A 230,686-nucleotide genomic window follows, 5' to 3' on the forward strand; every position below is an offset into this window, starting at 1 on the left:
ACCCATCCCCAACCACTGCGCACCCTGACCCGGAAACACAAACGCCAACCCACCAGCCCGAACCGACCCGGCAACCACACCAGAGCCCTCCCGCCACGCAGCAAGGTCGACAAGACCCCTCAGCAACTCGCCCCGGTCCGCGCCGAACACCACCGCCCGATGCTCGAACACCGAACGCCGAGACAAGGACAACGCCACATCAGCGTCACTGAAGTCGGACGCAGCCTCACGGCCGACCCAGTCGGCGAGCGCCGCGGCCTGCTCGGTCAGCGCCTCCCGGGACTTGGCCGACAGGGTCCATACGCCACCAGCCGCACCCGGCTCTGAAGGATCCGCCTCCACCTCCACATCAGCGGCCTCAGGTGCCTGCTCCACGACGATGTGAGCGTTGGTGCCCGACAGTCCGAACGACGACACACCCGCCCGCCGAGGACGGTCCACCACCGGCCACGCCCGCTCCGCCGTCAGCAGTTCCACCCGGCCCGCCGACCAGTCGACATGAGAGGACGGTGCGTCCACGTGCAGCGTCCGCGGCAACACCCCCCGCCGCAGCGCCTCCACCATCTTGATCACACCGCCCACACCGGCAGCCGCCTGCGTATGCCCCACGTTCGACTTCAGCGACCCCAGCCACAAAGGCTCGGAGCCCACAGGCCGCTGCCCATACGTCGCCAGCAGTGCCTGCGCCTCGATCGGATCACCCAGCACCGTGCCGGTGCCATGGGCCTCAACCACATCCACATCCGACGCGGACAACCCGGCCGACGCCAACGCCGCCCGGATCACCCGCTGCTGGGAAGGGCCGTTCGGAGCAGTCAATCCATTCGACGCACCGTCCTGATTCACCGCCGAACCCGCCACCACGGCGAGCACGGGATGCCCGTTGCGACGCGCGTCCGAAAGCCGCTCCAGCAACAGCACACCGACACCCTCACCCCAGCCGGTGCCATCCGCTGCCTCCGCGAACGCCTTGCACCGCCCGTCGACAGCCAGCCCCCGCTGCCGCGAGAACTCCACGAACGTCTCCGGCGTCGCCATCACCGTCACACCACCGGCCAACGCCAGATCACACTCACCCGCCCGCAACGCCTGCGCCGCAAGATGCAACGCCACCAACGACGACGAACACGCCGTGTCCACCGACACAGCAGGACCCTCAAGCCCCAGCACATACGACACCCGACCCGACACCACGGACTCCATGACGCCCGTGCCGAAGCCCTCGACGCCGTCGGCCGAGCCGCTGCGGCCGTAGTCGTGTCCCATGACGCCCGCGAAGACGCCGGTCCGTGAGCCCCGCAGGGCCAGCGGATCGATGCCGGCCCGTTCGACGGCCTCCCAGCACACCTCGAGCATCAGCCGTTGCTGTGGGTCCATCGCGCCGACCTCGGCCGGTGAGATGCCGAAGAACCCCGCGTCAAAGCCCACCACGTCCGCCAGGAACCCACCCCGGCGAACGTACGACTTCCCCGAAACCTGCGGGTCCGGATCGAAGAGCCCCTCCACGTCCCAGCCACGGTCCGAGGGGAACTCACCGACACCCTCCCCACCCGAACGGACCAGGTCCCACAAACCCTCCGGAGACACCACCCCACCCGGATAGCGGCACCCCATCCCCACCACCACGACCGGATCCGAGTTCCTGGCGGTCAGCTCGGCGTTGCGCCGCTTCAGTGCGGCGACCTCCTTCGCCGCACGGCGAAGCGCACCGACGAGGTCTTCCTTCGAGGCACTCACTGCGGGATCCATCTCTGTGATCGGGTTCGGGTTCGTCGGTGCCGGCGAGCGCCTGGCCGCTACCGGGCGCTACCGGCCGCTGCCGATCGCTCCCGGTCTCCGCCGAACGAGGTCGCCGAGGACGGGAGCAGCTCGGCCACCTCGGGGGTGAAGAACTCGGAGCGGTCGATGAGGCCGGCGAGCAACGCGAAGTAGCCGGCGGTGAGTTCCGGTGTGCGGGCGATGGCGCGCAGCAGCGCGACGCGGGAGTCGGTGATGCGTAGCTTCGCGAGGTCCAGGGCCATGCGGTACGGCTCGCGGAGGAGGTCGTAGGTCTCCTTGGTGAAGCCGGCCAGGCAGGTGTCGACGCCGGCGGTGTCGTCGAGGTCCTGGCCCGCAAGGGCGTCGGAGAGGAGCTGGGACTGGGTGAGCGCGTTGGTGATGCCGCGGGCGGTGATCGAGTCGAGGTGGTGGCCGGCGTCGCCCAGCAGCGCCCAGCCGGGGCCGTCGGCGCGGCGGAAGAAGTTCTGCTGGTTGCCGGTTCCGGTCAGGCCGTCGACGCGTTCGGCGTCGCGGAGTTGCTCGTCCAGGTCGGGTGCGTTGCGCTCGACGGCGGCGAGGTGTTCGGCGAGCGGGTCGCGGCGGATCCGGTCGAACTGTTCCTGCGGGAAGTAGGTGGTGACGAGGGTGATGCCGTCGTGGGTGGGGATGCGAACTATCCAGCTGCCGGGACGCTCGTGGTAGCCGAAGCCGGTTTCGATGCCCTGCCAGGCGCTGTAGTAGACGCAGCTGACGGGCTGGTCGGCGGTCCGGAACGGGGCGTCCACGAGGGAGGCGAGTCGTGATCCCTGGCCGTCGGCGCCTATGACCAGCTTGGCCGGTATCGTCCGCAGGCCTTCAGCGGACTGGACGCGGACGCCGACGACCCGGTCGTCGCGGCGGACGACTTCGCGCAGGCTGGTGCGATCGTGGAACTCGGCGCCCGCTTCGACCGCGGCCCGGACCAGCAGTTCGTCGAGGACGCGGCGGCGCGGGGCGTAGGCGGCGTCCGAGTACGGGGTGGGCGGTGTGGCGGCGGTCAGCCGGAGGCCGGCCACGTCGTAGCCGACCGTGGTCAGGGGCGGGCAGCCGGATGCGACGACGGCGTCGAGGATTCCCCAGCGGGCGAGGAGGGCCACGCCCGGCGGGTGGACGTAGAGGGTGGACATGGTGTCCGAGGGGAATCGCATCCGGTCGATGAGCAGTACCCTGCGTCCCTGCCGGGCCAGCAGCAGGGCTGCCGAGGCTCCGGCGCAGCGCGCACCGACAATCACGACGTCGTACGTGTCGCGTCGGCTTCCGTCATCCATGTCGCGTCGACTTCCGTTCGTAGCCTCGGGTGGACATCTGGGAAGACATGCCTGCCGCCGCCCCGGCGGGCATCTCCGGCGCCGTCTCGGCGGGCATCCGGTCTAGCGCTCCCTCATCCGGCGCAGCTTCGGGCGGGCGGAGGCCGCCGATGTCCGCAGTACGGGTTCGAGCTGTGCCACCGTCGGGTTCTCGAAGATGGTCCGCATGGTCACGGTGACCCCGACGACGGAACGGATGCGGCTGACCAGCCAGGTGGCGCGCAGCGAGTGCCCACCGAGTTCGAAGAAGTCGTCGTCGAGGCCGACCCGTTCGATGCCCAGCACCTCGGCGAACAGTCCGGCCAGGGTCTCCTCGCCGGGGGTGCCGGGCGCCCGGTAGCTGCGGGTGGCCGCGCCCGCGGCGCCGTCGGCGTCGGCGGGGCCGATGTGGACGAGGCCGTCGTGGAGGCGGCGTACCAGGTGGCCGGTGCGGTGCAGGCGGGAACCGGGGACGGTGGAGACCGGGTCGGCGACGAAGCGCGTCGCCGTGACGGTGGGCTGCTCCTGACGCGGTTCGGAGGCTCCTGGCCCGGAGCCCTCTGACTCGGTGACCGGCCCCTCGGTGACGTACAGCTCCCCGACCGCGCCCGGCGGTACGTGCTGCAGGCCCGGACCGAGGACGACGGCCGCCGACCCCGCGGCGAGGAGGTCGGACAGCGGGTCGGGGAGGTGGTCCGTCCCGGCGTCGGGGGCCGCCGGGACGGACGGCAGGAGCGGCCTGTCGGCGAGCGACCGGACGACGTCCTGTCGCTCGTCCGGGCCGAGCAGGTCGATCGCGGCCAGCCGTGTCCCCGGACCGTCGGCCAACGCCTGGCAGATACGGACGAGTTGGGCCGCCGTGTACTCGGCGACCGGCCGCGGGATCTGGTCCGTGCGGAACTTCAGCAGGACGCGCAGGTCCGGGTCGGCCGCCGCGACCACCGCCATCGGGAAGTTGTTGGCGGCGATGGTGCGCAGACCGCTGACGGTCATCCCGGTCTCCTGGTTGGCCTGGACGAGGCCGGCCTGGTCGACCGGGTAGGAGTCGAAGCTCAGCAGGGTGTCGAACAGCGACCGCATCCCCGTGGCCTCGTAGATCTCGGTGAGGCCGATGTACTGGTGGTCGAGCATGGCGACCTGCCGGGTCTGCAGGTCGGAGAGGTACTCGGCCAGGGTGAGCCGTGGTGCGCAGGCGACCCGGACGGGGACGGTGTTGATGAACAGGCCCGGCATCGCGTCGATGTCCGGTACCTCGGCGGGCCGGCCGGACACGGTGGCGCCGAAGACGACGTCGGTGCGTCCGGTCATGGTGGCCAGGAGCAGGCCCCAGGCGCCCTGGACGACCGTGTTGAGGGTGACGCCGAGGTCCGCGGCCCGGCGGGCGACCAGGCGCGCGGTCTCCACGGGCAGCGGTACGTCGATCTGCTCGACCTCCTCGACACCGTCGCCGGGCCGGTGTCCGGTGCCGGCCAGCAGGGTCGGTTCGGTGATCCCGGTCAGCTCGGTCTGCCAGGCGCGCAGGGCTTCCTGCCGGTCGCGGGTGGCCAGCCAGGTCAGGAAGGTGCGGTAGCTCGGTACACGCGGCAGTTCGGTGTCGTCGCCCGAGGCGTAGACCCACAGCAGGTCCTTGAGCAGCAGCGGCAGCGACCAGCCGTCGAAGAGCACGTGGTGCGCGGTGAGGACCAGCTCGTACCTGCCGGGTTCGAGGGTGACCAGCATCAGCCGGAGCATCGGCGGTACGGCCATGTCGAAGCCGGCGTCGCGGTCCGCGGCCAGCAGTCGCTCGAAGGCGGCGGTGTGCTCGGCGTCGTCGAGGGCGGACAGGTCGCGGTGCTGCCAGGGCAGTTCGACGGCCTGCCGGATCACCGACACCGTGGTGCCGGACTGGGTGACGAACCCGGCGCGCAGGTTGGCGTGCCGGTCGAGGAGGGTCTGGCCCGCGGCGCGCAGCCGGCCGGCGTCGACCTCGCCCTGGAGGTGGAAGACGTACTGGACGTGGTAGGCGTCCGCGCCGGGGCCGGCCAGGCTGGCGTGGAAGAGCAGACCCGCCTGCATGGGGGTCACCTGCCACACGTCGGCGAGGCCGGGCTGGGCGCGCTCCAGTTCCTCCAGTTCCGGTTGGGTCAGGGAGACGAGCGGTACGTCGGAGGGGGTGAGCCCGCCGGTGTCCGGAGCGGCGAGGTGGCGGGCGAGTCCGGTGAGCGCCTCGATCCACAGGTCGGCCAGTTCCCGCACCGCGTCCCGGCCGATGGCGCCGGAGGGGAAGGCGAAGGTGGCGCGGAGCGCGGGGCCGTCGGGTCCGTCGGTGACGGCGGCGCCGATGTCCACGGTGGCCGAGACGGGCATGCCGGCGTCCAGGGCCGGGGCCAGTAGGTCGCCGTCGGCGAGCGGGAGCCAGGCGGCGCCGTCGCCGCGCCGGGGCGTCGTGCCGCCGTTGACCCGGCCCAGGTAGTTGAAGGCGATCTGGCCGGTGGGGTGGTCGGCGAGGCGGGGGCCGGTGTGCGGGTTGAGATGGCGGAGCAGGCCGTAGCCGATGCCCTTGTCGGGGACGGCGAGGAGTTGTTCCTTGACCTGTTTGACGGCGCGGCCCGCCGCGGGTCCGCCGCGCAGCGCCTCGTCGAGGTCGACGCCGTCGACGTCGAGCCGGACCGGGAACAGGGTGGCGAACCAGCCGACGGTGCGGGTGAGTTCGGCGCCGGGGACGACCGGCTCCTCGCGGCCGTGTCCTTCGAGGCGCAGCAGGGTGCTGGTCTCGGGCTGGTCCCGGCGGTGGCGCCAGGTGGCGACCGCGAGGGCGAGGGCGGTGAGCAGGCCGTCGTGGGCGCCGGCGCGGTACCGGCCGGGCAGCATGGTCAGTACCGCGTCGGTGGCCTCGGCGGACAGGCTGACCCGTACCTGTTCGACAGTCGACACGACGTCGACGGCCGGGTCGAGCGGACGGTCGCCGAGCAGTGGGTCGGGGCCCCTCACGGTGTCCAGCCAGTGCGGCAGTTCGGCGGTGCGGCGCTCGGCCAGGGCTTCGTCCCTAAGGGCGTGGGACCAGCGCCGGGCCGAGGTGCCCACCGGTTCCAGCGCGGGGGTGCGGCCGAGGCGTACCCGCTGCCAGGCCGTGGTGAGGTCCGTGACCAGGATCTGCCAGGACACGCCGTCGACGGCGAGGTGGTGGGCGACGACCGCCAGCCGGCCGCGCCGCGCCGGACCGTGGTCGAACCACACGCACCGCAGCAGGATGCCTGCCGCCGGGTCGAGTTGGTCCGCGGCGGCGTCGAACTCCGTGCGTACGGTCCGCAGCGCGGCCGGATCGTCGGGGTCGCCGGTCATCTCGATCCGGTGGATCAGTTCGGTGGCCCTGACGGCGCCCGGTGCTCCGGTCTCGAGTTCGGTGCGGCCCTCGGCGTCGGTGACCAGGCGTGCCCGGAGCATGTCGTGCCGGTCCAGGACGGCGTCGAGGGTGACGGCTAGCCCGACCGGGTCGATGCCGAGGGGCAGTTCGAGCACCATGGACTGGGTGTAGCGGGAGATGTGCGGCCCGGATTCGGTGAGGAAGCGGGCGATGGGCAGCAGTGGCATCCGGCCGACGCCGGCGCCGTCGAGTTCCTCGAGGACGGGGCGGTCGGCCGTCCGCCCGGCGACGGCGGCGAGTTCGGCGACGCTGCCGTGCGCGAACACGTCCTGCGCGGTGATGTCCAGTCCGGCCGTGCGGGCCCGGGCCACCACCTGGATGGAGCGGATGCTGTCGCCGCCGATGGCGAAGAAGTCGTCGTCGGCGCCGACCCGGTCCATGCCGAGCACGTCGGCGTAGATGCCGGCGAGCAGGACCTCGCCGGGGGTGTGCGGCGCGCGGTATCCGGTGCTCTCGAAGGCGGGGAGGGGCAGCGCGGCGCGGTCGAGTTTTCCGTTGGGGGTGAGTGGCATCCGGTCCAGGACCATGACCGCGGCGGGCACCATGAACTCCGGCAGCCGGCCCGCCACGTACTGGCGCAGTCCGCGCGGGTCGAGGGGGGCGGTCTCGAACTCCATGTCGATGCTGGCGCCGGACGCAGTGTGGCCGAAGGAGCCCGCGGTGCGCAGCGGCACGACGTAGCCGACGAGCCGTTTGCCGTTTTCGGTGTCGACCACGACCACGGTCGCCGCCGACACCATCGGGTGGGCCAGCAGCACGGCCTCGACCTCGCCGGGTTCGATACGGATGCCGCGCACCTTGACCTGGACGTCGGCGCGGCCGACGTACTCCAGCACCGGCCCGCCGTCCGAGCCGGGTCGCGGGGCGAGCCAGCGGACCAGGTCGCCGGTGCGGTACAGCCGCCCGCCCGGCTCCTCACCGAACGGGTCGGCCACGAACCTCGACGCCGTCAGGTCCCCACGGCCCCGGTAACCACGCCCCACCACGTCGCCCGCGACGTACAGTTCGCCGGTCATGCCGAGGGGGTTGGGGGTGAGGCCCGGTCCGAGGACGTACATGCGGACGTGGTCCAGGGGGCTGCCGATCGGCACCGGCCCCTCGTCGTGGACGCCGGCGGGCACCTCGTGCGTCGAGTCGTAGAACGTCTCCGACTGGCCGAAGGAGTTCACCACCCGCACCCCCGGCCACACCGCGCGCACCCGGTTCACCAAGGACATCGGCAACGCCTCACCGGCGAACACCAGCGTCTCCACCCGCACCCGGCCCGCGATCTCGTCCAGCAACTCGGCGAACACCGACGGAACCGTCGACACCACCGACCCCGACCACGACTCCCGCTCACCCAGCACCAGCACATCGCGCACCACCTCGACGCACCCACCACTGACCAGCGTCGCGAAGATCTCGAACACCGACACATCGAACGACACCGACGTCGACGCCAGCACCCGCGAACCCGGGCCGATCCCCACCCGAGCCGCCAACTCCCCCACCGCGGCGACCACATTGCGCTGCGTGACCCCCACACCCTTCGGCTCACCCGTCGAACCGGAGGTGTACATCACATACGCCAGGTTCTCCGGCCGTGGGCCGGGAAGTGCCGCGTTCTCACCGGGCTCCGCGGGCTCGTCCACGTACAGCCTCGGGACACCGTCCGGCACCACGTGCTCGGTGGAGTGGTCGACCAGTACCACCGGCGGCTTCGCACCCGCCAGCACCGCGTCCAGCCTGGCACTCGGATAACGCGGATCGATCGGCAGATACGCACCACCCGCCCGCCACACCGCCAGCAACCCCACCACCAGATCCACCGAACGCGGCAGAGCCAGACCCACCACCACGTCCGGCCCCACACCCGCCGCCACCAGACGCCCAGCCAGCACCGACGCCCGCGCATCCAGCTCGCGGTACGACAACTCCACCCCGTCACACACCACCGCCACCGCACCCGGCGACACCCCAACCCGCCCCGCCACCAACGACACCACCGTGTCACCGGCGGCCTCGGTCGCGGCGGGCGGTACCGGCCGGGTGCCGGGCAGGAGGAGGCCGCGCTCGTACGGCAGCAGGACGTCGGCGGCGGTGACGGGGAGCGCCGGGTCGGCGACCGCCTGCTCCAGGACCCGCGCGAACCGCTCGGCCAGTTGCTCGGCGGTCTCCCGGTCGAACAGGTCGAGCGCGAACTCCAGATGACCGGCCAGCGTCCGCTCCCCGGACTCGGCTCGCACCTCGTTCATCGTCATCATGAGGTCGAACTTGGACGTCCCGGTGACCGCCGACTCCAGGGACCACCCGGACTCGGCGCGCGCCGGCTCGACCCAGGCGGCGTCCTGCAGCACGAACATCGCCTGGAACAGGGGGTGGTAGGCCCGCGAGCGGTCGGGGTTGAGCAGCTCGACGAGCCGCTCGAACGGCAGCTCCTGGTTCTCGTACGCCGCCAGCGCCTTGCCCCGGACCCGGTCCAGGACCGTGCCGAACGACGGGTTCCCGGACAGGTCCGCGCGCAGCACCCACGTGTTGACGAAGAAGCCGATCAGATCGGTCAGCGCCTCGTCGGTCCGGCCCGCGATCGGCGAGCCGATGACGACGTCCTCACCGGCGCCCAGGCGCGAGAGCAGCACCGCGAACGCCGACTGCAGCACCATGGACGCGGTCGCGCCCCGGCTGAGCGCCAGCTTCTCCAGTTCCGCGAACAGTCCCGGCCGCAGCTCGAAGTCGACCATGCCGCCGCGGAACGTCGCCACCGCGGGACGCGGACGGTCCACCGGCAGCGCCATCGGCTGCACGACGTCCGCCAGCTCCTCGCGCCAGTAGGCGAGCTGCCGCCCGACCAGGCTGTCGGGGTCGGACTCGTCGCCCAGGAGTTCGCGTTGCCACAGCGCGTAGTCCGGGTACTGGACCGGCAGCGGTGCCCAGTCGGGGGCGCGGCCGGCCTGGCGGGCCTCGACGGCCCGGGCGATGTCCCGGGCGAAGGTGGACATCGAGCCGCCGTCACCGGCGATGTGGTGCACCACCATCACCATCAGATGTGTCTGCTCCGCGCCCTCGCCGTCCGCCGCGACGCGCAGCAGGCGGCCGTGGATCGGGAGTTGGGTGGCCAGGTCGAAGCGGTGCTGTACGACCTCGGTGACCGCGGCGTCCCGGTCCGCCGCCGCGACGTCGATGCGCGGCAGCCCGAACCGGACCCGGTCCGGCGGCAGGACGTGCTGGTGGGCGACGCCCGAGGCGTCGGCGTCGAACAGCGTCCGCAGGCTCTCGTGCCGGACGATCACATCGGTGACGGCGGCCTCGAGGACCGCCCGGTCCACGTCGCCGGGGAGCCGCACGGCGAGGGGGATGTTGTACGTGGCCGACGGGCCCTCGTACTGGTGGATGAACCAGAGCCGCTGCTGGGCGTAGGAGAGCGGCACCCGCTCCGGGCGCTCGGCCGCGACCAGCGGCGGCCGGGTGGCGCCCTCCGTCAGCCGGGCGGCCAGGCCGGCCACGGTCGGGGACTCGAAGACGGCGGTGATCGGGAACTCGGCGTCCATGGCGGCACGGACCCGGGCGACGAGTCGGGTGGCGCGCAGCGATTCGCCGCCGAGCGCGAAGAAGTCGTCGTCGATGCCGACCCGTTCCAGGCCCAGGACGTCCGCGACGATCTCCGCCAGGGCCTGCTCGCGCGGGGTCCGGGGCGCGCGGTAGGGACGGGCGGCGCTCTCCGGCTCCGGGAGTGCCTTGCGGTCCAGCTTTCCGTTGGGAGTCAGCGGGAAGTGGTCCAGCACCATGATGACGGCCGGGACCATGAAGTCGGGCAGGCGTTCACCGGCGTGGCGGCGGAGCTGGTCCGGGTCGACGCCAGGGGTTGCCTGGCCGGCGGTGCGGGCCGGAACCACGTAGGCCACCAGTTGTCTGGCGGCGTCGGCGCCGTGTGCGACGACCACGGCCCGGTCCACCGCCGGGTGGGCCTCCAGGGCCGCCTCGACCTCGCCGGGTTCGATACGGATGCCGCGCACCTTGACCTGGACGTCGGCGCGGCCGACGTACTCCAGGACCGGCCCGCCGTCCGAGCCGGGTCGCGGGGCGAGCCAGCGGACCAGGTCGCCGGTGCGGTACAGCCGCCCGCCCGGCTCCTCACCGAACGGGTCGGCCACGAACCTCGACGCCGTCAGGTCCCCACGGCCCCGGTAACCACGCCCGACGACATCGCCGCCGACGTAGAGTTCACCGGCCACGCCCACCGGTACGGGACGCAAGTTGGGTCCGAGGACGTACATGCGGACGTGGTCCAGGGGGCTGCCGATCGGCACCGGCCCCTCGTCGTGGACCCCGGCGGGCACCTCGTGCGTCGAGTCGTAGAACGTCTCCGACTGGCCGAAGGAGTTCACCACCCGCACCCCCGGCCACACCGCGCGCACCCGGTTCACCAAGGACATCGGCAACGCCTCACCGGCGAACACCAGCGTCTCCACCCGCACCCGGCCCGCGATCTCGTCCAGCAACTCGGCGAACACCGACGGAACCGTCGACACCACCGACCCCGACCACGACTCCCGCTCACCCAGCACCAGCACATCGCGCACCACCTCGACGCACCCACCACTGACCAGCGTCGCGAAGATCTCGAACACCGACACATCGAACGACACCGACGTCGACGCCAGCACCCGCGAACCCGGACCGATCCCCACCCGAGCCGCCAACTCCCCCACCGCGGCGACCACATTGCGCTGCGTGACCCCCACACCCTTCGGCTCACCCGTCGAACCGGAGGTGTACATCACATACGCCAGGTTCTCCGGCCGGGCGTGCCTCAGCTCAGGCAGGTGACCGTCAAGTTCGGGTTCGTCGACGTGGATCCGTGGCAGCCCCTCGGGGATCACGTGCTCGGTGGAGTGGTCGACCAGCACCACCGGCGGCTTCGCACCCGCCAGCACCGCGTCCAGCCTGGCACTCGGATAACGCGGATCGATCGGCAGATACGCACCACCCGCCCGCCACACCGCCAGCAACCCCACCACCAGATCCACCGAACGCGGCAGAGCCAGACCCACCACCACGTCCGGCCCCACACCCGCCGCCACCAGACGCCCAGCCAGCACCGACGCCCGCGCATCCAGCTCCCGGTACGACAACTCCACCCCGTCACACACCACCGCCACCGCACCCGGCGACACCCCAACCCGCCCCGCCACCAACGACACCACCGTGTCACCGGCGGTCTCCGAGACGGTGTTGTCCACGGCGACTGCCGTGGATGGGGCGGCCGGCGCCAGGTAGTCCCGTTCGTGGGGCAGCAGGACGTCGACCACGACCGCGGGCAGCGCCGGGTCGGCCACCACCTGCTCCAGGACCCGCACGAACCGCTCGGCCAGCTCCTCGGCGGTCTCCCGGTCGAACAGGTCGAGCGCGAACTCCAGATGACCGGCCAGCGTCCGCTCCCCGGACTCGGCTCGCACCTCGTTCATCGTCAGTCGCAGGTCGAGGGTGAGCGGCTGTGCGCCGGCCGGTTCGGGGTGGTCGGTGTCCTCCAGGGCGAACAGCACCTGGAACAGCGGGTGGTGGGGGGCCCGGTGGTCGGGGGCCAGCGCTGCCACGAGGTGGGCGAACGGCACGTCCTCGTGTTCGGCCGCAGCCAGCGCCTTGGTGTGGACGCGGTCCAGGAGCGTGCCGAAGGAGGGGTTGCCGGACAGGTCCGCGCGCAGTACCCCGAACGCCTCGGCGCCCTGGGCCGCCGGGGCGGGTGAGCCGATCACGATGTCGTCGCCGGCGCCCATGCGGGACAGGAGAACCGCGAAGGCGGACCGGAGGACCGTGGACGGCGTGATTCCACGGCCGGCGGCCAGCTTCTCCGACGCGGCGAACAGCTCCGGCCGCAGTTCGAAGTCGGCCACCGCGCCGCGGGAACTCGCCGCCGCGGGCCGCGGGCGGTCGGCCGGCAGCTCGATCGGCTCGCGGGCGCCGGACAGTTCGGCCCGCCAGTACGCCAACTGCTGCGTCAGCCTGCTCTCGCCCGCGGAGGATGGGGTCACGACAACAGCTCCGTTTCTGGTTGCACCGTGTCATCGGACACGCATCGATCGTCTCGATCCGGACCTGCGGATCCCCGGTCACCGTGCGGACCGGCGTCATCGGCCCCGCACGGCTCGGCTCGGACAGCCGTCCGCGCCGCCGGTCGGCCTGCCGCGGAAAGCGGCGGCCCGGCGGCCACGACAAACGTTTAGCCATAAACCGAAGTGAAGACCGGTCAAATCGCGGTCGACCCGACGGGAAATTCAGTCATTGCTCTCGCCGCCGGAGATTAGCGGGCCCGAGCGGCTGTTGTCTGCGGTGGTCGGGAGCGGAATCCGGAATTGCTCATTCCACGGTAAAGATTTGGTTCGTTTCGCGACCGGGGAGCCCGGATCCATGCTCCGCGACGGCCCGCGGCGCCCGGCCGGCCGCCGCGACGATCACGCTCCGGACCAGTTGGTTTCATGGCGCACCGTAGTGAATGAGGAGTCCCGTTCCAACCGGTCCCCGAAATGCTCCGTCGCGGTACCATCCGGTCGACCCACTATCCGATCGGGACGCCGAAGGGAAGGCCGCGCGCCGTACGGCGTGTCCGGTCTTTTCCAGCGAGCACCTGCAATCAGACCACATTCGTCACACTGCGCTACAGAGCATCAACACGGGGGAATGGCGATGCACGAGCACCTGCGCCTTCGCGGACCGCGCCCGACTGACCCTCAGTCGCATCCGCACCAAACCTGCCGAGCCGGATTAAATCCGGCATCCCCTCTCCTCGGACGATATCGGCACGGCACCGAAATAACGGAAAGCCGCACAACCGACATGCCAGGGCGGTCGGAATGACAATAGAGCCGAAAGGTGACATCCGGATAGTTCTGGTCGACGACCACCGGCTGTTCCGGGAGGGCGTCCGGGTGATCCTCTCCGTGGAACGCGACCTCCGGGTCGTCGCGGAGGGCGGAGCCGGGGAGGCGGTGGGCATGGTGGCCGAGCACCACCCGGACATCCTGCTGCTCGGGGTGCAGCGGCCGGGCTCGGCCCCGATGATGACGATCCGCCAGGTCACCAGGGTCTCGCCCGCCACACAGGTCGTCATCCTCTCCACCCACTCCGACAACGACCTGATCCTCAGCCTGGTGACCGCCGGGGCCGCCGCGTATCTGTCGAAGAACATCGGGGGGCAGGAGCTGCGGTCCGAACTCCGGCTGGCGGCCTGCAACAGCAGGATGTTCACGGTGCGGGTACCGCGGGCCAGGATGGCCGGCCACCAGGTGCCCGTGCGCCCGCTGGTCGCGCTGACCGACCGGGAGACCGAGGTCCTGCGGCTCGTCAGCCAGGCGATGACCAACTCGCAGATCGCCACCAAGCTCTTCGTCAGCGAGGCCACCGTCAAACGGCATCTGACGAACGTCTTCACCAAGTTCAAGGCCCGCTCCCGGCTGGACGCGGTGAACCGGGCCTTCGCGCTGGGCCTGCTCGACGGCCACGAGGGCCGGGCCGGCATCGGCTGACCCGGGGGCGCCCACCCGGCCGGCCCGCGTCCCCTACCGGACTGTCTTCTTGCCGAAGACGGACCGGGCCCACGCGTAGCCGACCACGGCGATCCCAGCGCACCACACCACGGACAGCCAGGCGTGGTCACCGACCGGCTGGTCGGTGACCAGGCCCCGCAGCGCGTAGATGACGTGGGTGATCGGCTCGTTCCTGGCGAACGCCAGCAGCCAGCCGGGCATGCCGTCGAGCGGTGCGAAGGCACCCGACAGGAACGGCAGGAGCGAGACCAGCGACGCCATGCTCGCCGCGGAGGACGTGTTCGCCGCGGCGAGTCCGATGCCGGTCGCCAGCCACGAGATCGCGAACAGCATCAGCAGCACGATGCCGGCCGCCGCGAGCCAGCGCAGCGGGCTGCCGCTGGGCCGGAAGCCCATGCCGAGCCCGGCCAGCACGACCACCACGACACCGAACCCGGTGCGGATCGTGTTGCCGACGACATGCCCGACGAGGACCGAGCCCCGGGAGATGGCGAGGGTGCGGAACCGGTCGATGACGCCCTCGTTCATGTCGGTGCTCACCGCGACGGCGGTGGCGCTGCACGAGTAGGCGGCGCCCATCACGACGATGCCGGGGATCAGGTAGTCGATGTACCGTCCGCCGCCGACGTCGAGCGCGCCGCCGAAGGCGTAGTTCATCAGGCACAGCAGCACGAGCGGCAGGGTGATCGACATCAGCAGGGTCGACGGGTTGCGCCGGGTGTGCCGGAGCACCCGGCGGATCATGGTCGTCGAATCGGACACCGCGTAGCCGATGGCGCTCATCAGATGGTCGCTTCCTGTGCGTCGGCCTCGTCGGCGCCGCGGCCGGTGAGCGCGAAGAACACGTCGTCGAGATCCGGGGAATGGATGGAGAGGTTGTCGACGTCGATGGATCGGTCACCGAACTTGTCCAGCAGGCCCTTGATCGAGGCCACGCTGCCGTCGCTCGGCACGTCCACCGAGAGCAGGTCGCCGTTGCTCCTCGGGTCGCCGAGGATGCCGCGGGCGGCGTCCAGGCTCTGCTGGTTGGCGAAGGTGAGCGTCACATAGCCGCCGGGCACGCGCTTCTTCAGCTCGTCCGGGGTGCCCTCGGCGACCAGCCGGCCGCCGTCCAGCAGGGCGATCCGATCGGCCATGTGATCCGCCTCGTCCAGCATCTGGGTGGTGAGGAAGATGGTGGTGCCCTCCGCGACCAGCTCGGAGACGAGCTGCCACATGGTGCGCCGGCTCCGCGGGTCCAGGCCGGTCGTCGGCTCGTCGAGGAAGATGATCGCGGGGCGCCCCATGAGGCTCATCGCCAGGTCGAGCCGGCGCTTCATGCCGCCGGAGTAGTGGGTCGCGGCCTTCCGGGCGGCGTCCACCAGGTCGAACCGCTCCAGCAGTTCGGCCGTCCGCGCCCGGCCCTCCCGCTTGCCCAGATGCGCCAGGTCGGCCATCAGCAGCAGGTTCTCCTCGCCGGTGAGCAGCTTGTCGACCGCCGAGAACTGGCCGGTGACGCCGATCGCCGCGCGCACCGCGCGGGGCTCCCGGGCCAGGTCGTGGCCGGCCACCCGGGCCTGCCCGGCGTCCGCGCCGATCAGCGTGGTGAGGATCTGGACGGTGGTCGTCTTGCCGGCGCCGTTCGGGCCCAGCAGGGAGAACACGGTGCCGGCGGGAACCTCGAAGTCGATGCCGTCGAGCACCGTCTGCGGGCCGAACGACTTCCTGAGCCCGACCACCTCGATCGCGTTGGTTGAGGGCGCGCTTGTCATGTAGTCCTCATCTTCTCGTCGACCTCTCATCGACGGACGCTGGATGGCCTGCGAAGGCACCTGCCGCGCGGTGCGAGGGGGGAGGCTGGACGGCTCGTCGAGAGCGAGTCCGCCGGACGGACTCCGGCCGGTCGGGGGCGGGCTGCCCGAGGTCGGCCGCCCGGCGCAGCCAAGGTAGGGCGCCCGCGGAATTCGAGCAATATCGCGACGTGCGCGACCGGCTCCACCAAGTCGCGCCTGTCCGGGCGGGGTTGACGGCCGCATGCGGATATTCCGCAGGCGGCCGGCGCACGGCCGGAGGCACGGATCGGCCATCGCGCCGGCGCCGGTTCCCGGCCCGGCGCGAGACGGTACCGGGCCGGCACGCGCGGAGCCAGCGGTGACCGTAAGAAGCCCCAGGCGGCAGGGGCCGCGCCAACCACCTGGTTCCGGCCAGCGGCGGCCGGCCGACGTGCGCACGAGGGCGCGGTTCCGCGCGGGCCACACAATGAGACGAAAGTCGTAGGCGACGTACCACCCCCCGCTCAACTAGGAGTCGAGGGGCGCAGAGCGGATCGCGGAGTCCGGAACTCGCTGTTTTACTCACGGCTGGCGGGACGATCTCGGCGCCAGGCGGCCGGCAGGGCGCCGGAGGTCCGCACACCTCCGACCGGAAACGGGGGTCCGCGATGTTTCGAAACGGGGGCAACACATTGGGCGTCACATACGTAAGTTCCCTGCGGCAGAACCGGGTGGCCGCACGGCCCCGGCTGACCGAGGTCCGCGACATCCGGGACAGTGACATCGTCACCGTCTCGATCGCCTCGCTGCTGCCGGCGAACTCCCCGCGGCTCACGGAGGTGGACGAGCACATACAGGTGCTCTCCGAGACCGACTCCGAACTCCCTCCCATCCTGGTGCACCGCGACAGCCTGCGGGTGATCGACGGCATGCACCGGCTGCGCGCCGCGCAGCGGCGGGGCGCGACGACGATCGCCGTGCGGTACTTCGACGGGGACGAGCGTGAGGCCTTCGTCCTGTCGGTACGGCTCAACAGCGCGCACGGCCTGCCCCTGACGCTGGCCGACCGCAAGAACGCGGCGCTGCGGATCATCAACTACCACCCCGAGTGGTCGGACCGGTCCATCGCCGGACTGGTCGGCATCTCCGACAAGACGGTCGGCGCCATCCGGCGGCGGGAGGGCGACAAGCTCCCCCAGCTGACCAGCCGGATCGGCCGGGACAACGAGAGCTACCCGCTCAACGCCATGCAGGGCCGGCTGCGCGCCAGCGAACTGTTCCGGCAGAACCCCGACGCCAGCACCCGTGAGGTCGCGCGGCTGGCCGAGATCTCCGCCACCACCGCCAAGGACGTCCGCAACCGGCTGCTGCGCGGCGATGACCCGGTGCCGCCGAAGCAGCGCGAGCGGCAGGGCGGCACGGCGCAGCCCGTCCGGCCGGCCCAGCCGGTCCGTCCCGCGCCGGCCCGGACGGCCCGGGCCCGGCGGCCCTCGGCCGTCGAGCTGAGCCGGCTGCGTACCGACCCCTCGCTGCGGATGTCGGAGTCGGGCCGTACGCTGCTGCGCTGGCTGGAGGCGCTGGGCAGCAACGAGGGCGAATGGGCGGCGATCGCCGACTCCGTGCCCAGCCACTGCGCGCCGGCCGTCGCGGAGATGGCCCGGCGGCGGGCCGACGACTGGCAGAGCTTCGCTATGGCTCTGGACCGGCGCGTTCGGATAACTTCCGTTTAGCCGGCGGGTTGCGGCCGGCCCGCCCGTCACCGACCAAGCCTGACTTATATTCAGTCGGACTTCCGGCCGAGTCCGACTTCTGTTCAGCCGGACTTCGTTATCGGTCCGGCCGCGGTTCGACTCGACCTGGCGCAGCCTGACTCGAATTCAGTCGAACCGCGATTTCACCCGGCCGCGATTCGACCGGACCTTGATTCGGCGGATGATCCGGCCGAACCCCTTCACCCGGACAATTCGCACCATCCTGCGGAGAGGCATCATGAGCGTGAACCCATTCGACGACGAGTCCGGCCGGTTCTTCGTGCTCGTCAACGACGAGGAACAGTATTCGCTGTGGCCGGCCTTCGCCGAGATCCCCAAGGGCTGGCGGGTCGTGTTCGGCGAGGAGGGCCGGGCCGAATGCCTGGACTTCGTCGAGAAGAACTGGACGGACATGCGTCCCAAGAGCCTGCGGGTGGCCATGGAGGCGGACAGCGGCGGCGCCGTCGCCTGATCCCCGGTCACCGGAGGCCCGGTTCGCCTCACCCGGCCCGAACCGCGCCTCCGGTGTTCCGACCCTGGTTCCGACCCGCAGCGGAAGACCTCCGGGCATCCCAGAAAGGGACTCACGCATGCCTGGCATCTCCAGATCCGCACGGCGCCGGCATTACCTGCTGTGCGCGCCGACCCACTTCGACGTCCGCTACTCCATCAACCCATGGATGGACCCCGGGCAGCCGACCTCCGGCGATCTCGCCGTCTCCCAGTGGCAGCGGCTGCACGGCCTGCTCGTCGACCTGGGGCACACCGTTGAGCTGATCGAGCCGGTGCCCGGTCTGCCCGACATGGTGTTCGCCGCCAACGGCGCGATCGTGGCGGACGGCCGTGCGCTGGTGGCGCGGTTCCGCCATCCGGAACGGGCCGGGGAGGCCCCCGCCTACCTCGCCTGGTTCCGCGACCGCGGCTACCCCGACGTACGCCAGGCCACCGTGGCCAACGAGGGCGAGGGCGACTTCCTGACCGCCGGCAAGCTGATCCTGGCCGGCCAGGGGTTCCGCAGCGATCCCGCCTCGCACGACGAGGTACGCGCCTTCTTCGGCAAGGAGGTGCTGAGCCTGCGCCTGGTGGATCCGCGCTTCTACCATCTCGACACGGCGATCGCCGTACTCGACGAGGAGGAAGTCATGTATCTGCCGCAGGCGCTCTCCCCGGAGAGCCGGGAACTGCTCGCGGAGCGCTACCCCGACGCGATCACCGCCACCGAGGACGAGGCCTGTCTGTTCGCCCTCAACGCGGTCTCGGACGGCCGTCACGTGCTGCTTCCGACGGCGGCCACCCGGCTCGCCGCCCAGTTGCGGGAACGCGGTTTCGAGCCGATCGGCGTCGACACCAGCGAGTTGCTCAAGGCGGGCGGCGGTGCGAAGTGCTGCACGCTGGAGCTGCACGAGACGGCGCCCGAACCGGCCGGCCCGAACTGACCACGGCACACACGCGTCCGCGGCCGGTCCCTCGAGGACCGGCCGCTCGTCCGTGTACGGCCCTTGCGTCGCGGCTTCCGCCGACCGCTCGACTTCGCGTATTCGTAGCCGGGTTCAGTCTTCGGCGGCGAGGTGCGCGGCCAGTTGGGAGCGGCCCCTGATGCCCAGTTTCCGGTAGACGCGGGTCAGATGCTGTTCGACGGTGCTGACCGTGATGGACAGGCTGCCGCTGATCTCCAGGTTCGTCCTGCCCAGCGCGGCGAGTTCGGCGACGCGCAGCTCCGCCGTGCTGAGCGCGTCCGCGCCGCCGGCCTCCGGTTCGGTGCGCGCGGTCGCCGACAGGCGGGGCAGCACCGAAACCGACGCCACGCTGCGGGACATCGCCCCCCGGTCCGGCCCCGGCATCCGGGGTGCCGGCACGGCGACGCGCCGCTGGGGCAACCGGTCCAGCATGCGTGACGTCCGGTACGCCTCCCAGCGGTGACCGCACTCGGTGAACTTCCCAGCCGCCTGCCGCAGTGTTCCGCGCCGCTCTCCCGGTTCCCCGGCGAGCGCCAGCACCCGCAGGGCCAGGCCGCGGGTGCAGCCGTCCGTCTCGGCGGCCAGCGCCAGTTGCCCGGCCGCGAGCCGCCGGGCGGCGGCCGGATCGCCGAGCGCGAGGTGGGCCGCCGCCAGATCGGCCCGCCAGGGCGCCACGGCCGGCAGGTCGGTGCCGCGGGCCGCGAGCAGCCGGCCGCACTCGGTGAAGTCATGCACCGCGGCCAGCAGTTGACCGGTGGCCAGGAGGTACTGCCCGCGGGCCCTGAGGAACCGGATGCCGGGCAGGGTCCGCAGCACACCGTCCGGCAGCTCGTGCGTCAGCAGATCGGCGGCTCGCTCGTACTCCTCGGCCTCCGTCCACGCGAGCAGCAGCGTGCCGAGCGGGTCACAGATCGCCGCCCCCCAGTCCTCGGGAGGGAGCAGGCTGAGCGCGTGCCGGGCCAGATCGGCCGCGTAGGAGACGTCACCGCTGCGGAGCACCGCCGAGGACCACATGCCGGTGAGCACCGCCTGCCAGGTCACCGCGCCACGCCGGTCGGCATCGGCCTTGAGGGAGCGCCACCAGGTCTCGGCGTCCTGCGTCCGGCCGGCGTGGACCAGCGCCAGCACCGCGGTCATCAGGGCTTCGAGGGTGTCGTCGGCGAGCCGGCAACTGCGCAGGAGGCGTTCGGCGGCGTCGACCGACGCGGGGTCACCGGGCCGGGCCCAGCTGCCCGACAGCGCCGTGGCGGTGAGCCGCCACGGGTCGTCGGCGGCGAGGACGGCCGACTCGGCCGGCATGGTGGACTCCGCCGCGGCGGGTGGGCCGTCCTCGAGAGGCCCGAACCACCAGGTGTGGGCGAGGTGGAGGCCGGTCCCGGTCCGGGGGTCGGGTGCCATGGCGGCCAGGGTCCGCCGGCTCCGCCGCCAGGCCGTCTCGTCGCCCTCCCACAGGGCCTGGCGCGCGGTGGCGGCCGCTTCGCCCCGGGCAGTCGGCACGGTGCCGTCGGCCGGGAGTTCCCGCAGCGCTTCCAGGTACCGCCTGCTCGCCGAGGGTGCCATGCGCCACGTGTGATGGGCCAGTTCGGCCAGCAGGTGCCGCTTGCCGGTGGTTGTGTCCGCGGCGGTGAGGGCCAGTTCGAGGCTTTGTACGGCGAAGTCCGGGTCGTTCTCCGCGACGGCCTGCTCGGCTGCCCCGCGCAGCACGGGCACCGTCCAGCGCGCCGGGGCCGAGCCGGCGGCGACGAGGTGGGCCGCCACCTCCCTCGCCGGTGCGGTCTGCCGGAACTTGGCTTCGGCCGCGCGCAGTTGGGCGGCGGTACGGGCCTCGGGCGCCAGCCCCGCGAGGACCGCCGACTCGATCACCGCGTGCCGGAACCGGCCGTCGGTCAGCAGCCCGGAGCGGGTCAGCGCGTCGAGGGCCTCCTCGGCCACGCCCGGCTCGATGCCGACGAGGGCGGCGAGGAGCGCGGCGGGCACCCTGCCGCCGTGGACCGCGAGGACACCGGCCACCTCGGTCAGGGGCAGGTCCCAGCGGTCGAGGTAGGAGGCCAGGGCGCGGGTGAACGCGCTGCCGGCCGCCGGAGCGGCACCGATGTCACCGATGGTGAGGTAGTCGTCGATCAGGGCGTCGACCAGCAGTGGGTTGCCCGCCGCGAGATGGTGGATCCGGGCCGGGACGCCGTCGCCGGCGCGTCCGTCGAGCAGGTCGCGCACGGACCGCTCGGACAGCGGGGCGAGCCGGAGGTGGTGGTGCGGGTGACGGGTGAATCCCGTGCGGCAGGCGAGCCGTGTGTCGCGGTCCTCCGGACGCGTGGTGTCCCGGAGGCTCAGCACCATGGTCAGCCGCGTCGGGCGGAGTCTGCGCTGGAGGTGCTGGAGCAGCAGCAGGGAGGCGCTGTCCGCGAGGTGCACATCGTCGACGACCAGGGCCGTCGGGCGTTGCCGTGCCTCTTCCAGGAGCACCTTGGCGAGCCGCCACACCGCGTTCGTGAGCGCCGGGGGCGCCGTCCCGGGTCCGCCGGCGGCGCCGCCGCGTCCGGTGTCCGCGCAGGCCGCCATGATGTGCGCGGCCTCCTCGGCGGCGGCCGGGGGCAGGTCCGGGCCGGCGAGCAGCTGGTCGATGACGCCACCCGCGAGGGTCCGCTCGTCCGCCGCTGCCGTGGCGCTCAGCGCCCGCACGCCCTCCCGGACGGCGCCGTCGAGGAACTCGTCCAGCAGCCGGGTCCTGCCGCTCGCGACTCCCCCGCTGACCAGGATCAGCCGGCCCGGACCCGTACGGCCCGCGGCCAGCCGCTCCCGCAGGAACGCGAGCGCCCGGTCCGGGTCCGGCTCCGTCACCGTCGTCCCGATCGAGGGAACGCGTGCCGCGCTGTCACTGCTCGTCTTTCCATACACCCTGGAACCCCGTCGATCCTCCGGGAAACCCCCGATTCCCCGCGCCCAATGAGGGGATGGCGCCACTGGACGGCCGACGTTTCCAGATCGACCGGCGACCGGCAACTTCCGCACCCGACCAACCTGTTCGGGAACGACGGGGTGCCGCTCCCGAAGGCCGAGGGCGACGACGGGCGCCGCGCGGGACGTCAGTCCGCCGCTCGGCGGCCCCAGGCGGTCCCGCCGAGCACCAGTACGCCACCGACGACACCGGGCGTCCCGAGCCGTTCCCCGCCGAGGGCGATGCCGGCCGCCGCGGCCCACAGCGGCTCGGTGCCCAGCAGCAGGCTGACCCGGGACGGTGAGGTGCGGCGGACCGCCCACATCTGCACGAAGAACGCGAACAGTGTGCACAGGGCCGAGAGGAAGAGCAGGCCGGTCCACTCACGCCCGCCGAAGCCGGCCGCGGCCGCCCACGGTGCCGGGCCGCCGGCCCCGGCCGACAGGGCGGCGAACACGGCGACCGCGGTGCCGAGCTGGACGGTCGTGAGCGGAAGGGCGCCCGCGCCGCGGACGGAGCGGAGCCGGGACATGACGAGGACGTGCAGGGTGCGGACGAGCGCGGCGAGCAGCATCAGCAAGTCGCCCGCCGACGGCCGGGTGAAGCCGCCGCCCTGGGTGAGGAGTACGACGCCGAGCACCGACAGGGCCGCGGCGCCGAGGAAGGCGGCGGTGGGCCGGGTGCGGGTGACCGCGGCCTCGGCGAGCGGGGTGAAGATCATGGTGAGGCTGATGATCAGGCCGGCGTTGGTCGCCGAGGTGTGCACGACCCCGTATGTCTCGAGCAGGAAGACGCCGCTGAGGATCAGCCCCAACAGGGCCGCGCCGCGCCACTGCGCGCCGGTCAGGGCGCGCAGGGAGCGCAGTCCGACGGCCCCGAGCACGGGCAGCACCAGCGCGAACCGCAGCACCAGGACGGCGAGCACCGTGCGGGCGGTGGTGATGTCCTTCGCGGCGAGGTAGCTGGCGCCCCAGCACACCGCGACGAGCAGTACCGGCAGGTCGGTGTGCCAGGTGCGGCGGGGCGCGAGGGCGCCGGGTACGGCGATCGACGACATCGGGGCGGCTCTCCCGGTCTTTCGAGGGCCTCTGACAGTTGCCGTCGTCCGCCCGGAGGGCGGGCCACGCACCAGGCGTCGCGGGGCAGGCGGGAATCGTCGGACAGGCCCTGGGGGGTGCGCAGACGTCGGCGGCTCGCACGGGGCGCGATCACCGTACCGGCGGGGACGATCTTCGGGCCAGGCCTTTGCCGCCGGGGTGCCCTCCGTGTCCTCGAGCGGTCAGAACGACCCGTACTCGGGACTGCCCAGCAGGTCGTAGCTCTGGATGGAGACGCCCGAGGCGGTGACGCGGCCTCCCGTGTGCCCGAAGCGGGCGGGGACGGCGCCCTCCGTGAACAGCCGGCGGCCGGCGCCGAGGACGACCGGGAAGGTCAGCAGGTGAAGGGTGTCGACCAGCCGCAGGTCCACCAGGGAGCGGACCAGGGCGCCGCTGCCGTGGATCTGGAGTTCGCCTTCGGTGCGCTCCTTGAGGACGGCCACCTCCTTGGCCAGGTCGCCGGAGACGACGGTGGTGCCGGACCACTCGGGTGCCTGGAGGGTGGAGGAGACGACGTATTTGGGCAGGGCGTTGAGCCTGCCCGCGATCGGGTCGGCGGGGTCGGTCATCTTCGGCCAGTAGGAGGCGAAGATCTCGTAGGTGCGGCGGCCGAGCAGGAAGGCTCCGGTGCGGTCGAAGACCTCGGTGACGAAGCGGCCGAAGTCGTCGTCGCCGTACGGGAAGCTCCAGCCGCCCTGGTCGAAGCCGCCGCTGGTGTCCTCCTGGGGGCCGCCGGGCGCCTGGTACACGCCGTCGAGGCTGACGAAGATGGTGGAGACGAGCTTGCCCATGACGGGTGCCTTCTTCCGGGTGCGGGATCTGCTGTCATCAGGTCGGACCCCGCCCGCACCCGGAACTCATCGGTTCAGCCGGCGTGGGTCGAGAACAGTCCGCCGGTCGGGCCCTGCTTGTCGCCGCCCTGGGCCTTCTTCAGGGCGTTGGCGAGGCTCTCGATGGTGAGGGACTGCAGGATCACCCGGCCGTTGCCCTCCAGGGTGGCCAGGGACAGGCCCTCGCCGCCGAAGACGGCGTTCATGATGCCCTGCCGGTTCAGTCCGCCGACGCGCTGGACGCCGTACTGGATGCCCTCCTCGAAGGCGACGACGCAGCCGGTGTCGACCTCGATGCGGCCGCCGAAGTCCGCCGGGTTCAGGTCGATGAAGTTGCCCGCGCCGGCGATGATCACCGTGCCGTGCCCGGTGAACTTCTCCAGGACGAAGCCCTCGCCGCCGCTCATGCCGGTGCGGCCGCCCTGGAAGGCGATGCCGAAGTCGACGCCGGCCTCGGCGGCCACGAAGGCGTCCTTCTCGGCGAACCACGCGCGCGTGCCGTCCAGCTCCAGGGCGCGCATCTCGCCGGGCAGCACGCCCGCGAAGCCGACGGTGCCCTCACCGCCCTGGGAGGTGAAGTACTGGAACGCCAGTGACTCACCGGCCAGCATGCGCTGGCCGACCTGCATGGCGGTGCCCATGGCCTGGCGCAGCATGCCGCCCATGCCGCCGGAGCCGTTCTGCTGCCGGTCGCCGTTGCCCGACGGGCCGGACAGACGGGTCTCCATGGTCACGTTCGTCGTCTTGAACAGGAACTTCCCCGCTTCGCAGTACACGGTCTGGCCGGGGCGCAGGTTGACGACCGCCATCTGCATGGCGTTGCCGACGATCTCTTGCTGAAGGGTCACGCGGGGAGAACGCGAGAGGTGGAGCGAAGAGTTCCGGGTGTGACGAGATCGATGTCCGTACGCCGCCGGTGAACGGTGCTCGTGGCGGCTGGGATGGACGCATGACGACGACGAACGGATCTCTCGACGGCAAGGTGGCCCTGGTGACCGGCGGCAGCCGGGGCATCGGGGCGGCGGTCGCGCTGCGGCTCGCGCGCGCGGGTGCGGATGTGGCGGTGACCTATGTGAACGGCAAGGAGGCGGCGGACGGCGTGGTGCGGGCCGTGGAGGCGCTGGGGCGGCGGGCGGTGGCGCTGCGCGCGGACTCCGCCGACCCGCGGGAGGCGGCGGGCGCGGTGCGCCGGGCGGCCGAGGCGTACGGCGGTCTCGACGTGCTGGTGAACAACGTGGGCGTGGGTCTGCTGGGCCCGCTGGACACGCTGACCCCGCAGGACGTCGACCGGGTGCTCGCGGTGAACGTGCGCGGGGTGTTCCTGGCATCGCAGGCGGCCGCCGCGCTGATGGCGGACGGCGGGCGCATCGTCACCGTCGGCACGTGCATGACGCAGCGGGTACCGGGGCCCGGCGGGACGCTGTACGCGATGAGCAAGTCTGCCCTGGTGGGGCTGACCAGGGCGCTGGCCCGGGAGCTGGGCGGGCGCCGGATCACCGCCAACATCGTCCATCCGGGTCCGACGGACACGGACATGAACCCGGCGGACGGTCCGTACGCGGCGGCGCAGGCGGCGATGACCGCGCTGGGCCGCTTCGGGACGGCCGACGAGGTGGCGGCGACGGTGGCCCATCTGGCGGGTCCGGACGCGGCCTATGTCACCGGCGCGGAGTTCTCCGTGGACGGCGGGCACGCGGCCTGAGGCGGTCCGTGGGGCGCACCGGTGCGGTCCCTCCGGTGCGCCTACGCGCGCGGGCCGCTGGGCCTGCCACCGCCGCGCGGCGCGTGCCGCTGGGTACGCGCGCATGCCGCTGGGTACGCGCGCGTGGCGCCGGGTACGGGTGGCGCCCGGTCAGCCGCCGAGCTCCTGGTGGCGGGCGGCGAGGGCGGTGGCGCCCTCCTCGGTCGGGGTGCCGAAGACGCGGAGGCGGGAGATGCCGCCGTCGGGGTAGATGTCCACGCGCGCGTGGGTGCCGACGGCCGGCTCCGGCAGGACGAAGCGGTGGTCGGTGTCCGGCTGGAGGCGCGTGCGGGGCAGGATCTCCCGCCAGTCGCCGTCCTCGCCGTCCCTGACGGACACCGACGCCCAGCCGGCGCTGTTGCCCTTCAGGTACGCCGTGTCGATCTCGACGGCGCGGATCCGCGCCTGGGCGGCCAGCCGGTAGCGGATCCAGTCGTTGCCCCGGTCGCGGCGGCGGCGCGTCTCCCAGCCGTCGTCCATCTTGCGGGAGCGGCCGGGCTGGATGGTGTTGGTGGCCGGGGAGTAGAAGAGGTCGGAGGCGTCCTCGACCCGGCCGCCGTTCTCCAGCGCGACCACGTCGAAGGTGCCGAGCGCCTCGAGCCACCGCGGGTCCGGGACGACCTCGCCGTACACCCGCAGGCGCGCGATGCCGCCGTCGGGGTGCTGGTTGACCCGCAGGTGCGTGAAGCGCTGCTCGGCGGAGACCGCGAAGCCGTTGGCCGCGTGGCCGCCGACCTGGGTGCGCGGGACGAGCGTCGTCCACTTCACGTCGTCGCCCAGCAGTCGCTCCGGGGACGGGGAGCCGGGTACCGACGTGCCCTCCACCGAGACGGCCTGCGGGTAGTTGCCGCGGAAGTGGGCGGTGTCGACCACGATCCCGCGGATCAAGCCGGGCGCGCCGAGCCGGACCAGCGCCCAGTCGTGGTCCTCGTCCGTCGGCCAGGGGTGTCCGGCGGAGGCGCCGCGCCGGCGTCGGGTCTCCCAGCCGTCCATGATCTTGCCCTTGTGCCCGAAGTGCTCGGGGTCGAACTCGGCCCGCTCGGGCACCAGCAGGTTCTCCCGCTGGGCGAAGAACTCGTCGTTGGCGGCGATGACACCGGCGCCGAGCCGCCGGTCGGCGAGGTTGGCGTACTGGGTGAAGGGGAAGTCCGCGGTGCGGTAGTCCGCGTAGGGGTCGCCTCCTCCGTAGGGGTTCGCGTCGCCGGTGAAGCTCGCAATCGCCGTCACTGTGATCAGGGTTTCCTTTCGGTGGTCGGCCGCCGCGGTCGCGGGGTCCGGGGTTCAGGGGGTACGGGTCAGCAGTCGGCCCTTCGGTTCGGTGAACTCGCCGTCGGCGGCGATGCGTTCGCCGCGCAGCCAGGTGGACTTCACCACGCCGTACAGGGTGCGGCCGGCGTAGGCGGTGACCCGGTTGCGGTGCTGCAGGCCGGCCGGGTCGACGGTGAAGGTCTCGTCGGGGGCGAGCACGGCGAAGTCGGCGTCGCGGCCGGCCTCGATGGCGCCCTTGCGGGTCAGGCCGGCCAGGGCGGCCGTCCGGGTGGACATCCAGCGGACGACGTCCTCCAGGCCGTGGCCGCGCCGGCGGGCCTCGGTCCACACGGCCGGCAGGCTGAGCTGGAGGCCGGAGATGCCGCCCCACGCGGTGGCGAAGTCGGCCGTCTTCAGGTCGGCGGTGGAGGGCGAGTGGTCGGTGACGACGCAGTCGATGGTGCCGTCGGCGAGGGCCTGCCAGAGCAGGTCCTGGTTGGCGGCCTCGCGGATGGGCGGGCAGCATTTGAACTCGCTGGCGCCGTCCGGGACTTCCTCCGCGGTCAGGGTGAGGTAGTGCGGGCAGGTCTCCACCGTGAGGCGCACGCCCTCGGCGCGGGCGGCGGCGATCAGCGGGAGCGCGTCGCTGGAGGAGAGGTGCAGCACGTGCACGCGCGCGTCGAGGCGTTTCGCCTGCGCTATGAGGGTGGCTACGGCCGAGTCCTCGGCGCCGCGCGGGCGGGAGGCGAGGAAGTCGGCGTACCGGGGGCCGCCGTGCTGCGGGGCGGCGGCCAGCCGGTGCGGGTCCTCGGCGTGCACGATCAGCAGGCCGCCGAAGCCGGCGATCTCGGCCAGGGAGCGGGCGAGTTGCTCCTGGTCGAGGTGCGGGAACTCGTCGACGCCGGACGGGGAGAGAAATGCCTTGAAGCCGAAGACACCGGCGTCGTGCAGCGGTCGCAGGTCCGTCACGTTGCCGGGCAGGGCGCCGCCCCAGAAGCCGACGTCGATGTGCGCCTTGTCGGCCGCGACCTCCTGCTTGACCCGCAGGTTCGCGACCGTGGTGGTCGGCGGGAGGGAGTTGAGGGGCATGTCGACGAGCGTGGTGATGCCGCCGGCCGCCGCCGCGCGCGTCGCCGTCCAGAAGCCCTCCCACTCGGTGCGGCCCGGGTCGTTGACGTGCACGTGGGTGTCGACCAGGCCCGGCAGCAGCACGTGGTCGCCGAGGTCCTCCAGGCGTGCCGCGGCCGGTACTTCGGCGTCGTACGGCAGTACGGCCGTGATGGTGCCGGCGGACACGGTGACCGTGGCGGCCCGCGTCCCCTCCGGTGTGATGACGCGCGTCGAGCGCAGCACCAGTTCAGCGTCGGACACCCGGACCCCTCTCTCTGCCGCCGTTCACGCCCAGGAAACGGGATTTACACCCATGTAACGGACTTCAACGTTCTGTTGAAGGAGTCTTCACTCCCGCTCCCCCGCCGTCAAGGGGCACACTTCTGAACAGCGCCTCAGAGGCAGCGGCTGGACGTTTCCACAAAGCGGAATTAGAATTCCGATGAGCAGAACGTAGTTACGTACAAGCAGGGAGTCAACCGGCCGCCGGGTGGGCTTCTGCCCTCCCCGCCAGTCCCGAAAGGAACGTGCCGTGCCGACGTCCAGCGCCAGCACCACCGACTCCGCCAAGTCCTCCGCCGGCGGCGGGGTCCAGTCCCTGGAGCGTGCCTTCGATCTGCTGGAGCGGATGGCGGACGCGGGCGGCGAGGTCGGTCTGAGCGAGCTGTCCGCGACCAGCGGGCTGCCGCTGCCCACCATCCACCGGCTGATGCGCACCCTGGTGGTCTGCGGCTATGTACGCCAGCAGCCGAACCGCCGGTACGCGCTCGGCCCGCGGCTGATCCGGCTGGGCGAGTCCGCCTCCCGGCTGCTCGGCACCTGGGCGCGGCCCTACCTCGCCCGGCTGGTGGAGGAGACCGGCGAGACGGCGAACATGGCCCTGCTGGACGGCGACGAGATCGTCTACGTCGCGCAGGTGCCGTCGAAGCACTCGATGCGGATGTTCACCGAGGTGGGGCGCCGCGTGCTGCCGCACTCCACCGGGGTCGGCAAGGCCCTGCTGGCCGGCGTCCCCGACGACGAGGTCCGCGCCCTGCTCTCCCGTACCGGCATGCCGGCCGCGACGGAGAAGACCATCACCACGCCCGACGGTTTCCTGGCGGCGCTGGAGGAGGTGCGCCGGCAGGGGTACGCGGTGGACGACAGCGAGCAGGAGATCGGCGTCCGGTGCCTCGCGGTGTCCGTGCCCGACTCCCCCACCGCGGCCGCGATCTCCATCTCCGGACCGGCCGGCCGGGTCACCGAGGCCGCGACCGAGAAGATCGTGCCGGTGCTGCAGGGAATCGCCGTGGAGCTGTCCGAGGCCCTGGCGAGTTCGGGGGCCTAGGGCCTGTCGTCAAATTCCCGTCGTCGCCCGAAGGGCGGCCCTGCGGCGTCTGGTGCGTGCTCTCGGCGTGCCGGGCGGAAGTCCTCGTACTGGACGTACTTGGGCTTTCGCCCGGCGCGCCGAGTGGGGGTGCCCCCTCTGGGGGAGCGTGCCAGGCGTCGCGGGGCAGACGGGAATTTGACGACAGGCCCTGGCGGAGCCCGGCGGGGCCCAGGTGGCCCCGAAGGGCCACCGGGAACGACCCGCCGCGCGCAGAGGCCGGCGGCGGCGTATGCGTCCCCATCCTCATCGCACCGGCGGCTCCCCGAACAGGTCCACCGCCTCCCGGACCTCCGTCAGACCGCGCGCCAGCGCGCTGACCGAGCCGATCGCGCCCGCGATCAGTAACAGGGAGCGGCGCAGCCGGGGGGTCTCCGGGATGCCGCCGGCGGCCATCGCCGCGAGTGCGGCCAGCTCGTCCTCGGCTATCCCCCGGTCTCGGAAATCCGCCGGATGCGCGGCGAGTTCGCGGCGCAGCCGGGACACCGCGGTCCGCAGTCCCGCCACTCTCACGTCCTCGTCGCCGCCGGTCACCGGCCTCTGCTCCAAGCTCCGCGACACAGCCCTCCCCCTCACACGCCGTCGTGCGCGGGCCAGTAAACGCCACGCCGTCGGGGAGCGCCACCACGCGGACCGAAATTCAGCCCAAGGGGTCCGGCCGGCGCGGCCCGCGTCGGGTATGCAGGACGCATGACGGACAACCGGGACGGACACGGGGAGAGGATCGCCGGGCTGCTGCTGGCCGCCGGCGGCGGCAGACGGCTCGGCGGGCGGCCCAAGGCACTGCTGGAACACCGGGGACGTCCCCTGGTCGAACACGCGGTCGGAGTACTGCGGGCGGCCGGGTGCGGGCGGATCCATGTGGTCCTCGGCGCGGCGGCGGACGACGTCCGGGACCGGGCGGACCTGAGCGGCTGTGTCACGGTCCGCAACCCCGACTGGGCCGAGGGCATGGGCTCCTCCCTGCGCGCCGGACTCGGCTCACTCGCCGGTACGGGGGTGACGGCGGCCCTGGTGAGCCTGGTCGATCAGCCGGGCATCGGACCGGCCGCGATGGCCCGGGTGCTGGGCGCCTACGAGGACGAGAACTCGCTGGTCTCGGCCGCCTACGACGGCGTGCGCGGGCATCCGGTGCTGTTCGGCGCGGCGCACTGGGCGGGCGTCGCGGCCTCCGCCACCGGTGACCGCGGGGCCCGCGCCTACCTGCGGGAGCACGCGGCGGCGCTCAGGCTGGTGGAGTGCGCGGATGTGGCCGAGCCCTACGACATCGACACCGAGGCGGACCTGAGCCACCTTGAGTGAACGGGGTGGCACCGAGCGCCACCTTGCCTCGACGCGGAGACTCTCGACATCAACAAAACATTGAAGTTCCACGATGAGGAAACTACTATCCACTGTTCAGAAGCGCCCGGTCCCGCAGCGGGCGCCGATCGTCCATCTCGTGCCGCTTGGCACCCGGTGCCACCGCTGAAGGAAGTGACAGCTCATGTCCGCACCAGCGCCGTCCCCGCTGGCCATCGTCGACGCCGAGCCCCTGCCCCGGCAGGAGGAGGTCCTCACCGAGGCGGCGCTCGCCTTCGTGGCGGAGCTGCACCGGCGGTTCACCCCGCGCCGTGACGAACTCCTCGCCCGCCGCGCGGAGCGCCGCGCCGAGATCGCCCGCACCTCGACCCTGGACTTCCTCCCGGACACGGCCGCCGTCCGCGCGGACGACTCCTGGAAGGTCGCCCCGGCCCCGGCCGCGCTGAACGACCGGCGCGTGGAGATCACCGGTCCCACCGACCGGAAGATGACCATCAACGCGCTCAACTCGGGCGCGAAGGTCTGGCTCGCCGACTTCGAGGACGCCTCCGCACCCACCTGGGAGAACGTGGTCCTCGGCCAGGTCAACCTGGTCGACGCCTACACCCGGAACATCGACTTCACGGACCCCGGGTCCGGCAAGTCCTACGCCCTGCGCCCCGACGAGGAACTGGCCACGGTCGTCATGCGCCCGCGTGGCTGGCACCTGAACGAGCGCCACCTCGTCGACGCCGAAGGCGGGCCGGTGCCCGGCGCGCTGGTCGACTTCGGCCTGTACTTCTTCCACAACGCCCAGCGGCTGCTGGACCTCGGCAAGGGCCCGTACTTCTACCTGCCGAAGACCGAGTCGCACCTCGAGGCCCGCCTGTGGAACGACGTGTTCGTCTTCGCGCAGGACTACGTGGGCGTCCCGCAGGGCACCGTCCGCGCCACCGTCCTGATCGAGACGATCACGGCGGCGTACGAGATGGAGGAGATCCTCTACGAACTCCGCGACCACGCCTCCGGACTGAACGCGGGCCGCTGGGACTACCTGTTCTCCATCGTGAAGAACTTCCGGGACGGCGGGCCGAAGTTCGTCCTGCCGGACCGCAACGCGGTCACGATGACCGCGCCGTTCATGCGGGCGTACACCGAACTCCTCGTCCGCACCTGCCACAAGCGCGGCGCGCACGCGATCGGCGGCATGGCGGCGTTCATCCCGTCGCGGCGCGACGAGGAGGTCAACAAGGTCGCCTTCGAGAAGGTCAAGGCGGACAAGGACCGCGAGGCGAACGACGGTTTCGACGGCTCCTGGGTCGCCCACCCCGACCTGGTCCCGATCGCCATGGAGTCCTTCGACAGGGTGCTCGGCGACAGGCCGAACCAGAAGGACCGGCTGCGCGAGGACGTCCATGTCGAGGCGGCCGACCTGATCGCCGTCGACTCGCTGGACGCGAAGCCGACGTACCCCGGTCTCGTCAACGCCGTCCAGGTCGGCATCCGTTACATCGAGGCCTGGCTGCGCGGGCTCGGCGCGGTCGCCATCTTCAACCTGATGGAGGACGCGGCCACCGCGGAGATCTCCCGCTCCCAGATCTGGCAGTGGATCAACGCGGGCGTCGAGTTCGAGAACGGCGAGAAGGCCACCCCGGAACTGGCCCGCAAGATCGCCGCGGAGGAACTGGCGGCCATCCGTGCGGAGACCGGCGAGGAGGCCTTCGCGGCCGGCCACTGGCAGCAGGCGCACGACCTGCTGCTCCAGGTGTCCCTCGACGAGGACTACGCCGACTTCCTGACCCTGCCGGCGTACGAGCGGCTGAAGGGCTGACGGGCTCCGCACCTCGACGGGGGCCGCCGGGGCTCGTCCGGCCGGCACGGGCCCCGGCCGGGTGGCTCCGGGGATCTCCCCCGGGCCACCCGTCAGCCGAAGTGGACCGCCCCGTCCTGCTCCACCCCCGGCCTGCCGTGCAGGTCGGGCACCCGCTTGAGCCAGTCCGGGCGGCCCTGCTGCGTCCTCGCCGCGCGGGCGGTCTCCTCGGCGGCCAGTTCCGCCCGGCTCGGGAAGTCGGTCGGCAGCCAGTCGGCCGACAGCCGCACCCGCCGCAGCAGATAGTCGACATAGGCGGCCCGGACGTCGTCGGGGGTCGCGAAGCCCGCGTCCTCGGCCAGCCAGGCGTCCGGCACCTCGGCGACGATCCCGCGCAGCAGCTCCTCGGTCACCCGGGGCGCCAGTTCCGCGTCGGCGGCCCGGACGTCGGGGCCGTAGTGGCCGAGGGCGTGGTGGCGGAAGTCGTACCGCTTGCCCGGGGTGGTGGTGTCCCAGCGGTGGTGGAAGACGAGGGCGGCGCCGTGGTCGATGAGCCACAGGCGCGGCGGCACGGTGCCGAGGGTGGGCCACACCATCAGGTTGGAGCTGTGCACCGTACGGTCCACGTTGACGGTCAGCGCGTCCAGCCAGACGATCCGGCCCGCCTCCAGCGGGTCCACGGCGAAGGACTTGGCGATCTCCGGGGTGAAGTCGGCGGCGCCCGGCAGACAGTCCATGCCGAGGTTGACGCCCGCGCTGGCGCCGTGCAGCTCCCGGACCTCCTGGTGGGGCTCGTCGGCGGCGATCGCCGGGTCGAAGTGGACGAGGACCAGTTCGGGGAAGCGCAGGCCCAGCGCCCGCGCGAGTTCCCCGACGATCACCTCGGCGACCAGCGCCTTGTGTCCCTGCGCCGAGCCGGTGAACTTCACGACGTAGGTGCCCAGGTCATCCGCCTCGACGATGCCGGGGACGGAGCCGCCGGAGCGCAGGGGCTCGATGTAGCGGGTTGCGCTGACCTCTCTCATCATTTGTCAGGACCTAACCGGTTGTTTGCCTTCCCATGCATGGTAACCAAGCGTGACAGCCGGGGAGGAACGCCCGGACCGTATCGCCGGCGCCACCACGGACTGGCGACCACATCGGCGGAACGTGCCACGCCGCCGGGCAACGGACGTACCGTTGCCCGGCGGCGTGGCTTCCGGGGCGGGCTCAGCCCGGCGCGCGGGCTAGCCGAGCTTCTTGAAGACCGCCTCCCCTCGTCCCCACAGGCCGAGGTCCCCCAGCGGGCACTCGGGGAACTCGCCCCTCAGCACCCGGGTGAGGAACTCGGCCATCCCGCAGTCGTAGCGGGTGAACCGGATCTCGCCGCGGTTGAACACCAGGACGGGCCAGGCGGCCGGGTCCTCCCCGGAGGCGTCCCAGCACATCAGGTCGGCACTGGAGTCGGCCCCCCAGGCGATCAGACGGGGCGACGTCCCCTCCAGTTCCGGGGTCTTGTACGCGTCTGCCCAGGTGTCCTCGGCGTTCCCCGTCTCCTCGACCATGCCGTCCCAGCCCGCCTCCTGCAGCGGTGCCTTCGGCTGCGGCGCGAGAACCACCAGGTAGTCCTGGACGACCCCGGCGCCGTACACCTCCATGAACCGCGTGTAGTCGGGCGGGAACGGCCGGCCCCACGACTGCGCCATCCGGTCCCAGTCGACGGTCCTGCCGCCGTCCTCGGGGGGCGGCATCAGCCGCAGCAGGGCGTCCACGTCGGCTGCCGCGCTCATCGGTGCTCCTCTCCGCGTACGTTCACAGTTCCGAGCGACATCATGCCGGTCATGGTGTCGATCCTGTCGGAACGGGTGAGCCGTTCTGCGACTGCGACCCCAGGTTGTCCCCCGTCTTCAGGGTGTTCGGGATCAAGGTGCTCAGGTTGATCCCGACCGTGCCGTCGGGATACATGCCGTACGCCGTGATCTGGAAACCGGTGGCGACTGTTCTGTTCCCGTCGTACACAGGTGTCACCGTGTACATCACGTCCTGGCCGGACATGACCGCGTCGTACACCTGCTTCTCGTAGCTGTACATGTGGTCGTCGCCCTGACCGGAGCCCCGCTGCTTGGCGTTGGCTCCGCGGCCGCACGTGGCCAGGTTCCGCGCGTCCGTACCGGATCCGCTCAGCTTGTTCCCGAGCAGATGGCAGTTGTTGATGTTGGTCTGGGGGACCAGACCCTTGCTCTCGGCGAAGTCCTGCGCCCACCGGTAGCCGGGCGGCAGCACGCTGCTGGTCGGGGTGCCCTGGTGACTGTTCAGGTAGTCCTTGGTCAGGCACGCGTCGACACCCTGGGCACGGTTGCCGTTGGCCGAGTCGGTGTCCTTGTAGTTGACCCAGCCGCCGCCGCAGTTGCCGCGCCGTCCGTCGTCATCGGGCAGCGGGCGCGGCTTGGGGACCGGCTTGGGCTCGGGCTGCGGATCGTCCTGCGCGCCCTCGTCCGCGTCGTCCCTCGAGGACTCCTCGATCCGGTCCCTGACCTGGGTCGCCACGTAGGCGACGGCGGCCACGACCGCGATGACCACCACGGCCACGACCACGGCCTCGAGGACCACCGCGGCAGCGGCGGCCAGCAACGGGATGGCGAAGGCGAAGTGCCCGTCGATCTCCACGTTGCTGATCGGGTTGCCGCCGGTGAAGGCGTAGCGGTTCCCGGTGAACGGGTCGCTGCCGAGGCCCATGTCGGCCAGGGCGCCGTTGTACAGGTCCCGGGTGGTGAAGCGGTTCAGGCCCGGGTCGTAGTCACGGAAGCCCATGTCGTACGTGCCGGAGTTGTCGTCCCAGCGTTTGGCGTTGTAGCGGTACGGGTTGTACTCCTCCTTCTGCGGGTTCGCCGGATCCGGCTTGTCGATGCCCGTGAACTCCGACTTGTCGGCGTTGCCGTAGGCCGTGTAGCCGTAGGTGGCCTTGGTGTTGCCGCTGTCGTCGGTCAGGGTCTCGACGTCGGTGTGCGAGTTGTAGCCGTAGTAGCCGTCCTCCTCGCTGCCGTCGTCGTTGTGCTTGACCTGGGACAGGCGCTGGCCCCACGGGCTGTACTGGTAGGACTTGGTGAGCTTTCCGGCGACCTCCTCGGTCAGCACCTCCTGGGACAGGCCCAGGTAGTGGTAGTCCGTGGTCTTGCCGTCGGCGGTCGTCGACATGGTCCGGTCGAGCGGGTCGAAGGCGTACTTCGTGGACTTCATCGTGCCGTCCGCGCCCCGCTGCTGGGACTCGACGACGTGGTCGAAGCCGTCGTAGACGCTCCGCGACTGGATCTGCCCGTCGCGGGACATCGACTCCTGCCGGCCCAGCGGGTCGTAGTTGAAGGAGGTGACGGATCCGTTCGTGGTCGAGGTCTGCAGCCGGTTACGGTCATAGGCGAAGTCCGTACTGACACCGTCCACCGTCTGCCGCGTGACGTTGGCGTTGTCGTCGTGGACGTACGTCTCCGTGTTCGCGCCGTTGCCGGTCTTGACGGCCTTGGCGATGCGGTCCACCGGGTCGTAGGTGTAGGCGGTTGTGGAGTCGAGGTACGCCGAGTGGTCGTCGGCGTTCATCTTCTTCGACTCGTCCCGCGCCTTGTTGCCGTTGGCGTCGTAGGTGTAGTCGTGCGACGCCACCAGGGTGCCGTCGGCCTTCTTCTCCACCGAGCTCTTGACCGCTCCGTCGGCGAAGTAGGCGTTGGCGACGACGTTGCCGTTGTCCTTGGTGGCCTGGAGCACCTCACCACGGTCGGTGTAGGTGTAGCTCGAGACCTTCGGGGCGGTGTCGGTGGGCGAGGTGCCCACGGAGACCGTCCGGACCTTCTCCCTCAGGTCGTAGGTGTACTTCGAGAACTGCTGCGGATGGGTGACCGTCTCCGGCTGGTCGTTCGGGTCGTAGGTGTAGCTGGTGGTGGTCTTGTCCGCGTTGGCGAGGGCCTCGGTGATGCGGGAGACCTTGTTCACGTCGTTGTAGGCGAGCGTGTACTTGTCGATCTTCGCGCCGGGTGACAGGTCGTCGATCGAGGACAGGTTGTCGTTGAGGTCGTAGGCGTAGCGGAACTGGTGCTTCTCCGCGTCGACCTCGCTGGACAGGTCCCGGACGAGCTTGACCCCGTCTGCCACGACCGTGCCGTCCGCGCTCTGGAAGAGCTCCAGCTTCGAGGTGTTCCCCTGGGCGAAGTCGTACGAGCCGAGGCTCACCCAGGCGCCCGCGCCGCTGGACTGGTCGACGGTCTTGTCGACGCTCCCGCCCGCGTGGGTCAGCGTGTACTTGGCGGTCTTGCTGGCTCCGCCGACCTGCGGGAACTTCACATAGGCCGTGTACTTCCCGTCCTTCGGGACGTTCAGCGTCCAGGTGAACGAGTCCGTCCCGACGCCGGCCGCGTGGGTCCGGTGGTCGTAGCCCTGCTGGCCGGTCTGGGTGCCCGTGCTCCAGGTGCCCGTGAAGCCGGTGTTCTGGAGGTCGGAGTTGTCGACGAGCGGAACCGCGGTGCCCACGGGCACACCGTCGTCGCTCTTCTCCTTCAGCTTGCCGTTCGGGTAGTAGCTCCATCCCATGGTGCGGCTGACGTCGCCGTCTGCCGAGGAGATGGTGCGGGAGGTCTGCAGACCCAGCTCGTTGTAGTCGTAGCTGGTCCTGATGTCCCACGGGTCGGTGGAGGTCTTCGCCCACCCGTTGTCGAAGTAGGTCTGGACGGTGTCGTTGCGGACGCTCTGTCCCGCCGACGACGGCAGCGAGGTCCTGACGACCCGGCCCGCCTCGTCGTAGGCGGTCTCCGTGTAGATGTTCGGGTTGTTGTAGCGGGCGTCCGACGGGTCGTACGGCAGGTACTGCTTGACCGGCCGGTTCAGCGCGTCGTACTCGGTGCGCGAGGCGAAGTCCTGCTCGCCGGCCGTCTCCGTGCCGCGCGGGGTGATCGTCCGGGTGAGGTTGCCCACCTGGTCGTACTCGTACCGCGTGGTCCGGTAGACGGTGCCGGAGCCGGTTCCGTCGTGCGGGATCTTCAGCTCGGTCCGCTTGCCGCGCTCGTCGTAGCTGGACAGGGTGGTGTTACCCAGCTGGTCCGTCTCGGAGACGACCAGCGAGTCCTTGTCGTAGCTGCGCGAGGTGACCTTGCCGACCGTGTCGACGACCTTGGTGACCCGGTGGTCGAGGTCGTACTCCATCTTCGACGCGAAGTCGTCCGGGTCGGACGTCTGGTTCTTCTTCGGGTCGACGACCTTGACGTTGTTGCCGACCGAGTCGTACGCGTACGAGATCTTCTCACCGAGCGTGTTGACCACGTCGGTGACCTCGTAGATCGGGTCGTAGGTGTTGGTCGTGGTGAAGTCGTTCGGATCGGCCGCCGTCGCCGCGCCCTTCGGCTCGGTCGTCGTCTTCAGATGGCCGGTTCGGTCGTAGGTGTAGGTGGTCTTTCGTTCGGGTGCCGTGTCCGAGTCCTTCGGCGCGACCGCCTCGGTGATCTGGTCGGCCTCGTCGTACACCGCCGACGACACCGCCCCGCCCGGCGCGGTGGCCCTGGTGACGTTGTCGTTGGCGTCGTAGGCCGGTGCCGGAGTCGTGATCAGGTCGTTCTTGGCCTGGTCCTTGGGCTCGGTGCGCACCAGCGGACGGCCGAACGTGTCGTAGGTCTGGGTCGTCCTGTGGCCCAGCGGGTCGGTGACCTCCGTGACCTTGCCGCGCTCGTCGTAGACGTAGCCGGTGGTGTGGTCCAGCGCGTCCGTGATCTTCGCCGGGTATCCGGTGGCGCCGAACTCGCTGTTCCGGGTGGCGTTGCCGTTCGCGTCGGTCGCCTTCGACAGCAGACCGTCCGCGTCGTACTCGTACCGGGTGGTGTAGTCGCCGGTGTCCGGGGTGGAGACGCCCTTCGGGTCGACCACCGTGGTCAGGTTGCCGAAGTCGTCGTAGCCGAAGTTCCAGGCGCGGCCCTGCGGGGACGTCTTGCGGAACAGGTCGGACGAGTAGCCGTCCAGCCGCTTGACGTACTCGAACTGGTTGCTGTTGGACGGGTACTTGCCGGGAGCGCAGTCGCTCTGCGGCGGGACCCCGCCCTGGTTGTACTCGGCGGTCCGCTTCCACAGCGGGTAGCCGGTGAGCGGGTCGTAGCAGTACGCGGTGGTGGCGCCGTTGGCCTCCTCCATGTACGTGACGTTGTTGTCCGCGTCCCAGGCCAGCTTGGTCGTCTGGTCCTTGGCGTTGGTGGACTGCACCGGACGGCCGTAGTCGTCGGTCACGTACGTCGTGGCGTGGCTCTCGGCGTCGGTGACCTTGGTGGAGGTGTGGGCCGTGTTGGCCGGGTCGGGCGCGTAGGCGAAGTCCGTCCTGCCGCCGAGGCGGTCGGTGAGGGTCTGCGTCCACCAGTGGTACTTCGGGTCGTCGCCCTCACGGGGGTAGTAGTACGCCAGCTGGGTGGCGTGGCTGCGCGGGTCGGTGACCTTGACCAGCTTGACGTTCTTGTTGCCCTGGGTGGCGTCGTACTCGAAGGCGAACGCCTTCGGCTGGGACGCGCCCGCGCCGTCGGTGAGAGCGGTCAGCAGACCCTTGTCCGAGTACCCGAACGTCAGCTTCCGGCCGGAGATCTCCGTCACCGACTTGAGGTGGTCGACGATCTTCGGGTTGGAGGTGTCGGACTTCGTGTAGTAGGTGGCGGTCAGCGACTGCCGGCCCGCCGGGTCGGTGATGTACTTCAGGAACTTGGTGGGCTTGTTGTTGGACTTGCGCTCCTCGTACGTGAACGTCTGCGTGTTGCCGTTCTTGTCGACCGCCGACGTCAGGTAGCCGTCACAGCCGAAGAGGAAGCGGGTGCCGTCCGGCTTGGTCAGGGTCCAGGCGTCCGGGACCGGGTCCTTGTCGGGGGTGCAGTCCAGGCCGGGCTTGGCCGCGAGTCTGAAGTGAACGCCCGCCGGAGCCTTCCAGGTGCCGTCGTGCTGCTTGCGGAAGACGTGTGTGGTGCCGTCCCCGTCGGGCAGCCGGATCTCCGTCGGGTGCGGGTCGGGGTGGAAGTCCAGCGGGGTGCCGAGCCGGATCGGTCCGGACGCCTGCACCGACCAGCCCGCCCCGGCCACCGTGTCGGAGGTGTCGAGCGAGTTGTAGGCCAGGCGGAAGAACGTGTTGAGCCCGCGGCCCGGGTTGTTGAAGGCGTTGTACTGCCAGACGGTGTTCCCGGCCGCGGTGTTGGTCATCAGGGACGACCCCGCGCCGGTGTTGACGCCGTTGTAGGAGTAGAACTTCTCCAGGCCGAGCTGGTCGGAGGTCGGGTCCTCGACGGCGACGTTCTGCCGCAGCCCGGGGATGCCGTCCGTGCCGGACACCCAGGTGTTCGCCTGGGTGTCGAGAACGTCCCAGATGAGCGCGTAGTCGTTGCGCTTGTTCCCCGAGTCGGAGTTGATCGGGGTCTTGACCTGCGCCTGGAGGGTGACGGAGTCACCTGGCAGCAGGTCGGCGGGCAGCGCCGTCCGCACCTGGTTGCCGCCGTTGGTGACGTCGGTGCCGTCGGGCAGCTCCCACCGGTAGGACAGCACGTGCTGTCCGGCCTTCCAGACGGAGGTGGTGGTGTTGGTGAGGGTGAACTCGACCGTGTGGTCCGAGTTCGGGGTCATCCGCGCCGGGGTCTTGGGGGCGTAGTAGGTCGAGTCCGTGGTGGAGTCGATGTAGGTGACCGCGAGTCGCGGCCGCAGCCTCGGCTCCACGCCCTCGGTGGCGACGAAGATGCTGCGCTCCTGCGCGCCGGCCTCGTCCGCGAGCTTGACCATGACGCCGTGCCGGCTCGCCGGGTTCTTCACCCAGCCCTGCACCGTCGAGGTCACGTCCCATTCGCGCGAGACGGGGTCGTTGGTGAAATTGCCGGTGTCGGAGACGGCGGCGTCGGCGTCACCGCCCGCCGTGGCCCACGACGTGGCGGAGTCGGCCTTCTGCCAGGTGGCCGTCGCCTCGTCGAAGTCCTGCGTCAGCGGCCGCAGTTCGTACCGGGCGCCGGGACCGCCCACGATGGTGGTGAAGGACCACATCTTGACTTCGGCGTCCACCACGCGGGCGGTGGACGGGATGCCGAGCGCGGGGAATCCGGCCACGGCCCGACTGGTGCCGTAGGTGCCCGAGCTGTTGCCGACCATCAGCCACGGGTAGGCGACGCCGCCGTCGGTGATGGTGTCGTGCGGCTGCGTCGGCTGGTTCGCGGTGAGCGTGGTGTCCTGGGACGCCTCCACCAGTTTGGTGACCCGGCCCGCCTTGGGCAGCCGGACCAACTGGGTGGGCGCCGGGATGACCTGGCCGTCACGTGTCTTGACCGCGACCATGTAGTAGTAGGCCCGGCCCAGGGGATCCGCGTCGTCCGCGCGTGTCGGCACCGCGGAGGTGTCCGAGTACGAGGTCGTACCGGGAGCGACCGGGGCGACCAGGGTGGACTGCGACGGGGTGAAGTTCTGGAACACCGAGCGGTGCACCTGGTACTCGACGATGTCGTCGCCCGTGTTGCTGGACGGGTCCTGGTAGGCCGACCAGTTCAGATCCGCGCCGGTGGCGTGGATGGTGTCGGGGGCCGCGAGGTTCACGCCCTGCCGGCCGAACGTCAGTACCAGGCGCGGTGCGTTGGCGTACTCACCGCCGTAGGCGTACTCGCTGCCCTCGTACCGGGGTCCGCCCTTGGGGCCGGTCGCGGACTCGTCACCGGCCTTGACGACGAAGCCGTAGTTGGGCTGGGTGCCGTCGATCCACTGCTGGACGGTCTTCGTCACCGGGAAGGAGTGCCAGACGTTGGTCTCCCCAGGCGCCTTGGTGACCGCGCCGCCCTTCGTGAAGCGCACGGCGTCGGCGATCACCGAGGTGGAGGTGGAGGCGGGACCGTCGCCCAGCACCACCTTGCCCAGCGTGCCGGCCTTGAACGGGTGGTTGCCGAGTGTCTTCCACACGCCCGCCGACCCGGCCGCCTGGTCGACGGTGTACGTCTTGCTGCCGCCGTCGTAGGTCACGGTGTACGGCGCGCTGGTGGCGCGGTCAGAGGCGGGCACGTAGTGCGCCTCGACCTGGTAGGTGCCGTTCTCGGGGAGATTCGGCTGCCAGGTGTAGGTGTCGCCGGCGACGCTGTCCTTGTTGTACAGATAGTCCTTGTTGACCGCGTACTGGGTGTACGTGGTGTTCCCGGAGGCCGGCCAGGCGCCCTTGGCCGCCGTGGTGCCGGGGTCCTGGTCGTCGACCGTCACGGAGGTGCCGGACAGCTCGCCGGTGATGTCCTTGGCGTTGTTCCACGTCGCGGTGGACTCGCTCCAGTCGGCGGTCGCGCGGTGCGCCTCCAGCTGGACCTCGTCGTCGCCGGTGGTGTGGACCTGGTCGTAGTACAGCTTCAGGTCGGCGGAGTCCAGCTTGGTGCCGGACGGGATGCCCGTCACGGGGAACCGCAGCAGCGCGCGGGAGCTGCCCGTGCCTGTGTTGCCGACCGAGAGCCGCCAGCTGTCGTCGTAGTTGTCCGCCGGACCGTCCGAGGAGATCATCACGTCCCGCGCCTGGGAGGGCGTCGGCACGATGGAGATCGTCGGGTCGATGGTGACCGGGTACTTTCGCCCGGCGGCGGCCAGCCACTTCGCGTCCGGGGTGACGGTCACCTTCCAGTTCTCGCCGTCACGGCTGAGTCGCTGGTCGACGGAGCCGCTGTAGGCGCTGCCGTACGGGGACGAGGCGTCCTTCTTCGCATCCGTCATGAAGGCGGGCGGAAGTTCGAGGACGGGGGAGTCGCCCTGGCCGTACAGGCGTATGGAGCCGTCCTTGCCGGCCTTGGGCCTCAGCCCGCCGGTGTCGAGGGTGAAGGTGAACGACACCGGTCCTGCGCGTCTCTCCCGCAGGACGATGTTCTCCTTCACCCGGCCGGGACCGACCTCGTACACCAGGTCCGTGCCGGTTCCCTTGACCGCGTCCCGGTAGATGACGGAGTTGCCCTCGGCCCGCGGCGCCGGTCCGGCGGCATCCTTCAGGCCGAGGGTGACGGCCTGCCCCTGGGCGGTCTCGAACCGCACCAGCCGCCGCGGCGACGTACCGAAGTAACTGCGCCCGGTATTGGTGGTGTTGGCGAAGGCGTAGCCCGCCCTGCCGGTCTTCTCGACTCCCGCGTCGATGGTCTTCCAGCTCTTGCCGGACCGGTACGCGGTCGGCACGGCGGAGACCTCGGCCTGCACCCGGCCGTCGGACATCCGCCAGTAGCGGGCGAACGGCGTGCGTCTGGCGCCGAGTTCGGCGATCCGTACGGCCTTGGGAGCCTTCGCTCCCCTGGGCAGCTTGTCGCGGCTCGGGAGGGCGGGATCTCCGCCGGTCCTCGGTTCCTCCGGCCGCCGGCTTCCGCCGTCGTCGGAGAACCAGGACTTGATGGTGTCGCCTATGCCTCTGCCGTCGCTCGTCGACGGTGCGGCCGCATACGCCGCCTGTGGCATGACGGAGACGATGACCGCGGACGTGACCGTGAGGGTCACCGTCCGCATCATCCTCGTTCGCCGCTTTCCATGTCTCGGTCTCACGCGATCCCCTCTTCGCATGCGCGCATCCACGCGCAGAGCATTTCGACACAAGAAAGTTCGCGGAATTCGTCGCGAACCCAGGCTGATTCAGTTGTGTTTCAAGGCATGCGAAACGGCGCAGACCACCTGTCGCAGGATGGCCTCGCGGCGTGACGCACCTGACTCGGGGGGCATGTTGACCGTCTGTCGGTCCTCCGTCAACTGACTACCCAAATGGGACAGTTGACGATGCAACAGATGAAGTCGCAGGCCTTGAGAACGCAATATGAGGCGGAACTGGAATCAGTCGGACGCGGCCCGTTCCGTCGGCTTTGAATTGCCCGACGTGAACGGGTGGAAATTACCCGGGTGCGTGACCGGGTCAGCCGGCGGCCAGCGGGTTCGGCAGGGGCAGGTAGCGGGCGGCGGCGCCGTCCGCGCCGGTCCAGCGCAGCAGCAGGTTGGTCTTGCCCGGGAGGGTGGGCGAGGAGAGCAGCGCGGGGATCTCGGGCAGGTCGTGGCGGGCGAGTTCGCGGCGGGCGGCCGGCCAGGGGTCGAGTCCGGGGTGGTGCTCGGCGAGGGCCGCGGCGATCTCGGTGAGGTGGTTGACGACCAGGCAGTACACCAGCCGCTCCCAGCCGGCGGCCCGGGAGACGTCCGGGAGCAGCTTGACGCCCTCGGCGTCCCGGAAGAGGGCCTGCACGGGCAGGCCCGCCGGGTCCACGGCGACCAGGGTGTTCTGCAGATGCGCCTCCAGGACGACGCCGTGATCGGCGAAGGCCGTCAGGGCGGGCGGCACGACCTGCCGCAGATACGCCTCCCACCAGGCCTCCGGGTCGGTGGTGGCCGCCAGGGGGTTGCCCTCGAAGCCCTCGGCCAGGGCGGCGGCGAGCAGCGGGGTGGCGGCGGGCAGGAGGTCTTCGCGCAGCCCGCCCCGTACCAGCACGGCGAGTTCCTCGAAGGCGAAGGCGGCGGTGCGGTAGCCGCGGTCGGGCAGCCAGGCGGCGGGCGGCTCCATCGCGGCGAACGCGCGTTCGACGGCCGTCTCGGTGCGGCGCAGCCTCAGCAGGTCGTGACGCCACAGCCGGCGGATGTCATTGGTGATGCGCACATCCAGGCTGAACTTCAGGAACAGGTCGCGTCCGGGCTCGTACACCGTGCGGATGGCCGCCGTGGGCCAGGTGTCGAAGGCGGTGGTGCCGAGCCGGATCAGCCTGCCGTCGGCGAGGGCGGGTTCCAGGTCGCGGGCGACGAGGTCGAGCTGCCAGGGGTGGGCGGGCAGCAGCCGGTACCCGGGCGGGGCGGTGCCGAGGGCGTCCAGGTCGCTGGTGTCGCCCTCCTCGGCCACCTGGTCCGCACGCACCCCGAGCAGCGTGAGCGGGAAGCGGGCGTACGCCTCGGGGGCGTACGGCAGCCAGGCCGCGGCCGGACCACCGCCGCGGGCCTTCGGGGCGGGGTGGCAGGGGTGGCCGGTGATCAGGGACTGCTCGGAGCGCAGATACGGGTCCGCGGGCGCCGCCGCCCGGTCGCGGGCGGTGAGCAGGGCCGCGACGGCCTCCCTGCTGTCGATCATCTCGGCGGGCAGGTCGTCGCCCGGCTGCCCGGTGTGCCGGCGCAGCTCCTCGGCGACCAGTTTGACCAGTTCGGTATGGCCGAGGCGGTGCCAGGCCCCGGCCGTGCGCACCTCCGGATCGGCGGGCCGGTGGCCGGCCCGCACCCGCAGCAGCCGGCCGGTGCCTGGCAGCCGGTGGACCCGGTGTTCCCCGACGGCCGGCAGCGGCTCGGCGACCTCCCGCAGCAGGCAGTTCAGCAGCGGCGCGGACGCGTACGCGTCCGCGCGCCGTCCTACGGCGTCACTGGGAGGCTTGAGGTCCACGCGATCCATTCGTCCGTCGTCCGGGGCCGGTCGCGCCGCCCCGCCGGTGCGGTCCGGGGGCCGGTCGCGATCAGTATCTCTGCCGTACCTGACAATCGTGCCCCGAGCTGCCCTTTCCCGAGGAGCCGAACGTGTACGACTCAGCCACCGCCGAGGCCGGGCTCGCCGAGGAGCTGGCCGCCGTCCGGCCCGGCCTGCTGCCCCGGTACCGGGCCGCGCTGCCCGGTGCCCGCGCGGCGGTGCTGACCCGGCTGTGGCGGGCCCTGGCGTACGAGCCGCTGCCGTGGATCTCGCGCCGCGCCGGCGGGGCGCACGGCCTCGTGCTGCGGCTCGCCGACGGCCGGACCCTGCAGGGGCCGCCCGCGGACCCGTACGCGACCGGCGGGTACGTCACGTCCGTGCGCCTCGGCCGGGAGCGCTACGGCGACCCGGCGCGGCTGATGACCGACCTCGCGGTGCCGCACGCCGCCGGGTTCGCGGCCGAAATCGCCCACAGCACGGCCTCGCTGGCCCTCTCGCGGGCCGGCGCGGACCTCTCGCCGGACTGGCCGGAACAGGACTGGGAGTGGGAGCAGCGGGTGACCGACGGGCATCCCTACCACCCCAACTGCCGTTCCCGGCCCGGCTTCTCGGTGACCGACCAGCTCTCCTACGCACCGGAGCACCGCCCGGTGGTGGAGCTGGGGACGGTCGCGGTGCCCGCGGACCAGTGCCTGCTGTCGGGCGAGTGGCCGGAGGAACTGCGGGACGGGCAACGGCTGTTGCTGCCGGTGCACCCCTGGCAGGCGGACCATGTGCTCAAGCGGCCGTACGACCCCTGGCGGGCCGCGCGTCCGCTGCTGTCCCTGCGGACGCTGGCCCTGCCCGGCGGCCCGCACGTCAAGACCGCGCTGAGCGCCCGGCTGACCTCGTCGGTGCGGGACATCTCCAGGTACTCGGTCGAGGTGGCGGCGGCCCTGTCGGCGTTCGCGACGGACCTGGCCGGCCGCACCGACGGCCTGCTGCACATCACCCGGACGCTGGGGGCGGTCACCGCGCACTCCCCCGATCTGGCCGCGCTGCTGCGGGAGTCGCCCGCCGGGTACGCGGGCCCCGGCGAGCGGGTGCTGCCGGTGGCGGCGCTGCCCGGCACCGGCCTGCCGGAGTCCCCCGTCTGGCTGGCCGGCTTCGCCCGGCTGGCGCTCACGGTCGGGCTGCGGCTGCTGGACCTCGGTGTGGCCCTGGAGGCGCACGGCCAGAACCTCCTGGTGATCCTGTCGGCGGACGGCACCCCGGTGCGGCTGGTCTACCGGGACCTCGCCGACATCCGGATCAGCCCCATCAGGCTGGCCCGGCACGGCATCGCCCCGCCCCCGCTGACCGGGCGCCTGGTCACGGACGACGAAACGGCCCTGCGCCGCAAGCTGTTCGGCTCCCTGGTGGCCGGCGCGCTCGCCGGTACGGCGGGCTCGGGCCCGGCGCTCGGCGCGGCGCTGGCGGCGGCCGTGCCCGCGCTGCCGGACACGGCCGACCTGGCCGCACTGTGCGAAGGCCCGCTGCCCGCCAAGGCGCTGACGCTGATGCGGCTGTCCCCGGAGACCCCCGGTGACCAGTGGACCGCGCTGCCGAACCCGCTCGTTTTGGAGCCCGGCACCTGAGATCAATAAGATCCGCCGATGATCAGAAGACAACGGCTGGCGGCGGGAGTCTGCGCTCTCCTCGCCGCCCTGACGGCCGGGCTCGCGTTCCCCGCCGGGGCCGCCGCCGACGAGACGGAACAGGCCGCACCGAAGGTCGAACTGGTGCTGGACGTCAGCGGTTCCATGCGGACGCGGGACATCGACGGCGGCACCCGGATGGCCGCGGCGAAGCAGGCGTTCAACGAGGTGCTCGACGCGACGCCGGAGGAGGTCGAGCTCGGCATACGCACGCTCGGCGCCAACTACCACGGCAACGACCGCAGGACCGGCTGCAAGGACACCGCGCAGCTCTACCCGGTCGGACCGCTGGACCGGACCGACGCGAAGACCGCGGTGGCCACGCTGGCCCCGACCGGCTGGACGCCGATCGGCCCCGCGCTGCTGAAGGCCGCCGACGACCTGAACGGCGGTGACGGCACCCGCCGTATCGTCCTGATCAGCGACGGCGAGGACACCTGCCAGCCGCTGGACCCGTGCGAGGTGGCCCGCGAGATAGCGGCCAAGGGCATCGGGCTGACCATCGACACCCTCGGCCTGGTCCCGGACGCCAAGACCCGCGACCAGCTCAGCTGCATCGCGGACGCGACCGGCGGCACCTACACCTCCGTCCAGCACAAGGAGGAACTGAGCGACCGGGTCGGCCAGTTGGTCGACCGGGCGGCCGATCCGGTGGTGACGCCGGTGGCCACCGAGGGCGCCACCGAGTGCGCCAAGGCGCCGGCCCTGAAGTCCGGCCTCTACACCGACCGTGAGGAGTTCGGGCAGCAGCGCTGGTACAAGGTCGACGTGAACCCCGGCCAGGAGCTGCGCGCCTCGGTCAGCGTGGCGGACGACCGGGCCGTGAACCCCGACTACGGAGTCCTGCTGCGCGCGGTGACGCTGCACGGCCGGGAGATCGTGCGCGGTGAGGCGGCGGGCAACGGCCGCACCGACGCGATCTCCACGGGCCTGCGGTACCCGAGGCCGGAGAACGACGACGACGACGCGACCGCGGAGACCGTGTGCCTCCAGGTCACCAACTCCTTCTCGGCCGCCGCGGGCGTCAAGACGTCCCCGGGTCTGCCGCTGGAACTGACCGTGGACGTGGTGGACGGGCCGTCGAACGCGGCAGACGTGGCCGCCTTCGGCCTCGGCCGCGGCTGGTGGCTGCTCGGCGCCCTGGTGCTGGCCGGGTTCATCGCCGGTCTGCTGTGGGGCTGGCTGTCGCGCTGGCGGGTCGCGGTCTGGAGGACGAACTGATGCGTATCACACGTGTACTGGGCGCCGCGCTGCTGGCGCTCGGGCTGGCCGCCGGTCCGGCGGCCGCCGACTCCACGCCGTCGCCGAGCGCCTCGGACGACGGCAAGGCACCCACCCGGGCGGGCACCTCCTTCCGTACGGCGACGGAGATCGAACAGGGGCAGCAGGCCACCGCGTCCGGCTCCACCGGCGACTACCTCTACTGGTCGTTCCCGGCGGACGCCGAGCAGCGGCCGACCGTCAAGGCGACGGTCAAGCTGCCCGGGACGCACGGCACGCAGACCTGGCAGATCGACGTGTACGACGGTCTGCGCCGCCGCCAGTCCTGCCAGTACGGCGCGGCGACCCGCACCGCCGGGCAGGGAACGTCCTCGGTCGGCCTGACCTGTGTGCTGCGCACGGTGCGCGCCTGGTCGGAGCCGTGGGCCAACGACCCGCTGCCGGGCACGTACTACGTCCGGCTGACCGCGGTTGACCTCGCCTCGTCCGACCTCGGACAACCGGTGAGCACCGAGATCCGCGTCGACTCCAAGGACATCGGCGGCGCGGCGGCCGTGGACGGCTCGCTGGCGAAGCCGCTGGTACCCGGCATCGCCGTCAAGTCCCAGGCGGAGGAGGACGGTTCGAAGTCGGCGGTGCTGTCGAGCATCGAACCGGACGACGGCTGGTCCTCCGGCTGGTGGTCCGACCGCTGGGTGTGGACCGCGATCGGCGGCATCCTGGCCGCCCTCGCGGGCATCGGCGGCTACGCGCTCACGCGCGGCTCGGGACGGCCGTCCCGGGTGCCGCCGTCCGTCTGACCCACGAGTGAAGGCCCGCCGCCCCGGCGGGCCTTCCGCGTTCCCGGGACCGCCCGCACCTCTCGGGCCTGCCGCGCTCCCCCGGCGGGCCTTCCGTGTCTCGGGGGCCACCCGTGCCTCTCGGACATACCGCGCTCCCCCGGCAGGCCTCCCGTGCCCCGGGGGCCGCCCGCGCCTCTCGGACGTACCGCGCTCCCCCGGCAGGCCTCCCGTGCCTCGGGGGCCGCCCGTGCCTCTCGGCGCCCGCCTGCCCCGGGCGGGCCTCCCCCTTTTCCCGGGCGGCCTTACGCGCTTCCCCGGCATGTCCGCCGCGCTCCTCAGACGGGCCTGCCGCGCTTCTCGGGCAGCCCTCCGCGGTGATCGGGCAGCCCTCCGCGCTGATCGGGCGGGCCTCCCGCGCCCGTCATGCCTCCAGCAGCGCCTTGGCGAGGGTGCCGTCGCCGGTCACGGTGATCCGCCCGGCCCGGACGGCGTCCGCCGGCGAAAGCTCCCCACGGCAGACGGCCGTGCACGTCGCGGAGTCCAGCACCAGACGCGCGTCCACCGCGCCGGGCGCGGGCCCGTCCCCGTACGCCGGTCCGTCACCGGCGCCCACGTTGAGGTGGAACTCACCCTCCTCCAGGCGGACTTCGACAACCCCCTCACCCGGGAGGGCCCGCAGCAGAGGCAGCGCGAACCAGTGCGCGCGGACGGCGTCCGTGGGGCGCCGCTCCCCCAGTTCGCCTTCGCCCCACTTCCCCAGCGCCTGCAGCACGGGCAGCAACTCACGTCCGCGCTCGCTGAGTTCGTAGACGAAGGCGGCGCCCGGCGGGGGCAGCCGCCGCCGCGTGGTGAGTCCGTCGCGCTCCATGTCCTTCAGCCGGGAGGCGAGTACGTCCGTGCTCACGCCGGGGAGGTCCGCGTGCAGGTCCGTGTAGCGACGCGGGCCGGCCAGCAGCTCCCGGACGATCAGCAGGGTCCAGCGGTCGCCCACGAGGTCGAGGGCGCGGGCTGCGGAGCAGTACTGGTCGTAGCTTCGGCGAGGTGACATGCGGCGCAGTCTAGACGGGTTGTTGGACTTTCCAAGCTCTCACTTGGTAAAACCAAGCAACACGAGTTCCCGGAGGAGCGCATGGAGTTCCGGCAGTCGAACAAGCTCAGCGAGGTCTGTTATGAGATCCGCGGCCCGGTGATCGAGCACGCGGACGCGCTGGAGGAGGCGGGCCACAGCGTGCTGCGCCTGAACACGGGCAACCCGGCGCTGTTCGGCTTCGAGGCGCCCGAGGAGATCCTCCAGGACATGATCCGGATGCTGCCCCGCGCGCACGGCTACACGGACTCGCGCGGCGTCCTGTCCGCCCGCCGCGCGGTGGCCCAGCGCTACCAGACCCTGGGCCTCACGGTTGACGTCGACGACGTCTTCCTCGGCAACGGCGTCTCCGAACTGGTCTCGATGGCCGTACAGGCACTGATCGAGGACGGCGACGAGATCCTCATCCCCGCACCGGACTTCCCCCTCTGGACGGCGGTGACGACGCTGGCGGGCGGCAAGGCCGTGCACTACCTCTGCGACGAGCGGGCCGACTGGAACCCGGACCTGGCCGACCTCGAGTCGAAGATCACCGACCGCACCAAGGCCGTGGTGATCATCAACCCGAACAACCCCACCGGCGCGGTCTACCCGAAGGAGGTGGTGGAGGGCATCCTCGACCTGGCCCGCCGCCACGGTCTGATGGTCCTCGCCGACGAGATCTACGACCAGATCCTCTACGACGACGCCGTCCATCACTCCGCCGCCGCCCTCGCCCCCGACCTGGTGGTCCTCACCTTCTGCGGCCTGTCGAAGACGTACCGGGTGGCGGGCTTCCGCTCCGGCTGGCTGGTCGTCACCGGGCCCAAGCAGCACGCGAGGAACTACCTGGAGGGCCTGACCATGCTGGCCTCCATGCGGCTGTGCGCCAACGCGCCCGCGCAGTACGCCATCCAGGCCGCGCTCGGCGGCCGCCAGTCCATCCGTGAACTCACCGCGCCGGGCGGGCGGTTGCACGAGCAGCGAAACGTGGCCTGGGAGAGGCTCAACGAGATCCCCGGGGTGTCCTGCGTGAAGCCCAAGGGCGCGCTGTACGCCTTCCCGCGTCTGGACCCGAAGGTGCACCGGATCCACGACGACGAGAAGTTCGTCCTCGATCTCCTGCTGCGCGAGAAGATCCAGGTGGTCCAGGGCACCGGCTTCAACTGGCCCGCGCCCGACCACTTCCGCATCCTCACCCTCCCGCACGCGGACGACCTGGAGGCGGCGATCGGCCGGATCGGACGCTTCCTCGGCGGGTACCGGCAGGGGTAGCCCGTACCGGCGGCGCTCACGCGGCGGCGAGGTGCCGCGGCCGTCGGCCCGGCGTGGCGCCGGAGCGGTGAGCGGCCGTCCGGACCAACCCGCCCTGCGGGCGGCCGGAGCGGTGTGACACCGTGCTGGGGCATGCGCTGAAGGTCAGTGGGAAGGGCGTTGACGTGGGTGACCTTTTTCTCGTCCGGCACGGTGAGACCGAGTGGTCCCGGTCCGGACGGCACACCGGCCGGACCGACGTACCCCTGACCGAGCACGGCCGGGAGGAGGCGCGCCGGCTGGTACCGCTGATCCGCTCGCACCGCATCGGCGCCGCGTTCGTCAGCCCCCTGGAGCGGGCCCGGGAGACCGCCGCGCTCATCGGCGTCCACGACGCCCGGGTCGACGCCGATCTGCGCGAATGGGACTACGGCGGCTACGAGGGCGTGACCACCGTGGAGATCCAGCGGGAGCGGCCCGACTGGTTCCTGTTCACGGACGGCGTCGCGCCGGGCCCGCCGGAACATCCCGGGGAGAGCCCGGAGCAGGTCGGGGAGCGGGCGGACCGGATGCTCGGCAAGGTGGACGCCGCCCTGGCCAACACCGAGGGAGTGGTGCTGCTGGTCGCCCACGGCCACTTCCTGCGGGTCCTCACCGCGCGCCGGCTCGGGCTGCCGCCGCGGCACGGGGCGCTGTTCCAGCTCGCGACGGGCGCGCTGGGCCGGCTCGGCACCGAGCACGGACGACCCGTGATCGCGGGGTGGAACGTCCGGGCGCCCGACTGACGAGACCGGCCGCCCACCCGGACGATCCCGCGTCCCGGGGCCGGGCCCGTTGTCAGACCCCGGTCGTACGCTCGGAACGAGTCGCCGTTCCGGCGGCTCCCGGGCGTCGGCACATCGGAAGGGGGCTCGGCGTGACACGACCGCCGACCGTCGCGCAACGACGGCTGATCGAGGCCGCCGATCCGGTGACCGGGCGGCTGCGCGGGACGCAGGCGCAGCTGGACGCACTGGTGAAGCGGGGGCTCGCCTTCCGGCACCCGCGGCCGCCGCACGACCACTTCCTCACGCCGGCGGGGCACCGGATACGCGACGCGGAGCCGCAGGCGCCCGCGGTCGCCGAGGGGTCCGCGTCCGCCGACGGGGGGTTCGCGGCGCGCGTCGGCGGCGAGGAGGAGGCGCCGGTGTTGTCCGGGGCGGCCCGGCTGCGGGAGGTGCGCAGCGCCTGGCAGGGGCTGCTGGAGCTGCGCCGGATGACCAATCCGGGCGGCGCGACCGACCGCCCGTGCGGCTGGGAGCGGACGCACCTGGTGCGGGCCGCCGCGCTCGCCCTGGAGGCCGCGGGGCACCTCCCGGCGGGCCCGGAAGGCGACGGCTACCGGGTGCGGGCGACGCCGCAGCCGGAGGCGGTCGCCGTGTACGCGCCGGACGAGCCGGCCCTGCGGGCGTGCACGGCGACGCTGGAGGGGGCGGGCTGGCAGGCCGGGGCGTACACGGAGCCCAGGACCAGGGTGCGGTATCTGCTGGCGTCTCCGCGGCGGACCTGAGACGCGTGCCAGGATCAGTGGGCTGAGGATCCGAACGACGAAGGGGCGCCGGCCGTGGCCGAACCGTTTTCCGTCCGTGTGACCGTCCGCGGTTACGAGACAGATGTGCAGGGCCATCTCAACCAGGCGGTGTACCTCAACTACGCGGAGCACGCCCGCTGGTCGCTGCTCCAGGCCGCCGGGGTGAGCCAGGCCCGGCTGCGCGCCCGGGGTGTGGGGCCGGTGGCGCTGGAGACGACGATCCGCTTCCGGCGCGAACTGCTCGCCGGGGACGAGGTCGACGTGAGCTGCGAGTTCGAGTGGGGCGGTGGCAGGACGTTCCGGATCCGGCAGGAGATACGCAAACTCGACGGCACGGTGGCGGCCGAGGTCACCGCGGTGGGCGGCATGCTCGACCTGGAGCGGCGGAAGCTGCTCGACGACCCCCGGGAGGTGTTCGAGGAGCTGGCGACGGACCTCGGCCTCTTCGGCCTGTGACCGCCGGGCCAAGGCCTGTCTGACCATTCCCGCCTGCCCCGCGAGGCCGGGCACGGACGCTCTCCGCGTTGCCGGAGCGCTCTCCGGGCGGACGACGGGAATTGTCAGACAGGCCCTACGTCGAGCAGTTCGGGCGGGTGCTCGGTGTCGTAGGCCGCCCGGGCCTCGGCGATGTACACCCTGTTGCGCTCGGCCCAGTGGGCCAGCCGTCGCAGTGTCGGGAGCAACTCACGGGAGGCGGGAGTGAGTTCGTACTCCACCTTGGGCGGGACCGTCGGATGCACGGTGCGCGTGACCAGGCCGTCGCGCTCCAGGTGACGCAGGGTAAGGGACAGCATGCGGCGGCTGATGCCCTCGATGCCGCGTTCCAGCTCCGTGAACCGGGTGGGTCCCGCGGCGGCGGCGACGAGGATCTGCACGCTCCACTTGCCGGCCACCCGGTCGAGGACCTCACGCACCGGGCAGGCGTCCGCGTCCACCGCCCGGACGGTGACACCGGTGTTCCTCCGCACCATCGGACTCCCTCCTCGCCGCCGGCCTCCATGCTCACCCACGACGCCCCTCGCCGCACCCGCTGGGAGGCGGGGCGGGGCAGTGACCCCGCCCCGCCTCCCGCTCCCCCATCTCCGCTCAGTGGACGGGAGCCAGTTCCTCGCCCGACTCCATCGGATGGGTGACGTCGGAGGCGTCGCGGCTTCGGCCGAGGTGGTTGAAGACCAGGTTGAGGAGGACCGCGGTGACGCAGCCGGTCGAGATGCCGGAGTCGAGGACGATCTTCGCGGTGTCCGGGAAGGCGTGGTAGAAGTCGGGCGCCGTGATCGGGATGATGCCGACGGCGAGGGACACGGCCACGATCAGTACGTTGTTGTCCCGCTCCAGGCCGGCCCGGACCAGGGTCTGGATTCCGCTGGCGGCCACCGAGCCGAACAGCACGACGCCGGCGCCGCCGAGGACCGGGCGGGGTACCACGGCGATGAGCGAGGCGGCCATCGGGCACAGACCCATCAGGACCAGGAAACCGCCGCCGACGGCGACCACGAAGCGGCTGCGGATCCGCGTCATGGCGACCAGCCCGATGTTCTGCGCGAAGGCGCTGCACATGAAGCCGTTGAAGACCGGGCTGAGGGCCGAGCCGAGGGTGTCGGCGCGCAGGCCGGCCGCGATGGTCCGCTCGTCCGCGGGGCGTTCGACGATCTCGCCCAGTGCCAGCATGTCCGCCGTCGATTCGGTCATCGACACCACCATCACCACGCACATCGACAGGATCGCGGCGATGTGGAACTGCGGGGCGCCGAAGTGGAACGGCGTCGGGAAGCCCACCACGGCGGCCTTCGTCACCGGGGCGAAGTCCGTGACGCCGAACGGTATCGCGATCAGGGTGCCCGCGATCAGGCCGAACAGGACCGCGACCTGCTTGACGAAGCCGCGCGTGAAGCGGCGCAGCAGCAGCACGAGCAGCAGGGTGACGCCGGCCAGGGTGAGGTTGGTGGCCGAACCGTAGTCCTGGGCGGCCGGGTTCGGCCCCTGCGCCCAGTTGAAGGCGACCGGCAGCAGGGAGACGCCGATCAGGGTGATTACCGTACCGGTGACGACCGGCGGGAAGTAGCGGACCGCTTTGCAGAAGACGGGAGCCGCGAGGAAGCCGAGGAGTCCGGCGACGATGACCGCGCCGAAGATCATCGGCAGGGCGTCGGACTTGTCCTCGGCGGAGGCGACGATCGCCGTCATGGGGGCGACCCCGGCGAAGGTGACTCCGTTGACGAACGGCAGCCGGGCGCCGATCTTCCAGATGCCGAGGGTCTGCAGGAAGGTCGCGAGGCCCGCGGTGAACAGGCACGCTCCGGTGAGGAAGGTGAGGTCGGTGCCGGACAGGCCGATGGCCGCGCCGACGATGAGGGGCGGGGCGACGACCCCCGCGTACATCGCGGCCACGTGCTGCAGGCCGCTGGTCGCCATCTTCAGGGCGGGGAGTTTCTCGTCCACGGGGTGGACGGACTGCTCGTCGGCGTCGACGGGGTGGTCGGACACGGCGGCTCCTCCGGTCGGTGGGACACGTCGGCTCTGACGCGGTTTCAGGGAGGTGGTGCACGGGCATGGGGGGACCTCCCGCTCGAGCGGGGTCGAGAGTGGGGGAGGGACCGGGTGGACCCCTTCGGGGCCCGGGAACGGAGACCGTTCCGGGGCGCGCGCCTTCACGCGCGCCCCGGAGCCGGCCGCTGTGGACCGCTGGGGTCCACCGCTGCCGGCCGGGAGCCGTCCCTCCCGGCCGGAGTTCCGGTGCCGGCTCAGCCCTGGGCGGCGATGCGCGCCAGACGCCGGGCCTCGTCCCGCGTGGAGCGGGCGATGGCGTCCTCGTCGACGGTCAGCAGGCGGCCGTCCTCGACGATCTGCCGGCCGTTCACGAAGGAGGCGGTGACCGGGGCCGCCGCGCCGAAGACCAGGGCGGTCACCGGGTCGGCGATGGAGGCGTGGGCGAGGGTGTCCAGCTTCCACAGCACCAGGTCGGCGAGCTTGCCCGCCTCCAGCGAGCCGGTCTCGGCGGCGCGGCCGAGCACCGAGGCGCCGCCGTGGGTGCCGAGCCGCAGCGCCTGCCGGGCGTTCAGCGCGGCCTCCTTGTGCGCGCCGAGGCGGTTGATCAGCAGGGCGTTGCGCAGCTCGGTGTGGAGTTCGCCGGACTCGTTGGAGGCGGTGCCGTCCACGCCGAGGCCGACCGGGACGCCGGCGGCGAGCATGTCCGGGACCCGGGCGATACCCGCGGCCAGCCGGGCGTTGGAGGAGGGACAGTGGGCGACCCCGGTCCTGGTGCGGGCGAAGGCGGCGATGTCGGAGTCGTTCATGTGGACGCAGTGCGCCATCCACACGTCCTCGCCCAGCCAGCCGGTGGACTCGAAGTAGTCGGTCGGGCCCATGCCGAACAGCTCGTGGCAGAACTTCTCCTCCTCCACGGTCTCCGAGCCGTGGGTGTGCAGCCGCACCCCGAGGCCGCGCGCCAGTTCGGCGCCCTGCCTGAGCAGTTCGGTGGAGACGGAGAAGGGGGAGCAGGGGGCGACGGCGACCTGGGTCATGGCGTCGAAGGAGGAGTCATGGTGCTCCTTGACGGTCGCCTCGGTGGCCGCGAGGGCCCCCTCGAGGCTCTCGACGGCGAAGTCCGGGGGCAGGCCGCCGTCCTTCTCGCTGCGGTCCATGGAGCCGCGGGCGAGGGTGAAGCGGACACCCGTCTCATGTGCGGCGCGGATGATCGCGCCGGACAGGTCGCCGGAGCCGCGCGGGTACACGTAGTGGTGGTCCATGGCCGTGGTGACGCCGCCACGGGCCATCATCGCCAGCGATCCCCGGGCCGCCGCGTACACCATCGGCTCGTCGATGCGCGCCCAGGTCGGGTACAGCGCGACGAGCCAGTCGAAGAGGTTGTGGTCGGTGGCCAGGCCCCGGGTGATCCACTGGTAGAAGTGGTGGTGGGTGTTGATCAGACCGGGGGTGACGAGGTGCCCGGTGGCGTCGATACGGCGTACGACGTTCTCCAGGCCCTCGGGGGCCCTGCCCGCGCCGACCGCCTCGATGCGGTTGCCGGCGATGACCAGGTACCCGGAGGCGTACTCGGTGTCGTCGGCGTCGACGGTCGCGATCGAACAGTTCTCGATGACGATGCGCTGGGCTGCTGCCATGATTCGTCCTTTTCGCTCGGCGGACTGAAACGGGTGGGCACGGCAGGACCCCGGAGGATTTGAGTGCCGTGACCGGGGACATGGGTTCCCCGGTCACGGGTGCCGAGAGAGTGAATTGGCTAGAGGTTGGTGAGGTCCACCGGGATGCGCGGCTCGCAGCCGTCCCGCAGGACGGTCGCCTCGATCAGGCCGTAGGGCCGGTCGGCGGCGAAGTAGACCTCGTTGTCGTTCTTCAGCCCGAAGGGCTCGAGGTCCACGAGGAAGTGGTGGCTGTTGGGCAGCGAGAAGCGGACCTCGTCTATCTCGGCGCGGTTGTCGATGATGCGCGCGCCCATCTGGTAGAGCGTCTGCTGCAGGGAGAGGGAGTACGTCTCGGCGAAGGCCTGGAGCATGTGCTTGCGCACCTGCTCGTAGGACTTCTCCCAGTTGGGCATCCGCTGCCCGTCGTCGGTCCAGTTGAAGCGCCAGCGGCCGGACACCGAGGTGGCCAGGATGCGGTCGTGCGCCTCCCGCAGGGTGGTGTACTTGTCCTTGACGTAACCCCAGAACTCGGAGTTGGTCGAGTTCATCACGGTCAGGTCCTTCAGGCCCGAGACGACCTCCCACGACGAGCCGTCATAGGTGATCTGGGCCAGCCGGGTCTCCTGGCCCTTGCGCACGAACGAGTGCTTGACCTCGTCCGCGCCGATGAACTTCGAGTTGGCGTCGGAGGTCTCGATCCGCTCCCAGGCGTACTCCTCGATGCGGATGCGGGCGCGGTGGATGGCCGGCTGCGAGGTGACGAAGTGGCGGGCGAGGTGGATACCGAACTGCTCGGCCGACTCGATGCCGTGCTCCTTGGCGAACGCGAACACCGTGTTCTTGGTGGTGTCGGTCGGCAGGACGTTGGCGTTGGAGCCGGAGTAGTGGACCTCCTCCATGTCGCCGCTCAGGGCGACGGAGACGTTCAGGTCCTTGATGTGGTGGGTGGCACCGTCCCGCGTGATCTTTACGACCCGGTTCTCGGCCTTGCCGTACTGGTTCTGTCCCAGGATGGTGGGCATGAGCTAGCTCCCTCGGTAAACGGAGTAGCCGAACGGGTTGAGCAGCAGCGGTACGTGGTAGTGCTCGCCCGGCACGACGGCGAACGTGATCGCCACCTCCGGAAAGAACACCGCGGGCCCGCTGTCCCGGTTCGCGGGGGCGTCCTGCTGCGCATCGGCTTGCTTCTTCTCGAAGTACGGCTCCACCGCGAAGTCGAGCCGTACCTGGGTGGTGCCCTCCGGCAGCGCCGGCAGGTCCTTGCACCGGCCGTCGGCGTCGGTCGCGGAGCCGCCGAGCGCCTGCCAGTCCGCGTCCCGGCCCGGGCGGGCGGCGAGCCGGACGGCGACGCCCTCGGCGGGGCGGCCGGCGGAGGTGTCCAGGATGTGCGTGGACACGGAAGCGGTGGTGCTGGTGCTCATGGTGTCAGGCGTCCTCTTCGACGAGTCGGGCCAGTCGGATGCGGTTGATCTTCCCCAGCTCGGTGCGGACGATCTCCCTCTCCCGTTCGGGCGAGTTGCCGATCCGTTCCCTGGCCGCGTCCCGCATCTGCTCCGCGCTGCGGCCGGTGGCGCAGATGAGGAAGACATGGCCGAACCTCTCCTGGTAGGCCAGGTTGAGTTCGAGCATCTCGGCCTTGAGTTCCGCGGCGGCGCCGGCCATGCCGCGCTGCTCCCGCGCGGAGGTCGGATCGCCCGGCGCGGGGCGGCCGATCGGCGGGTGCCCGGCCATCGCCTCCGCCAGGTCCGCGGCGCTCAGCCCGGCCGTCGCGGCGTCACTGGCCGCGTGGAGGTCCGCCACGGTGGCGTATGGCCGGCCGGCCAGCAGCAGCCGGGCCCACTCGGTGGAGGCGCACGCCTCGTGGAGGGCGGCGAGGGCCGCTCGCTCCTCCAGGACGTTGAACCGGGCCAGGCCCGGGGGCGTGGAAGTCGTAGTCACGGGAGCCTCCGTGGCCGGAAACGGCCTTCGTGCTGAACGGGCTGCCCTGTAGCTAACGCCCTCCGAAACACGACGTCAACACTTTGTTGAAAATTCCGGGTTGCATCCCGAGCGGCCCTCAGCCCTCCTTCTCGCGGTTGAGGTAGTTGTAGACGGTGAAGCGGCTCACGCCGAGCGCGCCCGCCACGGTCTCCACGCCGTGCCGGACGGAGAAGGCGCCCCGCGCCTCCAGTACGCGCACGACCTCCTGCTTGGCCTTGCGGTCCAGGTCGGCCAGGGGCATCCCCCTCCTGCGCTCCATGGCGGCGAGGATGTGGTCCAGGGAGTCGGCGAGCTGGGGCAGGCGCACGGCCATCACGTCGGCACCCTCCCAGGAGAGCACGACGTCGTCGGGGCCGGCCTCGTCGGGCGGGAGCAGATCCCCACCCATGGCGTCGACCAGCGGCTTCACGGCCGCGATGAAGGACTCGTCCCCGGCGCCGGTCACTTCCCGTCCTCCCCGACCACGTTGACCTGCAGCGTGATCCGGGTGGCACCGGCCTGGAGGGACTTGCGCAGCAGCGCGTCCACGGCCGTCAGCACGCTGTCCGCACCGCCCTCGGCCGTGTTGCCGAACGGGCCGACGTCCACGGCGTCCAGCTCGGCCGCCTCGATGACCTCGCGAGCCGCCAGAGCGTGCGCGGGCGCCTCCTCGAGGTCGAAGGGCTCGGTCGTGAACTCCACTCTCAATCGCACGCGCTCAACCTAACCCGCGGCCGCGACTCCTGGGCAGGTCCGGTCGAGGACCGGCGTACGACCCCCTTGACAAGCCACGAGACCCACAGGCAGTCTTCCGTTAGACAGAAACAAACTTCCACATTATGGAATTACAGGAAGGGAGCGCCGCCCCCGTGGGATTCGCAGACCAGCGCTTCAACGTCAACCTGTCGATCCTCTTCACGGAACTCCCGCTCCTGGAGCGCCCCGCGGCCGCCGCCGCGGCGGGCTTCACGGCGGTCGAGCTGTGGTGGCCCTGGGTCGACTCCCCCGTCCCGGAACCGTCCGAGCTCGACGCCCTGAAGCGGGCGATCGAGGACGCGGGCGTCCGGCTCACGGGGCTGAACCTCTACGCCGGGCGACTGCCGGGCCCGGACCGCGGGGCCCTGTCGGTGCCCGGCGCGGAGTCGGAGCGGTTCCGCGCCAACATCGACGTGGCCGCCGGTTTCGCCGCGTCCCTGGGCTGCACGGCGCTCAACGCCCTGTACGGCAACCGCGTCGAGGGGGTGGACCCGGCCGAGCAGGACGCGCTCGCCCTGGAGAACCTCGTCCTCGCGGCCCGGGCGGCCGACCGGATCGGCGCGGTGCTGCTGGTCGAGGCGCTGAACAAGCCCGAGTCGCCGCTGTACCCGCTGGTGTCGGCGGCGGCCGCCGTGGAGGTGGTCGACCGGGTGAACGAGGCGACCGGGCTCGGCAACGCCAGGTTGCTCATGGACCTGTACCACCTGGCCATGAACGGCGAGGACCTGCCGGCGGTGATCGAGCGGTACGCCGCGAGGACCGGCCATGTGCAGATCGCCGACAACCCGGGACGCGGTGCGCCCGGCACCGGATCGCTGCCCCTCGAAGACCTCCTCGACCGGCTGAGGAAGGCGGGCTACGACGGCTGGGTCGGCCTGGAGTACAAGCCGGGCGACCGCCCGAGCGCCGAGGCCTTCGACTGGCTGCCCCGCTGACCCCTGTACCGAAAGGCACCCTGTCATGAGCAACCTTCCCAAGATCGCCTGGATCGGCCTCGGCATCATGGGCTCCCCCATGTCCGAGAACCTGGTCAAGGCGGGTTACGACGTCACGGGCTTCACCCTGGAGCGGGAGAAGCTGGACCGCCTGGAAGCCGCCGGCGGCTCCGCGGCCGGCTCGATCGCCGAGGCGGTGCGGGACGCCGACGTGGTGATCACGATGGTGCCGGCCTCCCCGCAGGTCGAGGCCATCGCCTACGGCCCCGACGGCATCCTGGAGAACGTCAGGCCCGGCGCGCTGCTGATCGACATGTCCTCGATCACCCCGCAGACCTCCGTCGACCTCGCGAAGGCCGCCGCGGGCAAGGGCATCCGTGTCCTCGACGCCCCGGTGTCCGGCGGTGAGGCCGGCGCCGTCGAGGCGGTGCTGTCGATCATGGTCGGCGGCGAGCAGGCCGACTTCGACAAGGCCAGGCCCCTCTTCGAGGCGCTGGGCAGGACCATCGTGCTGTGCGGCCCGCACGGCTCGGGTCAGACCGTGAAGGCCGCCAACCAGCTGATCGTGGCGGTGAACATCCAGGCCTGCGCCGAGGCGGTGGTGTTCCTGGAGAAGTCGGGCGTGGATCTGAAGGCCGCGCTGGACGTCCTGAACGGCGGCCTCGCGGGCTCCACCGTGCTGACGCGCAAGAAGGACAACTTCCTCGACCGCGACTTCACGCCGGGCTTCCGGATCGACCTGCACCACAAGGACATGGGCATCGTCACCGACGCCGCCCGCAACGTCAGGGCCGCCCTGCCGGTCGGCGCCGTGGTCGCCCAACTGGTCGCGTCACTACGCGCCCAGGGCGACGGCGGCCTGGACCACTCGGCCCTCCTGCGGGCCGTGGAGCGCCTCTCCGGCACCCAGGTCTGACCGGCCCCTCGACTTCCGGGCCGCGGCGCCGCCGACACCTGTCCTGTCGCGCCCAGGCGGCACCGCGGCCCGGAACCTGCTTCAACAAACTGTTGACGCCTCGTTCCACCACTTCTAGGCTCCACGAAGCGGAAACAGGTTTCCGCTGACTCCCGCACGGAAGGTCCACGATGTCGAAGCGCGTGCTCACGACGCGAACACTCACCACGGAGTCCGGCGCCCCGGTCGCGGACAACCAGAACTCCACCTCCGCCGGCGTCGGCGGCCCCCTGCTGCTCCAGGACCAGCACCTCCTGGAGAAGCTCGCGCGCTTCAACCGCGAGCGGATCCCGGAGCGGGTGGTGCACGCCCGTGGCTCCGGCGCGTACGGCCACTTCGAGGTGACGGACGACGTCACCGGCTTCACCCACGCCGACTTCCTGAGCGAGATCGGCCGGCGCACGGAGGTGTTCGCCCGCTTCTCCACGGTCGCCGACTCCCTCGGCGGCGCCGACGCCGTCCGCGACCCGCGCGGCTTCGCCGTGAAGTTCTACACCGCCGAGGGCAACTACGATCTCGTCGGCAACAACACCCCGGTGTTCTTCGTGAAGGACCCGATCAAGTTCCCTGACTTCATCCACTCGCAGAAGCGGGACCCGTTCACGGGCCGGCAGGAGCCCGACAACGTCTGGGACTTCTGGGCCCACTCCCCCGAGGCCACGCACCAGGTCACCTGGCTGATGGGCGACCGCGGCATCCCGGCGTCGTACCGGCACATGAACGGCTACGGCTCGCACACCTACCAGTGGACGAACGCCGAGGGCGAGGCCTTCTTCGTCAAGTACCACTTCAAGACGAACCAGGGCGTCCGCTCGCTGAGCGGCGAGCAGGCCGCCGAGATCGCGGGCAAGGACCCCAGCTCCCACCAGACGGACCTGCTGCAGGCCATCGAGCGGGGCGTGCACCCGTCCTGGACCCTGTACGTCCAGATCATGCCCGCGGCCGAGGCGGCGGACTACCGCTTCAACCCGTTCGACCTGACGAAGGTGTGGCCGCACGCCGACCACCCGCTGCGACGGGTGGGCCGCCTGGTGCTGGACCGCAACCCGGACAACGTGTTCGCCGAGGTGGAGCAGGCCGCGTTCTCCCCGAACAACTTCGTGCCGGGCATCGGCCCGTCGCCCGACAAGATGCTCCAGGGCCGGCTGTTCGCCTACGCCGACGCGCACCGCTACCGCCTGGGCGTCAACCACACCCTGCTCGCGGTCAACGCGCCGAAGGCGACGACCGCACGGAACCACGGCCGCGACGGCCTCATGGCGGTCAACGCCCAGGGCAGGCACGCGAAGAACTACGAGCCGAACTCCTACGACGGCCCGGTGGAGACCGGCCGCCCGCTGTCGGCGCCGCTGGCCGTGTCCGGGTACACCGGCACCCACGAGGCTCCGACGCACACCAAGGACGACGACTTCTTCCAGGCCGGCGAGCTGTACCGGCTGCTGTCCGAGGAGGAGAGGCAGCGGCTGGTCGCGAACATCGCCGGCGGGCTCTCGCAGGTCTCCCGCGACGACGTGATCGAGAAGAACCTGGCCCACTTCCACGCCGCCGACCCCGAATACGGCAGGCGCGTGGAGGAGGCGGTCCGCGCGCTGCGCGAGGACTGAAGTCCCGAGGACCGCGTCCGGGACCCGGCGGGGAGGCCGGAACCCGGACGCACACGACCCGCGACCGAGCGGTCCGGATGAGGGGTGACCTCTCGGTACGGCGGGCAGAGCGAGGACCGCGGCGGTGTGCGAGCCAGTGCGGTGGTGAAGGACACGGGTCCCCTTCTCGACCAGAGGGAAAGGTTCCCGGCTCCGTCGCGGCCGCCGCGGTCCTCCAGTCACGGCCTCGCGCAGAGGCCCCCCCGTCAGCCGTCCGGCGGCGCGAACGTCCTGTCGCGCCCAGCCTCGCGCCGTCGGACGGCCACCACACGACACGACGAGCGCTCCCTGCTTCGGGGGGCGCTCATCGCGCTGCCCCGGCTCCTCGTGCTCCTGGCCCGGGCTCCGGGCTCCGGGCTCCGGGCTCCGGGCTCCGGGCTCCGGGCTCCCGCGTGCGTATTCGACGCGCCCGCAGGACGCTGAACCCATGGGAAATCCGACGCAGTATCCGCACATCGTGGTCCACGCCCCGGCCCTGGACGGCTCCCGGCGGGTCACCGAGGGGGACGTGACCCTGGGGCTCGCCTCCCACCTGGACGACGTGGTGGAGATCCTGCGGCTGGCCGACCTGGACCGGATCGAGGTCGAGGAGAGCGACCTCATCGACTGGCAGGGCGGCGGGCCGGAGGACTGGCCCGGCCTCTCCGAGCACGAGTGGTAGCGGCGCCGGGTACGGCAGTGGCCGTACCCGGCCTACGCAAACCTCAAATCAAGCTCTGAACAACGGCGTAGAGGCTTCTGGCGGCCGTCGCGGTCGGGCACATTATCGGCACACGGGGCCCGCCGGCACGGGGGCGGCGGGCCCCGCACGGGGGTGCCCATGGACCGTACGACGCCGATGCCGGACCCGTGCGTGATCGCCCTGCTGCGGGGTGGCGACCGGGCCGCCGTGACCGTCGCCGTGCTCGCCCTGCATCTGCGCGGCACGGTCGACGCGGGCCGGCCGGGAACACTGCGCAGGACCGGCACCGGGGACGCCGGGACCTTCCGCCACCCCCTGGAGAAGGCGGTCCGTACCGGCCTCTACCGGCCCGCCGGTCCACGGGAGTTGCCCGGCCGGGCGGTGGTCCGGCGCGCGCTCGCCAGGATGCGGGCCGAGCTCGTGGCGGCCGGACTGCTGCGAGCGCTGCCGGCTGGCCGCACCCGCGCCGCCCGCCGGCTCCTGGCCGAGCTGCGCGAGCGCCATCCGCTTCCCGACGGCCCGGCCGGCCGGGGCGGCCCGGCGGAGCAGGAGGTGCTGCTCGCCGTCGCGTTGCACGGCGAGCGCGCCCTGACCGCGCTGCTGCCCCGCTTCGCCCGCGACTCCGGGCTCACCGGCCGCGGCGCCCTCGCGGACGAGGGCCTGTTCCCCTTCGGCCGGGGCAGCGGCATCCGCGGCATCACCTTCCACGGGCACGACGGCGGCCGGGACGCGGACGACAGCGGTGGCGGGGCCCACGGCGGCCACCACCACGACGGCTTCCACGGCGGCCATGACTTCGGTGGTGGCTGCGGGGGCGGCGGGTTCGACTGAGCGCGGGGGCCCGTACCGCGTGCCGAAGGGGCGGCCCGTCCCTCCCGGACGGGCCGCCCCTCGGGGCTCGCGGCTCAGACCTTCAGCGGACTGATCGCCGTCGGCGCGTGGCCGGGCTCGGTGGCGAGGTCCTCGAACTCGGTGATGTCGCTGATGTCCATGGTCCGGCTCATCGAGATGTTGGTGACCCGCTCCAGGATCGCCTCGACGACGACCGGCACCCGGTACTCGGCGGCCAGCTTCCTGGCCTGCTCGAAGGCGGGGCCGAGCTGGTCCGGCTCGGTGACCCGGATCGCCTTGCACCCCAGGCCCTCGGCGACCTTGACGTGGTCGACGCCGTAGACGCCGATCTCCGGAGTGTTGATGTTCTCGAACTCCAGGTTGACCTGGAAGTCGATGTCGAGCCCGAGCTGCGCCTGCCGGATCAGGCCCAGGTAGGCGTTGTTCACCAGGACGTGCACGTAGGGGATGCGGTGCTGCGCGGCGACCGCCAGCTCCTCGATGAGGAACTGGAAGTCGTAGTCGCCGGAGAGGGCGACGACCGGGGAGTCCGGGTCGGCCTTGGCGACGCCGATCGCGGCCGGGATGGTCCAGCCGAGCGGGCCGGCCTGACCGCAGTTGATCCAGTGGCGCGGCTTGTAGACGTGCAGCATCTGCGCGCCCGCGATCTGGGAGAGGCCGATGGTGGTGACGTACCGGGTCTCCGGGCCGAACGCCCGGTTCATCTCCTCGTACACGCGCTGCGGCTTCATCGGCACGTCGTCGAAGTGCGTACGGCGCAGCAGGGTGGCCTTGCGCTCCCGGGTGGAGGCGACCCAGCCGGCGCGGTCGGGCAGCCTGCCCGCCGCCTTCAGCTCCCGGGCGGCCTCGACGAACAGCTCCAGCGCGGCCCCGGCGTCGGAGACGACCCCGTAGTCCGGCGGGAAGATCCGGCCGATCTGGGTGGGCTCGATGTCGACGTGGACGAACTTGCGGCCCCGGCGGTAGGTGTCGAGCTTGTAGCCGGTGTGGCGGTTGGCCCAGCGGTTGCCGATGCCGAGGACGAAGTCCGACTCCAGGAAGGTGGCGTTGCCGTAGCGGTGCGAGGTCTGCACGCCGACCATGCCGGCGTTCAGCTCGTGGTCGTCGGGCAGCGCGCCCCAGCCCATCAGGGTCGGGATGACCGGGGTCCGGGTCAGCTCGGCGAACTCGGTCAGCAGGTCGCAGGCGTCGGCGCCGATGACACCACCGCCGGCGACGATGACCGGGCGTTCGGCGGCGAGCAGGAAGGACAGCGCCTTCTCGATCTGGGCGCGGGTCGCGACGGGCCGGTGGACCGGCAGCGGCGCGTATGTCTCCGGGTCGAACTCGATCTCCGTCTGCTGCACGTCGATCGGCAGGTCGATCAGGACCGGGCCGGGCCGGCCGGAGCGCATCAGGTGGAAGGCCTGCTGGAAGACGCCGGGGACCTGTGCGGCCGCCATGACGGTGACCGCCATCTTCGTCACCGGCCGGGCGATGGAGGCGATGTCGACGGCCTGGAAGTCCTCCTTGTGCAGCACGCCGGTGGGCGCCTGGCCCGTGATGCACAGGATCGGGACGGAGTCGCCGATGGCCGAGTACAGGCCGGTGATCATGTCGGTGCCGGCCGGCCCGGAGGTGCCGACGCAGACACCGATGTTGCCGGGGCGGGCGCGGGTGTAGCCCTCGGCCATGTGCGAGGCGCCCTCGACGTGCCGGGCGAGCGTGTGGTGGATGCCGCCGCCCTCCTTCAGCGCCTTGTAGAACGGGTTGATCGCCGCGCCGGGCACACCGAAGGCGTCGGTGACGCCCTCACGCTTGAGAATCTCAACTGCCGCACGGGCAGCGGTCATTCGGGCCATCGAGTACTCCTGCTTCGGCTGTCGGATGCGTACTCCCGTCGCGCCCCGCGGTGAGCACTGTCTCCAGAGTCATCGGACTGCCTCCCGGATACTCTTTCCGTATCGCGGAAGTCAACTTCTACTATCTGGAAGCAATGTAAGGGGGGTGCCGAATGCCGTCAAGACCGCCCGGGAGTCACCGGGAGCCGAGCCGGGCAGAGGCGCCAAGAGCCGGACAGGCGGACCGGGATGGAGGACGATGGGGACGCTGCCCCGACGCGACGCCTGAAGATGGATGGGCCATGCCCGAGAGCGTTCCGCTGCACTGTCCGGCCTGCCGGCGCGAGCACGTCTACACCGCGCCCCCGTATCCCTGCGCCTGCGGCGCCCCCAGCGCCCCGCGGCTGGACGCGGCCGCCGGACCGGCCCTGCTCGCCCACCGCGCCTGGGACGAGGACTGGGTCACCGTGCGCTGCACGGCCTGCGGCCGCCGCAACCAGTGGCCGCACCCGGAACTGGGCTGCCCGTGCGGCACGGTGCTGCGCATACCGGTGGCCGGAGCCCCGTCACCGGGCCCCGGCCACCGTACTCCGGCGCGTTCCGCCGCCGTCGCCTCCGCGCGGGACGCGGTCACCGCCGCCGTGCTGTGTCTGCGCCGGCTCGGCCACCGGGACATCCGGCGCGCCGAGCAGCGCCCGCCGTCCGGCATCGGCCTGGCCGCGCCCGGTCTTGTCGTGCGGGTCGATCCGGCGGCGCGCCCGGCCTCGTCGCGGGACGTGGAGTGCCTCTGGCTGACGGCCATGACGGAGTCCGCGAACTGTGTCTACTTCTCCGTCGCCGGCTACACCGAGGCGGCCCGCGTGCAGGCCGACGCCCTGGCCGTCCCCCTGTTCGCCCTCGACCACGGGGGGACGGCCATGCCGGTGAACGGCCCCGGCCGGCTCCTCGCCGCACAGGGCACGGCCTGAACCGCCGGACTTCTCGCTGTCAGGCCCCGTACGTCTGCCGCAGCTCCACCTTGCGCACCTTGCCCGAGACCGTCATCGGGAAGGTCTCCAGGATCCGCAGCCGGCTGGGGATCTTGTAGTGGGCGAGCCGGTCGCGGCAGAAGGCGCGCAGGTCCTCCAGGGTGAGCGGGGCGGCGGGATCCAGGGGGATGACGCAGGCCAGGACCTCCTCCCCGTACTTCTCGTGCGGTACGCCGACGACCTGGACGTCCCGGATCCCGGGGTGGGCGTAGAGGAACTCCTCGATCTCTCGCGGGTAGATGTTCTCGCCGCCGCGGATGATCACGTCCTTGATGCGGCCGACGATCTCGACGTACCCGTCCTCACGCATCACCGCCAGATCGCCGGTGTGCATCCAGCGGCCCGCGTCGACGGCCTCGGCGGTCTTCTCGGGCTCGTCCCAGTAGCCGAGCATCACGCTGTAGCCGCGGGTGCACAACTCCCCCGCCGTGCCGCGCGGTTGGGTGACCCCGGAGACCGGGTCGACGACCTTGACCTCCAGGTGCGGCAGGACCCGGCCGACGGTTCCGGTGCGGTGCTCCAGGTCGTCCTCGACGCGGGTCTGCAGGGAGACCGGGGAGGTCTCGGTCATGCCGTAGCAGATGGAGACCTCCGCCATGTGCATCTCGGCGACCACCCGTTTCATCACCTCCACCGGGCAGGGTGAGCCCGCCATGATGCCGGTGCGCAGGGAGGAGAGGTCGTACGCGGCGAAGCCGGGCAGGTTCAGCTCCGCGATGAACATGGTCGGGACGCCGTACAGCGAGGTGCAGCGCTCCCGCTGGACGGCCTCCAGCGTCGCCTCCGGGTCGAAGGACGGCGCCGGGACGACCATGCAGGCCCCGTGGGAGGTGGCGGCCAGATTCCCCATGACCATGCCGAAGCAGTGGTAGAAGGGGACCGGGATGCAGATCCGGTCCTGCTCGGTGTAGGCGACCAGTTCGCCCACGAAATAGCCGTTGTTCAGGATGTTGTGGTGGGAGAGCGTGGCGCCCTTCGGGAAGCCCGTGGTGCCCGAGGTGTACTGGATGTTGATCGGGTCGTCGCAGGACAACTCGGCCTCGCGCGCCCGTAGTTCATCCCGTCGGACGGCGGACCCGCGCTCGGTGAACGCATCCCAGCCCGGATCGCCGATGTAGACGGTCTCCGTCAGCCGCGGGCAGCGGACCCGGACCTCCTCCACCATCGCCCGGTAGTCGCTCGACCTGTGCCGGACGGTGGCGAACAGCAGGGAGATCCCCGCCTGGCCGAGGACGTACTCGACCTCGTGCGTGCGGTAGGCCGGGTTGATGTTGACCATGACGGCGCCGACGCGCGCGGTGGCGTACTGCACGAGCACCCACTCGGCGCAGTTGACCGCCCAGATGCCGACCCGGTCGCCCTTGGCGACTCCGCTCGCGAGCAGCGCGCACGCCAACCGGTCGACGTCAGCGGCGAACTCGGCGTAGGTCCAGCGCCGCCCGGACGGCACGTCGACCAGGGCCTCGCGTCCGGGCCAGGCGGCCACGGCGCGGTCGAGGTTGGCGCCGATGGTGTCGCCGAGCAGGGCGGTGGGGCCGGTTCCGTGCGTGTACGACAGTTCCGAGGTCACCGGAAGTCCTCCTCGCGGTACTCGTGGTCGGAGCCGGCGGCCGTGGCCTCGCGCAGCTCGATGCGGCGGATCTTGCCGGAGACGGTCTTGGGCAGCGTGCCGAACTCCAGCCTGCGGACGCGCTTGTAAGGGGCCAGCACCTGGCGGGAGTGCTCGAAGAGCACCTTGGCCGTGTCGGGGCCGGGCTGCCAGCCCTCGGCGAGGACGACGTACGCCTTGGGCACGGAGAGCCGCAGTTCGTCGGGGGCGGGCACGACGGCCGCCTCGGCGACGGCCTCGTGCTCCAGCAGCGCGCTCTCCAGCTCGAACGGGCTGATCTTGTAGTCCGAGGCCTTGAAGACGTCGTCGCTGCGGCCGATGTAGGTCAGATACCCCTCCGCGTCACGGGACGCGACGTCGCCGGTGCGGTAGTAGCCGCCCGCCATCGCCTCCGCCGTGCGGTCGGGGTCGCCGTGGTAGCCGGTCATCAGGCCGACGGGACGCTCGGACAGGTCGAGGGCGATCTCGCCCTCGTCGGCGCCGGGGGCGCCGGAGACCGGGTCGAGCAGTTCCACCCGGTAGCCGGGGCTGGGCCGGCCCATGGAGCCGGTCTTCAGCGTCTGCCCGGGGCTGTTGGAGACCTGCACGGCCGTCTCGGTCTGCCCGAAGCCGTCCCGGATGGTGATGCCCCAGGCCCGCCGGACCTGCTCGATGACCTCCGGGTTGAGCGGCTCGCCCGCGGCGACCACCTCGCGCGGCGGGGTGGCGAGCTGGGACAGGTCGGCCTGGATGAGCATCCGCCACACGGTCGGCGGCGCGCAGAAGGTGGTGACGTCGTGCCGGTCCATCTCGGCCATCAGGCGGGCGGGGTCGAAGCGCGTGTAGTTGTGGATGAAGACCGTCGCCTCCGCGTTCCACGGGGCGAACAGGTTGGACCAGGCGTGCTTGGCCCAGCCGGGCGAGGAGATGTTGAGGTGCACGTCGCCGGGCTTGAGGCCGATCCAGTACATGGTGGCCAGGTGCCCGATGGGGTACGAGGTGTGGGTGTGCTCGACCAGCTTGGGGCGGGCGGTCGTCCCGGAGGTGAAGTACAGCATCAGCGGGTCGTCGGCCAGGGTGGGGCCGTCGGGGACGAAGTCGGCGGAGGCGGCGTACGCGTCCTCGTACGGCTCCCAGCCCTCCTCCGGCAGGCCGCCGACCGCGATCCGGGTGTAGGTGCCGGGCACGTCGGCGAACTTGGCGGTGTCCTCGGCCCGTACCAGCACGTGCTTCACCCGGCCGCGCTCCACCCGGTCGCGCAGGTCGGCGGTGCCGAGCAGCGGGGTGGCCGGGATGACCACCGCGCGCAGCTTCATCGCGGCCAGCGCGGTCTCCCACAGCTCGGCCTGGTTGCCCAGCATGACGAGGATGCGGTCCTCGGCGCCGACGCCCCGGGCGCGGAGATGGGCGGCGACCCGGTTGGAGCGCTCGGCCATCTCGGCGAAGGACAGCCTGGTCTCGGTGCCGTCCTCCTCGATGATGTGCAGCGCCGTCCGGTCGTTGCCCTCGGCGATCACGTCGAACCAGTCCAGCGCCCAGTTGAAGTGCTCGGGCCGCGGCCAGACGAAGCCCTCGTAGGCGCGGGTGTAGTCCTCGCGGTGCTCCAGCAGGAAGTCCCGCGCGGTCCTGAAGACCTCGGTCGCCGTCGTCATCGGTGTCCTCCTAGAATCCGGACCATTGCCGGGCGGCTCTCTGGCATCGTCTAATCCGTGATGCAGGTCTCACTACCCCCGAACGGGGGTGGGTCCACGGTGAGCCGCACCGAAGGAGCGATGAGGTGGCAGCAGAGGCCGTGGCGACGATGGAGATCCGCGGTGCGCTGGTGCGACTGCGGCACACCACGGGGCTCCCGGTCGCCTTCGGCGGGCTGGTCGAGGCCGGCCGGCCGCAGATCCGGATCAGCGAACTGAGCGGCACCCACACCGCTGCCCTCAGGTCCCTGGCGGTGACCTCCGGCAACGGGCTCGGCGGCAGGGCGGTGGCGCTGGCCCGTCCGTGCGCGGTGACGGACTACGCCGGTTCCCGGCAGATCAGCCACGAGTACGACGTGCCGGTGGCCGCCGAGGGCATCCACTCGGTGCTCGCGGTGCCGGTCGTGGTGCGGCGCCGGGTACGCGGGGTGCTGTACGGCGCGCTGCGCTCGGCCCAGCCGCTCGGCGACCGCACGCTGGGCGCGGCGGTGGCGGCGGCGCGGGACGTGGAGCAGTCGCTGGTGGTGCGGGAGGAGGCGCGGGGGCTGCTCGCGGCGGCCCGGACCGAGCCCGCCGGGGCGTACCCGGGGGCGGAAACCGGCCAGGAGCAGATGCGCGAGGCGCACGCGGCGCTGCGCGCGCTGGCGCCGCGTATCGCCGACCCGGAACTGCGCGCCGAGCTGCTGGCGGCCTGCGGGCTGCTGGCCGCGCCCCGCCCGGCCGGCGGCGCGAGCCTGGCGCCGCGGGAGCTGGACGTGCTGTCCTGGGTGGCGGCGGGCGCGACCAACGCGGCCGTGGCCGAGCGGCTGGGTCTGCGCCCGGAGACGGTGAAGGGCTATCTGCGCTCGGCGATGCGGAAACTGGGCGCGCACACCCGGGGGGAGGCGGTGACCGCGGCACGCCGGGCGGGGCTCCTGCCGTAGCGACCGGCCGGACGGTGAGGCCCGTAAGGAAGCCTGCACATTGTTGTGACCATGCCGCGAATTTTTTCCTGCGCTTGACCGTTTGTTATTTCCCTCACCACGGCTTCCGTCCGAATTTCAAGGATTGTTGCCTAGAATTTGGCCCGGACACGACACAGGAGGGGAGCGGTGACCGTGCGACGGGACTTCCAGGAGTCGGTTCGATGCCGTCCCGACCTGGTCATCGGCCGCGAAGAGCTGTTCGGAAGCGCCCGGGGCCAACTCGACTCCGGTGGCAGCGTGCTGCTCCACGGCCCCGCCGGAATAGGGAAATCGACGGTCCTGCGGGCATTGGCCGAGGAATACGGCGCCACCGCGCGCCGGGTCCTGCGCTGCTCGGCGACCGAGTCCGAATCCCACCTTCCGTTCCTGGCCCTCGCCGACCTCCTCGGCCTGGCCCTCGAGGAGGTCGCCCCCCGGCTGCCCGCCGCCCAGCTCACGGCCCTGGAGTCGGCGCTCACCGGCCGCGGCGAGTCCAGCCTCCAGCGCGACGGCCTCGCCCTGCGCCTCGCGGTGCTCTCCGCGCTCCGGGCGCTCGCCGACCGGGGCCCCGTACTGATAGTCGCCGACGATCTGCAGTGGCTGGATCCGGCCAGCGCCGAACTGCTCGGCTTCGCCGCCCGCCGGCTCGGTGACACGCCCGTGCAGATGCTGTGCGCGGTGCGCACCGAGGACGAGGCCTACGACCGCCATCTGCGCGCCTGCCCGCCGGGCACCCTCTCGGTGCGCCTTGGCCCGCTCTCCCGCACCGAGCTGACCACGCTGCTGAACCACCGCGGCTACGACGGCCTGCCCCGCTCCACCGTCCGGGAGGTGCACCGCACCAGCGGCGGCAACCCGCTGTTCGCGCTGGAGCTGGGCCGCGTCCTGGCCGAGAACCCGGCCCCGCCCCGGCCGGGCGAGCCGCTGCCGGTGCCCACCTCGCTGCGCGCCCTGGTGCTCAGCCGTCTCGACCTGCTGTCGGTGGAGGCCCGCCGCACCCTGCTGCTGGCCAGCGCCGGCGCCCGCCCCACCCTCGCCCTGCTGCACGCGGCCGGCCGGGAGCACGCCGAGGCCGAGTGCGCCCAGGCCGCCGAACTCGGGCTGCTGGCCACCGAGACCGATGACCCGGCCGTACGGTTCGCGCACCCGCTGATCTCCGCCGCGCTGTACGCGGAGGCACCCGCGCAGGAGCGGCGCGCGGTGCACGCGGCGCTGTCGACCGCGGCCTCCGACCCGATCGAACGGGCCCGGCATCTGGCCCTGGCCACCACCGGCACCGACCCGGACGTGGCCGACCGGCTCGCCGAGGCCGCCGCGCTGGCGCGGGACCGCGGGGCGCCGTCGGTGGCCGCCTCGCTCGGACTGCTCGCCGCCCGGCACACCCCGGCGGCCGGCGAACCCGGCCCGGACGAGCGGCGGCTGCGGGCCGCCGAGGACGCCATCACGGCCGGCGAGGCCGACCTGGCCCGGGACATCGCGCGCGAGGTGCTGTCCCGGGCCGCCCTGCCCGCCGAACGGGTGCGGGCGTGGATGGTGGTCATCGAGTCGGCCGGACAGGCGCTCGGCGACGTGGACGCCGTCTTCCCGCAGGCGCTGGCCGACGCCGGTGACGACCCCAGGCTGCTCGCCCTGGTCCGCTACCAGCTCGCCTGGCGCGCCCTGGTCGTCCAGGGCGACTTCACCGAGGCCCGCCAGGAGGCCGCGCACGCCGCCGAGCTGGCCGCGCGGGCCGGCGACCGGCGCACCGAGCTGATGGCACGCGCCTTCCAGGCGTCCACCGAGACCCTGATGGGCCATCCGGACGCCGCCGCCACCACCGCGCGGGCCCTGGAGGAGCCGCAGGACCCGTACGTCGCCTGCCACCACAACGGCGTCGGCTACGCCCGCTACCGCTGGCTGCTGATGAGCGACCGGCTCACCGAGGCCCGGGCCACCATCACCGCGCTGCTGCGCGAGGTCCGGCGGCGCGGCATGGTCGAGAGCGAGGTGCACTACCTGCGCATGTGCGCCGAGACCGAGCTGCGCGCCGGCCACTGCGGTCGGGCCCTCGACCTGTCTCGGGAGAGCCTGCGGCTGGCCCGGGACGCGGGCATCGGCGAGAGCGCGTCCGCGATGCTGGCCTCGCTCGCCGAGGCGTCCGGCGGTGACACCGAGCGGGCGCTGGAGCTGGCCCGCGAGGCGGTCGGGCACGCCGAGGAGGACGGTGACCAGATGTACCTCTCCCGCGCCCTGGCCGCCCTCGGTTACGCCCAGTTCGTCGCCGGGGAGCCGCGGGCCGCCGTGGAGTCGCTGGGCCGGGTGCGGGAGCTGGAGCTGGGGCTCGGCATCACCGACCCGGCGCGCGGCCGCTGGCACGGCGACCTGGCGGAGGCGCTGGTGCTCGCCGGAGAGCACGGCCAGGCGCAGCAGGTCATCGACGGGGCCCGGGAACACGCCGTCAGGCTGGGCCGGGAGAGTGTCGTCGCCGTCCTGGACCGGGCGGAGGCGCTGGCCCGGGCCGCCCGCGGCGACCACGAGACCGCCATCGCCCAGCTGACGTCCGCTCAGGCCCGGCTCGGCAAGCTCGGCAACGGCCTGGACGAGGCCCGGGCGGCGTTCGCGCTGGCCCGGCTGCGCGCGCGGCAGGCGGAGAACCCGGCCAAGCGGAGGGCGGCGTACGACGAGGCCGTGCGGCTGTTCCGGCGCTGCCGGGCGCTGCCGTGGCTGAGCCAGGTGGACGATGCCCTGCGCGCCCCGCAGCCGGAGCCCGCGCCGCCCGCCCGGGACCCGCTGGACGCACTGGACGGTCTGGCCTCGATGGAGCGTCAGGTCGCCGCGCTCGTCATGGAGGGGGCCACCAACCGGGAGATCGCGTCCCGGCTGTTCGTCAGTGTGAAGACGGTCGAGGCCACGCTGACCCGCGTGTACCGCAAGCTGGGGATCCGCTCGCGCGTCGACATCGTCCGATTGGCGGCGGCTCGCCGAGCGCGGTGAGCGAGGCGCTAGTTAACTGAGCCGGACCGAGGGTTTTCCCTCACCCAACCCCCTAGGGGGTTCCCTCATTGGGAGCCGAGGGACCCTGGTCCTAGCGTAAAGGGCGTGCCGCTCGCCCGGGCACACGGGGTCGGTCCCTCCCCCAGCCGCTCGGTCTCGCCCGAGCAGGGGGTTCCCCTACCTACGTGCACCGCCCCCACGCCCGTGCGAACCCCCCACCGGCAAACCCGAGGAGACGCATGTTCGGTCTCAGACGTGCCAGAAGGACCACCGCCACGCTCATGGCGACGGCCGCCGCCGCGGCCACCGCGCTCATCGCCTCCCCTGCCGCGGCCGACGCTCCTCAGCCCATCGTCGGGGGAACGACCACCACCACGACGGCGTACCCGTTCGTGATGCAGATCACGGACGCGTCCGGCAGCCAGTTCTGCGGCGGCACCCTGGTGGCCGCCAAGAAGGTGGTGACGGCGGCGCACTGCATGGTCGGTGAGACGACCGGCAGCGTCCGTGTGGTCGGCGGCCGGACCTATCTGAACGGCACCAACGGCACGGTCAGCAAGGTCAGCAAGATCTGGATCGACCCGGACTACACCGACGCCACCAACGGCGACGACGTGGCCGTGCTGACCCTGTCGACGTCGATGCCGTACACGAAGGCGTCGTACGTCTCCTCCTCCCAGACCAGCGTGTACGCGGCCGGTACCACGGCCCGCATCCTCGGCTGGGGCACCACCTCGGAGAGCGGAAGCTCCTCCAACCAGTTGCGGACCGCGACCGTTCCGGTCGTGTCGGACGCCGGCTGCGGGAGCTCCTACGGTTCGGACTACGTCAAGTCCGACATGGTTTGCGCCGGATACACATCCGGTGGCGTAGACACCTGCCAGGGCGACAGCGGCGGTCCCCTGTTGATCGGGGGCGTCCTGGCAGGGATCACTTCCTGGGGCGAGGGTTGCGCGGAGGCTGGTTACCCGGGTGTGTACACCCGGCTGACCACCTTCTCGGACCTCGTGACCGCGCAGGTCGATTCATAGCCCCGAGGACCACCCGAGCAGCTCTCGGGTAGATGCCGGGGGGGCGTTGCGAGCCACCACGAGCGGCCCGCAACGCCCCCCCATCCATGTCCCCGTCCGCTTCGGCCACTTGTACAGACACGCGAGGTGCTCAGCGCGGTACGACGGTGCCGAACCGGATGTCGTAGGGCTGCCCTGGGTGCAGCGCGGCCAGCATGCGGGCGCCCTCCTCGGCGATCTCCTCGCGCCGGCCCTTCGACAGCTCTCCGAACGGCTCGACAACGAGCGTGGTGCCGTCGGGCTTCCACACGCCGGCCAGGAAGCCGTCGACCAGGAGGGTGCGGTAGGCCTGGTTGCCGCGCCGGGCGCGGCCCCGGTACTCGGGGGGTATGACGCGGCCGCGGTCGGCGTGGGAGAGCAGGAGGTTGTCGTACTCGGGCAGGAAGCGGGGCGGGGCCGGGGTGTCCGGGTCGGGACGGGGCGCGTCGGGCAGGTCGAACAGTTCGACTCCGGCGGCGTCGCGGAAGGTGACCAGCCGCGGCCGCAGCCGCTCGAAGGCGCCCCGCAGCCGGGTGAGTCCGGCCCAGGTCTGCATGTCCTTGACGGAGGCGGGACCGAAGGCGGCGAGGTAACGCGGGATCACGGTCTCCGGCGCCGGGGCCGGTTCGGCGGGGCGGCCCAGCCAGTGCTCGGCGGTGGTGAGGGCGACCCGGCCGGCCCGGCCCCACAGTCCGCGCGGGGTCACCTGGACCAGCGGCAGGGTGCAGCGGGCGGCGACGGCGAGGGACCCCGGGTCCGCGTCCGGCCACTCGGCGCTCAGCGCCTCGCGGAGCTGGGCCATGGTCCGCGGCTCCGCCTCCACCAGGTCACGGGCGACGGCGGCCAGCCGGCCGAGGTCGACGCCGGCCAGGCCGGTGCGGAAGTTCGTCAGCTCCCGCTCCCGGGCCGCCTGGACCAGCGGCCGCAGGGTCAGGCAGTCGTCGGCGGTGTGGGTGTGGATGGTGGAGCGCAGGGTGACGATGCGGACGGCCGCGCGGTCCGCCATGAGCCGGGACAGCCGCTCCGGCGTGAACCCCTCGAGCCGGGCGGCGAGGGCGTAGTACGGCGGCTCCGTGTTCTGTGCCTGCAGGCCGAGGAGGTGCCGTAGGGCGTCCTCGGCGGACAGCGGGGAACGGCGCAGCAGGAGCTGCCGGTCCAGGGTGGCGCGGTTGAGGGCGCGGGTCTCCAGGAGCGGAGCGGTGGCCGTGCTGCTCTTCGTCATGGAGGCACGCTAACCGGCCTTGCGGACACCTTCTGTCCGGATGCGGCGGGCCGGATCCGAGGGGCGATCTTGTGCGGGCGAGCCGAGAATGAGCGGGGGCGGGCCCGATCCGGGGAGAGGAGCCGGTGGTGTCCGACGAGCCGGCCGCACGCATCGCGGAATTCATCGAGCCGCTTCGGGTGGCACCGGGTACGCGGGTGGACCTGGGCCGGGACTTCGACCCCGGCTACCGGGCGGGCCTGCGCAAACGCGAGGCCGAGGAACTGCTGCGTACCGGGGTGGCCCTGCTGGCCGAGTACCAGCAGCGGCTGGCCGCCCAGGACACCTACGGCGTCCTTCTGTGCCTCCAGGCGCTCGACGCCGGCGGCAAGGACGGCACGATCCGGCACGTGATGAGCGGCGTCAATCCCCAGGGCGTACGCGTCAGCAGCTTCAAGGTGCCCTCGGACGAGGAACTGGCCCACGACTACCTGTGGCGCTACACCCGGCGGCTCCCCGAGCGGGGTGAGATCGCCATCTTCAACCGCTCCCACTACGAGGAGGTCCTGGTCGTCCGGGTGCACCCGGAGAACCTCGTACGGCAGAAGCTGCCCGGGGAAGCGCGCGGACCGGACGTCTGGGAGCGGCGCTACCGCGAGATCAACGAGTGGGAGCGCCACCTGACCGACAGCGGGTTCAAGGTGGTCAAGATCTTCCTGAACCTCTCCAAGGAGGAGCAGCGCACCCGCTTCCTGAAACGCATCGACCTGCCGGAGAAGAACTGGAAGTTCTCCGCGGCCGACGTGCGCGAACGGCGTCACTGGGACGAGTACCAGCGGGCGTTCTCCGCGATGCTCTCGGCCACCAGCACCGCCTGGGCCCCCTGGTACGTCGTACCGGCGGACCGCAAGTGGTTCGCGCGGATCTGCACGGCGGCCGTCCTCGCGCACACCCTGATGGACATCGACCCCCGCTACCCCGAGGTGAGCGAGGAGGCGCGCAGGGACCTGCTGGCCGCCCGGCGCGAGCTGGAGCGGGAGGCGCCCTCCGGTGCCCCGGCCGATCCGTACGCGGCGCGGCATGTACGGGCAAGGGACGGGCGCGGGGCCGGTCCGGAGCCGCCGGACGGCGGCGGGCACGGCGGACCCGCCGAGGGCGGGAAACACGGAAGGCCCCGGCGGCACGGGAAGCGGCGCGGCCGGGGCTGACGGGCCGGGTCACGATCGGCCCGGATCGGAGGAGACACGATGACGGTGCGGCCGGATTCCGTGGGAGAAGGGTCCCGGACGGCGGGGCGGCCCTGGTACACACGGCCCGCCCCGGAGGTGACGGCGGCCTTCGGCGTCGACCCGGCGGCCGGACTGCCGTCGGCCCGGGCCGCCGAACTGCTGGCCGCGCACGGGCCGAACGCCCTGCCCGAGGAGAGGCGGACCCCTGCCTGGCGCCGGTTCCTGGCGCAGTACCGCAGCTACATGCAGCTCGTCCTGGTGGCCGCGGCGGTCGTCTCGCTGCTCATCCGGGAGTGGACCACCGCGGTGCTCCTGCTGGTGCTGACCTTGCTGAACGCGGTCGTGGGACTGCGTCAGGAGGGCAAGGCCGAGAGCGCGATGAACGCGCTGAAGTCGATGCTGGAGGTGACCGCGCGGGTGCGCCGGGACGGCGCGGAGGCGGAGATACCCGCGGACCGGCTGGTCGTCGGCGACATCGTGCTGATCGCCGCCGGGGACCAGGTGCCCGCGGACGGGCGCGTCATCGAGGCCAGCGCCCTGCAGATCGACGAGTCGGCGCTGACCGGGGAGAGCGTCCCGGCCGGGAAGGGGACGGACCCGGTACCCGGTGAGGGGCTGCCGCCCGGCGACCGCACGAACATGGCGTTCATGAACACCCCGGTCACCCACGGCAGCGGGGTACTGGTGGTCACCGCCACCGGCGCCGACACCGAACTGGGCAGGATCTCCGGGATGCTGGCGGCCACCGGCAAGGAGGTGCCGCCGCTGACCAGGGAGCTGGACACCCTGACCCTGTGGATCACCGGGGCGGCGGGACTGACCATGGTGGTGATGTTCGCCCTGGGCCGCAGCCGCGACCAGGCGTGGGACGCGCTGTTCGTCAGCGCGGTCTCGCTCGCGATCGCCGCCATCCCCGAGGCACTGCCGACCGTGACCCAGGCGATCCTCTCCGTGGGCAGCCTCAACCTGGCGAGACGCAACGCCATCGTGAAGGAGCTGCCGTCGGTCGAGACCCTGGCGTTCACCTCGGCGATCAACTCGGACAAGACCGGCACCCTGACGATGAACCGGATGACCGCCGTCGAAGTCCTCACCCCCACCGACCGGTACACCGTCTCGGGCACGGGTCATGGCATCGAGGGACGGATCCACCACGCCGCAGGGTCCGCCGCCCGCGTCGACGACGCGATCCTGCCGTACGTGGTGGCGAGCGACGCGCGGCTGGTGGACGGCGAGGTTGTCGGCGACCCCACCGAGGGCGCCCTGCTGGTGCTGGCCCACAAGGCCGGTCTGGACACCGACGCCACCCGGGAACGCTTCCCGCGGCTCGCCACCCTGCCCTTCGACCCGGCCCACAAGCTGATGGCCACCTTCAACTCGGCGGTCGACGACTCCGGCCGGCCGGTCGTGCGGTGCTTCGTCAAGGGCGCGGCGCCCGCGGTGACGGCACGGGCGGCGGACGCGCTCACGCCGGACGGCGGCGTGCCGTGGGACGCCGGGCTGCGCGCGCGTGCCGAGGCGCAGACCGAGCGGATGGGAGGCGAGGGGCTGCGGGTGATGGCCGCGGCCGTCCGCGATCTCGACCCGGCCGCCTTCGATCCCGGGGCGGACCTGCTGGGGTACGTGGACGGGCTGCGGGTGACCAGTCTCGTCGGCATGGTCGATCCACCCCGCCCGGAGTCGAAGGCCGCCGTGGCGGACGCCCGTTCGGCCCACATCACGGTACGCCTGGTGACCGGCGACGACGTCACCACGGGCGCGGCGATCGCCCGGCAGATCGGCATTCCCGGCGAGGCGGTGCTCGGCGCCGACTTCGCCGCGATGAGCGAGGCCGAACAGCTCGCCCGCATCGACGGCATCGGCGTGGTCGGACGGGTCGCGCCCGAGCACAAGGTGCTGCTGGCCGACACGCTCAAGAAGAAGGGCCACGTGGTGGCGATGACCGGGGACGGCGTCAACGACGCGCCCGCCATCAAGGCCGCCGACATCGGCATCGCCATGGGCAGCGGCACGGACGTGGCGAAGAACGCCGGACGCATGATCCTGTCCGACGACAACTTCGCCACCATCGTCTACGCCGTGGAGCAGGGCCGCACGATCTACGACAACCTCACCAAGTACATTCGCTTCGTGCTGCTCCTGCTGGTCACCTTCGTCATGACCTTCCTGGGCGCCAGCGTGCTGAACATCGCCGCCGGCGAGCCCTTCACCCCTCCGCAGGTGCTGTGGATCCACTTCGTGGTCAACGCCTCCTTCGGCTTCGCGCTCGGCTTCGACCGGGAGAGCCCCGGGCTGATGGGCCGCAGGCCGCGGCCGCGGGGCGAGTCGGTGCTCACCCGGCCCGTGCTGGTCACCGTCGGACTCGGCGGTCTGGCGATCACCGTCGTGCTGCTGGGGCTGATCCGGCTCGGCCAGTCCCGGTTCGGCAGCGTCGCGACCGGCCAGTCGGTCGCCTTCACCGCGTTCGCGCTCTGTCTCATCGTGGCCGCGTTCGAGTGCCGCAGCGAGACGGAGTCCGTCCTCACGCCCGCCACGTTCGACAGCAAGCAGATGAACTGGGTGGCACTGGCCCAGTTCGCGCTCGCGGTGATGGTCACGCAACTGGACGGCTTCCGCCGCATCCTGGGGACGACGGAGATCGACGCCCGCCAGTTCGGCTGGGCCCTGCTGTCCGCCCTCGCGCTGCTGCTCCTGTGGGAGCTGGGCAAGTTGCCGGCCCGCCGGTCCGGGAGCAGCGGGTGAGCGGACGCGCGGCGGCCCCGCCCGGCGGCGAGGTGCGTGGCGTGTTCCGCGCCGTGCCCGGGGTGCGCGCCCTGTCGGAGTACCGGCGCGCCTGGCTGCCCAAGGATCTCGTGGCCGGGGTGGTGCTGACCACGCTGCTGGTGCCGCAGGGCATGGCCTACGCCGAGCTGGCGGGTCTGCCGGCGATCACCGGCCTGTACACGACGGTGCTCTGCTTGCTGGGATACGCGGTGTTCGGGCCCTCCCGGATTCTGGTCCTCGGACCCGACTCCTCGCTGGGGCCGATGATCGCCGCGACCGTGCTGCCGCTGGTGGCGGCGGGCGGGGACCCCGGCCGGGCGGTCGCGCTGGCCTCCATGCTGTCCCTCATGGTCGCGGCGATCATGATCCTCGCCTCGGTGGCCGGGCTCGGCTTCGTCGCTGACCTGATCTCCAGGCCGACGATGATCGGCTACATGAACGGCCTGGCCCTCACCATTCTCGTGGGCCAGTTGCCCAAGCTGCTCGGGTTCAAGGTCGAGGCGGACAACCTGCTCGGTGAGTGCGCCGGGCTCGTGCGGAAGCTGGCCGAGGGAGCCCTGGTGCCCGCCGCGGCCGCGGTGGGCGTCGGCGGGATCGTCGTGATCCTGGTGCTCCAGCGCCTGCTGCCGAAGGTCTGCGACGCAAGATCGAGCGATACGGGCTCACCCGCACCATCGACCCGGAGCACTTCTTCCCCACCGTGGAGTCCGCCGTCGCCGCCTTCCGCCGGCGCACCGGGGCGAACTGGACGCCACCCGGCGACGGAGCGGCGGACACGCCTCCCCCGGCGCCCGGGGCGGACTGACCGGGCCGCGCCGGGTCAGCGGGTGTCGCGGCCGGCGGCGACGCGGCCCATGGTCAGGGCCAGGCGGCGGACCTCGCGCCAGTTCATGGCCGGTGCCACGCGGGGCGCTCCGGGGCGGTGGCGCGGCACGCGGACGCGCAGGGCGCCCGGCTCGATGCGGCAGCGCACCGGGGTGGGCAGCGTCAGGGCCTCGCCGTCGACACCGGCCGGGACGGCGGGGGCGTCGGCGTCGACCACGACCTCCCGGGCCGCGAAGGCGGTCAGCCCACGGCTGCGTCCGCCGAGCAGCAGCAGCTCGGTCGCCTCCGTCGTGCTGTTCACGTCCACGGCCAGCACGCCCAGCCGGCCGGAGTCCAGCCGCTCCCGGTGGCCCAGTCCCGCCGCGTCGTCGCTGCGGTAGGGGTTGTTGCTCACCAGGACGGCCTGGGGACCCGTCAGGCTCCGCTCACCGGCGCGGACGACGAGCCGCGGGCCGCTGTGCCGGGTCAGCAGGTCGGGGAGCATCTCGAGGGTGGTTCGGGCCTTGTCCTCGCGGTAGGCGGGGCTCTGCACCACGGCCGCGTACACGCCGAACGAGGCGTTGTTGACGAAGACGCGCTCGGTGCCGCCGTGCGCGGGTCCTCGGCCGGCGCTGATACGGCCGAGGTCGACGCGGAGTTCGACACCGTCGGTCAGCGCGTCGAGGCAGGCCGCGGGGTCCTGCCGGTCCAGGCCCAGGTCCATGGCGAAGTGGTTGCGGGTGCCGGCGCTGATCACGACGAACGGAACGTCGTGTTCGGCGGCCACCGCGGCGACCAGGGCCTGGGTGCCGTCGCCCCCGGCGACGCCGAGCAGATCGGCTCCGCGCCGCACGGCCCGCCGCGCCAGCTCGGCCACGTCCTGCGGCGCGGCCGGGTCCAGTACCGCGACCTCCGCGCCGAGAGCCCTGGCACGCTCGTCGAGGCGGAACTCGCCGACCTTGCCGCCGCCGGAGCGCGGGTTCATGATCAGGAAAGGGTGCCGGGCCCGGCCGGCCGGGAGCTCCGGCATGGCGGGCGTGTCGTCGCCCGCGAGCGCCGCGCGCCCGGCGGAGACGGCAAGCGCCCACAGGCCCAGCGAGACCAGCACGACCCACAGCAGCCCGGCGGCGGCGTACAGGGCGAGGACGGCGAGCGGCGCCGCGACCACCAGCACCACGGCGAGCGACCTGACCCAGCCGGTGCGGCTCAGCAGCCACCACACACCGGCCGCCGTCAGCACCGTCCCGGCCAGCCCCACGAGCAGCAGGACGATGCTGCCCGGCCCGGCGAAGACCAGTAGCACCGCCACCGCCGCCGCGCCCGCCACCAGGGCCAGACGCGCGGTCCAGCGCCTGTTCATGCGGCAACCTCCCGTTCCCGTCGTCCCAGGCTACGAGCGGGCGCCGCGGACGGCATGTCCGCGGACGGCGCGGCCCGGTGGCCGCATCCGCCGGCACCGTGGCCACATCCGGACGGTCGCCTTCACCCCGTGTGGTGTCATTCCGGTGGATCAAGAACCGACAACCGAGGAGCAGGGATGTCCGAGGCTTTGGTGCTGGGCGGTGGCGGTGTGGGCGGGATCGCCTGGATCACCGGGGTGCTGACGGGGCTCGCCGACGCGGGGCAGGACGTCTCCGGGGCGGATCTGCTGCTTGGGACGTCCGCCGGTTCCACCGTCTCGGCGCAGCTCGGCAGCGGGCTGGGGCTGGCGGAGCTGTACGCCCGGCAGGTGGATCCGGCGCTGCAGTCCGCCGAGATCATGGCCGTGATGGACCTGGAGGGGTTCGCCGGCGAGATCGGTGCCGCGGCGTCCGCCGGCGCCTCCGTGCCGGAGCTGCGCCGGGCCGTGGGGCGGGCGGCGCTGGCGGCGCCGACCGTGCCGGAGCCGCGGCGGCGGGCGGTGATCGAGTCGCGGCTGCCCTCGCACGGCTGGCCGGAGCGCGCGCTGCGGATCGTCGCCGTGGACGCCGAGAGCGGGGAGCCGCGGGTCTTCGACAAGGACTCGGGGGTGCCGCTGGTCGACGCGGTGGCGGCGAGCTGCGCCGTGCCGGGCGTGTGGCCGCCGGTCGGCATCGACGGGCGCCGGTACGTCGACGGCGGGGTGCGCTCGATGGCCAACCTCGACTTCGTGGACGACGCGGACCGGGTGGTGGTGATCGTGCCGATGGGCATGACGGAGCCGTTCCCCAGCGAGCAGCCGGTGGAGCGGTCGGTGCGGGAACTGCGCGCCCGGGGCACCGAGGTCGTGGTCGTGGCGCCCGACGAGGAGGCGCGGGCGGCGATCGGCGACAACCCGCTGGACCCGGGGACCCGCGGCCCGGCCGCCGAGGCGGGCCGGGCACAGGGACGGGCGCTGCGGCTGCCCTGGCGGCACGGCTGAGACGGCCCCCGGGCCTCAGGAGCCGTGGTCGCAGACGGAGTTCAGCCAGGTGAGGCTCTCCGGGCTGCTGAGGCTGTCCAGGTTCTTCAGCAGGTCGTCCAGATGCCGCTCGCCCGGGTCGGCGAGGAAGTCGATGGTCGCCTGGGCGAAGGCGTCACGGACCTGCGGCGGCATCGCGTCGGAGGCGTCGAAGCAGTGGACGGCGTCCTTGTCGAGGAGGGTCCGGGCCAGCGAGCGGTGCCAGCCCGCGCCGGCGTCGGCGGCGGACGGCTGGGCCCCGGCGTGCACGGAGAAGCCTGACTCCTTCGCGACCCAGGCCCGTTGGGCCCCGGCGGAGGCCAGGTGGCGGATGAGCGCTCTGGCCTGCGGGGTCGCGTGCAGCAGGGCCACCAGGTCGCCGGAGACCTCCCAGGCGTCGTGCGCCGTGGCGCCGGGGATCAGCCGGGAGGAGGGCGTGTAGCGGCCGTCCGCCTTCTTCCAGGGGCCGAGGTCCCGGATGAAGGAGGCCTGGTGCTCCAGGGTGCACCGTGGCGGGTCGGCGGTGACCAGCTCGGACGCCTGCTGGTACTCGGTGAGCAGGGCGCGCTTCACGAGGGCCTTGTGGTCTCCGGCGCCGGCCAGCCGGCCCCAGGTGGTCCAGGCCCGCTTCACCTCCTGGGACTGCCAGGACAGCCGGCCGCGGGCCCAGCGCTCGTAGGCGCCCGGGCCGTACTGCTGCAGCAGGATGTCCTCGATCCAGTCGGTGCCGGGCCAGCCGCTGGTCGCGCCCGAGCCCATGCCCAGGCACCACTGCCCCGGCCGCCCGGCGATCTCGTTCAGCGTTCCCGGAGGGGTGCGCGCGGGGTACCAGACGATGCTCTTGAGGTCGGCCTTGAGCGGGAACCAGTACACGTGCCCGTTCAGGGGCGTGACCCAGGACTCGCTGAAGTCCTCCCGCCGGATGAGGTCGTCGAGCGGCTTCAGCTGCTGCCGGCCCGCGTAGGCGGCCAGTTCGCCGGGGCCGGTGAGCACCACCACGTCGGGTGGTGTGCCGGTCTCCACGTCGGCGCCGAGCACCTGGCTCTCGGCGGAGCTGCCCTGGTACTCGACCTTGATGTGGTGCTCCCGCTCGAAGGGTTCGATGACCGCCTCGCGGAAGTACCGCGCGTCCCTGCCCGTCCAGTTGGCCAGCAGGGTGACGGTCGGTTCCTGCCCCAGGGCGCGTACGCCGGTCACGACGGCCGCCGCCAGCACGACCAGGCAGCTCGCCACGACGGTGACCGTGCGGACCGCGCGGCGCCGGGCGCCGGGGGCGGCCCGGTCCTGCCCGGGGGCGCTCACCGCGGCCTGAACCGGTAGTCGTTGATGTGCGGCCGCAGACCGGCCTCGGTCAGTGCCATGAGCAGGACGCCTCCTATCACGATCCACCCCGAGGCCGCGGCGCGGAAGCCGGTGTGCGCCAGGAACGACGCGGTGCGCGGTCGCGCGTCCGTGACGGCCTGCCCGGCCACCACCTGGTCCAGCAGGCCCCGGGTGTCGGCCATGCCCCGGTGGGTCCACACCGTGAACAGCACCAGGGTCAGGAACCCGCCGGCCGTCAGTGCCGCGGCACCGATGAGCTGCCGGTTGTACCGGCGCCGGAAGCGGCGGCGCAGGAACAGCTGGGTCTCCGCCAGGGCCGCGCCCAGCGCGAGGACGCACAACCCGGCCACGCTCCAGCCGAGCCACAGCGGCCAGCCGAAGGAGGTCTGCCGCTGCACCGCGGCCCGCTGCTGGTCCTGCAGCAGCTTCAGCCGGGCCTCGATGCCGGACTCGCCGCTCCGCAGCATGCTGGTCGCGTAGCTCATGTAGGCGTCCCGCAACACGCTGTTGCTGGGCTCCAGTTGGGCCCTCTGCACCATCGCGGTGTATCCGGTGACCAGGCCGGCGACCGTCTGCAGGGCCTGCCGGCCCGCCGGCCCGCCCACGTCGTCCGCGGCGGCTTCGGCGAGGCTCTGCGCGGCCACCGAGATCTGCTTCTGGAACTCGCTGGTCGACGGGGTCGCCCCGTTCGCGTCGGCCTGTGCCTCGCCGAGCGCCTTCAGTGCGGTGTCGATGGCGACGACGGCGGGGGCGCTGGCGGTGCGCAGCGGGCCCGCGTCCGCGTGCACGCCCTGGTAGGAGACTAACAGGGACAAGGTCAGCAGCGCGGACAGGGCCAGCAGCAGACGCCGGCGCACGGCGAGGTCGTACGCGGTCGTGCTGCCGTCGGGCGGCCGCCGCCCGGCGCCGAGGAAGCCGCCGAACGGGCGGGGCAGCGACGGGCGGTCGCGGGGGCCGGTGGTGTCGCGCGCGGGCAGCGGTCCGCCGGGGCCGGGGCCCCGTTTCGTCCGCGCCGCCGCCGGCTCCGTCCCGGCGCTCACGCGGTCCCCCCGAGCAGTCGCCCGCACTCGCCCCCGCAGTAGACCGAGTCGGCCGGGCCGAGCCACGCGCAGTCCGGGCACTCGACGAGGTCGTCGGAGCCGGCCGGCTCGACGGGGCCCGGCGGGCCCTCCGCGCCGGCGGAGGGTGTTCCGGCGGGCGGTGTTCCGGCGGGCGGTGGCTGCGGTGGTGTGGTCATGGCGCTGGAGAGGATCAGGTGCTGCCAGTCGACGTCCTTGAGGCCGTCGCGGACCCGGCCGGTGCCCGGTACGGCCTCGATCCGGCGCAGGGCGGCGAGCAACTGGGCGTCGTCCAGTTCGGCGGCCAGGGACAATGCCCGGGCGAGGGCGCGGTCCGCCTCCGCCCCGCCCTCCGCGCGGCGCAGCCAGGCCCGGTATGCCCGGGCCACGGCCGCGCTCGTCCGCTGGTACAGCTCATGGCGGCGGACGCCGGGGTGCGGCTGGGAGGCGTCGAGCGGGTTGTCGGTCCAGCGCACCAGGACGGGCCGGGGCGCGGGCAGCCGTACCGGGTGCCCGGAGTCGGGTACGACCGCTTCCACGGCCGCGAGCTGGAGGTCCTCACCGGTGTCGCGGCCGGTGGGATCGGCGGTCAGGACGACCTGGAAGTGCCGGGTCTCCTCGCCCCAGGCGCGGGTGACGTACTCGGCACCCCGCTCGCCCGGCCCGGCGTCGAGGGCGTGGAGTTCCCGCTCGCTCGGCACCACCTGCTTGACCTGGCGGATCACCGTGCCGGGGGCTGGGGTGATCCTGATGCGCAGCTCGGGGACCGCCGTGCCGAGCAGCGAGTTCGTCAACTCCTCGTAGGCGGCGGTGAGTTCCGACTCGCGGCGGACCGCGCCGGCCCGGCCGTGCAGCCGCCGGGTGATACGCAGCAGGAGGTCGGCGTCCCAGTCGTCGCCGATTCCCCAGGCGTCGCAGACGAACCGGCCGTCGCAGGCCTCCAGGGCGGTGTCCAGCGGCATGCCGGCGCGGTGGTCGTGTTCGTTGCGGCCGTCGGTGAGCAGCAGGACGTGTTTGACCGGCGCGGACTGCTTGCTCAGCAGCCGGCGGGCCAGGTCGAGCCAGTGGCCGATGGCGGTGCCGCCGTCCGCGTCCAGCAGCCGTACGGCGCGTTCGGCGGCCGCGCGTTCGGCCCGCCCGGCGACCGCCATCACCTCCTGGCCGGGGCCGGGATGGACCACCGAGGCGTCGAACCGGCCGGACAGCACGGCGAACGCGGTGCCCTCCGGGAGCAGCCGCAGGGCCGCCGCCGTGGCGTCCTTGGCGGCGTGCAGCTTGGCGGCCGGGTGCAGCATGGAGCGGGAGGTGTCCACGATCAGCACCTCGGCGAGGGCGGGGCCGGCACCGCGGGCGGACCCGGTGGCGTTCCGGGAACCGCCGCCGCCGACGCCGATCTCCAGGATGGCGTGCATCTCCCGGGCACGGGGCCGGCCCGTCGCGCCCGGCGTCACGGGCAGCTCCTTGTTCTGGCCGACCGCCAGGGTCACCTCGATCTCCTCGGCGTCCCCCGTGTTCCCGGCGCTCATGACTGCCTCCTCTCTCGCTTCCCTGGGTGTGGTCGGCGTTCTCAGAACGTGGTCATCGGCCGCACGGCGTGGGCCAGATCGAGCAGCCGGCCGTGTTCGGCGGCGGTACGGGCCTGTGCCGCAAGCTGCCGGAAGGACTGCTCCAGCAGGGTGCGCATCTTGTCCTCGGCGCCGGATCCGAGCAGGTCGCCGGCCGGGAAGTCCGGTCCCCAGCCCTGTTCCGGGCGGCTGTCCAGGACGTTCTCCCGGACCTCGGCGACCAGCCGGGCCCGCGAACCGCCGTCGGCGGCGCCGCCGTCCAGGTGCAGCTCGGGCAGCCGCCGCACGGCGTCCCGCAGGTCGGCCGGAGTGGGCGGGCGGCCGTGCAGGAGTCCGGCGCGGATGCGTACGGCCGCGACGCGGGCGGCGTCGTAGTGGCGGGAGGTGGCGGGCACGGCGTCCAGGACGTGGACGGCGGCGTCCCGGGCGCCGGCCGCCAGGTGGCCGCGGGCCAGGCCGAACGCGGCGGCGGTGTGCGCGAAGTCCCGCGCCCGGACCGCCTCGTAGAACCTCATCGCGCGGCCCGTGTTCCGGCCGCCGGCGTGTTCGGCGCAGTGGGCGAGGGCGAGCTTGGGCACGTACTCGCCGGGCAGCGCCCGGTAGACGGCCTCGAAGCAGCTCTCCGCCTGCCGCACCTCGGCCTTGCTCAGGTGCAGCACGCCCCGGTGCCAGGCGATGCGCCAGTCGTGGGCGGCGGAGCGTTCGCCGAGCAGGGTCTCGGCCTCGGCCAGCCAGTTCCTGGCCTCACCTTGTTCGCCCTTTCGCAGGTAGGCGCGGCACAGCCAGAGCGCGGTCTCGGGGGTGCCGAGGCGGGATTCGCGGGGCCACTGCCGGGCCACCCGGTCGGGGGCGTCGGGCGGGAAGGTGTCGAGCAGCAGGGCGGCGCCGTCGTCGGGGTCGGGGACCGGTTCCGGGAGGGCGCCGGCGATCTCGGCGGGAGGGGGCGGGGAGACGTCCAGTGCGGCGGGCCGTCCGCCGGCGCGGCCGGTCCAGTGGTCCAGGGCCGGGATGGCGCCGAGCCCGGCGTCCAGTCCGGCCTCGGAGGCGCGGAACCGGGTGGAGCTCTCGGGCAGTTGCTCGCCGAACTGGAGTGAGCGGAACTCCCGTAGCACTTCCCAGCATTGCCGGGACATCTCGGCGGCCGACCGGAACCGGGCGCGGGGTTCGCCGTGGGTGGCCCGGTCGATGAGGCGGCGGAAGGAGTCCGGGGCGAGACCGCGAGCCGGTTCGGCGCTGCGGGCCAGGGCCTGGAGGGTCATTCCGACGGTGTAGAGGTCGCTGTCGACGTGCCAGCCCCGGCTGTCGATCTCCTCCTTCGGCGGGGCGAAGGTCGCGGTGTAGACGTAGGCGGAGGCGCGGTCGCCGATCGCGCGGACCGCGCCGAGGTCGATGACCTTGATCGCCCGTCCGAAGTGGATGACGTTGGCGGGCTTCATGTCGCAGTACAGCAGGCCGCGTTCGTGCATGTACTGCAGGGCGCCGAGGATCTTGCAGCCGTAGGTGAGGACGTGGTCGAGGCGGGGCCGGCCCTGGAATATCCGCTCGGCGTCGTCGGCGTCGAAGAGCTGCTGCAGGGAGGGGCCGGCGATGTAGTCCATCACGAGGTAGCCGGTGGGGGAACGGCCGGCGGACCCGTGTTCGGCGTAGGTGATGATGCGGACGATGTCGGGGTGGTGCAGGTCGGTGAGCGAGCGGCGTTCCTCGACGGCGTTGCGGCGGGCGAGAGCGTCGTGCACGTTGATCAGGCCCTTGAGGACGACGCGGTAGCCGTCGGCGCGGATGTCCTCGGCGAGGTGGATCCAGCCCAGGCCGCCGTGCGCCAGGCAGCCGAGGATCCGGTAGTGGCCGGCGACCACGTCGCCCTTCTCCAGCTGGGGCAGGAAGGAGTAGCGGGTGCCGCAGCGCGGGCAGCGGCCCGTGGCGCGCGCGGGCTGGCCGCCGTAGCCCACGCCGATGGTCATCGTGCAGCCGTTCGCGCCGCAGCGGCGGCCCCCGGTGGGCGGCCGGGGGTCCTCGACCGGTGCGCCCTCGGGCACGGGCACCTCGGGCAGCAGGACCAGTCCGTGCTGGTCGAGTTCCCCGACCCCGGCGACGGCGTGGACGGGGCCCGGGCCGGGCGGCTCCTCGGGGCCGGGGCCCGCATCGGGCCGCGGGGGCGGCGGATCGAGGCTCTGTCCGCTCCGCGGCTCGGCCCGCGGCTCCTGGTGGCGGTGCCCGCAGGTGTCGCAGTAACCGGTGGTCATGATGTGGCCCGCGCAGCCGGGCCGCAGGCACGACGTCATCGGGCAGCACCTCCGTTCCCGGGTGCCGAGCCGGAGCAGAAGCCGACGAACCGCTCCACGGCGCTCTCCGCCTCGGCCACGTCGCAGGGAATCTGCCGCAGCAGCGACAGAGCGCGTTCGTAGAGCCGGTAGGCCTCCATGACCCGGTCGTCCTCGGACGCGGCCCGCTGTCTGCACAACGGCCACTCGGCGGTGACCCGGCCGAGGAGTTCCTCGCGGCGGCGCAGCCGGGAGTCGAGGACGTCCACCGCCTGCTCCAGCCGCAGGCGGCGGCGTTCGGCGGCGTCCTCGAAGGTGAACAGCAGGTCGGCGCGCCCGGGTTCGCGTTCCGGCTCGGGGGTGTGGGCGACCCACTCGCGCAGCATCCGGGTGCGCCGTACGCCGGCCTCGGCCTGGTCCAGCAGCCGCCGGGTAGCGGGGTCGGGCAGCACCCGGTCCCGGCGCGCGTCCAGCGCGGGACCCAACTCATCGACGATGCACTGGAGTTCGTGGTCCAGTCGGCTCCAGCGGCCGCGCAACGGCCGCTGGACGAAGGACTCGGCGGCCCGGTCGGCACGGCCGCCCCGGCGGCGGAAGACCAGGAGCAGCCGCGCACCGTGCTGGGCGAGCCGGTCGAGCAGGCCCAGCAGGTCGTCGGGTTCGGCGGCCCGGTCGACACCGGCCAGCACGGCGGCGAGCGGGACACGCAGAGCGCCGAGCCGCTCCGGCCGGGGGTCGCCGCTGATGCCGAGCCGTTCGGCGATTCGGCGCATGACCTGGCCGGCCGTCATGTCGGTGACGTCCAGCGCGAGGTCGTGGCCGCCGGCCGGGGGCACGGTCTCGGGCGGGTCGTGGGTGAAGGCGCTGGTGTTCTGCCGGGTGCGCAGCTCCCGGTCGGCCAGGGTGACGGCACGGTTGAGCGTCCAGGCGCGCGCGCCGCGCGCGGGGACGACCGTGACCAGCACCGGCCAGCCCTCGCCCCGGAACCAGGAGGCGAGTTCGGTGGCGAAGGGCACGTCGAGCCGGCCCGCGGCGGGCGTCGCGGTGCTGCGCAGCGCCGGGTCAACGGCTTCGGCGCCGGCGCTCCAGGCGGCGGCCTGCGGCAGATGGCTCAGCACGGTCTCGGTGGGGCTCATGTAGCTGAACACGGAGCCGGATCCCTCGTCGACACTGAGCACGATCCCGATGACCTGGTCGGTCTCGTGGTCGATCACCGGCCCGCCGCTGAAGCCGGGGACGGCCAGTTCACCCGGGGTCTGCGGGCGCAGCTGCACCTGGCTGTCCCGGCCCCGGGCGGCCACCAGGGTGGCGCCGTGCCAGCGGCCGCCGGCGTCGCCGTCCGGGAAGCCGTACATGCTCACCGGTCCGTGCGGCGCGGCGAGCCGGTGCAGCCGAGTGGTGTGCTCGGCGGGCAGGGGCTCGGCGAGCCGCAACAGGGCCAGGTCGCCGCTGCGGTCGCCGAAGGCGTCCTCCCGCTGCGGCACGTGTTCGTCCTCGCGGACCGTGGCGGCGACGCCGGGCACTCCGGGGACGCCGAGGAAGTGGACGACGTAGGGCCGGTCCGGGCGGACGACATGGGCGGCGGTGAGCACCCGGTCGGGCGCGAGCAGCACCCCCGCTCCGAGCACCTGCCCGTCCGGTTCCTCGATGCGGGCGATCCAGGACGGTATCCGTAACCGCGACTTGACGGCTCGCTCCCCCGTGCGCGTCATGTCAGCCGAGGTTACTCCGCGTGTTCCTCCGGGGCCACTGGTGTGCACGGGGTTGTCGCGCGGGGCGGACAATGAGGCCCCCGCGATCCAGAGCCAGAAGAGGGAAACGTGAAGAAGAAGCGCATATGTCTCGTCGCGGTGGCGTGAACTGTCCTGGCAGCCGCATGCGGGGGAGGCGAAACGCCCGTCGACACCTCCCGCCTGACGGACCCTCAGCAGGAATGGGTCGAGTTCGCCTACGCGCACGAGAAGAACGCCGAGACGAAGAGGGCGTGGGAAGGGCTGACCGCCGAAGGCGTCAAGTCCTACCTCCGTCGGCAGCGTCCACGTCTGTGCGGCGACTCGGCGTCGCTGATGGGGAGCCTGAAGGAAGCGGGCTACACGGCGGACGAGATGCAGGAGTACGCGGACAGGACCGAGGAACTGATCTGCTCGCACCCGTGACAAAGACCGCCCGGCACGTCCCGGTCACGACGGGCGGGCGGCCAGCGCCTGCCAGCCGGTCCACCGCAGCACGGTGACGTCGATCACCGGCCCGGCCGGCGGACACGGCCCGTACTGCGGGTACTTGGCGCACAGCAGCGCCACGGCCGTCTCGCGCGCCCGCCGTACGGCCGCGTCGGCGGTGTCCGGCGGCAGGACGCGGGCCTCTCCGTCGGCACGCACCCACCACAACTGCTCCCAGTCCTCGTCGTAGGCGTCCACGAGCAGGCACACCGCCGGCCGTACGGCCAGGTTGGCCAGCCGCTTGAGGCGGGTGGTGGTCTTGGGCTTGTGGTCGACGGCGGTGACGAGCCGGTCGGTGCCGTCGAGGGTGTGGTGGGCGAAGACCACCGGCACCTGGTGGGGGCGGCCCGCCACGTCGGCGGTGGCCAGCCGGGCCACCCGGGCCGCGGTGAACCGGCGCCGCGCCTCCGCCTCCTCCAGTCGCGACATGTCCGCTCCTCGCTTTCCGGCCACCCGGAAGCCGGCGCACGTGCGGTGCGCCGAGCACGCCGGCTTCGGTGAGTCACCCGGAGTTCCCGCCCCCGCTCCTCCATGGTGCTCCGGCGGTGCCGTCCGGTGCTCGCCCGGCTTCAATAAATCGAACACGCGAACTATGCACTGAATGTATAGTCCCGGCATGCCTCTCACGACTTCGGCCGGCACGAACCCGGCCCCGCAGCCCTCGCCCATGAAGATGCGCAGAACGGGGCGCGGGTTGCGTCTGTCCGCGCTCGCCTCGGTGGCCGCCTGTCTGGCGCTGACGCTGTCGGGCTGCGCGGAGGTCGACACGACCGCCCCCAGCACGGTGCGCACCGAGGGCGCCCACGGAGCGCCGGCGGCGCTCGGGACGGTGGACTGCCGAGAGGCGAAGTGCATCGCGCTGACCTTCGACGCGGGGCCGAGCGAGAACTCGGCACGGCTGCTCGACATCCTCAAGGAGAAGAAGGTCCCGGCCACCTTCTTCCTGCTCGGCAAACGGCACATCGACACGTACCCGGAGCTGGTCAAGCGGATGGCGGCCGAGGGCCACGAGGTCGCGAGCCACACCTGGGACCACAAGATCCTGACCCGGATCTCCGACGAGGGGATACGCGAGGAACTGCGGCGGCCCGACGAGGAGATAGAGCGGCTCACCGGGCACAAGCCCACGCTGATGCGCCCGCCCCAGGGCCGCACCGACGCCGACGTGCACCGGATCTGCAAGGAGCTGGGCCTGGCCGAGGTGCTGTGGAGCGTGACCGCGAAGGACTACACGACCACCGACTCGGCGCTGATCACCAAGCGCGTCCTGGAGCAGGCCTCCCGGGACGGCATCATCCTGCTGCACGACATCTACCGGGGCACCGTGCCGGCCGTGCCCGGCATCATCGACGCGCTGAAGGCCCGTGGCTACGTCTTCGTGACGGTTCCCCAGCTACTGGCGCCGGGGAAGGCCGAGCCGGGCCAGGTGTACCGGCCCTGAGCCGGCCGGCCGTCAACTCCCTGTCACGGACCGCCGTTGAGCCGTGCAGGTGATCCGGGGCCGAGCGCGCGGATGGCCGGTGGCGATTGCCTACGATCGGGTCGTGCCCTACTTCTCCGTCGAACGCACCGTGCCCCTTCCGATCGAGGAGGCGTGGCGGCGGCTCACCGAGTGGCCCCGCCACGGTGACGCGGTGCCCTTCACCCGCATCACCGTCCTCACGCCGGCGCCGACGCACGAGGGCACCCGTTTCGTGGCCCGCTCGGGCGTCGGCCCGCTCGGCTTCGACGATCCCATGGAGGTCACGGTCTGGCGCCCGCCCGTGGACGGCGAACCGGGGCTGTGCCGCCTGGAGAAGCACGGGCGGGTGATCCGGGGCTGGGCCGAGGTCGAGGTCGGACCCGGGCCGGGCGGCCGGGCCCGGGTGGTGTGGCGGGAGGACGTACGGATCCGCTTCCTCCCCCGCCTCTTCGACGGCGTCGTGGCACGCACGGCGCGGGCGGTGTTCGGGCGCGCGGCGAACCGGCTGCTCCGGCGGGCGTGACCGGCCGACGGCCGCTCAGGCCACCGACCCGATCCGCCCCGCGGGAGTCACCGCCGTGTCGTGGTGGATCGGGGTGTGGGCGCCGGTGAGGGAGACGCCGCTGCCGCCACGACGGCCCGCGACGATCTCCGCGGCGATCGACAGGGCCGTCTCCTCGGGGGTACGGGCCCCGAGGTCGAGGCCGATCGGGGAGCGCAGCCGGGCCAGTTCGAGTTCGCTGACGCCGACCGCGCGCAGCCGCTCGTTGCGGTCCAGGTGGGTGCGGCGGGAGCCCATCGCGCCGACGTAGGCGACCGGCAGCCGCAGGGCCAGCCGCAGCAGCGGTACGTCGAACTTGGCGTCGTGGGTGAGGACGCACAGGACGGTGCGGCCGTCGACGTCCGTGCGCTCCAGGTACTCGTGGGGCCACTCGACGACGATTTCGTCGGCGTCCGGGAAGCGGGCCCTGGTGGCGAACACCGGGCGGGCGTCGCACACCGTGACGTGGTGGCCGAGGAACTTGCCGACCCTCACCAGCGCGGAGGCGAAGTCGATCGCGCCGAAGACGATCATCCGGGGCGCGGGGACCGAGGACTCCACCAGGACCGTGAGCGGGGCGCCGCAACGCGAGCCCTGCGTGCCGATCTCCAGGGTGCCGGTGCGGCCCGCGTCCAGGAAGGCGCCGGCCTCGGCGGCCACCGTGCGGTCGAGTTCGGGATGGGCCCCGAAGCCGCCGTCGTGGGAGCCGTCGGGGCGGACCAGCAGGGCGCGGCCGCGCAGTCCGGCCGGGCCCTCGGCGATCCGGGCGACCGCCGCCGCCTCGCCTCGTACGGCGGCGCCGAGCGCGGCCGCGAACACCGGCCGGGCGGGATCGTCCGCCCGGACCGGCGTGACGAGGATGTCGATGACGCCGCCGCAGGTCAGGCCGACGGCGAAGGCGTCCTCGTCGCTGTACCCGAAGCGCTCCAGGACGGTCTCCCCGTCCTCGAGCGCCTGCCGGCACAGCTCGTACACGGCGCCCTCCACGCACCCGCCGGAGACCGAGCCGACGGCCGTGCCGTCGGCGTCCACCGCGAGGGCGGCGCCCGGCTGCCGCGGGGCGCTGCCGCCGACGGCCACCACGGTGGCGACGGCGAAGTCACGGCCCTGCTCGACCCACCGGTTCAGCTCCTCGGCGATGTCCAGCATCTCTCGGTCTCCTAACGGGGTTGTGGTGTAGAGGCGTTGACGGGGCTAGTGCACGCCCAGCCAGCCCTCGATCGGGTGGAGGGCGAAGTAGACCAGGAAGACGACCGTCAGCCCCCACATGAAGGCCCCGATCTCGCGGGCCCTGCCCTGGGCGGTCTTGATGGCCGTGTAGGAGATGACGCCCGCGGCGACACCGGTGGTGATGGTGTACGTGAACGGCATCAGGACGACGGTCAGGAAGACCGGGATCGCGGTGGCGCGGTCGGCCCAGTCCACGTGCCGGGCGTTCATCAGCATCATGGCGCCGATGACCACCAGGGCGGCGGAGGCGACCTCCTGCGGCACGATCGCGGTCAGGGGGGTGAAGAACAGGCAGGCGGCGAAGAACAGTCCGGTGACGACCGAGGCCAGACCCGTGCGGGCGCCCTCGCCGACCCCGGTGGCCGACTCGATGAACACCGTCTGGCCGGAGCCGCCCGCCACGCCGCCGATCGCACCGCCGGCGCCGTCGATGAACAGCGCCTTGGACAGACCGGGCATCCGGCCCTTGTCGTCGGCGAGCCCGGCCTCGGTGCCGACGCCGATGATGGTGGCCATCGCGTCGAAGAAGCCGGCCAGGACCAGGGTGAAGACGATCATGCCGACGGTCGTCGCGCCGACCTGTCCCCAGCCGCCGAACTCCACATGCCCGAAGAGCGAGAAGTCGGGCATCGAGATCGCGCTGCCGTGCAGTGCGGGCGCGCCGCCCGCCCACTGCTCGGGGTCGATCACGCCGAGGCCGTTGAGTACGGCGGCGACGGCCGTGCCGGAGACGATGCCGACGAGGATGGCGCCGGGGACGTTCCGGGCCTGCAGCATGAAGATCAGCAGCAGGGTGCCGGCGAAGAGCAGGACCGGCCAGCCGGCGAGTTCACCGGCGGGGCCGAGGCTCACCGGGGTGGCCTTGCCCTGGTGCACGAAACCGGCCTTGTAGAAGCCGATGAGGGCGATGAACAGACCGATGCCCATGGTGATGCCGTGCTTGAGCGCGAGCGGGATCGCGTTCATGATCATCTCGCGCAGGCCGGTGACGACCAGCAGCATGATGACGACGCCGTACAGCACGCACATGCCCATGGCCTGCGGCCAGGTCATGTGGGGGGCGACCTGCGAGGACAGGACGCCGGAGACCGACAGGCCGGCCGCGAGCGCGAGGGGCACCTTGCCGACGAAGCCCATCAGCAGCGTGGTGAGGGCCGCGGCGAACGCGGTCGCGGTGATCAGGGCCTTCTGGCCGAGGGTGTCCCCGGCCGCGTCCTTGCCGGACAGGATCAGGGGGTTGAGCAGGAGGATGTACGCCATCGCCATGAAGGTGGTGACGCCGCCGCGCACCTCACGCGCGACCGTGGATCCTCTGCCGCTTATGTGGAAGTACCGGTCGAGCCAGGACCTGCCGGCCGGGACGCGGGCGCCTTCGCCCGCGTCTTCGGCTGTGGTCCTGGGCTCCACTGACTGCTGGGTCATGGGCCAACTCCCAAGGTTCACAGGGGCACCCGGCTGCCGTGGGGCGGCAGGCGGGATTTGGGATTGGACGGCCCGGGGGACGGCCCGAGACGAACGTGGTACTTGCTGACCGGCGCCGGGACGGCCGTGGGTCGGGCGTTGCCCGGCGCCGGGGTGCCGGCGTCGCGACGGCGTCGCGACGCGACGGCGGCCGTCTTTACGCGGTGCCCGTGAGGTGTTCCGGGCGGACCGGTGTGCGGTTCAGCTCCAGTCCGGTCGCGTTCCGGATCGCCGCGAGGACGGCCGGGGTGGACGACAGGGTCGGGGCTTCGCCGATGCCACGGAGCCCGTACGGGGCGTGGTCGTCGGCGAGTTCGAGCACGTCGACGGGGATGGTCGGCGTGTCGAGGATCGTGGGGATCAGGTAGTCCGTGAAGGAGGGGTTCCTGACCTTCGCCGTCTTCGGGTCGACGACGATCTCCTCCATCACCGCGACCCCCAGCCCCTGCGTCGTGCCGCCCTGGATCTGGCCGACGACGGAGAGCGGGTTGAGCGCCTTGCCGACGTCCTGGGCACAGGCCAGTTCGACGACCTTGACCAGGCCGAGCTCGGTGTCGACCTCGACGACGGCGCGGTGCGCGGCGAAGGAGTACTGGACGTGCCCGTTGCCCTGGCCGGTGCGCAGGTCGAAGGGCTCGGTCGGCCGGTGCCGCCACTCCGCCTCGATCTCCACGGCCTCGTCCTCCAGGACGTCGACCAGGTCGCCGAGGACCTCGCCCGCGTCGGTGACCACCTTGCCGCCCTCCAGCAGGAGTTCGGCCGTGGCCCAGGCCGGGTGGTAGGAGCCGAACTTGCGGCGCCCGGTCTCCAGGACCTTCTCGCGGACCAGTTCGCAGGCGTTCTTCACGGCGCCGCCGGTGACGTAGGTCTGCCGGGAGGCCGAGGTCGAACCGGCGCTGCCCACCTGGGTGTCGGCCGGGTGGATGGTCACCTGGCTGACGCCCAGCTCGGTGCGGGCGATCTGCGCGTGGACGGTGACACCGCCCTGGCCGACCTCCGCCATCGCGGTGTGCACGGTGGCCACCGGCTCGCCGGCGATCACCTCCATCCGGACGCGGGCGGTGGAGTAGTCGTCGAAGCCCTCGGAGAAGCCGACGTTCTTGATGCCGACGGCGTAGCCGACGCCGCGAACGACGCCCTCGCCGTGCGTGGTGTTGGACAGACCGCCGGGCAACTGGCGTACGTCGGCGCCCTCGCTGGACTCCCACTGGCGCTCGGGCGGCAGTGGCATCGCCCTGACCCGGCGCAGCAGTTCGGCGACCGGGGCCGGGGAGTCGACGGGCTGCCCGGTCGGCATGAGGGTGCCCTGCTCCATCGCGTTGAGCTGCCGGAACTCCACCGGGTCCATGCCGAGTTCCTTGGCCACCTTGTCCATCTGCGCCTCGTAGGCGAAGCACGCCTGGACCGCGCCGAAGCCGCGCATGGCGCCGCAGGGCGGGTTGTTGGTGTAGAGGGCGATGGCCTCGATGTCGACGTCGTCGACGACGTACGGCCCGACGCTGAGCGAGGCGGCGTTGCCGACGACGGCCGGGGAGGCGGATGCGTAGGCGCCGCCGTCCAGCACGATCCGGCACTTCAGGTGGGTCAGCTTGCCGTCGCGCGTGGCCCCGTGCTCGTAGTGGAGCTTGGCCGGGTGGCGGTGGACGTGCCCGAAGAAGGACTCGAACCGGTTGTAGACGATCTTCACCGGCTTGCCGGTGCGCAGCGCCAGCAGGCAGGCGTGGATCTGCATCGACAGGTCCTCGCGGCCGCCGAAGGCGCCGCCCACGCCGGCCAGCGTCATCCGCACCTTGTCCTCGGGCAGGCCGAGGACGGGCGCCATCTGGCGGAGGTCGGAGTGGAGCCACTGGGTGGCGATGTAGAGGTGGACGCCGCCGTCCTCCTCGGGCACCGCGAGACCGGACTCGGGGCCGAGGAAGGCCTGGTCCTGCATGCCGAAGGTGTACTCGCCCTCGACGATGACGTCGGCCCGCTCGCGTGCCGCCGCCACGTCGCCGCGCACGATCGGCTGGCGGTGGACGACGTTCGGATGCGGGACGTGGCCGAAGTGGTGGTCGTCGCGGTTCTCGTGCACGAGGATCGCGTCCGGGGCGGTCGCGGAGGCCTCGTCGGTGATGACCGGCAGTTCCCGGTACTCGACCTTGATCTTGGCTGCGGCGCGGCGGGCGGTCTCCGGGTGGTCGGCGGCGACGATGGCGACCGGCTCCCCGTGGTGGCGCACCTTGCCGTGGGCGAGGACGGGGGTGTCCTGGATCTCCAGGCCGTAGTTCCGCACGGCGGTGGGCAGGTCGTCGTAGGTCATGACCGCGTACACGCCGGGCAGGGCGAGGGCCTCGGAGGTGTCGATGGACACGATCTCGGCGTGCGCGACGGTGGACCGCAGGATCTGGCCCCACAGCATGTCCTCGTGCCACATGTCGGACGAGTACGCGAACTCGCCGGTGACCTTCAGGGTGCCGTCCGGGCGGAGGGTGGACTCACCGACGCCGCCCCGGGTCTGCGAGCCCTGCGTGATCTTCGTAGGCGCGCCGTTCGTCGGCATCTCAGACCCCCTCGGACTGACGGGCGGCGGCCAGGCGGACCGCGTCCATGATCTTCTCGTAGCCGGTGCAGCGGCACAGGTTGCCGGACAGGGCCTCGCGGATGTCCGCGTCGCTCGGGTCGGGGTTGTGCTCCAGCATCTCGTCGGCGGCGACCAGCAGGCCCGGGGTGCAGAAGCCGCACTGGACGGCACCGGCGTCGATGAACGCCTGCTGGACGGGGCTGAGTTCGGTGCCCTCGCCGGTCTGAGAGTCGACGCCCACGGCCTGCCAGCCCCTGGCCTCGTCCAGGGACGTGCCGCACGAGCCGGAGTCGCCGCAGGAGCGCTGCCTGGCGTAGTCCGCGAGGCCCTCGACGGTCACCACCTCGCGGCCCTCGGCCTGGCCGGCCGCGACCAGGCAGGAACACACCGGCACGCCGTCCAGGCGCACGGTGCAGGAGCCGCACTCGCCCTGTTCACAGGCGTTCTTGGAGCCGGGCAGGCCGAGGCGCTCGCGCAGCACGTACAGCAGGGACTCGCCCTCCCAGACGTCGTCGGCCTCCTGCGGGCGTCCGTTGACGGTGAAGTTGACGCGCATCACGCAGCTCCCTCGGTGGCGCGGCGGGCGCCGCGGTACGACTCCCAGGTCCAGGTGAGCGTCCGGCGGGCCATGACGCCGACCGCGTGCCGGCGGTAGCTCGCGGTGCCCCGGACGTCGTCGATCGGGTTGCAGGCGCCGGAGCACAGTTCCGCGAACCGCTTGGCGACCGACGGGGTGACGATCTTTCCGTTGTCCCAGAAGCCGCCCTCCTCCAGGGCCGCGTTCAGGAACTCCTCGGCGGCCTTGGCCCGGACCGGCGTGGGCGCGGCGGATCCGATGCCGGTGCGCACGGTGCGGGTCCCGGGGTGCAGGGCGAGGCCGAAGGCGCACACGGCGATCACCATGGCGTTGCGGGTGCCGACCTTGGAGTACTGCTGCGGGCCGTCCGCCTTCTCGATGTGCACCGCGCGGATCAGCTCGTCGGGCTGGAGGGCGTTGCGCTTGACGCCGGTGTAGAACGCGTCGATCGGGATGAGGCGGGTGCCGCGGGCCGCCGACTCCACCTCGACGTCCGCGCCGGCCGCGAGCAGGGCGGGGTGGGCGTCTCCGGCGGGCGAGGCCGTGCCGAGGTTGCCGCCGACGCCGCCGCGGTTGCGGATCTGCGGGGAGGCGACCGTGTGCGAGGCGAGCGCGAGGCCCGGCAGCTCGGCACGGAGATTCTCCATGATCTTCGCGTAGGAGACGGAAGCGCCCAGCCGGACGGTGTCCTCGCCGACCTCCCACTCGTAGAGGTCACCGACGCGGTTCAGGTCGAGCAGGTACTCGGGCCGGCGGTGGTCGAAGTTGATCTCGACCATCACATCGGTGCCACCCGCAATCGGCACAGCGGTGGGGTGCTCGGCCTTCGCGGCGAGCGCCTCCTCCCAGCTGGCAGGGCGAAGGAAGTCCATACCCGGCTCTCTTCTTCGTCTCGTGAGTCGTACGGATCGAGCCAATCCGGGTGCGGCGGGTCCGGCTCGTTCATGTGCTCTTTACGCGGAGTGGGCTCAGTACACCGCCCCGTACTCCGGCGGGGTCAGTCACCGAAACCATGAAGGAGTTGGCTGGCCACGACGGGCATCTTGTAGATTCGTATGAACGGAGGCCATCGGTAACCTCTCCGTTTTCCCAGGGAAACGCCGGTGACGGCCCGGCGGCCCCGCCGTACGGCCCTGGCACCCGTGTTCCGGGCCCGTCACGGGTCCCCACCAGGATTCATCGTAGATTTCGAGACACAGAACGGCGGCGACGAGATGCGGCTGCGCGCACTGCTGGACACCGATGCGCTGGGGCTGCGGCTGCTCGGCGGCGAGGACGAGCTGGACCGCTCCGTACGCGGGGTCATGACCACCGACCTGCGCGATCCGAGCCGCTATCTGTCCGGTGGCGAGCTGGTGCTGACCGGCCTGGCCTGGCGCCGCGACGCCGGGGACTCCGAGCCCTTCGTACGGATCCTGGTGCAGGCCGGGGTGGCGGCGCTGGCGGCCGGCGAGGCCGAGCTGGGCGATGTGCCGGAGGACCTGGTGCTGGCCTGCGCGCGACACCGGCTGCCGCTGTTCGCGGTGCACGAGTCGGTGGCGTTCGCGACGGTCACCGAGCACGTGGTGCGGCAGGTCTCCGGGGAGCGGGCCGGTGACCTGGCGGCCGTGGTGGACCGGCACCGGCGGATGATGACCTCGGGCCCGGCGGGCGGCGGCCCCGACGTGGTCCTCGACCTGCTCGGCACCGACCTCGACCTGCGCGCCTGGGTGCTCTCCCCCACCGGCCGGCTGATCGCCGGCTCGAAGGTCGCGGGTCCGGCGCTGCCGGCCGAGACCTGCGCGCGGCTCGCCGCCGAGCACCTGGCCGCCACCCGCTCCGGCCGGCGCGGCCCGCACCGGGTCTCGCTGGACGGCAGCACCTTCTCCCTCTTCCCCATCCGCTCCTCCGGGCGCTCCCCGCAGGCCGCCCGCGACATGCGCGAGACGGTCCTGTCGGACTGGCTGCTCGCGGTCGAGGCGGACGCCGGGGACTGGCCCGAGGAGCGCCTCGACCTGCTCCAGGGCGTCACCCAGCTGATCTCCGTCGAGCGCGACCGGCGGGACGCGGCGCGCACGGTGCGGCGCCGGCTCGCGCAGGAGGTGCTGGAGCTGGTGCAGACCGGTGCCGCGCCCGCCGAGATCGCCGCGCGGCTGCGGGTGGCCGCGCCGGTGCTGCTGCCCGGGCTCGGGGCGGCCCCGCACTGGCAGGTGGTCGTGGCCCGGGTCGAGTGGGACGGCGGAGCGGTGGAGGGCGGCCCGGTCGCCCAGTCGCTGCTGGAGGAGGTCCTGGTGGACCCGCTGGCCACCGGCCCCGAGCCCTCGGACCGGATCGCCGTCGCCCACACCGGGGACGAGGCGATCGCCCTGGTGCCGCTCCCGGCGGTCTCCGCCGACCAGGACGGCTCCGAGACCGGCCTGCTCGCCGACGCGCTGCTGCGGGCGGTACGGGAGCCGCTGTCGGCGGGCCTGGCCGACGACGGGCGGCTCACCCTCGGTGTCAGCGCCGCCGTGCACTCGGCGGAGGGCCTGCGCGGCGCGCTGGAGGAGGCGCGGCACGCCCGCCGGGTCGCCGCGGCCCGCCCGGGCCGGGTCTGCGCGGCCGGGCACCAGGAGCTGGCCTCGCACGTGCTGCTGCTGCCGTTCGTCCCGGACGACGTCCGCCGCGCCTTCACGGCGCGCCTGCTGGACCCGCTGACCGACTACGACCGCCGCCACCGCGCCGAGCTGATCCCGACCCTGGCGGCGTTCCTCGACTGCGACGGCTCCTGGACCCGCTGCGCCACCCGGCTCCACCTGCACGTCAACACACTGCGCTACCGGGTCGGGCGGATCGAGCAGTTGACGGGACGGGACCTGTCGCGCCTGGAGGACAAGCTGGACTTCTTCCTGGCGTTGCGGATGAGCTGAGGCGACAGGGGCGTGACAGAGTCCGGCCAAGTCACGCCAAGATCCCTCGACTTTGTGAATTTTTTCACCCATCCCCTTGGCCCAGCCCCATGATTGGTGCTGGAATGCCGCCACCACTCAACAGCTCGACGGCGTGCTCGGGGAGGGCAACGTGGCGCATTCCGCCATGTCTGGCAATGGAACGACCGCCGGTGACGATCCTCTCCAGACCGCGGTATGGCGGTTGCGCTCGCGGGCCTGCTGGGCCGACGCGGCGGCCATGCTGCCGGCGGACACCCCGGCCGCGACCCTGCAGCGGACCTCGCTGCTGGTCGAGCGGTGCCTGTACACCGAGCGGGGCTGGGCCGAGGCGGAGGACGCGCTGCGCACGGCGGAGGCGCAGGCGCACACCGACGAGGAGCGCGGGGCTGCCGCCTGCGAACGCGGCCAACTCGCCTACGCGGCCACGCTGCACGGCGTACGGGACCGGGCGGACGAGGCGCGGTCCGCGCTGGGGCGGGCGGCGGCGCTGATCCCGCCGGGCGCCGTGGGGCGGGCGCTGCTGGACTTCCGGCGGGGGCTGCTGGCGGAGAACCTGGCCCACTCCCCGCAGGCGGCGCGTGCGGCCTACCGCCGCGCCCACGCGGGCGCCACGGCGCACGCCGATCCGCTGCTGCTGTCCTTCACCTGGCGCCACCTCGCCGGGCTCGCCCTGCGCGACGGGGAGCTGGCTGAGGCCCGGCACGGCTTCGCCGAGTCGCTGCGGATCCGCGAGGAGCTGGGCTACCTGGTGGGCACGGCCCCCGCGCTGGCCTCCCTGGCGGACGCGGAGTCGGAGCCGGAGGCCTCACGGCTGCGGGAGGAGGCCCGGCGGCTGTTCCGGTTGCTGGGCGGCGTCCCGACCTGGCTGGCCCGGCAGTTGGCCCCGCCGGCGCCGGGTGCCGCGACCGCCTGAGGGCCGCCTCAGAGCCGACTGAGAGGTTGCTGTGCCAGTGTGACGCGCCCCGACCCCCTCAGGAGTGCTCGATGAGTCTGGTCAACGGCCTGCCGGCCCATGTCCTGCTGGTCCACATAGTCGTCGTACTGATACCGCTGACCGCGCTGGCCCTGGTGGCCGACGCGGTGTGGCCGCGGGCCGCCCGGCGGCTGGGCGTGCTGCTGCCCTCGCTCGCCCTCGTGGCCCTGGTCAGCGTCCCGCTGGCCACCCAGGCCGGTGAGTGGCTGGAGCGGCACGTCGACGACGACGCTCTGGTACGGCGGCACACCGAGCTGGGCGACGGACTGCTGCCGTGGGCGCTGGGCCTGTTCGTCCTGGCGGCGGTCGTGTGGTGGGCGGCACGCGGTCCGAGGCGGGAGGGCCAGGACGGCGGCGGCGCGGCGCGGCCCACCTGGCTCACCTCGCTGCCGCTGCGCGTCGTCGTGTCGGTGCTGTCCCTGGGGGTGGCGGCCGGAGCCGTGGTGGACGTGTACCGCATCGGCGACTCCGGCGCGAAGGCCGCCTGGCACGACGCCTACTCCAAGAGCGCGCACGGCGAGCGGGACGGTTCCTGACCCGTACCCCGGGGCGGCGCGGGACGGCCAAGCCCCGTCCACGGCCGGGCGGCACCCGTGGGGTGTCCGCCCGGTGTCAGGCGGCGCCCGCGAAGTGGTCGCCGACCAGGTCCCGCACCACGTCGAAGTCGCGGGCGATCAGCGCCTCCAGCAGCGCCGTGTGCTCGGCGGCGTCGGCCACGAGGTCGGCGCGGCCGTGCCGGACCGGGCCGCCGACCAGCGGCCACTGGGAGCGCCGGTGGAGGTCCTCCGCCATCCGCACGAGCTGCGCGTTGCCCGCGAGGGACAGCACCGCCCGGTGGAAGGAGCGGTCGGACTCCGCGTACGTCGCCGGGCAGCCGGAGGACGCGGCGCGCACCGTGTCCTCGGCCAGCGGCCGCAGCTCGGCCCAGCGCTCGGCGGGCACCGTACGGGCCAGCCGCAGCATCACCGGCACCTCCAGCAGCGCCCGCACCTCGGCGAGCTCGGCCAGCTCCCGGGCGCCCCGCTCCATGACCCGGAACCCGCGGTTGGGCACGACCTCGACGGCGCCCTCGAGGGTGAGCTGCTGCATGGCCTCCCGCACCGGTGTCGCCGACACCCCGAAGCGCTCGCCGAGGGCCGGCGCCGAGTAGACCTCGCCCGGTCTCAGCTCGCCCGCCACCAGGGCCGTCCGCAGCGCGTCGAGGATCTGCCCGCGCACCGAGGAGCGCTGCACGGTGGCCCTGGGCCGCGGGATCGGACGCTCACCGTGGGTGTGCTCACCCCGCGCCCCGGGCAGGCCGGTGTCCCGTTGGCCGGACGGCTCGGCCGCGCGCTCCCGCGCCGGGGCCCGGGCCTCGCCGAACGGGTCGGCGGAGCCCTGCACACCCTGCTTCACGGGGCCTCCTCCGGCTTGTCGGCACTTGGGGTCATTAACGGCGGGTTGTCACTTGTCCGTCAAGCACCATAGGCGCATGGGGCGGCTCTTCAAATTTCCCGGAGGATGGATAAGGTTAGGCTTACCTTTGCATTCAGCCCGCGATCAAGGTCCGGTGACCCCGTCATGCCCGCTACGGCCTCGCCGTTCACCGCCGCGTACGCCCGCCTCACCGCGGCCTACCCGGGACTGACGGTCACCGAGCCGCACCCGGCGCGGGCGCTGCCCGAGGGCGGCGGCTGGGTCGGCGCCGCCGGGCTCGCCGAGGGCGGGGACCGGCTCGACGCCTTCCTCGCCCGGGACGAGGCCCAGGTGCTGCGGGACTACGGCCGGCGGGCCCGCCCGGACGTCGTCGCGAGCTTCGGCCTGCACCGCTACGCCTGGCCGGCCTGTCTGCTGATCACCGTCCCGTGGTTCCTGCACCGCCGGGTGCCCCGGCTGCCCGTGACGGCTGTCTCCTACGACCGCGTGGCCGGCCGCATGGCCGTCCGCCCCGCTTCCTTCTCCTGCCTGCCGGGCGATCCGGCGGCCGCGCTGCCCGGCGCGGTCGTCGTGCCGGACGAGGAGGCGCTGCGGGCCGAGGTGCGCGCGGCCGTCGCCGAGCACCTGGAGCCGGTGCTCGCCGCCTTCGGACCGCGGATGCGGCGGCGCGGGCGCGCCCTGTGGGGCATGGCGACCGACGAGGTCGTGGAGGGCCTGTGGTACGTCGCCCACCTGTTCGGCGCGGACGAGGAGCGGCGGGCCGTGCGGGAGCTGGAGCTGCTGCTGCCGGGGGCGACGCGGCCGTACGCCGGCTCGGCGGGGTTCCGCGTGCTGACCGGGCCGGGCGGCGAGCCGCTGGCCACCCGGGACCGGGCGAGCTGCTGCATGTTCTACACCGTGCGCCCCGAGGACACCTGCGCCACCTGCCCGCGCACCCGTGACAGCGACCGAATCGCCAAACTCACCGCGACCATTGCCGCCTGAGGCTCTCTCAGGTCCGGACGGCGTCCCGCGTCCACTAAGATCATCACGATCGGACCACCGGTCACGGACAGGTCGTTCACAACTCCCCCACCCGCCTCGGGAACTTTCCGGGGAACCATCCGTACGGGTAGTCTTATTCGAACTCAACTCCCGCCCCTCAAGCGGCAGTTCGAGCAGAACGTCGCCCTGGGCATCCCCTTGCACCTCCTTGGCGGCCTCTTGCCCCGAAACCCCCTGAGGGCCGTCCGGAGTGGGCCACTATGGCGGGCGTTACGCCCTATCCCAATGCAAGGGACCCCTGATGAGACTGACCGACATATCGCTGAACTGGCTGCTCCCTGGCGCCGTGCTGCTCCTGGGCCTGCTGGCGGCGGTGGCGGTGCTCGCGCGCGGCAAGCGCTCCTCCGGGGAGAACGCGAGTACGGACGACTCGTGGGAGCGCAGCGAGGAGCGCCGCAGGCGCAAGGAGGCCGTCTACGGAACGGCCTCCTACGTGCTGCTGTTCTGCTGTGCGGCGGTCGCGGCCGCCCTCTCCTTCCACGGCCTGGTCGGCTTCGGTGAGCAGAACCTCGGGCTGACCGGCGGCTGGCAGTACCTGGTGCCGTTCGGTCTGGACGGCGCGGCGATGTTCTGCTCCGTCCTCGCGGTGCGCGAGGCCAGCCACGGTGACGCGGCCCTGGGCTCCCGGATACTGGTGTGGATGTTCGCCGCGGCGGCGGCCTGGTTCAACTGGGTGCACGCGCCCCGGGGCCTGGGTCACGCGGGCGCCCCGCACTTCTTCGCGGGCATGTCCCTGTCGGCGGCCGTGCTGTTCGACCGCGCGCTGAAGCAGACCCGCCGGGCCGCGCTGCGCGAGCAGGGCCTGGTACCCCGCCCGCTGCCGCAGATCCGCATCGTCCGCTGGCTGCGGGCGCCGCGCGAGACCTACGGGGCATGGTCCCTCATGCTCCTGGAGGGCGTGCGCAGCCTGGACGAGGCGGTCGAGGAGGTGCGCGACGACAAGCGGCAGAAGGACGAGGCGCGCCGGCGCCGGCGTGACCAGCAGCGGGTGGAGCGCGCCCAGCTGCGTGCGATCAGCCGGGGTCACCGCGGCTTCGCCGGACGCGGCGGCGGCCGTCAGATGGAGGTGCAGGCGGTGGAGCGCGGCCCCGCGCCGGCGACCGCGGAGCCTGCCATATCGGCGCCGGAACCGCTGCCCGTCCACTCTCGGCCCTCCCTTCAGCCGGTCCGCAAGGGCACTGAGGCGATCACCGTCGATCTCACCGCGGAGGACGACACGATGGCGCTGCCGCGCCTGGACTCCCTGGAGCGCAAACTGAAGGACCTGGAGCAGCAGTTCGGCTAGAACCGGACCGGGGACCGGGGACGGGGCTCATCTCGGGACGGGGGCGTGACCGCGCGGGTCACGCCCCCGTCCCGTGTCCGTCTCCGCGGCCGGTCCGTCTCAGGCCGCCTCCGCGCCGAGTTCGAACCACACCGACTTGCCCACGCCGTGCGGCCGTACGCCCCAGGAGTCCGCGAGGGACTCCACCAGGACCAGCCCCCGGCCGTTGGTGTCCTCACCCGTGTCCGGTGTGCGCGGCAGCGGTCTGCGGGCCACGAAGTCCCGTACCTCCACGCGCAGTCCGCCGGCCGAGACGACGGCGGTCAGTACGGCGTCGCGGTCGGTGTGCACGAGCGCGTTGGTGACGAGTTCGCTGGTGAGCAGTTCGGCTATCTCCGAGCGGCCCGGTCTGCCCCAGTGCCGCAGCAGTTCGCGCAGTTCCCGGCGCGCCTCGGGCACCGCCCTGAGGTCCGCCTGCCCCAGCCTGCGCCTGAGCCCCTGCTGGTGCCGCTCGCGTTCGGTGATGGTGTCGGTCTCTTCCCCCGCTTGAGCCGAGGAGGCCCCGATGGCTACGGGACCGCCCCCTCGCGCCTGCCTCTTCATGACCCCCGCCCGCACGTTTCCGGCCCTGCCCCTCCTGGTCGAACACGTTCACGGGGATCCATTCCCCATGCGCCCGCGGGCAGTCCTGGAGGTCGGCCGACGGCCGTGTGTTCGGCCACGGCCGCCCGCCCCTCGCGCACGGCCCCGGACGCCGCCGCGATCCTGCTCCGCCCGGCAGGACCGCCGTACGGTGCCCCGGGCGCCCCAGGACGGACGGATCTGGACGTGTGGCACCGCCGGACGGTCCGCCGTCACGGGCGGTGAAAGTGGCCGGAAAACACCGTTGTCCGGGCCGTGTCTCAGGGCCTGGGGACGTTGCGCAGGTTGGAGCGGGCCAACTGGACCATGCGGCCGACCCCGCCGTCCAGCACCATCTTCGAGGCGGACAGCGCGAACCCGGTGACCATCTCGGCGCTGATCTTCGGTGGGATGGACAGGGCGTTGGGATCGGTGACGATGTCCACCAGCGCCGGCCCCTTGTGCCGGAAGGCGTCCTTGAGCGCCCCGGCGAGCTGCTTGGGCTTCTCCACCCGCACCCCGTAGGCACCGCAGGCGCGGGCGACGGCGGCGAAGTCGGGGTTGGTGTTGGCGGTTCCGTACGAGGGCAGGCCCGCGACCAGCATCTCCAGCTCGACCATGCTGAGCGCGGAGTTGTTGAACAGCACGACCTTCACCGGCAGGTCGTACTGCACGAGCGTGAGGAAGTCACCCATGAGCATGGCGAACCCGCCGTCGCCGGACATGGAGACGACCTGCCGGCGCCGGTCGGTGAACTGGGCGCCGATCGCCATCGGCAGCGCGTTCGCCATCGAGCCGTGCGAGAAGGAGCCGATGATCCGGCGGCGGCCGTTGGGCGAGATGTAGCGCGCGGCCCACACGTTGCACATGCCCGTGTCGACCGTGAACACGGCGTCGTCCGAGGCGACTTCGTCGAGGACGGCGGCCACGTACTCGGGGTGGATGGGGACGTGCTTGTCGACCTTGCGGGTGTAGGCCTTGACCACGCCCTCCAGCGCGTCGGCGTGCTTCTTCAGCATCCGGTCGAGGAAGCGCCGGTTCGTCTTCTCCTTCACCCTCGGGACGAGACAACGCAGCGTCTCGCGCACGTCGCCCCACACGGCGAGGTCGAGCCGGGAACGCCGGCCGAGGACCTCGGGCCGCACGTCGACCTGGGCGATCTTCACGTCGTTCGGCAGGAAGGCGTTGTACGGGAAGTCGGTGCCCAGCAGGATCAGCAGGTCGCACTCGTGGGTGGCCTCGTAGGCGGCGCCGTAGCCGAGCAGCCCGCTCATGCCGACGTCGAACGGGTTGTCGTACTGGATGAACTCCTTGCCCCTGAGGGCGTGTCCGACCGGGGACTTGATCTTCTCGGCGAACCGCATCACCTCGGCGTGCGCGCCCGCCGTGCCGCTGCCGCAGAAGAGGGTGACCTTGCCGGCCTCGTTGATCATGTCCACGAGCCTGTCGAGCTCCGCGTCGCCGGGCCGGATCGTGGGCCGGGAGGTGACGAGGGCGCTCTCGGCGGCGCGTTCCGGGGCGGGCTCGTCGGCGATGTCACCGGGCAGCGAGACCACGCTCACGCCTCTCTGCCCGACGGCGTGCTGGATGGCGGTCTGCAGCAGCCGGGGCATCTGCTTCGGGCTGGAGATCAGCTCGCTGTAGTGGCTGCACTCCTGGAAGAGCCGGTCCGGGTGGGTCTCCTGGAAGTAGCCGAGGCCGATCTCGCTGGAGGGGATGTGCGAGGCCAGGGCGAGCACCGGGGCCATGGAACGGTGCGCGTCGTACAGGCCGTTGATGAGGTGCAGGTTGCCCGGGCCGCAGGACCCGGCGCAGGCCGCCAGACGGCGGGTGATCTGGGCCTCGGCACCGGCCGCGAAGGCGGCGGTCTCCTCGTGGCGTACGTGGATCCAGTCGACGGCGGAGTGACGGCGCACGGCGTCCACGACCGGGTTGAGGCTGTCGCCGACCACGCCGTAGAGGCGGCGCACACCGGCCCGGACGAGGATGTCGACGAACTGCTCGGCGACGTTCTGTTTGGCCATGGCTGTCGTCTGCCCCTTCGCTGTCCCGGGATGGGCCTTCCCGGTCCATCAAGTCACAGGGGCGGCGGTTACGCCTCCCATACGGCCGCCGCCGTACGGTCGTCGGCGTAACCCTTCACCCGCACCTGGGCGTCCGCGAGGAACGCGGCGAGGCCGGGCGGGGTACGACCGGACCAGCGGCGGGCGAGGTAGGCGCAGAGCGCGGGCTCGCCGCGCAGCGGTTCGGCGAGCCCGCCGGTCGCCATCACCAGCACATCACCCGGGCGGGCTACCGAGGCGCGGAAGCGGAAGGGTTCACGGGGTGGCTCGGGGGCGGGTTCGAACGGGCTCGGCGGAACCGGGATACCGAAGTCCATGGTGAGCCGGTCGCCCTCGGGGGTCTCGGCGGGGACCGAGCCGAAGCCGACGACCGGTTCGCCGGTGGTGCCGCCGGACGGCACGCTGGGCTCGATGTCCTGCCACTCGCCGCCGCGCAGCCGGAACAGTCCCCCTTCGCCGACGCCGAAGAACACGCGGATACGGCAGCCGGGGTCGGCGGGCAGCAGCAGGCAGCGAAGGCCGGGGGTGTACTCCTCGGGGTCCAGGCCCCGTTCGGCGGCGTCGGCCCGCAGTCTGCCGAGACTGCGGTCGGTCAGCCGTTGCAGACCGGACTTCAGGTCGCCGCGCCGGGCGGCCCGCAGGTCCTCGACGAGCCGCCCGTGACTGCGGCCGACGGCCCGGCCGATCAGCCGGCACGCCTCCGCCGCCGCCCGGTGCGCGCTCGGCGCCGCCCGCGCTCCGGTCGCCATGGCGACGAGCACCAGCGCCTGTTCACCCGTGCCGAACCGCGCGGTCAGCAGCGCGTCCCGGCGCGGCTCGCCCCGGTACCGCGCCGAGTCCCCGCGCAGCGACACGGCCCGCAGTGTGCAGGTGCCGTACTGGGCCCCGTCCAGAGCGGTGTCGGCCACCTGTTCCGCCAGCTCGTCCGGATCGGCGAGGGGCAGCGCGGTGGGCTCGGGGTCGTAGGTGGGGGGCCCGGAGCCGACGTGGTCGAGGGCGGAGGGGGGCGAGGGGACCGCGGGGGGCAAGGGGGCGGCGTAGGCGGGAGGCGGGGGCGCCGGAGGCACGGGAGGCACGGCCGGGGGTGTCTCCGGCGGGGCCGGGGTGCGCTGGGCCGGCACCGCGCGGTCCGGGGACGCGGATGCGCGGTCGGGGAACGGGCCATCGGGGAACGGGCGGTCGGGAGACGTGCGGTCCGGGGGCGGCTGGTCGGGCGGCGGATCCGGGAGCGCCGGTGTGCCGCCGGACTCCCGGGGCGCGCCGGGCACCTCGTTCCCGCCGGGCCGCTCCCGCACCGCGTTCCGTGCCGAGGTGAAGCGGTCGTCCAGGGAGTCGGGGGCCGGTGTGGGCCCCGTGTCCTCGGTGGAGTCGTCGTACAGCTGTCCCCACCAGTCGTCGTCATGACGGGCGGGCCTGCCCCCCTGCTGGCTCATGCCCTTGATTGTCCACCGCACGGGCCGCATGAAAACGGGGCATCGGGAAATTTCGGCGTCCGCGTTCGCAGGGGCATGGCGCGACGGAGGATGGCCCGAACTACCGTACGAGGAACGCCCGATGGCCGCCGGGCGGTCCCACCCCCCACGGGAGGACCGCCCGGCGACGTTCTGGGTGACCGGACCACACCGGTCGAGTGGCCGGATCCGGTCGGATCATGCCTGGGATTCCTGGGCCGCGGCTGTGCGCCGCCGGGCCGGCCGGGTGTCCGCCGGTGCTGTTCACCCTGGCAGAGTGACCGCAGGTACGGCGATGATGCGCGGCGGCGGGTTTGCGCCGTGGCCGGTTCCCGCCAGGGATCGACCGCGTGGATGGCTTGTTCTCAGGACTTGTTCTCAGGACTTGTTCTCAGGAAAGGGGAACACGGCTCGATGCTGGCAGCGATAGGCCTGGACGAGACCCACGAGTCGGCGTACCGGGCGCTGGTGTCCGTGGGCGCCGCCGAGGTGGCCGATCTGGCGCGGCGGCTTTCGCTGGCCGAACAGGACACCGAGCGCGCGTTGCGCCGGCTGGAGCGGCACGGCCTGGCGGCCCAGTCCCCGGCGCGGCCGGGCCGCTGGGTTGCGGCGCCGCCCGGAGTGGCGCTGGGCGCGCTGCTGACGCAGCGGCGGCACGAGCTGGAGAAGGCGGAGCTGGCGGCGGCGCTGCTGGCCGAGGAGTACCGGGCCACGGCGGCCGAGCCGGAGGTGCACGACCTGGTGGAGGTGGTGACCGGCGCCTCGGCGGTGGCGCAGCGCTTCCTGCAGATGCAGCTCGGCGCCACCGACGAGGTGTGCGCGCTGGTCACCGGCAACCCGATGGTGGTCTCCGGGATGGAGAACGACGCGGAGGAGCAGGCGGCCGGGCGCGGGGTCGGCTACCGGGTGGTGGTGGAGCGCGCGGTGCTGGACCTGCCGCACGGGCTGACCGAGCTGACGGCGGCGCTGGGCCGGAACGAGCGGGTGCGGGTGATGGACCGGGTACCGACGAAGCTGGTGATCGCCGACCGGTCGCTCGCCCTGGTGCCGCTCACCACGAGGACGGTGGAGCCGGCCGCGCTGGTGGTGCACGCGAGCGGGCTGCTCGAGCTGCTGGCGGGCCTGTTCGACTCGGTGTGGCGCGAGGCGCTGCCGCTCCGGCTGGCCGCCTCCGGGGTGGCCGAGCAGCAGCCGGACGGGCCGGACCCGACCGACCTGGAGGTGCTGTCGCTGCTGCTGGCCGGGCTGACCGACGCGAGCGTGGCCAAACAGCTCGACCTGGGCCTGCGGACCGTGCAGCGCCGGGTGAAGCGCCTGATGGAGCTGGCGGGGGTGACGACCCGGCTGCAACTGGGCTGGCACGCCTACGAGCGGGGCTGGGTGTCCCGCGACGATTCCCTCTGACCTGCGGTTTCTTCACTCCTCGGGCACGCTGGGCAGATGGGAGCGTGGGAACTCCTGTTGGTCGGCGTGGTGATCGCGCTCGGCCTGTGCGGAGTGCTGGTGCCCGGGGCGCCCGGGTCCTGGCTGGTGTGGGCCGCGGTGCTGTGGTGGGCGCTGAAGGACCCGCGGCCGGTGGCCTGGGCGGTGCTGGTGGGCGCGACCGGGGTGCTGCTGCTGTCGCTGGTGGTGCGCTGGGCGCTGCCCCCGCGCCGGCTGCGGGCGAGCGGCACCACGCCCCGCCTGGCCGTCTACGCCGGGACGGGCGCCGTCCTCGGCTTCGTGCTGCTGCCGGTGATCGGCGCGCTGCCGGGTTTCCTGGCCGGGATCTATCTGCACGAGCGGCTGCGGCTCGGCGGGCACGGCGAGGCGATGTCCGGCCTGCGTACGACGATGCGGTCGGGCGGTTCCAGCGTGCTCGCCGAGCTGTTCGCCTGTCTGCTGATCGCGGGGACGTGGCTGGGCGCGGTGCTGTGGGGCTGACCGGTCAGCGGGCGAGTGCCGCGGCGACGGAGTCGGCGATCGCGCGCATGCCGTCGTCGTTGAAGTGCAGATGGTCGCCGGGGTCGTAGCCGGGCAGGATGCGCTCGGGGCGGGCCGGGTCGCGTACGGCGGCGTCGGCGTCGGCCACGGCGTCGAAGGCGCCGCCGGTGCGGATGAACGCGTTGACCCGCTGCCGCACGGCCTCACCGGCCGCCGTGTACGCGGTGTACCCCGCGTACGGCGTGAGGGTGACGCCGACGACCCGGACGCCGTGGGCGTGGGCGCGCTCGACGAGGGTGCGGTACGCGGCGGCGAAGGCGGCGGGGTCGTCCGCCACGGGGGTGCCCTTGATGTCGTTGATGCCCTCCAGTACGACCAGGACCCGTGCCCCGGCCCGGTCCAGGGCGTCGGCGTCCAGCCGGGCCAGGGCGCTCGGCCCGGTGCCGTCGCGCAGCAGGCGGTTGCCGGCGACACCGGCGTTGAGGACGCCGAGGCGCCCCAGCCGTTCGGCGAGCCGGTCCGGCCAGCGGTGGTTGGTGTCGGGGGTGGAGCCGTTGCCGTCGGTGAGCGAGTCACCGAACGCGACGACGCTGCCCTCGGCGGTGCCGAGGACGTCGACGCCGGTGACGTAGTACCAGGAGCCGGTGGCCAGGGTGTAGGCGGAGCCGGTCTCGTCGGCCGCGTGGCCCGTGCCGCCGGGGGCCAGGTAGCTGGTCTGCAGGGCGGTGCGGTGGAACGTCGCGGGGCCGGAGTCGTCCGGCGTGAGGACGGTGACCAGCAGATCGGCGGCGGCCGGCACGGTCAGCGGGACGGGATCGGTGAGCACGTCCCGGCCGGGCGGGACGGTGGCCGTCGGCGCGCCCTGGAAGGTGGCGGTGCGCAGAGTACCGGGTACGGCGTCCGGACCGGCGGCCCGCCGCAGCGCCACCGTGACCGCGCCGAGCCGCAGGGGCACGGTGCCGAGCCGGTTGCTGAGCCGGATCCGCACGGCGCCGCCGCCGACACTGAGATGGACGACGTTGCGGAAGGCGGCACCCGGCAGCGCGGCAGCGGTACCCGACGGTGCAGCCTCCCAACTGCCGGTCCAGTGAGGCGCGGTGGTCCCGGCGACGGCCCTGGCCGTCGTAACCGGCACCACCGCGAGCAACAGCGCCGCGAGCACCCGCCCCGCCTTGACCATGTACCGCCCGCCCTTCCCACGACCCGTCGCAGGCGACCGTGCCACAGGGCGGGCGCGCGACACCGGAGCGGCACCGGGGAATCCACCCGCTCGGCGTAGGGCGGTACGCGGGCGGGGGCAGCGGGGGTTGGTTCCCGGCCGGGGCCCGTCGGCGGCGCCGCTACCCGGTCACCGGTCCGATGCCGGGGCGGGACCCGGCAGGCCGTTCTCCAGGGTCAGCAGCCAGAGCTTTCGCTCGAGGCCGCCCGCGTAGCCGGTCAGGGTGCCGTTGGCGCCGATGACGCGATGGCAGGGGCGGACGATGAGGAGGGGGTTGGCGCCGATCGCGCCGCCGACGGCGCGGACGGCGGCGCGGGGCGCGCCGATGCGGGCGGCGATCTCGCCGTAGGTGGTGGTGGCGCCGTACGGCACGGTGTCGAGGGCGTCCCACACCCGCTGCCGGAACTCGGTGCCGTGGGCGCGCAGGGGCAGCCGGAACTCCTTCAGCTCACCGGCGAAGTAGGCGGCCAGTTGCTCCTCGGCGGCCCGGAAGGGTCCCGGGTCCTGTCGCCAGGCGGGCTCGACGGCCCGGCCGCCCTTCTGCCCGGGCACGGACAGCGAGGTGAGGGCGCCGTCCGGGCCGGCGGTGAGCAGCAGCCGTCCGACCGGGGCGTCCACGGCCGTCCAGTGGGTCAGGTTCGTCACGGGGTCAACTCTCTCGTGATGCGCAGGTGCTGGATGGCGTACGACCGCCAAGGCCGCCAGGCCTCGGGGGTGTCGAAGCCGGGTGGGGCCACGTCGGGATCGCCGAGGGCCCGGACACGGAGGGTGGCGGCCACGGCGGGGTCCATGCCGGGCAGGGCGAGCAGCGCCCGCTGGGCGTCGTCCCGGTCGGCGCCCGGGTCCAGCCGTACGGTGCCGTCGGCCAGGGCGGCGGCGAGCGCGCCGAGCGGGCCGCCGGGCTCGGCCCCGGCGAGTACGGCGGGCTCCGGGAAGAGGTGCGTGAGGCTGCCGCAGGGCGCGTCCAGCGCCTTGCCGTACCGCCGCACCATCCCCTCGGCTCCGGCCATCCCGACGAGCGCCCGTACGGCGGGCTCCAGGGGGTCCACGGCGCCGGGTGAGCGCAGGCCGGGCCGGGCGGCGACCAGCGGGGCGAGCCGCGGGTCGGCGGAGAGCCGCTCGTCGACCGCGTACGGGTCGGCGTCGAGGTCGAACAGCCGGCGCAGCCGCTGCACGGCGGTGGTCAGGTCCCGGGGGTCGGTGAGGTGCAGCCGCGCCTCCAGCCAGCCGCCCGGATGCGTGCCGCTGCCGGGTTTCGGGCCATGGGCGCGCTCCTCGACGGCGACGATCCCGGTGCCGTGGGGCAGCCGCAGGGTGCGCCGGTAGGTACGGCCGCCGGGGGCGCCGGTGACCTCCTCGACGCCGGGTACGGCCTCCCGGGCGAGCTGGTCGAAGACGGCGGAGGACCGATAGGGGCCGCGGTGGGCGAGCCGCAGCGGGATGCCCGCGCCCGGGGTGGCCCGGCGGGCGCCCCGGCCCCGGGGCGCGGCGGCCCGCACCCCGGTCGGCGTGGCGTCGTACACCTGGCGGATGGTGTCGTTGAACTGGCGCACGCTGGCGAACCCGGACGCGAACGCGATCTCGGTGATCGGCAGGTCGGTGGTCCGCAGCAGCGTCCGGGCGGTGTGCGCCCGCTGGGCCCGGGCGAGCGCCACGGGTCCGGCGCCGAGTTCGGTGGTGAGCTGCCGCTGCACCTGCCGGGCGCTGTAGCCGAGCCGGTCGGCCAGTCCGGCGACGCCCTCGCGGTCCACGACGCCGTCGCCGATCAGGCGCATGGCCCGGCCGACCACGTCCGCGCGGACGTTCCACTCGGCCGATCCCGGCACGGCGTCCGGCCGACACCGCCGGCAGGCCCGGAAGCCGGAGCCCTGCGCGGCGGCGGCCGTGCGGAAGAACCGCACGTTGGAGCGCTTCGGGGTGACCGCCGGGCAACTGGGCCGGCAGTAGATGCCGGTGGTCTCGACGGCGAAGAAGAAAGCCCCGTCGAACCGCCCGTCCCGGCTGCGCACCGCCTCGTACCCGCTGTCCTCGTCCATCACGTGTTCCAGTGTGACCCGCCCCGGCAGGGGCGGGCTGGCGGGAATCGGACATGCAGGTGGGAGGGGCGGCGGGACGGACGGCGTCGGCGGGGCGGCTTCGGCCGGGTCGGCGGGCGGCTACGCCCAGCGGCCCCGCTTGGCCTCCATCGCGGCCCTTCCCTGCGCCCCCTTCCGCTTCCAGTCCTTCCTGATCTCGGCGCGCAGGCGGGCGTCCGTCTTGGCGACGATCCGCTGGTTCTCCCGCAGCAGCTTGCGGTAGCTCTCCAGGCGCCGGACCGGAAGGTCTCCGCTGTCCACGGCGGAGCGCACCGCGCAGCCGGGCTCGCTCTCGTGCGCGCAGTCCTGGAACCGGCACCGCTCGGCCAGCTCCTCGATCTCGGCGAACACCTGCCCGACCCCGCTCTCGGCGTCGTACAGCCCGACGCCCCGCAGCCCGGGGGTGTCGATCAGCACGCCACCGGACGGCAGCGGCAGCAGGTTGCGGGTGGTCGTGGTGTGCCGGCCCTTGCCGTCGACGTCCCGGGCGGCCTTCACGTCCATGACGTCCTCACCGACCAGGGCGTTGGCGAGAGTGGACTTGCCGGCGCCGGACTGCCCGAGCAGCACGGTGGTGCCACCGCCGACGAGCGCGCGGAGCACGTCGAGGCCGTCGCCGTGCAGGGCGCTGACGGTGAGCACGGGCACGCCGGGCGCGGTCGTCTCGACGTCCTGGACGAGATGGGCCAGTGTCACCTGGTCCGGCACCAGGTCGGCCTTGGTGAGCACGACCACGGGCTGTGCGCCGGACTCCCAGGCCAGCGCCAGGAACCGTTCGACGCGCCCGAGGTCGAGTTCGACGGCGAGGGACACGGCGACGACGGCGTGGTCGACGTTGGCCGCGAGGATCTGCCCCTCGGACCGCTTGGAGGAGGTCGACCGGACGAAAGCGGTACGGCGGGGCAGCAGCGTCCGCACGTACCGCGGATCGCCGCCTTCCGGGTCGACCGCGACCCAGTCCCCCGTGCAGACGACCTTCATCGGGTCGCGCGGGACGACGAACTCGGTGTCGGCGCGGACGATGCCGGCCGGGGTGACGACGTCGCACTGGCCGCGGTCGACCCGTACGACGCGGCCGGGCAGGAGGCCCTGCTCGGCATGGGGAGCGAACTCGGCCGCCCAGCCCTCGTCCCAGCCGTAGCCGGTGAGAGGGTGCGACGAAACCGAGGAAGAGGAGAAGTTCAAGGGGGACCCTTCACAAGGGCGGCCCCGGCTCCGCGCACGTGCGCGCTGTGGGAAAGGTCAGCCGGAGGCCACGGAGGTGGAGTGGATGATCTTCTGGTTGCGGGCAGCACCCGTCACAGAGACAGCCATCGGTCACACCTCCCGTTCCTCATCCGGTCGACAGCGGCGACCAACGGCCGCCGTGCGAAGCGGTCTTCACCGTAGAGCGGCACGCACCCGGGCGCCACCGATTTATTCGCCCCGCCCGCTCGGCCCCCTACCCCTGGTGGACGCGAGGCGGCGGTCCGCCGAGGTGTGCTAAGGTTGTCGTAGTTGCAGTTGTGGTACCCATGAATTCATGTGCGCCTGATGGGAATGTTTCTTCTCCTAATGGCGCATTATTTGTTTTTCCGGCATCTCCGGATGGGGCCTCTGCCTACAGAAGGAGAAAGTCATGGCACAGGGAACCGTGAAGTGGTTCAACGCTGAAAAGGGTTTCGGCTTCATCGCGCAGGACGGCGGCGGCCCCGACGTCTTCGCCCACTACTCGAACATCGCCACCCAGGGCTTCCGTGAGCTCCAGGAGGGCCAGCGGGTCAGCTTCGACGTCACGCAGGGCCAGAAGGGCCCGCAGGCGGAGAACATCGTTCCCGCCTGATCGCCGGACACGTACCCGCTCACCGGGGCCCGCACCGTCAAGGTGCGGACCCCGGTTTGTGCTGTTTTCAGGAAGGCAGACAACCGCATGCCCCGCAGACCCCAGAAGCCGACCCGACGCGCCTCGTCACCCCCACCGTCCGCGTCGTCGCCGAGGGAATTCCGGCTGCCGGAAAACACGACACCCGCACTTCCCCCCGTCGAGGACTTCGCCGGTCTGGACATGCCCGCGGCTCTGCTGAAGACGCTCACCGCGCAGGGCGTCACCACCCCCTTTCCCATCCAGGCCGCCACGCTGCCCAACTCGCTCGCCGGCCGTGACCTGCTGGGACGGGGACGCACCGGCTCCGGCAAGACCCTCGCGTTCGGGCTGGCGCTGCTGGCCCGCACGGCCGGACTGCGCGCGCAGCCGAAGGCGCCCCTCGCCCTCGTGCTGGTGCCCACCCGGGAACTCGCCCAGCAGGTGACGGACGCGCTGACCCCCTACGCGACGGCGGTGAACCTCCGGCTGACCACCGTGGTCGGCGGGTTGTCCATCACCAAGCAGGCCGGTGCGATCCGGCGCGGCGTCGAGGTGCTCGTGGCGACTCCCGGCCGGCTCAACGACCTCGTGGAACGCGGGGACTGCGTGCTGGACGACGTCCGCATCACGGTGCTGGACGAAGCCGACCAGATGACCGACATGGGCTTCCTGCCGCAGATCACCAAGCTGATCCAGCGCGTACGGCCCGACGGGCAGCGCATGCTCTTCTCGGCCACCCTGGACGGCAACATCGACCGTCTGGTGCAGCGGTTCCTGACCGACCCGGTGGTGCACTCGGTGGACCCGTCCGCGGGAGCGGTGACCACCATGGAGCACCACGTGCTCCACGTCCTGGATGGCACCGACAAGCAGGCCGTCACCACGCGCATCGCAGCCCGTGACGGCCGGGTCATCCTCTTCCTCGACACCAAGAGGTCCGCCGACCGGCTCGCCAAGCGGCTGCTGGCCGTCGGCGTCCGCGCGGCGGCACTGCACGGGGGCCGCTCCCAGCCGCAGCGCAACCGCACCCTGGAACAGTTCAAGACCGGCCGGGTCACCGCGCTGGTGGCGACGAACGTCGCGGCCCGGGGCATACACATCGACGACCTCGACCTCGTCGTGAACGTCGATCCCCCCACCGACCACAAGGACTACCTCCACCGGGGCGGCCGCACGGCCCGCGCCGGCGGTTCCGGCAGCGTGGTCACGCTGGTCCTGCCCGAGCAGAAGCGGGACATGACCCGGCTCATGTCGGACGCGGGCATCCGCCCCCGGACGGCCCGCGTCAAGTCGAGCGATCCGGAACTGGTCACCATCACCGGCGCCCGCGAGCCTTCCGGCGTGCCCGTGACCATCGAGGTCCCGCAGCCGGCGACACCGACGGCGTCCCGCCCGGACCGGAAGACCGGCACCGAGCGCGGCGGGCGTTCCGGTCGCCGCCGCCGCAGCGGCGGCGGAACCGGAGCGACTACCGGTGCGGCCACCACGACGGGCAACCGGGGCTCGGACCGCCGGGCCGCCGCCGGTGCGGCAGCGGCCGGTGACGCCTCCGCGACCGGCGGGCGCGGCTCCACGCGCCGGACCGGTTCCACCCGGGCCACGGGTGGTGCCGGCGGCGCGGACGGCCGGGGTGCCGACCGCCGGGCCGCGTCCGGCGCCGCGTCCGGCGCCGCGTCCGGCAAGGACTCCCGGGGATCCCGTCGCCGCACGGCGGCCGGCGGTGCCACCGGCGGTGCCACCGGCACCGGCGGCCGCGGCTCCGACCGCCGGGGCGGCCGTCGCACCACGGCCACCTAGGCGGCCGTCGGTCGTACCTCCTCCGCCTCCGGGCACCTGGGAATGTTCCGGACCGCTCGGGCCCCTCAGACCAGGATCAGCACGATCGCGATCATGACGGCGAGCAGGCCGACGAAGCCTCCGATCACGCAGCCCGGATTGTTCGTCAGCTCACCGAACCGGGCCCGGGCGGAGGACGGGGGCCCGGTGCCCCCCGGTGACTCGGGGAAGTCCGGGGGCGCCGAAGGCGTCCGGTGGACCGGCTGGGCGGTGGGCGTCTGGGCCATGGGCGGTGGCGGCGGGACGGCGGACACCGCGCCGCCCCGGAACGCGTCCCGCAGGAGCTGGCTCCACAGAACCGGCGGCAGGTCGGGGACCTGTCCGTTCTCCGGTTCGACGAAGGTCTGCCAGAGCCAGTTGCCCGTGGTGGCGTGACGGTCCCGGCTCATGCCGTAGAACAACTCCCGCAGGTCGCGCAGATAGCGTTCGTCCCGGGCCAGCGGCGCCACGGCCCACTGGAAGACCCGGGCCGCCCGCTCGGCCGTCGCGGTCCTCGACAGCGTGGGCTCGGTGCCGGGCGACCGCGGCGCGAAGTAAAGATTCTGCTTCAGCACTTCGGCGCAGAGCGCGTGCCGTGTCTCCAGGCGGCGCACCTGGAGGCGGGCCGGTCGGCCGAGCTCGTCGAGCACCAGGTCGATCGCGTCCTGCGAGAGTTGGCCGGAGCGGAGTTCGTCCAGCAGGACCTCGTCGGACTGCCTGCCGAGTTCCGCCACCAGAATCCGGTGCCCCATGGCGTCCCCGCGCCGGTGCCCGCACAGCTCGCGGTGGAGGGCCCCGGTGTCCGGGGCGCCCGCAGTGGCCGCGGCGGCGGCTGCCGGGGCGGTGGCGAAACCGTCGGGCAGCGACAGCACCGGGTGCCCGCCGGTCCCGTACTCGGTCGAGGCGCCGGGGCCGGGACTGGGAGCGGGATCCGGTTCGGGCGTGTGCAGGAACTCGGCCACGGGTGCGGGGTCGGGGGCGTGTACGGGCCGGGGCGGGGAGACCGGTTCGGGGGCGCGTACGGACCGGGGTGAAGGCTCGGGAGGGCGGACCGCACGGGGCTCGGGCCCGCGCAGTGGTGCGGGTTCACGCAGTGGTGCGGGTTCACGCAGTGGTGCGGGTTCACGCAGTGGTGCGGGTTCACGTGGTGGTGCGGGTTCACGTGGTGGTGCGGGTTCACGTGGTGGTGCGGGTTCACGTGGTGGTGCGGGTTCGCGCAGTGGTGCGGGTTCGCGTGGTGGGCCCGGTTCACGTGGTGGGCCCAGTTCACGTGACGGTGCCGGTTCACGTGACGGTGCCGGTTCACGTGACGGTGCCGGTTCACGTGACAGTGGTTCGCGTACCGGGTCGGGTTCGCGTACCCGATCGGGCTCGGGATCGCGTACCGGTACGGGCTCGGGCTGGTGCCGGGTGCGGGCTGCCGGGCGGTCGGTGCCGAGGATGTCCCGAAGCCGGGCGCGCCGTCGTTCCCAGTCCAGGGCCGCGCCGTCGGCGAGGTCTTCGACCAGCTGCGGCACACCGGCGGGCGCGTCCGGGTTGGCGAGCAGGTGCTTCACCAGCCGGGAGGCGGCCCGGTGTTCGAGGCCGGGCTGGGACGGCCGGCGGCCCATGATCCGGGCCAGTGGGCCGGACCCGCCCGTGTCCGGTTCCCAGCGCGGGACGGCCATCAGCCGCAGTGGGTGGGTGTCCACGGTGTCGTAGGTGGCGAACGTCCACTCCTGACGCAGCCAGGAGTGGAAGATCAGGAACAGCCCGAGGTAGACCAGCGGCACCCGGTCCGCGTCCGGCCAGTCGCGCGGTGGCTGGTCCTCCAGGAGCAGGGACACCCGCTGGTCCGGATCGCGGAGCAGCTCGGCGGTGGCCAGGATCAGCGCGTGCTGGACGCCGGGCAGCGCGTCCAGCATGCCGGGCAGCCGTCTGAGCGCCAGCTCGTCGAGGTCCGCGCAGACGATCACCGACTGCTGCCCCCTCGCCTGCTCGGCCTTCTCCTGGGAGCTCCAGCCCCGGTACGCCAGGCCCAGGCACTGGCGTGTCATCAGGTCCCGGGGATCACCGAAGAGGACATGGCTGACCGTGGACGGCCGGCCGCCCCGGTCGGTGGTGGGCCAGCGCTGGACGAGCATGACGTCGCCGTCGCGGGACAGGGTGCGCACCACGCTCGGCCGTGCCGCCGCCGCGCCGGACACCCAGAGCAACCGGCCGAGTTCCTGGCCCAGTCGCTCGGCCCGTTCGGGCGAGCAGGAGTGGGCGACGGCGCTCATGCCGGTGCCCTGACGGCCGTGGTTGCCGTCCCAGCGGAAGACGACCTGGTGCACCGTGCCCCGGTCCTGGAAGCCGTTCACTGATGTTCCCCTCCCCCGGAGGATCCCCCGGATCGCCCGGCTCTCTGCGCTTCCTCCCACGGCACCGTCTCGAGTACGGGCGCCTCTCCCACCGCCAGCGCCTCGGCGCCGCCCGGTACGTCGATCAGGCCGTGCATCGCCAGCAGCGCCAGCAGCGGCTCCAGCACCCGCCGGGGCCCGGCGCCCGCCGGATAGCGGCCGTGGGCCTCCTGTCCCCCGGTGGCGGACGCGATGTGCAGGGTGCACCGGCGCATCGCGTCGAAGGGGCGCAGCCAGGCCTGGCCGGCGTGCCGGCGCAGCAGCCCGTACACGTCCCGGCTCTCCTCGCGGATCGGCGCGGGGTCGAGCGAGGTGGTGGGCGGCCGGGCCAGCCAGCGGTCGACGGGCGGCTGGAACCTGAGCAGGTCCGCCTTGCCGAGCACCATCGCGGCCGGCACGTCCAGGTACGGCCCGTTCTTCGGCAGCCGGTCCAGGACGGTACCGAAGGCGAGGTCGCCGTCCCGGTTCACCTCGACGTCCAGGCGCTCCCTTACGTGGTCGAGCTGGGGCAGCGGCAGGGCCAGCGCCGGGTCGACCACGAAGATCAGGGCGTCGACCCCGAGCAGGAACCGCAGCGCCGCGTCGGTACGTACGAGGTCCTCGCCGCCGAGATCGAAGAAGGCGACCGGACGCACCTGGCCGCGCACGTCGGTGATCAGCAGCGACTCCACGAAGCGGGCGAAGTCGTCCAGGCCCAGGGCGGCCGTGTGGTCCAGGACCCGGCCGCTGCGCAGCGGCTGCACCCGCTCCCGTACGAACCGGGCGTGCTGTTCGGGGTTGACGGACTGCCACTTGAGGCCGAACGGCTCGAGGCCGCCGTCGGTGACGGCCGCGATCATCTGGGTCAGCAGATGGCTCTTGCCGGTGGAGGACTGGCCGACCATCGCGACGGTCAGCGGGCGGCCGTACGTCAGGTAGGGCACCGGGATGAAGTGCTCGGGGAAGTCCGGGTCGGCCGTGCACTTCTGGACGGCACCGCGCATGATGTCGTTCCGCCGCACCGGGTTGTTGATGCCGGCCAGGTCCAGCGGTTTGTACTGCATCCTGCTGTCGGTGACGAACAGCTTGCCGAGGTCGAGCTGGATGGCCTCCAGGCAGTAGGGACACAGCACTTCGCCGTTGCCCGGGCCCGCCGGCGCCCCGGTGCCGTCCTCGGTACGGGCAACCGGTGCCTGCCGTTTGACCCGCAGGGCCTCCTCGAAGGCCTCCCGGTGCGGGCGCTCCTCGTCGGCGGGCAGGGTGAGCCCGACCCGGCGGGCGGCTCCGGGCGCGAGGAGTTCGAGCAACTGGGCGGGGGTGGGCCGGTCGGCGGCGCGCGGGGCGAAGGCCTGCCGCAACGTCCGGTCGAGCGCCCGGTGTTCGCCGAGGTCGGCGGGGGCCCGGTCGGCGGGTCCGGGCCGTCCGGTCACCAGCCGGTAGAGCACCTGGGCCGCGCTCCACACCGCGTCCCGCGGGTCGGTGAGCCCTTCGCCCCGGCGCTGTTCGGGCGAGCAGTAGGGCGGCCGTCCCCACGGGGCCCGGGGCCGTCCGGTCCGGGTCGTCGCCTCCAGTCCCCAGAGCTGGACCCGGGCGCCGTCCCAGAGCACGGTGGCGGGCGAGACGCCACGCGGCACCAGGTCCTGGTCGGCCAGCAGGCACAGGGCGAGCATCAGGTCCCGGGTGAGGCGCTGCTGGTCGGTCGCGGCCATCACGTGGGTGCGCGCGGCGGGGGCGCCCCGGGGTGCCGCGTACAGCAGGAACGGCTCGGCGGCGTCCGGTTCGTAGCCGATGATCCGCGGGAAGAGCGCCGCGTACTCCGTGTCGTCGAGCACGCGGTGCAGGTGCAGTGCGGTGCCCGCTTCGGTGTCCAGCAGGGCGCGCGCCGCCGGGTTGGCCGCCTCGGCGGTGCCCAGGCGCACCTGCAGGCACTGCTGTCCCTCGTCGTCGAGCACGCAGTTGCGGATGAGCTGGGGCAGCAGCCGGTCGCGGCGGGACTCGGGCCCGAAGCGGGCCGGGGTGACGCGGCGCCGGCCCGAGGGCAGGGTGAACGCGAGCTTGTCCGGGGGCGAGCTGGTCACCGGCGGTCCTCTCCTTCGTGCGCGTGCACCGGGCCGTACCCGTGCACGGGCATGCGGCCGGGGTGCGGGGTGCGGGTCACCAGCGGTCGCCGTCCCCTCGGTCGTCCGGGTCGGGACGGTCGTAGGGGGGCGCCTGCTCGTACGGGCTCGCCTGCTCGTACGTCGAGGACGGCGGGTCGTACGCGTAGGAATCCGTCCCGTACGCGTCCGTCCGGTCGTACGCGTCCGTCCGGTCGTGGGAGTCCGTCCGGTCGTGGGACTCCTGCCGGTCGTAGGAGTCCTGCCGGTCCGAAGAGCGCGGGCGGTCGTACGGGTTCCTCGGCTCGTCCGGGGTTCTGCGGCCGTACGGGTCCGTGCCGTCGTCGGGGCCGGCGCCGTAGCGGGGCCGGACGGTGTCCACCACGCCCATCCGCAGTGGGGTGAGCCGCACCAGGCCGGCGTACCGTCCCGAGGAGGTCCACAGGACGTCCTCCGGCTGGACCGAACCGCTGGACCGCCACGCCTTGTCCACCTCGTCGCGCACGGCCAGCGGCGCGAACCTGAGCCACACGGCGGCCGCCGGGTCGCGGCTGAGCAGCGTGCCCTGTTCGGGCGAGGACAGTTGCACCACGGACTGCCGGTCGGTCTCCGCGCCGACCAGTTCGGCCGGCCGGTGCGGGTCGGTGCCGAGCAGGTTCGCCGAGGTGGCGCGGACCCGGCGGGCGGCGGCGAACGGCGGTGCGGCCAGGACCCCGTTGTGCTGGAGGTGGCGGCGGGCCGTCGACAGCACTTCGCGGACCCGCTCCTCGGTGCGCCGCACGGCGAGGGCGCCGGCCTGGCCGCGTTCGACGGCACCCCAGTACGGCTTCATCGCCTCCAGGGCGGCGTCCGTCAGATCGGCGGCCAGCGTGGCGACCAGCTCGGGTCCGCCCTCCCCGCTGTCCCGCTCGAGCCAGCGGGGAACCCCCTTGGCGCGGTGCCCCCGGGACGCGCCGGCGGTCCTCCCCCGGCTCTCCTTCGGCCCCTTGCCGTGCCCTTCGTTCCCGGCGGGCTCCTCCCACGCTGGCCCGTCCTGCCAGGCCGGGCCGTCCTGCCAGGCGTACACGCTGGCCCAGTCGCCCTCCGCGTCGTCGGGACCGGCGTCGTCCGTCTCCAGGGCGGAGGGGCCGGTGAGCCAGTCGTCCTCGGCGGGCGGGCCGGCGTCCGCCGTGAAGGCACCGGGCGCCTCGAAACGCTCGGCCTCGGGTACCGCCTCGGCCTCGGCGGCGGCGGCCGTCGCGCGCAGCATGCCGGCGACGGACCGGGCCGCGTCGGCGCAGTACAGGCGCTCCTCGACGGCCCAGTGCTCGCCGACCGCCTCGGCCAGCAGGGCGTCGAGCCGGCCCAGGGTGTGCCGCAGCTCGGCCGTCGTGCGACCCGGCGCCCAGGCGGCGGCCGCCGCGCGCCACAGCCGGCGGACCGTCTCCACGGCGACGCCGAAGCCGGCCACGAGAGCGACCCCGCCCAGCAGGGGCGGGGGCCCGGCCGCGTACGCCACGGCCACCCCCGCCCCGGCGCCCGCGAACGCCGCGACGCGTGGGGCGACGGCCCAGCGGCCGGGGCGTCCGGCACCGCGCAGCCGGGCCGCCCCGAGTTCCGCCATGCCGACGAACAGCAGGGGGACGAGGAGCGCCAGCGGGAGGAACGGCCCCCGCCACAGCGCGCCGAACAGGCCCGCGACGGCCGCTGGCGGAGTGGCGACCAGAAGGCCGGGCACCGCCGTGCCGTCCGCCGTCCCGGACCGCCGCGCCCCGGCACCGGTGCCGGTGCCGGTTCCCGCGGCGCCCGCGCGCGTGTCGCCACGAGCGCCGGGGAGGGCGGCCAGCTTCGGCAGCAGCGCCGAACCGGGTACCGGCTCCACCCGCCCCGCCAGTCCGGTGAACCGCTGGGCCACCGACCGCATGGGCAGCGCCTGGCCGAGCAGTTTCCCGGCGAACTCCCTCAGGCCCTCGCCGATCCGCTCCCCGATGCCCTCGGCGGACGGCACCCGCAGGCCGAGGGCCGTGAGCCGGGCCGCCGACTCGGCGGGGGACGCGGTCGCGCCGCCGCCGCGCAGGGCGGTGCCGACGAGGTCCCGGTACTCGTCCAGCGCCTGGCGCGCCTGGTCGACGTCCGCGTCGAACACGTCCCGGCGGCCGGGCCGCAGCAGCCCGGGCAGACTCCGCAGCCCGGCCAGCGACTCCTCGGCCTGGTCGAGGGCCTCCGCGCAGGCGCGGTGGGCTTGGTCGGCCACCCCGCCGGGCTCCCGGTGCCGCTGGTCCCGGCCGCCGCGGGCCGCCACCAGCCGGCGCAGCGGCTCCGGCAGATCCGCTCTGGAGGAGGCGGTCAGCAGTACGTCCGGCGCGAGTTCGGTGTCCTCGCCCGCGAACCGGGTGAGCGCGTCGCGCCAGGCCCGGTCGCGCACCTCCGGTGGCAGGTCCTGCTCCAGCAGCCGCACCCCGGGCGCGGCGACGGCCTCGGGCAGCGACCCGATCGCCCGTAGCACCCCCCGGTAGAGGTCGGGCACCGACAGCACGTCGACCAGGACCGCCAGCGCGTCCGGGTCGTCGGCGGCGGGCTGTTCCAGCGCGGTGTGCGCCGAGCGCAGATCACCGGCCCACAGCAGCCCGGTGCCCGAGGTGCGCAGCACGGCGGGCCGCACCAGCCTGCGGTCCGGCTGGAACGCCTCGTCCTCGCCGGCGTACGAGCCCGGCGCGCTGCCGACCAGCAGCACCAGGAGCCTGACCTCGCCCACCGCCCGGTAGCCGGTGAGCAGTTCGTACTGGAGCTGGTGGTCGGTCAGCCCGGCCGGGGTGTCGACCACCAGGAAGAGCGGGTCGTCGGGTTCCGGCAGTCCGGCGCGGCCCAGTTGCCGGGCCACCCGGGTGCGCAGGGCCGGGGCGCTGTCCAGCTCCGCCGCTCCCGCGCGCAGGTCCAGGTGGACGACGGCTCCGAAGTCCTGAGTGGGGCTCACTGCGCGTCACCGTCCCAGGGGGTGCGGCGGGACCGGTCGCGCTCGTCGCCGCTGCCGTACGTTCCCGGCCCCGCGGAGTCGTCCCAGGGCGCCGTAGGCACGTCCTCGCGGCGGGGCCGTTCCTCCGCGCCGCTCCCGGCGGGGGAACGGTCCTCGCGGCGGCCTTCCCGTTCGCCCCAGGGCTCCCGGCCCTCGTCGTCGTCCGTGCCGCGCCGGCCGCCGCGGTCCTCGCCGTACGCCCGCTCGTAGCCGCGCCGGCGGGCGCTCTCCGGGTCGCCCCAGCCCTCGTCGTCGTCCTTGCGCAACCGGGAGCCGCGGTCCTCGGTGCGCCGCCGCTCGTCGCCGTACGACCCCTCGCGGGCGTACCGGCGTTCCTCCGCGTACGGGCGTTCCTCCCCGAGCGGCCGGTCGTAGCCGCGCGGGCGGGCGGCGTCGCCGCCGTCCGGGTCCTCCCGGTCGGCCGCTCCCCGGTGGGTGTCGTAGGAGGAGACGGGGGCGGTGCCCCAGTCGTCGTCATCGGTGGCCGCGCGCCGGGGCCCGGGAACGTCCGCGCGGCCCCGGGGCCGCCCCGGTGCGCCGCCGCGCACGTGTTCCAGCAGAGTGCGCAGGGTCGGCTGGACGGCGCGCTGGTCGCCGAACTCCTTGTCCAGCGCGGCCGGCAGGGTCTCCGCCCAGAACTCCCACAGCGGCCGCACCCAGCCCTCGACCCGCTCGCCGCCGCGCTCCCGGCGGTCGGCCAGCAGCTCGAGCTGGCGCGGGGCGATCTTCTCGACCAGGTCGACGAAGAGCGGATGCGGTTCGCTGCCGGTCCGGGCGAGGCCCAGCGGCTGCGCGCCCATGAGCTTACGGCAGTAGTCCTCGACGGTCCGCTCGTCGTCGAGGACCGTCCAGCGTTCGTACGACCGCAGCAGCTCCGCCCAGCTCGACACCCCGCCGGGGAAGTCGCCGAGGCGCAGCCGGACGCCGGGCACGTTCGGGCCGGCCTCGGGGAACAGCCGGAGCCTGACCCGTTCCGGGGAGGCCGGGTCGCCCTCCACCACGTCCACCTGGCCGTTCCACATGCAGCACAGCAGCCGGTGCAGGATGGTGCGCCGGTCCTCCTCGCTGCTGACCATCCAGCTGTCGCGATGGCCGAGGCGCTGACGCCAGCGCAGTACGTCCTGGGCCTGCTCGGACTCCTTCGCCCGGGCCCACTGGCGCAGCACCTTGCGGGCCTCGGGCACCTGGGTGAGGCTCATCTCGCTGCGGAAGAGGACCACGGTGATCGAGTCGCTCTCCACCGCCCGGTACTCCACGTGGTTCTTCGCGTCCGAGGGCAGCCGCAGCGTCTTGCCGAGGTACTCCTGCACCTCCTCCACGGCCTGCACCCGGGGGTGGGTGACCAGGACCCGCAGCGGTCCGGTGCCCTCCGGGGTGAAGCCGACGGGCAGCAGCCCGGCGAGCTTGCGTCCGAACAGGTCGAGCGCCTCCTTGCTGACCTGGTCGGTGGCCTCCTGGTCGCCCGCCGCGGCGGACAGCAGGGTTCCCATGGCCGGCAGCAGCGGCCGCTCCTCCAGATGGGTGCCGCTCTCGGCGAACAGCCGCGTGATGCGGGCCTCGAGCTGTCCCTTGACCTGGGCGACGGCGCCGTCCGGGTTTCGGCGGCTGCGGGTGTGGACGCGGCGCCAGGTGTCGCCGTCGACCAGCTTGAGCAGCAGTGCCGCCTCGTAGTCGGTCTCCCGCAGGCCCTCGCGCCGGATCAGCCGGGCGACCACGTCCTCGTAGAAGTGGTTGATGGTGCGCTGCGGCGGCAGCAGGTAGGAGATGCCGGTCCGGTCCTCGTACAGCTCGTGGCCCTTCTGCTCGGAGGCCTTGCGCTCCTGGTCGCCGTGGCTGCGGAAGGCCCGCACCAGGCGGTCCAGGTCGGCTCCGGCCGCGTCCGCGTGGGGCTGCCAGACCTGCTGCTGATCGCGCCAGGCCTCGTGCCAGATCAGTCTGCAGCGCCACTCGTACCAGGCGTCCTGCTCCCGGATGGCGGCCTGGACGGCCTCGTCCCCCCAGCGGGCCGGCGCCATGCCGGCCAACTGTCCCTTGATCCGGGGAATCTTGGGCGGCTGCTCGGTGACCCCCGCCGGGCGCTGCGGGGCGCGGGCACGGCTGTCCAGCATGCCGAGGAAGCCGAGCCGGACGATCCCGTGATCACTGTCGGGTATGCCGCGCACGACGCGTTCGGCGAGGAAGGGGTCGGCGCTCTGCAGCAGCTTGTCGATGGCGGGGCGCGGGGCGAACCGGTCGGCCATGACGGCGGCCTGGTGCTCGGCGTCCGCGCGCAGGGCGGCGAGCTGCCGCTGCATGTCGCCGATGCGCTCGCCCAGCGCCTGCTCCACGTTCTTGCCGCCCCGCGGCAGCGGATCGGGTTCGGGCACCGGCAACTGCCGCCGCTCCCACAGCTCTTCCAGGTGGGAGTCGGCGAAGAGCTGCCGGATCATCAGCACCCCGTTGTCGCCGCGCAGGGCGGCCCGCGGCCGCTCCACCAGCTCGGTGACCGCCTCCCGCAGCATCCGGCCGGCGACCAGGTCGGCCAGCTGGTCCATGGGCGCGGTCATGGAGGCGACCAGGCTGGTGGAGACGCCCTGCCGGCCGATGCCGGTCGGCGACAGCGAACTGCGGGCGACACCACGGTTGATGAAGCTCGCGGAGAACGTCTGGTAGTCGTCGTCGGCGGCCGTCTTGCGGCCCCGGGAGCGGCCGTCGCCCAGCTCGGTGCCGATCAGCGACATCACCAGGGAGACGATGGAACGGCGCAGGTCGTCGGCGCGGATGCCGGCGGTGGGGCTGAACAGGAACGCCGTGGGGAGGATTCCGGTGCGCAGCCGCACGGGGGTGGTGCCCGGGTAGCGGATGGCGAAGCCGGCGTCGTGGTCGAGGTCGCCGATCTCGGCGCCCTCGGTCGGCGCGTTCTGCCGGTCCACCAGCCGGAACAGGTCCACCAACGACCGGGCCGCGTTGAGTTCCGCCTCGCGTCCGCCGCCGGTGGCGGCGGAGAACGACGACGGCATCACCACCAGCGGGTAGATCTTGACGCCGTCGAACCGCCGTACCTGGAAGGCGTAGTTGATGAGGTGCAGGTAGTCCAGGAAGATGCCGGCGCCGGTGCCGCCGGCCACCGAGAAGGCGACGAACACGTCGCAGCCGCTGACCCTGCCGCCGCCCAGCTCGCTGAGTTGGCCCGCCGACTTGGCGATGGCGTCGATCGCCTGCAGCAGGGGCTCCAGTACGGGGTTCAGACCGTGGCGGAGCGTCGCGAACAGGGCGGCGCGGCCGACGGTGGGGAGCTGGCCCGCGCCGTTGTGCAGCGGGGTGACCTCGGGCTCGCCGATGACGGGCGGGAGCCAGCCGGCCACCTCCTCGCGCAGGCTGGCCCGGAGCATCTTGGTGACTTCCGGTGAACTGTCGAAGTTCGGCAGCAGGTTGTGCGTGGCGCGGGAGGTGCGGGAGTACGCGGCCCTGAGCGACGGGTCCACGTTGAACTGCGGGAGCCGTTGCAGGTCGGTCTCGCTGTAGTCGGCGTACACGAACTGGAGGCAGTCCGGCAGTTGGTAGGGGGCTTGGCCGCTCTGCCGGGTCATCGCCATGCCGTCCGGCCCGCACAGTTCGGTGCGCAGTCTGCGTTCGAGTTCGGCGCCGACCAGTCCCCCGGTGCCGCCCAGGCCGACGAAGAGCATCGGCTGGAAGATCTTCATGGTTTCCTCCCCGCTCGCGGCCGGGGCGGCCGCGGGTTCGTGCTGGGAACTTCTGCGTGGTGCGTACGGCCTGGTGGCCGCGGTGCGGTGTGCCGGGCGGCCGGGGAGCGATCGGGCTCCCCGGCCGCCCCGGCGTCATTCGTAGGAGCTGTAGGCGCTGGGGGTGTCGCTCTCGGGGATGCCGGGCTCGGGGGTGCCGGGCTCGGGGCGGGGGCGGGGTGGCTGCCCGCGGCGCTTCGGCTTCGGGGGACGTTTGTCCTCGCCGAGGGCCAGTTGCAGCGTCTCGGTCAGCGGGACCGGGCCGCGGACGGGCACCAGGGTCCGGCCGCTTCCCTTCTTGCGCAAGACCGCTCCGCCGCCCTTGGGATTGCGCTGGACGGCGTACGGGCCGTGGGGGCGCCGTTCGATGCGGGGGCTGCGGTGGGGTTCGGCGACGGTGAACTCGTACCACTGCTTCTGGCCGTGCCCGGCCTGGTGCTCGGAGAGGACGCTGCCGTCCTCCGCGACCAGCTGCAGGGTCAGGCCGTACGGGTCCCTGGCGCGCCGGCGCTGGCGCACCCGGGCCACGGCCACCAGGACCAGCACCACCAGCAGGGCGGCGGCGCCCAGGATCACCCACTTGTACTTGTCCCAGAAACCCGGTTCGGGCGTCACCCGCACCGAGAGCGGGGACCGTACGAGGGTCCGGTCGTGGTCGGTGGTGTCGGCGACGGTGACGGTGCCGGCGAGCTTGAGCCCGTCGTCGCCGAGACGGTCGCCGAAGACGCCCGCGGGGGCGACCTCGACGGTCACCTTCCGGGTGCCGGACTCACCGGGCGCGAGCGTGATCCGCGCGGGGCTGACGGAGAGCAGCCCGGGCCGGAGGTCGGCCACGGCGAGCCGGAGGGTGTGCGCGGTGCCGCTGGTGTTGTGCACGGCCAGGGTGCCGCTGATCCTGGCGCCCGGGTGGACGTCGGCGGCGGGCAGGTCGAGCGAGGTGGTGACGGGCAGTTGGCCGGGGGCGACCTCGCCGGTCTCGCTGCGGGTGTCGGCGCTGAGCCCGGCGGCGGTCAGCGTGGCGCTCACCTTCAGGGCGCCGCCGGCGTCCTTCGGGACACGCACGGAGCCGGTGAAGGAGCCGTCGCTCGCCGTGGGGTCGGCCGCCTTGCCGTCGTCGGTGAGGTCCAGCTTCAGCGGAGTGAATCCGTCACCGGTGAGCGCGCTGCGCACCCGCAGCCCGTCGTAGTCGCGGGGGTCCTTGATCTGGTAGCCCTCGCGGGTCTGCAGCCGCATGGTCACCTTGACCTCGTCCCCGGCCTGCGGGGAGGGCGGGTCCATGGTGATGGCGCCGCGCAGCTCGCCCTGCCACAGCACGCTGACGGAGACGGGCAGCGAGCGGTGTCCCTCGGGTGCCTCGGCCTTCACCTTCCAGGGTCCGGGCAGCGGGTCGACGATCTTCAGCGCCTCCACCACACCGTTGCCGCCGGCCAGTTCGAAGGACGACTTGCGGTACTTCCCGTGCGTGGGCACCTTGTTGCCCTTGGGGTCGTAGTACGTGATCTCGACCGCGGGGTCGCCCTTGTCGACCACGATGCTGCCCACGGTCGCCAGCGGGGAGATGGCGATCTCCTGGGTGGACGGCGGCCGTTTCGGGTCGGGTCCGCGCTCGTGCCGCAGACAGTGGGCGGCGGCGAAGATGTCCTCGAGCGTGGTGCCGATGGCCGCCGGCTCGACCTTCTTTGGTTCGGGGGTCGCGGACGGCAGGTCGACGCAGCCCTTCTGGTAGCCGCCGGCGGCCATCCGCTTCAGCTCGTCCATGCGCGGCCGGTCCCCGAAGCCGAGCGGCCACACCTGCACGTGCCCGTCCCTGGCCTCCTTCAGCGCCAGACCGAGCTGCCGGTCGCCCTCGTCGTCGCGGTGCGCGGGGTCGCCGTACTTGGGGCTGTCGCCGACGTCCATGTAGCCGTCGGTGAGCAGGAACAGCACACGGGGCTGGGACGGGTCGGTGCCGTCGGTGAGGTCGTGGACGCCCTGGCGTATCGCGCTCGGGAAGTCGGTGCCGGTGCCCTGGCGCTTGGTCCGGGTGCGCAGCTCGGTGACACAGCCGCCGATGGTGTCGCGGCCCGCCGCGTCCAGCGCGGTCCGCGGGCACACCGGGTCCACCGCGCGCTGGCCGTCGGACTCGGCGGCGGCGAAGCCGAAGACGGTGACATGGGACTGGGAGGAGACGTCGCCGAGCGCGATCCGGGCGGCGGCCGCCTTCTCGGCCTTCATGTCCGCGGCGGCGAGGCTCGTGGACTCGTCGACGGCCACGGCGTAGTTGACGGCCGGGAACGCCGGCCGCGTGTCCGCCACCGGCACCGGGTCGTGACCCGGTGGTGCCAGGAGGGCGCCGGACAACGCGGCCCCCGCCAGCACAGCGACCGCGGCGCGGCGCATCCCGCCCCATCGCGCTTGCCGTCTTCCCGTGACTGTTTCCACGGCGGTCCCCTGATTCCTCGTTCGTTTCTGCATGGAGTGCTCGGTAGGGGCGAACCCGCTCAGCGCGGGGTCAGACCCCAGGCCAGGGCCAGCGCCGCCGAGAGGGCGAGCGAGCCCACGCCCCAGCGGATGGCCCGGTACTTGGCGGACAGGATCGAGCTGACGTCGACGGCCTGGACGAGCAGCCACCCGGCGGGGTCGCGCCCGGCCTCGGCCACCCGGGCGGACAGCCCCGCGAGGTCGCGGGCGGCCACCAGGTCACCGAAGTACGTGACCCCGTCCCGGCCGCGCCGGGTGCCGGTGCGCGGCATCACCGCGCCGATCAGCGCGATCACCGCGCCGGCCCAGAGCACCCCGGCAAGGGCCAGCGTCACGTCGGCGGCCCCGCGCCAGCCCGGCGCGCCGTGCCATCCGAGCAGGAAGGCGGGCAGCGCGAGCGTCCCGGACAGCAGTACGGCGGCCTTCGAGTCGGCTCGTCCGAGGTCCTCGCGGACCGTGCTGAGCAGTCGTTCGGCGATGCGCTCCCCCGCCCCGTCGTGGCTGTGCCGACCCCCGTCCGGCACGAGCACGACCGGGGCGGGGGAGGTCCTGGCGGCCTCGTCCTCGGCGGTCATCCGTCCTCTTCCGCCCAGGACCAGCCGTCGTCGCGCGGGCGCCTGCGGCCGCGCGGCGGCTCCCGGTCGTAGTCGTCGGCCGGGTAGGGATCGGGGCGTTGCGCGCGGCCCCGGGAAGGCTCCCGGTCGTAGTCGTCCGCCGGGTCGGGTTCCGGACGGTACGTACGGCCCCGCGACGGCTCCCGGTCGAAGCCGTCGGCCGGGTAGGGCTCGGGCCGGTAGGTCCGGCCCCTGGACGGCTCGCGGTCGTGGTCGTCCGCCGATTCCAGCTCGGGCCGGTGCGTCCGGGCGCGCTGCGGTGGCCGCTCGTAGTCGTCCGCGGGATCGGGTTCCGGACGGTACGTCCGGCTGCGCGAGGGCTCCCGGGGGTAGTCGTCCGCCGGGTAGGGCCCGGGGCGCTGGGCGCGGCCCCGGGAAGGCTCACGGTCGTAGTCGTCCGCCGGGTCGGGTTCCGGACGGTACGTACGGCCCCGCGACGGCTCCCGGTCGAAGTCGTCCGACGGGTAGGGCCCGGGGCGCTGGGCGCGGCCCCGGGAAGGCTCCCGCTCGTAGTCGTCCGCCGGGTCGGGCTCGGGCCGGCGGCGGGGGCGGGAGGGCGGTTCGTCCGTGACGGTGTCGTCGTCCTCGGCGCGGTGCACCTCCCGGGTGGACTCTGTGCGGTAGGTCTCCGTCCGGTAGGTCTCCGCGCGGTGCGACTCGGCCCGGTGGGACTGTCGCCGGGGCGGTTCGTCCGACACCCAGTCCGGGGTGAACGGCCCCTCGGCGGCCGGTTCCAGTTGGCGTGGCTCCCGGCGGGCCGGTACCGCTCCGATGGGCCCCTGGAGCGGGCGGCGCTGGTCCTGGTTGAGCAGGTTGAGGACCTGTGTCTCCACGTCCGCGGCGTGCAGCTCGCCCCTGAGCGCCATGGTGTAGAGCCGGTCGACCCGCTCCCGCTCGTCCTGCCGGCCCTCCTGGCGGATCTTCTCCAGGAAGTCCTTGGCGCCCTCGGGGTCGGCGGCCAGCATGAAGCTGAGCTGCTCCAGCTCGCCGCCCTGCAGCATGCGCCGGAACGAGTCCTGGCGGACCCGGGTGACCTCGGCGTCGGCCTGCGCCCCCCGCCGCTGTTTCGCGTACTCGATGGCCTCGTCGTTCACCCCGAGGCGGACGTACAGCCGTACCCGCAGGCCGAGTTCACTGCCCAGGTCGCTCCAGCGGCCGCCGACGCACTCCCTGGTGATGACGCGGTTGGCCTGTTCGGCGTCGGTCACCCGGTAGGTCAGGGTGATCTCGCGCAGCCGTTCCAGCACCGGGGAGGTGAGCCGGGCGGCGACATCGGTCACGACCTGGACGGCGGCCAGATAGGGGTCGGTCACCTCCCACTCGATGTCCACCTCGGCCTTGAAGAAGCTGGTGCCGCCGGCGGCCGGCAGTTCGAGCTGGAGCGGCGAGACGTACGTGCCCTGCGCGATCTCGCAGACGTTGTACGGCCGGGCCAGCGTCCGCTTGTCCACGTGCCGCACCCCGGAGACGGTGATCACGCTGTGGCCGCCGTTGCGGTAGAACAGCACCGAGGCCTTCTGCGCGCTCGCCGCCGGGAAGGCGCCGACCGGGGCGTACTCCTGCAGGAACGGTCCCGCGGGCACCGGGCCCCTGGCCGCCGTCTCGTCCTCGTCCTCAGCCATGCGTGTCCTCCTCGCGGGTCCTCTCCCGGCGCGTCCGCTCCCGGCGGTCCGGCCGCCGCGGCGTGACGGCGAGCCACCACAGGTCGCGCGCCCGCGCGTCGGGGAGGGGGTTTTCGGGGTCGTTCATCATGTGGCGCAGCAGCCAGTCCAGCCGCCGCTGGTCGTGATCCTCGGTGGCCAGCGCGGGCAGCAGTGCCGCGAGCCCCGGCCGGGTCCACTCGGTGCCGTCCTTGCGGACGGCGGACCGCAGCAGACGTTCCAGCGCGTCCATCGCCACGTCCCTGGCCCGGGCCGTGTTGAGCGCCGTCCACATCAGGTCGGCCATGGGGCCGACGAGTTCGGGACGACTGTCGGCCAGGGCGAGCGGCAGCGGCCAGTCGTCCCGGTCGGCCAGCGGTGCGTCGGGGTCCTCCGTCAGGACCTCGTCCACCGTGGTCAGCGACAGCCGTACGGTGGTCACGAGGCCCAGGTCCTGGTACGGCTCGCGCTTGTGGTGGGTCCACTCGGCGATCCGCGCGAGCACCTGGTCCGCGTCCGGCAGCGCCAGCAGCCGGACGACGTTGAAGGAGGCGACCGCGAGCTGGGCCCCGTCGTCCCGGACCCCGATCCTGGCGAGCGTTTCCAGCGTGTCGTCCATGGTGGCCGCCGCGTTGCCGTAGCCCAGCGCCATCGCCGCCGTCCAGCGCAGCGCGTTGGTGCCGTTGCGGCTCCAGTCGCCGACCAGCCGGTGCACCGTCTTGCGGTGGGTGTCGTGGTCCGCGGCCTGGTCCAGGGTGGTGGCCGCGAAGATCCTGCGGCGGGGCGTGGCCGCCTCGGCGAGCGGCCGCACCAGCTCGGTGTAGCCGTAGTCGAAGTCCCGTACGCACAGTTCGCCGGCGGCCACCGCTGCGCGCATCCACACCTGGGAGCGCGGATCGTCCGCGAGCAGCCGGAGCCAGCGCACCACCGGCGCCCGGACCGGGAAGTGCCGGTCCCACAGCTCGGTCAGCACCGCCGAGGGCAGGGCGGTGCCCCGGTACCAGATCAGCCGGGCCGGGACCTCGCCGCCGGCCACCTCGACCCGGCCGTCGGTCACCTCGGCGCGCGAGAGCGCCAGGTCGGCCTCCGGGTCGTCGCAGAACAGCGGGCGGGCCGGGGTGTTGTCCGGGTCGCACTGGACGGACAGTTCCCAGGTCAGCAGGTGGGCGGCGGCGGCCACCGCGCTGTGCGAGGCACCGCCCAGCACGGCGAGGGCGATCCGGAACGCCACCGGGTGGAACAGGGTCGCCGTGTCCGGGCGCCCCGCGCCGGTCTCGGTACCGGCCGGCCGTGCCGTCAGTGCCCGGTCCACCCCGGCGAACCACTCCTGGACCTGGCTCGCGGCCAGGCTCCGGCAGCCGGCCAGCAACTCCTCGTAGGAGATGTCGCCGAGCACATGGCCGGCCAGCAGGGACGCGAGCAGTTCCGCCTCCGCCGGGCGCAGGTCCTTCAGCCCGACGACGCCCTCGACCTCCTCGCGGGCCCACAGTTCCTCGGCGCGGGCCAGCAGCTCGGCCGGGCCGGGGCCGCCGTCCGGTGCCGTGGCCGCGTGGCGCTCCAGCCGTTCCAGCAGCCGGGTGCGCAGCAGTTCGTGGGTGGGCGCGGGCGGGCAGAGCATGCCGTACCGGCCGGCGAGCAGCGCGTTGGCGGCCGATCCGACGGTGACGACGATCACCGCGTAGGCCTCCCGGCGGTCCAGGGCCGCGGCGAGCTCGTCGAGGTCCATCTCGGCGGGCGGCAGCGCGCCGGGCCGGGTCAGGGACAGCTCCAGCAGGTAGCCGGTACCGCTCGGTGTCTCCTCGCCGTCGCCGCGGGAGTGGTCCAGCGACGCGGCGAGCTGCCGCACCCCGCCGTCCGGGTCGACCCGCCGCACCCGCGATCCGGTGCCGGGCTCCGGGGCCTCGTCATTGGCCGAGGCGGTGGTGACCTCGTCCAGGAGGGAGAGCGCCGTACTGGTCCGCCCGGTGCCCGGAGCGGCGCCGAGGACCAGCAGCCGGCGGGCGCGCAGCGCGTTGCGCAGCCGTATGTAGCCCTCCGGCTCCACGTGGACGCGGCGCAGCCGGCGCAGTTCCTCGTCGGGCACGGGCCCGCTGCGCATGCCGGCGCCGGACCGGCGGGCGTCCAGGCGCAGGTTGATGTCGCCGATGTGGGCGCTGCCGATGTACGAGTGGTCGAAGCTGGTCAGGTCGCGGCCGACGTCGAACAGCGTCCGGGTGGCGCGGCGGGCCCGCGCGGCGGCGGCGAGATCGGTGGGGCCGTCCTCGTTCTGCTCCGCTGCGAGGGGGTCGCGGGTGTACTCCTTGAACCGCCCGGCGGCGCGCTCCCGTTCGCGTTCGCGTTCCTTCTCCCGCTCGGCGGCCTCGTCCTCGGCGCCGTCGTCCTTGCCGGCCCTGCCGTCGGCTTTGCCGTCGTCGTCGCGGGCCTGCCCGTCGCGGCCCTTCCTGTCCTCGGGTTCGGGCGAGCGGTCCTGGCCGGGCTTGTCGGGGGCGTCCTCGGCCGGGGCGTCCGGCTGCTTGTCGTCGCTCATTCGCCTCAGCCCTTCCGCCGCTCGTTGTCGCGGTCGGTGATCCGGCCGATGTGCACGGGCTGCTGGTAGACGTTGTCGTGGTGCTCGGACATGTCGCCGTGCACGGTGTACTGGTTGCCGGACGGGCGCTCCCGGGCCGGACCGGCCGGCCCCGGGGCGGGGGCGTCGGTGCCCGGCGCCGGTCCGGGGTCGGGCCGCGGCGCCTCGGTGGCGGTCCCGGGCGGGGTGTCGGCGGGGATCTCCGGGGCGGGCAGGCCCGGCAGATGGCACCAGGCGGTGACCTCGCCCTCCTTGAGCCGCAGCCGGGCCCGGGAGTACTGCTCGGGTTCGATGAACTTGCCGCCGCCGCTGACCACGTCCTCGTACAGGGACTGCGAGGTGACCAGCACCAGGTCGGCCCCGTTGGCGTCGAGGAGGCGGCGGGCGACGGCGGAGTCGGCCAGCCGGCAGGCCAGGTCGACCGCGCGTCCGCTGATACCCCGGTCGTCGTGCCGGACCGGGCCGACGTGCATGCCGACGCGCAGTCCCAGGGGCACGCGCAGACCGCGGTTCTCGTCCCGCAGTTTCTCGCGCACCTCGACCAGCCACAGGCCGAGCAGCCGGCTCACCGCGATGCGGCCCGTCACCGCCACGAGCACACCGTCCCCGCGGTCCTCCAGGTGGAGGGCGTCACGGGGCACCGAGGCGTGGGTGAAGGCCGACTCCAGCACCCGGTAGATCCGGGCGCGCATCCGCGGCTTGTCGACGTCGTCGTACTCCCCGGACCGTCTGGCGTCGACGCTGATCACCAACTCGTAGTGTTCCTCGGTGATTTCCGGTGCGTCGTGGTTCACCCGTGCCCCCCGCAGTGCTGTCCGCTCGTAGATGAGGTGTCGTCCCAACAGCGTCGGGCCCGGGACGCGGGGCCGTCTGTAGCCGTTTACACACGGCGGGCGGTGCGTTACTCGTGATGGCCGTCCGCGAGGAGGGCCAGCAGGGCCGGATCGAGGATCTCCACCATCCGGTTGCCGGTGCGCACGATGCGCTGGGTGCGCAGCAGCCGCAGGGCCTTGGCGACGGCCTCCCGGGTGGCGCCGATGGTGGCGGCCAGCTCGTCCTGGGCCAGGTGGACGACGGACCCGGCGGGCGGGGGGCCGGACGGACGGCCCGCCGCGGAGGGGGTGTAGGGGCCGGCGGGTTCGGCCGCGGAGAGTTCGCTGAGCCGGCCGGCCAGGCGCTGCAGAACGGTGAGGGAGGCGAGCGCGGACCGTTCCTGGTCGGCGCTGCGCAGCCGGGAGGTGAGCTGGCGTATCACCAGTCCGCTGACGCGGGGATGCAGGGCGAGGAAGCGCCGGAAGGCGTCCCCGGATATGACCTGGGCCTCTATCGGGCCGAGGGCGCGCACGGTGGCACTGCGCGGATGCGGGTCCAGCGCGGCCATCTCGCCGAGCAGTTCACCGGGTCCGCGCAGGCCGAGTATCAGCCGGGTGGCGCCCCGATCGGTGGAGACGGAGACGGTGACCCAGCCCTCGATGAGGATCAGCACATGACTGGAGCGGTCGCCCTCGGTCAGAAGGTGGGCGTCGGGCGGGAAGTGCTTCCGGTTGCCGAGGGCCATGGCGCCCTCGCGCTCCGGTGCGGACAGAGACTGCGCGAACGCAAGGTCATTGCCGAGCAGCCCCATGGCCACGCCCCCCGCCGCAGTGCCGATGGCCGGTTTTTCGATGGCGTTGATGGTGGCAGAACACCGCTTCCGGGCGAGTGAATTGCGCCACATCGGGGGTACCGTCCGGTAATGACGGAACTGCCAGGTAGGTCGTCCGGGCAGCGCGTATCCAGGGCGCGGACCGGCCATCGGGCGCGGCGGCGCGAGGCCCTTCCGGCCATCGGCGTCGATCGACTACGGCGAGGTCAGACCCCCCTGGGGGTGACACCTCGCATAAATGCGTCAAGTCGGCGAGCGGGGAGATTTGGCGAGAACTCGGGTTTTCCGCGAGCGTGGCGGCGCGGATTTCAGCCTGCCGCGCAGGCCTCCCCGTTGAGCGTGATGTCGTACGGTGTCCGGTTCCGGTCCCGCCAGGACGCGGTGAAGCCGAAGGACAGCGAGGAGTGCGCGGCGACGGACCTGTTGTAGTCGGCGGCGGTGGCGGTGACCCGGGAGCCGTCCTGGTGGGCGGACGCGTCCCACATCTGGCCGACCTGCTGGCCGTCGCGGAAGCTCCAGGCGACCTGCCAGCCGGTGAGGGTCTCTGCGGTGGTGACGGTGACGGTGGCCTGGAAGCCGTCGGGCCACTGGTTGACCAGGTCGTAGGCGACCCGGCAGGTGGGGGCGGGGTCGTCCGGGCGGGTGGGGCCGGCGCCGGCGGTGCCGGAGGAGGTGCCCTGGGGTTCGGGGTCGGGGTTCCTGGTCTGATGCCGGGTCCGCGGAGCGGTCGCGGAGGGGGCGGCGGAGGCCGGTTCCCCGGGCGCGGACTCCCCGGATGCCGATTTGCCGGGTTCCGGAGAGCCGCCCGTGACCGGGAACGTGCCGGGGTCGGCGACCGGCTGACGGTCGTCGTTGGCCGCCGCCCGGTCGTCGCCGGAGCCGCCGAACGGCATCATCGACACCCCGAGCGCCAGCGCCGACAGCAGGACGGCCGCGGCCAGCAGACCGCCCCGCAGCGTCCGGCCGCGGCCCGCGTGCTCCTCCGGGTCGCCGCCGGTACCGGCCGCGACCGGGTGGCCGGCACCCAGCCGGACCTCGGCGGCTCGCCGCCTGCGCTCCAGATACGCGAGGCCGCCCCAGCCGACGACACCACCGGCGATGGCGGCGGGCAGACCGCCGCCGTGCAGGCGCAGACAGGCCGCCGCCTCCGCGCACCGCGCACAGGTGGCGAGGTGCCGGGAGAGGTCGGGCGGCGTCTCGGCGCCGGCCGACCGGGTCACCGCGTCCAGCAGCCGGGCGTACGCCCGGCACTCCGCGTCCATCGGCGAGTCCAGGTGCGCGCGGTGGCAGCGGCCCCGGAACAGGTCCCGGACCTGGTCGAGTTCGTCGGCCACCGTGGTCGGGTCCAGGCCGAGCCGGCGGGCCACGGCGGGCAGCGGCAGCGCCTCCACCTCGGCGAGCCAGAGCAGCGCGGCGTCCGACTCCCGCATGTCCCTCAGGCCCCGCAGCGCGACCGGCCGTCCCGGCGGCGGCCCGGCGAACCTGGCGGCCTGGTCGGAGTTGAGCCACAGCCGCAGGTCCGGGTCCAGCTTGTGCCCCTGCCCGCCGGCCTCCCAGCCCGCGGCCGTGTTCCGTACCGCGGTGAGCAGTTCCGGGATCGCCGGCAGCCGGCCCGGGCGCCTGCCCGGGCCGCGCCCGGGGAGGTTGCCGGCGGCCCGCAGCTCGCGCATGCCCGACGAGAAGGCCTCGGTCGCGAGCTGATGGGCCGTCAGCGATCCGGAGGTGCACAGGTCGGCGTAGCTGAGCACCGCGTCCCAGCACTCCGAGAACAGCTCCGCCTCGGTGGCGTCCTGGGGGGCCGGCAGGTCGGGCATGGCACTCCTGCATCCACGAGCGAGGGTCAACTCACCGCATACATAAGGGAGTTGGGGAAACCCCGCGGCGGGCAGGAGCCTTTCACGCCTCCGACACAACTGACAAGCGCCATGTTCAAATCGAGTGATCACGACGTCGCGCGCCGTGACCGCGGCCGGGCCCGCCACTCCCGCCTCTCATACGGACGCGGGCCCTGTTCCGCTCACCGTCCGGCCGGCCACTTGCCGGCGATCAGACCTCCGCCGGCTCCTCGACGGGCAGGCTGTCCATGAAGGAGCTGACGGAGAACACCGCGCGGCCCGGTCCGGGCGGTCCGTAGCCGGGCGGCGAGGAGAGCCCGAACTCGTCCATCGTGGCCCGGTAGGCCTCCAGCAGCCGGATGTGGTACTCCAGCGGCGCGCCCTGCGGGTTCGCCTTGCCGAGCGGGGTGGTGGGCTCCGGGCACCAGGTGGTGAAGCGGGGCGTGATGCCGTGCGACATGAAGAAGCGCAGGCCCTCGGTGGTGGACGCGATGGCCTCGTCGACGGAGGTGAAGCCGAACGGCTCGGCCATCTCCACGCCCGCGACGAAGTTCGGGATGACGTTGCGCGCGCCGAAGACGTCGGCCGAGTCCAGGATGCGGCGGTGCCACTCGTCCCGGCCGACGTAGCGCTCCTTGCCGGGGCAGTACAGCTCGAAGAGCCGGCGGTCCCACACCTCGAAGTTGGGGTGGTAGATCTGCACGCCGTAGTCCTTGAACCGCTGCACGTCCGCCTTGGGCAGCGCCTGCGCGACGACCTTGCCGATCCAGCGGCCCGGGAAGCGCTCCTCGATGGCCTTGGCGTAGTGGCCGTAGAAGTCGGCCTCGTCACGCCCGGCGACCGTCTTGGTGATGGCGCCGCCGGTGAGGGTGTAGGCGGTGGACGCCTTCTGGGTGTCGTACCGGTCGATGATCTCGAGGGCCTCGAGCACCTCCTCGACGTCCTTCACCCCGGTGTACGGCCGGCCGGCCGCCTTGTGCTGGCGCCAGTTGTGGTTGATGTCGCAGTACTGGCACTCCTCCTTGGCGCCGAAGTACTGGCAGACCCGGAAGACGGTCAGGTAGATCAGGTAGCCCCACTGGATGGTGGGGGCGACCTCCATCACGGACTTCCCGTTGGAGAGGGTGTGCCGGTAGTACTCGGGCATGGGCGGCACGCCGACGTCGGCGATCCGACTGCCGTCGAGGTACAGGCCGAGCAGCCCCTCCTCGTCGGCGGCGACCCGGTACGGCGAGGCCGGATTCACCCGTACGGAGACGACGGTGCGCCGCAGGTCGTACGGGCCGCCCGTGAGGATGATCTCCTCCGGGGGCCGGCGCAGCGCGGCCTCGCCCAGCTCGGGCAGGGTGCCGTGGTCGAAGGAGAAGATGAAGTACGACTTCGGCTTGACCTCGCCGCTCTCGTTGTCGCTGAGCGCGGTGGCGTCGAAGGCGACTCCACCCCGGAGCAGGTCCTCCTTGAAGACGGCCTCCCGCGGCACATGCGGGAAGCGCTCCATCAGATCCTCGACCAGCGCGGTGCGGCTGCCCATCCGTCATCTCCTCCCGGCTCAGGCGTTCGGCTCTCACCGTATGCCCCCGTTCGCGCGCCGGCCCGGCCGGGTCCCCACCCCGGCGCGCGAGCTGCCCGGTACGGCGGTGTCGTCAGGCCGTCCGCGCCAGGGCGGTGTGATCGACGGCATGAGCGAGCGGGTCCCCCACCGCCAGCCGTGCCGCCTCCTCCACCACCGTCCGCCCGAGCCGGGCGACCTCGTTGCCCTGCGAGCCGGCGAGGTGCGGGGTCACGAAGGCGTTGGGCAGGTCGAACAGGGGCGAGTCGGCCGGCAGCGGCTCCGGGTCGGTGACGTCCAGCACGGCGCGGAGGCGGCCGGTGCGCACCTCGGCCACCAGGGCGTCGTGGTCGACCAGGGCGCCGCGCGCGGTGTTGATCAGCACGGCCCCCGAGGGCATCAGGGCGAGTTCCCGGGCGCCGATCAGACGCCGGGTCTCGGGGGTGTCCGGGGCGTGCAGGGTGACGATGTCGGAGCCGCGCAGCAGGTCGTCCAGCGCCAGCAGGGGCACGCCGAGCCGGGCGGCCCCGGCCTCGTCGACGCAGGGGTCGGCGAGGCGCACCCGCAGGTCGTGGGGGCGCAGCAGCTCGATGACCCGACGGCCGATGCGGGAGGCGCCGACGACGCCGACCCGGCGGCCGTAGTTGCCGATGCCGGGGAGGATGTCGCCGTAGGGGAAGGCGCGGCGGGTGCGCAGCAGGTCGCGGGAGGCGAAGACGTCCTTCCCCGCGAGCAGGATCATGGCGAGGGTGTACTCGGCGACGGGCACGGCGTTGGCGGCGGCGGCCGAGGAGACGGCGATGCCGCGCTTCCAGACCTCGGGGGTGGTGAAGCCCTTGACCGAGCCCGCCGCGTGCAGCACCGCGCGCAGCCTCGGTGCCGCGTCCAGGGCGGCCGCGTCGAGGAGCGGGCAGCCCCAGCCGGTGATGAGGATCTCGGTGCGGGCCAGTGTCTCCAGCACCCGGGGGTCGGTGAAGCCGTCCGCCACGAGGGCGGGGTCGATGTCGACGTGCTCGCGCAGCCCGGCGAGCAGGTCCGGCGGGAAGACGCGCGGCACGTTGTGTGCCGTCATGGCGAACAGTGCCTGGGGACGCTCGGGCAACGAAGGGACCTTCCGTCTCGTCGGCGCACGGATCGCAGGCGCTCGGATCGCAGGCGCTCGGACAGCAACCGCTCTCTACGGTAGGTCCCGGCAGATGAGAGGGTCAATGAACACGTACTCCAGGGAGGGACGGCAAGGATGAGGCAGCCGCGGACGGTCACCAACTGGGCCCGGAACATCACCTACGAGGCCAAGGAGTTCCAGCGCCCGGAGACGGTCGGCGCGCTCCGGTCCCTGGTGGCCGGCGGCGCGCGGGTGCGGGTGCTGGGCAGCGGCCACTCCTTCAACCGGATCGCCGATCCCGGCGGCGACGGGGTGCTCGTGTCGCTCGCCGCCCTGCCGCCGGTGATCGACGTGGACACCGCGGCCCGTACGGTGCGCGTCTCGGGCGGGGTCCGGTACGCGGAACTCGCCCGCACGGTCCACGCGCAAGGACTCGCGCTGCCCAACATGGCCTCCCTGCCGCACATCTCGGTGGCGGGCTCGGTGGCCACCGGCACCCATGGCTCGGGCGTGGACAACGGGCCGCTCGCCGCGGCGGTGCGGGAGGTGGAGCTGGTCACGGCGGACGGCTCCACGGTCACCATCGCCCGGGGGGACGCCTGCTTCGACGGCGCGGTGACCTCGCTGGGCGCGCTCGGCGTGGTCACCGCGCTCACCCTGGAGCTGGAACCGGCGTACGAGGTCGAGCAGTACGTGTTCACCGAACTGCCCCTGACCGGGCTGGACTACGGGGCGGTGGCGGGGGCCGCGTACAGCGTCAGCCTGTTCACCGACTGGCGGGAGCCGGGGTTCCGGCAGGTGTGGGTGAAGCGGCGCACCGATCGGGCGCCCGTGGACTTCCCGTGGGCCGCCGCAGCGAGCGAGGCGATGCACCCGGTGCCGGGCATGCCCGCGGTGAACTGCACCGAACAGTTCGGGGTGCCGGGACCGTGGCACGAGCGGCTGCCGCACTTCCGGGCGGAGTTCACCCCGAGCAGCGGGGCCGAGCTGCAGTCGGAGTACCTGCTGCCGCGGGCGGCCGCCGTCGACGCGCTGCACGCGCTCGACGCCGTCCGGACGACGGTGGCCGGCGTCCTGCAGATCTGTGAGGTGCGCACCGTCGCCGCCGACCCGCAGTGGCTCAGCCCGGCCCACCGCCGGGACTCGGTGGCCCTGCACTTCACCTGGATCGAGGACACACCCGCCGTGCTGCCGGTGGTCCGCCGGGTCGAGGAGGCGCTGAGCGCGTTCGACGCCCGTCCGCACTGGGGCAAGGTGTTCACCGTGCCGCCGGCGGAGCTGCGCCTTCGGTACGCACGCCTGGCCGACTTCCGCGCGCTGGCCGAATCCCTCGACCCCACCGGCAAGTTCACCAACGCCTTCGTCCGGGACGTCCTGGGGAACTGAGACCGGTGGGGCTTTTTTCACCCCATTTCCTAACCCCTTGTCGAAAGCGTCCCCAGCCCATAGCCTGTCGCCGCGCCGGTGCCGGTCTCATCCCGGCCCGGCCCGGCCCGACGGGATGGGAGGGGCAGCTCCGTGAAGCGCACGTCACGTGACATCCGCACCGCGAACCGCTACGAGGTGCTGCGCCAGATCATCGCCGAGTCTCCCACCTCGCGGCAGGAGCTGGCGGCCGCCACCGGGCTGAGCCTGGCCACGGTCGCCACGCTGGTCGGCGAGCTGCTGGACCTGCGCCTGATCACCGAGGTCGGTTTCGAGGACTCGGCCGGCGGCAGGCCCCGGGGCCTGGTCGCCGTCAACGCGTCCGGCGGCGCACTGATCGGGGTGGACATCGCGGAGACGTATGTCCACGTCGAGCTGTACGATCTGGCGCTGAACGTACTGGCCCGAGCCGACGAGGACATGCGGCCCGGCGAGAGCAGCCCGGAGCAGGTGGTCGGCCATGTCGCCGCCGCTGTCGGCTCGGTGGTGGCCCGGGCCGGGATCGAGGCGGCCCGGGTGCTCGGCGTCGGTGTGAGCGTGCCGGGCCAGGTCGACCGGGACAGTGGGGTCGCCGAGTACGCGCCCAACTGGGACTGGCACGAAGTGCCGTTGCTGGACCTGCTCACCGAGCGCATCGCCCATCCGCTGTACCTGGACAACCCGCTGCGCGCCTGCGCCGTGGCCGAGCTGTGGTTCGGGGCCGCGCGGGGCCGCGGGGACGCCGTGGTGGTGAACCTCGGCACGGGGGTCGGCGCCGGTCTCGCGCTCGGCGGCGGGCTGCACCGGGGGGTCAGCAACAGCGCGGGCGAGTGGGGACACACCACACTCGTGCTGGACGGCCGGCTGTGCCACTGCGGCAATCATGGCTGCGTGGAGACCTACGTCGGCGCGCCCGGCATCATGCAGAACCTGCGCGAACTGAGCCCGCGTTCACCGCTGTTGCATCCCGAGGACCAGACGGCGACCATCGACGCCCTGGCCGCTGCGGTCGCCGCGGACGATCCGGTGGCGCTCAAGGTGGTTCGCGACACCGCCCGCTATCTGGCCGCCGGGATATCCGATCTGATCAACCTGCTCAACCCCGAAGTGGTCGTGCTCAGCAGCTGGGTGGCGTCCCGGCTGGGCGCGCCGCTGCTCGGTGAGGTGCGCGCGGCCGTCGCCCGGCACGCGCTGCGGCGGCCGCTGGCGGCCACCGAGATCGTCCTCTCCCCCATCCCCACCGACCCGGTGTCCCTGGGCGCCGCCACGTTCGCGCTGGAGGGGACGCTGCGGTCCGTCGGCGGACAGCGGAACGGCGCCAGGCGCACCGGTGCCGCGAGCAGCCGCACCGCACCGTCCGCGTGAGGACGTAGGAGCCGCACATTGTCGTCGCTCGGCTGGGTGGACAGCTACCGGGGTCTCATCGTTCCGGGTCTGTTCAGCGGTTTCACCTGCTTCCTGTTCCGGCAGTACTTCCTCGGGTTCCCGAAGGAGCTGGAGGAGGCGGCGCGCGTGGACGGGCTCGGTCACTGGGGCGCGTACTGGCGTGTCGTGGTGCCCAACTCGCTGAACATCTTCGCGGCGATCGCCACGATCACCTTCATCAACGGCTGGAACTCCTTCCTGTGGCCGCTGGTCATCGGCCAGGATCCGAGCGCCTGGACGGTCCGGGTCGCGCTGTCGTCGTACATGACCAACCAGACCGTCAACTACCACCTGATCTTCTCGGCGACCGCCATTTCCATCCTGCCCCTGCTGTTCGTGTTCCTCTTCCTCCAGCGCCGACTGGTGCAGGGGATCGCGCAGACCGGTATCAAGGGCTGAGCTAGGAGACCGATGTCCTTTCGCACCTCCCCCCCTCTCGGCTTCGCTCGAGCCGGGGGACCCCCATCCGAGTACGTCGAGGACGTCTCGCCGGGCTCCGGGACGCTGCCGCCCCGGGCCCGGTACGCCACCTCGGACGCCAAGTCCCTGTCCCTGAACGGAAGCTGGCTCTTCAGACTGTCGGACACGGCCGACGCCGAGGACGACTCCTTCGCGCGCGAGGGGTACGACGCGGCCGGCTGGGCGGAGCTGCGGGTCCCCGGTCACTGGGTCCTCCAGGGGCACGGGTCCCCCGTCTACACCAACCACCTCTACCCGTTCCCGGTCGACCCGCCCCTGGTCCCGACCGAGAACCCGACCGGCGACCACCTGCGCGTCTTCGACCTGCCCGGGGACTGGCCCGACCGGTCGGACGGCGGGGCGGTGCTCCGTTTCGACGGGGTGGAGTCCTGCGCCCGCGTCTGGCTGAACGGCACCGAGCTGGGCGAGTTCAAGGGCTCCCGGCTGCCGCACGAGTTCGCGGTCGGCCGTCTGCTGAAGCCGGCGGGCAACGTGCTGGCGGTCCGGGTCCACCAGTGGTCGGCGGGCTCGTACCTGGAGGACCAGGACCAGTGGTGGCTGCCGGGCATCTTCCGTGACGTCACGCTGCTGCACCGCCCGGCGGGCGGCGTCCTCGACTTCTTCGTGCACGCCTCGTACGACCACGTCGCCGGCACCGGCACCCTGCGCGTCGACTCCGACGTGGACGGCCGGGTGACCGTGCCGGATCTCGGGATCGACGTCGCCACCGGGGAGCAGGTGACGGTGCCCGCCGAGCCGTGGTCGGCGGAGATCCCGAGGCTGTACGACGGGGTGCTGGCCACCGAGGGCGAACGGGTGCCGCTGCGCATCGGCTTCCGCACGGTGGAGCTGGCGGACGGCCTGATCAAGGTCAACGGCAGGGCCGTGCTGTTCAAGGGGGTCAACCGGCACGAGTGGCATCCGGAGCGGGGCCGCGCGCTGGACCTCGCGACGATGCGCCAGGACGTGCTGCTGATGAAGCGGCACAACGTCAACGCCGTCCGCACCTCCCACTACCCGCCGCACCCGGCCTTCCTCGACCTGTGCGACGAGCTGGGCCTGTGGGTCGTCGACGAGTGCGATCTGGAGACGCACGGCTTCACCGAGCAGGCCTGGCGGGACAACCCCGTCGACGACGACCGCTGGACCCCGGCGCTGCTGGACCGCGCGGCCCGCATGGTCGAGCGGGACAAGAACCACCCCGCCGTCGTCGTCTGGTCGCTGGGCAACGAGGCCGGCACCGGCCGGGGCCTGACCGCCATGGCCGAGTGGATCCGCGGCCGCGACTCCTCCCGGCTGGTGCACTACGAGGGCGACCTCGACTGCCGTGACACGGACATGTACTCGCGGATGTACGCCGGGCACGCCGAGGTCGAGCGGATCGGCCGGGGCCTGGACGGCGGCACCCACCGGCGCCGTGAACTGCCGTTCATCCTCTGCGAGTACGGGCACGCCATGGGCAACGGCCCCGGCGGGCTCGCCGACTACCAGCGGATCTTCGAGGCGTACGACCGGCTGCAGGGCGGCTTCGTCTGGGAGTGGATCGACCACGGCGTCAAGGACGAGCGGTTCGGCTACGCCTACGGGGGCGACTTCGGCGAGGAGCTGCACGACGGCAACTTCGTCTGCGACGGACTGCTCTTCCCGGACCGGCGGCCCTCCCCCGGTCTCGTCGAGTACAAGAAGGTCATCGAGCCGGTCGCGATCGAGGGCGACGGCACCGGCGGCAGCATCCGCGTCACCAACAAGTACGACTTCGCCGACCTCTCGGCGCTGGCCTTCACCTGGGCCTACCAGGTGGACGGCGAGACGGTGGCGTCCGGCGCCCTGCCGGTGCCCCCGCTGGCGCCGGGCGAGTCGGCCGAGGTGAAGCTGCCGGAGCCGCCGGCCACGGCTCCGGCGGGCGAGGCCCACTGGACCGTACGGGCGCAGCTCGCCGCCGACACCGCCTGGGCGCCGAGGGAACACGTCGTCGCCTGGGGCCAGTTCGCGGTCTCGGCACGCCCGGTGCCGTCGGTTCCGGCGTCCGACGGCCCGGTGGCCGGCGCGGGGCTGATCACCCTCGGCCCGGCCTCCTTCGACGCCCGCAGCGGCGCCCTGAGGGCGATCGGCGGGGTGTCGGTCACCGGGCTGCGCCTGGACGTGTGGCGGGCCACCACCGACAACGACGACGGCGCCGCCTGGCAGAGCGACATCCGCTACGGCCCGCTGTGGCGCAGGCTCGGTCTGCACCGTATGCGGCACCGGCTGGACGCCGTGGAGGTGGACGACGACGCGCTGACCGTGCGCACCCGGGTGGCGCCGGCGGCCTGGGAGTTCGGGCTGTCGACCGTGTACCGCTGGACGTCGGACGGAACGCGGCTGGGGCTGACCGTGTCCGTGACCCCGGACGGCGACTGGACGGTACCGCTGCCCCGGCTCGGCATCCGCTTCGGACTGGCGGCGGCGGACCGTGTGCGGTGGTACGGCGGCGGTCCGGGCGAGGCGTATCCGGACAGCGCGACGGCGTCGGTGGTCGGCCGCTGGCAGTCGACCGTGGACGAGTTGCAGACACCGTACGTCCGTCCGCAGGAGAACGGCGCCCGGGCCGGCGTCCGCTGGGCGGAGCTCGGCGGCCTGCGCGTCGAGGGCGACCCGGAGTTCTCCCTCACCGCCCGGCGCTGGACCACCGAGCACCTGGACGCGGCGGCCCACCTGACCGACCTCACCCCAGGTGACACGGTGTGGGTCAACCTCGACCACGGCCTGCACGGCCTCGGCTCCCAGTCCTGCGGCCCCGGCCCGCTGCCGCGGTACTTCCTGCGGGCCGAGCCCACGCGGTTCTCGTTCGTCCTCTCGGAGGTCCTCGCCTGACGAACGCACGGTTCCGCGCGGGCCACCGGATGCGCATCGCTCGGTCCGGAGGCCACAGCCTAGATATCCTAGGATGCCGGCTTGACATCCAAGGAGGTGGCCCATGGCCCGTGCGGGACTCACCGTCGACCGGATCGTCGCGGCCGCCGCCGAACTCGCCGACGAGGCGGGCTTCGAGAACGCCTCCCTCTCCGCGCTGGCCCGGCGCTTCGGGGTGAAGGACGCGAGCCTGTACTCGCACGTTCGCAACCTGAACGACCTGCGCACCCGGCTGGCGCTGCACGCGGGCGGCGAGCTGATCGACCGGATCGCGGCGGCCGTGGCCGGCCGGGCGGGCAGGGACGCCCTGGCCGCCTTCGCGGGCGCCTACCGGTCGTACGCCCTGGAGCACCCCGGGCGCTACGCGGCCACCCAGATCCGCATCGACCAGAGCCTGATCGCCGGCTCCCCCGCCCTGCGCCGCACCGCCGAGATCACCTACGGCATGCTCCGCGCCTACGGCCTGGCCGAGCCCGACCTCACCGACGCCGTACGCCTGCTGCGGAGCACCTTCCACGGCTACTGCGCCCTGGAGTCCACCGGCGGCTTCGGCGCCCCCCGCGACGTACAGGCCTCCTGGGACAAGGCGGTGGAGGCCCTCCACATCGCCCTCACCCACTGGCCCCGGGAGCCGAAGGCCGATGACTGAGCGGGGCTGCCACGGCAGCACGGGCGAAGGCGGTCACGAGAGGTCCCCCACCGCGTCCGCGTAGTACGTGGATTCCGCCACGTGGTGCGCCAGTTCGCGGAAGGCCCAGCCTTCGCCGGGCGAGGCGTCGAGCTGTTCGCCGGTCAGCGCGTCCAGGCGTACGGCCCAGATCCGGGCCAGCCGGGTGAGGCGGCTGCGGGCCTCGTCGAGGTCGTCGGCGGTGAAGGGGGCCAGGTCCGCCGCCGTGGTGCTCGCGGAGGCATGCCAGTGGTCCGGCTGGGGGGCCTCACCCGCCAGCCGGGCCTCCAGTTCGGCCAGATGGTCGACGAGGTGGTCCGCGACCCTGCGGATCGCCTTGTGCGGGGTGTGGACGCGGTCGTCGGTCAGGACCGGGGTGCCGTCCCAGGCGGTCCATCCGGCGGCCAGGGCCAGCACGTGCCCGACCATGGTGGTGACGGCCCGTGCGGGCGTTTCCTGTTCGGTGTCGCTCATACGGAGCACGCTAGGTCCGCATCCGTTCGGCGGCGGCCGAAGTGTCCGCGCGCTTCCCTATCCGGCGCGCTCGGCCGCGCTGCGCTCCACGCAGAACTCGTTGCCCTCGGGGTCGGTGAGGACCGCCCAGCCGGTGCCGTCGGGCCTGCGCCGGTCGTCCACCAGGGTGGCGCCGAGGGCGATCACCCGCTCGACCTCCTCGTCCCGGGTGCGGTCCTGTGGCTGGAGGTCGAGATGCAGCCGGTTCCTGACGGTCTTGCCCTCCGGCACGGTGACGAACAGCAGCCCCGCGCCTTCGATCAGCGCCTCCGGGTCGCCGGGGTGGTCGTCCTCGTGCAGCGGCTGGTCCAGCACCTTCGACCAGAAGCTGCCGAGGGCGTAGGCGTCGGCGCTGGCGATCGTCACATGGCGGATCGTGGAAGTCATGCGGTGGAGTCTTCTGCACGGTCGTCGAGCGCGGCAACCGAGTTGTCCCGTGGCGCGAACCGGAACCGCCCGCACCGGCCCGTGGCCCAGCGGACGGTCAGGTCCTGCTCGTCCCGCACCTCGACGGCCACCAGATCGCCCAGCGGCGCGGGGTCGGGTTCCGCGGTGAGCCGGGCGAGGGCGACGAACAGGGTGGCACCGTCTCCGGTCACGCCGGAGAGGACGTATCCGTCCGACAGGCCGTGCGCCGGCACCAGTTCGGCCCGCTCGTCCTCCCACGGCACCCACCCGGTGACGTGCACCTCGGTGCCGGGTTCCGCTCCCGTCACCAGATGGACCCGCACCTCCACCGCCCCGTCGGCCACGACCAGGCTGGTCACCGCCGCACCGGATGCCACGGTGCACCGGGAGGCCGCCCAGTCCTCCCCCACTCCCAGGGGCACGACACCCGAGCGGACGGGGTCTCCGCCGACCATGACGATGTTGTCGGGCGGGGACCCCAGGGGCCGCGTGACCGTGGAGTACGCGAACCGCGTGTAGTACGGGTCGTAGCGGAGGTCCTCGCTGCCGTGGTTGTGCAGGCGGACGACGCCGTCCGAACGCGTCGACTGGAGCAGCCAGTTGGGTCCCGTGATCGGGGTCACCGCGTCGGCGCGCTCCGCCGGGCCCGGCCGCTCCCGCGCCGTCCACGCTTCGTGGTCCGGGGGCAGCAGGAGTCCGAGGAAGCCCTTGCTCGCCCAGTAGGGCGAGGCCGGCCCCGAGTAGCTCTGCAGGACGGACTCGTCGGGGCCGTGCCAGCCGAGGGTCAGCAGCCCGCGGGAGTCCACGGCGTCCCGGTCGAGGAAGTACCTCAGCGCTCCGGAGGCCAGCCGCCGGGTCTCACCGGCCGCCAGCGGCGTACGTCCGGTCAGCGCGCCCAGCCACAGCGGGGCCGCGGTCGCGAACCGGTAGGTCAGTGAGCGGCCCTGGTGCAGGGGCGCGCCATCGGCCCCGAACAGGCGGGCGTAGTCGGCGAGATGGGCTTCGAGGCGGCCGCCGTAGCGGTCCAGCAGTCCGGCGTCGCCGGCCAGCCAGGCGTGCAGCACCGGGTAGAGGTGCATGGCCCAGCCGTTGTAGTAGTCGAACTTGCGGCCGTCGCCGTCGGTGTACCAGCCGTCGCCGAGGTACCAGCCCTCGATGCGGTCCAGGCCGCGGTCGATCGCCTTGCGGGCCGCGTCCGGGCGGTGGCCGATCTCCTCGAGGAAGCCGCCCACGGTGACCGGGAACAACTCCCAGTTGCAGGGCCAGGGTTCGGCGGTGAGGGCGTCTTCCAGCCAGGCCGCCGTCCGCTCGCGCACCTCCTGGTCCAGGCGGTCCCACAGCAGGGGCCGGGTCAGTCGCAGGGCCAGGGCGATCGAGGCGGCCTCGACCAGGGGCTGGCTCCGGTCGGCGATCCGCGGCCAGACTCCGCCGGGGCCGGTCGCGAGGCCCTCGGCGTAGCGGCCGAGCGCGGTCTCGTCACGGCGGAAGGCGGCCAGCAGCAGGGTGCGGGCATACCCTTCGAGCCCGTCGGAGAGGTGGCCGGAGTGGCTGACGTGGCCGCCGGGGAAGTGGTAGAGCGCGCGGTCGGGGGTGGCGTACGGCTCGACGGCGGCGAGCAGGGTGTCGGCCGCGGCCTCCCAGTGGGCGCGGGTGTATCCGGTGTACGGGCTCGACGAGCGGTCGTCGGGCGGCAGTCGGAGCACGGCGGTGACGTTCCTTCCTGCTGGGCCCGGGGCGCCCCGGTTCCGGTCGGGACGCCCCGGGGCTCCGTCCCACCCGCGTCCGGCCCCCCGGACGCCGGACGCCGGGCGGGAAGTTCCTCGCGGACCGGGTCGGCGTGGCGCGTGGTGACGTCCGCGGCCGGACCCGAGACCGTACCGCGCTGGGCAAGCGCTTTCCACCCCCTTGCGCGGGTGCGTGCGCGCGCTGTGCGCGCGAGGCACTTGGACTAGCGTCGAGACATGACCAGCAGCACGTCCGGCAGCACGCACCCCGGCCTCGCCGAAGCCCTCGCCGCCGGAGCGGTCGTGCTCGACGGCGGGATGTCCAACCAGCTCGAGTCGGCCGGGTACGACCTGGGTGACGAGCTGTGGTCGGCGCGGCTGCTCGCCGAGCGTCCCGAGGCGATCACCGAGGCGCATCTGGCCTACTTCGACGCCGGTGCGAGCGTGGCGACCACCGCGAGCTACCAGGCCACCTTCGAGGGCTTCGGCAGGCGCGGGATCGGCCGGGCGAGGGCGGCGCGGCTGCTGGTGCTCAGCGTGGAACTGGCCCGGGAGGCGGCCCGGCGGGCGCGGGCGGCCGGGGCCGCCCGCCCGTTGTGGGTGGCGGCCTCGGCCGGTCCGTACGGGGCGATGCTCGCGGACGGCTCCGAGTACCGGGGACGCTACGGGCTGAGCGTCGGGGAGCTGGAACGGTTCCACCGGCCGCGGCTGGAGATCCTGGCCGCGGCCGCGCCGGACGCGCTGGCCCTGGAGACGGTTCCGGACGCCGAGGAGGGGGCGGCGCTGGTGCGGGCGGTGCGGGGGCTGGGGGTGCCCGCCTGGCTCTCGTACACCGTCGAGGGCCGGCGTACGCGCGCCGGGCAGCCGCTGGAGGAGGCGTTCGCGCCCGCCGCCGACGCCGGCGAGATCATCGCGGTCGGCGTGAACTGCTGCGCGCCGGAGGACGTGCCGTACGCGGTCGGGGTCGCGGCCCGGGTCACCGGGAAACCGGTCGTCGTCTACCCCAACAGCGGGGAGGCCTGGGACCCGCGGGCACGCGCCTGGACCGGCCGCTCCCGGTTCGGCGCCGGGCGGGCCGAGGCGTGGCGGGACGCGGGGGCACGGCTGATCGGCGGCTGCTGCCGGGTGGGGTCGGCGGGGATCGCCGCGATCGCGCGGGTGGTGTGAGCGGGGCGGGGACGAGCGTTTCCCGCTGCCGTGCCGGTGCCGGCTCCGCCCTGTCACCGTTCCGCCGCCGGCGTGACCGGCATCCGCGCCGTCGGCCGTCCTGCCGTTGCCGGTGTCACCAGCGCCGGCATCGGCATCGGCATCGGCATCGGCATCGGACGCGGTGTCACCGGCGCCGGACGGCGACCGAGCGGCGCAGGCGCCGCACCGCCGCGGCCCGTGCGGCTCCCGGCGCCTTGACGCCGGAGGCGGACGACGGCTCCGGGATGGTGGCGGCGGTCGGCCACAGACCGAGTTCGGCGTCGCGCGGACCGTACGCGACACACGGCTCACCGCCGTCGAAGATCCGCACCGGATGCGAGGCGTCCCAGGCCTGCCAGCCGGGGTCGCCGGTCGCGGCGAACCGCACCCAGGCCGAGTGCATCGTGTCGCACAGCGCCTGCGGCGCGCCCGCCCCGGCCAGCTTGACCGACTCCGGCACCTCCCCGGTGTCGAAGACGAACCCGAGTTCGAGCGCATGGCAGGCGCCGAGTCCGGGGACCAGGGACGGCCAGGCGAACTCGTAGAGGTAGGAGCCGCCCGGTCGGGCGTCGGCGAGCCGCTGCAGCGGCAGCCGGAGCAGGTGGTCGGTGACCATCTGGCCGACGATCTCGGCGGTGCCGGCGTCGGGGCGCGCGGCACGGTAGCCGCGGGGCACGTCGTGGCCGGCGTGGCAGCGGGCCATGGCCCCGGCCAGGGCGACCGTGCCGAGCCGGTCCACCCGCTCGACCAGGCCGCCGGGCACCAGCCACAGCCGGTACTCGTCCCGGGTCCAGCCCATGAGCAGGTCGGCGCCCCGGGCCGCCTCGCCGTCGATCAGGGCCTTGAGCGGGTCGCGGGGTACGAGGTCCCCGTCGACGACGATGCCGAAGGCGGGGCCGCCCAGCACGGGGCTGCTCCGCCGCCCCACCTCGGCCTGGGTGCGCAGCAGCAGTTCGCGGTCGACGGCGGCGAAGGCCTCGGCGGTGGCCGGGATCTTCAGCCGGCCGGCCATGCGGCGCACCATGCGCCGCACCCGGTCGCGCTCCGAGATCTCCGGTGCGCCGCTCTGCAGCACCGCCCGCCGGAACAGGCCCTGGGCCTGGGGTGCGGCGATCAGGGCGCCGACGCTGATCGCGCCGGCCGACTGTCCGCACAGGGTGACGTTGTCCGGGTCGCCACCGAAGGCGGCGATGCTGTCGCGCACCCAGCGCAGAGCGGCCAGCTGGTCGCGCAGGCCGGGGTTGGGCGGCGCGTCCGGGAACAGTCCGTAGCCCTCGACTCCGAGCCGGTAGTTGACCGAGACGAGCACGACCCCGTCCCGTGCGAACGCGTGTCCACCGTAGACAGGTACAGCGGAGGATCCCCTGGTCAGGGCACCCCCGTGCAGCCACATCAGTACCGGGAGGCGGGCACCTGGGCCCGGCTCGGGGGTCCACACGTTGAGGTTCAGGCAGTCGTCACCGGCGACGACGGGGTCGGACAGATACCGGGCGAAGGCCTCGGAGTACGGCGGTTTCGGCGCCGTCGGCCCGAAGGCACCGGCGTCCCGCACCCCGTCCCACGGCTCGGCCGGCTCGGGCGGCCGGAACCGGCGGGGCCCGAAGGGCGGAGCGGCGTACGGAATCCCCCGGAACACCGCGACACCGCGCTCGTACCGGCCGCGTACGGCCCCGTGGGGCGTTCCGACCACGGGGCCCGTCGACTCCTCTGCCGCCATCACCCACCAGCCCTTCACCACGCCCGACCCCCGCCGCCGGGCCACCCGGGCACCGATCAAGCACCGCTCACTTCAGAGCACCACACCGCGCGGATGTATTCCGGCGCACAGAGTCCGCGTTGGGCTGTACGGGGGACGCGGGCCGGCGGCCGCACCGGCGGCGCGGCCCACTCCGGGTGGCGGCGGCCGCCGGCCTGCGGGCCGCCGGCCTCATTGATCCGGGATCAGGTCCGCCGACGATCAGTTACGCCCTACAATCCGTCCTCTCGTGACGCGCTCAACTACACGTGCAACAACCGTCGGAGACCCCGTCGGTCGAAGGTGTGAGTCAACGGCCCGTCGCAAGCGCCGGGTCCGGCGAAAGGAACCCGGATGACCACCACCGAGGACAGGGCGGGAGGCCTCCAGGACCTGGAGGAGGACCTCCGCCCCCTCCCCGCCTCGGGGCGCAACGCAAGGATCAGCGGCCAGTTCTGGATCTGGGCCGGCGCCAACATCGCGCCCATCAACTGGGTCCTCGGCGCCCTCGGCGTGACCATGGGTCTCGGCCTGTGGGACACCATGACCGTGCTGGTCCTGGGCAATCTGGTCGGGATGGCCGTGTTCGGCTTCTTCGTCCTGCTCGGCCAGCGCACCGGCGCGACCGGGATGGTGATCGGCCGAGCCGTGTTCGGACGGCGCGGCAACTACCTGCCGACGGCCGTCCAGGCGATCGTCGTGGTCGGGTGGTGCGCGGTGAACACCTGGATCGTGCTCGACCTGGTGGTGGCCCTGCTCGGCAAGCTCGGCATACTCGACCCGCACGCCGGCAACACGGCGGTCAAGATCGTCGTCGCCGCCCTCGTCATGGCGGTCCAGGTCGCCGTCTCGCTGGCCGGCTACCGGGCCATCGCCGCCTTCGAACGCTGGACGGTACCGCCCACCCTGGCGGTGCTGGCGCTCATGTCGGTCTTCGCCTGGTTCTTCCTGCACATCGACTGGGGTTACGCGGGCCCGGCCGGCGGCACCCTGACCGGCACCGCCCGGATCAGCGCCATGTCGATCGTCATGACCGCCATCGGCATCGGCTGGGGCATCACCTGGTTCACGTACGCCGGCGACTACGCCCGCTTCGTCAGCCCGACCGCGTCCCGGCGCAAGCTGTACGGCGCCAGCGTCGCCGGGCAGATCATCCCCGTCGTGTGGCTCGGTCTCCTCGGCGCCACCCTCGCCACCAAGAACGGCTCGGTCGACCCCGGCCAGCTGATCGTGGAGAACTACGGCGGACTCGCGATACCGGTCCTGCTGCTGGTGCTGCACGGCCCCGTCGCCACCAACGTGCTCAACATCTACTCGTTCAGCATGGCCGCCCAGACCCTCGACATCCGGGCCGGCCGCCGCCCGCTGACCGTCGCCGTCGGTGCCGTCGCCCTGATGGCCTGCGTCTTCTTCATCCTCCAGGACGACATCGCCGGGGTGCTCGACGCCTGGCTCGCCGGCCTGGTCGGCTGGGTCGCGCCGTGGGCGGCGATCGTCCTGGTCCACTACGGCGTGATCGAGCGGAAGGTGACCTCGTTCGATCACCTCTTCGACGCCGTCGGCAGCCGCCGTCTGCCCGACGTGCGCTGGCGCGCGATCCTCGCCTTCGCCGTCGGCGTGGTCTTCACGTGGCTGTTCATGGACGGCTCGGTGGGTGCGCTGCGGGGCCCGCTCTCGCTGCGCCTGCACGGTATCGACCTGTCCTGGCTCGCCGGCGCCCTGTCCGCGGGTGCGGTGTACGCGCTGCTCGCCGCCGACGACGGAAGGCAGTGGGTGCGCCGCCGCGAGTCCGCCGACGCCCCTCCCCACCCCGGCTCAGCGGCCGCCGCGCGGCTCCAGGCCTGACCGGGCCGGCACCGGCCGGAACAGCGCGACTCGGGCACCGGGCGGTTGACGCGCGGCTGTCGTGGGAAGCGCTGATCCGCCCGAGGCCCGCTGGGTCAGTCCGCGCTGACCACCGTCCGTCCGCCGCTCGCGGAGATGGCGGCGACGGCGCTGCGGCTGCTGGTGCGGATGATGAGCGGCGAGCGGCCGGAGGGGACACGTACCGAGCTGTCGACCCGGTTGGTGCGGCGGGCCAGTCGCGGGGCCCCGCCCGCTCGTTGACATCGGGGCGGGGGCGGAATCGGTTGACGGCCGGGCACCTCCCGCACGGGGTGCCCGGCCGCCGTCCTGTGTCACCGCACGAGGAGCCGCGCGGCCATGACAGCGCGCCCATGCCCGCCGCCACCTGCGCACGTACAGCTCGTTTGTACGGGTGCGGGGTGGTGAACACAGGCACAGGTGTGGGGAGTTCGACCGTATGGGAACGAGCCGACGGGCACGGAGGAACGCCTCGGCGATGCGGATGGTGGGTGCGCTGCTCGCCCTCCACCGCGAGGCCGCCGGGTACACGCAGAGGTCGCTGGGCGAGCGGTTCGTCGTCGGCGAGCAGCAGATCGCCTCGATCGAGCAGGGCAGACGCCCACTGAAGCCGGACCTCGCGGAGCAGTTGGACGAACTCCTGAACACCAAGGGGGTGTTGTCGGTCGCACTGAGCAGGATGCCGGAAGTCGATCTCGTTCCGATGTGGGCGGAGGAGTACCTGGACTGTGAGCGGGAGGCGATCACGATCTCCTGGTACGAGGCCTTGGTGGTCCCCGGCCTGCTCCAGACCGCAGCCTATGCACGGGCGGTCTTCCAGGGCCGCGTTCCGGTCTACGAGGAGGACGAGATCGAGCGCATGGTCGCGGCACGCATCGAGCGACAGGAGATCCTGCACCAGAAGTCACCTCCGACGACGAGCTTCGTGCTCTGGGAGGCGGCGCTGAGGGACCGGTTGGGCGGCGACGATGTGTATCGCGAACAGCTCGGGCATCTGCGGGCGTTCGCCGACCTGCCGGGGGTGACCCTTCAGATCCTGCCGCTGGGCCGTACCTCGCACGCCGGGCTCAACGGCCCGTTCATCCTTCTGGAGACGCCCGAGTACCAGCGGCTCGCATACAGCGAGACACAGCAGGGCAGCCAGTTGATCGGCGACCCGAACAAGGTGGCGATCCTTACCCAGAAGTATGCGATGCTGCGAACGCAGGCCCTCAACGCCGAAGACACGAGGGACCAGTTGGACCGTCTTCTGGGAGAGCAATGAGCGGCACCACACTTGAGTGGTTCAAGTCCAGTCACAGTGGCGATGAAGGCGGCGCGTGCCTCGAAGTAGCCACCGCCCCCACCGCCATCCACATCCGCGACTCCAAGACCCCCAGCGCTCCCCACGTCATGGTCGCCCCCGCCTCCTGGGCCGCCTTCCTGAAGCTGACCAGGGACGTCTGACGGGGTCCGGCCCCTGTCCGTTTTCTTCAAGACCGGGCGCCCGGTCCCTGCCTACCGTGGGTCCATGACTCCACGATTCGCCGTGATCGGCGTGGTGGCCTCCGATCTGGCCGCCTCGCTCGCCTTCTACCGCCGCCTCGGGCTGGTCTTCCCGGAGGGGGCCGAGACACAGCCGCATGTCGAGGCCGAGCTGCCCGGCGGGCTGGTGCTCGCGCTGGACACCGAGGAGACCGTCCGGTCCTTCCACCCGGCGTGGCGGCCGCCCGCCGCCGGTGGACGGGTCGGGCTCGCCTTCCACTGCGGCTCGCCGGCCGGGGTCGACGCCGTGTACGAGGATCTGGTGGGCGCCGGGTACCACGGCGAGTTGAAGCCGTGGGACGCGTTCTGGGGCCAGCGGTACGCCACCGTGCACGATCCCGACGGCAACGGCGTCGACCTGTTCGCCCCGCTAGCCGCCAAGTAGCTCGCCCAGCGTCCGGCCCGCCAGTCGCCGCACGTCGCGGGCGAGGTGCGGCTGGTCCGCGTAGCCGGTGCGGGCCGCCGTCTCGGCGTACGGCACCCCGCGGCGGGCCAGGGCCAGGGCGCGCTGGAGGCGCAGGATGCGGGCCAGCGTCTTGGGGCCGTAGCCGAACGCGGTCAGGCAGCGGCGGTGCAGCGCGCGTTCGCCGATGCCGAGTTCGATGGCCGTGGCCGCCACCGGGCGGCCCGCGTCCAGGCACTCCACCAGCCGGCGCAGCAGCGGGTCGGGGCCCTCGGACTCGGCGGCCCAGTGCAGGGCGATGTCCTCCAGGGCCGTCGCCGCCTCGGGTGCCGCCGCGACACGGTCGCGCAGCCGCCGGACCCGGGCGGCGGGCCACAGGTCGGTCAGTTCGACACGGGTGTCGCGCAGCTCTTGGGCCGGTACGCCGAGCAGGGCGGGCGCGGTGCCGGGGAAGAAACGCAGGCCCGCCCAGGCGCGGGGCGGGCCGCCGGGGGTGTGGGCACGGGTGTCGGGACCGGCGACCAGCAGCCTGCCCTCGCTGAACAGCAGGTCCATGCAGCCGTCGGGCAGTACCGGCCGGGTGGCGGGGTCCTCGGGGGTGCGGCGCCACACCACGGCGCCGGTGAGCCGGGACGGCCGTTCCTCGTACACGAGCGCCAGGCTACGCCGCCGGGGGCGCGACGGGTGGCGGCACGGTCCCCGGGACGGGAGCCCGCGCGGGCGGTCACTTCCCGTACGGAGGCGTGTCGCCGTTCTTGCCGTGCTTCCCGTTGACGCCGTTCACACCGTTGGATCCGGCCGGACCGGCCGCTCCGGTCCCTCCGGCCGCCCCCTCCCCCTTGTGCGTGTGGTGGTGCGGGTTCCTGGCATGGGTGCGCAGGCGGGCCGTCACGTCCTCCGGGGGGAGGAAGCGGGACCAGCGCTCGGGGAACTCGGAGGGCATGTCAGGGTCGTCCGGGTCGCTCTCGCGGGCCGCGGCGGCCCAGGCGACGTACTCGGCGACCTGCGCCTCGCGCACCCGCTCGTTCGCCTCACGGGCGGCGGCCGTGGCGGCGGCGGGCCAGACCCGGTCGATGGCGGCGTTCACCGCCGCGCCGACGAGCACGGCGAAGGCCGACACACCGATCCACAGCAGGACGGCGACGGAGGCGGCCAGAGAGCCGTAGATCGTGGCGCCCTCGATGGTGTGGGTGAGGTAGATGCGCAGCAGCAGGCTGCCCACGAGCCACATGGCGAGGGCGACCAGGGCGCCGGGCACGTCCTCGATCCACGGAGAGCGCACGGGCACGGAGACGTGGTAGAGCGTCGTCAGGAAGACGACCGACAGGACGAGGACGACCGGCCAGTACAGGACCTGCACGAGCGTCGCCGACCAGGGCACGATCCGCACGACCGCGTCCGGTCCGGCCACCATCAGCGGCAGCGCGACCGAGCCGATCAGCAGGGCCACGATGAACAGCAGGAACGCCATGATCCGGGTCTTGACGATGCCGCGCACGCCGTCGAGGCCGTACATCACGGTGATCGTGTCGATGAAGACGTTCACCGCCCGGGAGCCGGACCACAGGGCGAACAGGAAGCCGATGGAGATGACGTCGGGCCGGCCGCCCGCCATCACGTCGTGCAGGATCGGTTCGGCGATCTCCTTGACGCCCTTGTCGGACAGGACGGTGCGGGAGGCCTCGAGGATGTTGTTCTCCAGGCTGTGGATGCTGTCGGCACCGGTCCAGGCGTCGACGTAGCCGAGGAGGCCGATGAGGCTCAGCAGCAGCGGCGGCACGGACAGCAGCGTGAAGAACGCCGCCTCGGCCGCCAGGCCCAGGATGCGGTACTCCATGCAGGAGTTGACGGTGTCCTTGAGAAGCAGCCAGGCCGTCCTGCGCTTGGATACGTTCCGGTAGAGGGCTCTGGCCCGGTGGAGACGGCCGGCGGGCCGCTCGGGGGTTTCACTTCCTGGCTGCACGACCTAACGGTATCCGCCGCACCGGGCCGCCCTCACCTTCCGGGGGTGGGCGACCGGGCCCGACGCGCTCCGGACCGGGGCCGCGGCGCTCCGGGGGCAGCATCGGCGCGATCGCGGGTAGGTTCGCAGTCATGGCAGGCAACCCGACGCACACCGTGACGAACCAGCCGCCCGCGCTGGTGGGCTACGACGTCTTCGGCGCCGACCGGGCCCTCGTGGAGGCCGTCGATCGGCACACCGCCGCCGAGGTGCTGGACGAGGTGCGCGCGGAACTGTCCGCCCTGGGCCGGGCCGCCGGGTCGGAGCAGGTGCAGGAGTGGGGGGCGCAGGCGAACGAGTTCCCGCCGCGGCTGCGCACGCACGACCGCTACGGCCACCGGATCGACGAGGTGGACTTCCACCCGGCCTGGCACCGCGTGCTCGGCAAGGGCGTCTCGGCGGGCCTCACCGGCGCCTGGACCAGGCCGGCGGGGCATGTGCGCCGGGCGGCCGGGTTCCTGGTGTGGACCCAGGTCGAGGCGGGCAACTGCTGTCCGCTGTCGATGACCCACGCGGCCGTGCCCGCGCTGCGGGCCGATCCGGCGCTGGCCGCCGAGTGGGAGCCGCGGCTGACGTCCACCATCTACGACCGCGGGCTCCGGCCCGCCGCCGAGAAGGCCGGCGTCCTGTTCGGCATGGGCATGACCGAGAAGCAGGGCGGCAGCGACGTACGGGCCAACACCACGCGGGCCCGGCCACTCACCGAGGCCGGGACGTACGCGCTGACCGGGCACAAGTGGTTCTGCTCGGCACCCATGTCGGACGGCTTCCTCGTGCTCGCGCAGGCCCCTGGGGGTGCCTCCCGCGCCGAAGACGAGGGGGGAGGGCTCACCTGCTTCCTCGTGCCGCGTGTCCTCGCCGACGGCAGCCGCAACACGTTCCTGATCCAGCGGCTGAAGGACAAGCTGGGCAACCGGTCCAACGCCTCCGCCGAGGTCGAGTTCGACGGCACCTGGGCGCGCGTGGTCGGCGAGGAGGGGCGCGGGGTCCGTACGATCATCGACATGGTCGCCGCGACCCGGCTGGACTGCGCGCTCGGCTCGGCCGGGCTGATGCGGCAGGCGGTGGCGCAGGCGGTGCACCACTGCGAGCACCGGGAGGCGTTCGGCGGCAGGCTGATCGACAAGCCGCTCATGCGCAATGTGCTGGCCGACCTCGCGCTGGAGTCCGAGGCCGCGACCACGCTGGCGCTCCGGCTCGCCGCCGCCTACGACGACGGGGGCGAGCAGGAGCGCGCCTTCCTGCGGCTCGCGGTGCCGGCCGCCAAGTACTGGATCACCAAGCGCTGCGCCCCGGTGGCGGTGGAGGCCGCCGAGTGCCTGGGCGGAAACGGGTACGTCGAGGAGTCGGGCCTGCCCCGGCTGGTGCGGGAGTCGCCGCTGAACTCCGTCTGGGAGGGCGCGGGGAACGTACAGGCGCTGGACGTGCTGCGGGCGCTGCGGCGAGAGCCGGACGCGCTGGACGCCTGCCTCACCGAGATCGGGCGGGCGCACGGCGCCGACCACCGGCTGGACCGGGCGGTGAAGGACCTGTTCACCGAACTGGCCGACCTGGACGGCATCGAGGGCCGGGCCCGGCGGCTGGTGGAGCGGCTCGCTCTGGTGCTCCAGGGGTCGCTGCTGGTGCGGTTCGCACCGCCGGAGGTCGCCGACGCGTTCTGCGCCTCCCGGCTCGGCGGTGACCGGGGCGCCTCGTTCGGCACGCTGCCCGCGGGCCTGGACCTGGCCTCGGTGGTGGAGCGGGCGCGGCCGGTGTCCTGACCCGGACCGCCCTGCCCCCTCACGGGCACACGTCACGGGGGTGGTGCTGCGCCGACACGGCACCACCCCCGCTGAATGGGCCCGTTGAAAGGCCAGAACGCCGCCCGTGGGCGGCGCCGTCGACAAGTCTCGGGTGTCCTCGTGCGGTTCACCAGGGTTGCAGGGGGTTGCAACTTATTGATGACTGTGCGCGGAGTCTGTGCCTCCGGCATGCGCCCGGCGGCAGTATGTGCACTGAAGCCGACCGGAAACCGCCGCCCGGTATGGCTTGACAAGTGTGTCCGAGGCCCTTCCGGGAGGATCACCCGTGGTGAACCCGCCGATGAACCTGGCGCGTCTGGCCGCCGTGGACGCGGCGCGGGCGGCGCGGGTGCTGAGCGAGGTGCGTGAGGCGACACTCGCCGGGCAGCGCGCGCGGATCGCGCCCCGGCCGGTGATCGAGCAGTCCTGGGGACGGATGCTGCGCAGCGGCGTCGACCCCGACCACGATTTCAGGTCCGGTCTGCTGTCCGCCGACGAAGTGCGGCGCAGGCGCGAGGAGTCACCGCTGCGGCACGTGCTGCCGGTGCTGCGCGAGGGACTGCTTTCGGTCGCGGACGTCGCCCAGCACATCATGGTCGTCGCCGACGCCGAGGGGCGCGTGCTGTGGCGGGAGGGGTCGCCGCGGGTGCTGCGCAAGGCCGACGGCCTCGGCTTTGAACTCGGCGCGGACTGGCGGGAGGACGTCGTCGGCACCAACGGCGTGGGCACCCCCGCGGTGGTGCGTCGGCCGGTGCAGGTGTTCGCCGCCGAGCACTTCGTCCGCTCGCACGCCTCCTGGACCTGTACGGGCGCCCCGATCACCGACCCCAGGGACGGCAGGCTCATCGGGGTGGTGGACGTCAGTGGCCCGCTGCGCACCATGCATCCGGCGACCCTCTCCTGGGTGGACTCCGTCGCCAAACTCGCCGAGGCCCGGCTGCGGGAGCTGCACCAGGACTCGCTGGAGCGGCTGCGCACGGTGGGCGCGCCGGTGCTGGCCCGGCTGGACGGCCGGGCGCTGGTGGTGGACCGGCACGGCTGGGCGGCGGCCGTGACCGGGCTGCCGTACGTGCGGCGGCTCGGCCTGCCCAAGTCACTGTCCCCGGGGCGCCGGTGGCTGCCGCCGCTGGGCCACTGCGCGGTGGAGCCGCTGGCCGGGGGCTGGCTGCTGCGGGTGGCGGACGAGCCGCCGCCGGGCACCGCGAGCCGGATCCGGCTGGACCTGAGCCGGGCGGCCCGTACCTCGGTGACCGTGTTCGGGGCGGCCGGCTCCTGGTCCCGGGAGCTCAGTCCCCGGCACGCCGAGTTGCTGTACCTGCTCACCGAACACCGCGGCGGGCGGGGGGCGGCGGCCCTGGCGGAGGACCTGTTCGGCGATCCGTCCAGAACCGTGACGGTGCGGGCGGAGATGTCCAGGGTCCGGCGCTACCTGGGGGATCTGCTGCAGCATCGGCCGTATCGATTCCGCGAGGACGCGGAGGTGGAGGTGCTGCTGCCCGGCAACCCCTGTGACCTGCTGCCCCAGTCGGTGGCACCGGCCGTGGCCGCACGGCGGCGGGCGGCCGCGGGCGCGCAGTGACGGCGGGCCGGACGGCGGCGTCCGAGAACCGGCGTCACGGGCGGACCGCCCGGTTTGCGTGGGTGTCTTTCGCGTATTTGGGGGTCTTGCCCCTGCGCCGCCCCTTACTGCCGTAGCATCCCCTGTGGGCCTCCCCACCTGCTCCTCGGTCAACGTACGGACCATCAGGCGCAGTTGGCCCGCTCGGGCAGCGAGTGAGCCGAAGGGGCGCGCCGGTGTCGAGAGACCGAGCGCGCAGAGGCCCGAAGGGCTGAGCACGGTCGGTCTCTCGACACCGGCTGAAGCGCCACGGCGGCGAAGGAGCCCGAAAGGAGAGCGACATGAAGCATGGCGGCAGACACCGCCGGCGCAGACGGGGCACGGCCCTGCGCGCGGTCCTCACCGGGACGGCGCTGGCGCTCACCGCGGCCGCCACGCTGATCAGCGCCTCGCAGGCCGAGGTCGCCGAGAGCCCCGGCGCGCTCAAGCCGTTGACCTCCGCCCCGGACACCGCCCGGCTCAGGCTCCAGGAGCACCTGGTGCCCACCCGCGACCTGAACAGGCTCGCCGCGTCCATGGGCCGCCCGGTCGGCGTGAGCGCCGTACTGGGGAGCGCCGACCGCACCCTGCGCGAGGCCGCCGACTGCGCCCCGGACGACCGGGCGACCCTGCCCGTCGCCCCGTCCGCCGGCCGCGCCTACTGCTGGGACCGGGCCGACGCCGCCGACACCACCTGGCGGCCGCACTCCGTCACCACCTCCGGCGACGCCGACGGCGACGGCGTCTGGGGCACCCACCGGGTGATCCTCACCGGCTGGACCCGTACCGCGGCCGGCCGCGGCCTGGCCCGGGTCGCCTTCGTCGACGCCGACGACCCCGCCCGGCCCGTCTACCGCTGGGTACTGCTGGTGGTGCCCGTCGACGGCGGCCGGGACTACCGCGGTCTGTCCTCCACCCTGTCCGGCATGGTCTGGTACCAGGACAAGCTGCTGGTCACCACCCGGACCGGCAGCTCCGACGCGCTCTACGTGTACGACCTCGACCGCATCCAGCGCACCACGGCGGACATGCCCGTGATCGGCCGGGTGCCCGGCGGCTGGTCCGCCGAGGGCTATGAGTACGTGATGCCCGCCGTCGGTTCCTACCGCTTCACCGCCGGCCGCTGCACCCCCTCCGGACCACCCTGTCCGGCCACCCTCTCCCTGGACCGCGGCACCGCGCCCGACAGCCTCGTCGCCGTCGAACGGACCGCGCCCGGCAGCGACCGGCGCACCCGGCTGTGGCGGTACGCGTTCGACAGCTCCCCCGCGCGCAGCGGACTGCTCGCCACCGATGCCGCCGGGCGGGCGGACGCGATCGAGGCGTACCGGACCCGGGTGACCGGCATCAGCGGCGTGCTGTCCCACCGGCGGGCCGGGGCGGGCTTCCCGTCCTGGTACGTGGGACGGGCGTCCGGCACGGGAGACGGGCACGGCGGCCTGTGGCGCCAGGACAGCGAGGACGCCAAGGCGGCACGCTGCGGCTTCGACGCCTCCCACCACTGCTGGGCCGAGTCGGCGGGCTCCCTGTCGTACTGGGAGGAGACGGGCGAGGTGTGGTCCCTCTCCGACCGCATGCTGTTCGCGGTGCCCCTGACAGCGCTCGACCGCTCGCTGAAGTGACGGCCGGCCGACGGGCCGCTCCACCGGGACGGGGGCCGGGCGGAGTGACCTCGCCGATCGACAGGCGGGCCGGTGGGATGGTTCCCTGGCCCGCATGAGCAGCGTCACCGTCACCACCTGGTCCCTGGAACAGAACTCGCCGGCCGACCTCCTGCCGGCCGCCGCCCCCGAGGGCGACGTCCGGATCGTCCGAGCCGAGGTCCCCTCCCCCGAGTTCAGCCGCTTCCTCTACGCCTCGGTCGGTGGCGACATCCGCTGGACGGACCGGCTCCGGTGGACCTACGCGCGGTGGCAGGAGTACCTGGCCCGTCCGGGTGTCGAGACCTGGGTGGCCTACGAGCGCGGCACCCCCGCCGGATACGTCGAGCTGGAGGCGCAGGACGAGGGCGTGGTCGAGATCGTCTACTTCGGCCTGATCCCCGCCTTCCGCGGCCGCCGCATCGGCGGCCACCTGCTCTCGTACGGCGCGGCCCGCGCCTGGGACCTGGCCGAGCGGTGGCCCGGGCGGACGCCGACGAAGCGGGTGTGGGTGCACACGTGCAGCAAGGACGGCGAGTTCGCCATGGACAACTACCAGCGGCGCGGGTTCCGGCTGTTCGACACCAAGGTGGAACTGGAGCCGGAGGTGGCGACGCCCGGCCCGTGGCCCGGAGCCTGACCCCCTGGCCCCGTGGCCCCCTTGACGCCCTTGAACCCTGACCCGGAGCGTGACCCACAACACTCCGTCTCGCCATTCAGAATAGTTCCGTCCATATTACGGACGAAGGTGGACTGGCCAGAGATCCGCGTGACACGCTTCCGTCATGCCTGGAACTGGAATTGCCTTGGTGAGTCGGCGGCACGTCGACCTCGGCCGCATGTCCAGCGCCATCTGTCCGGCGAGCTGACAGCTCCAGCACCGCCGATCTCCCCGCACTTGATTCCCTGCTGCGCAACGACGCGCAGGCATGCCCTCATGCGCCCGCATGCGCAGGTCAGAGCTGCGCTTTCCGCCTGTCCCGAAGGACGTAACAACCATGGCCGCCACCCCGCAGAACCCTGCCGCCTCCGCGCCCCGCCGCAAGGTGAGCCGTCACCGCGGTGAGGGTCAGTGGGCCGCAGGCCACTTCACCCCGCTCAACGCCAACGAGCAGGCCAAGAAGGACGACGACGGTCTCAATGTGCGGACACGCATTGAGACGATCTACTCGAAGCGGGGCTTCGACTCGATCGACCCCGGTGACCTGCGCGGCCGGATGCGCTGGTGGGGCCTGTACACCCAGCGCAAGCCCGGGATCGACGGCGGCAAGACCGCGATCCTGGAGCCGGAGGAGCTGGACGACGAGTTCTTCATGCTCCGGGTGCGGATCGACGGCGGCGCGCTCACCACGGAGCAGCTCCGGGTCATCGGTGAGATCTCGCAGGAGTTCGCGCGGGGCAGCGCGGACATCACCGACCGGCAGAACGTCCAGTACCACTGGATCCGCATCGAGGACGTGCCCCAGATCTGGGACCGGCTCGAGGGCGTCGGCCTGTCGACCGTCACCGCGTGCGGTGACACCCCGCGTGTGATGATCGGCTCGCCGGTCGCGGGCATCGCCGAGGACGAGATCATCGACGGCACGCCGGCGCTGGAGGAGATGAAGCGCCGGGTCCTCAACAACAAGGCGTACTCGAACCTCCCCCGGAAGTTCAAGACGGCCATCTCGGGATCGCCGCTGCTGGACGTGGTGCACGAGATCAACGACGTGGCGTTCGTCGGCGTACGGCACCCCGAGCACGGGCCGGGCTTCGACCTGTGGGTCGGCGGCGGCCTGTCCACCAACCCGAAGCTGGGCGTGCGGCTCGGCGCCTGGGTGCCGCTGGACGAGGTCGCCGACGTCTACGAGGGCGTCGTCTCGATCTTCCGTGACTACGGCTACCGCCGGCTTCGTACGAGGGCCCGCCTGAAGTTCCTGGTCGCCGACTGGGGCCCGGAGAAGTTCCGCCAGGTGCTGGAGGACGAGTACCTGGGCGGCCGCAAGCTGATCGACGGCCCCGCGCCCGAGCAGCCGGTCCGGCAGTGGCGCGACCACATCGGTGTGCACCGGCAGAAGGACGGCCGGTTCTACGTCGGGTTCGCCCCGCGCGTCGGCCGGGTCGACGGCGCCACCCTGACGAAGATCGCCGACCTCGCGGAGGCGCACGGCTCGGGCCGGGTCCGCACCACCGTCGAGCAGAAGATGATCATCCTCGACGTCGAGCAGGACCAGGTCGACTCGCTGGTCGAGGGCCTGGAGGCGCTGGACCTCACCGCCCGGCCGTCCTCCTTCCGGCGCGGCACCATGGCCTGCACCGGCATCGAGTTCTGCAAGCTGGCCATCGTGGAGACCAAGCAGCGCGGCGCGCAGCTGATCGACGAACTCGAGCGCCGCCTGCCGGACTTCGACCAGCCGATCACCATCAACCTGAACGGCTGCCCGAACGCCTGCGCCCGTATCCAGGTCGCGGACATCGGTCTCAAGGGCCAACTGGTCCTGGACGACGACGGCAACCAGGTCGAGGGCTACCAGGTGCACCTCGGCGGCGCGCTCGGCCTGGAGGCGGGCTTCGGCCGCAAGGTCCGCGGCCTGAAGGTCACTTCGGCCGAGCTGCCCGACTACATCGAGCGGGTCCTTGGGCGCTACCAGGCCGAACGCGAGGACGGCGAGCGCTTCGCCACCTGGGCGGCGCGTGCTTCCGAGGAGGCCTTGTCGTGAGTCGGGCGAGCGAGCCGAAGGGGCGCGCCGGTGCCGAGAGGGCATGGGGGTCCCCCCGCGCGAGCGCGTTCGAGCGTGGGGGAGCCCGGAGGCCCGAAGGGCTGAGCACGGTCGTTCTCCCGGCACCGGCAACAGGCGCCCCGGAGGCGAACCGAGCTTCCAGTAGAAGGGAGGCCCTGTCGTGAGTGAGAGGGCGGCGCCGTTCTACTGCCCCTACTGCGGCGACGAGGACCTGCGGCCGGGCGAGCAGGGGCACGGCGCATGGGAGTGCGGGGCGTGCAACCGAGCATTCCAGCTCAAGTTCCTCGGGCTGCTGGCCCGGGGGCTGAAGCAAGCCGACGACCAAGGGGGCGACGGAGCATGACGACCGCTCAGCAGGAGCGCACGGCCGAGGAGTTGAAGCAGCTCGCCGAGCAGGCGGGCCGGGACCTGGAGAACGCCTCCGCGCTGGAGATCCTCCAGTGGGCGGTCGACACCTTCGGGGCGAGGTTCTGCGTCACCTCCTCCATGGAGGACGCCGTGGTGGCCCATCTCGCCTCCCGCGTCCGCAAGGGCGTGGACGTCGTCTTCCTCGACACCGGCTACCACTTCCCGGAGACCATCGGCACCCGGGACGCCGTGGAGGCCGTGATGGACGTCAACGTCATCACCCTCACACCGCGGCAGACGGTCGCCGAGCAGGACGCGGAGTACGGCCCGAAGCTGCACGAGCGCGACCCCGACCTGTGCTGCGCGCTGCGCAAGGTGAAGCCGCTGGAGGAGGGTCTGGAGGGCTACCAGGCGTGGGCGACCGGCCTGCGCCGCGACGAGTCCCCGACCCGCGCGAACACCCCGGTCGTCGGCTGGGACGAGAAGCGGCGGAAGGTCAAGGTCTCCCCCATCGCCCGCTGGACCCAGGACGACGTGGACGCCTACGTCGCCGAGCACGGCGTGCTCACCAACCCGCTGCTGACGGACGGCTACCCCTCCATCGGCTGCGCCCCCTGCACCCGCCGCGTCCTGGAGGGCGAGGACGCGCGCGCCGGCCGCTGGGCGGGGCGCTCCAAGACCGAGTGCGGGCTGCACGGATGACGGCGTACACGGCTACGCACGCCTCGCCCGCAGGTCCGGCAGTTACTGCTCTCACCGAAGCCACCGACACCCAGGAGAACCACGTGACCACCGGAGCCACCGTCTGGCTCACGGGCCTGCCGAGCGCCGGCAAGACCACCATCGCGTACGAGCTGGCCGGCCGGCTGCGCGCCGAGGGCCACCGCGTCGAGGTGCTCGACGGCGACGAGATCCGCGAGTTCATCTCGGCGGGCCTCGGCTTCAGCCGCGAGGACCGGCACACCAACGTGCGGCGCATCGGCTTCGTCGCCGAACTGCTCGCCCGCAACGGTGTGAAGGCGCTGGTTCCGGTGATCGCGCCCTACGCGGACAGCCGTGAGGCCGTGCGCAAGCGGCACACCGAGAACGGGACGCCGTACCTGGAGATCCATGTGGCGACCCCGGTCGAGGTGTGCTCGGTGCGGGACGTGAAGGGGCTGTACGCCAAGCAGGCGGCGGGTGAGCTGTCGGGGCTGACGGGCGTGGACGACCCGTACGAGGAGCCCGAGACACCCGACCTGCGGATCGAATCGCAGCACCAGACCGTACGGGAGTCCGCGGTCTCGGTGCATGCCCTGCTCAGTGAGAGGGGACTGGCATGACGACCGTCGCCGAGACCGCGACCGGTGGCGAGGGTACGGACACTCCGTACGCCCTGTCGCACCTGGACGCGCTGGAGTCCGAGGCGGTGCACATCTTCCGCGAGGTCGCGGGCGAGTTCGAGAACCCGGTGATCCTTTTCTCCGGTGGCAAGGACTCGATCCTGATGCTGCACCTCGCGCTGAAGGCGTTCGCCCCAGCCACGATCCCCTTCTCGCTGCTTCATGTGGACACGGGACACAACTTCCCCGAGGTGCTCGAGTACCGGGACCGTGTGGTCGGCGAACATGGACTGCGACTCCATGTGGCGTCCGTACAGGACTACATCGACCGCGGTGTGCTCAAGGAGCGTCCCGACGGCACCCGTAACCCGCTGCAGACCCTTCCGCTGACGGAGAAGATCCAGAGCGAGAAGTTCGACGCGGTGTTCGGCGGCGGGCGGCGCGACGAGGAGAAGGCCCGCGCCAAGGAGCGGGTGTTCTCCCTGCGGGACGAGTTCTCCCAGTGGGACCCGCGCCGGCAGCGCCCCGAGCTGTGGAACCTGTACAACGGACGGCACGCCCCGGGCGAGCACGTCCGCGTCTTCCCGCTGTCCAACTGGACCGAGCTGGACGTCTGGCAGTACATCGCCCGCGAGGGCATCGAGCTGCCGGAGATCTACTTCGCCCATGAGCGCGAGGTGTTCCAGCGGGCGGGGATGTGGCTGACGGCCGGCGAGTGGGGCGGCGCCAAGGACGGCGAGACCGTCGAGAAGCGCCTGGTGCGCTACCGCACGGTCGGCGACATGTCCTGCACCGGCGCCGTCGACTCCGACGCGACCACGCTGGACGCCGTCATCGCCGAGATCGCCGCGTCCCGGCTCACGGAGCGGGGCGCGACCCGCGCCGACGACAAGCTCTCCGAGGCCGCGATGGAAGACCGCAAGCGCGAGGGGTACTTCTAAGCATGAGCACCACCACGACCGAGACGCTCTCGGAGACCACCCTGCTGCGGTTCGCCACCGCCGGCTCCGTCGACGACGGCAAGTCCACGCTCGTCGGGCGGCTGCTGCACGACTCCAAGTCGGTCCTCACCGATCAACTGGAGGCCGTGGAGCGGGCGTCCGCGAGTCGCGGCCAGGAGGGCCCGGACCTGGCGCTGCTCACCGACGGCCTGCGCGCCGAGCGGGAACAGGGCATCACCATCGACGTGGCCTACCGCTACTTCGCCACGCCCCGGCGCCGGTTCATCCTCGCCGACACCCCCGGCCATGTGCAGTACACCCGCAACATGGTGACGGGTGCCTCCACGGCCGAGCTGACGGTGGTCCTCGTCGACGCCCGCAACGGCGTGGTCGAGCAGACCCGCCGGCACGCGGCGATCGCCGCGCTGCTGCGCGTGCCGCACGTGGTCCTCGCGGTCAACAAGATGGACCTCGTCGCGTACGAGGAGTCCGTCTTCGCCGCGATCGCCGAGGAGTTCACCGCGTACGCCACCGAGCTGGGCGTCCCGGAGGTCACCGCCATCCCGATCTCGGCGCTGATTGGTGACAACGTGGTGGAGCCGTCCGCGAACATGGACTGGTACGGCGGCCCGACCGTGCTGGAGCACCTGGAGACGGTCCCGGTCAGCCACGACCTGGCGCACTGCCACGCCCGGCTGCCCGTGCAGTTCGTGATCCGGCCGCAGACCGCCGAGCACCCGGACTACCGGGGCTACGCGGGCCAGATCGCCGCCGGCACCTTCCGGGTCGGCGACCCGGTCGCCGTGCTGCCGTCCGGGCGTACCACCCGGATCTCCGGCATCGACCTGCTGGGCGAGCCGGTCGACGTGGCGTGGACGACGCAGTCGGTGACGGTGCTGCTCGAGGACGACATCGACGTCTCGCGCGGCGATCTGATCGTGCCGGCGAAGGACGCCCCGCCCGTCACGCAGGACGTGGAGGCGACCGTCTGCCATGTCGCCGACCAGCCGCTGACCGTCGGGCACCGGGTGCTGCTCAAGCACGGCACCCGCACGGTCAAGGCGATCGTCAAGGACATCCCCTCCCGGCTCACGCTCGACGACCTCTCCCTGCACCCGCACCCCGGGCAGCTCGTCGCCAACGACATCGGCCGGGTGAAGATCCGTACCGCCGAGCCGCTGCCGGTCGACTCCTACGCGGACTCGCGCCGCACCGGCTCCTTCATCCTGATCGACCCGAACGACGGGACCACGCTCACCGCCGGCATGGTCGGCGAGTCGTTCGCCTCCCCCGAGCCGGTCAAGGATGCTCCCGACGACGACGGCTGGGGCTTCTGACCATGAACTCCCCCGATTTCTACTCGATGTTCGCGAAGGAGGGCGGCCGCGTCGGCAGCGGCGCCCTGGGCAGCGGGCAGGGGGGAGTGGGCCGATGTGTGCGGTGACGTACGCGCACCGCATGCGCGCCCAGCGACGAAGACCCTTTGCCGAGCTCCCGGCCACGACCTGAGAGACCGTGACCGCCGGGCCAACGAGAGGAAAGCCTCCCGTGCCTGCCAGTTCCACCCCGCTTCGCCGCAGCCTGGCCGCGATAGCGGCCCTCCCCCTGCTGACACTCGCGGCCTGCGGCTACGGGTCCGAGGCGAAGGACGACAACGCCAACGCCCGTATCGCCGCCGGAGCCAAGAAGATCGACGGCCTGGACTCCGTGAAGATCGGCTACTTCGGCAACCTGACCCACGCGACCGCGCTGGTGGGCAAGCAGAAGGGCTTCTTCCAGCAGGCGCTCGGCGCGACCAGGGCCGACTACCAGGTGTTCAACGCCGGCCCGTCCGAGATCGAGGCGCTGAACTCGGGTTCCGTCGACATCGGCTGGCTCGGCCCGTCCCCGGCGGTCAACGGCTACACCAAGTCGAACGGCAGAAGCCTGCGCATCATCGGCGGTTCGGCGTCCGGCGGGGTGAAGCTGGTCGTGAACCCCGAGAAGATCAAGTCCCTGAAGGACGTCGAGGGCAAGCGGATCGCGACGCCCCAGCTCGGCAACACGCAGGACGTGGCCTTCCTCAACTGGGTCGCGGAGCAGGGCTGGAAGGTCGACGCGCAGAGCGGCAAGGGTGACGTCTCCGTCGTCCGCACCGACAACAAGGTGACCCCGGACGCGTTCAAGTCCGATTCGATCGACGGCGCCTGGGTACCGGAGCCGACCGCGTCCAAGCTGGTCGCCGAGGGCGGCAAGGTGCTGCTCGACGAGGCGTCGCTGTGGCCCGGCAGGAACTTCGTGATCACGAACATCGTCGTGTCGCAGAAGTTCCTGAAGGAGCACCCGAAGGCCGTCGAGGCGGTGCTGAAGGCATCGGTCGACACCAACGCGTGGATCAACGCCAATCCGGACGAGGCCAAGGCCGCGGCGAACAAGCAGCTCGGCATCGACTCCGGCAAGGAGCTGCCGGCCGACGTCCTGGACCCGGCCTGGAAGTCCATCCAGATCACCGACGACCCGCTGGCCGCGACCCTCGGCACCGAGGCACGGCACGCGGTCGAGGCGGGCCTCCTGGAGGACCCGAAGCTGAAGGGCATCTACGACCTCGCCCCGCTGAACAGGGTTCTCGAGGCCAAGGGTGAGAGCACCGTCGACGACGCCGGTCTCGGCGTCGGCTGAGTCCGGATCCGAGCGTTCCCAGGAGGTGACGACCATGGCAACCGCCCTCGCCAAGGCCGAAGAAGCAGAGACAGTCGAGTACGCGGCGCGCATCGAGCAGGTTTCGAAGTCCTTCGCCGGGCCGGCCGGACGACAACTCGTCCTCGACGACATCACACTGGATGTCGCTCCCGGCGAGTTCGTCACCCTCCTGGGTGCCTCGGGCTGCGGCAAGTCGACGCTGCTGAACCTGGTGGCGGGGCTCGACCGGCCCACCGCCGGCAGCATCGCGACCCACGGCCGCCCCGCCCTGATGTTCCAGGAGCACGCGCTGTTCCCGTGGCTGACCGCGGGCAAGAACATCGAACTCGCCCTGAGGCTCAGGGGGGTTCCGAAGAGCGAGCGGCGCGGCAGGGCCGAGCAGCTCCTCGAACTGGTCCGGCTGCAGGGCTCGTACGGCAAGCGGGTGCACGAGCTGTCCGGCGGTATGCGGCAGCGCGTGGCCTTGGCCCGGGCGCTCGCGCAGGACAGCCAGTTGCTGCTGATGGACGAGCCGTTCGCCGCACTGGACGCGATCACCCGCGACCTGCTGCACGACGAACTGACCCGGATCTGGGCGGAGACGGGGCTGTCCGTCCTGTTCGTCACGCACAACGTGCGTGAGGCGGTGCGGCTCGCGCAGCGGGTGGTGCTGCTGTCGTCCCGTCCTGGCCGGGTGGCCCGCGAGTGGCGGGTGGACATCCCGCAGCCGCGGCGCATCGAGGACGCCCCGGTCGCCGAACTGTCCCTCGAGATCACCGAAGTACTGCGTGGGGAGATCCGCCGCCATGGCCAGCACTGAGACGAAGACCGCCACGGACGCGGGAAGCGTCGAGGCGGGCCTGGACGCCCTTGAGACCGCCGTAGCGGGCCGGGCTCCGTTCCGGCAGACCTTCGTCCGCAAGATCCTGCCGCCGATCGTCGCCACCGTCGTGGTGCTGGTCGTCTGGCAGGCACTGATCTCGCTCAGGATCGTCGACGACCCGACGAAGCTGCCCTCCCCCTCCGACGTGGGCGGCGAGTTCAAGCGGGCCTGGCTGGAAGGCAAGCTGCTCGGCTACATCTGGACGAGCGTCTCGCGCGGTCTGCTGGGCTTCCTGTTCGCGCTGGCCATCGGCACCCCGCTGGGCCTGCTGGTGGCCCGGGTGAGGTTCGTGCGCGCGGCCATCGGGCCGGTGCTCTCCGGTCTGCAGTCGCTGCCGTCGGTGGCCTGGGTGCCGCCCGCGGTGATCTGGCTGGGCCTGGACAACCAGATGATGTACGCGGTGATCCTGCTCGGCGCGGTGCCGTCGATCGCCAACGGCCTGGTGTCCGGCATCGACCAGGTGCCGCCGCTGTTCCTGCGGGCGGGCCGCACGATGGGCGCGACGGGGCTGAAGGGTGCCTGGCACATCGTGCTGCCGGCCGCGCTGCCGGGCTATCTGGCCGGCCTGAAGCAGGGCTGGGCCTTCTCCTGGCGCTCGCTGATGGCGGCGGAGATCATCGCCTCCTCCCCCGACCTCGGCCTCGGTTTGGGCGCGTTGCTGGAGAACGGCCGCAACACCAGCTCCATGTCCATGGTGTTCGAGGCGATCTTCCTGATCCTGTTCGTCGGTATCGCCATCGACCTGCTCATCTTCTCCCCGCTCGAGCGGTGGGTGCTGCGCAGTCGCGGCCTGCTGGTGAAGAGCTGATTCCGGTGTACGGCAAGCCGGTTCGGCCCATCCTCCTGGTGATCGCCCACGGCAGCCGCGACCCGCGGCACGCCGCCACCGTGCACGCCCTGGTGGAGCGGGTGCGGTCGCTGCGGCCCGGGCTGCGCGTGGAGACCGGCTTCCTGGACTTCAACATCCCCTCCGTGCACGGGGTACTGAGGTCACTGGCCGCGGAGGGGGTGCGGGACGTGGTGGCGCTGCCGCTGCTGCTGACCCGCGCCTTCCACGCGAAGGCCGACATCCCGGCGGTCCTGCGGGACGCGCCGCGCGGCCTGCGCATCCGCCAGGCCGAAGTACTGGGCCCGTCGCCGCTGCTGCTTTCGGCGCTGGAACGGCGCCTGTACGAGGCGGGGCTGACGCCCGCCGACAAGTCCTCGACCGGGGTCGTGCTGGCCTCGGCGGGGTCCTCCGACCCGGAGGCGATCGCAGTGCTCGCCGATATCGCGCGGGAGTGGTGGCACACCGGTTGGTGCGCCGTGCGGCCTGCGTTCGCCTCCGCATCCCTTCCCCGCACCGAGGACGCGGTGAGCGAACTGCGTGCCCTCGGCTGCGAACGGGTCGCCGTGGCGCCCTACGTCCTCGCCCCCGGCTTCCTGCCGGACCGCATCGCGCGCGGCGCGGCGGAGGCGGATGTGCTGGCGGACGTCCTGGGCCCGGCCCCCGAGGTGGCGCGGCTCCTGCTGGCCCGTTACGACACGGCGGGCCTGCCGGCCCGGACGGCCCTCGGCGCCTGACCCGCGGCCGGGCCCCGTGGCGGCGGGGCCCGGCCCGTTCACAGGTCCAGCACGTGCACCAGTTGCTGGGTGAAGGCGAGGCTGCCGGTGCCGGCCGGGGCTCCGATGCTGATGGCATCCAGGCTCGAGCGGATGCGGCCCCGGTTGGGCGGGCCGCCGTCCGCCGCGGCCTCCTCCAGCGCGGCCATGATGACCTCCCCGTGGACGACGAGCCCGGGGAGCTCGGCGTGCAGCGCGTCGAGGAGTCCCTCGGTGAGCCGGAAGACGGTCTCCGGGTCGGGTCCGTCGTTGCCGCCCTTGCGGCCGTAGGAGCCCATGTGACCGGGGCCGTTGATGTTCCCGTGGTAGTACGTGCTCATCGTCCTGTCCTGACTCCTGGTCTGGGAGGGGCCGTACCGGGCTGGGGTCCGGGACCGCCGACGTTACCCACGCGGTGGCTCGGGCCATGCCCAGGAGTCTGGTGGTGCTCCGCCCACGCGTGCGGAAAGGGCCGAAAATAATCACCCGTACGAGTGGTCCGCGCCCATTGACCAGGCCGGACACTTCCGACGGAACGGACAGCGGACCGCCCCGTGGAGCGGGGCACGCCTGTCGCGGGTCCCGGGGGGACGGGCGCTCCGCAAGCGCGCCAGGACCGCCGGCCACGGTCCGGCGTTCCCCTGTGACGTCGGACCGCGGCCGGTACCTCGTTCTGCGTTCGACCCGACGGATGCGTCACCCGCCCGGAACGCCCGTCGCATCCCAGGGGCGTTAATCGGCCACCCGCTTCCCGCTGACCGGGATCTTCGGATCAGTCGAAGCGGAGCGCTCCCGAGCGGGTGCGCTTGAGTTCGAAGAAGTCGGGGTGGCGGGCCAGCACCCGGAAACTGTCGAAGAGTTCCGCGGCCTCGGCGCCACGCGGAACGGCCCGCAGGACGGGACCGAACCACACCGTGCCGTCGACGTGGATCGTGGGCGTGCCCACATAGCCGCCGGACCCGGGCTCGGCGCCCGCGTCGTGACCGCGGCGCACCGCGGCGTCGTACGAGGGGTCGTGAGCGGCGTCCGACAGGTCGGCGGGCAGTCCGAGTTCGGCCAGCGACTCGGCGATCACCTCGTCGAAGTCCGCGGCCTTCCGCTCGTGGATGCGGGTGCCGAACGCGGTGTACAGGTCGCGCAGCACCTTCTCCCCGTGCCGTTCGGCCGCGGCCACCGCGACCCGCACCGGTCCGATCGACCGGTCGACCAGGTCCCGGTACCAGTCCGGCAGATCGTTGCCGGTGTTGTGCAGGTAGAGGCTCATGGGGCGGAAGCGGAGGTCGAGCGGGCGCAGGCGCTCGACCTCCAGCAGCCAGCGGGAGGTGATCCAGGCGAAGGGGCAGGCGGCGTCGAACCAGAAGTCGACCCGGGTGGGACCGGAACCGCCCGTACGGCTGTGATCGGCATGTGTCATGCCGATCACGCTACTCAGCGGGTGGAGCTGAATCCCGGTCCAATCACCGCCGCGTTCGCTGGGCCACTTCCGGCGGGCCGACCGGCCGGCGAGGGGCCGTCTCACTCCTCGGGAGCGGTCAGCTCGACGAGTTTCAGCACCGTGTTCCAGTTGCGGCTGGTGGCGATCAGGCCCTTGGCGGGGCGGCGGGACAGTGCCTCGGCGAGCTTGGAGCGGCCCAGACCGTCCGGGGCGTACAGGTACAGGCAGCGCTCGCCCAGGCGGAACTCCTCGGGGAGGTGCGCGGCGGAGTCGATCGCCTCGAAGCGGTCCGGGGTGACCGGTGCGGAGAAGTAGGTGATGTGGAGCTGCTTCGCGGTCAGTTCGGCGGCCGGGAACGGGCACGCCTCGGCCACCGCCCGCAGATAGGCGTGGTCGCGCACGATCACGTCGACCCGGAAGCCGAACCGCGCCTCGATCGCCCGGGTCAACTCGGCCGCCAGGGACTCCTCGTCGCCGTGCCCGGCGCTGAACACGGCCTGGCCGCTCTGCAGATGGGTCCGTACGCCGCCGTGGCCGAGGCCCGTCAGGAGCGAGCGCAGATCGGCCATCGGGAGTTTCCTGCTGCCACCGACGTTGATTCCGCGCAGCAGCGCCGCATAGGTCGTCACCCGGACAGGTTAGAACGGCCGCCGTGCCCCGTGGGGGCGGGCACGACGGCCGGGCCCGGAACAAGCCGGGTTGCGCGAAACTCTGGCCGATCAGCGGGCCCCGGTTCAACCTCTACACGCACCTGTGACTTGTTCAACAAGGTTTCGTAATCACAAAGTGGATCTTCGACGGCGGATCGGACACGGCCCTCCGCCGGCCCCCTCACCCCGAGACGTCTCCCCGGGAAGCCCCGAAAGATGTAAGGGCCCGCCGTCCTCCCCAGCGGTGACCCGGGCCCGCGCCAGTTCACCGGGCAGTACGACGAGACCTCCTCTCCGGGCCCATACCGTCGAAGTGGAACGAGCGAGGACGTGGCGGCAGGGGGTCGTCACCGCATACGAGGGGGAAAGCCCGTCATGGGGAACACGGACGTGCGCGTGCGGGGACTGGCCGCCCGCGCCGGCGGATGGAGTGCCCGGCACCGCTGGGCCGCCGTCGGCATATGGGTGCTGTTCGTCGTCCTGGCCATGGGGCTCGGCTCGGCGGCCGGCCGGGTCGACGTGGACGAGAGCGACCAGCTCAAGGGCGAGACACACACCGCGGCGAAGATCATCGAGGACGCGGGCATCGAGCAGCCGGCCGGGGAGACCGTGCTGATCCAGTCCCAGGACGGCGCCCTCAAGGCGACGAGCGGCGCGTTCCGGGCCGCCGTCGACGACGTGGTCGAGGCCGTCGACCGCACCGGGAAGGTCACCCATGTGACCTCCCCGTACGACACGCGCACCATCTCCCGGGACGGCCGTACCGCGCTCGTGCAGTTCGACATGCGCGGCGACGCGAAGACCGCCGCCGACCGGGTCGAGCCGGTGCTGCACGCCGTCGCCGGGGTGCGGAAGGCGCACGACGGCCTGCGGATCGAGGAGATCGGCGGCGCCAGCATGAGCAAGCAGTACCAGGACGCCTTCGGGAACGACTTCCAGAAGGCCGAGTACTCCGCCGTGCCGGTGGCCCTCGGCATCCTGCTGATCGCGTTCGGCGCCCTGGTGGCCGCGCTGCTGCCGGTGGCCCTGGCGGTCACCGCGATCGTGGCGACGATGGGCCTGATGGGCATCGTCAGCCACGTCCAGCCGATGAGCGACACCGCCAACTCCGTGATGCTGCTGGTCGGTATGGCCGTCGGCGTCGACTACTGCCTGTTCTACCTGCGCCGGGAGCGCGAGGAGCGGGACGCCGGCCGGGACGCGGGCGCCGCCCTGCGCATCGCCGCCGCCACCAGCGGCCGCGCGATCATCGTCTCCGGGGTCACGGTGTGCGTGGCGATGGCGGGCATGCTGTTCACCGGGCTCGCCGAGTTCGAGGCGATGGGCCTGGCCTCCCTGATGGTGGTCGCCGTCGCCATGGTCGGCTCGGTGACCGTGCTGCCCGCACTGCTCTCCCTGCTGGGCGAGCGGGTCGAGAAGGGCCGCATCCCCTTCCTGGGCCGCCGGCGCCGGCGCGGCGGCAACAGCGAGAGCCGCTTCTGGACCGCCGTGCTGCGCGGGGTGCTGGCCAAGCCGCTGGTCTCCGTGGTCGTAGCGGCCGGCGCACTGCTCGCCGTCACCGCGCCCGCGCTCGGCATGAAGACCCAGCAGCTCACGCTGGACCAGGAGTTCGGGAACTCGCTGCCGATCGTGCAGACCTACGACCGGCTCAACGAGGCCTTCCCGGGCGGCTCCGAGCCCGCCCAGGTGGTCGTGAGCGCCAAGGACATCGGCGCGCCGGAGGTACGGCAGGCCCTGGCCGACTTCAAGCAGCGGGCCATCTCCTCGGGCGCCTCGCGCGGCCCCGTCGACATCAAGGTGCACCGGGCGCAGAACGTCGCCCTGGTCTCCGTACCGCTGGTCGGCGGCTCCGACATGGACCGCGCGGTCGAGAGCCTCGACAAGCTGCGTGACGAGGTGCGGCCCGCCACCCTCGGCAAGGTGGAGGGCGTCCGGGCGCCGATCACCGGACAGGTCGCGGGCAACCACGACTTCAACGACCAGCTCGTCGGCTCCGTCGTCCCGGTCTTCGTGTTCGTGGTCGTCTTCGCCTTCCTGCTGATGCTGCTGTCGTTCCGCTCGCTGACCGTCGCGATCACCTCGATCGTGCTCAACCTGCTGTCGGTGGGCGCCGCCTACGGCATCCTCGTCGCCGTCTTCCAGCACGGCTGGGGTGCCTCGCTGGTGGGCGCGGAGGGCGTCGGCGCGATCGTCACCTGGCTGCCGCTGTTCCTCTTCGTGATCCTGTTCGGCCTGTCCATGGACTACCACGTGTTCGTGGTCTCCCGGATCCGCGAGGCCCGGCTGCGCGGCCGCAGCACCAAGGACGCCATCCAGCACGGCGTGGTCACCACGGCCGGTGTCGTCACCAGCGCCGCCGTCATCATGGTCGCCGTGTTCGCGATCTTCGGAACGCTGTCAATGCAGTCCATGAAGCAGATGGGCGTGGGCCTGGCCGCCGCCGTCCTGATCGACGCGACGGTCATCCGCGGGGTGCTGCTGCCGGCCGTGATGGCACTGCTCGGCGAGCGCAACTGGTACCTGCCGAAGTGGCTGCACCGTCTGCCGGACCTCACCCACGACGAGTCGCCGGAGCCGGCCGCGCCGGCCCCCGTGCGCGACGAGGGCGAGCGGCTCACCGTCTGATCCCGCCCGCGAACGCAGGGGCCCGCCGGTCTTGGGGAACCGGCGGGCCCCTGTCCGTGCCTCGCGCGGAGCCCGGGCCCGGCGCACGGGTCCGTGCTCGGTACCCGGCTCCCGGCTCCCGGCGCAGGGCTTTGTGCCCGGCGCAAGGGTCCGTGCCTGGCGCAAGGGTCCGTGCTCAGCGCACGGGCAGCTCCGCCTCGATCAGGTCGGCCGCGCGCCGGGTACCGCCCTCCTCGGCCATCTCCGCCTGGATCTCCTTCAGCCGCCGGGCGGCCTCCGGGTCGCCGGTGAGGGCCAGGGCGGTCGCGCGGAGGCGGTCGGCGGTGGCCTCCTCGGTGGGCAGGTGCCGGGCCACGCCGAGGGACTGGAGCACGTCGGCGTTGCCGAACTGGTCCACGGCCTGCGGTACGGCGATCATCGGCGTGGCGGTGGCCAGCCCCTCCTGGCTGCCGCCGGCGCCGGCGTGCGTGACGAACAGTTCGGCCTGCCGCAGGATCGCCAACTGCGGTACCCAGCGGTGCACTTCCACGTTCGCGGGCACGTCGCCCAGCTCGGCCGGGGTCACCTGGCTGCCGATCTGCAGGACCAGGTGCCAGCCGGGCAGGTCGCCGAAGGCGCGGACGCACTCGCGGTAGAACGCGGGCTGCTTGGTGAACGTCGAGCCGAGGGAGACGAGGACCACCTTCTCGGCACCGGCCGGCCGCTGCCAGTCCCCCTGGTCGGCCCGGTCGCCCTGGCAGGCGCCCACGAAGGTGTACACGCGCTCGTCGACGCGGTCGGCGTGCGGCTGGAGGGCCTTCGGGATGAGGACGAGGGAGCGGTCGGGCCGCCCGGCGAACGGGTCCGGGTGCCGGCTGATCCCGTTCTCCGTGAGCCAGGCCCGGAACCGGGCGTAGTAGGCCTGGCCGCGCTCGGTCCTGCGGGGCTCGGCCCACATCGGCTCGGCGACCTCCTCCTCGTAGCCGTCCCAGGCGACGAGGTTCGGTGACAGGGAGATCGCCGGGACGCCCCAACGGTGGGCGAGCACACGGGCCGGATAGGAGGTGATGTCGTGCAGGACCAGGTCCGGTTCGTCGCCCTCGTAGGCCGCGATGAGCTGCGGGAGCGCCTGGATGGCGTCGTTCAGGAAGGGCTCCACGTTGTCCAGCAGGGTGCTCCCCCAGGCCTCGGGATCGGCGTCGGGGCCGGGCAGCGTGGAGGTGTAGAGCACGGGCCGGGCGCCGGTCGCGGCCACCTTCTCGGCGAAGACCGGCGGGATGGCGTACGTGACCCGGTGGCCGCGGGCGACGAGTTCGCGGATCACCTCGAGGCTGGGGTTCACGTGGCCGTGGGCGGCGACGGAGAACATGGCGATATGGGCGGGAGCGGTCATGACGACGAGGCTAAGCGAGACGAGACGTCTCGTTCAAATGGATTACGGCCGCCGGCTCAGCGCTGGTAGCGGGCCAGCACCAGGTTGCCGTCCCGTTCCAGGCGCTCCCGCAGGCCGGCCGGGCCGATCGAGCCGCTGTAGTACTCCTGGAAGGCGGGGGTGGCGACCTTGTCCTTCCACTCCGGGTAGCCGCGCACGGACTGGGCGGGGGCCGGGCGGAGGTGGGCCGCGAGCGCGGTGCCGGTGGCCCAGCCGTTCTTCGCGGTGTGCAGGGCGGGGTCCTTCAGGGCCTCGGTGCCGGTGGGCAGCATCCAGTCGCCGAGGGCGAGGCGGACCATGTTCTCCGGCCGCAGCAGGAAGTCGATGAACTCGGCGGCCTCCTTCTTGTGCGGACAGTCGGCGGCGACGGACAGGGTCTGCGGGCTGACGCCCTGGGTGAGCCCGGCGGCGCCGGCGGGGGCGGGCAGCACCTGCCAGTCGAAGCCCTTCGGCGCCTGCTGCACGATCTGCTGGCGGTAGGAGAAGCCCAGCGGGACCATCGCGTACCGGCCGCCGAAGAAGCCGGGCAGGGTGTCCGAGCCGCCGCTGCCCAGCGTCGAGGCCGGAGCGCTGTGGTCGATGGCGACCTGGTCGTGGACCGTGCGCGGTACGACCGCGTCACCGGCGCCGAACCGGACGGTCACCCTGTCGTCGGCGCCCCGGTGGAAGAGCCGGCCGCCCGCCGAGAGCGAGAGGTTGAGCGTGGCGGAGACGGGTTCCTTCAGCGGCCAGGCCACGCCGTACCTGCCGGCGCCGCTGAGCCGCTTGGAGACCTGCCGGAACTCGGCCCAGCTCCACGGGTGTTCTGCGGTCGGTATGCGCACTCCGGCCGAACGCAGCCAAGCGGCGTTGGCGATCAGCACCCGGGGTTCCTGGAGGAACGGCACCCCGTAGACGCCGCCCCCGAAGGTGGCCGCCTCCCAACTGCGCCGCGGGATGTCCGACTTGAGCCTGGCGGGCAGCAGGCCGGTGAGGTCGGCGAGGTAGCCGCCGTAGGCGAAGTCGGCGAGGTCGTCGGAGGCGTCGTGGATGACGTCCGGGGCCTGACCGCCCTCGAAGGAGGTGAGGAGCTGGTCGTGCACACTGTCCCAACTTCCCTGAACGTACTCGACCTTGACGTCCGGGTGGGCGGCGTTCCACTCCTTCACCAGCTCCTCGTTGGCGGCCACGGACTCCTGCTGCCAGGCCAGGGACTGGAAGCGCAGGGTGACGGGGCCGCCCCGTCCGTGGCCCGTCGCGGAACAGCCCGCGAGGAGGAGCAGCAGGACGAGGAGTGCCGTGGCCGTCCTTCCCCGGCCTGCTCCGCGAGGGTGCCGCATCAGTTCTTCACCGCCCCTTCGAGGAGGCCGCCCGTGATCCGGCGCTGGATGAGGGCGAAGACGAGCAGGGAGGGCAGCGTGGCCAGGAACGCGGCGGCGGCCAGCGGGCCGAGGTCGGCGACGCCCTCCGCGCCGATGAAGTGGGTGAGGACGACCGGAAGGGTCTGCCTGCCGGGGCTCTTCAGCAGGACAAGCGCGAAGAAGAACTCGTTCCACGCCGTGACGAACGCGAACAGCGCCGTCGCCGCGATCCCCGGCGCCAGCAGCGGCGCGGTCACCGACACCAGCGTCCGCAGCCGGCCGGCTCCGTCGACGGCCGCCGCCTCCTCCAGTTCCTCGGGCACGGCCCGGACGTGTCCGACGAGCATCCACAGCGCGAACGGCAGCGCCCACACCACGTACACCAGCACCAGCCCCGCCAGGGAGTCGATCAGCCGCAGGTGCTTCAGCAGCAGGAACAGCGGGATGATCACCAGCACGAACGGGAACGCCTGGCTGACCACCACCCATCCGGTGGCCGCCCGGGACAGCGCCGAGCGGTGCCGCGCCATGACGTACGCCATCGGCGTCGCGATCAGTACGGCGACGACGGCGGCCCCGAGCGCCACCAGCAGGGAGTTCAGGGCGGCGTGCAGCAGCGGCTGCTCGTCGAAGGCCTGCCGGAAGTTGGCCAGGGTGGGGTGACGCGGGATCCAGGTGGGATGGAGACTGCCCAGCTCACGGGGCGACTTGAAGGCGGTGGACAGCAGCCACAGCAGTGGGAAGGCCAGGAAGACGAGATAGCCGAGCAGGGCGGCGTACTGGCCGGCGCGGGCGGCGGGGCGGGTCCTCATGCGTCCTCGCCTCCCCGCAGCCTGCCGACGAGGAACACCGCGAGCAGGACGGAGACGACCGCGACCAGGACGCATCCCATCGCCGCCGCGTAGCCGAACTGGCCGTAGCGGAAGGCCTCCTCGTAGGCGAACAGCATGGGCAGCCGGGTCTTTCCGCCGGGTCCGCCACTGGTGAGCACGTACACCAGGGCGAAGGAGTTGAGGTTCCAGATGAGGTTGAGCGCGGTGATGGCGAGGGCCACCGGTCTCAGGGCGGGCCAGGTGACCGCGCGGAACCGGCGCCAGGCGCCGGCGCCGTCCACCGCGGCGGCCTCGTGCAGTTCGCGCGGGGTGTTCTGGAGGCCGGCGAGCAGGGCCACCGTGGTCTGCGGCATGCCCGCCCAGACGCCGACGACGATGACGGCGGGCAGCGCGGTGGCCAGGCCGCTCAGCCAGTCCCGGCCGCCGCCGAGGCCGAGGTCGCGCAGGGTCTCGTTGAGGACACCGGCGTCGGGGTTGTAGACCAGCCGCCACATGATGCCGACGACGACCTCGGGCATGGCCCACGGGACGATCGCCAGGGCACGGGCGAATCGGCGCAGCCGCAGGTCCTGGTTGAGCAGGAGGGCGAGGCCGAGCGCCAGCAGGAACTGGGGCACGGTCACCCCGACCGCCCACACCAGCCCGATCCGGAACGACTCCCAGAACAGCGTGTCGTGCAGCAGGTCCCGGAAGTTGAGGGCGCCGATCCAGGTGGTGGCAGTCGTCCGTCCGGACTGGGCGTCGGTGAACGCCAGCACGATGCCGTAGAGCAGCGGGCCCACGCTCAGCAGGAGGATCGGGATCAGGGCGGGCAGGACCAGGAACCAGGCGCCGTGGTCGCGAGTGGCGGCACGAGTGGCCGGCCGCCGTGCCCCGGCCACTGCTGTCATGCGATCAGCCCCTTTGCCCGACCTCGTTGGCGTGTTCATGTTCGTAAAGTCGCGGGACCCCGTCAAGGGACCGCGCACAGGGTCCGACCTGTGCGAATGGAAGACTGGCCGCAGGCCACGACGGTCGGGACGGCACGGAGAGGGCACGGAGGCGGACGATGGACGAGGCACGGGCGCGGGACGTACTGGCCGCGGCGAAGGTTCTGCCGGACCCGGCCGGAGACGCACGGCTCATCGCCCTCGGTGAGAACGCGGTGTTCGCGGCCGGTGAGCTGGTCGTCAAGGTGGGCCGTGACGCCGAGCTGCTGGACCGGGCCCGGCGCGAGCTGGACATCGCCGGCTGGCTGGCCGGGGCGGGCGTGCCCGCGGTGCGGGCCGCCGAGCCCGAGCCGCTGCTGGTGGAGGGGCACCCCGTCACCGTGTGGCACCGGCTGCCGGATGCCGTGCGGCCGGCCGAGCCCCGCGATCTGGCCGGGCTGCTGCGGACCGTGCACGCGCTTCCCGCGCCTGCCTTCGCGCTGCCGCCCCGGGAACTGCTGGGCGGTGTGGAGCGCTGGCTGCGGCTCGCGGGCGAGGCGATCGACCCGGCGGACGCGGCGTATCTGCGCGAGCGCAGGGACGGGTTCGCGACCGCGGCGGCGGCGCTGACACCCCATCTGCCTCGGGGGCCGATCCACGGGGACGCGCTGCCCCGCAACGTGCACGTGGGGCCGGACGGGCCGGTACTGGTCGACCTGGAGACCTTCTCCGCGGATCTGCGTGAGCACGATCTGGTGGTGATGGCCCTGTCCCGGGACCGTTACGGGGTGCCCGCGGAGGCGTACGACTCCTTCGTCTCGGCGTACGGCTGGGATGTGCGGGAGTGGGAGGGGTGCTCGGTGCTGCGGGGCGCCCGGGAGACGGCGAGCTGCGCGTGGGTGGCTCAGCACGCGGCCGTCAACCCGAAGGCGCTGGCCGAGTTCCGGCGCCGGGTGGGGTCGCTGCGGGACGGGGACGAGACCGTGCGGTGGTATCCGTTCTGAGCTGCCCGGTGTTCTTCGGGCCGACAGCGAGGAACGGTCACGACCCGCGAACGACAGGTGGTCGGCCATCGGCCGGCGAGGGTGCTTGAGTCTCCCCCAGGGGGAGACGCCAAGGTATGGGTATGGACGGCGACACGCTGTACTCGATCGGCGAGCTGGCGCGGCGGACCGGCCTCACGGTCAAGACCATTCGGTTCTACTCCGACCGCGGGATCGTGACGCCGACGGACCGCAGCCCGGCCGGCTACCGCCGGTACAACCTCGACGCAGTCGCGCGCCTGGACCTCGTGCGGACTCTGCGGGAACTGGGACTGGACCTGCCCACGATCCACAAGGTCGTGGACCGGGAACTCCCGCTCCCCGAGGTCGCCGCGGCGCACGCCGAAGCACTGGCGGTGCAGATCCGCGTCCTGCGCCTGCGGCACGCGGTGCTGACAGCGGTGGCCGAGCGCAGGCTGACTCCCGAGGAGACCGATCTCATGCACCGGTTCGCCCAGCTCTCCGAGGACGAACGCCGATGTCTCATCGGTGATTTCCTCGACGCCGTCTTCGACGGTCTCGGCGCCGACTCCGCGTTCACGGGGGTCATGCGCTCGATGACCCCCGAACTGCCCGACCACCCCGAGGCGGAGCAGACCCTGGCGTGGATGGAGTGGGCCGAACTGGTTCAGCCCGGGCATGCTCCGCCCGTCTGCTCCCGATGCGCCCGGTTCGCGCCCTGCCCGACCCGGTGCCGCCGCCCGCACGCTCGACGGCATGGGGGACACCGACAGCGTCATTCCGTTACCCGCACCCGGCCCCGACGGATCCCGGCAGCCACCCGTCGACACACCCCGCCCGTGGGAAAGCGCGGACCGGGCCCAAGCCGCCCGCGACGGCGCCACCGGCCCCGAACCGCCTGATCCGCCGCTCTGCCCCCACTGCGGGCTCGCCGGTGACCGGTGGGCCACCTACACCGGGCAGCACGTCCTGCTCGAACCCCGGCTCACCGTTCCCGCGCATCTCGTGCCCGGTGGGCACCGCTGGCACACCGACGGCAACGGCACCGCGTGGAACGGCGGCCTGGACGAGCCCACGCCCGGCACCACCTGCCGGATACCGCACCAACTCGCTTGCCCAGGACTCACGCTGGACGAGATCCAGCCCTGGCGGTGGCTGGCCGCGGTACGGGACCACAACGCGCCGCTGGCTCAGCGGAAGGCCGACGAGGACGGTTTCCTCCAGGCGCTGCCGGACGCCGGTTGACGCGCGGGGAACAGGTCGGCGTGCCGGGCTACGCCGGCAAGTTGTCCGGGAGGTGGCGGATGGGCCATGTGCCGTCGATCACCGCTGTCTCGTCACCCTTGCGGCGGAGGAAGGACTGGAAGTCGGCCGCCCATTCGGCGTACCAGTCGATCTGACGGGTGTGGAGTTCTGCCGGGCCGAGGGCGGCGATCTTGGGGTGGCGGGTGGCTATCGCGGAGGCGAGGCGGGCCGCGGCCAGGGCGTCGGCGCAGGCGTTGTGGGCCGCGTCGAGGACTATGCCGTACTCCGCGCAGACCGCCTCCAGGTTCCGTTTGCCGCGGCGGTACCGGTCGACCCAGCGGTCGATGGTGTAGGGGTCGATCACCGGGGCGGGGGCCGGGCCGCCCAGGCGGTCGGAGAGGGACGGCAGGCCGTGGCGGCGCAGTTCGGCGGAGAGCAGGGTGAGGTCGAAGGCCGCGTTGTAGGCGACCACCGGGACACCCGTCTGCCAGTACGACACCAGCACGTCCGCGATGGCGTCGGCCACCTGGTCGGCCGGGCCGCCCTCGGCCGTCGCCCGTTCGTTGCTGATGCCGTGCACCGCGACCGCGTCGGCCGGGATCTCCACGCCCGGATCCGCCAGCCATTCCCGGCGCCCCAAGGGCTCGCCGGCCCTGACCTCGATGACCGCGCCGGTGACGATGCGCGCCTCGTGCGGGTCCGTGCCGGTGGTTTCCAGGTCGAAGCCGATCAGCAGCTCCCGGTGCCAGCCCATGGGCGGCCCCCCTTCTTGGTGGTGCTTTCCCCCAGTGGCTCCCACCATCGCACGCGGCACTGACAATCCCTGGGCCGCGTTCCGCTTGCCCGTACGGACAGTTCAGGACACCGGGCGTGAATCCGCCCAGGACAGCTCGAATTCCTCGCGGTATGTCGGGAAGATACCGGCATCACCCATGTCGTCAGACTTGAGGGTCTTGCTGCCGCCCCGCAGTACCAGCACCGGCGACTCCATCCCCCGGGCCCCGCGCAGATAGGACTGCACCACGGCGATGCCGTCCGCGCCGTCGCCGTCCACGAGGTAGGCGGTGAAGCGGGGCGTCTCGTCGTAGACCTGGATCTCGAAGGCCCCGGGGTCACGCAGCCGGGACCGCACCCGGCGCATGTGCAGGATGTTCATCTCGACGGACCGGCTCAGTTCGCCCCGTTTCATCCCCAGTTCGCGCTCCCGGCGCTTGACCGCGCTGGAGGCCGGGTTGAGGAAGAGCAGCCGTACCCGGCAGCCGGACTCGGCGAGCCGGACGAGCCGGCGGCCCGAGAAGTTCTGCACCAGCAGGTTGAGGCCGATACCGATGGCGTCGAGGCGGCGGGCGCCGCCGAACAGGTCCTCGGCCGGGAACTGGCGCATGAGCCGCACCCGGTCCGGGTGGACGGCGACGACGTCCGCGTACCGGTCGCCGACCAGGTCCTCCACCGCGTCGACCGGCAGCCGGCGCGCGGAGGGCACGTCACCGCCCGCGTCCAGCATCTCCAGCAGCCGGGCCGAGGCCCGCTCGGCCTGGTTCAGCACCGCCTCGGACAGGGCCCGGTTGCGGGAGACGACGTTGCGGGTCACCTCCAGCTCGTCCAGGGCGAGTTCGACGTCCCGGCGCTCGTCGAAGTACGGCTCGAAGCACGGCCAGTGCTGCACCATCAGCTCGCGCAACTGCGGCAGCGTGAGGAAGCTGAGCACGTTGTCGTCGGCCGGGTCGAGCAGATAGCCCTTGCGGCGGCTGACCTCGCGGACGGCGACCGCCCGCTGCACCCACTCCTGCCCGGCGGGCCCGGCCGCGGCCACCACCCAGTCGTCGCCGTGGACGGGTTCGTAGATGGGCCGCAGCACGGCGGCCACGACCGCGCGCAGCCGCTGCTCGACCAGGTTCAGCCAGATGTAGGCCCGGCCCGCCCGCTGGGCGCGGACGCGCACCTCGAGCCAGGCGTCGGTGTCCCAGTCCAGTTCCGGCCCGATGGACCCCGTGGCGTCCATCGGGCGGGCCAGGGACACCGCGCCGGGCGGGACGTCTGTGGAGTTCCCCTCGTGACCCTCGTCACCAGGGGGCAGCTCCAGCCCTCCCGAGCCCACCCGCGCACCGCCTTCCGCCACCCCGGGCCTTCCCCACGTCAACGATCAAGGAAGGGTACTCCGGGAGCGGTCGGCGATGCAGCCGGATGGACAGGTCGGTTTCTCAACTACGCGGGCGCCAGTGGCCGTTCTGCCATGAGAGCTCGTCCGGAGTGAGCGGATTCATAGCCGTGACGTCGCGCGGTGCGATGGCGAAGCCCTGCCAGTGGATCGGCATGGGCTGCTGGTCCTCGTCCCGGGCTATGTGGTGGAAGCCCACGTTCATCCAGACCACCGGGTGAGTGAGCGTCTGGCCGTTGACCCACTTGTCCACGGACTTTGGGTAACCGCGGGCGCAGCCCGGGTTGTTGCTCGCGAACTGCTCGCACTTGTTGTACTCGGTGAAGTACACGTCGTGCTTGGTGAAGCTGCGGCCCGGGTACCTCGTGGTCGGGCCGGGGACGATCTCGTACGAACGCGCGTGCCCGTCCTTGTTCTTGCCGGTCGCACTGACCACCCGCCACCAGCGGTAGGCCTTGGAGTCGCCCGCGAGTTCCTTGGTGACCTTGGTGCGGGTGGTCTTGGCGGTGGGCGCCTGCCGGCCGCGGGCGGGCGCCGTGACGGCCGAGTCGTACTGCTCGACCTTGGTCTTCGAGGAGCCGTCGAGGCCGAAGTCCAGCCGCCAGAAGACGTTGTGGCTGTGGCTGGTGGCGTAGGCCTTGGCGCCCTTGCCGATGGGCCAGCCGCGGCCGTCACCGGCGTCGTAGTCCTCGTAGGAGAGGCTGCCGGTGGCGCCGACGTTCATGTTGACCGTGCCGTCGTCCTGGAAGCGCCACTCGGTCATGTACTCGTACCAGCCGACCTGGTTGACCGTGTAGACGAGCAGGTCCTTGCCCTGCGCCTGGAAGACCTTGTTGGCCGCGTCGCCCTGCATGCGGTAGGCGTGGCCGCGCGAACGCGTTGTGGTGCACAGGCCCTTGACGTCCGGGTGGTCCGGGTCCCAGGAGTCGGGGACCCGGACGGTCCTGATGGTGCCGCCGGGGCACTCGCCGGGCGCCAGGTTCACCAGGCCCTGGGCGAAGCCGAAGCCGGTCAGGTCGTCGTACTCGACGCTGCCGTCGTCGTACGGGACGTCGATCTGGGCGAGGCGGGCGCTGTTGAGGACCTTGATCGGCTTCGGCTCGCCCTTGGGCTGGTAGGACACGTTCTCCAGGACCAGTCCGGCCTTGCTGTCGTAGCGCCAGCACATCCGCCAGGTGGTGCCGCTGGAGAGCTTCTGCTCGATCTTGTAGGCGGCGCTGCAGTCCGCGGCGGCGGCCGGGGCGGCCTGCGGCCGGGCGGCGGCCGGTCCGGCACCGGCCGTCACACCGGCGGCCAGCGCGGCCACGGTGAGGCCGACGGCCGCCCGGGTGCGGGCATGGCTGAATCTCCGCGGCCGGCGGCCGCTGATCGAACTCTGTACACGCATGAAGAAGTGGCTCCCCTGCAGGAGATGCGAGTCGGAAAAGTGGACCGTCTGCCTGGCTCAGTGGCCTTCGAGCCGGCCGACCTTGCGGGCGCTGAGGTCGACGACCAGCCACCTGGCGTCGATCCAGGGGCCGTTCTTGACCTTCGGAAACAGCCGCACACAGCGGTGTTCGCCGCACTTGTCGAGCACGGCCGGCTGCCCGCCCGGGGTGGCGCGGTAGACGGCGCCGTTGAGCCGCAGCTGGTCCGGGGACGTCAGCTCGTGGCCGGTGGCGTCCCGGTAGTCCGCCTTGAGGCCCGCGCCCAGCGGGTCGGCGATCAGCAGCCTGGCCGCCTCGGCGTTCTCGGCCCGGCTCAGCGGCGGCTGAACGCCTTGGCTGGTGACGCTGCTGACGACCTTGCCGGTCCCCAGGTCCACCGTCCTGGTGATGAGCGCGTCGCTCTTGTAGTCGTAGAAGCTCACGTCGGCCCGGCGCGGCGCTCCCGGGTCGTCCAGTTCGTCCGCCTCCGGCTCGGCCAGGTCGACGCTCAGGCGCTGCGGGCCCCGGTGCCCGTCGACGTTCTCACCGGCGCTGAGCATCTGCCCGCTCAGGGCGATGCTCTCGACCCGCCGGATCTCGTCGTCGGTCAGCGGGTCACGGCCCGTGCCCTTCTTCCCCTCGGCCGGCGCCTGCTTCACGACGCCCGGCGGGACCTCGCCCGGCCCCCGCCCCTTCTGCTGGGCGGCCGGTGTGCCGCCGCCGCCCTTGTTCCCTCCCGTTTCGTCGGCCCCCGCCGTGCCGGGCAGGGTGACTGCCACCATCACCGCGGTCCCGGCCACCGCCAGGGCCGCGCCGGCCACCACCTTGCCGAGATGTCGGTGCACTGTCTCGCGCACAACTACCCCCTACTCCCCCAAGATCCCCGGGAGTACGTGTATCCCCACTGAGTCGGCACACGACGGGTACACGAGAGTCGCCGTATGCACTGGTCGGCCCGTAAGAGGGCAGTAAGTCTCGGGAGGTTCCCTCACTTTCGGGGAGACTCGCAGCCAACGCGCCCCCCAGCGGGGCCGCACACCTGGAAGAGTCGTGGTCATGCAGGTCTGGCCTGGAGAGGCGTATCCGCTCGGCGCCACGTACGACGGCGCCGGGACCAACTTCGCGGTCTTCACGGAGGCCGCGCACCGAGTAGAGCTGTGTCTGCTGCACGACGACGGCTCGGAGACGGCGGTGGAACTGCGCGAGAGCGACGCGTTCGTGCGGCACGCGTACCTGCCGGGGGTGATGCCGGGACAGCGGTACGGGTTCCGGATGCACGGCCCGGACGATCCCGCGCGCGGGCTGCGCTGCAACTCGGCGAAGCTGCTGCTCGACCCTTACGCGAAGGCGATCAGCGGGGCCGTGTCGTGGGGCGAGGAGGTGTACGGCTACCACTTCGGGGCCCCGGACCGGCGCAACGACCTGGACTCGGCGCCGCACACCATGACGTCGGTGGTGATCAACCCGTACTTCGACTGGGGCGACGACCGGCCGCCGCGCACCGACTACCACCACACGGTGATCTACGAGGCCCATGTGAAGGGCCTGACGATGACCCATCCCGGGCTCCCGGAGGAGCTGCGCGGCACGTACGCGGCGCTCGCCCATCCGGCGATCATCGAACACCTGACCAAGCTCGGGGTGACGGCCCTCGAGCTGATGCCCGTCCACCAGTTCGTGAACGACCACCGGCTGGTCGACATGGGCCTGAACAACTACTGGGGCTACAACACCATCGGGTTCTTCGCCCCGCACAACGCGTACGCGTCCTGGGGCGACCGCGGCCAGCAGGTGCTGGAGTTCAAGTCGGCGGTGCGCGCGCTGCACGAGGCCGGCATCGAGGTGATCCTGGACGTCGTCTACAACCACACGGCCGAGGGCAACCATCTGGGCCCGACGCTGTCCTTCAAGGGCATCGACAACCCGTCGTACTACCGCCTCACGGACGATCCGCGGTACTACATGGACACCACGGGCACGGGGAACTCGCTGCTCATGCGGTCCCCGCACGTGCTCCAGCTCATCATGGACTCGCTGCGGTACTGGGTCACCGAGATGCACGTGGACGGCTTCCGCTTCGACCTGGCCGCCACCCTGGCCCGGCAGTTCCACGAGGTGGACCGGCTGTCGTCGTTCTTCGACCTGGTGCAGCAGGATCCGGTGGTCTCCCAGGTGAAGCTGATCGCCGAGCCGTGGGACGTGGGCGAGGGCGGCTACCAGGTGGGCAACTTCCCGCCGCTGTGGACCGAGTGGAACGGCAAGTACCGCGACACGGTCCGGGACCTGTGGCGGGGCGAGCCGCGGGCGCTCGCGGAGTTCGCCTCCCGGCTGACCGGCTCCTCCGACCTCTACCAGGACGACGGCCGCCGCCCGCTCGCCTCGATCAACTTCGTGACCTGCCACGACGGGTTCACGCTGCACGACCTCGTCGCCTACAACGACAAGCACAACGAGGCCAACGGGGAGGAGAACCGGGACGGCGAGAGCCACAACCGGTCCTGGAACTGCGGGGCCGAGGGCGAGACCGAGGACCCTGAGGTGCTGGGGCTGCGCGCCCGCCAGATGCGCAACTTCCTCGCCACGCTGATGCTCTCCCAGGGCGTGCCGATGATCAGCCACGGGGACGAGTTCGCCCGCACCCAGCGCGGCAACAACAACGCCTACTGCCAGGACAACGAGGTGTCCTGGCTCCAGTGGCCGGAGGCCGCGGAGGGGGTTTCCACCGAGGAGGTGTCCTCCGAGGAGGACCTGCTGGAGTTCGTCCGCGCGATGGTGTGGCTGCGGCGGGACCACCCGGTGTTCCGGCGGCGGCGCTTCTTCCACGGGCGGCCGGTGGAGGGCACCCACGACGAGCTGTCCGACGTCGCCTGGTTCACCCCCGAGGGCAGCGAGATGACCCAGCAGGACTGGGACTCGGCGCCCGCGTCCGCGCTGACGGTGTTCCTGAACGGCAACGCCATCTCCGAGCCCGGTCCGCGCGGGGAGCGGATCGCCGACGACTCCTTCCTGCTGATGTTCAACGCATCCCCCGGGACGCTGGACTTCCAGGTGCCGGTCGACCACGGCCGGCAGTGGCAGGTGGTCGTCGACACGGCCCGCCCGGACGGGGTGCCGCCGGGCACGGGCCCGAAGGTGGCGGCCGGCGACCGCATCACCCTGCCGGACCGCAGCCTGACCGTGCTGCAGCGGCCCGCTTAGGCCCGCCCGTGGGGGCGTGCGCACTCCGGCGTGCGCCCCCCCACGTGCGGAGGGGATGACACGAAATCCGGTGCGCTGGGTACGTAGGGTTCCATGACTGCTGCGCGACCCGGACCCGAGGTACCCACCGCCACCTACCGGCTGCAACTGCAACCCTCGTTCCCGTTCGCCGCCGCCGCGGCGGCGGTCCCGTACCTGGCGTCGCTGGGCGTCTCGCACCTGCATCTGTCCCCCGTCCTGGAGTCCGTCCCGGGGTCCACGCACGGCTACGACGTCGTGGACCACGCGCGCGTGCGCGGGGAACTGGGCGGCGAGGACGGACTGCGCGCGCTGGCGTGGACCGCGCGTGAGCACGGCCTGGGCCTGGTGGTGGACATCGTGCCGAACCACATGGCCATGGCGCCCCGGCACAACCGGGCCCTGTGGGAGGTGCTGCGCGAGGGGCCCGAGTCGCCGTACGCGCGCTGGTTCGACATCGACTGGGAGGCGCAGGGCGGCCAGGTGCTGCTGCCGGTGCTCGGCGGGCCGGTCGGCTCCGAGCTGGACGAGCTGGTGGTCGACGGGGACGTGCTGCGCTACCACGACCACGCCTTCCCGCTCCGCGAGGGCACCGCCGACCTCCCGCTGCCCCGGCTGCTCGACACGCAGTGGTACCGCCCGGTGTGGTGGCGGCTGGCCCGTACCGAGCTGAACTACCGGCGCTTCTTCAGCATCTCCGAGCTGATCGGGGTGCGCGTGGAGGACCCGGCGGTCTTCGACGCCACCCACGCCAAGATCCTCCAGCTGCTCCAGGAGGGCGTGGTCGACGGGCTGCGGATCGACCACCCCGACGGGCTGGCGGACCCCGACGCCTATCTGCGGCGGCTGCACGAGGCCACCGGCGGGCGCTGGACCGTGGTGGAGAAGATCCTCGCCGACGGCGAGCCCCTGCCCGCCTCCTGGCCGGTGGCGGGCACCACGGGCTACGACGCCCTGCGCCACGTCGACGGCCTGTTCACGGACCGCACCGGGGCCTACGAGCTGCTCGGCCGCTACCGGGCGTTCGCGGCCCCGCAGACGGACCGGGGCGGCAACTGGGACGCCACCGTCCGGCGGGCCGCCTACAAGGTGCTCACGCACGAACTGGCCACCGAGACCGACCGGCTCACCCGGGTCGCCGCCGAGCTGTGCGCCGCCTCGCCGGACCTGTCGCTGCGCGACCGGGCGCCGTGGGCGCTGCGCACGGCCGTGGAGGAGCTGCTGGTGCGGATGCGGGTCTACCGGCCCTACGCCTCCCAGGACGCCTCCGCCGTCATCACCGAGCAGGCCGCCGAGGAGGCCCGGCTGGCCTTCGTGGTGCCCGAGGAGGCGGACGCGGTCGGCATCGTGCGGCGGCTGCTCGTCGGGGACCCGGGCGACGCCTCGGCCCCGGACCACGCCGGCCGGGTGGAGTTCCGCACCCGGTTCGCGCAGACCGCGTCGGCGCTGCGCGCCAAGGCCGTGGAGGACACCGCGTTCTACCGCTACGTGCCGCTGCTGTCGGCGGCCGAGGTGGGCGGCGATCCGGGCTCGCCCGGGGTGTCCCCGGAGGACTTCCACGCGTACTGCGCGCGCGTGCAGCGCGACTGGCCCGCCACCGGCACGGTCGTCACCACCCATGACACCAAGCGCAGCGCGGACGTGCGCGCCGCGCTGGCCGTGCTCACCGAGTGCCCGGACCGCTGGGCGAAGGTGCTCGCCGAGGTGTCCCGGGCCGAGGAGGGCGCCCCCGACGGGCAGCTCGCCTGGGCGGCCTGGCAGACGGTGTTCGGACTCGGCCCGGCGGAGGAGGAGCGGGTCCGGGAGGCGCTGCTGAAGCACGTCCGCGAGGCGGGGATGTACACGAGCTGGACCGAGCAGGAGCCGCCGTACGAGGAGGCGGTGGCCGCCTTCCTCACGGCGGGACCGTGCGGGCCGCCCGGCGAGCGGGTGGCCGCCCTGCGCAAGGCACTGGAACCACACGTCCGGGCGAACGTCCTGGGCACCGCGCTGGTCCAGCTCACGATGCCGGGGGTGCCGGACGTGTACCAGGGCACGGAGAGCGAGTACCGGACGCTGGTCGACCCCGACAACCGGCGGCCGGTGCCGTTCCCGCCTCCGGTGCCCGGCGAGAAGGACGCGCTGACGGCGGCGGCCCTGCGGCTGCGCGCGCGCCGGCCCGGCGCGTTCGGCACGACGGCGACGTACGTCCCGCTGGCAGCGGACGGACCGGCCGCGGAGCACTGCCTGGCGTTCACTCGTTCGGGTGAGGTGGTCACGGCGGTGACCCGGCTGTCGCTGCGGCTGGCGGAGTCGGGCGGCTGGCGGGAGACACGCCTGGAGCTGCCGCCCGGGCGGTGGGCGGACGCGCTGAGCCCGGGACGGGAGTTCACCGGGCACGCGCGTGTGGCGGACCTTCTCGACCCGTTCCCGGTGGTCCTGCTGGAGCGGAGCGGCGAGGGCTGAGGCTCGTCGGTGAATGCGTCCGGGCGCCCCCGCGCGGCTCCCGGCGCCGTTCTTGACAGTTCACCCACGCCGTGCGGCACTGTGAGGGCGAAGCCGGTTGGACAAGTCGGGGGTGAGTCTCCTGCCGGAGCTGCGCTATCCCAGCGTTCCCCAATTGGTCGCCTCCGCCCGGGCGCTGGCCGCCACGGAGCCCCGGCTGTGCGCGCTCAGGCAGGTGGGCGCCTCACAGGCCGGCCGGCCCCTGCACCTGCTGTCGGTGGGGCACTCCCGCCGGGCGGTGCTGGTGGTGGCGGGCGCCCACGCCAACGAACCGACGGGCGGCTGCACCCTGCGGGCGCTGGCCGAACGGGTCCTGGCCACGCCGGTGTTGCGGACCGGTACCTCCTGGCACTTCCTGCTGTGCGCGGACCCGGACGGCGCGAGCCTGCATGTGACCCCGGCGCCGCGCAGCCTGCTCGACTACCACCGGGGCTTCTACCGGCCCACGGGCGCGGAGCAGCCCGAGTGGTCGCCCGCGGTGCTGCCGCCGGACCGGCTGCCACCCGAGACGCGGGCCCTGACGGGGGTGATCGACGAGGTGCGCCCGTACCTCCAGGTGACGCTGCACGGCACCGAGCTGGGCGGTAGCTGGGTGCAGTTGACGAAGGACGTGCCGGGCCTCGCCGAGCCGTTCGCCAAGTCGGCGGCCGAGCTGCACATACCGGTGGAGACGGGCGCCTCGGACGCGGCGGGCTGGCCGGCCTCGGGGCCCGGGGTGCATGTGATGCCCGGCCCCGAGAGCGGCGTCGCCTACCCGAGCCTGCCGGACGACGCCCGGCACAGCACCTGGTACCACGCGCACCGCTACGGCGGTCTGACGGCGGTGGTGGAAGTCCCGATGTGGGCCAGCGACCTGGTGGGCGACCCGGCGCCGCACCCGGCGCCGGCGGCGGCGATGCGGCGGCTGGCGGCGCGGCTGCTGCGGGACGCGCTGCAGGTCGAGCGGGTGTTCGACGATGGGCTGCCCCGGCTGCGGGACACCGACGGGCCGCTGCCGCGGGCGGCGCGCTGGGTGCTCGACCTGATACCGGGCCTGGCCCGGGACTGGGTCCAGACCCCGCCGGCCGCCACGACGATGGCCTACGTCGGCAGTGTGGACGCCTTCGGGCGGCGGCTGCCGCTGCGGGCGGCGGCGATGCTGCTGCGGGCGCTACGGGAGACGGACGACCGGGCGGTCCCCGGTCTGGAGCGGCTCGTCGCCTGCTGGTGCGAGGCCTACGCGGCGCGTTTCCAGGCCCGCTGGGTGCCGTTGGAGCATCAGGTGGAGCACCAGTCCCGGACGGTTCTGGTGGCGGCTCAGCAGGCCCGGGAGCGGGCGGGGTGAGGCACCGCCGGGGCGCGGGCGACGTGCGGCGTCCGTGCCGCCCGCGCCGGCGGCCCGTGGGGCGGGTTCCGTCCGCCCCGGTCGGCCGTCCCGCCCGGGTCAGTCGTCCAGGGCGAAGACCGAACCCGTGCGCGCGTTCATGACGCACTTGCCGGCGTACGTCTCCTGGAACTCGACCGGCCGCCCGTTCCACTCCCCGTGCGCGCGGGCGGTCACGGGGGCGTAGATCATCGGGCAGAACACGTCCTTCTGCGGGATGCGCGCGATGTCCCCGCCGGCGGCGGCGAGCCCGGCGCAGGCGTCGGCCGCGTGCGGGTGCCCCCGGGGCGGGTCGCACCGCAGCAGGGTGCCGTGGGAGTCGATGGACGGGCTCTCGCCGCGGGTGACGGTGAGGTAGAGCCAGTCACCGGACGGTGTGGCGCGGGAGGCGGCCTGGGCCGGTCCCGCGACGAGGAGGCCGGCGGCCAGTACGGCGCCGGCGGCCGCGGTCGCTCGGGTGAGGTACGTCATGCCCGGTACATCGGCACAACGACCCGCGTTCCCCACCCCCACTCACCCGAACGGAACCGCGCGCGCGGACGGCCGCGGGCGGGTCCGGTCAGGTGTCCCGGTGCGCCGCCAGCCGGAACACGGTCCGGCCGAAGGCGACCTGGTCGCCCTCGCGGACCACGACGGCGCCGGTCACCCGGCGGCCGTTGACGGTGGTGCCGTTGGTGGAGCCGAGGTCCCTGAGGATCCACACGCCGCCCTGGCGGCGCAGTTCGGCGTGCACACGGGAGACGGTGTCGTGGTTGAGACGCAGCCCGTTGGCGGGGTCGCGGCCGATGCGCAGCGGGTGGCCGCCCGCCGGGTGCGGCAGCAGCAGCTTGGGCAGCCGCTCGGCCTGCCAGGCCCGGCGCAGCCGTACGGTGAACCCGGAGACGGCCTCGACGGTGCCGAACACCGCGCGCGAGAAGCGTTTCTCGCGGGGCAGATCGGCGGTGAGGACGGCGAGTTCGTCCGCGCCGTGGGCGGCGAGGGCCAGTTCCATGCGGTGTACGAAAGTGTCGTGCGACAGCCTTCCCATGGCGACGGCTTCCCGCAGCACCCGCAGCGCCTTGTCGCGCTCCGCGTCGGACAGCCGCGCGGGTTGCAGGGGGAACTCGAAGGACGACGTCACGCTGGTGATTGTCAGGGGTGTGAACCCCCGGTGTCCAGAATCGGGGAAAACGGTGCCGACGTACGCGTACCGGCGCGACACCCGCCGGGAAAGCCCGGATTCGAAAGCGGATTGATCGCTTTCGCGGCACGATGGACGTGACTACATCACGGTGAGCAGACGAGGGGGAACCGTCCGTGCAGTTCGAGGTGTGGGCACCGCAGGCAGACCGTGTGACGCTCCATTGCGACGGTGCGACAGGCGCGTTGGAACGCGATCCGCGGCGGGCCGGCTGGTGGCAGGGGGAGGCTCTGGCGCGGGACGGCTCGCGGTACGGGTTCGCGCTGGACGACGGTCCGGTGCTGCCCGACCCGCGCTCGCGCCGGCAACCGGACGGCCCGGACGGCCTGAGCGCGGTCGTCGACCACGGGCGGTACGCGTGGCGTGCCGCGTGGGCGGGGCGCGGGCTGCCGGGGGCGGTGCTCTACGAGCTGCACGTGGGCACGTTCACCCGCGAGGGCACCCTGGACGCGGCCGCGGCCCGGCTGGAGCACCTGGTGGAACTGGGTGTCACTCATGTGGAGTTGATGCCGCTGTGCCCGTTCCCCGGGCGGCACGGCTGGGGGTACGAGGGGGTGTCGCTGTGGGCGGTGCACGAGCCGTACGGAGGCCCCGAGGCGCTGAAGCGGTTCGTGGACCGGGCGCACGAACTCGGTCTGGCCGTGGTCCTGGACGTCGTGCACAACCACCTGGGCCCGTCGGGCAACTATCTGCCCCTGTTCGGGCCGTACTTCACCGACACGCACCACACGCCGTGGGGCTCGGCGGTGAACCTGGACGCGCCCGGCTCGGACGAGGTGCGCGCGTTCCTGGTGGGCAGTGCGCTGGCGTGGCTGCGCGACTACCGGCTCGACGGGCTGCGGCTGGACGCCGTGCACGCGCTGTACGACACGCGCGCGTGCCACTTCCTGGAGGAGCTGTCCGCCGCCGTCGACGGCCTCGCGGGCGAACTGGGCCGCCCCTTGTCGCTGATCGCCGAGTCGGACCTGAACAACCCGCGGTTCATCACCCCGCGCGCGGAGAACGGCCTCGGGCTGCACGCGCAGTGGAACGACGACTTCCACCACGCCGTGCACACCGCGCTGACCGGTGAGTCCCAGGCGTACTACGCCGACTTCGCGCGGGACCCCTTCGACGCGCTCGCCAAGACGCTCACGGGGGGCTACTTCCACGACGGGACGTACTCGAGCTTCCGCGGCCGCGTCCACGGCCGGCCGCTGGACCGGGCCCGGGTGGCCGGGCACCGGCTGCTGGGCTACAGCCAGACCCATGACCAGATCGGCAACCGGGCGCAGGGGGACCGGCTCTCCGCGCGGCTCTCCCCCGGCCTGCTGGCCTGTGCGGCCGCCCTCACGCTGACCGCGCCGTTCACGCCGATGCTGTTCATGGGCGAGGAGTGGGCGGCGGGCACCCCCTGGCGGTTCTTCACCGACCACACCGACCCGGAGCTGGCCGAGGCGGTACGGCGTGGCAGGCGCCGGGAGTTCGCGCAGCACGGCTGGGCCGAGGAGGACGTACCGGATCCGCAGGACCCGGCGACCCGGGACCGGTCCTGCCTCGACTGGTCGGAGCCGGAACGCGAGCCGCACGCGCGCGTGCTGGCCTGGTACCGGCGGCTGATCGCGCTGCGCCGGGAGCAGCCGGACCTGACCGATCCCGACCTCGCCGACACCAAGGTGGCCTACGACGCCGAGGCCCGCTGGCTGGCGTTCCGGCGCGGGGACGTCCGGGTGGCGGTGAACCTGGGCAAGGAGCCGGCCGCGATCCCGCTGGGCACCGGCCGGGTGGAGGTCCTCGCCGCGTGGGACCCGGTGCGGGCCCCGGGCCCGGACGGGCTGCTGCAGGTACCCGGGGAGTCGTGCGTGGTGCTGATCCAGCCCTGAGCAGGCTACGGCGGCGTGTCGTGAGCCGCGGCTACGGCGCGGTGTCGTCGTCGTCCTTGAACTCGGTCACCCGCTCCAGCAGGATCGGTTCCCAGGCGCGCCGCAGCCTGCTGCGCAGGAGCGGCAGGGAGCCGGTGGCGCGGCCCTCGAGGTGACCGGCGAGCCGCAGCACGGTGTCACAGCGGGCGAGCCACAGGCCGCGCAGACAGGGGCGGGGGCCGTACCCGGCGAGGGTGGCGGCGCGCACGGCGGCCGGGGAGCCGACGGCCACGGCGAGCCCGGCGATGTCCTCGGCGGGGTCGCCGAGGGCCGCCTCGGTCCAGTCCAGGACGCCGCGCACCCGGCCGTCGGCGCTGACCACCACGTGCTCACCGGTGAGGCCGTGGTGGGTCAGGACGGCGGTGCCGTGCTGCGCGGCGAGTTGGGCGGCGCCGGGCGTGGTGAGGTGCAGCCGGGAGGCGTCGAACTCGTCGGCGGCGGCGAGCCGTTCGGCCGCCCGCACGGCCATGCGGCGCAGCGCGTCCAGGGAGCGCGGGGCGGTGCGCGGTACCCCGAGCGCCTCGGCCTGCCGTACCGGCACCGCGCGCAGCCCGCCGAGCAGGCCCGCGAGATCGGCCTCGCCGACGGCGGAGACGTCGTGCTCGTCGGCGGTGCCGCCGGGCACCACCGTGTCGAGGGTGTAGGCGAGTCCCGGCGCCCAGTCGCCGTGGGCGATGCTGACCGGAACGGTGACGGGCACGTGCGGGCGGACCAGGTCGCGCAGGCGCAGTTCCCGGCGGCGGCGCGCGGAGGCGTCCCGGTCGGGGGCGAGGCGCAGCACCTGGTGGGCGCCGACCCACCAGGTGTGCTCGTGGCCCTCGCCGACGGGGCGGACCTCCGGTCCCCCGGCCTGGCCGGTGTTCCGGCCGGTGCTCTCCTCGAGCAGCGAACGGACCAGTCGGCGGACGGTGTCCGCGGTGGGTGTCGGTGCCTGGGTCATGGGTCGCGCGCAGCCGTTCCGATCCGTCGTCGAGGGTGTGTCTCCCGGTCCCCTCAGTCCACCATGACCATCTCACGCGTGGTGTTGTTGAGGCGGCGGCCGCCGTCCCCGGTCACCGTGACGATGTCCTCGATGCGCACACCGAAGCGGCCGGGCAGATAGATGCCGGGCTCCACGGAGAAGCACATGCCGGGCACCAGGGGCTGCTCCTCGCCCTCGATCATGTACGGCGGCTCGTGCGTGGTGACGCCGATGCCGTGCCCGGTGCGGTGGATGAAGTACTCGCCGTATCCGGCGTCGGAAATGACCGCGCGGGCGGCGCGGTCGACCTCCTGGCAGGCGACGCCCGGTCGCACGGCCCGGAAGCCCGCCTCCTGCGCGGCGCGGACGATGTGGTGAACCCGGCGCTCCTCCTCGGTCGGCTCGCCGACGTGCACCGTGCGCGTGGTGTCCGAGCCGTAGCCGTCCTTGAGGCCGCCGAAGTCGAGGACGACCATGTCGCCGGGCTGGATGACGCGGTCGCCGACCTCGTGGTGCGGGTTGGCGCCGTTGGGGCCCGAGCCGACGATGGTGAAGTCGACCTGGGAGTGCCCGAATCGGCGCAGCAGGTCGGCGAGGTCGTGGCCGACGTCGGACTCGCGGCGGCCGGCGAAGGGCACCTTCCGGATCTCCTCGAACGCCTGGTCGGCGGCGGCTCCGGCGGCCGCCAGCAGTTCCAGTTCGGCTGCGTCCTTGACACCGCGCAGCATGGGCAGGGCGTCGGTGAGGGCGGCGTAGGAGGTGCCGGGCAGGGTGCGCTGGAGGCCCAGCAGGTGCATCGCCCAGGTGTTGTCGCTGATGCCGAGGCGCCCTTGCTCCGCGAGAAGGGCCGCGGTGACGGCGTAGGGGTCCTTGGCGTCGGTCCAGTCACGCAGGGTGAGCACGGACGCGGCGGGCGACCGCTCGGCGTCCGGTGCCTCCAGGGTGGGCACGACGAGCACGGGGTCGCGTCCGGGGGTCAGCACGAGCACGGTGAGCCGCTCGGTGACCGCGGTGGGCGTGTAGCCGGTCAGCCAGACCATGTCCGGTCCCGGTGCCACGAGCAGTCCGGCGAGGCCGGCGTCGGCGGCGGAGCGCGCGGCGCGCTCCATGCGGGCCCTGTAGTCGTCGGCGGTGAAGGGCGCGGGCGTACTGCCGGTCATCCGGGCCTCCGAGCGCGGTCGCGTGACGGGGTGAAGCGGTTCCGGGCAGCATCCTGCCCGGCCGGGCCGGGCGGCGCGAGCCGATAACGAGGTCCGCGCGAAGCGGTCCGCGTGCGCGGGGCCCGGCACGGGACCGTCACGGGCCCCGGGACGGGGGGTGACCGGCGGGTTTGTCTCCGGGCGCCCCAGCGGGGCAGCGCGAGCCCGGTCAGGGCAACGCGCGCCCGGTCAGGTCACGACACCTGGTACGACGGTCAGCTGCTGGTAGCCGCCGCCGCTGTGGCGCACGGTGAGGGTCACCGTGGCGCCGGGCCGGGCGTGGGTCACGGCGCGGGCCAGGTCGGCGGCGGTGTCCACACGGGCCGCGCCGAACTGCAGCAGGACGTCGCCGCGGACCAGGCCCGCCGTGTAGCCGGGGCCGGGCACATGGACGCCGGTCACGAGCGCGCCCGCCTTCTGGGCGTCCACGGCCTCCAGGCCCAGCGTCGCACCGGTGGTCCGGGCGTCGGCGGGGCTCGGGAAAGCGGTGGCGGCGGTACCGGCGTTGGAAACGGGGGCCGTTCCGGCCGGGTGGCCCCGCGGCGGGGCCTGCTGTCGCAGCTCGGCCAGCCGGCTCATGCCGATGACGGTGGCACCCGTCGTGCCGATGCCCACCCCGCAGAGCAGCACGACGGTTCCGGCCAGCAGCCCGAGCAGCACCGTCCTGAGCCGCCGGCCGCGCCGGCCCGCGGCGTGCGGACGGCTGACGGGGGGTTCCGCGCCGGTGTCCTCCCGCCGCTCCTGGCCGGGCATCGGCTTGGGCCGCAACGCTGTCTGTTCCATGGTTTCGCTCGCCTCCGGATGGTGCCTACCCGCGGCGCCGGGCCGCGACGAGACACGAACGAGTGAGACTGACCGGAGGGCGGCGGAGGGTATTCATGGGACCGGTGCCCGGACGCGGGCCGGCGCGTGAGCCGTCGGCCGGGTGGCCGCCGGCTCACGCCCGGTCCGTCAGCCCGGTGACAGCACCGGCACGCCGGGGGTGCGGCCCGGCAGGAAGCCGTGGGCGCGGCGACCGAGCCACTCGGCCTTGTAGCGGTCGACCTCCCGGTGCCAGTTCAGGATGCCCGCCATCCAGTTCTGCAGGTCCAGGACATAGCCGTCCATCGCCGCCCGCGCCTCGCCGGACAGCCGGAAGTCCTCGTACAGCACCGGCAGTTCGTGCGCGACGACGTGCTCGAACTGCCGCATGCGCTGGGTCGTCAGATCGTGGACGACACCGAGCGCGGCCGGGTAGTCCACGCCGAAGAAGTTCTGCACGACGAGTACGGCGTTGTGGATCTCGCCCTCGTACTCGATCTCCTTCTGGTACGAGAAGATGTCGTTGAGGAGGCAGGCGTAGTCGACGGCGGCGTTCTCCAGCGAGCGCACCGGGCCGCTGCGGTAGACCTCGGGCGGGATCGCCGGGCCGTGGCCCATGCGGCACAGGCTCAGGGTGAGGTCGGAGCCGAAGGTCGAGCGCCGCATCTCCAGGTAGTCGACCGGGTCGGGGACGCGGTGCTGCGCCTGGTTGGACAGCTCCCACACCCAGCTCTCGGTCATGGTGTCCACGGCCGCCTTGAGGGTGCGCCGCTGGTCGGGCGTCATCTCCGCCGTCGTGCGCGCCCACAGGTCGGTCAGGCCGCGCTCCATGGCGCTCGCCGGGACGACGGCCGGTTCGCCCTCGACCGGCATGCAGGCGGAGAGCCGGGCCGTGGTCAGCCGGGCGGCGGCCAGGTCCCGGCGGTGGCCGTGGACCAGGGGGTAGTAGTCGTCGCCGTACGTGCCCCAGGCGAGCCACTGGGCACTGAGGTCGAGGGCCTCCGGGGTGGCGTCCGGGTCGATGCCGGCGGAGCAGAGCGCCAGGTCGTACGCGGCGAGCTTGTCCTCGTCCCAGACGCCCTCGCCGAGGATGCCCGTGCGGTGCGACCAGGTGACGAGGTTGCGGCGGGCGGTGTCCAGATGAGGGCTCAGCGCCGGCTCGTACGGCATGTGGAAGTCGGGCAGCCGGGACGGGCCGACCTTCTGGAACGGCACGTGCGAGTGCGCGCGCAGACGTTCCGCGGCGGCCGCGGCGAGCAGCGCGCCGACGTCGGCGGCGGAGGTGCCGGGACCGCCCGGCGGCTGCCAGGGGGCGGCGGACCGGGCCCCCTCGTTCATGTAGCGGCTGGAGCGCAGGTGCCATTCGTGGCCGCCGGACTGCCAGTCCTGGAGTCCCTTGGTGTAGGCGGCCACCGCCGCGGCCTCGGCGGGTGCGAGCCTCTTCTCCAGGGCGACGGCGGGCACTTCGGTGAGCGCGGTGTGCTCGAACTGGTGCAGACGTGAGGTGAGGATGTCGTTGACGGTCTCGGCGGCCTCCTGGGTGGTGCAGCCGAAGAAGGTCTCCAGTACGAGGACGCCGTTGCTGTTCTCGCCCTCGTCCTCGACCTCACGCTGGTAGGAGAAGAGGTCGTTGCGCAGGTGGACCGCGTCGGAGAAGGTCTCCATGAGCACCCTGAGCGGCCGGGTGCCGGCGACGGCGGCGGGCACCTCGGCGGTCGCGTACTCCACCAGTCCCGCCGACCAGGGGGCGCCGCCCACCTTGCGGCGCATCTCGATGTACTCGACCGGGTTGGCGATCCGCCCCTCGTTGATGTTGGACAGTTCCCAGAGGGACTCGTTGAGCAGGTGCTCGGTGGCGACGGAGAAGCGGCGGCGCCAGTCGACGGACATCGTCGGCACCGTGCGCCGCCACAGGTCGGCGAGGCCCCCCTCGACCGGGTTCTCCGGCTCCGGCACGGGCGTGGCGGGGTCGAGCGGCATGAACAGGGGCAGGCGGTCCAGGTGGGCCTTTCCGGCGGCGCGGTCCTGAGTGCGTTTGTACATGTCCAGGAAGTGGTCGTCGAAGAAGAACACCCACACGTACCAGTCGGTGATCAGGGAGAGGGCCGGTCCGTCGCAGTCGGGGTGGGTGTAGGCGCACAGGAGCCCGTAGTCGTGCGCCTCCAGGTCCGCCTGCTCCCAGATCCCGGAGCCCTCCAGCATGCCCATCTCGCGCGCCCACGCCGTCGAGTGGGCGCGTGCCTCGTCGAGGTGCGGGTTGAGCCGCGCGGGATACGGCATGTAGAAGTGCGGGAGTTCGAACGGCTGCGTCATGGCGGGGCCCTACCCGGCGCCCTGGAGCGCCATCCGGGGCGCGGCGCATGATCACACCATCGCGTGAAATGCCATGGAAAGGGACAACTGTCCAGAGCGCTGGTGTCGTTGGCCGCCCGTGACCTCGGTGTGCGCCGCCACGCCCGTCCGCGCTCTTGCCGGGCGCCCCCGGCGCAGGCCACGGTTGGAGCGTGACGACCTTGCCGCGAGCGGACGGGGGCGGGCCGGCGTGAGCGTGCCCGAGGCCCCGCCGGTGCCCGATGTCTTCGACCCGCGCCGGTACGCCGCCGGGGTGCCCTACGCCGACTACCGCGTACTGCGCGACCACCACCCGGTGGCCTGGCAGGACGAGGCGGAGGTGCTGGGCTGGCCGGCCGGCCCCGGGTTCTGGGCGGTGACCCGGCACGCCGACGTGGTGCGCGTACTCAAGGACCCGGCGACGTACTCCTCGCGTCTCGGCGCCACCCAGATCCGGGACCCCGACCCGGACGACCTGCCGTTCATCCGGCGCATGATGCTCAATCAGGACCCGCCGGACCACGGCCGGCTGCGGCGGATGGTGAGCCGTGCGTTCACACCGGGCCGCGTAAACCGGTTCGCGGCGGTCGCGCGGGAGCGGGCGCGCACGCTGCTCGCGCGGGCGCTTCGACAGGCGCGCTCGGGCGACGGCACGGTCGATCTGGTGGCCGCCGTCACCGACGAGTACGCCCTGCTCAACCTGGCCGACCTGCTGGGCGTTCCGGAGAGTGACCGGCGGCTGCTGCTGCACTGGACGCAGCGGGTGATCGGCTACCAGGACCCGGACGAGGCCGCTCCGCCGGTGCTGGACGGAACGGACAGGCCGGTGAATCCGCGGTCGCCGGCCTCGCTGCGGGACATGTTCGAGTACGCCCGGCAACTGGCCGCGTTCAAGCGGCGGTCCCCGGCGGACGACATCCTGACGACCCTCGCCCACGACGAGGATCTCGCCGGCGCCGAGCTGGAGATGTTCTTCTTCCTGCTCACCGTCGCGGGCAACGACACCGTGCGCAGCGCGGCCCCCGGCGGGCTGCTGGCGCTGATGGAGCACCCGGACGCCTACCGGCGGCTGCGTGCCGGGGAGATGGAACTCGACCCGGCCGTCGAGGAGTTGCTGCGCTGGCATCCGCCCGTGCTGACCTTCCGGCGGACGGCCGCGCGGGACACCGAGCTGGCGGGCCGCCGGATCCGGGCGGGCGAGAAGGTCGTGGTGTTCCACGCCTCCGCCAACCGTGACGAGCGGGTCTTCGCCGATCCCGGGCGGCTGGACCTCACCCGCGCGCCCAACCCGCACGTCTCCTTCGGGGACGGCCCGCACGTCTGCCTGGGCGCCCATTTCGCCCGGCTGCAACTGCGGCTGCTGCACGAGGAGGTGCTGCGCGTCCTGCCCGGCCCGCGGCCGGCCGGTCCGGCCCGGCGGCTGGTGTCCAACTTCATCAACGGCGTCAAGTCACTGCCCGCGCACCTGGCTTGACGCGTTCACCTGGATCAGCGCGTGGGTGCCGGCGGTGCGCCAGCGCTGTTCCTCCGCGGCGACCAGCGCGGCCTCGGTGGCCGCGGTGAGGCCGGTGATCACGTCGGACTTCAGGGTGCGCAGGGCGGCGACCGGGCCGGGGAAGCCGGCGGTCGCGGCCTGGAAGGACGTGGTCGGCGGCCACCTCCGGTCGCCCACCAGACGGCGGTAGTTGAGGTCGCCCTTGACGACGGTCAGGGTGGCCGGGGCGAACTCGGCCCGCAGGTCGTCCGGCAGGTCGGCGTACGGCAGCGGGGAGCTGGAGAAAGGGTGGGCGCGCACCGTGACCCGCCCGTCGGCCATGGCAGCCCAGAGCAGCCGCCCGTACTCCCCCGCCGCTCCGGGCGCCGCGACGAGCCGCCGCAGGGCGTCGACGACGTCGGCGGTGGTGGCGTCGGAGACGTAGTACGGGTACGGCTTGACGTGCAGCACCGCCCGGCCGATCCGGCCGGCGCCGAGCAGGTGGGCGATCAGCAGCAGATCGGGGACGAGTTCGCGGCCCGCGTTGTCGGCGACCAGGCAGAGCGTGCCGGTCCCGGAGGGCGGCAGCAGCGACCACAGGGTCTCGCTGTCGTCGGCGACCAGAGCCGGCACCGGTCCGGCGTCCCCGGCGTCCCCGGCGTCCCCGGCGTCCCCGGCGTCCCCGGCGTCCCCGGCGTCCCCGGCGGAGAGACGGAAGCCGAGGTCGGCGCGGTTGCCCCAGAGCGAGCCGTGCAGCAGGGCGCGGGCCCGGTCCGGCTCCGGCCGGTGGCGGAGCGCGTCGAGCGCGGCCAGTTCCTCGCCGGTCTCCGGGGCGTCGAGTTCGGCGCGCTTGAACGGGCGGAAGGGATCGACGCCCTGCCAGGGGCCGGGGCCGAAGTAGCCGACGGCCTCGAGCAGCAGGCGGTAGAAGTAGCTCTCGGACCACAGCCACGGCACCTCGAACCAGGACCGTCCCACGTGGTCGTCCAGGCCCCAGGCACGCCACCGCTCACGGTCGCCCGCGTCCTCGGGCAGCGGTTCGAGCACGCCGTCGACGCAGCTCTTCAGCAACTCGTCCAGCGCCCGGTGCTGCCCGGGACCGTAGGGGAAGGCGTCCCGTACCCGCCGGATGATCGCGGGGTGCCGCTCGGCCAGCACACTGTGCGGGAACGAGCCGGGTTCGTTCGCCAGCAGCACGGGCGCGGCGGGGGTGTCTGGCATGCCCGTCACCGTATCGCGCTGGTCAGCCGGTTCTGATCTCCCGCTCGAGCTGCGTGGCGAGGGTGAGGTAGCGGGGGCGGCGGTGCACCGGCACCACGCCCCTGATCATGAGGTGCCACATCTCGGCCACGCGCCGGGGCAGCCGTCCGACCGGTTCGAGGGAACGGCCGGCGACCCGGGTGCCGATGAAGAAGCAGACGAGGGAGTGCGCGACGACACCCACGTCTGTCTCGGGGTGCACATCAGCCTCCCGGACAGCACCGGTGAACTTGCGGCCGGCGAACTCCAGCCACTCGGTGAACGGATGCCGCATGGGCGGCCGCACGGGGACGTCCGTGGTGGCGAGTCGCAGTCCGGCGCGCGGCACCGGGTCCTCGACGGCGAGCCGGGCGACGGCGAACGTGGTGCGCATCAGGGACTCCAGCGAGGAGTAGCCGCGACCCTCGACGTCGTCGACGACCTTCTGCGCGGCCCTGGACTGGAGGTCGAGGATGGCGTGGGCGAGATCCTCCTTGGCGGCGAAGTGGAAGTACAGCGCCCCCTTGGTCACCTTCGCATGCCCGACGATGTCGCTCAGACTGGTGCATTCGTAGCCCTGCCGGTCGAACAGGTCGGCGGCGGCCGTGATGATCGTCGACCGTGTCTGCTCTGCACGTAACTGCCTCGCCATCGAATGACCCCTCCTCGCGGCTCAACCGAACGGGACACGCGGTTTGTTTTGCCCCCCGCATACGATAACTCACGGAGTGCCGACGGGAGTCGGCCGGGCGGAAATTTACCGAGGACGGTTTTCGTCCAGCCGCACGACCCCCGTACCCGCCTTGCGTTCCGCAAACGATCTCCGTCGGGGAAGCGCCTGTTCCGCTACTTCGACGGTTCCCGGAAGCCAAGCACCGGCATGGACAGCGACGTTGAGTGGCACGCCATCGACCGGACGGCTCATCGGTCGGCCGCCGGGCGAGGGCGCACCCGAAAACAGCCGACGCGGTCTGTACTGAACGCGGCGGACGCGTCTCCCGTACTGGATGCGGCAGACCTCGTTCCCGCGCCCGCCGAGGAGGCGTCCCGGATGACTCGGATGACCGCCCGCCTGAGCGTCACGGCGGCCGCCGCGGTGGCCCCGCTCCTGCTCCTGCCATGGGTGGCTGGGTCCGCCCAGGCCCACGGCGCCCCCACGGACCCGGTCAGCCGGGTGTACGCCTGCTCGCCCGAGGGCGGCGCCGCGAACCGGTCCGCGGCCTGCGGGGCCGCTGTCTCCGCGAACGGCGCTCCGTTCACCGCGTGGGACAACCTGCGCGTGGCGGGCGTGGCCGGCCGGGACCGGCAGGTGATCCCCGACGGCAGGCTGTGCAGCGGGAACCTGCCCGCCTACCGGGGGCTCGACCTGCCCAGGGCGGACTGGCCGGCGACCCGGCTGACCCCGGGCGTCCGGCTGACGATGACGTACGCCTCGACGATCGCGCACACCGGCACGTTCCGGCTGTACCTCACCCGGCCCGGCTACGACCCGACGAAGCCGCTGACCTGGTCCGACCTGCCCACGCGCCCCTTCGCGGAGATCAAGGACCCACCCCTGACGAACGGGGCGTACCACCTCCGGGCCACCCTGCCGAAGGACCGGACGGGGCGTCAGATGCTGTACACGATCTGGCAGAACAGCAGCACTCCGGACACCTACTACTCGTGCTCCGACGTGGTGTTCCCGGAGAAGGCCGGTGCGGCGGCGAAGGCCACGAAGACCGCCGGGGCCCCGGAAGCACCGGCGAGCTCGCGGCCCACACGGACGCCGTCCGCCCGGCCCTCGGCGCCGGCGTCGGCTCCCGCCGGAGCGCCGGGCACCCCGTCGGTCGACGCCGGTGACGGCACGCCGGTGGCCGAGGCGACCCGCGCGGACGCGGGCCCCTCGGCTCCGTTGGTGGCGGGCGGCGCCGCCGCGGTGCTGGTGCTCGTCGCGGGCGTGGTCCTGGTCCCGCGTCTACGCCGGCGCTGAACGCCGTTTACCCGGTCCTCAGTTGACGTAGAGCCGGGCGCCGGCGTCGGTGACAGGCGCGTACTTCGCGGTGAAGTAACCGTTGGCGAAGCACAGGGACGAGCCGGAGAACTTGGTGAACTGCTGGTTGGTGAAGGCGATGCTGCTGTCGCTGTTGCTCGCCGTGCCGGTCAGGCTCGCCGCCCGGTAGACGCAGGTGACGCTGCCGAGCAGGGTGCGCAGCTTGACCGTGGTCTGGATGGTGGAGCCGCTGGGCGGTGAGACGGTGAGGGTGCCGGCGGAGGTGACCGTCGCGGTGTAGGGCAGGTTGTCGACCACGATGCTGCTGACGCCCAGCACACCGGTGACGTTGCTGGTGCAGCTACTGGCGTCGAAGCTGTGGCCGGTGACCGACTCGGTGGCCGTACCGGGGGCGGCCGGGTTGTCGGCGACCGTCGCGGTGAACTGCGAGGTCGTGCAGCTCACGCCGCTGGTGCCGGTGGCGCTCGAGTAGAGCGTGGCGGAGGTGCCGGCGGCCAGCGGTGCGGTCAGGGTGTCGCCGACCGCGGCGGCGGTGCCGCCGGTGCTGCCCGTGGTCAGGACGGCGCTGCCGGCCGCGGCGGACGGGACGGCGGCGGCGACGGTGAGCGCGGTGGCGGCTCCGGCCAGGGCGAGGAGGGTGCGCTTACGCATGCGGGTGCCTCGTTTCGAAGTGGGGGTGATGTGGGGTGAGGTGGGGGGTTGAGGGTGCCGTCGAAAGGGATGGGGCCTGGCGGCGTGCCGGGGCGTGACGCCCCTCCGGTACGCCGCCGTTGCCGGTCCGTGACGCCTTCTCCGTACGTGACGGACCGGCAGCGGCGGCCGACCGGTGAACCGGCGCGGGGCCGGGAAAGGGCCTGCCGACCGGGTCGGACGGCCGGACCACGGCAGGGCAGGACAAGGCGGTGCGCGAATGGCGGTGGTGCGTACCGGGCCGGCGCGATGCCGGGCGGAGCGGTGTTCGGAAGAGGCCGGGAACGCGGACGATGCCGCTCGGCGGATCCGGCGCCACGGATCCAGGGGAAACCAGGCAGAGTTTTAGACCTGATGGGCCATCAACGTCAAGAGCTGGAACGGCAGTTGCCGTTCGATCGCACCGTCGACACCCTATTTTCACAACTCCCTTGACCCTTCAAAGTAACCGGCGGTAACTTCCGAGGAGGCTACTGACGCGTAACGAGAAAGCCCTTGCATCCGCCGGGAGTGCGAGGAGGCGTACGCGCGACAGCCCCGTCCGCGCCAGGACACCACGCCACTGGAGCCCGATCCGCATCGATCCATGCCCATGGGAGCAGACACATGGCCTCGTCACCGGACGTCTCGTCCGCCGGCAACACCCCCGAGAACACCGCAAGCGGTTCCCCCGAAGCACCGGACACCCCCAGACGGGGGCGGGTCCGGGCGCGCAGGGCCGCGCTGATGGCGGTGCCGGCCACCCTGGTCGCCGCCGGCCTCGCGATCCTGACCGCGCAGGGAGCGCTGGGCGTGCAGTTCGCCATCTCCGGCATGCCGTTCGTGGTGACCGCGGACAAGCTCGAGGGCACCGGGTTCGAGCAGTTCGGCGCGCTGGACAACATGATCGAGAACAGCCCGAACCAGGGGGACACGGGCGGCCAGGAGCTGGTCGTCACCTCGGTGGTGAAGGACGGCACCCTGACCAACCTCTGCCAGAGCGTCGACCTCGGCGGCATCCAGCTCGTGCTCACCGCCGGCGGCGGCTCCAAGCCGGTCAGCGTGTCGAACCTGGCCATCGACTCCGACGACATCAAGGGCAACGCCACGTTCGACGGCATCGAGATCGGCCGGGACGCCAGCACCTTCGACAAGGCGGGCGTCCAGGGCCCCGAGGGCGTCTACGGACAGCAGGCCGACAAGGTCGTCATCACCGAGCTGTACCAGCACAACTACGCGGCCACCGCCGCCGTGTTCAAGCTGCCGAACCTGCACATGCGGTTCGACGGCGACGGCTGCCCGCGGTGAACCGCTTCCGGCAGTGGAGGGGGCGCCGGCCGTTCGCGGGCGGCCTGCTGCTGGTGCTGGGCGGTGCCGAGATCCTGGTGACCATGAAGGCGCCGCTCCCGGTGATCCTGCACATCGGCATGCAGGGCCTGGCGGGCTATCTGCTGCCGGTGCTGATGATGATCTGCGGTCTGCTGATCCTCTTCAGCCCGGGCCAGCGCCTCTTCTACTCCCTCACCGGGATCCTGCTGTCCCTGGGGAGCTGGCTGACCTCGAATCTGGGCGGCTTCCTCGTCGGCCTGCTCCTCGGTGCCGTGGGGAGCTGCCTCACCTTCGGCTGGCTGCCCGACCAGCCGCCCCGGGTGAGCCGCCGCCGGCGCCGTGAGGAGGCGGGGGCGGCGGCCCAGGGCGCCGGAGAACCGGTGCGGGCCTCCGGGGAGCCGGTGTAGGCGCCGGGGGTCAGCTCAGGCCGGCGGAGTCCAGCCAGGCCTTGGCCACGTCCAGCGGGTCCTTGTTCTGCGACTGCACCTGGGTGTCCAGATCCAGCAGGGTCGCCGTGTCCAGCTTGGCGGAGACGGCGTTGAGCGCGTCGACGCCCTTCTGGGAGAGTTCACCCTTGCGGACGAGCGGCTGCACGTTCTCGAAGCCGAAGAGGTTCTTCGGGTCCTGCAGGACGACGAACTTCTCCTTGGCGATCGTCGGGTCCGTGGTGAAGATGTCCGCGGCCTGCACGGCGTTCTTCTTCAGCGCGGCCTGGGTGAGCGGGCCGCCCGCGTCCAGCGCCTTGAAGGACTTGAACTGGAGCCCGTAGACGGACTTGAGGCCGACCAGGCCCTGCCGACGGGTCTGGAACTCCGGCGAGGCGCCGATGGCCAGGTCCTTCGCCACGTCCTTCAGGTCGGCGATCGAGGACTTCTCGCCGAGGCCGTACTTCTTGGCGGTGGCCGCGTTGACCGTGATCGAGTCCTTGTCCTCGGCGGGCGAGGGGTCCAGCAGGGTCAGCTTCGAGTGCAGCTTGGCCTCGATGGCCGAAGTGGTCGCCTCCAGCGTCTTCGGAGCGGCCTTCGGGTCCAGATAGGCCAGCAGGGCGCCGTTGTACTCGGGCAGGACGGTGACGGAGCCGTTCTTGAGCAGACCGTAGGTGGTCTCCCGGCTGCCGATGTTCGGCTTGTAAGTGACCTTGATTCCCTTGGCCTTGAGGGCTTCGCCGTAGATGTCCGCGAGCAGGATGCTCTCGGCGAAGTTGTTGGATCCGACGACGACGCTGTCGCCACTCGCGTTGCTGTCCGTCAGGGGGTTGTCGGCCTTGCCGTCGGAGGAGTTGCATCCCGCCAGCAGCGCCGTCGCCGCCGCGAGGGCGACAACGGCCGCGCCTCGGTTCCTCCGGATGGACCTGCTGATGCGGTTGGTGGAAGTCACTCACCGATCCAATCCAGCCGGTTCTGACTCAGTCAAGTGATCTCGGGTCACCGATTGGCTTCGATCCGCGACCGGTTGAGGGCGCATGGTGACGGATACCGACTCAGCCGCTCCTGCGCACCCCCGGCGAGACCGCGATCCGGGACACGGCCCAGAACACCCCCAGGGTCGCCAGCGCCATCCCGACGACCAGGGTGGCGCCGCCGACGACCTTCTCGTAGTCCCTCTGCGCCAGTCCGTCGATGATGTACCGGCCGAGGCCGCCGAAGCTGACGTAGGCGGCGATGGTGGCCGTGGAGACGACCTGGATGGCCGCCGTCCGCAGACCACTGAGGATCAGCGGCAGCGCCACCGGGAGTTCCACCTGGAGCAGGATCCGCGCCTCGGGCATCCCCATGCCCCGCGCGGCGTCCACCGGCGGCGGGTCGACGGAGCGGACCGCCTCGTAGGAGGTGACGAGGATCGGCGGTACGGCGAGCGCCACCAGCGGGATCATCACCGGCAGCAGACCGAACCCGAGCCAGGTGAACATCAGCACCAGCAGGCCGAAGGTGGGCAGCGCCCGGGCCGCGGTGGCGATGGACGCGAGGGCGTTGCCGCCGCGGCCGTGGTGACCGGTGACGAGTCCGACGGGCAGCCCGATCGCGGCGGCGATCCCGACGGCCTCCAGGGAGTACAGGATGTGCTCGCCGAACCGGGTGGGGATGCCGTCCTGGCCGTGCCAGTGGGCACCGTCGCCGAAGAAGGCGTGGGCGAAGTCGAATACGTTCACCGGGTGACACCCTTCCGCGGCATCCAGGGAGTCAGCAGGGCACGGACCAGGACCAGCGCGGCGTCCACGAGGATGCCCAGCACCGCGGTGGTCAGCACGGAGTTCACCGCGAGCGGTGGCCGGTGGTAGATCTGGGCGTCGTTGAGCAGGTTGCCGAGCGCGCCCTGGTTGCCGATCAGCATGCCGATGCTGACGAGGGAGATGCTCGACACGGCCGCGACCCGCAGGCCCGCGATGATGGCCGGCACGGCGATGGGCAACTGCACCTGCAGATAACGCCGTACGGGCCCCAGGCCCATGGCGGTGGCGGCGGCCAGGGTCTCCGGCGGCACCGAGCGGACGCCGTCCACGATCGCGGGGACCAGCACCACCAGGCTGTACACCGCCAGCGGGATCATCACCGTGGTCTCGGTCATGCCGGTGTAGTCGATGAGGAGCACGAAGAACGCCAGCGACGGGACGGCGTAGAGCACGGTGGTCACGCCGAACACGGGCGCGTAGAGCCAGCGGAACCGCACGCAGAGCTGGGCGACGGGCAGCGCGACGAGCAGCCCGGCCAGCACCGGCAGCAGCGCCTCGCGCAGATGCAGGCCGATCAGGCCGAAGTAGCCGTACTGGAGGTCGCTCGGGATGTCGAAGAAGCCGTTCATCGCACGGCCTTCGCGTCCTGGCGGTCCTCGGTGTGGGCGGCGCGGATCGCCTCGCCGATGGCCTGCTGGGAGACCACGCCGACGGCACGGCCCTCGCCGTCCACCGCCACGGCCCAGCCGGACGGTGACAGCACGGCCCCGTCGAGCGCGGTGCGCAGCGAGTCGGTGCCGGGCAGGAACGGCCGGCCGTACGGCAGCAGCCGGTCCCGGTCGATCCGCCCGGCGGTGAGCTCGTCCGGCGCGCCCCAGCCCAGCGGCCTGCCGTCGGCGTCCGTCACGAGGCGGTAGGGCGCCGGGCCACCGGAGGCCAGCCGCTCGGCGTCGGCGTCGAGCGGGACGACGGGCCGGGTCTGCAACTCCAGTCCGGCGGAGGAGAAGAAGGACAGCCGGCGGATACCCCGGTCGGCACCGAGGAAGTCCTCCACGAACGGGTCGGCGGGGGCGCTGAGCAGTTCGGCGGGCGGGGCGAACTGGGCGAGCCTGCCGCCGGTGCGCAGTACGGCGACCGTCGTGCCCAGCTTGATCGCCTCGTCGATGTCGTGGGTGACGAAGACGATGGTCTTGCCCAGTTCGTTCTGGATGCGCAGGAGTTCGTCCTGCAGTCCCTTGCGCACGACCGGGTCGACGGCGGAGAAGGGCTCGTCCATCAGCAGCACCGGCGGGTCGGCGGCGAGGGCCCGGGCCACGCCGACCCGCTGCTGCTGGCCGCCGGAGAGCTGGTACGGGTACCGCTTGGCGAGCGAGGTGTCGAGCCCGACCCGCTCCATCAGCTCCGCCGCCCGGGCGCGCGCCTTCTGCTTGCCCCAGCCGAGCAGGCGGGGCACGGTGGCGATGTTGTCGACGATGGTGCGGTGCTGGAAGAGACCGGCGTTCTGGATGACGTACCCCATCGAGCGGCGCAGGGTGTTGACCGGCTGCCGACGGATGTCCTGGCCGTCGAGGAGGATGCTGCCCTCGGTGGGCTCGACCATCCGGTTGATCATCCGCAGCGTCGTGGTCTTGCCGCAGCCGGAGGGGCCGACCAGGACGGTGATCGCGCGGTCCGGGATGTCGAGGGAGAGTCGGTCGACGGCCACCGTGCCGTCCGGGTATCGCTTGGTGACTGCGTCGATCCGTATCAAGACGTTGCGTACCCTTCGGTTCTGGCGAAGCCCTGGCCGTTGCCGGGAAAGTCTAGACGTCGGGCGTTACGGCACGTCGGCGGGCGAGTGCCCACCTCCCGGACAGTTCCCCTGGCCACGCGGATCCCTCACCATGGAGGTCCGGGCATGGGGGAGGGGGCGGTCGGTGCGGGTGGAGAGGGTCGACGCGTTCGTACTGACGGCGATCGAGTGCGAGTACCTGGCCGTCGTCGGTCATCTCGAACCCGGCCGTGACAGGCGCACGGCCGACGGCGCGGTCCACGAGACCGGCCGCTTCGCCGGGCACCACGGCCGGCTCACCGTCGGCGTGCAACTCGCGGGACCGGGCAACGAGTTGGCGGCGGTGCTGGCCGAACGGGCGGTGGCCCGGCTGCGCCCCTCGGTCCTGCTCCTGGTGGGGGTCGCGGGCGGCCGCAAGGACGCGCGGCTCGGGGACGTGGTCGTGGCGGACACCGTCTACGGCTACGAGAGCGGCCGGGACGAGCGGGACGCCTTCCGGCCCCGGATCAAGTCCTGGCCGTCGGCATTCGCCCTGGTGCAGCGGGCCCGGCTGGTCGCGGCCGACCGGCGCTGGCAGGGCCGTATCGCGCCACCGCCCGAGGAGACGCCGGCCGCGTACGTCGGTGCGCTGGCCGCCGGTTCGAAGGTGGTCGCGCACGCCGAGTCGGCGTCCGGCAGGCTGCTCGGCGAGGTGGCGGGCGACACGCTGGCCGTGGAGACGGAGGGGCTCGGCCTGCTCACCGCGGCCAGGATCAACCCGCGGGTGCAGGCCCTCGTCGTCCGGGGCGTGTCCGACCTGCTGGGCGACAAGGACGCGGCCCACGACACCCACTGGCAGCCGGTCGCCGCGCGCCACGCGGCCGCGTTCGCTTTCGAGCTGCTGGCCTCTCTGGACGCCCCGGCCCCACCGGCGCGAGCGCCCCGGGCGGCGGCCCTGTCGACCCGGCAACTGGGCGAGCTGACGACCCTGCTGCTCGACGTGCCGGGCATCGGCGCGCCCGCCGCCTGGCAGCACCTCCTGGACGCCCTGCCCGGCATCGGCGTGCTCACCAGCCGCCAGCACAGCGTCCGCCTGGAGGCGCTGTCGCTGCTGCGGACCTGCGAGTCGATGCGGGGGTGGGAGTCGCTGATGGAGGCATTGGACGCGCTGTGGCCCGGCACACCGGCGGTCGAGGAGGTACGGAGCTACCTGACGATCCTTCAACTTCTTTAAATGACAGGCCTGTTGGGAAACTGAACGGTTGCCGGGCGTTCACCTGAATCGCTTGGCCCGGGCCGAGGGCTGTGGAAGAGTGCACGGCCACGAAGGGATGAGAGATGACTGCCTACGGGGGCGGCGGTCTCGGACTCGTACGGGAGTTTGCGGAAGCCTTGGGCAGGTGTGCGAGCTTACAGGAGCGCGGCTCGCGGGCGCTGTGCCTGCGGCTCATGGCCAAGGAGCTCGGCACGCCTCCGCCGGTCCGGGAGTACGACGTGGCGCACTACTTCCTCCTGGAACTCGCCTCGGTCTGCCTGGAGAACCCGAGGACGATGCGGGCGCTGCTGGAGGCGCTCAGGGCGTTCAACGAGGACGTCGACGAGATCAGGGCGCTGACCGACGACCTGCTCGCCGACCCCGCACTCCCGGTCGACGAGGTCCTCTCGCTGCGGCCGCTGCTCGACGGGCTCGCGCCGCCCAACCTGCCCTCGCTGTGCCGCAGAGCCGTCGCCGACCTGCGGCCGGTTCCCCCCTACCCCGACGCCTGGAGCGCCTTCGAGGGGCTGAGCCGGCTCAACGCGCGCCCGGACGGGCTGCCACCCACCCTGGCCTTCGTCGAGTACGTGGCCGCCGAGGCCCCGCACGACCGTAGCTTCACGCTGCGGGCCTGGAACGACACCCAGGCGCAGGCCCTGTCCCTGCTCACCGAGCTGCGCAGCCTGCGGCAGCAGGCCGCGTACGCGTCCAGCCCCGAGCCGGGCAACGCCTACCTGGTGGTGCGGCTGCTGCGCAGGGAGGAACCGGGGCGCTATCTGCTCACCTCGTGGCGCCACTACGACCCGGACGCCCCGGACTCCTGGCGTCCACGTCAGGAGGGGAGCGTGGAGGTGACACCGGCCGAGGCGGAACGCGAGGTCGAGCGGCTGGTGTTCGCGGCCGACGAGGACTGGGCCCGGGACGCCGACCGCATCCACGTGGAGTTCCTGCTGGGCACGGACGATCTGACACTGCCGGTGCACCGCTTCCGCACCGAGCTGGACAGCGATCCGGTGTCGTACTTGAGCGTCGGGTACTGCGTCGTCGTACGCAGCCTGCAGCGCAGCCGGACACCCCGCTGGTACCGGCCCTGGCGGCAGCGCTGGACGGCCGTCCGGGACACGCCCGAGCTGGCCCGCCCGCTGGTGGTGGGCGGACCACGGCCCGAGGACCCGCGGCGCGGGGACGTCTCCGGACTCGACGCCCGTCTGAAGGGGGACAGGTCGGTCGGCTGCCTCGTGCTGTCCCGGCCGCCGGAGGGTGCCGGCGAGGGGGCGCAGGAAGCACTCGTGGCCCTGAGATGCGGGGTACCCGCCCTCCTTTGGGATTCACGGGACGCACGTGACCTGAGCACACCGCCCGACGTTGTGCAGTCCGACAACGCGTTGCTACGCGACCTTTCAGGGCTCCGCGAGGCCGTGACAGAATTGCGAACCGAAGCCCACGGGGGTTCCTTGAACGGCCGCGACGATCATCCGGGGCACCATCTGGTACTCCTGTGGGACGACCCGACGAGGCCGGTCGAGAGCCCTCAGCCGTTGACGGGACCGGACCAGGGGGTGGACGGTCGATGACCGGCGCTGCCCAATTCGAGGGGAACGGCACGGGGGCCGGCTCCGCGCGCCTTCCGCGGCCTTGGTGGATCTACCGGGGCACCGGCCTGCCGCTGCACGACATCGAGCTGGCCGACGTACTGCCCGGGGCACCGCCCTGGCGGACGTTCACGGGTTCCTCCGGCTCCGCCTCCGCGGACGGGGACGGCGGGGCGCAGGCGCCGGTGGAGCCGCCCGCGCCGCCGCAGGACGAGGCCGAGCTGCGGCGCAGACTCGGGGCGACCCGCGAGGGCATGGTGGCCGACCCCACCGAGGTCGACCTGGTGAACGCGGCGCTGATCCTGCGCCGTCCGCTGCTGGTCACCGGGCGCCCCGGCACGGGCAAGTCGTCGCTGGCCTACCGGATCAGCCGCGAGCTGGGGCTGGGACGGGTGCTGCGCTGGCCCATCACCTCCCGGACCACCCTCACCTCCGGTCTGTACCGATACGACGCCGTGGGCCGGATCCACGCGGCGGCCACCTCGGACTCCCGGGCCGCGGCCCCGGCCGTCGCGCCCTCCGGCGACGGTGACGCGCCGTCGTCCGACATCGGCTCGTTCCTCGAACTCGGTCCGCTGGGAACGGCCCTGCTGCCCCACGCGCTCCCCCGGGTGCTGCTGGTCGACGAGTTCGACAAGAGCGACATGGATCTGCCCAACGACCTCCTCGACGTCTTCGAGGCGGGTGAGTTCACCATCCCGGAGCTGGCCCGGCTGCGCGGCCACCGGCCGGTGGTGGAGGTGCGGTCCGACGACCCCGACCGGACGGTCCTGATCCGCGACGGCAGGGTCCGGTGCCGGGAGTTCCCGCTCGTCGTCATCACCAGCAACGACGAACGCGAGTTCCCGCCCGCCTTCCTGCGCCGCTGTCTGCATCTGCACGTCAGGGAGCCCGAGCGGGACCGGCTGGCCGACATCGTGACCGCGCACCTCGGGTCGCGGGACGACGATCCCCGGGTCGCGGAGCTCATCCGGCTGTTCGCCGAGCGCAGCGCGCAGGAGAACGGTCTGGCCACCGACCAGTTGCTCAACTCCATCTGGCTCGCGACGTCCGGCGCCTACTCCCGTGGCGCCGACTGGGAGGCACTGCTGCGGGCCGTCTGGCACCGGCTCGACGGCGTGAGAGAGCCGTGACGCGAGACGGCGGCACCGAAACGACCCCTACGGACCCGGGATCGTTCGGCGCCTCGTGGTCCGAGATCGCCGACGCGCTGATCCTGCTGGCCGTCGGGGCGGGCGAGGGCACCGGCGAACGCGGGGCGGACGGCCCGGAGCCGGCCCGGTCCGAGCCGGAGGCGGCCGAACCGCCGCCGGCCGACGCCCAGGGAGCGGAGGAGGAGCACGGCGCCTCGCCGACCCCCGCGCCGCCCGAGCAGGGCGCCGCCCGGGACGAGGCCGGCCCGCGGACGTACGCCCCGGACCCGGACGGCACCGCGCGGGCCGACGCGCTGCTCGGCGCCCCGGCCGGGCCGGCGCCGGACGGCGTCCCGTCCACCGGCGGTCCGCACGCGCCGGTGCACCGGGCGGCCTGGCCCGCGATCCGGGCCCGTGAGCTGGCCCGGGCGTTACGCCCCTTCAAGCGGGCCACCGCGTCGGCCACGCAGACCGAGCTGGACGAGGAGGCGACCGCGGAGTCCACGGCGCTCAGCCTCCGCTGGGTTCCACAGTTCCGGCCGCTGCGGGAGCGGTGGATGGACGCCGTGCTGGTCGCCGACGTCAGTTCGTCGATGACCGTGTGGCGGCGCACGGTGTCCGACTTCGAGCAGGTCCTGCGGCACACCGGCGCGTTCCGCGACATCCGGGTGCACACCCTCGACGGTGACCGGATGACCGAGTCCGATCCGCCCTGGCGCGTCGGGCGTTCGCCGCTGACCGTGCGGCTGCCCGACCGGGGGCGCCAGGTGGTGTTCCTGGTGACCGACGGCGTCGGGCCGGGCTGGCGCGGCGGACGGGCGGCCCGACTGCTCGCGGAGTGGGCCCGGCATGCCTCGGTGGCCGTGGTGAACGTGCTGGGCGAGGCCGTGTGGCACCGCACCGGCCTGCCCGCGCACCTGGCCCGGGTCCGCGTTCCGGGGCCCGGCGCGCCCAACAGCACCTGGCAGGTGCGCGGCGGCACGGACACGGCGGTCGTCCCGGTGCTGGAACTGGCCCCGGCGTGGCTCGGCCGCTGGGCCCGGCTGGCCACGGGGCTGGCGGCCGGCGCGCACGACGTGTGGGTGACCTCCCCCGGTGCGGGCCGCCACCCGGACCCGGCCGCCGTTCCGGAGCCTCCGCGGGACCCGATGGAACGGGTCTCGCGGTTCCGGGCCGACGCGAGCCCGGCGGCCTGGGAACTGGCCGCGCGCCTGGCCGCGATCCCGCTCAACATTCCCACCATGGAACACCTGCTCCGGACCGGCGGAGCGCGTACCGGACCCGGCGAACTGGCCGAGGTCATGCTGGGCGGCCTGCTGCGCAGGGTCGGCACCGACCCGCTCGACGAACTGGACGTCGCCTACGAATTCCACGACGGTGTGCGGGAGTTGATGCTCTCGGCGGCCGAGTCGAGGGACGAGACCCGCTACCTGCTGCGCAGCACCCTGGAGCGGCTGGGCCGCAAGTGGCAGCCGTTGCGGGAACTCGGAGCGCTGCTGGACGACCCGCGGGCCTCCCCGGGTGACCTCCCGTTACCCGAACGGCTCATCCCGTACGCCCACGTTCAGGTGAAGGTGACCAGGGCACTGAGCGGCCCCTATCTGGAATCTTCGCGCGTGCTCCGAAGCCGCTTGGAGCAGTCCACGTCCGCTCTCCCGGCCCAGACCGACCAGTCCGAGGTGATAAACGTGACCAATAGCCGCAATTCGGACACGGATCGACCCCAAGCCGGAGCGGCGAGCGATCGCACGGCGGATGCGCCACCCACCGATATACGCGACTTACCCGACGTACCCGATGATTCGATAAAAGGAGCACCCGTGTCAGTCCCCCTCGTCCGGAGCTCTCCGCCGACGGAGGAGCGTCGGGCCGGAGATCCCGCCGTGTGGAACGTCCAGCCCCGGAACCCGAGTTTCACCGGGCGGGCCAGGGAACTCGCGGCGCTCCACCAGAGACTGACCACCGAAGGGGCGACCGCGGTGCTGCCCGAGGCGCTGCACGGCCTGGGCGGTGTCGGGAAGACGCAGATCGCCATCGAGTACGTGCACCAGCACGCGCCGGAGTACGACGTCATCTGGTGGATCTCCGCCGAGCGTCCGGAGCAGATCCGTCAGTCGCTCACCCAGCTGGGCGCGGCTCTCGGGCTGGAGACGGGCGGCGAGCAGGAGATCACCATCGCGACGGTGCTGTCCGCGCTGGGCTCCGGCCGCCCCTACCGCCGCTGGATGCTGGTCTTCGACAACGCCGAGGACCCCGACACGGTGCGGCGCTTCTTCCCCGCCCAGAACACCGGCAGGATCCTGGTGACCTCACGCAACGCACAGTGGGGCCGCATCGCACGGACGGTCGACATCGACGTTTTCTCCACCGAGGAGAGCATCGAACTCCTCGCCCGGCGCGGACCCGAACTCCAGCGGGAGCAGGCGGCGCGGATCGCCCAGGCCCTCGGCAATCTGCCGCTCGCCCTGGAGCAGGCCGCCGCCTGGCTGTCGGAGACCGGCATGCCGGTCGACGAGTACCTGCACATCTTCGAGGACGAACGCGCGGACCTCGACTCCCAGCGCAGCGAACTCCTCGCCGCCGGCGTCCCCGTGGACTACCCGGAACCGGTCGCCGCCGCCTGGAACATGTCCCTCGGCCGGCTGGCCGAGCGGCACCCCGGGGCCCATCAGCTCCTGCAGGTCTGCTCGTTCTTCGCGCCCGAGCCGATCCCCCGCCGCATCTTCGTGGGAGTGCGCGGCGTCGAGCTGCCCGCCGAGCTGACCCAGGTGCTGCGCAGCCCGGTCAGACTGGGCGAGGCACTCCGGGAGATCAACCGCTACTCCCTCGTCAAGATCAACCACCGGGACAGCACCATCCAGATGCACCGCCTGGTGCGGGCCGTGCTGGTGGGCCGCATGTCCCCGCAGGAGCAGGCGGACATGCGGCACGCCGCCCACATCCTGCTGGCCAACGCCGACCCGGTGGACGTGGCGGCCGGCAACTGGCCCCGCTACGCCGAACTGCTCGTCCACGCCCGGTTCTCCCGCGCCCTGGACTGCGACGACGGCTGGGTGCGCGACATGGTGGTGAACCTCATCCGCTATCTGTACCGCTCGGGCGACCACCTCACCTGCGCGGAGTACGGCCGTGAGGTGGTCGACACCTGGACCGGGCGGCGCGGCGAGGCCGACCTGCAGACGCTCGACGTCGCGGGCACCCTCGGTCACACGCTGCGCGCCCTGGGCCACTTCCGGGAGGCCTCGGAACTCAACGACAGAAGTCTGCGGCTGCTCCGGGAGAGCGTCGGCGAGGACCACCCCGACACCCTCGCCGCCATCGGCGCGGTGTCCCAGAGCACCCAGGTGCGGGGCGACTTCGACGCCTCGGTGAAGCTGGAGGAGGACCGCTGGCGCCGCGCCGTGCGGGTCTTCGAGGACGGCGACCCGACACTGCTGGCCGCCGCCAACGACTACGCGCTCGCCCTCCGGCTGGTCGGCCAGTACACCCGGGCACGGGACATCGACACCCAGGCCCGGGACGCGGCCAACCGCTCCCTCGGCTACGACGCCCTGCTGACCCTGCTCATCACCAGCAACCTCTCCATCGACGTACGGGAGTCCGGTGACTACCTGCGCAGCCGGGAGATGCAGGAGGAGACCCTGCAACGCGTCCGGCACGTCATCAAGGACCGCTCCGCCCCGGTCAGCCTGATCGCCGCCCGCACCCTGGCCGTCGCCCGCCGCAAGGCCGGCGACCACGCCGGCGCGCTGGAACTGAACGAGGAGACCCTGCGCCTGTACCGCGGCAAGTTCGGCGAACGGAACCTCAACGTCGCGGCCACCGTCCTCAACCTCTCCATGGACCTGCGCCAGAACGCCGACCTCGACCGCGCCCGCGCCGTCGGCGTCCAGTGCCTGAACACCCTGCGCGACCTGCTGGGCCCCCGCCACCCCTACGCCCTCGCCGCCGCCGCCGACCTGTCCGTGACCCGCCGGCTGATCGGCGAGGTGGACGAGGCACTCACCGAGGACAAGGACACCTACACGGCACACTGCGCGGTCCTCGGCGAGGAACACCCCGCTTCCCTCGGCATCGCCATCAACCTGGCCAGCGACCACTACGCCCTCGCCGACTACACCGAGGCCCTCACCATCGACGAACGCACACTCCCCCTGTGCCGGGCCCGGCTGAGCGACGACCACCCGGCCACCCTAGCCTGCTCGATGAACCTCTCCCTCGACCTGCGCGCACTCGGCCGCACCGAGGAAGCCCAGCGCCTGCACACCACCACCCTGGAGCGCTACCGCTCCGCCCTCGGCAACAGCCACCCCGCCACCGTGGGCTGCGCCCGCGGCATGCGCGCGGACTGCGACGTCGAGGTGCACCGCTGACCCGCCCCGCCGGGCCACCGCCCGGCGGGGTCGTGCCGGCCCGTCCGGTCAGGCGGGCGGGCCGGTGAGGTCCGCCGCTCGCGCGATGCGGGCGGCGACCGTCTCCGGGGTCTCGGGGCGGCCGCGGCGCAGGAGTTCGCGGTGTACGGCGGCCACCAGTTCGGGGCGGTGCAGCAGGGCCTCCCGGGACGGGCCAACGGGAACGCTGAGGGCCAGGCCGGCCCAGGCGACCGGGTCGCCGGGGTGCTCGGCGACCAGCCGACGGTAGCCGGTCAGGGCCGGACCGCGGTCGCCGGCGGCCCAGGCGTGGTCCGTGTCCGAGGCCCCGACGGCCGCCGGGTCCGCGCGCAGCCGCGCGAAGCGCTCCGGGTCACGGACGCGGATGCGTACCAGCCGGGTCCGGATCTCCGCCGCGACCGGTGCCGTACGGGGGCGGGCTCCGGGGAGGCGGCGCGGTGGCGGCGCGCCGTCGGCGACCGTGTCGGCCCAGGCATCGATGTGCGCCGCGTCGCAGTGCAGTTGGGAGAGCCGGAAGACGATCCGGTGGTCGTCGCGGGCCTCCTGAGCGGCCGAGGCCGCCGCCGCGGGTACGGGTTCCTTCAGCAGGGCGGTGAGGGATCCTTCGACGCCGCGCAGGAAGTGTTCACCGACCTCGGTGAGGTCCGCCTCGGCCCAGAGGGTGCGCAGCCCCTCCTCGACCTGTCCCCTGCGCAGCGCGAACTCCAGGTCGGCCGCCGCGCGTTCGGTGTCCGTGAGGCCGGTCCGTTCGCGGACGGTCTGCCAGAAGGCGGCCACGCCGAGGAACGCGTACACCCCGTGCAGCATCCCGCGCAGCGGTCTGGGGTCGGCGCGCCAGGGCGCGTAGTGGGTCTCCTCCAGGCCGCCGCGCAGCAGCGTGGTCATGTCCATCAGCGCGCTGAGTTTGCTGTGCTGCGCCTCGTGGACCAGGGCCACGGCCAGCTCGACCGGTGTGGCCGGTTTCGTCATCAGCACACCCCCGTACGCCTCGGGGTCGCTGCCGCTGAAGACGTCGGCGGGGCTGCGGTCGGGCAGGGGGGTGATGGCGAGCAGACAGGCCGCGATCCCCTCGGGATCGATGCGGCGCTGCCCGGCGACCAGCGGCCAGGCGGCCTCGAAGAGGCTCTGCCAGTGAGCCGCCTCGGCGTCGTCGAGCCGTTCGACGGGCAGTCGGCGCAGGAAGTGCCGCCACGGGTCCAGGTCGTCCAGCAGCGGCGCGCCGCGCGGCCCGGCGCCGGGCGACCACAGGCGCCGCAGCGCCCACCAGCCGGGGGCGTCCCGGGTGAGGTCGCCAGGTAGGGGGACGGTGCCCGAGGAGCAGCGCACACCGGCGCCCCCGGCGTCCCGGTAGACCTCGGCGACGGGTTCGGCGGGGAGACGGTCGAACCTCGTACAGCCCAGGGACGGGAGCACCACGGCGTTGTCCGTCAGCGGGACGGGGGTACGGAAGGGCACCCCGGCGCCGAGGGCCGCCGCCGCGGCGAGGGAGTGCAGGTGCCCGGCGTCCCGCAGTGCCGTCCCCGGTCGCCCCTGGCCGGCGCCGGCGCGCAGGCCCCGCAGGGTGCGCGCCAGCCAGCTGCCCACGCTCGGGTGGAGCAGGACGGCCTCCACGGCCGCCGGGTCGGCCGTTTCGGCCCTGGCCAGCAGGTCCCAGGCCGTCTGGGCCGGGGGCAGCGTCCCGGGTTCCGGGCCGTGCTCGTCCACCGCCTCCACCAGCACCCGCAGCAGCACCAGCCGGCGGCTGCGCTGGGCCGAGCGAAGGGCGGCGACGGCGTCCCGGCCGCCACCGCCCTGAGCGAGTCGCAGGAAGTGCCCCGACTTCAGCCGATGCCGTGCCCCGCCGGGGTGCGGGCCCGGACCGGACCCGTTCTCTCCGTCACGGGAGGGGGGTCCTCCGTCCAACATGGCTCTCCTCACCATGGACCGGTTCAGGACATGGGAGCTTCACTGCAGTTGGCGTTCGACGCGTCGCCCAGCGTCGGCGGATCGTCGACGAGTTCGAGCAGGCGCCGGGCTTCCGTGGTCAGACCCGCGGACGCCAGGGAGCCGACTGCCGCCAACGGCACTTCCGAGAGATCCACCAACTCGGTCTCGACATCGGGTGCCGACAGATCCACGGCTCGTCCCCCTTTTGACGACAGCACACCCGTCCCCTTTCATGGTTGCTCAATCGATCGGGTTGCGGAAGATGGCCGCCCGTCGGGAGCACGACATATGGCCATCCTCGCCGGGCCCCGCGGTCAGTCCGACGCCCGCATTCCGTACGGCGGTTCGCCGGGTGGGCGGCCGGGCCGCGAGGACGGCGACGTCGTCCTCCGCGTGCCGGGCGTCCAGTCCCGACAGGATGGTGTCCAGTCCGTCG

At 72.7% G+C, this 230,686-nt stretch carries 169 protein-coding genes and 6 pseudogenes; 81 read left to right on the forward strand and 94 right to left on the reverse strand.

Annotation, left to right across the window (positions count from 1 at the left end):
- The 3 genes from ACFVVO_RS04295 to ACFVVO_RS04305 all read right to left on the reverse strand — a co-directional run.
- Positions 1-1,737, reverse strand: a 1,737-nt coding sequence (locus ACFVVO_RS04295; RefSeq protein ID WP_390051605.1) for a type I polyketide synthase, incomplete at its 3' end; no start/stop codon positions are given.
- A 59-nt stretch (positions 1,738-1,796) separates the two neighbouring features.
- Positions 1,797-3,065 carry an NAD(P)/FAD-dependent oxidoreductase gene (locus tag ACFVVO_RS04300; RefSeq protein ID WP_390051607.1) on the reverse strand — a complete coding sequence of 423 codons (1,269 nt, stop codon included), beginning with the start codon at positions 3,063-3,065 and terminating at the stop codon, positions 1,797-1,799.
- Between the two features lie 102 nt (positions 3,066-3,167).
- Entirely contained in the window at positions 3,168-12,497 is a 9,330-nt protein-coding gene (locus ACFVVO_RS04305; RefSeq protein ID WP_390051609.1) for an amino acid adenylation domain-containing protein, read from the reverse strand.
- Positions 12,498-13,316: 819 nt separating this feature from the next.
- On the opposite strand from ACFVVO_RS04305, the gene ACFVVO_RS04310 reads away from it, so the two are divergent.
- Positions 13,317-13,988, forward strand: coding sequence for a LuxR C-terminal-related transcriptional regulator (locus ACFVVO_RS04310; RefSeq protein WP_390051611.1), 672 nt, complete (start codon positions 13,317-13,319; stop codon positions 13,986-13,988).
- 33 nt (positions 13,989-14,021) lie between these two features.
- Here the strand turns inward: ACFVVO_RS04310 and ACFVVO_RS04315 are convergent, their stop codons facing one another.
- Positions 14,022-14,792, reverse strand: coding sequence for an ABC transporter permease (locus ACFVVO_RS04315; protein ID WP_390051613.1), 771 nt, complete (start codon positions 14,790-14,792; stop codon positions 14,022-14,024).
- A complete protein-coding gene (locus tag ACFVVO_RS04320; protein ID WP_390051615.1) occupies positions 14,792-15,760 on the reverse strand; it encodes an ATP-binding cassette domain-containing protein in 969 nt (322 codons plus the stop codon). Before ACFVVO_RS04320 ends, ACFVVO_RS04315 begins: the two co-directional genes overlap by 1 nt.
- 731 nt (positions 15,761-16,491) lie before the next feature.
- Here ACFVVO_RS04320 and ACFVVO_RS04325 point away from each other — a divergent pair.
- The 3 genes from ACFVVO_RS04325 to ddaH all read left to right on the forward strand — a co-directional run bounded on the left by ACFVVO_RS04325 (position 16,492) and on the right by ddaH (position 18,947).
- On the forward strand, positions 16,492-17,490 hold the full coding sequence (locus tag ACFVVO_RS04325; RefSeq protein WP_390051617.1) for a ParB/RepB/Spo0J family partition protein: 999 nt from the start codon (positions 16,492-16,494) through the stop codon (positions 17,488-17,490).
- 259 nt (positions 17,491-17,749) lie between these two features.
- Positions 17,750-17,983 carry an MbtH family protein gene (locus tag ACFVVO_RS04330; protein WP_390051619.1) on the forward strand — a complete coding sequence of 78 codons (234 nt, stop codon included), beginning with the start codon at positions 17,750-17,752 and terminating at the stop codon, positions 17,981-17,983.
- Between the two features lie 118 nt (positions 17,984-18,101).
- Positions 18,102-18,947, forward strand: coding sequence for a dimethylargininase (ddaH, locus tag ACFVVO_RS04335; protein WP_390051621.1), 846 nt, complete (start codon positions 18,102-18,104; stop codon positions 18,945-18,947).
- 114 nt (positions 18,948-19,061) lie between these two features.
- Here ddaH and ACFVVO_RS04340 read toward each other — a convergent pair whose 3' ends face one another.
- The 4 genes from ACFVVO_RS04340 to ACFVVO_RS04355 all read right to left on the reverse strand — a co-directional run bounded on the left by ACFVVO_RS04340 (position 19,062) and on the right by ACFVVO_RS04355 (position 24,678).
- Positions 19,062-21,806 carry an AAA family ATPase gene (locus ACFVVO_RS04340; protein ID WP_390051623.1) on the reverse strand — a complete coding sequence of 915 codons (2,745 nt, stop codon included), beginning with the start codon at positions 21,804-21,806 and terminating at the stop codon, positions 19,062-19,064.
- Positions 21,807-22,051: 245 nt separating this feature from the next.
- Complete coding sequence (locus ACFVVO_RS04345; RefSeq protein WP_390051625.1) at positions 22,052-22,960, reverse strand: DMT family transporter; 909 nt, start codon at positions 22,958-22,960, stop codon at positions 22,052-22,054.
- Positions 22,961-23,182: 222 nt separating this feature from the next.
- Positions 23,183-23,791, reverse strand: coding sequence for a dihydrofolate reductase family protein (locus tag ACFVVO_RS04350; RefSeq protein ID WP_390051627.1), 609 nt, complete (start codon positions 23,789-23,791; stop codon positions 23,183-23,185).
- 74 nt (positions 23,792-23,865) lie between these two features.
- Positions 23,866-24,678 (reverse strand): AIM24 family protein, encoded by an 813-nt coding sequence (locus ACFVVO_RS04355; RefSeq protein WP_390051629.1) that lies wholly within the window; start codon positions 24,676-24,678, stop codon positions 23,866-23,868.
- Between the two features lie 101 nt (positions 24,679-24,779).
- On the opposite strand from ACFVVO_RS04355, the gene ACFVVO_RS04360 reads away from it, so the two are divergent.
- Complete coding sequence (locus tag ACFVVO_RS04360) at positions 24,780-25,532, forward strand: SDR family NAD(P)-dependent oxidoreductase (protein WP_390051631.1); 753 nt, start codon at positions 24,780-24,782, stop codon at positions 25,530-25,532.
- A 150-nt stretch (positions 25,533-25,682) separates the two neighbouring features.
- Here the strand turns inward: ACFVVO_RS04360 and alc are convergent, their stop codons facing one another.
- Both alc and allB read right to left on the reverse strand, forming a co-directional pair.
- On the reverse strand, positions 25,683-26,798 hold the full coding sequence (alc, locus tag ACFVVO_RS04365; protein ID WP_390051633.1) for an allantoicase: 1,116 nt from the start codon (positions 26,796-26,798) through the stop codon (positions 25,683-25,685).
- Positions 26,799-26,852: 54 nt separating this feature from the next.
- On the reverse strand, positions 26,853-28,190 hold the full coding sequence (gene allB, locus ACFVVO_RS04370) for an allantoinase AllB (protein ID WP_390051635.1): 1,338 nt from the start codon (positions 28,188-28,190) through the stop codon (positions 26,853-26,855).
- A gap of 271 nt (positions 28,191-28,461) precedes the next feature.
- Between allB and ACFVVO_RS04375 the strand changes: the two genes are divergently transcribed.
- Positions 28,462-29,256 carry an IclR family transcriptional regulator gene (locus ACFVVO_RS04375; protein WP_390051637.1) on the forward strand — a complete coding sequence of 265 codons (795 nt, stop codon included), beginning with the start codon at positions 28,462-28,464 and terminating at the stop codon, positions 29,254-29,256.
- A 285-nt stretch (positions 29,257-29,541) separates the two neighbouring features.
- Here ACFVVO_RS04375 and ACFVVO_RS04380 read toward each other — a convergent pair whose 3' ends face one another.
- Positions 29,542-29,856, reverse strand: coding sequence for a DUF5955 family protein (locus tag ACFVVO_RS04380; protein ID WP_390051639.1), 315 nt, complete (start codon positions 29,854-29,856; stop codon positions 29,542-29,544).
- 129 nt (positions 29,857-29,985) lie between these two features.
- On the opposite strand from ACFVVO_RS04380, the gene ACFVVO_RS04385 reads away from it, so the two are divergent.
- Both ACFVVO_RS04385 and aceB read left to right on the forward strand, forming a co-directional pair.
- On the forward strand, positions 29,986-30,597 hold the full coding sequence (locus ACFVVO_RS04385; protein ID WP_390051641.1) for an NTP transferase domain-containing protein: 612 nt from the start codon (positions 29,986-29,988) through the stop codon (positions 30,595-30,597).
- Positions 30,598-30,781: 184 nt separating this feature from the next.
- Complete coding sequence (gene aceB / locus ACFVVO_RS04390) at positions 30,782-32,407, forward strand: malate synthase A (RefSeq protein WP_390051643.1); 1,626 nt, start codon at positions 30,782-30,784, stop codon at positions 32,405-32,407.
- Between the two features lie 92 nt (positions 32,408-32,499).
- Here the strand turns inward: aceB and ACFVVO_RS04395 are convergent, their stop codons facing one another.
- From ACFVVO_RS04395 to ACFVVO_RS04410, 4 genes are all read right to left on the reverse strand, one after another.
- Positions 32,500-33,414, reverse strand: a complete 915-nt coding sequence (locus ACFVVO_RS04395; RefSeq protein ID WP_390051645.1) for a HipA family kinase — start codon at positions 33,412-33,414, stop codon at positions 32,500-32,502.
- A 198-nt stretch (positions 33,415-33,612) separates the two neighbouring features.
- A complete protein-coding gene (locus ACFVVO_RS04400; RefSeq protein WP_390051646.1) occupies positions 33,613-34,155 on the reverse strand; it encodes an SMI1/KNR4 family protein in 543 nt (180 codons plus the stop codon).
- 49 nt (positions 34,156-34,204) lie between these two features.
- The gene (locus ACFVVO_RS04405) at positions 34,205-42,847 is read right to left on the reverse strand and encodes a DNRLRE domain-containing protein (RefSeq protein ID WP_390052329.1); all 8,643 of its coding nucleotides are present in this window, start codon (positions 42,845-42,847) and stop codon (positions 34,205-34,207) included.
- 397 nt (positions 42,848-43,244) lie between these two features.
- On the reverse strand, positions 43,245-44,747 hold the full coding sequence (locus ACFVVO_RS04410) for an IucA/IucC family protein (RefSeq protein ID WP_390051648.1): 1,503 nt from the start codon (positions 44,745-44,747) through the stop codon (positions 43,245-43,247).
- 122 nt (positions 44,748-44,869) lie between these two features.
- Here ACFVVO_RS04410 and ACFVVO_RS04415 point away from each other — a divergent pair, with 122 nt between their 5' ends.
- From ACFVVO_RS04415 to ACFVVO_RS04425, 3 genes are read left to right on the forward strand one after another with little or no spacing between them, the layout of a single operon-like run.
- A complete protein-coding gene (locus ACFVVO_RS04415; RefSeq protein WP_390051649.1) occupies positions 44,870-46,375 on the forward strand; it encodes an IucA/IucC family protein in 1,506 nt (501 codons plus the stop codon).
- 18 nt (positions 46,376-46,393) lie between these two features.
- On the forward strand, positions 46,394-47,656 hold the full coding sequence (locus tag ACFVVO_RS04420) for a VWA domain-containing protein (protein ID WP_390051651.1): 1,263 nt from the start codon (positions 46,394-46,396) through the stop codon (positions 47,654-47,656).
- Positions 47,656-48,456, forward strand: a complete 801-nt coding sequence (locus ACFVVO_RS04425) for a hypothetical protein (protein ID WP_390051652.1) — start codon at positions 47,656-47,658, stop codon at positions 48,454-48,456. Before ACFVVO_RS04420 ends, ACFVVO_RS04425 begins: the two co-directional genes overlap by 1 nt.
- 403 nt (positions 48,457-48,859) lie before the next feature.
- Here ACFVVO_RS04425 and ACFVVO_RS04430 read toward each other — a convergent pair whose 3' ends face one another.
- Positions 48,860-49,486, reverse strand: a complete 627-nt coding sequence (locus ACFVVO_RS04430) for a winged helix-turn-helix transcriptional regulator (protein ID WP_390051654.1) — start codon at positions 49,484-49,486, stop codon at positions 48,860-48,862.
- A gap of 81 nt (positions 49,487-49,567) precedes the next feature.
- Here ACFVVO_RS04430 and ACFVVO_RS04435 point away from each other — a divergent pair, with 81 nt between their 5' ends.
- From ACFVVO_RS04435 to ACFVVO_RS04450, 4 genes are all read left to right on the forward strand, one after another.
- A complete protein-coding gene (locus tag ACFVVO_RS04435) occupies positions 49,568-50,779 on the forward strand; it encodes a pyridoxal phosphate-dependent aminotransferase (RefSeq protein WP_390051656.1) in 1,212 nt (403 codons plus the stop codon).
- A 164-nt stretch (positions 50,780-50,943) separates the two neighbouring features.
- Positions 50,944-51,543 (forward strand): histidine phosphatase family protein, encoded by a 600-nt coding sequence (locus ACFVVO_RS04440; RefSeq protein WP_390051658.1) that lies wholly within the window; start codon positions 50,944-50,946, stop codon positions 51,541-51,543.
- A gap of 131 nt (positions 51,544-51,674) precedes the next feature.
- Complete coding sequence (locus ACFVVO_RS04445) at positions 51,675-52,307, forward strand: hypothetical protein (RefSeq protein ID WP_390051660.1); 633 nt, start codon at positions 51,675-51,677, stop codon at positions 52,305-52,307.
- Positions 52,308-52,361: 54 nt separating this feature from the next.
- A complete protein-coding gene (locus ACFVVO_RS04450; protein ID WP_390051662.1) occupies positions 52,362-52,784 on the forward strand; it encodes an acyl-CoA thioesterase in 423 nt (140 codons plus the stop codon).
- 104 nt (positions 52,785-52,888) lie between these two features.
- Here the strand turns inward: ACFVVO_RS04450 and ACFVVO_RS04455 are convergent, their stop codons facing one another.
- The 8 genes from ACFVVO_RS04455 to ACFVVO_RS04490 form a co-directional block, all read right to left on the reverse strand.
- Entirely contained in the window at positions 52,889-53,299 is a 411-nt protein-coding gene (locus tag ACFVVO_RS04455) for a winged helix-turn-helix transcriptional regulator (protein WP_390051664.1), read from the reverse strand.
- 115 nt (positions 53,300-53,414) lie between these two features.
- A complete protein-coding gene (locus tag ACFVVO_RS04460; protein ID WP_390052331.1) occupies positions 53,415-54,740 on the reverse strand; it encodes a nucleobase:cation symporter-2 family protein in 1,326 nt (441 codons plus the stop codon).
- Between the two features lie 329 nt (positions 54,741-55,069).
- On the reverse strand, positions 55,070-56,449 hold the full coding sequence (locus ACFVVO_RS04465; RefSeq protein ID WP_390051666.1) for an 8-oxoguanine deaminase: 1,380 nt from the start codon (positions 56,447-56,449) through the stop codon (positions 55,070-55,072).
- 119 nt (positions 56,450-56,568) lie between these two features.
- A complete protein-coding gene (gene pucL, locus ACFVVO_RS04470; protein ID WP_390051668.1) occupies positions 56,569-57,492 on the reverse strand; it encodes a factor-independent urate hydroxylase in 924 nt (307 codons plus the stop codon).
- Between the two features lie 3 nt (positions 57,493-57,495).
- Positions 57,496-57,891 carry a hydroxyisourate hydrolase gene (gene uraH / locus ACFVVO_RS04475; protein WP_390051670.1) on the reverse strand — a complete coding sequence of 132 codons (396 nt, stop codon included), beginning with the start codon at positions 57,889-57,891 and terminating at the stop codon, positions 57,496-57,498.
- A gap of 4 nt (positions 57,892-57,895) precedes the next feature.
- On the reverse strand, positions 57,896-58,408 hold the full coding sequence (gene uraD, locus ACFVVO_RS04480) for a 2-oxo-4-hydroxy-4-carboxy-5-ureidoimidazoline decarboxylase (protein ID WP_390051671.1): 513 nt from the start codon (positions 58,406-58,408) through the stop codon (positions 57,896-57,898).
- Between the two features lie 118 nt (positions 58,409-58,526).
- Positions 58,527-58,895: a helix-turn-helix domain-containing protein gene (locus ACFVVO_RS04485; RefSeq protein ID WP_390051673.1), complete on the reverse strand. Its 369-nt coding sequence runs from the start codon at positions 58,893-58,895 to the stop codon at positions 58,527-58,529.
- Positions 58,892-59,143 (reverse strand): hypothetical protein, encoded by a 252-nt coding sequence (locus ACFVVO_RS04490; RefSeq protein ID WP_390051675.1) that lies wholly within the window; start codon positions 59,141-59,143, stop codon positions 58,892-58,894. The genes ACFVVO_RS04485 and ACFVVO_RS04490 overlap by 4 nt, the downstream gene beginning before the upstream one ends.
- Before the next feature lie 155 nt (positions 59,144-59,298).
- On the opposite strand from ACFVVO_RS04490, the gene ACFVVO_RS04495 reads away from it, so the two are divergent.
- The 5 genes and pseudogenes from ACFVVO_RS04495 to ACFVVO_RS04515 form a co-directional block, all read left to right on the forward strand.
- A complete protein-coding gene (locus ACFVVO_RS04495) occupies positions 59,299-60,120 on the forward strand; it encodes a TIM barrel protein (protein WP_390051677.1) in 822 nt (273 codons plus the stop codon).
- Between the two features lie 25 nt (positions 60,121-60,145).
- Positions 60,146-61,036 (forward strand): 2-hydroxy-3-oxopropionate reductase, encoded by an 891-nt coding sequence (locus ACFVVO_RS04500; RefSeq protein WP_390051679.1) that lies wholly within the window; start codon positions 60,146-60,148, stop codon positions 61,034-61,036.
- A gap of 170 nt (positions 61,037-61,206) precedes the next feature.
- Positions 61,207-62,679, forward strand: a complete 1,473-nt coding sequence (locus ACFVVO_RS04505) for a catalase (RefSeq protein ID WP_390051681.1) — start codon at positions 61,207-61,209, stop codon at positions 62,677-62,679.
- 466 nt (positions 62,680-63,145) lie between these two features.
- A complete protein-coding gene (locus ACFVVO_RS04510; protein WP_390051683.1) occupies positions 63,146-63,379 on the forward strand; it encodes a hypothetical protein in 234 nt (77 codons plus the stop codon).
- Between the two features lie 126 nt (positions 63,380-63,505).
- A pseudogene (locus ACFVVO_RS04515) lies at positions 63,506-64,231 on the forward strand (hypothetical protein); the annotation flags it as partial.
- A gap of 74 nt (positions 64,232-64,305) precedes the next feature.
- On the opposite strand, the gene gcl reads toward ACFVVO_RS04515, so the two are convergent.
- Positions 64,306-66,093, reverse strand: coding sequence for a glyoxylate carboligase (gene gcl / locus ACFVVO_RS04520; RefSeq protein WP_390051684.1), 1,788 nt, complete (start codon positions 66,091-66,093; stop codon positions 64,306-64,308).
- Positions 66,094-66,374: 281 nt separating this feature from the next.
- Between gcl and ACFVVO_RS04525 the strand changes: the two genes are divergently transcribed.
- Complete coding sequence (locus ACFVVO_RS04525) at positions 66,375-67,040, forward strand: hypothetical protein (RefSeq protein ID WP_390051686.1); 666 nt, start codon at positions 66,375-66,377, stop codon at positions 67,038-67,040.
- Between the two features lie 19 nt (positions 67,041-67,059).
- Here the strand turns inward: ACFVVO_RS04525 and ACFVVO_RS04530 are convergent, their stop codons facing one another.
- Positions 67,060-68,670: an AMP-binding protein gene (locus ACFVVO_RS04530; protein WP_390051687.1), complete on the reverse strand. Its 1,611-nt coding sequence runs from the start codon at positions 68,668-68,670 to the stop codon at positions 67,060-67,062.
- Positions 68,667-70,340, reverse strand: a complete 1,674-nt coding sequence (locus ACFVVO_RS04535) for an AMP-binding protein (RefSeq protein ID WP_390051688.1) — start codon at positions 70,338-70,340, stop codon at positions 68,667-68,669. The genes ACFVVO_RS04530 and ACFVVO_RS04535 overlap by 4 nt, the downstream gene beginning before the upstream one ends.
- Positions 70,341-70,393: 53 nt before the next feature.
- On the opposite strand from ACFVVO_RS04535, the gene ACFVVO_RS04540 reads away from it, so the two are divergent.
- From ACFVVO_RS04540 to ACFVVO_RS04550, 3 genes are all read left to right on the forward strand, one after another.
- Positions 70,394-71,302 (forward strand): response regulator transcription factor, encoded by a 909-nt coding sequence (locus ACFVVO_RS04540; RefSeq protein ID WP_390052332.1) that lies wholly within the window; start codon positions 70,394-70,396, stop codon positions 71,300-71,302.
- Positions 71,303-71,470: 168 nt separating this feature from the next.
- Positions 71,471-74,296 carry a helix-turn-helix transcriptional regulator gene (locus ACFVVO_RS04545; RefSeq protein ID WP_390051690.1) on the forward strand — a complete coding sequence of 942 codons (2,826 nt, stop codon included), beginning with the start codon at positions 71,471-71,473 and terminating at the stop codon, positions 74,294-74,296.
- A 239-nt stretch (positions 74,297-74,535) separates the two neighbouring features.
- Positions 74,536-75,327 (forward strand): S1 family peptidase, encoded by a 792-nt coding sequence (locus ACFVVO_RS04550; protein ID WP_390051692.1) that lies wholly within the window; start codon positions 74,536-74,538, stop codon positions 75,325-75,327.
- A gap of 130 nt (positions 75,328-75,457) precedes the next feature.
- Here ACFVVO_RS04550 and ACFVVO_RS04555 read toward each other — a convergent pair whose 3' ends face one another.
- The gene (locus ACFVVO_RS04555; RefSeq protein ID WP_390051693.1) at positions 75,458-76,567 is read right to left on the reverse strand and encodes a winged helix DNA-binding domain-containing protein; all 1,110 of its coding nucleotides are present in this window, start codon (positions 76,565-76,567) and stop codon (positions 75,458-75,460) included.
- A gap of 128 nt (positions 76,568-76,695) precedes the next feature.
- On the opposite strand from ACFVVO_RS04555, the gene ACFVVO_RS04560 reads away from it, so the two are divergent.
- The 3 genes and pseudogenes from ACFVVO_RS04560 to ACFVVO_RS04570 form a co-directional block, all read left to right on the forward strand.
- On the forward strand, positions 76,696-77,754 hold the full coding sequence (locus ACFVVO_RS04560; RefSeq protein ID WP_390051694.1) for a polyphosphate kinase 2 family protein: 1,059 nt from the start codon (positions 76,696-76,698) through the stop codon (positions 77,752-77,754).
- Positions 77,755-77,793: 39 nt separating this feature from the next.
- Positions 77,794-80,517 (forward strand): cation-translocating P-type ATPase, encoded by a 2,724-nt coding sequence (locus ACFVVO_RS04565; RefSeq protein ID WP_390051696.1) that lies wholly within the window; start codon positions 77,794-77,796, stop codon positions 80,515-80,517.
- A gap of 32 nt (positions 80,518-80,549) precedes the next feature.
- Positions 80,550-81,173, forward strand: a pseudogene (locus tag ACFVVO_RS04570) (SulP family inorganic anion transporter); the annotation flags it as partial.
- Positions 81,174-81,358: 185 nt separating this feature from the next.
- Here the strand turns inward: ACFVVO_RS04570 and ACFVVO_RS04575 are convergent.
- Complete coding sequence (locus ACFVVO_RS04575) at positions 81,359-82,702, reverse strand: diacylglycerol/lipid kinase family protein (protein WP_390051697.1); 1,344 nt, start codon at positions 82,700-82,702, stop codon at positions 81,359-81,361.
- 177 nt (positions 82,703-82,879) lie between these two features.
- Between ACFVVO_RS04575 and ACFVVO_RS04580 the strand changes: the two genes are divergently transcribed.
- Positions 82,880-83,722: a patatin-like phospholipase family protein gene (locus ACFVVO_RS04580; RefSeq protein ID WP_390051699.1), complete on the forward strand. Its 843-nt coding sequence runs from the start codon at positions 82,880-82,882 to the stop codon at positions 83,720-83,722.
- A 15-nt stretch (positions 83,723-83,737) separates the two neighbouring features.
- Here the strand turns inward: ACFVVO_RS04580 and ACFVVO_RS04585 are convergent, their stop codons facing one another.
- The 6 genes from ACFVVO_RS04585 to ACFVVO_RS04610 all read right to left on the reverse strand — a co-directional run bounded on the left by ACFVVO_RS04585 (position 83,738) and on the right by ACFVVO_RS04610 (position 92,595).
- The gene (locus ACFVVO_RS04585) at positions 83,738-85,042 is read right to left on the reverse strand and encodes an ABC transporter substrate-binding protein (protein WP_390051701.1); all 1,305 of its coding nucleotides are present in this window, start codon (positions 85,040-85,042) and stop codon (positions 83,738-83,740) included.
- On the reverse strand, positions 85,039-86,103 hold the full coding sequence (locus ACFVVO_RS04590; protein ID WP_390051702.1) for a hypothetical protein: 1,065 nt from the start codon (positions 86,101-86,103) through the stop codon (positions 85,039-85,041). Before ACFVVO_RS04590 ends, ACFVVO_RS04585 begins: the two co-directional genes overlap by 4 nt.
- Positions 86,100-87,647 carry a VWA domain-containing protein gene (locus tag ACFVVO_RS04595; RefSeq protein ID WP_390051704.1) on the reverse strand — a complete coding sequence of 516 codons (1,548 nt, stop codon included), beginning with the start codon at positions 87,645-87,647 and terminating at the stop codon, positions 86,100-86,102. The genes ACFVVO_RS04590 and ACFVVO_RS04595 overlap by 4 nt, the downstream gene beginning before the upstream one ends.
- 41 nt (positions 87,648-87,688) lie before the next feature.
- Positions 87,689-89,968 carry a tetratricopeptide repeat protein gene (locus tag ACFVVO_RS04600; RefSeq protein ID WP_390051706.1) on the reverse strand — a complete coding sequence of 760 codons (2,280 nt, stop codon included), beginning with the start codon at positions 89,966-89,968 and terminating at the stop codon, positions 87,689-87,691.
- Positions 89,965-91,659, reverse strand: coding sequence for a trypsin-like serine peptidase (locus ACFVVO_RS04605; protein WP_390051708.1), 1,695 nt, complete (start codon positions 91,657-91,659; stop codon positions 89,965-89,967). Before ACFVVO_RS04605 ends, ACFVVO_RS04600 begins: the two co-directional genes overlap by 4 nt.
- 468 nt (positions 91,660-92,127) lie before the next feature.
- Complete coding sequence (locus ACFVVO_RS04610; RefSeq protein WP_390051710.1) at positions 92,128-92,595, reverse strand: TIGR03668 family PPOX class F420-dependent oxidoreductase; 468 nt, start codon at positions 92,593-92,595, stop codon at positions 92,128-92,130.
- Positions 92,596-92,839: 244 nt separating this feature from the next.
- Here ACFVVO_RS04610 and ACFVVO_RS04615 point away from each other — a divergent pair, with 244 nt between their 5' ends.
- Entirely contained in the window at positions 92,840-93,607 is a 768-nt protein-coding gene (locus ACFVVO_RS04615) for a polysaccharide deacetylase family protein (protein ID WP_390052334.1), read from the forward strand.
- A gap of 103 nt (positions 93,608-93,710) precedes the next feature.
- On the forward strand, positions 93,711-94,151 hold the full coding sequence (locus tag ACFVVO_RS04620; protein ID WP_390051712.1) for an SRPBCC family protein: 441 nt from the start codon (positions 93,711-93,713) through the stop codon (positions 94,149-94,151).
- Positions 94,152-94,166: 15 nt separating this feature from the next.
- On the opposite strand, the gene ACFVVO_RS04625 is transcribed toward ACFVVO_RS04620, so the two are convergent.
- From ACFVVO_RS04625 to ACFVVO_RS04645, 5 genes are all read right to left on the reverse strand, one after another.
- Entirely contained in the window at positions 94,167-95,318 is a 1,152-nt protein-coding gene (locus tag ACFVVO_RS04625; protein WP_390051714.1) for an XdhC family protein, read from the reverse strand.
- A 45-nt stretch (positions 95,319-95,363) separates the two neighbouring features.
- Positions 95,364-96,821 carry an NCS2 family permease gene (locus ACFVVO_RS04630; protein ID WP_390051716.1) on the reverse strand — a complete coding sequence of 486 codons (1,458 nt, stop codon included), beginning with the start codon at positions 96,819-96,821 and terminating at the stop codon, positions 95,364-95,366.
- 196 nt (positions 96,822-97,017) lie between these two features.
- Positions 97,018-99,402 (reverse strand): xanthine dehydrogenase family protein molybdopterin-binding subunit, encoded by a 2,385-nt coding sequence (locus ACFVVO_RS04635; protein ID WP_390051717.1) that lies wholly within the window; start codon positions 99,400-99,402, stop codon positions 97,018-97,020.
- A 1-nt stretch (position 99,403) separates the two neighbouring features.
- Positions 99,404-99,979, reverse strand: a complete 576-nt coding sequence (locus ACFVVO_RS04640; RefSeq protein WP_390051719.1) for a (2Fe-2S)-binding protein — start codon at positions 99,977-99,979, stop codon at positions 99,404-99,406.
- Positions 99,979-100,872: an FAD binding domain-containing protein gene (locus ACFVVO_RS04645; protein ID WP_390051721.1), complete on the reverse strand. Its 894-nt coding sequence runs from the start codon at positions 100,870-100,872 to the stop codon at positions 99,979-99,981. Before ACFVVO_RS04645 ends, ACFVVO_RS04640 begins: the two co-directional genes overlap by 1 nt.
- A gap of 342 nt (positions 100,873-101,214) precedes the next feature.
- On the opposite strand from ACFVVO_RS04645, the gene ACFVVO_RS04650 reads away from it, so the two are divergent.
- The 3 genes from ACFVVO_RS04650 to ACFVVO_RS04660 all read left to right on the forward strand — a co-directional run bounded on the left by ACFVVO_RS04650 (position 101,215) and on the right by ACFVVO_RS04660 (position 104,418).
- Positions 101,215-102,888 (forward strand): PucR family transcriptional regulator, encoded by a 1,674-nt coding sequence (locus ACFVVO_RS04650; RefSeq protein ID WP_390051723.1) that lies wholly within the window; start codon positions 101,215-101,217, stop codon positions 102,886-102,888.
- 166 nt (positions 102,889-103,054) lie between these two features.
- On the forward strand, positions 103,055-103,822 hold the full coding sequence (locus ACFVVO_RS04655; protein WP_390051725.1) for a hypothetical protein: 768 nt from the start codon (positions 103,055-103,057) through the stop codon (positions 103,820-103,822).
- A 71-nt stretch (positions 103,823-103,893) separates the two neighbouring features.
- Complete coding sequence (locus ACFVVO_RS04660; RefSeq protein ID WP_390051726.1) at positions 103,894-104,418, forward strand: DUF2231 domain-containing protein; 525 nt, start codon at positions 103,894-103,896, stop codon at positions 104,416-104,418.
- Positions 104,419-104,494: 76 nt separating this feature from the next.
- Here ACFVVO_RS04660 and ACFVVO_RS04665 read toward each other — a convergent pair whose 3' ends face one another.
- Complete coding sequence (locus ACFVVO_RS04665) at positions 104,495-105,277, reverse strand: GntR family transcriptional regulator (RefSeq protein ID WP_390051728.1); 783 nt, start codon at positions 105,275-105,277, stop codon at positions 104,495-104,497.
- 165 nt (positions 105,278-105,442) lie between these two features.
- On the opposite strand from ACFVVO_RS04665, the gene ACFVVO_RS04670 reads away from it, so the two are divergent.
- Together ACFVVO_RS04670 and ACFVVO_RS04675 are read left to right on the forward strand one after the other, a co-directional pair.
- Positions 105,443-106,282, forward strand: a complete 840-nt coding sequence (locus ACFVVO_RS04670) for a (2Fe-2S)-binding protein (protein WP_390051730.1) — start codon at positions 105,443-105,445, stop codon at positions 106,280-106,282.
- A gap of 301 nt (positions 106,283-106,583) precedes the next feature.
- Positions 106,584-107,627 (forward strand): DUF2637 domain-containing protein, encoded by a 1,044-nt coding sequence (locus ACFVVO_RS04675; protein WP_390051731.1) that lies wholly within the window; start codon positions 106,584-106,586, stop codon positions 107,625-107,627.
- A 99-nt stretch (positions 107,628-107,726) separates the two neighbouring features.
- Here the strand turns inward: ACFVVO_RS04675 and ACFVVO_RS04680 are convergent, their stop codons facing one another.
- The 3 genes from ACFVVO_RS04680 to ACFVVO_RS04690 form a co-directional block, all read right to left on the reverse strand.
- A complete protein-coding gene (locus ACFVVO_RS04680; protein ID WP_390051732.1) occupies positions 107,727-108,209 on the reverse strand; it encodes an ATP-binding protein in 483 nt (160 codons plus the stop codon).
- Positions 108,210-108,508: 299 nt separating this feature from the next.
- On the reverse strand, positions 108,509-110,251 hold the full coding sequence (locus ACFVVO_RS04685) for a pyruvate dehydrogenase (RefSeq protein WP_390051734.1): 1,743 nt from the start codon (positions 110,249-110,251) through the stop codon (positions 108,509-108,511).
- A 68-nt stretch (positions 110,252-110,319) separates the two neighbouring features.
- Complete coding sequence (locus ACFVVO_RS04690) at positions 110,320-111,723, reverse strand: protein phosphatase 2C domain-containing protein (RefSeq protein WP_390051736.1); 1,404 nt, start codon at positions 111,721-111,723, stop codon at positions 110,320-110,322.
- Positions 111,724-112,155: 432 nt separating this feature from the next.
- Between ACFVVO_RS04690 and ACFVVO_RS04695 the strand changes: the two genes are divergently transcribed.
- Together ACFVVO_RS04695 and ACFVVO_RS04700 are read left to right on the forward strand one after the other, a co-directional pair.
- The gene (locus ACFVVO_RS04695; protein ID WP_390051738.1) at positions 112,156-113,145 is read left to right on the forward strand and encodes a helix-turn-helix domain-containing protein; all 990 of its coding nucleotides are present in this window, start codon (positions 112,156-112,158) and stop codon (positions 113,143-113,145) included.
- 36 nt (positions 113,146-113,181) lie between these two features.
- The gene (locus ACFVVO_RS04700) at positions 113,182-113,664 is read left to right on the forward strand and encodes a DUF456 domain-containing protein (RefSeq protein ID WP_390051740.1); all 483 of its coding nucleotides are present in this window, start codon (positions 113,182-113,184) and stop codon (positions 113,662-113,664) included.
- A gap of 4 nt (positions 113,665-113,668) precedes the next feature.
- Here ACFVVO_RS04700 and ACFVVO_RS04705 read toward each other — a convergent pair whose 3' ends face one another.
- The 4 genes from ACFVVO_RS04705 to rsgA all read right to left on the reverse strand — a co-directional run bounded on the left by ACFVVO_RS04705 (position 113,669) and on the right by rsgA (position 118,143).
- Positions 113,669-114,844, reverse strand: a complete 1,176-nt coding sequence (locus ACFVVO_RS04705) for a GDSL-type esterase/lipase family protein (protein ID WP_390051742.1) — start codon at positions 114,842-114,844, stop codon at positions 113,669-113,671.
- A gap of 168 nt (positions 114,845-115,012) precedes the next feature.
- A complete protein-coding gene (locus ACFVVO_RS04710; protein ID WP_390051744.1) occupies positions 115,013-115,528 on the reverse strand; it encodes a methylated-DNA--[protein]-cysteine S-methyltransferase in 516 nt (171 codons plus the stop codon).
- Positions 115,525-116,919 (reverse strand): bifunctional transcriptional activator/DNA repair enzyme AdaA, encoded by a 1,395-nt coding sequence (locus tag ACFVVO_RS04715; protein ID WP_390052335.1) that lies wholly within the window; start codon positions 116,917-116,919, stop codon positions 115,525-115,527. Before ACFVVO_RS04715 ends, ACFVVO_RS04710 begins: the two co-directional genes overlap by 4 nt.
- A 120-nt stretch (positions 116,920-117,039) precedes the next feature.
- Positions 117,040-118,143: a ribosome small subunit-dependent GTPase A gene (rsgA, locus tag ACFVVO_RS04720; protein ID WP_390051746.1), complete on the reverse strand. Its 1,104-nt coding sequence runs from the start codon at positions 118,141-118,143 to the stop codon at positions 117,040-117,042.
- Positions 118,144-118,576: 433 nt separating this feature from the next.
- Between rsgA and ACFVVO_RS04725 the strand changes: the two genes are divergently transcribed.
- Together ACFVVO_RS04725 and ACFVVO_RS04730 are read left to right on the forward strand one after the other, a co-directional pair.
- Positions 118,577-118,780: a cold-shock protein gene (locus ACFVVO_RS04725; RefSeq protein ID WP_031161015.1), complete on the forward strand. Its 204-nt coding sequence runs from the start codon at positions 118,577-118,579 to the stop codon at positions 118,778-118,780.
- A gap of 87 nt (positions 118,781-118,867) precedes the next feature.
- On the forward strand, positions 118,868-120,598 hold the full coding sequence (locus tag ACFVVO_RS04730; protein ID WP_390051749.1) for a DEAD/DEAH box helicase: 1,731 nt from the start codon (positions 118,868-118,870) through the stop codon (positions 120,596-120,598).
- A 65-nt stretch (positions 120,599-120,663) separates the two neighbouring features.
- Here the strand turns inward: ACFVVO_RS04730 and ACFVVO_RS04735 are convergent, their stop codons facing one another.
- The 13 genes from ACFVVO_RS04735 to ACFVVO_RS04795 all read right to left on the reverse strand — a co-directional run bounded on the left by ACFVVO_RS04735 (position 120,664) and on the right by ACFVVO_RS04795 (position 145,197).
- Entirely contained in the window at positions 120,664-122,958 is a 2,295-nt protein-coding gene (locus ACFVVO_RS04735; protein ID WP_390051750.1) for a hypothetical protein, read from the reverse strand.
- On the reverse strand, positions 122,955-125,054 hold the full coding sequence (locus ACFVVO_RS04740; RefSeq protein WP_390051752.1) for a hypothetical protein: 2,100 nt from the start codon (positions 125,052-125,054) through the stop codon (positions 122,955-122,957). The genes ACFVVO_RS04735 and ACFVVO_RS04740 overlap by 4 nt, the downstream gene beginning before the upstream one ends.
- 76 nt (positions 125,055-125,130) lie before the next feature.
- Positions 125,131-128,025 carry a hypothetical protein gene (locus ACFVVO_RS04745; protein ID WP_390051754.1) on the reverse strand — a complete coding sequence of 965 codons (2,895 nt, stop codon included), beginning with the start codon at positions 128,023-128,025 and terminating at the stop codon, positions 125,131-125,133.
- Positions 128,022-131,747, reverse strand: coding sequence for a tubulin-like doman-containing protein (locus ACFVVO_RS04750; protein WP_390051756.1), 3,726 nt, complete (start codon positions 131,745-131,747; stop codon positions 128,022-128,024). Before ACFVVO_RS04750 ends, ACFVVO_RS04745 begins: the two co-directional genes overlap by 4 nt.
- A gap of 135 nt (positions 131,748-131,882) precedes the next feature.
- Entirely contained in the window at positions 131,883-134,165 is a 2,283-nt protein-coding gene (locus tag ACFVVO_RS04755; protein WP_390051758.1) for a VWA domain-containing protein, read from the reverse strand.
- A gap of 101 nt (positions 134,166-134,266) precedes the next feature.
- Positions 134,267-134,821 (reverse strand): Pycsar system effector family protein, encoded by a 555-nt coding sequence (locus tag ACFVVO_RS04760; protein ID WP_390051760.1) that lies wholly within the window; start codon positions 134,819-134,821, stop codon positions 134,267-134,269.
- A complete protein-coding gene (locus ACFVVO_RS04765; protein WP_390051761.1) occupies positions 134,818-136,482 on the reverse strand; it encodes a hypothetical protein in 1,665 nt (554 codons plus the stop codon). The genes ACFVVO_RS04760 and ACFVVO_RS04765 overlap by 4 nt, the downstream gene beginning before the upstream one ends.
- Positions 136,475-139,027: a hypothetical protein gene (locus tag ACFVVO_RS04770; protein WP_390051762.1), complete on the reverse strand. Its 2,553-nt coding sequence runs from the start codon at positions 139,025-139,027 to the stop codon at positions 136,475-136,477. Before ACFVVO_RS04770 ends, ACFVVO_RS04765 begins: the two co-directional genes overlap by 8 nt.
- A 5-nt stretch (positions 139,028-139,032) precedes the next feature.
- Positions 139,033-139,860, reverse strand: coding sequence for a hypothetical protein (locus ACFVVO_RS04775; protein ID WP_390051763.1), 828 nt, complete (start codon positions 139,858-139,860; stop codon positions 139,033-139,035).
- A 107-nt stretch (positions 139,861-139,967) separates the two neighbouring features.
- Positions 139,968-140,690, reverse strand: a complete 723-nt coding sequence (locus ACFVVO_RS04780; protein ID WP_390052337.1) for a Crp/Fnr family transcriptional regulator — start codon at positions 140,688-140,690, stop codon at positions 139,968-139,970.
- A 329-nt stretch (positions 140,691-141,019) separates the two neighbouring features.
- Positions 141,020-142,525, reverse strand: coding sequence for a cellulose binding domain-containing protein (locus ACFVVO_RS04785; RefSeq protein ID WP_390051765.1), 1,506 nt, complete (start codon positions 142,523-142,525; stop codon positions 141,020-141,022).
- A gap of 232 nt (positions 142,526-142,757) precedes the next feature.
- The gene (locus ACFVVO_RS04790) at positions 142,758-144,077 is read right to left on the reverse strand and encodes a radical SAM protein (RefSeq protein WP_390051767.1); all 1,320 of its coding nucleotides are present in this window, start codon (positions 144,075-144,077) and stop codon (positions 142,758-142,760) included.
- A 112-nt stretch (positions 144,078-144,189) separates the two neighbouring features.
- On the reverse strand, positions 144,190-145,197 hold the full coding sequence (locus ACFVVO_RS04795) for a hydroxyacid dehydrogenase (protein WP_390051768.1): 1,008 nt from the start codon (positions 145,195-145,197) through the stop codon (positions 144,190-144,192).
- A gap of 138 nt (positions 145,198-145,335) precedes the next feature.
- On the opposite strand from ACFVVO_RS04795, the gene ACFVVO_RS04800 reads away from it, so the two are divergent.
- From ACFVVO_RS04800 to ACFVVO_RS04820, 5 genes and pseudogenes are all read left to right on the forward strand, one after another.
- A complete protein-coding gene (locus ACFVVO_RS04800) occupies positions 145,336-146,586 on the forward strand; it encodes an FAD-binding protein (RefSeq protein ID WP_390051769.1) in 1,251 nt (416 codons plus the stop codon).
- 132 nt (positions 146,587-146,718) lie between these two features.
- Positions 146,719-147,969, forward strand: coding sequence for an ROK family transcriptional regulator (locus ACFVVO_RS04805; protein ID WP_390051771.1), 1,251 nt, complete (start codon positions 146,719-146,721; stop codon positions 147,967-147,969).
- Positions 147,970-147,987: 18 nt separating this feature from the next.
- Positions 147,988-148,428 (forward strand): annotated as a pseudogene (locus tag ACFVVO_RS04810) (carbohydrate ABC transporter permease); the annotation flags it as partial.
- A gap of 12 nt (positions 148,429-148,440) precedes the next feature.
- On the forward strand, positions 148,441-151,341 hold the full coding sequence (locus tag ACFVVO_RS04815) for a glycoside hydrolase family 2 TIM barrel-domain containing protein (RefSeq protein ID WP_390051773.1): 2,901 nt from the start codon (positions 148,441-148,443) through the stop codon (positions 151,339-151,341).
- Between the two features lie 103 nt (positions 151,342-151,444).
- Entirely contained in the window at positions 151,445-152,029 is a 585-nt protein-coding gene (locus ACFVVO_RS04820) for a TetR/AcrR family transcriptional regulator (RefSeq protein ID WP_390051775.1), read from the forward strand.
- 33 nt (positions 152,030-152,062) lie between these two features.
- Here ACFVVO_RS04820 and ACFVVO_RS04825 read toward each other — a convergent pair whose 3' ends face one another.
- Genes ACFVVO_RS04825 through ACFVVO_RS04835 form a run of 3 tightly spaced genes read right to left on the reverse strand, consistent with a single transcriptional unit; the run spans position 152,063 to position 154,671 of the window.
- Complete coding sequence (locus ACFVVO_RS04825) at positions 152,063-152,521, reverse strand: hypothetical protein (RefSeq protein ID WP_390051777.1); 459 nt, start codon at positions 152,519-152,521, stop codon at positions 152,063-152,065.
- Positions 152,522-152,578: 57 nt separating this feature from the next.
- Positions 152,579-152,947, reverse strand: a complete 369-nt coding sequence (locus ACFVVO_RS04830) for a VOC family protein (RefSeq protein ID WP_390051779.1) — start codon at positions 152,945-152,947, stop codon at positions 152,579-152,581.
- A complete protein-coding gene (locus ACFVVO_RS04835) occupies positions 152,944-154,671 on the reverse strand; it encodes a DUF2264 domain-containing protein (RefSeq protein WP_390051781.1) in 1,728 nt (575 codons plus the stop codon). Before ACFVVO_RS04835 ends, ACFVVO_RS04830 begins: the two co-directional genes overlap by 4 nt.
- A gap of 258 nt (positions 154,672-154,929) precedes the next feature.
- On the opposite strand from ACFVVO_RS04835, the gene mmuM reads away from it, so the two are divergent.
- Positions 154,930-155,859, forward strand: a complete 930-nt coding sequence (gene mmuM, locus ACFVVO_RS04840; RefSeq protein WP_390051783.1) for a homocysteine S-methyltransferase — start codon at positions 154,930-154,932, stop codon at positions 155,857-155,859.
- Between the two features lie 166 nt (positions 155,860-156,025).
- Here mmuM and ACFVVO_RS04845 read toward each other — a convergent pair whose 3' ends face one another.
- Positions 156,026-157,597, reverse strand: coding sequence for a carboxylesterase/lipase family protein (locus ACFVVO_RS04845; RefSeq protein WP_390052338.1), 1,572 nt, complete (start codon positions 157,595-157,597; stop codon positions 156,026-156,028).
- A 372-nt stretch (positions 157,598-157,969) separates the two neighbouring features.
- On the opposite strand from ACFVVO_RS04845, the gene ACFVVO_RS04850 reads away from it, so the two are divergent.
- The 5 genes and pseudogenes from ACFVVO_RS04850 (at position 157,970) to ACFVVO_RS04870 (ending at position 161,387) form a co-directional block, all read left to right on the forward strand.
- Positions 157,970-159,460, forward strand: a complete 1,491-nt coding sequence (locus ACFVVO_RS04850) for a purine-cytosine permease family protein (protein WP_390051785.1) — start codon at positions 157,970-157,972, stop codon at positions 159,458-159,460.
- 55 nt (positions 159,461-159,515) lie between these two features.
- Positions 159,516-159,721, forward strand: a pseudogene (locus ACFVVO_RS04855) (substrate-binding domain-containing protein); the annotation flags it as partial.
- A 196-nt stretch (positions 159,722-159,917) separates the two neighbouring features.
- Positions 159,918-160,742 carry a helix-turn-helix domain-containing protein gene (locus ACFVVO_RS04860; protein WP_390051787.1) on the forward strand — a complete coding sequence of 275 codons (825 nt, stop codon included), beginning with the start codon at positions 159,918-159,920 and terminating at the stop codon, positions 160,740-160,742.
- Entirely contained in the window at positions 160,739-160,924 is a 186-nt protein-coding gene (locus tag ACFVVO_RS04865) for a DUF397 domain-containing protein (protein WP_390051789.1), read from the forward strand. Before ACFVVO_RS04860 ends, ACFVVO_RS04865 begins: the two co-directional genes overlap by 4 nt.
- Positions 160,925-160,988: 64 nt before the next feature.
- Complete coding sequence (locus ACFVVO_RS04870; protein ID WP_390051790.1) at positions 160,989-161,387, forward strand: VOC family protein; 399 nt, start codon at positions 160,989-160,991, stop codon at positions 161,385-161,387.
- Here ACFVVO_RS04870 and ACFVVO_RS04875 read toward each other — a convergent pair.
- The gene (locus ACFVVO_RS04875; protein ID WP_390051792.1) at positions 161,373-162,056 is read right to left on the reverse strand and encodes a helix-turn-helix domain-containing protein; all 684 of its coding nucleotides are present in this window, start codon (positions 162,054-162,056) and stop codon (positions 161,373-161,375) included. The two genes, ACFVVO_RS04870 and ACFVVO_RS04875, sit on opposite strands and share 15 nt — an antisense overlap.
- A gap of 73 nt (positions 162,057-162,129) precedes the next feature.
- Positions 162,130-163,368 carry a YihY/virulence factor BrkB family protein gene (locus ACFVVO_RS04880; protein ID WP_390051793.1) on the reverse strand — a complete coding sequence of 413 codons (1,239 nt, stop codon included), beginning with the start codon at positions 163,366-163,368 and terminating at the stop codon, positions 162,130-162,132.
- 131 nt (positions 163,369-163,499) lie between these two features.
- On the opposite strand from ACFVVO_RS04880, the gene ACFVVO_RS04885 reads away from it, so the two are divergent.
- The 15 genes from ACFVVO_RS04885 (at position 163,500) to ACFVVO_RS04955 (ending at position 178,860) form a co-directional block, all read left to right on the forward strand.
- Entirely contained in the window at positions 163,500-165,167 is a 1,668-nt protein-coding gene (locus ACFVVO_RS04885) for an acyl-CoA dehydrogenase family protein (protein WP_390051795.1), read from the forward strand.
- A 322-nt stretch (positions 165,168-165,489) separates the two neighbouring features.
- A complete protein-coding gene (locus tag ACFVVO_RS04890; protein ID WP_390052340.1) occupies positions 165,490-166,767 on the forward strand; it encodes a GAF domain-containing protein in 1,278 nt (425 codons plus the stop codon).
- A gap of 320 nt (positions 166,768-167,087) precedes the next feature.
- Entirely contained in the window at positions 167,088-168,407 is a 1,320-nt protein-coding gene (locus tag ACFVVO_RS04895) for a hypothetical protein (protein WP_390051796.1), read from the forward strand.
- Positions 168,408-168,501: 94 nt separating this feature from the next.
- Positions 168,502-169,065: a GNAT family N-acetyltransferase gene (locus ACFVVO_RS04900; protein ID WP_390051798.1), complete on the forward strand. Its 564-nt coding sequence runs from the start codon at positions 168,502-168,504 to the stop codon at positions 169,063-169,065.
- Positions 169,066-169,210: 145 nt separating this feature from the next.
- Positions 169,211-169,294, forward strand: coding sequence for a putative leader peptide (locus ACFVVO_RS04905; RefSeq protein ID WP_310739661.1), 84 nt, complete (start codon positions 169,211-169,213; stop codon positions 169,292-169,294).
- Positions 169,295-169,423: 129 nt separating this feature from the next.
- Positions 169,424-171,124, forward strand: coding sequence for a nitrite/sulfite reductase (locus tag ACFVVO_RS04910; protein WP_390051800.1), 1,701 nt, complete (start codon positions 169,424-169,426; stop codon positions 171,122-171,124).
- 181 nt (positions 171,125-171,305) lie between these two features.
- Entirely contained in the window at positions 171,306-171,488 is a 183-nt protein-coding gene (locus tag ACFVVO_RS04915; RefSeq protein ID WP_390051802.1) for a hypothetical protein, read from the forward strand.
- Positions 171,485-172,195: a phosphoadenylyl-sulfate reductase gene (locus ACFVVO_RS04920; protein WP_390051803.1), complete on the forward strand. Its 711-nt coding sequence runs from the start codon at positions 171,485-171,487 to the stop codon at positions 172,193-172,195. The genes ACFVVO_RS04915 and ACFVVO_RS04920 overlap by 4 nt, the downstream gene beginning before the upstream one ends.
- On the forward strand, positions 172,192-172,815 hold the full coding sequence (cysC, locus tag ACFVVO_RS04925) for an adenylyl-sulfate kinase (protein ID WP_390051805.1): 624 nt from the start codon (positions 172,192-172,194) through the stop codon (positions 172,813-172,815). The genes ACFVVO_RS04920 and cysC overlap by 4 nt, the downstream gene beginning before the upstream one ends.
- Complete coding sequence (gene cysD, locus ACFVVO_RS04930) at positions 172,812-173,756, forward strand: sulfate adenylyltransferase subunit CysD (RefSeq protein WP_390051806.1); 945 nt, start codon at positions 172,812-172,814, stop codon at positions 173,754-173,756. Before cysC ends, cysD begins: the two co-directional genes overlap by 4 nt.
- Positions 173,757-173,758: 2 nt before the next feature.
- Positions 173,759-175,093, forward strand: coding sequence for a sulfate adenylyltransferase subunit 1 (locus tag ACFVVO_RS04935; RefSeq protein WP_390051808.1), 1,335 nt, complete (start codon positions 173,759-173,761; stop codon positions 175,091-175,093).
- Positions 175,094-175,304: 211 nt separating this feature from the next.
- Positions 175,305-176,414 carry an aliphatic sulfonate ABC transporter substrate-binding protein gene (locus ACFVVO_RS04940; RefSeq protein WP_390051810.1) on the forward strand — a complete coding sequence of 370 codons (1,110 nt, stop codon included), beginning with the start codon at positions 175,305-175,307 and terminating at the stop codon, positions 176,412-176,414.
- A gap of 34 nt (positions 176,415-176,448) precedes the next feature.
- Positions 176,449-177,234, forward strand: coding sequence for an ABC transporter ATP-binding protein (locus ACFVVO_RS04945; protein WP_390051811.1), 786 nt, complete (start codon positions 176,449-176,451; stop codon positions 177,232-177,234).
- Positions 177,221-178,105 carry an ABC transporter permease gene (locus ACFVVO_RS04950; protein WP_390051813.1) on the forward strand — a complete coding sequence of 295 codons (885 nt, stop codon included), beginning with the start codon at positions 177,221-177,223 and terminating at the stop codon, positions 178,103-178,105. The genes ACFVVO_RS04945 and ACFVVO_RS04950 overlap by 14 nt, the downstream gene beginning before the upstream one ends.
- Before the next feature lie 5 nt (positions 178,106-178,110).
- A complete protein-coding gene (locus tag ACFVVO_RS04955; RefSeq protein WP_390051815.1) occupies positions 178,111-178,860 on the forward strand; it encodes a sirohydrochlorin chelatase in 750 nt (249 codons plus the stop codon).
- 38 nt (positions 178,861-178,898) lie between these two features.
- On the opposite strand, the gene ACFVVO_RS04960 is transcribed toward ACFVVO_RS04955, so the two are convergent.
- From ACFVVO_RS04960 to ACFVVO_RS04970, 3 genes are all read right to left on the reverse strand, one after another.
- Positions 178,899-179,219, reverse strand: a complete 321-nt coding sequence (locus ACFVVO_RS04960; protein ID WP_390051817.1) for a hypothetical protein — start codon at positions 179,217-179,219, stop codon at positions 178,899-178,901.
- Positions 179,220-179,650: 431 nt separating this feature from the next.
- On the reverse strand, positions 179,651-180,292 hold the full coding sequence (locus ACFVVO_RS04965; protein WP_390051819.1) for a DsbA family protein: 642 nt from the start codon (positions 180,290-180,292) through the stop codon (positions 179,651-179,653).
- A 101-nt stretch (positions 180,293-180,393) separates the two neighbouring features.
- Positions 180,394-180,942 (reverse strand): DUF1697 domain-containing protein, encoded by a 549-nt coding sequence (locus tag ACFVVO_RS04970; RefSeq protein ID WP_390051821.1) that lies wholly within the window; start codon positions 180,940-180,942, stop codon positions 180,394-180,396.
- Between the two features lie 396 nt (positions 180,943-181,338).
- On the opposite strand from ACFVVO_RS04970, the gene ACFVVO_RS04975 reads away from it, so the two are divergent.
- Positions 181,339-183,588 (forward strand): MMPL family transporter, encoded by a 2,250-nt coding sequence (locus ACFVVO_RS04975; RefSeq protein ID WP_390051822.1) that lies wholly within the window; start codon positions 181,339-181,341, stop codon positions 183,586-183,588.
- Between the two features lie 175 nt (positions 183,589-183,763).
- On the opposite strand, the pseudogene mgt reads toward ACFVVO_RS04975, so the two are convergent.
- The 4 genes and pseudogenes from mgt to ACFVVO_RS04995 all read right to left on the reverse strand — a co-directional run bounded on the left by mgt (position 183,764) and on the right by ACFVVO_RS04995 (position 188,062).
- Positions 183,764-185,003: pseudogene (mgt, locus tag ACFVVO_RS04980) on the reverse strand (macrolide-inactivating glycosyltransferase).
- A gap of 13 nt (positions 185,004-185,016) precedes the next feature.
- Positions 185,017-186,318 carry an ABC transporter substrate-binding protein gene (locus ACFVVO_RS04985; RefSeq protein WP_390051824.1) on the reverse strand — a complete coding sequence of 434 codons (1,302 nt, stop codon included), beginning with the start codon at positions 186,316-186,318 and terminating at the stop codon, positions 185,017-185,019.
- The gene (locus tag ACFVVO_RS04990) at positions 186,318-187,151 is read right to left on the reverse strand and encodes a carbohydrate ABC transporter permease (protein ID WP_390051826.1); all 834 of its coding nucleotides are present in this window, start codon (positions 187,149-187,151) and stop codon (positions 186,318-186,320) included. The genes ACFVVO_RS04985 and ACFVVO_RS04990 overlap by 1 nt, the downstream gene beginning before the upstream one ends.
- Positions 187,148-188,062 (reverse strand): carbohydrate ABC transporter permease, encoded by a 915-nt coding sequence (locus ACFVVO_RS04995; RefSeq protein WP_390051828.1) that lies wholly within the window; start codon positions 188,060-188,062, stop codon positions 187,148-187,150. The genes ACFVVO_RS04990 and ACFVVO_RS04995 overlap by 4 nt, the downstream gene beginning before the upstream one ends.
- Before the next feature lie 158 nt (positions 188,063-188,220).
- Here ACFVVO_RS04995 and ACFVVO_RS05000 point away from each other — a divergent pair, with 158 nt between their 5' ends.
- The 3 genes and pseudogenes from ACFVVO_RS05000 to ACFVVO_RS05010 all read left to right on the forward strand — a co-directional run.
- Positions 188,221-189,084 (forward strand): phosphotransferase enzyme family protein, encoded by an 864-nt coding sequence (locus ACFVVO_RS05000; RefSeq protein ID WP_390051830.1) that lies wholly within the window; start codon positions 188,221-188,223, stop codon positions 189,082-189,084.
- A 122-nt stretch (positions 189,085-189,206) separates the two neighbouring features.
- On the forward strand, positions 189,207-189,986 hold the full coding sequence (locus ACFVVO_RS05005; protein WP_390051832.1) for a MerR family transcriptional regulator: 780 nt from the start codon (positions 189,207-189,209) through the stop codon (positions 189,984-189,986).
- 13 nt (positions 189,987-189,999) lie between these two features.
- Positions 190,000-190,329: pseudogene (locus tag ACFVVO_RS05010) on the forward strand (DUF6083 domain-containing protein); the annotation flags it as partial.
- A gap of 28 nt (positions 190,330-190,357) precedes the next feature.
- Here the strand turns inward: ACFVVO_RS05010 and ACFVVO_RS05015 are convergent.
- The 4 genes from ACFVVO_RS05015 to ACFVVO_RS05030 all read right to left on the reverse strand — a co-directional run bounded on the left by ACFVVO_RS05015 (position 190,358) and on the right by ACFVVO_RS05030 (position 194,750).
- On the reverse strand, positions 190,358-191,083 hold the full coding sequence (locus ACFVVO_RS05015; protein ID WP_390051833.1) for a 3'-5' exonuclease: 726 nt from the start codon (positions 191,081-191,083) through the stop codon (positions 190,358-190,360).
- A 102-nt stretch (positions 191,084-191,185) separates the two neighbouring features.
- Entirely contained in the window at positions 191,186-192,427 is a 1,242-nt protein-coding gene (locus tag ACFVVO_RS05020) for an SAV2148 family HEPN domain-containing protein (protein ID WP_390052342.1), read from the reverse strand.
- A 103-nt stretch (positions 192,428-192,530) separates the two neighbouring features.
- Complete coding sequence (locus ACFVVO_RS05025; protein ID WP_390051835.1) at positions 192,531-193,874, reverse strand: copper amine oxidase; 1,344 nt, start codon at positions 193,872-193,874, stop codon at positions 192,531-192,533.
- 57 nt (positions 193,875-193,931) lie between these two features.
- Positions 193,932-194,750: a Tat pathway signal sequence domain protein gene (locus tag ACFVVO_RS05030; protein ID WP_390051836.1), complete on the reverse strand. Its 819-nt coding sequence runs from the start codon at positions 194,748-194,750 to the stop codon at positions 193,932-193,934.
- Between the two features lie 199 nt (positions 194,751-194,949).
- Here ACFVVO_RS05030 and glgX point away from each other — a divergent pair, with 199 nt between their 5' ends.
- The 3 genes from glgX (at position 194,950) to ACFVVO_RS05045 (ending at position 200,917) form a co-directional block, all read left to right on the forward strand.
- Positions 194,950-197,091, forward strand: a complete 2,142-nt coding sequence (gene glgX / locus ACFVVO_RS05035; RefSeq protein ID WP_390051837.1) for a glycogen debranching protein GlgX — start codon at positions 194,950-194,952, stop codon at positions 197,089-197,091.
- 93 nt (positions 197,092-197,184) lie between these two features.
- A complete protein-coding gene (gene treY / locus ACFVVO_RS05040) occupies positions 197,185-199,554 on the forward strand; it encodes a malto-oligosyltrehalose synthase (RefSeq protein WP_390051838.1) in 2,370 nt (789 codons plus the stop codon).
- Between the two features lie 112 nt (positions 199,555-199,666).
- Positions 199,667-200,917, forward strand: a complete 1,251-nt coding sequence (locus ACFVVO_RS05045; protein ID WP_390051839.1) for a M14 family zinc carboxypeptidase — start codon at positions 199,667-199,669, stop codon at positions 200,915-200,917.
- A 99-nt stretch (positions 200,918-201,016) separates the two neighbouring features.
- Here ACFVVO_RS05045 and ACFVVO_RS05050 read toward each other — a convergent pair whose 3' ends face one another.
- Positions 201,017-201,427: an SSI family serine proteinase inhibitor gene (locus ACFVVO_RS05050; protein WP_390051840.1), complete on the reverse strand. Its 411-nt coding sequence runs from the start codon at positions 201,425-201,427 to the stop codon at positions 201,017-201,019.
- Positions 201,428-201,515: 88 nt separating this feature from the next.
- A complete protein-coding gene (locus ACFVVO_RS05055; RefSeq protein ID WP_390051841.1) occupies positions 201,516-202,076 on the reverse strand; it encodes an FHA domain-containing protein in 561 nt (186 codons plus the stop codon).
- 176 nt (positions 202,077-202,252) lie between these two features.
- On the opposite strand from ACFVVO_RS05055, the gene treZ reads away from it, so the two are divergent.
- Complete coding sequence (treZ, locus tag ACFVVO_RS05060) at positions 202,253-203,998, forward strand: malto-oligosyltrehalose trehalohydrolase (protein ID WP_390051843.1); 1,746 nt, start codon at positions 202,253-202,255, stop codon at positions 203,996-203,998.
- Between the two features lie 31 nt (positions 203,999-204,029).
- On the opposite strand, the gene ACFVVO_RS05065 is transcribed toward treZ, so the two are convergent.
- From ACFVVO_RS05065 to cyc2, 4 genes are all read right to left on the reverse strand, one after another.
- Positions 204,030-204,977, reverse strand: a complete 948-nt coding sequence (locus ACFVVO_RS05065; RefSeq protein ID WP_390051844.1) for a phosphotransferase — start codon at positions 204,975-204,977, stop codon at positions 204,030-204,032.
- 53 nt (positions 204,978-205,030) lie between these two features.
- Complete coding sequence (locus ACFVVO_RS05070; RefSeq protein WP_390051845.1) at positions 205,031-206,158, reverse strand: aminopeptidase P family protein; 1,128 nt, start codon at positions 206,156-206,158, stop codon at positions 205,031-205,033.
- A 228-nt stretch (positions 206,159-206,386) separates the two neighbouring features.
- Positions 206,387-206,980, reverse strand: a complete 594-nt coding sequence (locus ACFVVO_RS05075) for a PDZ domain-containing protein (protein ID WP_390051846.1) — start codon at positions 206,978-206,980, stop codon at positions 206,387-206,389.
- A gap of 168 nt (positions 206,981-207,148) precedes the next feature.
- Complete coding sequence (gene cyc2 / locus ACFVVO_RS05080; RefSeq protein WP_390051847.1) at positions 207,149-209,311, reverse strand: germacradienol/geosmin synthase Cyc2; 2,163 nt, start codon at positions 209,309-209,311, stop codon at positions 207,149-207,151.
- A 229-nt stretch (positions 209,312-209,540) separates the two neighbouring features.
- Here cyc2 and ACFVVO_RS05085 point away from each other — a divergent pair, with 229 nt between their 5' ends.
- A complete protein-coding gene (locus ACFVVO_RS05085; RefSeq protein ID WP_390051848.1) occupies positions 209,541-210,803 on the forward strand; it encodes a cytochrome P450 in 1,263 nt (420 codons plus the stop codon).
- On the opposite strand, the gene ACFVVO_RS05090 is transcribed toward ACFVVO_RS05085, so the two are convergent.
- Both ACFVVO_RS05090 and ACFVVO_RS05095 read right to left on the reverse strand, forming a co-directional pair.
- A complete protein-coding gene (locus ACFVVO_RS05090; protein ID WP_390051849.1) occupies positions 210,780-212,024 on the reverse strand; it encodes a damage-control phosphatase ARMT1 family protein in 1,245 nt (414 codons plus the stop codon). The genes ACFVVO_RS05085 and ACFVVO_RS05090 overlap by 24 nt on opposite strands.
- A gap of 22 nt (positions 212,025-212,046) precedes the next feature.
- On the reverse strand, positions 212,047-212,694 hold the full coding sequence (locus ACFVVO_RS05095; protein ID WP_390051850.1) for a ScbR family autoregulator-binding transcription factor: 648 nt from the start codon (positions 212,692-212,694) through the stop codon (positions 212,047-212,049).
- A gap of 399 nt (positions 212,695-213,093) precedes the next feature.
- Here ACFVVO_RS05095 and ACFVVO_RS05100 point away from each other — a divergent pair, with 399 nt between their 5' ends.
- Positions 213,094-214,014 carry a lytic polysaccharide monooxygenase gene (locus ACFVVO_RS05100; protein ID WP_390051851.1) on the forward strand — a complete coding sequence of 307 codons (921 nt, stop codon included), beginning with the start codon at positions 213,094-213,096 and terminating at the stop codon, positions 214,012-214,014.
- Positions 214,015-214,032: 18 nt separating this feature from the next.
- Here the strand turns inward: ACFVVO_RS05100 and ACFVVO_RS05105 are convergent, their stop codons facing one another.
- Positions 214,033-214,686 (reverse strand): Tat pathway signal sequence domain protein, encoded by a 654-nt coding sequence (locus ACFVVO_RS05105; RefSeq protein WP_390051852.1) that lies wholly within the window; start codon positions 214,684-214,686, stop codon positions 214,033-214,035.
- A gap of 645 nt (positions 214,687-215,331) precedes the next feature.
- On the opposite strand from ACFVVO_RS05105, the gene ACFVVO_RS05110 reads away from it, so the two are divergent.
- Both ACFVVO_RS05110 and ACFVVO_RS05115 read left to right on the forward strand, forming a co-directional pair.
- On the forward strand, positions 215,332-216,012 hold the full coding sequence (locus tag ACFVVO_RS05110; protein WP_390051853.1) for a DUF6230 family protein: 681 nt from the start codon (positions 215,332-215,334) through the stop codon (positions 216,010-216,012).
- A complete protein-coding gene (locus tag ACFVVO_RS05115; protein WP_390051854.1) occupies positions 216,009-216,440 on the forward strand; it encodes a DUF6114 domain-containing protein in 432 nt (143 codons plus the stop codon). Before ACFVVO_RS05110 ends, ACFVVO_RS05115 begins: the two co-directional genes overlap by 4 nt.
- Positions 216,441-216,450: 10 nt before the next feature.
- Here ACFVVO_RS05115 and ACFVVO_RS05120 read toward each other — a convergent pair whose 3' ends face one another.
- The 4 genes from ACFVVO_RS05120 to ACFVVO_RS05135 all read right to left on the reverse strand — a co-directional run bounded on the left by ACFVVO_RS05120 (position 216,451) and on the right by ACFVVO_RS05135 (position 219,953).
- A complete protein-coding gene (locus ACFVVO_RS05120) occupies positions 216,451-217,410 on the reverse strand; it encodes an ABC transporter substrate-binding protein (protein ID WP_390051855.1) in 960 nt (319 codons plus the stop codon).
- A 103-nt stretch (positions 217,411-217,513) separates the two neighbouring features.
- A complete protein-coding gene (locus ACFVVO_RS05125; protein WP_390051856.1) occupies positions 217,514-218,182 on the reverse strand; it encodes an ABC transporter permease in 669 nt (222 codons plus the stop codon).
- Positions 218,179-218,832, reverse strand: a complete 654-nt coding sequence (locus ACFVVO_RS05130; RefSeq protein ID WP_390051857.1) for an ABC transporter permease — start codon at positions 218,830-218,832, stop codon at positions 218,179-218,181. The genes ACFVVO_RS05125 and ACFVVO_RS05130 overlap by 4 nt, the downstream gene beginning before the upstream one ends.
- Positions 218,829-219,953, reverse strand: a complete 1,125-nt coding sequence (locus ACFVVO_RS05135) for an ABC transporter ATP-binding protein (RefSeq protein ID WP_390051858.1) — start codon at positions 219,951-219,953, stop codon at positions 218,829-218,831. Before ACFVVO_RS05135 ends, ACFVVO_RS05130 begins: the two co-directional genes overlap by 4 nt.
- A gap of 166 nt (positions 219,954-220,119) precedes the next feature.
- On the opposite strand from ACFVVO_RS05135, the gene ACFVVO_RS05140 reads away from it, so the two are divergent.
- The 4 genes from ACFVVO_RS05140 to fxsT all read left to right on the forward strand — a co-directional run bounded on the left by ACFVVO_RS05140 (position 220,120) and on the right by fxsT (position 228,306).
- Entirely contained in the window at positions 220,120-221,187 is a 1,068-nt protein-coding gene (locus tag ACFVVO_RS05140) for a hypothetical protein (RefSeq protein ID WP_390051859.1), read from the forward strand.
- Positions 221,188-221,291: 104 nt separating this feature from the next.
- Positions 221,292-222,782 carry a hypothetical protein gene (locus ACFVVO_RS05145; RefSeq protein WP_390051860.1) on the forward strand — a complete coding sequence of 497 codons (1,491 nt, stop codon included), beginning with the start codon at positions 221,292-221,294 and terminating at the stop codon, positions 222,780-222,782.
- Positions 222,779-223,933, forward strand: coding sequence for an AAA family ATPase (locus ACFVVO_RS05150; RefSeq protein WP_390051861.1), 1,155 nt, complete (start codon positions 222,779-222,781; stop codon positions 223,931-223,933). The genes ACFVVO_RS05145 and ACFVVO_RS05150 overlap by 4 nt, the downstream gene beginning before the upstream one ends.
- Positions 223,930-228,306: an FxSxx-COOH system tetratricopeptide repeat protein gene (gene fxsT / locus ACFVVO_RS05155; RefSeq protein ID WP_390051862.1), complete on the forward strand. Its 4,377-nt coding sequence runs from the start codon at positions 223,930-223,932 to the stop codon at positions 228,304-228,306. The genes ACFVVO_RS05150 and fxsT overlap by 4 nt, the downstream gene beginning before the upstream one ends.
- 48 nt (positions 228,307-228,354) lie before the next feature.
- On the opposite strand, the gene ACFVVO_RS05160 is transcribed toward fxsT, so the two are convergent.
- Together ACFVVO_RS05160 and ACFVVO_RS05165 are read right to left on the reverse strand one after the other, a co-directional pair.
- The gene (locus ACFVVO_RS05160; protein ID WP_390051863.1) at positions 228,355-230,229 is read right to left on the reverse strand and encodes an HEXXH motif domain-containing protein; all 1,875 of its coding nucleotides are present in this window, start codon (positions 230,227-230,229) and stop codon (positions 228,355-228,357) included.
- Between the two features lie 23 nt (positions 230,230-230,252).
- The gene (locus ACFVVO_RS05165) at positions 230,253-230,441 is read right to left on the reverse strand and encodes a hypothetical protein (RefSeq protein WP_390051864.1); all 189 of its coding nucleotides are present in this window, start codon (positions 230,439-230,441) and stop codon (positions 230,253-230,255) included.
- Positions 230,442-230,686 lie beyond the last annotated feature (245 nt).

This window comes from Streptomyces sp. NPDC058145 (assembly GCF_042884245.1).
Taxonomy (GTDB): domain Bacteria; phylum Actinomycetota; class Actinomycetes; order Streptomycetales; family Streptomycetaceae; genus Streptomyces.

What these genes read in the sequence shown, in the direction of transcription:
- ACFVVO_RS04635 (WP_390051717.1), bottom strand. Translation starts at nt 99,402, where the DNA reads ATGCCGACGAACGGCGCGCCTACGAAGATCACGCAGGGCTCGCAGACC.
- ACFVVO_RS04730 (WP_390051749.1), top strand. Translation starts at nt 118,868, where the DNA reads ATGCCCCGCAGACCCCAGAAGCCGACCCGACGCGCCTCGTCACCCCCA.
- ACFVVO_RS04575 (WP_390051697.1), bottom strand. Translation starts at nt 82,702, where the DNA reads ATGAACAGGCGCTGGACCGCGCGTCTGGCCCTGGTGGCGGGCGCGGCG.
- ACFVVO_RS04410 (WP_390051648.1), bottom strand. Translation starts at nt 44,747, where the DNA reads ATGGATCGCGTGGACCTCAAGCCTCCCAGTGACGCCGTAGGACGGCGC.
- ACFVVO_RS04785 (WP_390051765.1), bottom strand. Translation starts at nt 142,525, where the DNA reads ATGCCCGACCTGCCGGCCCCCCAGGACGCCACCGAGGCGGAGCTGTTC.
- ACFVVO_RS04760 (WP_390051760.1), bottom strand. Translation starts at nt 134,821, where the DNA reads ATGACCGCCGAGGACGAGGCCGCCAGGACCTCCCCCGCCCCGGTCGTG.
- ACFVVO_RS04565 (WP_390051696.1), top strand. Translation starts at nt 77,794, where the DNA reads ATGACGGTGCGGCCGGATTCCGTGGGAGAAGGGTCCCGGACGGCGGGG.
- ACFVVO_RS04420 (WP_390051651.1), top strand. Translation starts at nt 46,394, where the DNA reads ATGATCAGAAGACAACGGCTGGCGGCGGGAGTCTGCGCTCTCCTCGCC.
- ACFVVO_RS04870 (WP_390051790.1), top strand. Translation starts at nt 160,989, where the DNA reads ATGACTCCACGATTCGCCGTGATCGGCGTGGTGGCCTCCGATCTGGCC.
- ACFVVO_RS04610 (WP_390051710.1), bottom strand. Translation starts at nt 92,595, where the DNA reads ATGTCGCGACTGGAGGAGGCGGAGGCGCGGCGCCGGTTCACCGCGGCC.
- ACFVVO_RS05050 (WP_390051840.1), bottom strand. Translation starts at nt 201,427, where the DNA reads ATGACGTACCTCACCCGAGCGACCGCGGCCGCCGGCGCCGTACTGGCC.
- ACFVVO_RS05090 (WP_390051849.1), bottom strand. Translation starts at nt 212,024, where the DNA reads ATGCCAGACACCCCCGCCGCGCCCGTGCTGCTGGCGAACGAACCCGGC.
- ACFVVO_RS04465 (WP_390051666.1), bottom strand. Translation starts at nt 56,449, where the DNA reads ATGGCAGCAGCCCAGCGCATCGTCATCGAGAACTGTTCGATCGCGACC.
- ACFVVO_RS04660 (WP_390051726.1), top strand. Translation starts at nt 103,894, where the DNA reads ATGAGTCTGGTCAACGGCCTGCCGGCCCATGTCCTGCTGGTCCACATA.
- ACFVVO_RS05025 (WP_390051835.1), bottom strand. Translation starts at nt 193,874, where the DNA reads ATGCGTGTACAGAGTTCGATCAGCGGCCGCCGGCCGCGGAGATTCAGC.
- ACFVVO_RS04865 (WP_390051789.1), top strand. Translation starts at nt 160,739, where the DNA reads ATGAGCGGCACCACACTTGAGTGGTTCAAGTCCAGTCACAGTGGCGAT.
- ACFVVO_RS04460 (WP_390052331.1), bottom strand. Translation starts at nt 54,740, where the DNA reads ATGGCGACCAGCGGCCTGCAGCACGTGGCCGCGATGTACGCGGGGGTC.
- ACFVVO_RS04800 (WP_390051769.1), top strand. Translation starts at nt 145,336, where the DNA reads ATGAGGCAGCCGCGGACGGTCACCAACTGGGCCCGGAACATCACCTAC.
- ACFVVO_RS04820 (WP_390051775.1), top strand. Translation starts at nt 151,445, where the DNA reads ATGGCCCGTGCGGGACTCACCGTCGACCGGATCGTCGCGGCCGCCGCC.
- ACFVVO_RS04890 (WP_390052340.1), top strand. Translation starts at nt 165,490, where the DNA reads ATGAACCTGGCGCGTCTGGCCGCCGTGGACGCGGCGCGGGCGGCGCGG.
- ACFVVO_RS04845 (WP_390052338.1), bottom strand. Translation starts at nt 157,597, where the DNA reads ATGGCGGCAGAGGAGTCGACGGGCCCCGTGGTCGGAACGCCCCACGGG.
- cyc2 (WP_390051847.1), bottom strand. Translation starts at nt 209,311, where the DNA reads ATGACGCAGCCGTTCGAACTCCCGCACTTCTACATGCCGTATCCCGCG.
- ACFVVO_RS04400 (WP_390051646.1), bottom strand. Translation starts at nt 34,155, where the DNA reads ATGAGCGCGGCAGCCGACGTGGACGCCCTGCTGCGGCTGATGCCGCCC.
- ACFVVO_RS04830 (WP_390051779.1), bottom strand. Translation starts at nt 152,947, where the DNA reads ATGACTTCCACGATCCGCCATGTGACGATCGCCAGCGCCGACGCCTAC.
- ACFVVO_RS04595 (WP_390051704.1), bottom strand. Translation starts at nt 87,647, where the DNA reads ATGAGCGCCGGGAACACGGGGGACGCCGAGGAGATCGAGGTGACCCTG.
- mmuM (WP_390051783.1), top strand. Translation starts at nt 154,930, where the DNA reads ATGACCAGCAGCACGTCCGGCAGCACGCACCCCGGCCTCGCCGAAGCC.
- ACFVVO_RS04675 (WP_390051731.1), top strand. Translation starts at nt 106,584, where the DNA reads ATGAGACTGACCGACATATCGCTGAACTGGCTGCTCCCTGGCGCCGTG.
- ACFVVO_RS04395 (WP_390051645.1), bottom strand. Translation starts at nt 33,414, where the DNA reads ATGATGAGAGAGGTCAGCGCAACCCGCTACATCGAGCCCCTGCGCTCC.
- ACFVVO_RS04405 (WP_390052329.1), bottom strand. Translation starts at nt 42,847, where the DNA reads ATGCGGACGGTGACCCTCACGGTCACGTCCGCGGTCATCGTCTCCGTC.
- ACFVVO_RS04920 (WP_390051803.1), top strand. Translation starts at nt 171,485, where the DNA reads ATGACGACCGCTCAGCAGGAGCGCACGGCCGAGGAGTTGAAGCAGCTC.
- ACFVVO_RS04345 (WP_390051625.1), bottom strand. Translation starts at nt 22,960, where the DNA reads ATGTCGTCGATCGCCGTACCCGGCGCCCTCGCGCCCCGCCGCACCTGG.
- ACFVVO_RS04555 (WP_390051693.1), bottom strand. Translation starts at nt 76,567, where the DNA reads ATGACGAAGAGCAGCACGGCCACCGCTCCGCTCCTGGAGACCCGCGCC.
- ACFVVO_RS04650 (WP_390051723.1), top strand. Translation starts at nt 101,215, where the DNA reads ATGCGGCTGCGCGCACTGCTGGACACCGATGCGCTGGGGCTGCGGCTG.
- ACFVVO_RS04965 (WP_390051819.1), bottom strand. Translation starts at nt 180,292, where the DNA reads ATGACACATGCCGATCACAGCCGTACGGGCGGTTCCGGTCCCACCCGG.
- ACFVVO_RS04350 (WP_390051627.1), bottom strand. Translation starts at nt 23,791, where the DNA reads ATGGGCAAGCTCGTCTCCACCATCTTCGTCAGCCTCGACGGCGTGTAC.
- ACFVVO_RS04815 (WP_390051773.1), top strand. Translation starts at nt 148,441, where the DNA reads ATGTCCTTTCGCACCTCCCCCCCTCTCGGCTTCGCTCGAGCCGGGGGA.
- ACFVVO_RS04695 (WP_390051738.1), top strand. Translation starts at nt 112,156, where the DNA reads ATGCTGGCAGCGATAGGCCTGGACGAGACCCACGAGTCGGCGTACCGG.
- ACFVVO_RS05070 (WP_390051845.1), bottom strand. Translation starts at nt 206,158, where the DNA reads ATGACCGGCAGTACGCCCGCGCCCTTCACCGCCGACGACTACAGGGCC.
- ACFVVO_RS04625 (WP_390051714.1), bottom strand. Translation starts at nt 95,318, where the DNA reads ATGCTGGACATCGCCGAGGAGCTGAACCGGTGGGTCGAGCAGGGCCGT.
- ACFVVO_RS05075 (WP_390051846.1), bottom strand. Translation starts at nt 206,980, where the DNA reads ATGGAACAGACAGCGTTGCGGCCCAAGCCGATGCCCGGCCAGGAGCGG.
- ACFVVO_RS05100 (WP_390051851.1), top strand. Translation starts at nt 213,094, where the DNA reads ATGACTCGGATGACCGCCCGCCTGAGCGTCACGGCGGCCGCCGCGGTG.
- ACFVVO_RS04715 (WP_390052335.1), bottom strand. Translation starts at nt 116,919, where the DNA reads ATGGACGAGGACAGCGGGTACGAGGCGGTGCGCAGCCGGGACGGGCGG.
- ACFVVO_RS04330 (WP_390051619.1), top strand. Translation starts at nt 17,750, where the DNA reads ATGAGCGTGAACCCATTCGACGACGAGTCCGGCCGGTTCTTCGTGCTC.
- gcl (WP_390051684.1), bottom strand. Translation starts at nt 66,093, where the DNA reads ATGGCCCGAATGACCGCTGCCCGTGCGGCAGTTGAGATTCTCAAGCGT.
- ACFVVO_RS04310 (WP_390051611.1), top strand. Translation starts at nt 13,317, where the DNA reads ATGACAATAGAGCCGAAAGGTGACATCCGGATAGTTCTGGTCGACGAC.
- ACFVVO_RS04755 (WP_390051758.1), bottom strand. Translation starts at nt 134,165, where the DNA reads ATGCGCCGCGCCGCGGTCGCTGTGCTGGCGGGGGCCGCGTTGTCCGGC.
- ACFVVO_RS04850 (WP_390051785.1), top strand. Translation starts at nt 157,970, where the DNA reads ATGACCACCACCGAGGACAGGGCGGGAGGCCTCCAGGACCTGGAGGAG.
- ACFVVO_RS04525 (WP_390051686.1), top strand. Translation starts at nt 66,375, where the DNA reads ATGCCCGAGAGCGTTCCGCTGCACTGTCCGGCCTGCCGGCGCGAGCAC.
- treY (WP_390051838.1), top strand. Translation starts at nt 197,185, where the DNA reads ATGACTGCTGCGCGACCCGGACCCGAGGTACCCACCGCCACCTACCGG.
- ACFVVO_RS04360 (WP_390051631.1), top strand. Translation starts at nt 24,780, where the DNA reads ATGACGACGACGAACGGATCTCTCGACGGCAAGGTGGCCCTGGTGACC.
- ACFVVO_RS05145 (WP_390051860.1), top strand. Translation starts at nt 221,292, where the DNA reads ATGACTGCCTACGGGGGCGGCGGTCTCGGACTCGTACGGGAGTTTGCG.
- ACFVVO_RS04995 (WP_390051828.1), bottom strand. Translation starts at nt 188,062, where the DNA reads ATGACAGCAGTGGCCGGGGCACGGCGGCCGGCCACTCGTGCCGCCACT.
- ACFVVO_RS04825 (WP_390051777.1), bottom strand. Translation starts at nt 152,521, where the DNA reads ATGAGCGACACCGAACAGGAAACGCCCGCACGGGCCGTCACCACCATG.
- ACFVVO_RS04725 (WP_031161015.1), top strand. Translation starts at nt 118,577, where the DNA reads ATGGCACAGGGAACCGTGAAGTGGTTCAACGCTGAAAAGGGTTTCGGC.
- ACFVVO_RS05015 (WP_390051833.1), bottom strand. Translation starts at nt 191,083, where the DNA reads ATGGGCTGGCACCGGGAGCTGCTGATCGGCTTCGACCTGGAAACCACC.
- ACFVVO_RS04320 (WP_390051615.1), bottom strand. Translation starts at nt 15,760, where the DNA reads ATGACAAGCGCGCCCTCAACCAACGCGATCGAGGTGGTCGGGCTCAGG.
- ACFVVO_RS04685 (WP_390051734.1), bottom strand. Translation starts at nt 110,251, where the DNA reads ATGGCCAAACAGAACGTCGCCGAGCAGTTCGTCGACATCCTCGTCCGG.
- cysD (WP_390051806.1), top strand. Translation starts at nt 172,812, where the DNA reads ATGACGACCGTCGCCGAGACCGCGACCGGTGGCGAGGGTACGGACACT.
- ACFVVO_RS04960 (WP_390051817.1), bottom strand. Translation starts at nt 179,219, where the DNA reads ATGAGCACGTACTACCACGGGAACATCAACGGCCCCGGTCACATGGGC.
- ACFVVO_RS04455 (WP_390051664.1), bottom strand. Translation starts at nt 53,299, where the DNA reads ATGGTGCGGAGGAACACCGGTGTCACCGTCCGGGCGGTGGACGCGGAC.
- ACFVVO_RS05065 (WP_390051844.1), bottom strand. Translation starts at nt 204,977, where the DNA reads ATGACCCAGGCACCGACACCCACCGCGGACACCGTCCGCCGACTGGTC.
- ACFVVO_RS04990 (WP_390051826.1), bottom strand. Translation starts at nt 187,151, where the DNA reads ATGAGGACCCGCCCCGCCGCCCGCGCCGGCCAGTACGCCGCCCTGCTC.
- ACFVVO_RS04950 (WP_390051813.1), top strand. Translation starts at nt 177,221, where the DNA reads ATGGCCAGCACTGAGACGAAGACCGCCACGGACGCGGGAAGCGTCGAG.
- ACFVVO_RS04690 (WP_390051736.1), bottom strand. Translation starts at nt 111,723, where the DNA reads ATGAGCCAGCAGGGGGGCAGGCCCGCCCGTCATGACGACGACTGGTGG.
- ACFVVO_RS04670 (WP_390051730.1), top strand. Translation starts at nt 105,443, where the DNA reads ATGCCCGCTACGGCCTCGCCGTTCACCGCCGCGTACGCCCGCCTCACC.
- ACFVVO_RS04315 (WP_390051613.1), bottom strand. Translation starts at nt 14,792, where the DNA reads ATGAGCGCCATCGGCTACGCGGTGTCCGATTCGACGACCATGATCCGC.
- ACFVVO_RS04435 (WP_390051656.1), top strand. Translation starts at nt 49,568, where the DNA reads ATGGAGTTCCGGCAGTCGAACAAGCTCAGCGAGGTCTGTTATGAGATC.
- ACFVVO_RS04500 (WP_390051679.1), top strand. Translation starts at nt 60,146, where the DNA reads ATGAGCAACCTTCCCAAGATCGCCTGGATCGGCCTCGGCATCATGGGC.
- ACFVVO_RS04750 (WP_390051756.1), bottom strand. Translation starts at nt 131,747, where the DNA reads ATGAAGATCTTCCAGCCGATGCTCTTCGTCGGCCTGGGCGGCACCGGG.
- ACFVVO_RS04780 (WP_390052337.1), bottom strand. Translation starts at nt 140,690, where the DNA reads ATGGGGCTGCTCGGCAATGACCTTGCGTTCGCGCAGTCTCTGTCCGCA.
- ACFVVO_RS04600 (WP_390051706.1), bottom strand. Translation starts at nt 89,968, where the DNA reads ATGACGTCGTGCCTGCGGCCCGGCTGCGCGGGCCACATCATGACCACC.
- cysC (WP_390051805.1), top strand. Translation starts at nt 172,192, where the DNA reads ATGACGGCGTACACGGCTACGCACGCCTCGCCCGCAGGTCCGGCAGTT.
- ACFVVO_RS04895 (WP_390051796.1), top strand. Translation starts at nt 167,088, where the DNA reads ATGAAGCATGGCGGCAGACACCGCCGGCGCAGACGGGGCACGGCCCTG.
- ACFVVO_RS04900 (WP_390051798.1), top strand. Translation starts at nt 168,502, where the DNA reads ATGAGCAGCGTCACCGTCACCACCTGGTCCCTGGAACAGAACTCGCCG.
- ACFVVO_RS04630 (WP_390051716.1), bottom strand. Translation starts at nt 96,821, where the DNA reads ATGACCCAGCAGTCAGTGGAGCCCAGGACCACAGCCGAAGACGCGGGC.
- ACFVVO_RS05150 (WP_390051861.1), top strand. Translation starts at nt 222,779, where the DNA reads ATGACCGGCGCTGCCCAATTCGAGGGGAACGGCACGGGGGCCGGCTCC.
- ACFVVO_RS04550 (WP_390051692.1), top strand. Translation starts at nt 74,536, where the DNA reads ATGTTCGGTCTCAGACGTGCCAGAAGGACCACCGCCACGCTCATGGCG.
- ACFVVO_RS04615 (WP_390052334.1), top strand. Translation starts at nt 92,840, where the DNA reads ATGCGCAGAACGGGGCGCGGGTTGCGTCTGTCCGCGCTCGCCTCGGTG.
- ACFVVO_RS04860 (WP_390051787.1), top strand. Translation starts at nt 159,918, where the DNA reads ATGGGAACGAGCCGACGGGCACGGAGGAACGCCTCGGCGATGCGGATG.
- ACFVVO_RS04935 (WP_390051808.1), top strand. Translation starts at nt 173,759, where the DNA reads ATGAGCACCACCACGACCGAGACGCTCTCGGAGACCACCCTGCTGCGG.
- ACFVVO_RS04605 (WP_390051708.1), bottom strand. Translation starts at nt 91,659, where the DNA reads ATGACGCGCACGGGGGAGCGAGCCGTCAAGTCGCGGTTACGGATACCG.
- ACFVVO_RS04505 (WP_390051681.1), top strand. Translation starts at nt 61,207, where the DNA reads ATGTCGAAGCGCGTGCTCACGACGCGAACACTCACCACGGAGTCCGGC.
- ACFVVO_RS05095 (WP_390051850.1), bottom strand. Translation starts at nt 212,694, where the DNA reads ATGGCGAGGCAGTTACGTGCAGAGCAGACACGGTCGACGATCATCACG.
- ACFVVO_RS04975 (WP_390051822.1), top strand. Translation starts at nt 181,339, where the DNA reads ATGGGGAACACGGACGTGCGCGTGCGGGGACTGGCCGCCCGCGCCGGC.
- aceB (WP_390051643.1), top strand. Translation starts at nt 30,782, where the DNA reads ATGTCCGCACCAGCGCCGTCCCCGCTGGCCATCGTCGACGCCGAGCCC.
- ACFVVO_RS05160 (WP_390051863.1), bottom strand. Translation starts at nt 230,229, where the DNA reads ATGTTGGACGGAGGACCCCCCTCCCGTGACGGAGAGAACGGGTCCGGT.
- ddaH (WP_390051621.1), top strand. Translation starts at nt 18,102, where the DNA reads ATGCCTGGCATCTCCAGATCCGCACGGCGCCGGCATTACCTGCTGTGC.
- ACFVVO_RS04580 (WP_390051699.1), top strand. Translation starts at nt 82,880, where the DNA reads ATGTCCGAGGCTTTGGTGCTGGGCGGTGGCGGTGTGGGCGGGATCGCC.
- pucL (WP_390051668.1), bottom strand. Translation starts at nt 57,492, where the DNA reads ATGCCCACCATCCTGGGACAGAACCAGTACGGCAAGGCCGAGAACCGG.
- ACFVVO_RS04765 (WP_390051761.1), bottom strand. Translation starts at nt 136,482, where the DNA reads ATGGCTGAGGACGAGGACGAGACGGCGGCCAGGGGCCCGGTGCCCGCG.
- ACFVVO_RS04645 (WP_390051721.1), bottom strand. Translation starts at nt 100,872, where the DNA reads ATGGACTTCCTTCGCCCTGCCAGCTGGGAGGAGGCGCTCGCCGCGAAG.
- ACFVVO_RS04945 (WP_390051811.1), top strand. Translation starts at nt 176,449, where the DNA reads ATGGCAACCGCCCTCGCCAAGGCCGAAGAAGCAGAGACAGTCGAGTAC.
- glgX (WP_390051837.1), top strand. Translation starts at nt 194,950, where the DNA reads ATGCAGGTCTGGCCTGGAGAGGCGTATCCGCTCGGCGCCACGTACGAC.
- ACFVVO_RS04510 (WP_390051683.1), top strand. Translation starts at nt 63,146, where the DNA reads ATGGGAAATCCGACGCAGTATCCGCACATCGTGGTCCACGCCCCGGCC.
- ACFVVO_RS04705 (WP_390051742.1), bottom strand. Translation starts at nt 114,844, where the DNA reads ATGGTCAAGGCGGGGCGGGTGCTCGCGGCGCTGTTGCTCGCGGTGGTG.
- ACFVVO_RS04655 (WP_390051725.1), top strand. Translation starts at nt 103,055, where the DNA reads ATGTCTGGCAATGGAACGACCGCCGGTGACGATCCTCTCCAGACCGCG.
- ACFVVO_RS05130 (WP_390051857.1), bottom strand. Translation starts at nt 218,832, where the DNA reads ATGAACGGCTTCTTCGACATCCCGAGCGACCTCCAGTACGGCTACTTC.
- ACFVVO_RS04300 (WP_390051607.1), bottom strand. Translation starts at nt 3,065, where the DNA reads ATGGATGACGGAAGCCGACGCGACACGTACGACGTCGTGATTGTCGGT.
- ACFVVO_RS04910 (WP_390051800.1), top strand. Translation starts at nt 169,424, where the DNA reads ATGGCCGCCACCCCGCAGAACCCTGCCGCCTCCGCGCCCCGCCGCAAG.
- ACFVVO_RS04640 (WP_390051719.1), bottom strand. Translation starts at nt 99,979, where the DNA reads ATGCGCGTCAACTTCACCGTCAACGGACGCCCGCAGGAGGCCGACGAC.
- ACFVVO_RS04905 (WP_310739661.1), top strand. Translation starts at nt 169,211, where the DNA reads ATGCCTGGAACTGGAATTGCCTTGGTGAGTCGGCGGCACGTCGACCTC.
- ACFVVO_RS04700 (WP_390051740.1), top strand. Translation starts at nt 113,182, where the DNA reads ATGGGAGCGTGGGAACTCCTGTTGGTCGGCGTGGTGATCGCGCTCGGC.
- ACFVVO_RS04430 (WP_390051654.1), bottom strand. Translation starts at nt 49,486, where the DNA reads ATGTCACCTCGCCGAAGCTACGACCAGTACTGCTCCGCAGCCCGCGCC.
- ACFVVO_RS04885 (WP_390051795.1), top strand. Translation starts at nt 163,500, where the DNA reads ATGGCAGGCAACCCGACGCACACCGTGACGAACCAGCCGCCCGCGCTG.
- ACFVVO_RS05105 (WP_390051852.1), bottom strand. Translation starts at nt 214,686, where the DNA reads ATGCGTAAGCGCACCCTCCTCGCCCTGGCCGGAGCCGCCACCGCGCTC.
- ACFVVO_RS05110 (WP_390051853.1), top strand. Translation starts at nt 215,332, where the DNA reads ATGGCCTCGTCACCGGACGTCTCGTCCGCCGGCAACACCCCCGAGAAC.
- ACFVVO_RS04985 (WP_390051824.1), bottom strand. Translation starts at nt 186,318, where the DNA reads ATGCGGCACCCTCGCGGAGCAGGCCGGGGAAGGACGGCCACGGCACTC.
- ACFVVO_RS04680 (WP_390051732.1), bottom strand. Translation starts at nt 108,209, where the DNA reads ATGAAGAGGCAGGCGCGAGGGGGCGGTCCCGTAGCCATCGGGGCCTCC.
- ACFVVO_RS05000 (WP_390051830.1), top strand. Translation starts at nt 188,221, where the DNA reads ATGGACGAGGCACGGGCGCGGGACGTACTGGCCGCGGCGAAGGTTCTG.
- ACFVVO_RS05005 (WP_390051832.1), top strand. Translation starts at nt 189,207, where the DNA reads ATGGACGGCGACACGCTGTACTCGATCGGCGAGCTGGCGCGGCGGACC.
- ACFVVO_RS04425 (WP_390051652.1), top strand. Translation starts at nt 47,656, where the DNA reads ATGCGTATCACACGTGTACTGGGCGCCGCGCTGCTGGCGCTCGGGCTG.
- uraH (WP_390051670.1), bottom strand. Translation starts at nt 57,891, where the DNA reads ATGAGCACCAGCACCACCGCTTCCGTGTCCACGCACATCCTGGACACC.
- ACFVVO_RS04535 (WP_390051688.1), bottom strand. Translation starts at nt 70,340, where the DNA reads ATGACGACGGCGACCGAGGTCTTCAGGACCGCGCGGGACTTCCTGCTG.
- ACFVVO_RS04790 (WP_390051767.1), bottom strand. Translation starts at nt 144,077, where the DNA reads ATGGGCAGCCGCACCGCGCTGGTCGAGGATCTGATGGAGCGCTTCCCG.
- ACFVVO_RS04770 (WP_390051762.1), bottom strand. Translation starts at nt 139,027, where the DNA reads ATGAGCGACGACAAGCAGCCGGACGCCCCGGCCGAGGACGCCCCCGAC.
- ACFVVO_RS04385 (WP_390051641.1), top strand. Translation starts at nt 29,986, where the DNA reads ATGACGGACAACCGGGACGGACACGGGGAGAGGATCGCCGGGCTGCTG.